The sequence below is a fragment of the Streptomyces sp. NPDC050121 genome, from assembly GCF_044460385.1.
Classification (GTDB): domain Bacteria; phylum Actinomycetota; class Actinomycetes; order Streptomycetales; family Streptomycetaceae; genus Streptomyces; species Streptomyces soliscabiei.
In genome coordinates this window covers 330280-539234 of sequence record NZ_JBITJV010000002.1, presented here as the reverse complement: position 1 = coordinate 539234, position 208955 = coordinate 330280, and the positions used below count along the sequence as shown (strand labels likewise).

Sequence of the window (208955 nt, the reverse complement as noted above, 5' to 3'; positions counted from 1 at the left end):
ACCGCCACCGACAACGACTGACGAACCACCGGAGGCCGCACAGTGGCTCACGATTGAACCGTTCGAACTGGTCCCAAATTCAGCCGTTGCCGACACCCCACTGAGTGCGCCGGACCGAGCCTCGGAGCTGCTTGAACCATCTGTGGGCCGGTCGAGGCGGACCGGTGGAGGCGGACTACCGCATCTTCGAGGGCGCGGAAATCTATGCCAGCCAGAGTAGACATTCGCGACGCTGTGGTTACGATTTCTCTCGTAGCCGAGATCGAGCAAGGCCCGGCAGACATGAACTGCCGGGCAGCAGTACGCAGTTGCAGTTGGCGTGACGGTGCGGTGGTGGAGTTCCGAAGCCAGAGTGGTCGCAGGACGGCGACGGGGCTGGCTGCCGAAGAGTGGCGCTGTGGCAGGCCACCAGCAGTGCGCAGTACCAGTAGTACGCAGTTTCCGTTAGTGAGTAGTTGATCAAGAGGGAAGAACGGAGGAGCCGAGCGCCATCAGGATCGCCCGGGTGGAAGTCTTGGCCCCGGGTACCGCAGGACATCGATAGTGAGGTGGTCTCCGGTCGAGCAACCGCGATCCCCGCGCCCCCGACAGCGTCTCGGTCGGGTCTGCGGAAACAGAGGGCCGGTGCAGTATCAGGGCCGGCAGATGGTGTAGTAGTTCCTTCGGGGCCCTGGTGCCAGTACGGCGCCAGGGCCCCTCGAGGTGTTCCACAGAGAGGTGCGATGACAGCAGACGACACCTTCGGCCGTCTCGATGACGACCACTACCCCGCTTACACCATGGGCCGGGCCGCCGAGATGCTCGGCACCACACAGGGCTTCCTGCGCGCCATCGGCGAAGCCCGCCTCATCACCCCGCTGCGCTCCGCGGGCGGACACCGCCGCTACTCCCGCTACCAGCTGCGCATCGCCGCCCGCGCCCGGGAACTCGTCGACCACGGCACCCCCATCGAGGCCGCCTGCCGCATCATCATTCTCGAAGACCAGCTCGAGGAAGCCCAGCGCCTCAACGCCGAATTCCGCCGCGCCACCGAATCGGCGAACCCGACCGCAGCAGCGTGAGATGAGCGTGCCCGTCCGCGCCGACGGGCACCGCACGCACGGTCTGCCGTGCGGTGTGATCGTTTCCTGTGGTGACGCGGCGTGTGGGCGTGTAGCGTCTGCGTCAGCTGTCGTGGTTCGGAATTCCCTCTTGCCCACGCCTTCGGTGTGGGCGTTTTGCTGTGCTGTGCCGCAGGGACCAGGGCGATCACCTCTGCCTTCCACATGGAGTGGGAGGCGTTCATCGACTGGAAGGCATCAGACATGGCAACGGGAACTGTGAAGTGGTTCAACGCGGAGAAGGGCTTCGGTTTCATCGCCCAGGACGGCGGCGGCCCGGATGTCTTCGCGCACTACTCCGCGATCAACTCCACGGGCTTTCGTGAGCTCCAGGAGGGTCAGGCCGTGACGTTCGACGTCACCCAGGGCCAGAAGGGTCCGCAGGCCGAGAACATCAACCTGGCCTGATCTGGCAGACCTGCCCGGGGGATCGCGCACCGCGTTCGGTGAGCGCCGCCCGTGCGGGCTTTGACGCCCACCGGGCGAAGCGCCTGCTCGTGCCGGGCGTGCACAGGATCAGGGGCCGCGCAGCCATTGCTGCGCGACCCCTGATCTGTTGAGGCGGGTGTGACCTCGGCCGAACTTCCTGACCTCAGTTGCTTCGAGCGTCGTCCGGTTCGTGTGCCGCATGCCCTGCGCCTCTGTGCGCGCAGCTTGGAGCAGTAGACGGTCAGGTGCTCGTCCAGGCGGCGAGGAATGCTTGCCGTCCATCCGGATCGTCCCATCTGCGGTCCGCATGCAGAACGCGCCAGGCGGTGAGTTCGAGATCTCGGAGCCACAACTCGCCGATGACCTGTGTCTTGAGGTCAGGCAAATGGTCGGACTCGGCGAGGGCTTGACCGATCACCTCCCCGGCCGCGACGCGCTGGGGCGGAGTCATCTCCTCGACGGCCGAGAGGATCTGCCTGGCCAGGGCGGTTCCCTCTCCTTCCAGAGAACGCAGCACCTGAGCCTTCATGTTGACGGGTAGCAGGTATGCGGTGCCCGACGATCTCCACAGGTCCGACCAGAAGCGTTCCCCTGCCTTGGTGGGAGCGGGCAGCGCGGCCAGCAGCCCGAGGAGATGGCCGGTGGCCGCATAGCCGTCGGAATGGGCGGCTGCGACGACCGCGATGCCGGCGACGCCCTCCACATCGAGCCGGCCGGCCTCAAGATGCGGAGCCAGGTCCAGTTGGTGTTCCAACTGGTCTGCGAGGGCGGTGGATACGTGGGGGCGGACCTCAGGAAGCATCGGCGATCCTTGCGCGTAGGCGAGCGGAGATGCCCGTTCGTAAGCCCTGATCTTTCCCATGGGCGGCCGTTCTACTCGGCTTCGGCAGGCCCAATCGGCGGGAGGGTCAACGGGGCTGGAACTCACACGGTGGCGAGCCGGCCCGGGCCCGGAGATGGCCCTGGGGTCCTGGACCGACCTTCCATGAATGCTGCCGGAGTGAGGTCTTTTAGCATTAAGGCATTGCTGTCAGTGACGCCCCGTCGCCCGAGGGAGAACGAGAAGCTGTGTCCCGTGATGCCGCTGAAGTCGAGTACGGTCACGTCGCCTCGGCGCGTGGAGAGCGCCGTGAAGACGGGCTACCCGACGGACCGCGAGGCGGACATGCAGGGGAGAAGGGTCACTCGGTCTCCGCCCTGGTGGAGCGGGCGTCCGACCTGGCCGAACCGATCAAGCCGAAATTGCGTGGCTGGCTCCATGCCGGAATGGTCCCTGCCGCACTGATCGCGGGTGTCGTACTCATCTGCCTGGCCCGTACCCCGCAAGCAGTCCTGGCCTGCGCCGTGTACTCGGTCACCGCCTGGCTGCTGTTCGCAACGAGCTCCGTCTACCACCGCGGCACCTGGGGACCACTGGGCGAGGCTCTTCTACGACGACTCGACCACGCCAACATCTTCCTGATCATCGCCGGCACCTGCACTCCCCTGGCCGTGCTCCTCCTCCGGCCTGAACAGCGTTCCATGCTGCTGTGGATTGTATGGACCGGGGCATTTGCCGGCATCGTGTTCCGGGTCCTGTGGGTCGGAGCTCCGCGATGGCTGTACACCCCGTGTTACCTGGCCCTGGGGTGGGCGCCGGTGCGCTACCTGCCCGACTTCCTGCACACCGGCGGAGCAGCGGTAGTCGTCCTGATCGTTGTCGGCGGTCTCCTCTACAGCGCGGGCGCGGTCGTCTACGCCCTGCAGCGGCCCGACCCCTCACCCGGCTGGTTCGGCTACCACGAGGTCTTCCACGCCCTGACCGTGGCAGCCTTCACCGCGCACTACATCGCCATCTCCCTGGCCACCTACTGACCGCGACGGCGTCCGGTCTTGCGCCGCTGTTCACACGCGTTGCCGCGTGCTGCACCGCGAACGGGCCGGGCGGTGGCCGAGGCATCGGTCCGTAGCTGACCCGCGACGGAGGAGCCTCGAGTTCGAGACGGAAGGCGCCAGGGAACGGCGAGGCCAGACACCGACCTTCCGCGCCACAGGGTCGGTGCCCTGGAAGCGGTCTACGTCGACACGACCACGGACCAGCCCGGCTTGGCGACGGTCGCGCTCGGCCTGCCGATCCGGCACCGGCTGGTGTTCGCCGTCCGGGCGACGCGGCGGTCGATCCGGGGCATTTGAAGGTCGCTACGACAAGAAGCAGGTCGAAATGGCGCCCTCGATCGACACGGACAGAGAACTAGGGGCGCGGTGACGAGTGCTCCCTCGCTCGCCGCTGATGCTTCCTCCAACTTCCCTCACCACTCCGAGGATTGGTGGCGAAGGGCCTGTTCCACCTGCTCGTCACCGGTGTGGTGGTCCTGACCGCTGTCTTCGTCCCTGTCAGGCCGCGCCTGGGCCGCCTCCGGAGCCGAGTGCCACGGTGAGGCCGCCATCCTTGGCAAAGCACCCCTGGGGCGTCCGCCCAAGGGCCCGCAGCAGCGGGGACCGGAGAAGGACCGAGTCATGGTCCGGGAATGCTCTGCCTCGTCCGCGACGGGGCGAAGGCGTCGGTGAGGTCGGCACCGGTGTCGGCGTCCCGCCGGGAGTGGGCGACGCCCTGCCAGTCCAGGCACATGACCGTCGCGTCGTCCTGCAGGTGAACCGTGGTGGGCGTCGACGATCGCCGCGATGAGGGTGCGGGCGGCCTCGCGGGCGTGGAGCGCGCGCGTGCGCACGATCAGGTCGGGCAGATCGAGGCTGCCTGCGTTGCGTTCCAGCATGCCGTCGGTCAGCATCATCAGCCGGTCGCCGGTCGCCGGTCGCCGGTCGCCGGTCGCCGGTCGCCGGCCGCAGGTCCAGCGACTGGACCCGGTAGCTGCGAGGGGCAGGGAAGCCGAACGGCATATCGATCTTCGGAGCGATCTCCCGCACCTGTCCGTCCCGCATCCGCAGCGGCCAGGGATGCCCGGCGTTGATGAACTCGGTCTCGCCGTCGATCAGGCTGATCCGCAGAAGTTGAGCGGTGACGTAACCCTGGCGGCCGTGCTCGCGCATGGCCTGGTCTGCCTGGCGGGCCCTGTTTGGCCAGGCCGGCGCCGGCCCGCCGGGCCCGGCGCAGCGCGCCCACCAAGAGGGTGGCCAGCAGCGCGGCGTCGACGTCGTGACCCATGGCATCGGTGACGGAGAGCTGGACCGTGTCCCGGTCGATCACGTAGTCGAAGGTGTCACCCTCGACGTGGCCGGCCGGCTCCAGCGCCCCGGCCACACGCCAGCGACGACGGCAGCAGCCGGTGCTGGATCTCCGCGGCCAGGCTCAGCGGGACGGTACGGCGGCCCCACTGGTACACGTGGTGTAGGACCGGTTCGCGATGACGATGGGCGCCAGGGCGTGCGCGGTCTCGCCGTGGCGAACGTGGTCGCCTCGGTCGTGCCCGGTGGTCTTGTCGCTGGTGTCGGCGTAAAGGTGGGTGGCTGCTGACTCCCGTGCTCGGCTTGGATGCCGGCGAGACCGTGAACGGAACCGGAAACCGTGCCGCCGGGGCTCAGGCGTCGATGATGACGGGGATGATGAGGGGCTTGCGGCGGTGGGTGCGGAAGGCCCAGTTCGCCACGGCGCGGGCGACGAGTTGTTCGAGTTGGTGCGCGTCCCCGACGCCTTCCTCGGCCGCGGTGGCCAGGGTCTTCTCGATGACGGGGATGACGGGCTCGAAGGTGGTGTCGTCGTGGACGAAGCCGCGGGCCAGGAAGTCGGGGGCCTCGGCGAGGGCGCCGGTGTCGGCGTCGACGATCGCCACCACCGTGACGACGCCTTCCTCCGCGAGGGTGAGTCGGTCCTTGAGGGACGCCTCGGTCGCGCCGCCGACTTCCATCCCGTCGACGTAGACGTTGCCGGCGGGAACCTTGCCGGTGATGGACGCGCGCCCGTCGACGAGGTCGACGACGACGCCGTCCTCGGCGATGACGACCCGCTCCGGGTCGACGCCGGTGCGGATGGCGAGGTCGCCGTTGGCCCGCAGGTGGCGCCATTCGCCGTGCACGGGCATGACGTTGCGGGGCTTGACGATGTTGTAGCAGTAGACGAGCTCGCCGGCGCTGGCGTGCCCGGAGACGTGCACCTTGGCGTTGCCCTTGTGGACCACGTGCGCGCCCCACCGGGTGAGTCCGTTGATCACCCGGTAGATGGCGTTCTCGTTGCCGGGGATGAGGGAACTGGCGAGCAGGACGGTGTCGCCCTTGCCGATACGGATCATGTGGTCGCGGTTGGCCATCCGTGACAGCGCGGCCATCGGTTCGCCCTGGGAGCCGGTGCACACCAGAGTGATCTTGTGGTCCGGGAGCTTCTCCAGCTCCTTCGTGCTCACGACCAGACCGGACGGAACCTTCAGATAGCCCAGATCACGGGCGATGCCCATGTTGCGGACCATCGACCGGCCGACGAAGGCGACCTTGCGGCCGTGCTGGTGGGCGGCGTCCAGGACCTGCTGGATGCGGTGCACATGGCTGGCGAAGCTGGAGACGATGACCCGCCGCGGTGCGGTGCGCATCACCTGCTCGATCGCCGGGTTCAGCTCACGCTCGGAGGTGGTGAAACCCGGCACTTCGGCGTTGGTGGAGTCGGTGAGGAACAGGTCCACGCCCTCCTCGCCGAGACGGGCGAAGGCACGCAGATCGGTGATGCGGTCGTCGAGAGGGAATTGGTCCATCTTGAAGTCGCCGGTGTGGAGCACCATCCCGGCTCCGGTGCGGATCGCGACCGCGAGGCTGTCGGGGATGGAGTGGTTGACCGCCACGAACTCGCAGTCGAAGGGACCGAAGCCGCGCCGGTCGCCCTCCCGGACCCGCACCGTGCGGGGCCGGATGCCGTGTTCCTTGAGTTTGGCCTCCAGGAACGCCAGCGTCAGCTTGGAGCCGACGACCGGGATGTCGGATCGTTCGCGCAGCAGGTACGGCACGCCGCCGATGTGGTCCTCGTGGCCGTGGGTGAGGACGACGGCCACGATGTCGTCCAGCCGGTCCCGGATCGAGGTGAAGTCCGGCAGGATCACGTCCACGCCGGGCTGGTTCTCCTCGGGGAACAGCACGCCGCAGTCGACGATGAGCAGTTTGCCGGCGTGCTCGAAGACGGTCATGTTGCGGCCGATCTCACCCAGGCCGCCCAGGGCGATGACCCTCAGCCCTCCTTCGGGCAGGGTAGGGGCGGCTTTGAGGTCGGGGTGTGGATGACTCATACCTCGACGTTACCCGCAGAGCGGAACGAGATGATCTGTTGCCTGTGTGATCTCTCTGTGAGCGGACGGAGTGAGACGAGCCCTCACACGCCGATCCTAAGATCGCTTCTCGTTCGTGAAAGACGTGGGTGGTGGTGCGGTGCCAGGGCAGTTCGACGGGGTCGTAGAGGGCGGCCGACTGCCTGGTTTGCAGTGCCCAGTACCCGTCGCCGTACGACCAATGCCACCACTCGTCTCGTAGTTGATCAACCCGGCGGCCGACAACGCGTCGCTCAACGTGGCTCAGCCCGCGGCGGAGGTGGTCGATCAGCGTCACGTCGACGGCCGCGCCGGCGGAGTGTGGTGCGACCTCCGGAGGTGACACGAAGCGACTGGCGGCCTCGCGGAGCTCGGGGGACCCGCGGTCGCCCCGCGGGCGCGTCTCCGCAGCGTCACCGCGGCATAGATGTGAACCAACACGCTCGCGAGCAGCACCACCCGGGTGATCCACAGGACGCCGGAGCAGGGGAGGAACGGTTCACCCATAGTCCGCGGACAGCGGGCGTAGTCGTCAAAGGCAGCACGGCCCTTGAAGATGTTGAGGTCGCCGTACATGTGGATCAGGAGAAACAACACCGTGATCAAGCCGGAGATCGCTATGGCCGCCTTGAGCGCCACGGTCGAGCGCGAAGCCGGCGCTCGGTGGCGAGACGTCGTCAAGGGATGGGCCGTCAACACTCGCGCATGGTTTCAAGCGACGCTGCTCACAAGCTCGGACACACGAGCCATCTGGGCGATCCACGCCGCGGAGCATGGCGGGGGTCAGTGTGCGGGTGGACATGTTGCGCTGGCTCGGGTGGTAGCCGCCGATCAGGTGCAACACCCGTTCGCTTCGGGCATCGGTGAGCTGCATGTGTGCGCCATGCCCGAAGGATGGGCGCGGACGGGGCACCTGCCATCCGGTGTCAGCAAGTACGGGTACCAGCGCCTGCCAGGCGAAGCCGCCGAGCACCACGATCGCGCGCAGGGTCGGACGCAGGAGTTCCAGCTCTCGGGCGAGCCATGGCCGGCAGGTGTCGCGTTCGGTGGTGGTGGGGCGGTTGTCAGGCGGTGCGCAGTGCACCGGCACCGTGATCCGCACGGCGTACAGCTCCATCCCGTCGTCGCGGTGCGTGGCCACTGGCTGGGAGGCCAGGCCGAGGTCGTACAGAGCCGCGTACAGCGCGTCGCCGGACGGGTCACCGGTGAAGATGCGTCCGGTGCGATTGCCACCGTGCGCGGCCGGAGCCAATCCGACGATCGCCAGCGGTGCGTCCGGCGGCCCGAAGCCGGGCACGGGCCTGGCCCAGTACTCCCAGTCTCGAAAGGCCCTGCGCTTGACGCGTGCGGCCTCCTCCCTCCAGGCCACCAACCGCGGGCAGGCCCGGCAGGTAGCCACGGCCTCGTCCAGTTCGCGCACGGAACCCAGTCGGGGGGCCGAAACCGACGGGAAGTCGTGGGCCTGCGGTGTCACACGGTTACCGCGGATGCTCGGCCTCCTCAGCTCGCCGGCCGACTCGCCTGGGCGAGCCCCGCAGAGGCGATCACCGATAAAATGGGCGAGTCGGAAACGCCCACGCGGGGCGCACCACGGCCGACACCATCCGGGGGCCGGGTCGGCTGATCGATCTGGAAGGTGCCCTCATGGCCAAGCAGATCACCTACCACAGAGTCTACGAGGAGACCTCGCCCGAGGACGGCAAGCGGATCCTTGTCGACCGCGTCTGGCCACGCGGCATGCGCAAGGAGGACGCACACCTGGACGAGTGGCTGCGCGATGTCGCCCCCTCGACCGAACTGCGCCGGTGGTACGGCCACGAGCCGAGCCGCTTCGCCGAGTTCCGTCGCCGCTACCTGTCCGAACTGAAGGATGCCGGACACCGGCAGGCCGCCGAGCATCTGCGCGACCTCGCCGCCCACGACAGGCTCACACTCCTGACCGCCACCAAAGACGCGGACCACAGCCAGGCCGCCGTACTCGCCGAATGGCTTGCCAAGAAGCCGTGACGACGACGCGGGAGGCCGCCGGGGTGGCCGGACCGCGAATGTTGATCGTCGGGCCGTGGGCACGGCGCACCGCCGTCGACGCCGGCTCCTCCACCGCTGGTCGGCCACGTGCCGGCCGAGGCAGCTGCCGGACGCCTTGAGCTGCGTCACGTCGCGGCAGGGCCAGACTCGTGGGCCATCCGCCAGGATCACGACGCCTGGCCTGTGAGCGGCTGTGCCGCGATCGGTGACCTTGCCAGCAGAGAGGGCGTGTGGGCCGGTCAGGTGCCCAACACGCGCTAGACAGAGCCGGGTTGCTGCCAAGAACCTGGTCGCTGCACTGCATGGAGGTCGGCAGAAGATGGCCGCCGACCGGACCCTTTCCACTCAGTTGTCGCTGACCAGGCGTTGAGGCGACCGCCGTGCGGCCGTGCGGAAGACGTCGAAGAGGGATGGCCATGCGAACCAACATCATCCGGGACGAGCGTATGACGGTGAGCTACGACGTGGTGAACGACTGGACCGTCGTCGAGGCCGACGGTGATGTGGACATCCACACCTCTCCCATGATCCGCGAAGCAGTGATCAAGCTTCTCGGTGAGGGGCACCGTCACTTCGTTCTGGACCTGTGCTTCGTGCCCTTCATGGACTCGTTGGGACTGGGCATGGTCGTGGCGATCACGAAACGCATCCGTGAACACGGTGGCTCACTGCGGATCGCATGCACCCCCGGCCGGATCGTCAGGGTCTTCGAGATCAGCGGCTTGCACGCGACCTACGAGATCTACCACTCACCGGAGGAGGCAACGCAACGCGCTCCGTCGCCCGACGGCCTGGTCGACTGGCCGCATCCTCCGACTGACAAAGGCCCTTGAGCCGACGTCACTCTCCTGTGTGTCACGCTGATGACAGCCAGTCGGGTACACGCAGGGCGAGCAACGCGACATCGTCGTCGAATGCTTGGTCGTGCCCCGCGACGAGGTCGGCGCACAACCGGGGCAGGGGCGCCGTGGCCAGGCGGGCGGCGTGGCCGGCCAGGGAGGTCAGGCCAGTGTCGATGTCCCGGTCGCGGCGCTCCACCAGCCCGTCGGTGAACAACAGCAGGGTGCTGCCGGGCGGAAGCGGGTGCTCGTGTGTGAACCGGGGGAAGGAGGGATCGAAGCCCACCGGAATGCCGTGCTGTGCGGGAGCCAGGTAGCCGGTGTCCCCGTCCGCGCCGATCAGCAGGGGCGGAAGGTGTCCGGCGTTGCTCCAGCGGAAGGTGTACCCGCCACGGCCACCCTCGATGAGGCCGCACACCAGTGTGGCCGTGGGGGGATCGTCAAACATGCTCAGAGCGTGGTCGAGTCTCGACACGAGCACGCCGGGCGGCCCGCCGCGGTCGTAGGCGAGGGCACGCAGCATGTTGCGGATCTGGCTCATCAGAGGGGCCGTTTCGACGTCGTGGCCGGTGACATCTCCGATCACGACGCATGTGGCACCATCCGGCAGGAGCACGGCGTCGTACCAATCCCCGCCGAGCCGGGGGAGATCGGAGGCCGGCTGGTAGGCGCCTGCGACGGCGAGGGGGCTCAGGTCGGGCAGGGTGGGCAGCAGGCGGCGCTGGAAATGTTCGGCGGCCCGCTGGAGGCGCTCGTACAGGCGGGCGTTTTCGATGCTGACGCTTGCGGCGCTGGCCAGCGCGGTCAGCAGGGCCTCGTCATCGTCGCTGAACGGCGTGCCGTCGTGTTTGTCCGCGAGGTAGATGTTGCCGTAGACGGCGTCACGGATCATCAACGGGACACCCAGGAGAGTAGTCATCACCGGGTGGCCGGGCGGGAAGCCGACCGAGCTGGGGTCGGCGGCGATGTCGTCGACCCGCAAGGGCTTGCGGTCGGCGATCAGACGGCGCAGCAGGCCGTGCCCCTGAGGGAGACCGGAGGCGACCCTGATCTTCTCGTCGTCCACCCCGACGGTGATCAGGTCGACGATGTCTCCGCTGTCCCCTAGCAGCCCCAGCGCGCCGTAACGGGCGGGGACGAGATCGGCGGCCGCTTCCACGATGTGCTGGAGTACGACACGGGTGTCCATGTCGGCGCTGATGGCCACCACCGCGTCCAGTAGGCGTCGCAGCTGGCGCTGACCCAGAGTCAACTGCTGTATCTGGGAGTTCAGTTCCTCGAAGGACTCTTCGTCCGACCGTCGGCCGATCTCCTCCAACGCGGCGGCAGCCCGCGCGGCTGCCTCATTCGGCCGCTCCGGATCAATCGCCATCGGGCACCTCCCGCCAGGTCGGAAGCCACACGGCTGTCGCCGCCGCCATCCCCGCATGGCCACCGTACTGCGGCTTCGGACAGATGCGCGCCGCGCTAGAAGGGCCTCGCTTCCCACCGCCGGGCTGCCGCAGCCCCGGATCGGATCACGGAACCACGATCACAGGGCAGTGGGCGTGGCGTGCTATGTGTGCGGGCACCGAACCGATCAGACGGTGCCAGCGGTGTTCTGGGGCGCCGAGCACGAGCGCGTCGGCCTGATGCTCGTCGGCCAGGCGGGCCAGTTCGTAGGCGGCATCGCCCTGGCATCCGGTCACATGGGCCTCAAGGTCCGCCACAGCGGTGTCTCCGAGCGTGTCGTGCAACTCCGACCGCAGCCACCGAAGTGCGTCGGCCTGCGGGTCTGTGGAGGGCGCAACGGTGATCCCCGGGTCGTAGGGGGAGGGAGGCGGGGTGATGTAGGCGACCAGCAGGGGCCGCCGTGTCCGGCGGGCCATTCCGGCAGCCCAGGCCAGCGCACGCCCGCTGGCCGTGGAGCCGTCATAGCCCACCAGCACCGGGTGGACCGGACGGGCCGGTGCGCTCCGCTGGGCCTCAGCATCCGTCATGGCCGTGCTCACACACTCATTGGCGGCACACTCGGCAGCATTCCGATCCCGCCCGTTTCACGTCAACCGCACCGGGAGGCCGGGCGTCCCACCGTGCCGCAGGCCACGCGGAGAAGCTGCTGGACCACGGCGGCAGGTGGGAGGCGAAGGCGGTGGTGTCGTGACATGGGCCGTGGGGAACTCGGGACCTCATCTCGGCCACCCGACAGGCGGACATCCTCGTCGTCGCTACGGGTGTGCGGCACCTGATCGGCCGCGAGCACGTCAAGCCGGGCGCCGCCGTGATCGACGTCGGCATCCACCGCACTCCCGACGGGCTCGCGGGAGATGTACGTGCCGAGGAGCTCGACGGATTCGCGAAATTCATCACCCCGGTTCCCGGCGGCGTCGGACCCATGACTATCGCCATGCTCATGGTGAACACCTTCGAAGCCGCCCGGTGGGCCGCCCAGGGCGCCTGAGCGTGCGGCATCGGGCACCAGCCGGGGCGCTCCGTCAGCCTCGTAACCCATGCCCGACGCCGTCCCCACGCCGGGTCCGCCCGACGATCGGACGCCCCGACCGGCCAACCGGCTCCTCCGCAGCGCTCTCACACCGAACTGCCACTTGGGGGAGAGTGGGGCCAGGTCGTCGGCGACGAGGTCCTCGCCACCGCGATCCTCGACCGGCTTCTCCACCTCTGTGAAGTGATCGCCATCAACGGCCCGAGCTACCGGCTCAAGAATCGCCTACAGGCCATCGAGCGAGAGACCGACGTGGCCTGACAACTGGTGACGTTCAAACGTACCGCTCCGGCTCGAAGGGAGAGTAGCCGGACTCGGCGAGTAGCGCATCGCCCTGTGCTTGATGCCATCGAGATCGTTCAGGCCGACGCCCGACGAACGTCCGCACCCCTGCAGTCCGCCTCAGCGACATCACGATCCCTGCCAGCGGCGAGGACTACGCCCACCGACGGGGCCGGCACTTCCGAAGGAGTATGCAAACAATGGAACACACGTACGACTCTCTGTTCATCGGCGGCGACTGGGTCGCACCGTCGTCGGCCGCGACGATCACCGTCGCCTCGGCGACCACCGAAGAGCCCATCGGACGGGTACCGGAGGCGGTGTCGGCCGATGTCGACGCTGCCGTCGCCGCTGCCCGCAGCGCCTTCGACGACCCGACCGGGTGGGCGACATGGGAGCCCGGCCGCCGGGCCGAGGCGATGGAACGGCTCGCCGACATGCTCGGCAAGCGCGGCGAGCAGTTCGCGCAGCTCGTCAGCCGTGAGAACGGCATGCCCATCGTGACCAGCCGCCGCTCGGAGGCCGTGATCGGCGCCGCCGTACTGCGGTACTACGCCGCCCTTGCCCGGCAAACCGGCGTCGAGGAGTCCCGTCCGGCGGTGGCCGGCAACGGCACCACCGTCGTACGCCGTACCCCGGTCGGGGTGGTCGCCGCGATCGTGCCGTGGAATTTCCCGCAGACCCTGACCATGTTCAAGCTGGGGCCGGCCCTCGCGGCGGGCTGCACGATCGTCCTCAAGCCCGCGCGGGAGACCGCCCTCGACGCCTTCCTGCTGGCCGAGGCCGTCAGGGAGGCCGGCCTTCCACCCGGCGTGGTCAACGTCGTGCCCGCCGACCGTGAGGCTTCCGGCTACCTCGTCGGTCACCCCGGCGTGGACAAGGTCGCCTTCACCGGTTCCACGGCCACCGGCCGGGCAATCGCCGAGCAGTGCGGCAGGCTGCTGCGTCCGGTCACCCTGGAGCTGGGGGGCAAGTCCGCCGCGATCGTCCTCGACGACGCGGACCTGGAGCCCAACCTCGACGCGTTCTTCCGCGCGACCTTGAACAACAACGGGCAGACTTGTCTGATCGGCACCCGCGTCCTCGCCCCACGCAGCCGCTACGGCGAGGTGGTCGCCCGTTGTCCGACCGCACGTCCCAGCTGCCGAGTTCGCGCCCGAACCGGTTCAACTGCACGTCGTACGAACCGTCTGGGCCGAGGACGAAGCACTTGCCGTCGTATGCCCCCGCCCGTTCCAACACGGCCGACGCGTCGAAGGACCACGGACCAGATGCCCGAGCCTGCGCACTCCGATGCAGGAGGACCACGGCCTCCGGTACCGACTGTCCGAAAGGGACGCCGGTGTCGTGCAGACCGATGGGTGTGAAAGTGCTGGTGCGCTTCATCGGACCCCCTGAGACAACAGCTACGTGAACATACTTGCGTGCTTCGTGAGACAGAGTGAAGCGCCAACATAACGCCCGGCTGTGGCTCTCGCTCGGCCACCACGACCCGCACGGAGTGTCCCACCTGGACGGCGTCACCGGGCCTGACGAGTACAGCGCGATCGCCGACGACAACGCCTACACCAATGAGATGGCCCAGCAGAATCTGCGCGCGGCCGCCGACGCGGCCGAGCGCCACCCCGACCTGGCCGCCTCGCTCGGCGTGGACGACGAGGAGACCGCGGCTGGCGCGATGCCGCCCGGCGGATCGTGCTGCCGTTCAACAGGGAGCTCGGCGTGCACGAGCAGTCCGCGGGCTTCACCTCCCACCAGGCGTGGGACTTCGCCGGGACCCCGGCGGACCGCTACCCGCTGCTGCTGCATTTCCCGTATTTCGACCTGTACCGCAAACAGGTGATCAAGCAGGCCGACCTGGTCCTGGCCATGCACTTGCGCGGCGACGCGTTCACCAAGGAGGAGAAGGCCCGCAACTTCGCCTACTACGAACCGCTCACGGTCCGGGATTCCTCGCTGTCCGCAGGCAATCAGGCCGTAATCGCCGCCGAGGTCGGCCAGCTACGCCTGGCATACGACTACCTCGGCGAGGCCGCGATGATGGACCTGGCCAACCTGGAGCGCAACACGCGCGACGGCCTGCATATCGCCTCACTGGCCGGGACCTGGACCGCGCTCGTAGCGGGCTTCGGCGGGATGAGACACCACGGGGACGCCCTGTCCTTCGCCCCGCGACTGCCCGAGCAGATCAGTCGGCTGGCTTTCGCCGTGCAGTTCCGCCGTCGCTGCGTGCGCGTGGACATCTCCCACCAGCAGGCCACATACACCTTGCTGGCGGGCATGGAGCTTGAGATCCACCACCATGGCAGCCTGTTGAAGGTGACCAAGGACGTCCCTCGCAGCGGGCCGATCCCCGCTGTCCCCGATCTGCCGGAGCCACAGCAGCCCTCCGGCCGTGGTCCGGCTCGCCGCAGATGGGCGGATCGCGACTGAGTCCACATCCGAGCAGCCTCACGGCCAGGGCATCCGTGGCAGCGCCCGGAGCAAGGGAGGCACCTGCACTCCTCCCGGAACCGCGAGATCTCCACGGAGTTCGTCGCACTTGCACCCGCGCCCGCACCCGCCGCAGCCAGGCGGCGGACTGTGGACGTGGTCATTTCTTCGACACGTCAGGAGGGGCGCCGCGAGAGTCGGCTGGTACGACGACGACGGGCAGGTGAGCGTGGTGCACGACCTCGGTGCTGGTCGAGCCGAGGGTGAGACGCCCCCAAGCGCCCGAACCGCGGGTGCCGACCACCAGCAGTGAGGCGTCCTTGCTCGCGTCCAGCAGGACCTGTGCCGGGCGGCCCGCCTCGGCGATGATCTGCACCTCCACGTGGGGCCCGCCGAGCTGCTGCCGCAGTTCGTTGACCGTGTCGGTCACCGCCTGTCGGGCGACATCGTGGAGCTGTTCGTACAGGCCGCCGTCGCCCTCCGGCACGGCCATCCATCCGTAGCCCGTGTAACGAGCAGGGGTGTAGTCGTAGGCACAGACCGCCCGCAGACCGGTGCCGCGCAGCTGAGCCTCGCGCAGGGCGAAGAGCACGGCGTGCCGGGCGTGCGGGGAGCCGTCCGTGCCGACCACGATCGGACCGGCGGGAGCGGGCACGGCACTGTCGTTCATCGGGAATCCTCCAACGGCTTGTCAGCAGGCGCGAGCACTGTCAGTCCCGTGAGAGGGGGAGCCGGACCTGCTCTCTGGGGTGTTCTGAACTTGCGGCTTGGGTTCGGAGCCACTGCTCGTCGAGGGCTACTCAGCGTTGTGCAGGAGCGATTCGATGGGCACCTGTGGGTCGGCGAGTTTGCTGGTGTCAACCTGTTGGCCGGAGCGGACGAGGGCCTGGATCGGTTCGGTGACGTCCCAGATGTTGACGTTCATGCCTGCCAGCACCCGGCCGCGTGCGAGCCAGAACGCGATGAACTCGCGTGCGCCGAGATCGCCGCGGAAGACAACCTGGTCGTATCCGCCGGGCTCGGCGTATCCGGTGTACTCCATGCCCAGGTCGTACTGGTCGGAGAAGAAGTACGGCAGCCGGTCGTAGGCTGCCTCCCGGCCCAGCATCGCCCTGGCGGCGGTCTGGGGCTGGTGCAGCGCGTTGGCCCAGTGCTCCACGCGGATACGCCGGTCCAGCGGGGGGTGGAAGGCGTTGGCGACGTCGCCGGCGGCGTAGATGCCGGGCACGGAGGTGCGCAGCCGCTCGTCGGTGAGAATGCCGTTGTCGACCTGAAGGCCCGCGGCCTGGGCGAGGCCGGTGTTGGGCATGATGCCGATGCCGACGATGACCGCGTCCGCATCGATGCGGGTGCCGTCGGACAGCAGCAAGCCGTCGACGGTGCCCGCGCTGCCGGTCAGTTCGGCGACCTGCACGCCGAACCGCAGGTCCACCCCGTGATCGCGGTGCAGGTCCGCGAAGACCTGGGCGACCTCGAGGCCAAGAACATGCAGCAACGGCAGCTCGGCCATCTCCAGCACGGTGACCTCCACACCGGCGGCGCGGGCCGCGGCAGCGGTTTCCAGGCCGATCCAGCCGGCTCCGACGACCGCCACCCGTGAGGCGGAGGAGAAGGCGTCCTTGATCCGGTCGCTGTCCTGGACCGTGCGCAGGTACAGCACCCCGTCCAGGTCCGCACCGGGCACCGGCAGGCGGCGCGGCGAGGAGCCCGTGGCCAGCAACAGCTCGGCGTACCCAAGGCGGCTGCCGTCCGCGAGCGTCACCTCGTGCGGGGCCGGGTCGAGCGCGGTGACCGCCGTCCCCAGGCGCAGGTCGATGTCGTGCTCGGTGTACCACTGGGGCGGGTGGACGTAGATCTGCTCCCGGGCGTCCTTGCCCATCAGGTAGCCCTTCGACAGCGGCGGCCGCTCGTAGGGCCGTTCGCTCTCCTCGCCGATCAGGATCAGCGTGCCGTCGAAGCCCTCCTCGCGCAGCGCCTGCGCGGCCTTGGCCCCGGCCAGACTGGCTCCGACGATCACATACGCGCTGTTGTCAGTCATGATCAGCCCCCGGTCCGCGCTGGGCGCACGATGCTGAGAGTTTCGGTGAGCTGCTGGGAGAGCTGCTCCCAGCTGGCGTCGAACTTCGACACGCCCTCGTCCTCAAGGGTCTGCACGAGGTCGACGTAGTCCACGCCGACTTCCCGCAACTCAAGGAATACCCGCTCAGCGTCGTCGAAGTGAGCGCGGACCGAGTCGGCCGGCACCTCGCCGTGATCGGCGACCGCGCGCAAGGTGGCCTCGGGCATGGTGTTCACCACGCCGGGCGCGACCAGTTCGCTCACGTACCGCGTGTCGGGGTAGCTGGGATCCTTGACGGACGTCGAAGCCCACAGCGGACGCTGCGGGTGGGCCCCCGCCTTCTCCAGAGCCTGCCAGCGGTGCGAGGAGATCACCCGCTCATAGTGCTGGTACGCCAGCCGCGCATTGGCGATCGCCACCCGGCCGCGCAGCCCGGCCGCCTGCGCGCTGCCGGTCTTGTCCAGGCGTGCGTCTGCCTCGGCGTCGACACGGGAGACGAAGAACGAAGCCACCGAGCCGATCCCGGACAGCTCCCGGCCCGCATCGCGGGCGCGTTCCATCCCGTCGAGGAAGGCATCCATGACCTCGTCGTAGCGGGCCAGGGAGAAGATCAACGTGACATTGATGCTGATGCCCTCAGCCAGACACGCGGCGATCGCCGGCAGGCCCTGCCGGGCGGCCGGGATCTTCACGAACAGGTTGGGCCGGTCGACGAGCCACCACAGCGCCCGCGCCTCCGCGATCGTCGCCGCGGTGTCGTGCGCGAGCCGGGGGTCGACCTCGATGGAGACGCGCCCGTCGACGCCGTCCGTCGCGTCGTAGACCGGACGCAGCACGTCGCATGCCCATCGGACGTCGGTTGTGGTCAGCGCCCGCAGCGCCTCACCGACTCCGACTCCGCGGGCGGCCAGGTCACGGATCTGTGCGTCGTACGCGTCGCCGCTCGTGATCGCCTTGGCGAAGATCGTCGGATTGGTGGTCACCCCCACCACCCGGTCGCGCGCGACCAGGTCCGCCAGGCTCCCGGACACCAGCCGCTCCCGGCTGAGATCGTCCAGCCAGATCGACACTCCGGCATCGCTCAGTGTGTTCAAGGGATTCATGACGCCGCCGCCTCTCCCGCGCACCAAACGGAGCAACCAGCTCAGGGCTCCTTGCTGCTCGTCCGCGGCCTGCACAGAGCTTGCCTGTCGCTCCATCGTCTCTGGAGGGCGAGCGGCCCGCAATGCGCACACCGGGCCAGGCCGACGGCGCGTTGGCCGACCTGCATGGGTCGCCGACCGCCGAATATGGTTCCGTATTCCTGATCTTCAGTGATAGTCCAGGTCGAGCCGCGGGGCTACCACCAGTACCTGGTCGCCATCCGCACCAGCCCACAGGCAACGGCCTCCACGATTACGGGACCGGCGAGGAGGCAGAGCCCGGCGGCCAGCAGCAGGGTTGCGCGGCGGGCGCCTGCGCGCCGGGCGCCGTGGTCACCGGTGCCCGGGGGTGCCGGGCGACGTCGGGTGCCCGGTGTGGTCCTCACCGCCGGAGCGCTCGGTCATGCCCAAGTGCAGTCGGCACGCGTCCGGTTCGGCGAACGGCAGCAGCTCGACTCCCTGCGGCGCGCCGCCCAGCGCGGCGAGTCCCGCCCGGGCCAGTCCTTCATGAATACCGCAGATGACACCGGGGTGTTCACGTGCCGTCTCCACGAACGGGCAGCGGCGGAGCTGGACTTGGCGTACGTCCGCGTCCGCTTCCGGCGCGAAGCCGATCTCGTCGAGGAGCTCCAGCAGCCGGGTCCGTGCCTCCTTGGGGTTCGCCGCGGGCCTCTGCCCGGCGGTGAGGACACGCCCCCAGTCCTCGCCGGCGGCGAGGGCGTCCCGGCGCGGGTCGGCGCTGGAGCGGGCGATCTGCGCGGCCAGGACGGCGGCGAGGCCGGCGTATTCGCGTGCGGGCGACTCCTGCGGCGGGAGGGCCCGGTAGCGGAAGGCGGGCCTGCCGCGCCCGGAGGGGCTGGACCGTTCACGGACGGCGAGGCCGTCGTCGACGAGGGCGTCCAGGTGCTCGCGGACCGTGTTGACGTGCAGCGCGCACACCTGGGCGAGCGCGCTCGCGGTGACGGGGGCCACCTGGCCGCGCAGGTACTGCAGGACACCGCGGCGCTGCCGGGACAGCGGTACGCGGTTCGTTCCGCATGCGCGAACTCCTCGGTCACGGACGGGGGCACGGTACCGCCGGCGAGACGGCCGCTGCCGGTGGTGGCTGCGGTGGGGCCTGTGGCTGCGGCGGCTCCGACGAAACCGCAGTGCCCGAGCTGGACGTACGCGACGTCCCCCACTCGCTGAGGCATGTCACGGTGTTCGGCGCGATCGCCGCGGTGCCCTCCGGGCAGGCGATGGTCCTGGTGGCGCCGCACGACCCGCTGCCACTGCTGGGTCAGATCGAGGACCGCCACCCGGGCGCCTTCGCGGTGGAGTACCTCCAGCGCGGCCCGGAGGCATGGCGCCTGCTGCTCACGCACCGCTGACCGGCTCCCGGGCCGGTCCTCGCCGGCCCTCGATAAAATAGGGCGTGTCCGGAACAGCCGCTCGGCAGCAGGGGCACGGAGACCTCCAGCCGAGGCGGCTGGCCGATCTGGAGACAGCGTCATGGCCGAACAGATCACGTTACCGCCAGGTGGTACGGCCACGAGCCCAGCCGTTCCGTCGGTTCCGTCACCGTCGCTCGGCAGAGCTGCGCGAGGCAGCCGAACATCTGTGTGACCTTGTGGAGCACAACAAACTGATACTGCTGACCGCCACGAAGGACGTGGACCGCAGTCAGGCCGCCGTTCTCGCCGACCGGCCGGCAAAGGGCCACCCCGACTGTCCCAAAGAGAGTGACGAGGGATGACCGTGCGAACGAACATCATCCGGCACCAGAGCATGATGGTCAGCTACGACGTGGTCAACGGCTGGGTCGTCGCCGAGGTCGACGGTGAGGTGGATGCCCACACCGCCCCCATGATCCGCGAAGCGGTGATCAACCTCCTCGAGGAGGGGCACCGCCACTTCGTCCTGGACCTCGGCTTCGTCACCTTCATGGACTCGATGGGCCTGGGCGCGATCGTGGCGCTCACGAAATGCATCCGTGAGAACGAGGGCTCGCTGCGTATCGCCTCCGCTTCCGGCCGGGTGCTCCGCCTCTTCGAGCTCAGCGGCATGCGCAAGAGCTACGAGATCTACCCCTCGGCAGCGGAAGCGGCCCAGTCCGCGCCCTCGCCCGGCAGCCTCGCCCACTGGCCGCATCCGTCCCCCGGCTGACCGCTCCCGACTTCGCTTCCCACCACCCCTGCAACTGCGCATCATCAAGGACCACGCCCTCACCTGCGAGGTCCAGGACGCCGGTGCCAACGCACCGCGCTTGCGCCATGCACGGACGGTCGACGAAGGCGGACGCGGACTCTTCATCGTCGCCCAACTGTCCCGAAACTGGGGCACCCGCTATACGCCCGACGGCAAGACCGTCTGGACCGAGCAAGCCCTCCCACCTCTGCACCCATAACCCTGCGGGTGCAGACAGGAACGGCCCGAGAACGCAGGTGAGTGATCACATCAACAGAGTGCGGCCACTGCCGTTGCGGGGTCGGAAGAGCTGAAGGAGTCTGGTGCTGTGGTCCGCAGGCGTTTGCCATCTCGCCCAACCGACGCGCCACTGACATCACGCGCCGAGAGCGCGGTTGAGCCATCTCCCACAAACGCGGTCAGGGCTCCTATGGCCTATGTGGTCGCGCTGACGATCCCGATCGTGATGCTGGAGCTGGCCATCGACGACCGTACGGTCCGGCTCACCCCCCTCTTGATCCTGCTGCCGGCCTTCCCGGCGGCGATCGGCACCGTACGGCAGACCACCTACGCGGTCGGCTGGGTGTTGATCGTCATCACCGGAGTACTGATCTATCGGCCGCTCCCCTCGTGGTACGACTACGTGATCGTCATGGTGCTGGCCGCAACGCTTGGCGTGCTGTGCGTCCTGACCTGCCACGTGCGGATCCGGCGCGAGCAAGATCTCCGCCGGGTCCGGTCCACGGCTGTCGCCCTGCAACGGCAGGTGCTGCGCCCGCTGCCCATCCTGACCGACCAGGTGATCGTTGACGGCGTGTATCTGCCGGTGGAGCAGGACCGGCTGGTAGGAGGAGACATCTACGAGGCGGTGGCCTCGCCGTACGGAACGCGTCTGCTCTTCGGCGATGTCCAGGGCAAGGGGCTGCCTGCGATCGGAGCCGCCTTCGCCGCGCTCGGAGCGTTCCGTGAAGCCGCCTTGCGTGAGCCGACGCTCACCGCGCTTGTGGATGACCTGGAGCGGGCCGTCGTCCGGCACAACGCTTTCGCCCAGCAGACAGGTGAACCTGAGCGGTTCGTCACCGCGCTCATCCTGGGGATCGACGCCTCGACGGATACGCAGGCGGTCAACTGCGGTCATCTGCTGCCCTACCTGTTGAACGCGGGAGCGGTCACGCCCGTGCGGCTCGGCGACCCCGGCGTGCCCCTCGGTCTCGCGGACCTCGCTCCGAAACCCCGGACCGTCGCGTGGTTCCCGTTTCCGACCGGGGCCACCCTTTTTGCCTGCAGCGACGGCGTCACCGAAGCACGCAGCATCACCGGTGCCTTCTACCCCCTCGAAGAGCGCCTGCGAGCCTGGGTAGACGTTTCCCCCTATGAAGTCGCCGCCAAACTGGCCAAGGACTTGAGCCAACACACCGCAGGCGAACAGCGCGACGACATCACGGCGCTCGTGGTGCGCAGAGCCTCCTGAACAGGCGCCTACAGGAGAGGGACCACACCACAGCTGTAGGCGACCTCGGCGGCGAGCTACCCCTCTCGCACCGATGCGGCCGGCAACCACATCGCTCGTGTATTTCCTGCGCCTCGCCTTCAGCGGGTACCCGTGAGCCGAAGGAGCCTGTGACCGGGGACTGCGAGAGGTTCACAGGCCGGCCGCAGGGAGCGCGGACCTCCTGCCGGTCGTTGACCTGGTGGATGAAGCTGCGGCGTACGGCCTCTCGCCGGATAATCCCCCTGCCAGTGAGGCCGGCCGCCCTTGCGGTATCCGCGCAGTCCACTGGCGGTGCACCCACCGACCGGCTCCAGAAGCAGGCTTTTGTCGGTGCTGCTCTGCTACGCCGGGTGAGAGATCTTCGACCGCCAAAGTGAGGGGTCAAGACTCCCCTCGTCAGGCCCAGGATCCGAACCGCTAATCGCCCCCCCGTTGGCGCTCATGTACACCGAGGGAGAGGCTGGAAAGGCGTAGCACGGACCAACCGGCCTGGAGGTGCCATGTACAGCAAGATCACCATCGCCGGCCATCCAATTCACCCGATGCTCGTTGGTTTCCCCGTCGCCTGCTACACCGGCACGCTGGTGGGTTTCGCTGTCTATGCGGCCAATGGGCAGCAGTTCTGGCTCAACCTGGCCATCGCCCTCAACATCGCTGGGGCCGGCACGGCACTGCTGGCAGCCCTGCCCGGCATCGCTGATCTGGCATTCGGCATCCCCCGCCGGTCGGCGGCCAAGACCGTCGGTATCGCCCACGGCAGTCTCAATGTCGTGGCGCTGGGCCTCTTCGGCGCGAGCCTTGCCATCTACGCCACCCATTGGGATGGCCCTGCGACTGGTGTCACTCCCGGACTGGCGCTCTCAGCGGCCGGACTTGCCTGCACGCTCGGGGCGGGCTTCCTGGGCTGGACGCTGGTCCAGGACTACCACGTCGGCATCCGGCTCACGCCCCTCCAGGAAAGCGATGAACAGGCAGTGCAGCACGCCCAGCTGATCCACCTGCATCGCGGCTCCCACGCGGCTTGAATGGCGTAGCCAGGCCACTCAGCGGTCGGGGCTGTCGACTGCCGTTCCACCGACACTGATGCATCCGTGGCCGGCCTCCTCCTGGACCAGTAGGTTGCGGATTACCGAAAAAGGTGCCTTCAGGTGACACCTGCACCGTCCAGTTCGGGTTCTCCACCGCTGCCACCGGACATGCCCCGGAGTCGGCAGACGGACCTGCCTGATCTGTCAGACGTGCCAGGCCACCAGCCGGCACGCAGGGACGGGTACACGGACCTGCGGAACTACGCGGTGATCGGGGACGGCCGCTGCGTCGCGCTCATCGCCCGGGACGGCTCGGTGGACTGGCTGGCCTGGCCGAACCTTGACTCGCCGACCCTCTTTGCCGCCGTGCTCGACCACCTCAAGGGAGGACGGTTCCTCCTGCGGCCAGAGGCGCCCTACACCGCCTCCCGCCGCTACCTGCCTGGCACCAACGTGCTGGAGACGACGTTCACCACCACAGGCGGCACGGTGCGGGTGACCGACGCACTGACCATTCCTGACACCCGGTCCCTGGCGCCTGGCCGGGAGCTGGTCCGTCGGATCGAGGGGCTGGCCGGCAGAGTCCCGATGCGCTGGAGCGTCCAGCCGCGCTTCGGCTACGGCGCCCGCGCACCTCACCTGACGCGTCGTGCAGGCGTACCGGTCGTCACGTCGGGGCCCGAGGCCGTCGCGGTCTGTGCCTTCAACGCGGGAGAGCCGCAGTCCACCCCCGATGCCGTCGAATCCCGCTTCCGTGCGGACGCGGGCACCCGGGCCATGCTCGCGCTGCCGTACGCACACCGGGAACCGCTGGTGCTCCCTACGCGCGCCGAGTGCGAGGCCCGGCTGGACCACACATCCGCCACCTGGAGGGAGTGGACCGACGGCCGCACCTACACGGGGCCCTGGTACGAGGCGGTGCTGCGCAGCGTCCTCGCCCTCAAGCTCCTGGTCTTCGCCCCCTCCGGCGCGGTCGCAGCCGCCGCGACCTGCTCCCTGCCCGAGGAGCTCGGCGGGGAACGCAACTGGGACTACCGCTTCAGCTGGATCCGCGACTCCGCCTTCACCCTGAACGCCTTCCTCAAGCTGGGCTGCGCACCGGAAGCAACTGGCTACTTCTGGTGGCTCATGCACGCCTCCCAGCTCACCCACCCCCGCCTGCACGTCCTGTACCGACTCGACGGCGGCGCCCGCGCACCCGAAGAGACCCTTCCCCTGTCGGGCTACCGCGGCTCGACGCCCGTACGCATCGGCAACGCCGCCGCCGGCCAGCTCCAACTGGACACATACGGGGAGCTGGTGCAGACCGCCTGGCTGTACGCGGCAGCGGGCCATCGCCTCGACGCCGACATTGCCCGCCGACTAGCCCAGACCGCCGACTTTGTCTGTACGGCCTGGCAGCAGCCCGACACGGGCATATGGGAGGTCCGCAGCGCTCCCGAACACTTCACCCAGTCCAAGATGATGTGCTGGATCGCCCTCGACCGCGCCCTCGACCTTGCACACCGGCGGCTGATCCCCGACCGGCACGCACCTCGCTGGCGGCGCGAACGGCAGGCCATCACCGAGTTCATCGACGACCACTGCTTCAGCCCACGGCTGAACAGTTACCTGCGCTCCGCCAGCAGCGACGACCTGGACGCCGGCCTGCTGCTCGGCCTGCTGCACGGCTATCGGTCGCCCGACGACCCACGCATGCGCGGTACCGTCGCCGCCATCCAACAGGCATTGCAGGACGGTCCCTACGTCAACCGCTACCTTGGCGCCGACGGAGTCCACGGCAGCGAGGGAGCCTTCCTCGCCTGCTCCTTCTGGCTCGCCGAAGCCCTCGCAAGAACCGGCCGCGCCGACGAAGCCGGCCTCCTCATGGACCAACTCGTGCCTCTCGCCAACGACGTCGGCCTCTACAGCGAGGAGATCGACCCCACCACCGGCGACTTCCTCGGCAATCTGCCCCAGGGCCTGTCCCACCTGGCCCTGATCAGCGCCGCCTGCGCGATCGGGCAGGCCACACGATGAGCATCTGGGCCGCACTGGCAGGCGGGCTTGTCGGCACCCTGATCCTGACCACCGGCCTGCGCGCGGCCAATGCCTTCAGCCTGACCCGCATCGATCTGCCGTTCCTGCTCGGGACCGCCTTCACCAGCGACCGGACCCGCGCCAAGGCCCTCGGCTATGGCGCACACTTCATCAACGGCCTGATCTTCGCCCTGCTCTACTACGCGGTCTTCGTGGCCATCGGCTACAGCAGTTGGTGGCTGGGATGCGTCTTCGGCCTCATCCACGGCCTGTTCGCCACCACCGCGCTCGTCAATATCCTGTTGCCGCTCGTCCACCCACGCATGGGCCAACCCGAAACCAGCGCCCCCGATGTCGCGCTGCTCGAACCACCCGGCTTTCTCATGCTCAACTACGGGCCCAGCACCCCCGCCGTCACGCTCATCGCACACCTCGCCTACGGCACCATCGTCGGAGGGTTCCTTGCATGGCCAGGCTGAGAACCCGTGGCTGTGCCCGCAGGGGCCTGCTGCACGTTTCCAGCGGGCAAGGCACGGTCCGGGTAGCGTGGAACCCAGACCAGGAAACCGCCCAAAGGGACCCTCGTATCGCGGTCGCAGGCGGAAGGGGGCCTCATGGCCTATCCACATGAAGCGGCGTCCTCCGGCCCGCAGCCTGTGCAGCTTCCACCGAATTCGGAACAGACCGGTAGCGGACCGGATGCGCGCGGACCCCGGCTGGCCTCGGTCGTGGTGTTCGTCTACGACCACGACGCCTCGGCGGACTTCTACGGGGACCTGCTGAAAAATCGCGAAGTCGAGTTGCAGGCTGGCCGCGAGGGCGATCGGGCCGAGCGGGCTTCGATGCCGCCTGGGGTCAGGCGCAGGACGCTGGCGGCGATGTCGTGCGGTGCACCGTGCGCGACGGTTTACTGGGCGCCGAGTGCACGCAGTTCGTCTCGTTCGTCGGGGCCTGCCAGGGCTATGACATGGAGACCTTGCGCGGTGGCGTGCTGGATGCCCGCAGCGCCAGATTGGCCAGGTCCAAGCGGCGGATTCCATCCATGCGGACGCGCAGGTCATGGCGAGGACGAGGGCGGTGTCGTCGCCGGAGCCGCTCAGGCGGGACAGGTCGATGGTGGGCATCGGCGAGTTGGGATCGAAGGCCACCGTGCTCGGGGCGTCGAACATCCCGGCCAGGTTGCCATGGACCAACCTGCGCATGGCGTGGGCCAGGTCGCGGGAAGCGTCGCCGAGGCGACCGGACATGAAGAAGACAGTGGGAACGTCGCCATGTCCTGCCAACACAGGTCTTGTCAGTGGCACCTCATACAGTCCGCTGATGCGACAGCCAAGGATGATGAGCACCCTGGCCGTGGCCCTCCCAGACACCAGAGCTCACGGGTACGGCGTCTGCAGGGTCGCCCGCAGATCCAGTAGAACGGGCCAGCCCCCAGCACGAACACGCACGCATCGGCCCCAGCGGCCGCCCCGACCGCCGACGCCTGCCGAGTCCACAGGGTCTCAGGCCGCCGGCCTCAGGGGGTTTGCCATCCCAGACAGGCATCCCAGGCTTCTTTGTTTCTGCAGATGGTCGGGGGTGGGATCGTTCCACCGTTGCAGGTTGGGTGGCGGCTGTTGCCTCAGGCCCACGAGGCATCCGAGGCTATGGCTGTCGCACCGGCTGAAGCGGCCGAGCGCCCGGCAGCGCCACGACACCCCGACTCACCCGTCCACTGGGACACCCATCTCTTCGGGTGTCCGGGGTGCAGGCGCGGACGCTCAAGGGGGCGCCCGACCGCCTTCGCCCCCACCAACGCGGTCCGGGAGGAGACGGGGTGGTGCCGCGCCGACAGCCCTGCACCGTAAACCGCAGTGCCGGGCCGCAGGCGCGTGCGACCTAACGCCGATCAGAAAGAGGAACACGCATATGAACATGAAGTCCCTTGCGGGCCGCCGGGTGGCCGTGGCCGCGGGTCTCGTCCTGGCTCTTGGGTGTGGTGTGTCGGCGCATGCTTCCGCCACCGGGCCAAGGACGATCAGCGGGAAGACCGATGAAGCGGTGACGCACCGCTCCGGCGGCAGTGGCGACAAGGGCACCATCGCCGCCTGCTCCCAGGACGTCCTGGGGGTGTCCTCCGTGAAGGAGCCCGCGGACAGCAAGGAGGCCAGGCACCTCCTCTTGATCGTCCAGAACGCCGGCGACAAGAAGTGCAACCTCTACCGCTACCCTCTCGTGCGGCTTGGCGCGGATGCCCGGACCACGGTCCCCGTGATCAAGGAGAGCGACCCGACCCCGGGGGTGCCCGTCACCCTCGCGCCGGGTGAAGAGGCATATGCCGCTCTGCTCGTCAGCGGCGGCGCCAGGGACGAGTACGAGGCGAAGAGCATCACCCTGAGCCTCCAGGGCCGCAAGCTCGGCAGCAACGCGGGCAAGCCGATCGATGTCCCCATGCCCGCCCCCACGTTGTACGCGGACGACGGCCAGCTTGTGACCTACTGGACGACTGCTTCCGGTTTCGCCCTGGATTTCATCATGTCGAAGTGACGGACCTCGATCCGGACCGCTTCCCAGCGGCTGACCAGAACGCTCACATGGCCTACTGAACATCGGCTGAAGTCGGCCGATGGCCCGGCAGCACCACGACACCCCACCCACCATGCACCCGCCCCTGGGACACCCATGTCCTCGGGCACCCAGGACGCGGGGTGAGGCCGGTGGGGGTACAGCGAGACACACGTGTGCGTGGTCGGTGGGCGCGCCCGCCGTCGTGGTCGGCTGAGGTCCAGGCGGGCCCCGGGTTCGCCTGTAGTAAGACCGTCCGCAAGGAGCATTCGCGACGAGTAGCAGAGCTCTGCTGGCCGGGCCCGGGCGTGACCATCCGCAAGCACCTTCGGTACGTGGGAAGTTCGCGACAGCAGCACACGTCCACCCGGCTTCGCTCCCACCCTGTCATGTCCGTCGACACTCACGGACAATCCGAACGATTTGTCGAATTCCTGGAGGTTTGATGAAGCCCGTCATACGGAAGGTTGCAAGCTTCGCGGGGGTGAGCGTGGCCGTCGCGGCCATGTCCATGACCGGTGCATCCGCGGCCCACGCGGAGTCCCCCACCCAGGGCTGCCCGTACCCATACGTCTGCTTCTACGTGGACGGCAATGCCTTGAACGCGGGCACGCCGCTCTCGAAGTACCGGGACGTCACCAGCGCCTATCAGGCGGTCACGCCCCGGCCGCACTACGGGGTCCTGAACACCCGGAATGACGACGTGGTGTATCTGCGGCTCCAGAGCGGGGGCTCGATCTGCCTTGAGCCGAACACCCAAACCGTGTTCACCAACTCCTACAGCGTCAACGGAATAAAGATTTCCAGCAGCTCCACGTGCTGAATCCGCTGGAATGGCCGGCAGGCGTGCGTGAGCGCGCCCGCCGGGCGACGGGCAGGGCTGCGTGAGGCCCCCAGCGGCCCGGCCAAGCCGTTCGTCAACGGCAAGACCCTCGGAGCAACCCGCACCACAACGGTGCGGCCCCTGGGTCAACCCCGCGGCCGGAGAGATGCACGGCACCACCTCCCTGCCCGGATCCCATCGCCGGCGGGGAGGGCCGGGCCACCGCCCCTGCCGGTCCTGCTGTCGGACGGGCTGTGCGGCCTGTCGCTTCGTCAGTCGCCGGTTTCCGCCTTGTCGTCGTAGGCGGCGGTCATGGGGACCCAGCCAGCGGGGTTGCGGTACCAGTAGTGCGGTAGCCCCTTGATGCTGGTGGTGCGGAACGGGCGGCCGTGGTCGTCGATGCGCGCCGTGCCGGTCCGGCCCTGTGAGGACCAGTCCAGGTCGAGGTACCAGTCGCAGGTGCAGGACTCGGTGTGCGCGGAGAGCAGCAGGACCTCCGGCTCCCGCAGGGACACCTGGTAGGGGAAGTCGACCGCGGGCGTCGGTCTGTCCGGGTCGTTGCCGGGCATCGAACGGGCCAGGGGTCGGTGAGCGTCGAGGTTCACGGAGAAGTAGCGGGGGACGAGGATGGCGCCGCAGCCTTCATACATGGAGTAGGCGATGCCCCGGCGGGCGGCGGGGGTGGTGCGGTTGACCACGCGCACATGCAGTGCCTCCAGGACGACGGCGGCTGAGCCGCGTCCCTGCACCGAGATCCGCAGATCGGTGGTGCCGCCGTGCACCGCCCCCTGGGACGCGGCCCACACCGCGGCGTCCGCCGGGGTCGGCGGCGGCGGGACCTGCTGCGGTGGCTTGGCGATGACGTAGTCATGGGCGCACTCGCGTTGCCAAAGCTGGGAGTCGGCCGTCCAGGTGAGCGGAGCCGGCGGTGCGACCGTGCCGGCGCTCGCCCGGCTCTTCTGCGGGCTGCCGCCGCTGTGCGTGGCCGACGCTGAGGGTTTCGGTGTGGTGCGGGCGGAGGCCGACGACTCACCGCCACCGGAGACGGGTCCGGCAGCGGATGTGGTGAGGCCGGCGAGCGCGACGGTGAGCGAAACCGCCAGCGCTATCGATCGCCCAGGCTGTCGTCGAGGCCGCCCGGCGTGGGGCCGCCGGTCGGCCGCCGAGGCCGGCTCCGGGCACGGGTCGGCCGGCAAGGTCGGCTCGGGTGCCTCGTCCGCCGGGCTGCTGTGACTCGCGGATGCGGCCGATGCCGCGGTGCTCGTGGCGTCGTGGGGCGTCGGTGTCCGCCGGGCATCAGATGAGCGGGACCGTTGCCGTGCAGCGACTGCCAGGATCCACCGGCGGTGCAACTCCACGCGTTCCTCGGGGGAGGCTCCGCAGAGTGCGGCGAACCGCTCGATCCCGGTGAAGTCCAGGGGAACCGCCTCTCCGGCGCAGTAGCGGTGCAGCGTGGAGGCGTTCATGTCCAGACGGCGGGCCAGCGCCGCGTAGCTGCGGTCTGTGCGCTCCTTCAGACGCGTCAGCAGTAGCGCGAACTCCGCCACGTCATCGTGGATTGCATCCATGTGGTCCGTACTCGCATCCATCTGTCGGCCTGTGCAGTCCTGTCCCGATCCGGGGCGGCATCCCAGGCACTCCCCATAGCTGCACGTCAATACGGCTGGGATGGTTCCAGGGTTGCGCCATCCCTCTCCTCGACGCCTGGCACTGAGGTTCCGACTTGTATGGCTACCGCCATACAAGTCGGAACCTCAAGGAGCCACGCCATGACCGCGACCGGCCCACTGCGCGGCGTACGGGTCCTGGAACTCGCCAGCCTCGCGCCCGCCCCCTTCGCCTGCACCATGCTGTCCGACCTCGGAGCCGAAGTCCTCCGCATCGATCCCACCGATACCCCGGCCCGGGACGGTGCCGCCCAGGGTCCCTTTGGCCCGAGGCCGCCGCTCGGCCGCCATCGACCTCACGGCCGTCCCTGGTCGAGAGGAGCGGGAGCGTGGGGCCGACGGTGTGGTGGGACGGGCGGGTGGTGGGGGCCTGGCGCAACGGGCCGACGGGGAGATCGTGTGGCGGATTCCTGGGTGGGGAAGACGTGGAGGGAGAGGCGGAGACAGAGCGGCTGACGGCATGGCTGGGTGCGACCAGGTGAGGGAGTGTCTAATATCTGCTCGACGAACGCCATCGAGAGCGTCAACGCCCGCATACGCAAGGCCGTCCGGGCCCGCGGCCACTTCCCCAACGAAGCCGCCGCCCTCAAGTGCGTCTACACGGCGTTGATGAGCCTCAACCCGACGGGCCAGGGCCGCAAGAGGTGGACCATGCGCTGGAAGGCACCCCTCAACGCGTTCCAGATCGCCTTCGAGGGCCGGCTCACCCCGGCCAACAACTGAACCTCAACAACCAAGATCAGCCGTTAAATTGACACACCCGTGTTCGGGACGGCGGTCCAGGGAAACGGAACGGCAGCAATGCCGTCACCGCGCCCTGGGCCGACCGCACAGGGACAAGAACGAAATTTCACTGAACAGACATGGAAAAGGTGCACCAACGATGAAGCTCACGCTGCGCCGGAACGGGCGCAAGCTCGGGCCAGGCGGGGCTGCGTCGTGAACTGCACAGCGACGACAACCAGAACGCCGCCCCGACCACACGGTTCTCCTCCCTTCAGGTCCGGCTGCCCGTCACGCAGGCGGCTGTCACGGGGTGAAGGGGACCCCCGCGCGGAGGAGCACGTTGGCGTAGAAGGTGTCCTCGCCCGTCCGTACGGCGAACTTGACGTCCCGGACCCTGGCCTTGAACTCGTCGTGGTCGAGGGGTTCGGGGTCGAGCCCGAAGGAGCGCAGGCCGGTGTGGACGGTGGGGTTGACCTCGCGGATCTTGTCGGTCACCCAGCTGTGCTCGACGACGATCTCGTTGAGCACGGTCTGGACGACGTCCAGGAACGGGGATTGGCCGTACCGGTAGCCGAGATCCACGACGGGGGTGTCGGGTGCCAGGGGGAGCCCGGCGTCGCTGATCACGAAGGTGTCGGTGTGGCGGAGACCGGCGATCAGCCCGGCCAGCTCGCGGTGGATGATGCCCTTGCGCTGCACGGGTTCAGTCCTTTTCGGTAGGGGGAGTGGTGGGGGCGAGGGCGCGCAGCGTGGCCAGGTCGGCGTACTGCTGGGGCGCACCCGAGACCCGTACGGCCAGGGAGCCCGCGGCGATGCCGAGGCGTGCGGCGTCCAGGAGCGGGTCACCGGCGGCGAGCCGGGCGGCGAGCACTCCGGCGAAGGCGTCACCGGCGCCCGTGGTGTCCACGACGGTCGCGGGGACGGCCGGGAGCGCCGTGGTGACGCCGTCGGCGTCGGTGACGATGGCGCCCGCCTCGCCCAGGGTGGTGACCACGGCCTTGGCACCCCGGGCGCGCAGCGCGTCGTGCGCCCTCCGTACGGACGCTTCGTCCGGCGTGACCTCAGCATCTTTGTCCGTCGCCAACTGGCCTGACACCACCGCCTGTTCGTGCTCGTTCACGATGAGCACGTCACAGCGGGCGATCAGGTCGTCGGGGAGTTCGGCGGCGGGGGCGGCGTTGAGGAGGAACCGTCCCCGGCAGGCGTCCGCCGCGCGGCGGACGACGTCCAGCGGGATCTCCAACTGGGCCAGTACGACGGCTGCTTGAGCCCCGAGGCCCTCGGTGGGGTCGCCCTCGGAGGGCCACTGGTGGTTGGCGCCGGCGACCACCACGATGGTGTTGTCGCCGGCCGCCGTGGTGATCCACGCGGTACCGGTCTCGGCGCCGGGCACCGTGGTCACCGCCTCGACGTCCACTTCGCCGGCGACCAGCCGGGCACGGGCCCGGTCCGCCTCGGCGTCCTCGCCCACCCGGGCGATCATCGCCGTACGAACGCCTCCGGAGGCCGCCGCGGCCGCCTGGTTGGCTCCCTTGCCACCGAGGGTGACGTACGCGGTACGGCCGAGGAGGGTCTCGCCGGGGGAGGGGAAGGCGTCGGCGACGACGACGTGGTCGATGTTCACCGAGCCGATCACCACGACCTGGGGTGACGTACCCGGCACGGTCTCAGGCATGCGCGTCCCCTTGCACGGCCCCGGTGATCAGCCCGACCAGCTCGTCACCCGTGGTGGCGGAGACGGTCCGCCGCGCGGCGGTCCGGCCTCGGCGCAGTACGTACGCGGTGTCGGCGACCCGGAGCACCTGCGCCATGTCGTGGCTGATCAGCAGCACGGTCACCGACGCCTCGCGGAGCCGGGCGATGAGCTCCTCCACGGCCGCCGTCTCCCGGACGCCCAGCGCTGCGGTCGGCTCGTCCATGATGACCAGGGTGCGGCCCCAGTTGGCCGCGCGGGCGATGGCGATGCACTGCCGCTGACCGCCCGACATCCGCCGCACGGTGGCCCGTACGTTCGGCACGTTCACGTCCAGCCGGGACAGGATGTCGCTGCTCTGGGCGATCATGGACTTCTTGTCCAGCACCCGGAACGGGCCGAAGCCGCTGGTCAGCTCGTGGTTGAGGTAGAGGTTCTGCCAGACCGGGAGGTCCTCGATGAGGCCGAGGGTCTGGTACACCGTCTCGATGCCCAACTGCCGGGCGTCGTCGGGGGAGTGGAACCGGACCTGCTCGCCCCGGAAACGGATCTCGCCCGCGTCCTGCGGGTGCACACCGGTCAGACAGCGTACCAGCGTGGACTTGCCCGCGCCGTTGTCGCCGAGGAGCGCGGTGACCTCGCCGGGGGCCAGCTTCAGGTCCACGCTCTGGAGCGCCTGGACCGCGCCGAAGGACTTGCGCAGCCCGGTGATCTCCACGAGCGGCGAGACGACCTGACTGGCCGAGGCGGCGCTCTGGGCGGCGGCCGGGGCGGCGGAGGATGTGCCCGTCACACGGGCCGGAGTGTCCGTCATGGCTGGCTTCTCCTACTTCTGGAACCGGGAGATGAAGGCCGCGCCGAGTACGACGGTGCCGACCGCGATGGGCTGGTAGTACTGCGAGATGCCGAGCAGGGTGAACCCGTTGATGAGGCTCTGGAGCAGCAACGCGCCGGTCACCGTGCCGAACACGGAGGCCTTCCCGCCGAACAGGCTGGACCCGCCGAGGACCACCGCCGCGATGGAGCTGAGCAGCAGGTCGGTCTGGAGGCTGGGGTCGGCGCCGCCCGTGCGGGCCACGAACAGCACGGCCGCGACCCCGCAGGCCAGCCCGGAACTCGCGTACGCGATCAGCCGGATACGGTTGACGCGGATGCCCACACCCCGCGCGGCCTCGATGTTGCCGCCGGTCGACAGCAGATAGGTGCCGGTACGGGTGCGGTAGAGAAGGAAGCCCACCAGCACGGCCACCACGAAGGCCATTACCCAGAACCAGCGCACCGGGCCGATGCCGTTGATCGCCAGAGCGCGCAGGAAGTCCGAGTTCACGGGGACGGTGTTGCCGCTGGTCAGCAGCAGGGTGAGACCGCTGACCACGGAGAGCGAGCCGAGGGTGACGATGAAGTCGGTCATGTTCAGCCGGGCCACCAGCAGACCGTTGACCACGCCCACCGCCAGCCCGGCCAGCAGGGCCAGGCCGATGGAGACGGTCAGTCCCCAGCCGTTGGTGTAGGCGTATCCGAGGACCGCTGCCGACCAGGGCAGGTTGGAACCCACCGAGAGGTCGATACCGGCGACGGTGACCACCAGCTGCTGGCCCATGGCGAGGACCAGCAGGATCGAGGCCGACACCAGCAGGTCGCTGATGTTGGACGTCGTGAGGAAGTCGGGCGTGGCGATGAAGAAGATGAGGAACACCACGCCCAGCCCGATCGGGGCGGCGTAGCGTGCCGCCGCCTCGACCGAGAAGTCCAGGCCGAGCCGGCCCGGCGCCTGAGTGTCAGCCATGATCAGATCACTTCCCGGCCGAGGAGAGCGGGTTCTCGAACGGGACGAACGGCTGCGGGGCGGAACTCATCGCCTTGTCCACGTTGGTGGAGTCGATCAGGGCGATCGGGGCGACGATCCGGCTGGGCACCTTCTTCTTGGCGACCAGGTCGATGCAGGCCTGCACGGCCAACTGGCCCTCGGCGTACGGGTACTGGGAGATCGTGCCGCTGAGGGTGCCCGCCTTGACCGCTTCCAGCGCGGCGCTGATGCCGTCCACCGAGATGATGGAGACCTTGCCGGTCAGACCGGCGTTGCGGACTGCCTGCGCGGCGCCCAGACCCATGGTGTCGTTGGCGGCGAAGATACCGGTGATCTTCGGGTGGGCCTTGAGGATGGCCTCGGTGACCGTCTGCCCCTTCGCCTGGTCGTAGTCGGCGGGCTGGGTGGCGACGATGTCCAGCTTGCCCGCGACCTTCTCCGTGAAGCCCTTCTGGCGGTTGATGCCGTTCTGCTCACCGGCGATGCCCTGGAGGATGGCCACCTCGCCCTTGCCGCCCATGAGCTTCAGCAGGCCCTCGCCCGCCTGCTCACCCGCCGACAGGTTGTCCGAGCCGATGAACGAGGCGTACGACACCCCGGCCTGCTTCGAGGCGTTCGCGTCGATCTGGGTGTCCAGGTTGAGGATCGGGATCTTCTTCTGGGCGACCGGGACGAGCGGGGTGATCACGTTGGTGGCGTTGACCGGCACGACGCCGAAGCAGTTGAAGCCCTGGCCCGCGAGAGTGGAGATCTTGGCGTTCTCACCCGTGCTGTCGGTCTCCGACGCGCCCGCCTGGACCTCCACCTTGACGCCCTGCTTCTTGCCCTCGGCTATCGCACCGTCGCGCAGCGCCGCCCAGTAGGGGTTGGTGAAGTTCCGGGTGACGATGGCGATCTTCGCCTCGCCCGACTTGCTGCCGCTGTCGGAGCTGTCCCCGCCCCGGCCGCAACCGGCCACCACCAGCAGCATCGTCGCGGCGGCGGCGACGGCGGTGGCGGAACGGACTCTGCGTGCGGTGCGGTTGGCGGTGGCGCCGGAGCCGGCGGTGACGTTGGTGTTCATGGGAGTGCCTTTCGTCGCGTCATTGCGTCAAAACGGGGTGGCGTGGGGTCCGCGCGGGGCGCGGGGGGTGGCCCGGACTCCGAGGCCGGGGGAGGCTGGGTCGGAGACCGGGAGTCTGGGAGTCCGTAAGTCCGGGACCGGGGACCGAGTTTGAGGTCGGGGCCAGGTGAGCCGGGGCGCACGGTGAGGCCGTAGTCCGTCGTACGGATCAGATGGGTCGTACGAGTCGTACGGGATGTACGCGGCGTACGGTCGGGCATTTCGGTGCGAGCCGGGAGCCGTGACCGGTCACCCGCTCTGCCCGCTCGCCCGCGGTCGCTATAAGCGCTCGCCGATCATCGAGTCGCCCCGGCGAGGTCCGGGCAGCCGCAGGAGCCGCGGGCGATCAGGGTGGTGGGGTGGGTGATGCGCCGTACCGGGAGGGTGGGGTCGGCGATCTTGGCCAGGAGCCACTCGACGGCCGAGCGGCCCAGCTCGTCGAAGGGCTGCTGCATGGTGGTGAGCGCGGGCACCGTGTACTCGCTGCCGTCGATACCGTCGAAGGCGCAGACCGCCACGTCGTCGGGGACGCGCAGTCCCAGTTCGGCGGCGGCGCGCAGGACGCCGATGGCCTGCTCGTCACTCGCCACGAAGAGCGCGTCCGGATGCCCCGCCTCCGCGAGCATCCGCCGGCCGGCCCGGTACCCGTCGGCCCGTCCGAACGGCACATGCGTCAGCGACGCGCTCTCCGGATCCCGCCCGGCCTCGACGAGGGCCCGGCGCCAGCCCGCGACCCGGTCGACCGTCGGATGCACGCCCTCCAGCCCGGCAATGCACCCGATCCGCTGCCGGCCGTGAGCGAGTAGATGGGAGGTGGCCTGGTACGCGCCGCCCTCGTTGTCGGTGAGCACCTGCGTCGCCCCCGGCAGCTCCAGCTCGCGGTCGAGCACCAGCCGGGGCACGGTCGTCTGCTCGGACAGCTCCGCGACCCAACTGTGCGGGCCGTGGATCGGGACCACGATGAGCCCGTCCACCTGCCGGTCGAGCAGGGTCCGGATGTACGTCGCCTCGCGGGCGTCGTCACCCATCGCGTTGCCCAGCAGCATCGTGTAGCCGGAGGCGAAGCCGACATCCTCGATGACGCGGGCCAGCTCGGCGAAGAAGGGGTTGGAGTTGTCGGGCACGACCAGCCCGAAGGTCATGGTCCGCGAGGTCTTCAGGGACCGGGCCACCGCGTTGGGGCGGTAGCCGAGCTCGTCTATCGCCGCGAGGATCCGCTCGCGGGTGGCGGGGGCGACCTTGCGGGGGCCGTTGTTGAGGACGTAGCTGACCAGGGCCTCGGAGGTGCCCGCCAGGCGCGCCACGTCGCGGCGAGTTGCCATCAGACCCTCCTTCGGCTCGGGGGCTGCGGTCTGGAAGTATCAACTCGTGTTGTCAACACGAGTTGATTCGGGGCGTTGGATGAATATCGACTGCTGATCCGCCGACGCGCAAGAGGTTGCCCGAAATCCTTTGGTAAAGAGTTCGAAACCTTGCTTTGCAGGTGAAACTCGGGCGGGACCTTGATCACCACCTCGGTGATCACCTGATCACCACCCTGATCATCGCGGCGGGATGAGTCCGCCGCCCTCCTGCGTTGGTGTTCGCCGAGGGCACCCCGGCCTGGACGCACGCTCTATCACCGCGACGAAACAGCCGAGGCCAGTGTTGCGTCGCCTGGCAGGCGTCGGCGCGGACCGGGCCGAAGCCAGTGCCTTCGTCGAGGCGACCGGTGTGCACGTGGCCCTGCTGCTTCATGTGCTCGCGGCGGCCGAGGTGTCGGGCCAGGGCCCGCCAGTTCTTGAGATGTGCGATGCCGTGCTCGACGCGGATACGGCGTGAAGAATGTGCCTTGCGCTGGCGCTCGTACATTTCCTCGTACCAGTCCGGGGCGGTCTTCTTGAACTTGCGGTGCGGTGGTGTCAACCACGCGGCCGCCGGTCTGGGCGCCCAGCCCCTGGTAGCCGGCATCGGCGAGGATCTCGACCGCGGGCCCGCCGGCCAGGAGTTTGACCAGCCCCAACTGGCGGGCGTGGGTGATGTCCGCGCAGTTTCCGGGCTGGGCGGGGCTGCAGAACAGCACGCGTCCCCGGCCGTCCGTGACCACCATGGATTTGACGGCGTTCTGCTTGTTTTTGCCGGAGATGAACTTGTCCCGGTCCTTGCGCCCTTGGGCCGGACGCCGGACCCGGAGCGGTTCACGTGGGTGAAGCTGCTCGCCTGCCGCGCGCCCGAGGATGCTGCTGGACTTTCCTTCTGTCAGCTGCGGAGCCTTGCTTGTCAGTGCCGTCCGTCATAGTCCGTCCATGATCAACGAACTTGATGGCGTCGACTGGTCGTCGATGGGCCACGCGTACGGTCCGGCCGGCGACGTTCCGGTGTGGCTGCGGGAGATGGGTTCGCCAGATCCCGAGGTACGGGAGAAGGCGTTCGGGAACTTCTACGGTGCGGCCCACCACCAGGGGGATGTCTACCCGTGCACAGCAGCGAGCCTGCCGTTCCTGTTCGCTCTGGCCGATGATCCGGCAACGCCAGATCGCGCCTCAGTCGTCGCGCTGCTGCTCAGCATCGGCCGCGAAGCCTCTGAATGTGACATCGACGCGGTGTACTTCACGCCCGACGGCACCGAGTCGACGGCCCACGCCGACGTCGTCGCGCAGATGCGCGAGCGCGCAGGAACTTTCGTCCGCTACGCGGCTGATGCCGAGCTGCTCGTGCGCAGGGCGGCGATCGAAGCTCTCGGCCTCTTTCTGGACGACGCTGATCTCGCCTTGCGACCTGATGGCGGCTTGGCGCGGTGACCACACCAACCTGGTGCTTCGCCTCGCAGACTGCCTGCTGCCCGACGATCCCCACACCGCCGCTGCCGCCGCCGAGGCTCTCAAGGTTCTGGCCCCCGTATCCGAACCCGCCCGGGAAGCCCTGGCCTCCTACGTCGACATGCAACGCACCGCGCACGGTTGGGACGTGTGGGCGGCGCCGCAGTCACAACTTCGCCGGGCCCACCAGGAAGCCGTCATGGCACTGGCCCGCCTTGAAGACCTTCGGGCTCTGCCCTGTCTGCTGAACGCGCTGGATGACGATGTCGACGCCTGGCGCGCCCTGCAGGTCGTCGGGCAACTGCGCCCGGCCGCCGGTGATCTCGTGCCTCGGCTGAACCGGCGCCTAGCCGACGCGGACTTCTCCCAGGACGGGTTCGGCTCGAGCACCGGCGCCCTGCTGTCCGCTCTTGCCGCACTGCGTGACCCGGCGGCCATACCCGCGCTCACGAACGCCGTCACCGCTGCGATCCGCCAAGAGAACTGGCGCACCGGAGCCACCGCCCTCGACGCCTTGTCCGCCTTCGGAACCGCGGCCGCAACTGCCCTTGACGTCGTCCGCCCGCTTGCCGACGCACAGGACATCGACCTGCGCATGGCCGCCACCGGTGCGCTGTGGGAGCTCGAAGGCAACGCTGAGATCGTTGTGCCGAAGCTGCACGACCTGCTCGACACGCACGTGCACCGTGCGGCGGCCGATGTCCTTGGCCGGATCGGCCAACCCGCCGCGATGGCGCTGCCACGCCTAAGGGCCATGCTGACCGACGGCTACGAATGGACCCGCATCCACGCCGCTGCCGCGCTGTGGGACATCGGCGGCGCGGCCGAGGCACCCGCTGTCGTCGAGACGCTGCTGGGCGCCTGGGAGAAGAACGACGCAACCTCCAACTACGTAGCCGCCTGCCTGAACCGCATGGGCCCAGCCGCTGCCCCCGCTCTCTCCCGGGTCATTGAAGAACTGGCACTTTCACGCCGCAGCGGCCACTTCCGCAGTACCGCCAACGACGAGGAACTCCAGGCCACCTGCCGCGCCATCGTCACACGCCTCATGTGAGAGTCACACAGTGCTTCATCGAAGCCCCGCGGTCGGCACCCCGTTGCGCCTGGTGTCGGCCGTACTGGCCAATGACATCCTCAGTAACGCCGGTTTCGCCCCGTGCTTGCCGAGTGCGCCGACGGGCGCCCGAGGTACAGGGTGTGGCGCGTACGAGCCGGTGGTTGCCCTTCGCGCGGAGCGCACCGAAATGCGCTGAAGGAGACACAGGGCGCGCGGCGGTGGGGGAGCTTCCATGGTCTGTAGATCGGCCGACGTGATCTGCATGAGGGTGGGCGGCGGTTGGGGAGTATGGAAGCGAACGCTGCTGCCGTACCGCGGACTGGCTCCTGACATCTCGGACCGACGTGTCCTAATCATCCTGTCTCGACGCGGGGCGAGGCAGTGCGCTTGGACGCTGGACCGGGCGAGCGTGTCTGGAGCACTGGAATGCGGGGTGTCCTTTGCACCGTGTCACTGGTGACCGCTTTCCGGGTTGGCGGCGCGGCTGCTGACTTGCGACGGGGGATGAACCATCGAGTCGTCAGACCCGCCTCGATCCGCGGGCCGCGCGGCAGATGTGCATGAGGTGGTGCTGGGGGTCGGCACGCGTCGCGATGTGCATGTTGCGGCTGTGGTCTCGTTGACGGGCCACGTCTTAGCTTGGTGTTTAACCTCGGCCGTTCACCTGACCCGCTGATCTTCGGTGGGTGTCGGCGGGCACTCACCGCCGGAGCGGGTCGGGGACCGCTCGGCGTCAGGGCCTGCGCGGTGTTGTTGGTGGACCGCCGCCTTCCGCTGCCCGCTGGGGCTCGTCGGTCACTGCGGGTCTGGTCCCGGGAACCGGGCCCTCACCTGCGTCTGCTCCGCTGGACTCCGCTGCTGTGCCCGTCGCCGTCCAAGCGGCGCAGTACAGCAGCAGCCTGGCCATGAGGTTGATCCACAGCACGACGGCGACCGGGACGGCGAAGGCGCCGTACATGCTCTTCCCTGCGACGCCCTGGAAATAGCCGGTCAGCAGCAGCTTGAGCAGTTCGAAGCCGACCGCACCGATCAGCCCGGCGACCACGACCGCACGTCGCCCGGGATGCACTCGCGGCAGCCGGGTGAGCAGGTAGACCAGGAGCAGGAAGTCGACGAGCAGGGCGATGGCCAGGCCGGCGAAGTACAGCAGCACCCGGCCCGCGCTGCCCTCGATCCCGACCTTGTCGGCGGCCCAGCCGACCGCGCTGTTCGCGAACACCGAACTGCCCATCGCTACCAGCCCGACCACGCCGAGACCGACCAGTACCCCGGTGTCCTTGAGTCTGAGCAGGATCGGATTCCCCAGGTCCTGCTCCTTTTCCCAGACCGCACGCAGGCAGCCGCGAAGGGCGCCGACCCAGTTGATGCCGATCACGAGCAGCAGCGCGCCTGCGATGAGCCCGACGGTTCCGGCGTTCGCGACGAGGCTGTTCAGGTTCAGCAGGTTGGAGAGGCCCGGTGCCTGGCCGGCGATCTTGTCCTGGAGCTTGCTGAGCTGGTCCTTGCTCAGCAGCTTGGCGCCGATCGCCGCGCCCGCAGTGATCAGTGGAAAGAGTGCGACGAAACTGATGTAGGTGATGGCGGCGGCGAGCCGGGCCCAGTGGGTCTTGGCCAGCCGCTCGTACGCCCGCCACACGTGCGTACGCATCAGCCGTGCGATACCAGGAAGCCTTGTCAGCCAATCCATGGTGAACACCTGCTCTCAGCGTACCCACGGGGGGAGAAGCAGCATGTGGCGGCGAAACCCGCTTTCCGCGCTGAGATCGTTTGGCCGCAGGGACAGAGCAGTCGCGGTAACCGACTTGCATGCACGGCGAACCCGCTGGAGGGCCCGGATTGTCGGCGGAAACCTTGATCTCCCGAGCGGCGGAAACGATCACCACCCACTGGCGGACCCCAAAACTCCCCGCAGACAGCGAAAGTCCCCGCTTGTCACGGCTTCCACCCCTAGCGGGACGGCTCAACTGGAACCATCGACCCGTACCGCGCCGGGTCGGGGGCGGAGTGGTCAGTGCTTGAAGACGTCCTTGATCTTCGCCCCGGCCTGCTTGATGTTGCCCTTGACTTGGTCTCCGCGGCCTTCGGCCTGCAGGCGCCGACTGCCGGTGGCGCGGCCGGTCGTCTTCTTGGCGCCGCCTTTCATCGCTTCGGCTTTGTGCGCGATCTTCTTCGAGATGCTCATGGGTTACCAGCCTGGGTGAGTAGTCTGCTGGGGTTGGGTGGCAGGAAGATCCGTGGCGCTGGCCGGCCAGCGAGCTGCGCGTGGGGGTGGTCTACCGGGGGCGGATCGGTGCCCGAACAAGTGCAGCCTGCTCCGACGCCCGCCGTCCGGGGCGGGAGCGCGATCACCGTGGGGTGAGTCCCCCTGCGCGTTCGCGTTCTCCGCGCGGGCGGGCTCGCGTTGGTCGCCCCGGTCGTCGCGGCCCCTCCCGGCAAAGGTCGTCTCGCGGCGCGACTGGTTGCCTCCGCGGCGCGATGCGCTGCCCCGGCGAGAAGCACGGCGGCGTGCACCGGTCAAGAGCAGGCTCGGCCCGAACAGGGCCGCCGCTGCGACGGCAATGCCGTACAGGAACAGCGTGCCGGTCGAGCCGGTCATGCCGTGGCCGAATGCCGAGAACCCGCCGCTGAGTTCATGCCCGCTGCCGCTGTTGGTGAGAACACCGGCCAGGCCGACGACCACCGCGGCGATCAAGACGATGAGTCCGAGGACGACGATCATGACCGCTCCAAGGATCTACCTGCTACACCTACGGTAGGACCGCGCCGTCCATCAAGCCACCGCGGCAGGGACGGCAGGATTCCCTGGGGGCCGGCGGCTCACTCGCTGGAGACCATCGACCGGGACACCGCTCGATCTTCCAGGTGGCCGTAGGTGAGCGAGGGCTTGGTGAGTCGCGCCGTATTGGCGCTCGAAGAGCACCCCAGCCGGGGCGGGCCTGGTGAACCGGCCAGTGAACTACTCCCCGCTGCCGCTCAGCACCTCCTCGGATGGCACTCCGAAATGCCACATGGTCTCGGCGAACGCTGCTGCGGGCCGCCCGGCCCGACGGCTCCGCCGCGACCTTGGCGATCACGGCAAAACGGGAGTGATTTCGATCCCCGTGATCAGCTTGCACCCCGGCTTCCGGCCAGGAACACCCCACCCATCCACCTGATTGCACCCCGGAGACCGGCGACCGACACAGTGAAGGCATCTCGCCCGGACGGCCTGAAACATCAGGAGGTCAGCGGGATTTGGAAGCGGTTGCCGTGGGGGCAGGTGAGCGCCACAGTGGGAGGGAGAGCATTGTGCGAGATCGGAGGACACCGTGATCGCCCTGGGAGTCATTCTGCTCGTCATCGGGTTCCTGGCCAAGATCGCCATACTGTGGACCATCGGGATCATCCTGCTCGTCATCGGCCTGATCTTGTTGCTCCTGGGCGCTGTCGGGCATGGGGTCCGCGGGCGACGGCACTACTGGTAGAGGGCCTCGACACCCGCACGGCTTTGAAGTCCCGCGGTGTAGAGCCGATGGCCGGCCGTGTAACGACGGCCGCGTGTGGCACGCATCCTTGCGTGCGCACCCGTGAGATCAAGATCGTGTGGGGAAGTCCCGATGAGAGTGCCACCGCGTGCCTGGGCAGTACGTCACCGGTGGCCGCTGAAGCCCGTCGTGGGGGCGCGCTGGGCTGTGCGGCTCAGTCGTCTCTGAGACACGGCTGCCGCTCGTGGGCTGTAAGGAGTGGAGGATGCGATGTCGACCATCGTCATCATCGTGGCTGTCGTGGTCATCCTGGCCGCGGTCGCGCTGGTCCTGCGGACCACGATCCGGCGCCGGCAGCTGCGGGAACGTTTCGGGCCGGAATATGAGCGCACGGTCGAGGCGAAGCACAGCCGTGGCGCGGCCGACCGCGACCTGAGGGCGAGGGAGGAGCGACATGAAAAACTGGAGATCAGGCCGCTGCCCTCGACGGTGCGGGACCGGTACGCCCGGGACTGGACCAGCGTGCAGGAACACTTCGTCGACCGTCCCGACCAGGCCGTGGGCGAGGCGGACCGGCTCGTGACCACGCTCATGAGCGAGCGGGGCTACCCGACCGAGGGTTACGAGCAACAAAAGCGGGATCTCTCGGTCGAACACGCCCAAACGCTGCAGCACTACCGCATCGCCCACGAGATCAACGAGCGCGCCGGCAGCAGGGGCACCTCAACCGAAGAACTGCGGAGCGCGATGGTCCACTACCGGGCGTTGTTCGAGGAACTGCTGCACGACGGCGGCACCGCTTCGTCGGGCAAGGAACGCCGATAGTGCCCAGCAGCCGGGAGCGTGACCACCGCATGGAGGTGAAGGGACATGCAGAGAGAAGGACCATTCGGGCGCGACAAGTATGCCGAGCCCGGCCAAGAGGGTCTGTCCACCGAGGACATCGCCCGGCCCCGGACAGAGGCACCGCAACAGCCCCGAGCGGCTGAACACCGAGGCATCCTTTGCTGCCCTTTGCGGAGTCAGCCCCATCGAGTACTCCTCGGGCCGGCGGAGCACGCGCCGGCTCAACTACGGCGGCGACCGACAGGCCAACGCCGCCCTGCACCGCATCGTCTTCACCCGCCTGCGCCACGACCCGCGCACCCAGGCGTACTACGAACGCCGCACCCAGGAGGGCAAGACCCGACGCGAGATCATCCGATGCCTCAAGCGATATGCCGCCCGCGAGGTCTTCAACCTGGTCAGACCGGTTTCCCGCACCCCCACGCTATAGGGGCGTCCGTGATACGTGAGAGGGTCTGAGGCGTGAGTGAGACACCGTCGAACACCCTGCAATACCGCTTTGACGGGCCAGAAGAGGCTCCCGTCCTGATCTTGGGTCCCTCCCTGGGTACCACATGGCACATGTGGGACCGCCAGGTTCCCGAACTGGCCCAGCAGTGGCGGGTGTTCCGGTTCGACCTGCCGGGGCACGGCGGCGCCCCCGCCTACCCGGCGGGCTCGGTCTCCGACCTCGCCGACCGCCTCCTCGCCACGCTCGACGCGCTCGGGGTGCAGCGCTTCGGCTACGCGGGCTGTGCGTTCGGCGGCGCGGTCGGCGTGGAGCTGGCTCTGCGGCACCCGGAGCGCGTCGCCTCGCTGGCGCTGATCGCGGCCTCCCCGCGGTTCGGCACGGCCGACGAGTTTCGCCGGCGCGGCGTGATAGTCCGCACGAACGGCCTCGACCCCATCGCCCGCACCTCGCCCGACCGCTGGTTCACCAGCGGCTTCGCGGCCGCGCAGCCCGCGATCACCGAGTGGGCGGTGCAGATGGTGCGCACCACCGACCCCGGCTGCTACATCGCGGCCTGCGAGGCCCTCGCCGCGTTCGACGTACGGGCCGAGATCGGTCGCGTGGGCGTGCCGACGCTCGTCCTCGTCGGCTCGGACGACCAGGTCACCGGCCCCGCCGAGGCACGCACCCTGGTGGCCGGCATCCCCGACGCCCGCCTGGCCGTCGTCCCCGGCGCCTCGCACCTGGTCCCCGTCGAGCAGCCCGCCGCCGTCACCGACCTGCTCGTCCGCCACTTCTCCACCGCCTGGCAGCCCGCCTACGACTCCGGCACCGGGCAGACGGCCATCCCGGGCGTCCCCGTCAGAGCCGTCCTGACCGCGCCCCAGCAGCCTCCGCAGCCCGTGGCCATCGCGGAGATCGCTCCCGCCCCCGTCGTCGAGCCGCCACAGGTCATGGGCCGCCCCGATCCGTACGACGCCGGGCTGAAGGTGCGCCGGGAGGTCCTCGGCGACGCCCACGTCGACCGGGCGCTGTCGCAGGCCGACGAGTTCTCCGGGGACTTCCAGGAGTTCATCACCCGCTACGCCTGGGGCGAGATCTGGGACCGCCCCGGCCTCGACCGGCGCTCCCGCTCCTGCGTCACGCTCACCGCGCTGGTCGCCGGCGGCCATCTGGAGGAGCTCGCCTTCCACACCCGCGCCGCCCTGCGCAACGGCCTCACCCCGGACGAGATCAAGGAAGTGCTGCTCCAGGCGGCCGTCTACTGCGGCGTACCGGCGGCGAACAGCGCGTTCAAGGTGGCGCAGCAGGTCATCCGCGAGGAGACCACTCCCACCGAGTGAGCCCCGCCGTCGGCGCCGGGGCAGGATGGATGCCATGACGACGGATCTGTTGCTCACGAAGAAGTTCCACGCGTGCGTGCGCCTGGAGAAGGACGGGCACACGCTCGTCCTCGACCCCGGCGGGTTCGGCGAGGAGGACGCGGCGGTCGGCGCGGACGCCATCCTGGTCACGCACGAGCACCCCGACCACTTCCACGAAGGCCGGCTGCGCACGGCCATGGACGCCAACCCGGCGGCCGAGATCTGGACCCTGAAGTCGGTCGCCGAGAAGATCTCCACGGCCTTCCCCGGCCGCGTCCACACCGTCGGCCACGGCGACACGTTCACCGCCGCGGGCTTCGACGTCCAGGTCCACGGCGAGCTGCACGCCGTCATCCACCCCGACATCCCGCGCATCACCAACGTCGGCTACCTCATCGACGACGGCCGTGTCTTCCACCCCGGCGACGCCCTCACCGTCCCCGACCGCGCCGTCGAGACGCTGATGCTCCCGGTGATGGCCCCCTGGAGCAAGATCTCCGAGGTCATCGACTACGTCCGTGAGGTGAAGCCACAGCGCGCCTACGACATCCACGACGCCCTCCTCACCGACCTCGCCCGCCCGATCTACGACAACCAGATCGGCTCCCTCGGCGGCTCGCGGCACCTGCGGCTGACGCCCGGGGAGACCGCACTCCTGTGAGTGTCGGACCTGCCGGGTAGGTTGTGAGACATGCGCATCGCGACCTGGAACGTCAACTCGATCACCGCCCGCCTGCCGAGGCTCCTGGCCTGGCTGGAGAGCAGCGGCACCGACGTGCTCTGCCTCCAGGAGGCCAAGGTCGCCGAGGAGCAGTTCCCGCTCGACCAGCTGCGCGAGCGGGGCTACGAGGCGGCCGTCCACGCCACGGGCCGGTGGAACGGCGTGGCGGTGATCTCCCGCGTCGGCCTCGCGGACGTCGTCAAGGGCCTGCCCGGCGACCCCGGCTACGACGGCGCGCCGGAGCCCCGTGCCATCTCGGCGACCTGCGGCCCGGTCCGCGTCTGGTCGGTGTACGTGCCGAACGGCCGCGAGGTCGACCACCCGCACTACGCCTACAAGCTCCAGTGGTTCGAGGCCCTCAAGGCGGCCGTCGCGGGCGACGCGGCGGGCGGCCGGCCCTTCGCGGTGATGGGCGACTACAACGTGGCGCCGACCGACGACGACGTCTACGACGTGGCCGCCTTCGAGGGCCTCACCCACGTCACCCCGGCCGAGCGCGCCGCCCTGGCCGCCCTGCGCGAGGCCGGCCTGTCGGACGTCGTCCCGCGCCCCCTGAAGTACGAGCACCCCTTCACGTACTGGGACTACCGCCAGCTCTGCTTCCCCAAGAACCGCGGCATGCGCATCGACCTGGTGTACGGCAACGAGCCGTTCGCCAAGGCCGTCAAGGACGCCTACGTCGACCGCGAGGAACGCAAGGGCAAGGGCGCCTCGGACCACGCGCCGGTCGTCGTCGACCTCGAGGTGTAGGTCCCGGGGAGGGCCAGCGCGCCTGTGGTGCACACCCCGGTGCCGGTGTCACGCTGAGCTTATGAACATCCCTTTCCTGGGCAACAGGAGCAAGAAGTACCGCGCGTCGGTGCTGGCCGAGGACCCCGAGGGGATCGCTGAACTCCTCTCCGAATGCGAGCTGTTGCGATCCCACGCGGCCCGGGAGGGGATCGGACTCGACGACACCGCCGCCTCGTTGGAGGCCCTGGACCAGCTTCCGCCGCGCTGGCGCGACGACGAGGACGGCCTGCCGTGGTTCGGCCATGACGCCGGGCTCTACCTGGGCACCGTCGTGGTGCGCACCGTGCCGGGCGCCGCCTGGGCGATCCGGCCCGGCGGCGAGCCGGTCGTCAGGCTGGAGTCCGGCCGGGAGGTCGACGTGGTCACCGCAGGACACGAGTGGGCCGCGAGCGGCACTCCCGAACTGTCCCAGCTGTACGCAGAGGTGTCAGAGAACTGACTATCTTGAGTAAATACGGCTAATGACAGAAAAGTGCGTGTCGTGTCTTAACTCCAGCCTTATGTGGATAGTTTGCGGCAACCACGACACAGCTGAGAGTGAGTAGGGCTGCGCATGGCCATCGATCCGTTGATCGAGCTGCGTGACGTCAACAAGTACTTCGGGGAGCTCCATGTCCTGCAGGACGTCAACCTCACCGTCGGCAGGGGGAGGTGGTCGTGGTGATCGGCCCTTCGGGATCGGGGAAGTCGACACTGTGCCGCGCGATCAACCGGCTGGAGCCGATCCAGTCCCGCTCGATCACCCTCCACGGACAGCCGCTGCCCGAGGAGGAGGGCAAGAGCCTGGCGAGACTCCGGTCGGACGTCCGCATGGTCTTCCAGTCCTTCAACCTCTTCGCCCACAAGACGCACGGGGGGAGCCCGGCGATCGCCCGCGCCCTCGCCGTGGAACCCATGGCGAGCCACGAGATGGGCTTCGCGTGCTCGGCCGCCAACCGGGTGGTCTTCATGGCCTCCAAGATCCTCAAGCACTGATCCCGACCGGCGGCAGCAACCGAGCCCACCCGCCCCGGCAGCGGCCGGAGATCACTGCTCGCGCAGCGGAATCGACACGTACGACGGGTCGTTCGCCGGCGAGGAGAAGGTCAGCCGCGCGCCGGACGGGTTGTGCTCGATGTAGAGCGGGTCGACCGTGTCGACGACCAGGGCGAGCCGATGCCCTGCCGGGATGTCGTAGGCCGTGGAGAACAGGTCCAGGTCGAGACGGAACGGCTTGCCGGGCGTGCGTCCGTGGAAGGTGTACGGCGCGTTGCTGACCAGCTTGCCGAGGCCGAGCGGCCCCACGTCGTACAGATAGGCGACGAGGGTGCCGCTCTCCTCGGTCGGGGTGACGGTGGTGTGCAACTGCGCGGTGCCACGCACCTGTTGGGCCCTCGTGTACGTCTCCGACTGCCATACGGCGGCCCAGCGGCGGGGGAGCAGGGGCAGGGACGCCAACGGGGGGAGCTTCGCCACCTGGTCGAGGATGCTGGACAGGAAGACGATTCCGGCGTCCGCGCCCGAGTCCACGTTGGTGTGCAGGGTGGTCGTGCCCGCGAGGGCGATCTTCTTGCGGGTGGCGGTCACCGACTTCCAGTCCGGATAGCCCTCGTAACCGCTTGTGGAACGGGACTTGAGCCGGACCGGCTGTTCCCGGTCGACGCCGTTGTCCTCGCCCTTGAGGTAGTGGTCGAACCAGCGCTCGGTGTCGGTCCACACGTCGTTGGGCAGCCCGAGCAGGCCGGTGATCTCGGGGGTCGCGTGGTCGCCGGGGCGGAACTCCAGCCGCTTCGGGACGGTCAGCTTCTCGTAGAAGTCGGCGCTCTGGTTGGGCGGGAAGACGGTGTCGCCCCAGGCGCCGGCGAGCATGATCGCCGCACCGTTGTTGTTGAGCTGGTCCAGGTAGGTTGCGGCGGAACGTTTCCGCCCCCACTCGATCATGGCCTGTTCCCGGGACAGGTCGGAGGCGAAGAAGTCCGAGAAGACCTGCTGGGACTCGGCGCTCACCCGGCCGGTGACCATGCCCACCGTGTCGAGCAGGGCCGCGGCCTGGGAGTGCTGGGTGCGCCCGGAGTAGATCGAGTCGATCAGGTCCGCCCAGCCGCTGAGCGAGGCGACCGCCTTGACGCGCCGGTCGTGCGCGGCGGCGAGCAGGCTGATCCCGGCGCCGTAGGAGACCCCCGCCATGCCGACCTTCCGCGGGTCGCTCGGGGTGTGCGCGAGCGCCCAGTCGACGACCTTGGAGGCGTCGGCCACATCGGGCGGGCCCGCGACCTCGATCTCGCCGCCGGACTGCCAGAAGCCCCGCACGTTGTAACTGAGCACGACGTAACCGGTATCGGCGAGTTTCCGGGCCTGGGCGAGATACTGGACCTGTGGGAAGCCCCAGGCCGTGGGCAGCACGATCAGCGGGTAACGGCGTTGGCCGTCGGTGCCCGCGGGGGTGACGACGTTGGCCTTGAGGACGGTCCCGCCGTCCCCGGCGATGTCGACGAAGCGGACGTCGTTCGTCGCCGCGTGCGCCGCGGGAGCCAGTGCGAGGACGCTCCCGGCGACCAGGGACGCGGAGACGGCGCCCACGGCGGTCGTGCGCAGGGCCTTGCGGTGCTGTCCCACGGTTCACTCCTCGACGTGCCCCAGTGCAAAGTGAACCGACGGTAACCGCGTTTCCCAGCCGAAGTAACCCGTCGGTAAGTTACGTGGGAGTAACGATTGTTGTGCTGTGCACGCGCTTACCGGAAGGCACTCAGGACGCACGATGTGAGCTGCGCGAAGCCACCTCCTGGGACGGCAGCGGCGCCTGCGCCGCCCGGCTCACGTCGGCGACCAGATCCACCACATCGGGGCCGTACGCCTGCGAGTTGACCACCTTCAGCAACAGCACGAACGAGTTGTTCCCGTGTTTGCGGGCCAGCCGCTCGTGGTTGCGGGCGAGATAGCGGGTGGCGGCCTGGTTGGTGATCGCGCGCTGGCCGCAGAAGAGGAACACCGGCCGCATGTCACGCCGCCCGCCCGCGGTGAGCCGGGCCAGCAGCACGTACTCCGTGATCCCCGCCTCCAGCCGGTAACGCTCGGATCCGATCTGGAACGCCCCCCGGTCCGGCCCCGGTTCGGGGTCGACGTTGACGCGCACGCCCGGCAGCATCGCCGCCATGTGCGCCATCATGCGCCGGTTGGAGGCGGGGCCGCCCACGCAGAACTCGGTGCGCTCGCCGAAACCCTGCTGGGCGGTGTCCTGGGTGACCACCTGGACGTTGGCGCCGCAGTCCTTGATCAGCGCGGAGAGCTCCAGCAGCGCGAAGACGTCGAAACGGTGCACCGCGGGCTCGGAGGACGCCGGGTCGCGGTTGACGACCAGCAGGGTCTCCGAGTTCTCCGGCAGCCCGAAGAACGCCTGCTTGCGCCGTAGTCGGCGCCGCCACAGGTACGTACGGGCGAGCCAGCCGAACGCGGCGCTGATGCCGGCGGCGACCACGCCCAGGACGATGTTGCGCACGTCGTCGTTCATGGGCGCGCATGGTAGCGGGCGAGCATGACCGGTACGTACCCGTGTTCGAGGTGTGGCAGTCGTATGACAGTGCCCGGAAGGAGGCTGTCAGGCCCCCGCGAATGTGGTTACGCTGCGCGGACGGTCCTGGACTGGAGGTACGGATGCGTCGCCCTGTCCCGCGGAAACTGTCGGTCCTGGCGGTCTCGGCCGCCGTGGTCACGGTGGGGGCGGCAGCGCCACCCGCCGCACAGAGAACGGCGGTTGAGAAGGCACCCGTCGCCGTCGGCTACGGCGGCGCCGTGGCCAGCGTCGACGCGGACGCCTCCGCGGCCGGTATCGAGATACTGAGGAAGGGCGGCAACGCCGTCGACGCGGCCGTCGCCACCGCCGCCGCCCTCGGCGTCACCGAGCCCTACTCCTCCGGCATCGGCGGAGGCGGCTACTTCGTCTACTACGACGCCAAGTCCCGCACGGTGCACACCATCGACGGCCGCGAGACCGCGCCGCTGACGGCGGACTCCGGTCTCTTCCTGGAGAACGGCAAGCCGCTCGCCTTCGCGGACGCCGTCAGCAGCGGCCTCAGCGTCGGCACGCCGGGCACGCCGGCCACCTGGGCGACGGCACTGGGCAAGTGGGGCAGCGAACGGCTCGGCACGGTCCTGAAGCCCGCCGAGCGCATCGCCCGCGACGGCTTCACCGTCGACGACACCTTCCGCAGCCAGACCGCCGCCAACGAGACCCGCTTCCGCTACTTCCCCGACACGGCGAAGCTGTTCCTGCCGGGTGGCGGGCTCCCCGTCGTGGGCTCCATGTTCAAGAACCCCGACCTCGCGAAGACCTACGAGGAGCTCGGCAGGAAGGGCGTCGACGCGATCTACCGGGGCGACCTCGGCAAGGACATCGTCAACACCGTCAACCACCCTCCCGTGGACCCGGGTTCGAGCTGGAACGCCCGGCCCGGCGACCTGACCGCCAGGGATCTCGCGGCCTACCGCGCCAAATCCCAGGCGCCGACGAGGACTTCGTACCGCGGACTGGGCGTCTACTCCATCGCCCCGTCGTCCTCGGGCGGCACAACGGTCGGCGAGGCCCTCAACATCCTTGAGAAGACAGACCTTTCCAAGGCGAGCGAGGTGCAGTATCTGCACCACTTCATCGAGGCGAGCAGGATCGCCTTCGCCGACCGGGGACGCTGGGTCGGCGACCCCGCCTTCGAGGACGTGCCCACGAAGCAACTGCTGTCGCAGAAGTATGCCGACTCCCGCGCCTGCCTCATCAAGGACGACGCGGTCCTGACCAGTCCTGTGGCACCTGGCGACCCACGCAACCCGGCCCGCTGCAACACCGGCGGCACGGCGGCGCCGACGACGTACGAGGGCGAGAACACCACGCACCTGACCGTCGCCGACAAGTGGGGCAACGTCGTCTCCTACACGCTCACCATCGAGCAGACCGGCGGCAGCGCCATCACCGTCCCCGGCCGCGGCTTCATCCTCAACAACGAGCTGACGGACTTCTCCTTCGCGCCCGCCAACCCGGCCGTCCACGACCCGAACCTGCCGGGGCCGGGCAAGCGGCCGCGGTCGTCGATCTCACCCACGATCGTGCTGGACCGGCACAACAACCCTGTGGTGGCGCTGGGTTCGCCCGGCGGCGCGACCATCATCACCACCGTGCTGCAGACCCTGACCGAGTTCCTCGACCGCCGTCTGCCGCTCGTCGACGCGATCGCCGCCCCGCGCGCCAGCCAACGCAACGCCGCGCAGACGGAGTTGGAGCCCGCGCTCTACAACGACGCCGGCCCGGACAGCCTGCGGGCCCGGCTGGAGGCCCTTGGCCACTCCTTCAAGCCCAACCCCGAGATCGGTGCCGCGACGGGCGTGCAACGGCTGCCGAACGGCAAGTGGCTGGCCGCCGCCGAGACCGTACGGCGCGGCGGCGGCTCCGCGCAGGTGGTGCACCCGGCGCCGTAGTGGCCGGAGTTCAGAGTTCGGCGGTGGGGACGGGCGGCGGCGTGCGGAACGCGAGCCGCCCGTCCTCGACCTCCACCCGCACCCGGTCGCCCTCCTTGACCCGCCCGTCCAGCAACAGCCGCGAGAGCTCGTTGTCGACCTCGCGCTGGATGGTGCGGCGCAACGGCCGGGCACCGTACTCGGGCTGGTAGCCGCGCTCGGCGAGCCAGTCGACGGCCGCGCCGCCGAACTCGACCGTGATGCCCTGGGCATGCACCAGCCGACGCGTCCTCTCCAGCAACAGGTCGGTGATCTGCCGCAGTTGCTCACTCGTGAGCTGCCGGAAGACGACGATCTCGTCGATCCGGTTGAGGAACTCCGGCCGGAAGTGCTCGCGCAGCGGACGCAGGATCTGCTCGCGCCGCGCCTCCTCGTCGGCGTCCGTGCCGCCCGACCCGAAGCCGATGCCGGCGCCGCGCCGGGTGATCGCCTCCGAGCCCAGGTTGCTGGTCATCACGATCACCGTGTTGGTGAAGTCCACCGTGCGGCCCTGGGAGTCGGTGAGCCGGCCGTCGTCGAGGACCTGCAGCAGGATGTTGAAGACGTCCGGGTGCGCCTTCTCCACCTCGTCGAGCAGAAGCAGCGAGTACGGATGACGGCGGACGACCTCCGTCAGCTGCCCGGCCTCCTCGTGGCCGACATAGCCGGGCGGGGCGCCCACCAGACGGCTGACGGTGTGCCGCTCCTGGTACTCGCTCATGTCGAGCCGGACCATGCGCTCCTCGCTGCCGAACAACGCCTCGGCGAGCGCGCGGGCCAGTTCCGTCTTGCCGACGCCGGTCGGGCCGAGGAAGAGGAAGCTGCCGATCGGCCGGTCCGGGCTCGCGAGCCCGGCGCGTGAGCGCAGCACCGCGTCCGCGACGACCCGTACGGCCTCCTGCTGGCCGACGACCCGCTCGTGCAGATGCTCCTCCAGGGCGAGCAGTCGGTCCTTCTCCTCCTGGGTGAGGCTGGCGACCGGGATGCCGGTCTGCCGGGACACCACCTCGGCGACGGCCTCCGCGGTGACCTTCAGATCACAGCCCTCGTCGGCCGCGTCCTCACCGCTGGCGTCCGCGATGCGCTGCTTCAACTCGACGATACGGTCCCGTAGTTGGGTGGCCTGCTCGTACTGTTCGTCCGCGGCCGCCTGGTCCTTGTCGCGGGCGAGCTGCTCGACCTCGCGCTCCATGGCCCGTACGTCAGTGCCCTTCGTTCGGGCGCCGAGGCGCACCCGGGCGCCGGCCTGGTCGATCAGGTCGATCGCCTTGTCGGGCAGCCTGCGCTCGGTGAGATAGCGGTCGGACAGCTCCACGGCCGCGACGAGCGCCTCGTCGGTGTAGCGGACCTGGTGGTGGGCCTCGTAGCGGTCGCGCAGTCCGCGCAGGATCTCCAGCGCGTCCGCGACGGACGGCTCCGGGACGAGGATCGGCTGGAAACGGCGGGCCAGCGCCGCGTCCTTCTCGATCCGCCGGAACTCCTCCAGTGTCGTCGCGCCCACGATGTGCAGTTCGCCGCGGGCCAGGGCCGGCTTGAGGATGTTTCCGGCGTCCATCGACCCGCCCTCGCCGCCTCCGCCCGCGCCGACGACCGTGTGCAGTTCGTCGATGAAGACGATCAGCCGGTCGGAGTGCGCGCGGATCTCGTCGACGATGGTGTTCAGCCGCTCCTCGAAATCGCCGCGGTAACGCGTTCCCGCGACCACGCCCGTCAGGTCCAGGGCGACCACGCGCCGCGCGACGAGGGTGTCCGGCACGTCGCCCTCCGCGATCCGCTGGGCCAGCCCCTCCACGATGGCGGTCTTGCCGACGCCCGCGTCGCCGATCAGCACCGGGTTGTTCTTGCCGCGCCGCGAGAGCACCTCGATGGTCTGTTCGATCTCGTCGTCCCGGCCGATCACCGGGTCGATCCGGCCCTCGCGGGCCAGCTCGGTCAGATCACGGCCGTACTTGTCGAGCGTGGGCGTGTCGGTGGACCGCTGCCGGTCCGCGGTGCGGGTCGCCTGGGCGGCGTCCGGGGGCTCGGGCGGCAGACCGGCGGCGGCGAAGCGGGCCGCGTTGAGGATGTGCCCGGCCGCCGAGTCCGGGTTCGCGGCGAGGGCGCTGAGCACATGCTCCGGGCCGATGTGCCCCGCGCCGCGGGAACGGGCCAGGTCGTGGGCGTCCAGCAGGGCACGCTTCGCGGCCGGGGTCAGGGCCAGCGAGGTGGGCGGCGGCGCCTCGCCCGGGGGGTGCTGGACCGGGCCCGAGCGCTCGTCGATCTCCGTCGCGAGGGAGTCGGGGTCGGCGCCCGCCCGGCTGAGCAGACTGCGCGTCGGCTCCGCGGAGAGGGCCGCGCGCAGCAGGTGCTCGGTGTCCAGGTCGCGGCTGCCGTGCTCGACGGCGTACTGGGCCGCGCCGCGCACGAGCTCCCTCGCCGGCCGGCTGAGGAGCTGGCCGATGTTGATCTGGCGGGGGCCGGGGCGGGGCCCGCCGAAGAAGCGGGCCAGGAATTCACCGAAGGGGTCGCCGTAGCCCTCCGGGCTGGTGAAGCCGCTGGTCATGGCGTTCCGTTCGATCGAGGTACCGTTCGGACGCGGGTGCCCTCGCCGTGCGGCGCTACACCTGTGTGGTTGGGCAGGGCCCGTAGACCACCATGGCACGTTCCCTTTTGCGTGGCATGTCCTGGGTGCCTGACGGCCCCGTGCCCCGGTGTACCGCCGGCTGCGCTACAGCCTCTCGGTCAGGACTCTCGGGCCGGCCTCCGTGATCGCCACGGTGTGTTCGGTGTGGGCCGCTCTTGAGCCGTCGTTCGTTCGCAGGGTCCAGCCGTCCGGGGCCGCGTGATAGTCGTCCCCGCCGCCGGCGATCAGCATCGGTTCGATCGCGATGACCATGCCGTGACGCAGCGGGAGGCCGCGGTGCGGGCGGCCCTCGTTGGGGATCGCCGGGTCCTCGTGCATGTGGCGGCCCACGCCGTGGCCGCCGAAGTCGTCCATGATGCCGTAGCCCCCCGCCCGGCACACCGTGCCGATCGCGTGCGCGATGTCGCCGACGCGGTTGCCGACGACCGCCGCCTCGATGCCCGCCGCGAGAGCGCGCTCGGCCGTCTCGATCAGCCGGACGTCCGCCGGGCGCGCCCTTCCGACGGTGAAGCTGATCGCGGAGTCGCCGACCCAGCCGTTCAGCTCGGCGCCGAAGTCGACGGAGAGCAGATCGCCGTCGCGCAGCCGGTAGCGGGTGGGGACGCCGTGCACGATCGCGTCGTTCACGGATGCGCAGATCACCCCCGGGAAGGGCGTCGGGGCGAAGGACGGTCGGTAGCCGAGGAACGGTGATGTCGCCCCCGCCTCCCGCAGCGTCTCATGCGCCAGCTCGTCCAGCTCCAGCAGGGAAACGCCCACGTCGGCGGCCTTGCGCACGGCCGTAAGAGCCCGTGCGACGACCTGTCCCGCCTCGTACATGGCATCGATCGATGTGTCTGTCTTCAGCTCCACCATGCCAATTACTATACCGGTATTAGAATGACGGCATGGTGCGTAACCCCCTCACTCCGGAAGAGCGCGAACGCGGCGAGCGGCTCGGGCGGTTGCTGCGCGAGGCGCGCGGCGGCCGGCGCATGACCGAGATCGCGGCGAGCGCGGGCATCTCCGCCGAGACCCTCCGCAAGATCGAGACCGGCCGCGCGCCCACCCCGGCGTTCTTCACCGTCGCCGCGCTCGCCCGGGTGCTCGGCCTGTCGATGGACGAACTGGCGGGGCTGTGCGCGCTCGCCCCGGTATGACCCCCGGCGCCCGCCGTCGGGCATGGGTCAAGATCGCGCAAACGACGCCGTCGCGTCCGCTTCGAAAACTTGCCGTAGCCCCGCTGTAACACGACTGGTGTTTTCTACGAACCGCAAGTGTTCCGGCCGGGCGGGAGTCGAGCGATGGATGTGCATCAACTCCCGGGCGGGGTGCGGGAGTTCGCGAGCCACCTGAGTGCACTGCTGGCGCGCCTGGATCAGGGCGCCGGCTGGTGCGCGGTGTTCTGGCAGCGCGATCCCGACGGCATGCAGGCCTGCCTCGACGGACGTGAGGTGCCGCCCTGGGACGTGGTGGAGGCGCTGCTCCAGGACCTCGCCGCCGAGTACGGCACCGACGTCGCCGTACAGGAGGCGGAACGGGTACGGCCCCTGCACGCCGCCGCGCTCGCCGCCCACGACGCCCGGCCCGGCGGCCGCGACGCCCTCGGGGACCGGCTCGACGTGATGCTCCGCGAACAGCGCTACGCCGCGGAACGGCTGGCCGACCTGAGCCGCCGGCTCGCCTCGGCGGCCACCCACGACCAGGCCGACGCCATCCGCCTCGACCTCGCCTGGGCCCACGACGACCACGAACGAGCCACCGCCCGTTGCGCCGAACTCCGTTACCGGATGGCAGAGTTGGACCGCCTCCCGGCCTCCGTCCCCACCACCGATCCAACCCACAACACCCGCCCCACCACCCCCACGACCGACACATACGCCGCCCGGGCGAGGCATCGCGACGCGGAATCGGCGGCGGGTCCCACTGCCGCCGCGTACGACCCCCGGTCCGGCTTCCGTGCCGCCGAGCCTGCGGCAGGTTCCACGGCCGACGCGTACGCCGGGCGGGCGGGGCATGGCGACGCGGCATCGGCGGCGGGTGCTGCGTCCGACGTGTATGACCCCGGGTCCCGGTTCCGTGCCGCCGAGCCTGCGGCGGGTGCTGTGGTCGATGCATACGATGCCGGGGCCGGGTACCGGGCTGCGGAGCCCGTGGGCGGTGCTGCGGTCGACGTGTATGACGCCCGGTCCGGGTTCCGTGCCGCCGGGCCTGCGGCGGGCGCTGGGGTCGGCGCGTACGACGCTCGGGCGGGGCATCGCGGTGTGGAATCGGCGGCGGGTTCTGCGGTCGGGGCGTACGACGACGCCGGGGGCGGCTTTCGCGGCGCTGAGGCTGCGGGCGGTTCCGGGGGCGACGCATATGACACGCGGGCCGGGTATCGCGGTGCCGAGTCCGCCGCGGGCGCTGCGGGCGCCACGGTCGACGCATACGATGCCGGGGCTCCGACGGCCCCCGCCGAGGAGACCCCCGCTCCCGCTCCCGCACCGGCGCCCGTGCCCAAGCAGCGCAAGCGGCGTCGTGGCAGCGCCCGCTTCGCCGGGCTCGCCGAGGAGGAGGACGCCGGCGTTCCCGTCGTACCGCCCGTCGCCGAGCCGGTGGCGCCCGCGCCTGCCGCGCCCGCGGGCCGCACCCCGCGTGGCGCCCGCTTCGCCGGGGCCGCCGAGAAGGTCGAGCCTCCGTCCGAGCCGCAGCGTGAGCCGCTGGACGCGGTGGCCCGGCGGGAGACCGTCGAGGTGGTGGAGCGGTTGGTGCGGCTGCGCGGCGACGGCCGCAGCGGCGAGGCGCACGCCCTGCTGGTCGAGCTCGCCTACTGGCCGGCCGCCCGCATCCCGCTGCTCGCGGCCGAACTGCAGCGCGCCGGACTCACCGCCGACTGGACCACCCTGCTCTGGGAGGCCGCGTCCCTGCCCGCCGACCGGCTCGTCGCGGCGGCCGACGCCCTGGCCGCCGTGGGGCGCACGGCCGACGGCGAGCAGATCCTGCGGCAGGGCGTCGCCCGGCCGGCCGCCGAGATCGGGCAGTCCGTGCTGGGCCTGGTCGCGGAGGGCAGGCGCCGGGAGGCCCGCGCGCTGCTCGACGCGTACGTCCATGTCCGTACCCCCGAGGAGGCCGCCCGCAGCGTCGCCCCGGACCCGCAGACGCTCGTCCCGCTCCTGCTGGAGGCGGCCCGGACCGTCTCGGAGGAGCGCCGCTGGGACCTCGTGCACGCCCTGCGGGTCGCGGGCTTCACCGCCTGACCGGGCCGCACCCGGCCGGCCCGGTTTACACCGAGGTAAAGAAATCCGCTCACGCTTGTTTCTTGCGGGGCATTCAATGCAGTTCACTCGACCGAGTGGGCGGGCATCCTTCCCGGCGGGACCTTCGCCCTCTACGGTCGGCGTACACGCGCGTAGACGCTCTGCCGTCCCGTCGAAGGAGCAGCTCATGGCCAACGTCGTACGTGCCGCTCTGGTCCAGGCCACCTGGACCGGCGACACCGAGTCCATGGTGGCGAAACACGAGGAGCACGCCCGCGAGGCGGCCCGGCAGGGTGCGAAGGTCATCGGGTTCCAGGAGGTGTTCAACGCTCCCTACTTCTGTCAGGTCCAGGAGCCGGAGCACTACCGCTGGGCCGAGCCGGTCCCCGACGGGCCGACCGTGCGTCGTATGCAGGACCTCGCGCGCGAGACGGGCATGGTGGTCGTGGTGCCGGTCTTCGAGGTGGAGCAGTCCGGTTTCTACTACAACACCGCCGCCGTGATCGACGCCGACGGCTCGTACCTCGGAAAGTACCGCAAACACCACATTCCGCAGGTGAAGGGTTTCTGGGAGAAGTACTACTTCAGGCCGGGCAACATCGGCTGGCCCGTCTTCGACACGGCCGTCGGCAAGGTCGGCGTCTATATCTGCTACGACCGTCACTTCCCGGAGGGCTGGCGGCAACTCGGCCTGAAGGGAGCACAGTTGGTCTACAACCCGTCGGCCACCCACCGCGGTCTGTCCGCCCACCTCTGGCAGCTGGAGCAGCCGGCGGCCGCGGTCGCCAACGAGTACTTCGTCGCCGCGATCAACCGGGTCGGCGTCGAGGAGTACGGCGACAACGACTTCTACGGGACCTCGTACTTCGTCGACCCGCGCGGGCAGTTCGTCGGTGACGTCGCCAGCGACAAGGACGAGCAACTCCTCGTCCGCGACCTCGACTTCGACCTGGTCGAGCAGGTCCGCCAGCAGTGGGCCTTCTACCGCGACCGCCGTCCCGACGCCTACGAAGGACTGGTGCAGCCGTGAGCGACCTCCACGCCCGCCATCGAAGCGTCCTGCCGGACTGGCTCGCCCTCTACTACGACAACCCGCTGGAGATCACCCACGGCGAGGGCCGCCACGTCTGGGACGCCGACGGAAACAAGTACCTCGACTTCTTCGGCGGCATCCTCACCACGATGACCGCGCACGCGCTGCCCGAGGTGACGAAAGCGGTGAGCGAGCAGGCCGGGCGGATCGTCCATTCGTCCACGCTCTACCTCAACCGGCCCATGGTCGAGCTCGCCGAGCGCATCGCCCACGTCAGCGGCATCCCCGACGCCCGGGTCTTCTTCACCACCTCCGGCACCGAGGCCAACGAAACGGCGCTGCTGCTCGCCACCACATACCGGCGCAGCAACACCGTCCTGGCGATGCGCAACAGCTACCACGGCCGTTCCTTCAGCGCGGTCGGCATCACCGGCAACCGCGGCTGGTCCCCGACCTCGCTGTCCCCGCTGCAGACGCTGTACGTGCACGGCGGGGTGCGCACCCGCGGCCCCTTCGCCGACCTCGACGACGCCGAGTTCATCGACGCCTGCGTCGAGGACCTGAAGGACCTGCTCGGGCACACCCGCCCGCCCGCGGCCCTGATCGCCGAGCCGATCCAGGGCGTCGGAGGCTTCACCTCGCCGCCCGACGGCCTGTACGCGGCATTCCGTGACGTGCTGAACGCATCCGGCATCCTGTGGATCGCCGACGAGGTGCAGACCGGCTGGGGACGCACCGGTGAGCACTTCTGGGGCTGGCAGGCGCATGGGCAGAGCGGTCCGCCGGACATCGTCACCTTCGCCAAGGGCATCGGCAACGGCATGTCCATCGGCGGTGTCATCGCCCGCTCCGAGATCATGAACTGCCTGGACGCCAACAGCATCTCCACGTTCGGCGGCACCCAGGTCACCATGGCGGCCGGCCTCGCCAACCTCGGCTACCTGCTGGAACACGACCTCCAGGGCAACGCCCGGCGGGTCGGCGGGCTGCTCATCGAGCGGCTGCGCGCCGTCGCCTCCCAAGACCCCGGAGTACGGGAGGTGCGCGGGCGCGGGCTGATGATCGGCGTCGAACTGACCAGGCCCGGCACCGGCCTGGCCGACCCGGACCGGGCGTCCGCCGTGCTGGAGGCGGCCCGCGCCGACGGGCTGCTGCTGGGCAAGGGAGGCGGCCACAACACCAGCGCCCTGCGCATCGCCCCGCCGCTGTCCCTGACCGTGGCGGAGGCCGAGGAGGGCGCCGCGATCCTCGAAAGCGCGCTGAGGACCACGCAGTAGTGCCGGCCTGAGCAAGGGAACACATCGCCATGACCATCACCTCGGAGCCCTGGGGCCCCGTAGAGCCCCTGGAACCCGCCCTGTCGGTCCGTCAGGTCCTGGCCCTGGAACGGGTGTTGGCCGGCGAGCCCGAGGTGGTCGCCGGCGCGGCGCAGCTCGACCGGCCGGTGCGCTGGGTGCACGTCGCCGAGGCGGCGGACGTGGGCGTGATGCTCAGCGGCGGCGAGATGGTCCTCACCACCGGCGTGCTGCTGGCCGGCGACGAGAGCGCGCAGACCGAGTACGTCCGGTCCCTGCACCGGGCGGAGGCCGCGGCCGTGGTGCTGGGCCTCGGCCGCGCCTTTCCCACCCCGCCGGACGTGATGCGGCGGGCTGCCGAGCGGTGCGGGCTGCCCATGATCGTGCTCCATCGGCCCTTCCCCTTCGCCGAGTTGACGGAGGAGGTCCAGTCCCGTCTGGTCCGGCGCAAGTTCGCCGCCGTCAGCCTGTCGGAGGCCGTACGGACCGCGCTCACCGCACTGATCACCGCGGGTGCCCCGCTGCAACTGCTGCTCGACGAGATCGCCCAGCACGCGGCCTGCCCCGTCGTCGTCACCAACCTCGCCCACCGGGTGCTGGCGACGGCGGGGGAGCGGTCGGCGGTCGACGACGTGCTGCGGGACTGGGAGCGCATCGCCCGGCAGGCCGGCGGCAGCGAGGGCGACGGCTGGATCCGCGCCGAGCTCGGCGGACGCGGCGAACGGTGGGGGCAGATCATGCTCTGCGGGCACCGCGGCGACACCGCGGGCGGACGACTGCTCGCCGACCGGGCCGCCGAGGCCCTCGTCCTGCACCGCATGCTCGGCGGCGCCTCCGCCCACACCTGGGAGGAGCAGTCCGCGCAGAGCCTGCTCACCGACCTGATCTCCGGCGTCGTACCGGCCCGGCAGCTGCTGCCCCGGGCCCGCGCGGCCGGACTCCCCGTCAACCGGCGCACCTTCGTCCCGCTGGTCGTGCGGGACGGGGACCCGGCCGAACTTGACCGGACACTACGGCTGTTGGGGATGCCGGGCCTGGTCGCCGAGCTCGCGGACGGGGCGACGGCGGTGCTGCTCAGCCTCGCCCGCGACCAGGACGCCGACGCACTGGCCGCGCGCTTCGCCGCCCGGCTGCGGACGGAGTCGGGTCAGGCCCGCAGGGTCGTCGCGGCCGCCGACCCGCGCACCGTCTGGGAGGACGTGCCCGCCGGACTGCGCGAGGCCCAGCACGTCGCCGACGCCGTGGCCGACTCCTCGGCCGCCCTCGACCTCCCGGCCGTCGTCCGCCTCAAGGACGTCCATCTGCGGGGCCTGGTCCGGCTGCTGCGGGACGACCCGCATGTGCAGTCCTTCGCCGAGCGAGAGCTCGACGGGCTGCTGTGCGCGGCGGGCGAGGACCTGCTCGCCGTGCTGCGGACCTATCTGGCCACCGGCCGCAACAAGTCCCGCACCGCCCAGCTCCATCATGTCTCCCGGCCCGCGCTGTACCGGCGGCTGGAGGCGATAGAGGGCCGGCTGGGCGTGGACCTGGACGACTTCGAACAGGCCGCCTCGGTGCACATCGCGCTTCTCGCGCACGACGCTCAACAGGGCTGACCCGCGGGCGGCGGCAACCACCCGGAAACATGAAACGACCTGGGAAAACGGCGGTGAAACATGGGGCGACCAAGACGTGACACGCTGGCACGCCGGACGCCCGCAGACGTGACACGGTGCAACTCAAATGGGCCTTCCGGCCTTTCTAGGCTCCTCGCACACCGAGCGACCGGAGGTCCCGATGAGCACAGTGATCCGTGCCGCGATTTTCCAGACGGCCTGGACCGGCGACAAGGAATCGATGATCCAGGTCCACGAGCAGGCGGTGCGCGACGCGGCCGCCCAGGGTGCTCAGGTCCTGTGTTTCCAGGAGCTGTTCTACGGACCGTACTTCTGCCAGGTCCAGGACCCGCAGTTCTACGAGTACGCCGAGCAGATCCCCGACGGCCCCATCGTCGAGCGTTTCCAGGCGCTCGCCCGGGAGCACGGCATCGTGCTGGTGCTGCCGATGTACGAGGAGGAGCAGCCCGGGGTCCTCTACAACACTGCCGCCGTGATCGACGCGGACGGCTCGTACCTCGGCAAGTACCGCAAGCACCACATCCCGCAGGTCAACGGTTTCTGGGAGAAGTTCTACTTCCGCCCGGGGAACGTGGGCTGGCCGGTGTTCGACACGGCCGTCGGAAAGATCGGCGTCTACATCTGCTACGACCGCCACTTCCCGGAGGGCTGGCGCGCGCTGGGGCTGGCGGGCGCGGAGATCGTCTTCAACCCCTCGGCCACCTCACGGGGCCTGTCCGCGTATCTGTGGCAGCTGGAGCAGCCGGCGGCGGCCGTCGCCAACGAGTACTTCGTGGGCGCGATCAACCGGGTCGGCGTCGAGGAACTCGGCGACAACGACTTCTACGGGACCTCGTACTTCGTGGACCCGGAGGCCCAGTTCGTCGGCGAGGTGGCGAGCGACAAGGAGAGCGAACTCGTCGTCCGCGATCTCGACATGGCCAAGTTGCGCGAGGTGCGCGACCGCTGGCAGTTCTACCGGGACCGCCGCCCCGACGCCTACCCGCCGCTCACCGCTCCGTAGCCGGCCGCGGCCGCCCGCGCGGCCGCGGTCGCAGCGGTCGCCGCCGGTCCGGTGCACGGGGGCCCGACCGGCGGCGCCGACCGACCCGCACACCAGTGTTGAGCACGGCAGGAGAGGGAGTATGAGCAGCCGTACCGTCATCCGGGGTGGCCTTGTCATCACCGCGTCCGACGAGATCCACGCCGACGTCCTGATCGAGGACGGCCGTATCGCCGCCCTCGCCGCCTCCGGCACTGCGGCCGCCGAGGCCTGGAGCGCCGAGCGCGTCATCGACGCCACCGGGAAGTACGTGATCCCGGGCGGGGTCGACGCCCACACCCACATGGAGCTGCCGTTCGGCGGCACCTTCGCCTCCGACACCTTCGAGACCGGAACCCGGGCGGCCGCCTGGGGCGGTACGACGACCATCGTCGACTTCGCCGTGCAGAGCGTCGGCCACACCCTGCGCGAGGGCCTGGACGCCTGGCACGCCAAGGCGGAGGGCACCTGCGCGATCGACTACGCCTTCCACATGATCGTCTCCGACGTGAACCAGGACACGCTCAAGGAGATGGACCTGCTGGTGGAGGAGGGCGTCACGTCCTTCAAGCAGTTCATGGCCTACCCCGGCGTCTTCTACAGCGACGACGGCCAGATCCTGCGCGCCATGCAGCGCTCCGCCGAGAACGGCGGACTGATCATGATGCACGCGGAAAACGGTATCGCCATCGACGTCCTGGTCGAGCAGGCGCTGGCGCGCGGCGAGACGGATCCGCGGTACCACGGCGAAGTGCGCAAGGCGCTGCTGGAGGCCGAGGCCACCCACCGCGCCATCAAACTCGCGCAGGTCGCGGGCGCTCCGCTGTACGTGGTGCACGTATCGGCGATGGAAGCGGTCGCGGAACTCGCCAGGGCACGCGACGAGGGGCTGAACGTCTTCGGTGAGACCTGCCCGCAGTACCTGTTCCTGTCGACCGACAACCTCGCGGAGCCCGACTTCGAGGGTTCGAAGTATGTGTGCAGCACCCCGCTGCGGCCGAAGGAGCACCAGGCCAAGCTGTGGCAGGGCCTGCGGACCAACGACCTCCAGGTGGTGTCGACGGACCACTGCCCCTTCTGCTTCGTGGGCCAGAAGGAGCTCGGCCGGGGCGACTTCTCGAAGATCCCCAACGGGCTGCCGGGCGTCGAGAACCGCATGGACCTGCTCCACCAGGCCGTCGTCGACGGCCACATCAGCCGCCGCCGCTGGATCGAGATCGCCTGTGCCACCCCGGCCCGGATGTTCGGCATGTACCCGAAGAAGGGCACCATCGCGCCGGGGGCCGACGCCGATGTCGTCATCTACGACCCGCACGCCGAGCAGACCGTCTCCGCCGAGACGCACCACATGAACGTCGACTACTCGGCATACGAGGGCAAGCGCCTCACCGGCCGTGTCGAGACGGTCCTCTCGCGCGGCGAACTCGTCATCACCGAGCGGGAGTACACCGGACACGCCGGGCACGGCGTCTACACCCCGCGCTCCACCTGTCAGTACCTCAACTAGGAGCAGCGCACCATGGACTTCGGACTCGTCCTGCAGACCGACCCGCCGGCCTCGAAGGTCGTCAGCCTGATGCAGCGCGCCGAGCGCAGCGGTTTCACCTACGGCTGGACCTTCGACTCCGCGGTGCTCTGGCAGGAACCCTTTGTGATCTACAGCCAGATCCTGGCCAACACCAGCACGTTGACGGTCGGCCCGATGGTGACGAACCCCGGCACCCGCACGTGGGAGGTCACCGCCTCCACCTTCGCCACACTCAACGACATGTTCGGCAACCGCACGGTCTGCGGCATCGGCCGCGGCGACTCCGCGATGCGCGTCGCCGGCCGCACCCCGAACACCCTCGCCCGGATCAGCGAGGCCATGAAGGTCATCCGGGCGCTCGGCTCGGGCCGGGAGGCCGACCTCGGCGGCACGGTCGTCAGGTTCCCCTGGATCAAGGAGGACGCCCGGCTCCCCGTCTGGATGGCCGCGTACGGACCCAAGGCGCTGAAGATGACCGGCGAGGAGGCCGACGGCTTCATCCTCCAGCTCGCCGACCTGTACCTCACCGAGTACATGGTGAAGGCCGTCAAGGACGCGGCCGTCGCCGCCGGACGCGACCCGTCCGAGGTGAAGATCTGTGTCGCCGCCCCCGCGTACGTCACCGAGGACGACTCGCCCGAGGCACTCGCCCACGCCCGCGACCAGTGCCGGTGGTTCGGCGGCATGGTCGGCAACCACGTCGCCGACCTGGTGTCCAAGTACGGCGAGCACTCCTCCCAGGTCCCCGAGGAGCTCACCGACTACATCAAGGCACGTCAAGGGTACGACTACTCGCACCACGGGCGCAGCGACAACCCCGACACCGAGTTCGTGCCCGACGAGATCGTCGACCGGTTCTGCCTCATCGGGCCCGTCGAGAAGCACATCGAGAAGCTGAACGCCCTGCGCGAGCTGGGCGTCGACCAGTTCGCCGTCTACGACATGCACGACGCGCAGGAGAAGGTCATCGACGCGTACGGGACGACGGTGATCCCGGCCGTCAACGGCTGATCCCTGCCCGGATCACCCCGCTCGACTCCCCAGCCCCCCACTCCAGTTCTCCCCTCCTGCGGCATTCCCGGAGGAGGGGGCCGGAGATCCCGCACGGCCTTTCCGGATCCGCCCCTCGTTTGATTGGCCTGCCCATGACCGACACCGCTCCCACGGCCATACCCATGGCCGACCAAGTCACCCGTCCCGACGGACGCGTCGAGCTCGCCCCGGGCTCACCGCCGCCCAGCGGCCCCTACGCCAACGAGGACCTGCTTCCGGTTCCCGTGGAGAAGCGCACCTGGACCACGTACAACTTCTCCGCGCTGTGGGTCGGCATGGCCCACAACACGGCGTCGTGGACGCTCGCCTCCGGTCTGATCGCCGTAGGCATGGACTGGAAGCAGGCGGTGTTCACCATCGCGCTGGCCAACCTCATCGTGCTGGTCCCGATGCTGCTCACCGGGCACGCGGGACCGAAGTACGGCATCCCCTTCCCGGTCTTCGCCCGCGCCTCCTTCGGTATCCGCGGCGCCAACCTCCCCGCTGTCGTGCGGGCGTTGGTGGCCTGCGGTTGGTTCGGCATCCAGACCTGGATCGGCGGCGAGGCGATCTACTTCCTCGCCGGGAAACTGATCGGCAACGGCTGGAGCGACGCCGGGAAGATCGGCGGCTACGCCTGGACGATGTGGCTGTCGTTCGCGGTGTTCTGGGTGATCCAGGTCGCGATCATCTACCGGGGCATGGAGACGATCCGCCGTTTCGAGAACTGGGCGGCGCCCTTCGTCCTGGTCGGCGCGCTGGTGATGCTGATCTGGATGAGCAACAAAGCAGGCGGTTTCGGTCCGCTGCTGGACCAGCCCTCCAAGCTCGGCTGGGGCGGCGACTTCTGGAAACTCTTCTGGCCGTCCCTGATGGGCATGATCGGTTTCTGGTCGACGCTGTCGCTGAACATCCCGGACTTCACCCGCTACGGAAAGTCGCAGAGAGCGCAGACGTGGGGTCAGGCCCTCGGTCTTCCCACGACCATGACGCTCTTCGCCCTGCTGTCGGTCATGGTCACCTCCGGGTCCCAGGCCGTCTACGGCGAGACGATCTGGGACCCGGTACAGCTCGCCGCGAAGACGGACAACGTCTTCGGGCTGCTGTTCGCGCTGGTGACCGTGCTGGTGGCGACGCTGTCCGTGAACATCGCGGCCAACCTGGTCTCGCCGGCCTTCGACTTCTCCAACATCGCGCCGAGGAAAATCAGTTTCCGTACCGGCGCCCTCGCCACCTGCGTACTCGGCGTGCTGATCTTCCCGTGGAAGCTGTACTCCGACCCGCAGGGCTACATCTTCACCTGGCTCGGTCTGGTCGGCGGACTGCTGGGCACGGTCGCCGGCATCCTCATCGCCGACTACTGGATCCTGCGCCGCGGCAAGCTCGACCTGACCGACCTGTACCGCACCGGCGGCCGCTACTGGTACGACGGCGGCTGGAACTGGCGGGCCGTGGTGGCCTTCGCGGCCGGCGGCGTCCTCGCGATCGGCGGCGCCAGCTTCAAGCCCCTGTTCGACGGGCGGCCCATCCCGGCACTGGAATCCCTCGCCGACTATGGCTGGGCGGTCGGGCTCGGCACCTCGACGGTGCTGTACCTGGCGCTGATGCTGACGCGCGGACGGCAGGAGGAACTCACCGCCTGACGGCCGACGGCACGGGACACGGGAACGGCCGAAGGAGCAGCTCAGCTCCTTCGGCCGCTTCCGCGTTCGAGGTCAGGCTCTCAGCTCTTCGTGCCGTTCTGCAGGGCGGCCACCGCTTCCTTCGCGGCCTTGATCGCACCCTTGTTGATCTCGTCCGTGCTGGGCGCCTTCTTCGTCTCGAAGTCGCTGCCGTTGTAGTTGACGACCACCAGCGCGTTGGACACCTGGGCGATGACGACGCCCTCCCGGGTCTGCTGCTTGTCCTCCGTCGTGAGGTTCACCACCGAGTAGCCCGCGTTGCCGAGCCCCGGGACCGCCCCACCGCCGCTCTTCTCCCCGATACGCGCCTTGTACGAACTCTGTGCCGCATCGTCCGAATCCATGATCTCGAACGAGATGTCGAGCCACCGGTAGTCGTATCCCTTGAGCGCGTTCCAGGAACAGGTGCGGCGCAGGTCGGCGTCCGTGGACGGGATCTCCTTGCCCGCCGTCTTGGCGCCGGGAACAAGCGCGGCAACCGTTTTCGCGGCCACGCTGGTGCAGGGGGCGGGCGCCGCGGAGTACGTCTTGGGTGCGGCGGTGGAGGAAGGGTCGGACGCCTTCTGGGACTGGGTTCTCTGCGTGTCCTTGCTCGCCGTGTCCTGTGTTTCGGTGAGCGGGCCGGACGTCAGCGCCCAGCCCGCGCAGGCCAGCACGGCCACCGGGGACAGGCGCGCGGTGAGGGCGAGCGGCAGTGGGAGAGAGCGCACGGCGCACTTTCGTGGGGGACGGTGCGGACGACAGTCCGCGATGCGGACGAAGACGCCAGTGTCACATGACTCCCGGTGGTGCGGAAGCGAAAACTCGCTCCGTGGCGGCGCGGTGACGAAGGGGCCCCGCCCGACCGGGACATCACGGCTCTTCACGGGGCATAGCGGCGGCCCGCACCCACGGAAGGGAGCACGGGTTCAGTGATCGCGGCCCGGCCCGACGGGCGCGTGCGTACGATCACGAGAGCGGCCGTCGTGAGTTGAGGAGCACTCGTGTTCACCACCCGACCCACCCTCCAGGGCACGTTCGGCATGGTGTCCTCCACACACTGGCTGGCCTCCCAGTCGGCGATGGCCGTCCTGGAGGACGGCGGCAACGCCTACGACGCCGCCGTCGCCGGCGCCTTCGTCCTGCACGTCGTCGAACCGCACCTCAACGGCCCCGCCGGCGAGGTGCCGATCCTGCTCGCCCCGGCGGGCGGCGAGGTGCGGGTGCTGTGCGGTCAGGGCGTGGCGCCCGCGGGCGCGACGATCGCGCACTACCGGGGGCTGGGCCTGGACCTCGTCCCCGGCACCGGACCGCTCGCCGCCGCCGTGCCCGGCGCGTTCGACGCCTGGATGCTCCTCCTGCGCGACCACGGCACCAAGTCCCTCGCCGACGTGCTGAAGTACGCCATCGGGTACGCCGAGCACGGCCACGCGCCCGTGGAGAAGGTCGGCGCGACCGTCGAGACCGTACGAGAACTGTTCGAGACGGAGTGGACATCCTCGGCCGAGGCGTACCTGCCCGGTGGGCAGTCGCCGCGGACCGGCGAGCTGCTGCGCAACCCCACCCTCGCCGCCACCTGGAAGCGGCTGCTCGCCGAGACCGCCGGCGCCGGTGACCGCCAGGCGCGGATCGAGGCCGCGCGGGAGGTGTGGCGGACCGGGTTCATCGCCGAGGCACTGGTCCGGCAGGCCGCCCGGCCCACCCTGGACACCAGCGGCGAGCGCCACACCGGCACGCTCACGGCCGCCGACCTGGCCGGCTGGTCCGCGACCTACGAGACGCCGGCGACGTACGACTGGAACGGCTGGACGGTGTGCAAGGCCGGCCCCTGGAGCCAGGGCCCGGCCCTCCTCCAGCAGCTCGCCCTGCTCCCGCCCGAGCTGCCCGCCCACGGCGGTGCCGACTACGTCCACCTCCTGATCGAGGGCTGCAAGCTCGCCATGGCCGACCGCGAGGCCTGGTACGGCGACGCGGCCGAGGTCCCGCTCGGCGAGCTCCTCGACGCCGGCTACAACGCGGACCGGCGACGGCTGATCGGCGACAAGGCGTCGTACGAGCTGCGGCCCGGCAGCCCCGGCGGGCGCACCCCGCGGCTCAGCGCGCACGCGCATGTGGTCAACGGCGACGACCCCGCCTTCGACCCGATGGGCGCGGGCGAGCCGACGGTCGCCAAGGGACCGGCCTCGCCGGTGCCCGGCGAGCCGGAGGTGACCGGTGACGGACTCACCCGGGGCGACACCTGCCACCTCGACGTCGTCGACCGCTGGGGCAACATGGTCGCCGCCACGCCCAGCGGCGGCTGGCTGCAGTCCAACCCGGTCGTGCCCGAGCTGGGCTTCCCGCTCGGCACCCGGCTGCAGATGACCTGGCTGGAGGAGGGCCTGCCGAACTCGCTGACACCGGGGCGCCGCCCCCGCACCACCCTCACCCCCTCGATCGCGCTGCGCGACGGGGCGCCGGTACTCGCGTTCGGCACGCCCGGGGGCGACCAGCAGGACCAGTGGCAGCTGCACTTCTTCCTGGCCGTGGCTCTTCGCGCCCGGGTGCGCGGCTCCCTCGACCTCCAGGGGGCGATCGACGCCCCGAACTGGCACAACGACGCCTTCCCCGGTTCCTTCTACCCGCGCGGCATGCGGCCGGGCAGCGTCACCGTGGAGTCGCGCATGCCGGCGGAGGTAATGGAGGAGCTGCGGCGGCGCGGCCATGACGTCACCGTCGGCGACCCGTGGTCCGAGGGCCGGCTGTGCGCGGTGGCCCGTGACCCGCGGACCGGGATCCTGCTCGCGGCGGCGAACCCGCGCGGGATGCAGGGGTACGCGGTGGGCCGCTGACCCCACGCCCCGCTTCTTCAACCCGATTCCACCCGGTGTGCACCGGCCGGGCGGGGATTGTCAGTGGGGCGTGCTCTCATGGAGGCATGATCGGAGACACGGAAACCATCGACGAGTTTCTCGCCCGCCACTCGGCCGACGTGGAGGAGGCGGTCCGCAAGGCCGCCGCGACCGAGATCATGCCCCGCTTCCGGCAGCTCGCGGCGCATGAGATCGACGAGAAGAGCGGCCCGCATGATCTGGTGACGGATGCCGACCGCAACGCCGAGCTGTTCCTCACCGAGGCCCTCGGCGCCCTTCTGCCCGGCTCGGTGGTCGTCGGCGAGGAGGCGGTGCACGCCAACCCGGCGACCTATGAGGCGATACAGGGCGACGCGCCGGTCTGGATCGTCGACCCTGTCGACGGGACCCGGCAGTTCGTGCGCGGCGAAGACGGCTTCTGCACCCTGGTCGCCCTCGCCCGGCACGGCGTCCTGCTCGCTTCCTGGACGTACGCTCCGGCCCGCGACCAACTGGCCACGGCCGTCCGCGGCGGCGGTGCCTTCCTGGAGGGCGAGCGTCTCTTCGCCGGCCCGCCCGAGGCCGGCCGCGACCTGACGGTGGCCACGTCCCACCCCGACTACACGACCGACGAGCAGAAGCGCGCCCTGCTGGCGCTGTGGACGGACGGGGTCGCACCGCGCGCGTGCGGATCGGCCGGCCTGGAGTATCTCGCCATAGCCCGGGGCGAGTTGGACGCCACGGCCTTCTCCTGGGAGGCGGCCTGGGACCACGCGGCCGGACTGCTGCTGGTCGAGGAGGCGGGCGGCGCCCACCTCACCCTCACCGGTGAGCCGTTCCGCATCACCGGCGGCAACGCCCTGCCGTTCACAGCGGCCAGGGACGCGACGACGGCCCGCCGCGTGTCGGGGCTGCTGTCGGGCACCGAACCACGGACACGGTGAGGCGGACACGGTAAGGCGATCCCTGTGACGGGGCGGGCGGCTACTGTGGCGCGCCCCGGTGATGCGGTGCGCGACCGCCCCTGCGACGTTTCGTGGCTGCTCCTGCGATCCGGACGCTTCCGGTGGCCCCGTGCCGCAGGTGTTGTCGTACCACCGGCATATCCTGAGATCGGGGGCCGCCGGTCTACGGAGGTCACCGGCTGACGAAGGGGTCGAAGTGCCGTCGATGCTCGATGCGGTCGTGGTGGGAGCGGGGCCCAACGGGCTGACCGCGGCGGTGGAGCTGGCCAGGCGCGGCTTCTCCGTGGCGCTGTTCGAGGCGCGGGGCACCGTGGGCGGGGGAGCGCGCACCGAGGAGCTCACCCTGCCGGGCTTCCGCCACGACCCCTGCTCCGCCGCGCACCCCCTCGGCATCAACTCGCCCGCCTTCCGTGCCCTGCCCCTGGAGCGCTACGGCCTCGAATGGCTGCACGCCGAACTGCCCATGGCGCACCCCTTCCCCGACGGCAGCGCCGCGGTGCTGTCGAGATCGGTCGCCGAGACGGCCGCCTCCTTCGGGCCACGCGACGCGGGCGCGTACCGCCGTCTGGTCGAGCCCTTCCTGCCCAAGTGGGACACCCTGGCCCGCGATTTCATGTCGCTGCCGCTGACCGCGCTCCCGCGCGACCCGCTCACCCTGGCCCGTTTCGGCCTGGTCGGCCTGCCCCCGTCCACCTGGCTCACCCGCCGCTTCCGCGACGAGCCCGCCAAGGCCCTCTTCGCCGGTCTTGTCGCTCATGTCATGGCCCCGCTGAGCGGCTTCGCCACCGGCGCCATCGGCCTGGTCTTCGCCCTCGCCGCGCACGCCCGCGGTTGGCCGGTGGCCCGCGGCGGCTCCCAGTCCATCTCGGACGCCCTCGCCGCCTACCTCGAGGACCTCGGCGGCAGCATCCACACCGACTACGAGGTCAAGCGCCTCGACGACCTGCCCCCGGCCCGCGCCTACGTCTTCGACACCTCGCCCACCGCCCTCGCCCGCATCGCCGGCTTCGGCAACCACTACCAGGGCTACCGGTACGGCCCGGCCGCCTTCAAGATCGACTACGCGCTCGACGGCCCGGTCCCGTGGACCGCGAAGGAGGCCCGCGCCGCCGGTACCGTGCAGATCGGCGCGGACAGTGCGGAGATCGGCGCCGCTCTGCGGGCCTCCTCCCGGGAGGGCAGGGCACCCGACCGGCCCTTCATGATCACGGTGCAGCCCAGCGTCGTCGACCCCACCCGGGCCCCGGCCGGCCGGCACGTCTTCTGGGCGTACGGCCATGTCCCCAACGGCTGGACCGGCGACCTCACCGACGTGATGGAACGTCAACTGGAGCGCTTCGCCCCGGGGTTCCGCGACCGAGTCCTCGCCCGCGCCATCGCGGGCCCGGCCGAACTCGCCGTCCGCAACGCCAACTACGTCGGCGGAGACATCGCCTCCGGCGCGACCTCCGGCCTCCAGTTGCTGCTGCGCCCCAAGCTGACCGTGTTCCCGTACAACACCCCGCACCCGGCCGTCTTCATCTGCTCCTCGGCCACCCCGCCCGGCCCGGGCGTGCACGGCATGTCGGGCCACAACGCGGCGAAGGCCGTTTGGCGGAGGCTGCGGCAGCAAAGGTGAACGGCGGGCCGGTCCCCGTTGGTATACACACAGCCATGACCACGATCACGCTCGTCCAGGGCGACATCACCCGGCAGTCCGTGGACGCCATCGTCAACGCCGCCAACTCCTCCCTGCTCGGCGGCGGTGGCGTCGACGGCGCCATCCACCGCCGGGGCGGACCCGCGATCCTCGACGACTGCCGCCGCCTGCGCGCCTCGCAGTACGGCAAAGGCCTCCCCACCGGCCGAGCGGTCGCCACCACCGCCGGCAAACTGGACGCACGCTGGGTGATCCACACCGTCGGCCCCGTGCACAGCACCACCGAGGACCGGTCGAAGCTGCTGGCGTCCTGCTACCGGGAGTCGCTGCGGGTCGCGGACGAACTCGGCGCCCGTACCGTCGCCTTCCCAGCGGTCTCCGCGGGCGTCTACGGCTGGCCGATGGACGACGCCGCCCGGATCGCCGTGGAGACGGTCCGGGCCACGGAGACGAACGTCGAGGAGGTCACGTTCGTCCTCTTCGACGAGCGCGCGTACGACGCGTTCGCCCGGCACGTGCGGTGACCGCATCAGTGACCTACGGGGCGGCGCTCAGGCCGGCGGAGGCGCTGCGCCGCAGGGACTGCATGTTCATCGGGTCCGTCGCCCGCGTGCACGCGCGGATCGCCGACCGGCGGCGCGACTTCCTGCACAAGCTGTCGACTCGTCTCGTCCGTGAGAACCAAACGGTCGTGATCGAGGACCTCACCGTCCGCAACCTGCTGAAGAACGGCAAGCTCGCGCGCGCCATCTCGGATGCGTCGTGGACGGAGCTGCGCTCCATGCTGGAGTACAAGTGCGCCTGGTACGGGCGTGAACTCGTCGTGATCGACCGCTTCTTCCCCAGCTCGAAGCTGTGCGGGGCCTGCGGCACGGTCCGCGAGAAGCTGCCGCTGAACGTCCGCGAGTGGACGTGCGAATGCGGCACTGTGCATGACCGCGACGTGAACGCGGCACGCACCATCCTGGCCGCCGGGCTGGCGGCGTCTGCCTGTGGAGACGGTGTAAGACCTCAACGGGAGTCCTCCCGGACGGGGCGGTCGTCGGTGAAGCAGGAACCCCAGCGGGCGACCGCTGGAATCCCCCGCCGTTAGGCGGGGGAGGAAGTCAAGTGCCGTTCCGGCGAGAGGCGCGCAGCGAGTTCAGAAGGGCGGCTCCGCGTTCGGCGTCGTCCACGCTCACGGCGAATTCCCTGCCCTTCGAGGGGCGGATGACCAGGCATTCGCCGCCGCGCAGCATCACCGTGGTTCCCCGTCCGCTCAGCCGGTAGCCCCAGCCGCCCACCTGCAAGGGCCTGCGGCTCTCGACGTGTGCCGACTCGACGTCCTCGGCGGCCCAGTGCCGCGTGGGCCAGCCGAGTGGGCCGAAGGAGACGTCCAGACCCTGCTCGCTGACCCGTGCTCGAACTGAGGAACAGCCGAGGATCAGCACGGAGCCGAGGGCCAACGGCGCGGCCGCCGACAGAGACGGACGGCCCGTCAGGCCGGCGAGCGCCGCCACGACGACGCCGATCGCGAGCAGCCCGGTCAGGGCGGCGAGCGCATGAAGCCAGGAGTTCGACGCGCGGGCGAGCCATACGACCCGTTGCCCGGCGGGAATCTCCAGGGTCGGGCCACCCGACGCAGGCCGGGGAGCGCCGGACGCCCGGCGCTCGGCCAGCAGGCCGGCCGCGCCCACCGTGGCCGCCATGACGAGCGTGGCCACGACCCCGCCCGTCACCGACCCCGCCTGGCGCCAGTCCGTGCGGTCCAGATTCGCTCGTATGATCGATATCTGCGCGCCGAGCAGCGTCACGCCGCCGGACCCGAGCCCCGCGACCGCCCACCCCGATACCCCGCCACCCGCCCCTGCTTCTGAACCTGTCCCTGAACCTGCCTCTGCCTCTGCCCGGCGCATCGCAAGCACGACGACGGACGCCAGCACACTCCAGATCAGGCCGGGGAACAGCGCCGCGGCCCAGAACGGCATGGAGCTGTCGGGCCTGGCCGAGCCGAAGCTCCAGTGGGTCGCCAGCCGGTCCGGGAGCCGGCCGCTCGCGGCCAACGGCAACGCCACCAAGAGGGCCAGGATGCCGAGGCCCCAGCCGACGGCGCTCCACACCGCTCCGCTCCTGCGCGTCTGGTCCGTCACGAGATCCCCCTGATCATGTCGACGAGGTCGTCCGTGCCGTAGCCGAGGTGCGCCGCGTCGGTCACCAGGTCGCGTACGCGGTCCAGCAGGACGGAGCGCCGGTCCGCCCCGTCGGCCACCGTCACGCCCCGGCCCCGGCGGAACTCCAGCACGCCTTCGTCGCGCAGCGCCCGAAGGCCCCGTAGAACCGTGTTGACGTTCACATCCAGGGCCTGGGAAAGGTCCCGGGCCGGAGGGAGGCGGTCTCCCGGCCCGCACTCGCCCTCAGCGATGGCGCGCCGGATCGCGCCGGCCACCTGCTCGTGCAGGGGGCGACCGTCGGCGGTGTTCAGTCTCAACAGCATGGTGCTAATGAATCTAGCACCAACGTTTTGAAGTGGGCCCCCGGCCCGGTTCCACGGGTGACGCGCGACGGCGTCACCCGTGACGAACCGGGGGCGGCAAACCGAGGGTTGGCGGACCGGGGGTGCGGACTGGGGGTGGCGGACGTGCCGGATCAGCCGTCGATGCGGTGGGTGGTCCAGAACGACGTCAGGTCCGTGGCCGTGGCGGCCTGGGCCGCCGCCTTGAACTCGGCCGTGGTGGAGACGCCGTACCAGTGCGAAGTGGCGTACCCCTTCAGCAGGTTGGCCATGGCGGTGTCGCCGATGAGCCGTCGCAGGTCGTGCAGGGCGCACTTGCCGTAGCCGTAGACGACGGTGGAGTACCGGGAGGAGTGGGCATCCCAGTAGGCCATCGAGTTGGTGATCTTCTCCGCCGACGAGGCCCACGAGACGCTGCTCCAGCAGCCGCTGCCGGTCTTGCCCAGTGCCAGGTCGGTGGCGTAGTCGGTGAACGACTCGTCCAGCCAGGGGCTGTTGTACTCGTCGTCGCCGACGATGCCGTACCACCACTGGTGGCCGATCTCATGGGTCAGCGCCGTGGTGCTCACCAGGTCCAGGACGAACCCGGGGTACTCCATCCCGCCGAACCAGAAGTTGTTGTCGATGACGGCGTCCAGCTCGCCGTACGGGTAGGCGCCGAAGCGGGCGGCGTGGGCGTCCACGGCGGACCTGGCGGTGGTGAGCATCGACTGGGCGTTGGCCGAGCTGATGCCGGAGACGGAGTAGACGTTGATCGGCGTCCCGGCGGTCGAGGTGCCGGAGATCTTGCTGAACGGGCCCGCCGCCCACGCGAAGTCACGCACCTTGGACGCGGTTGCCGTGGTGAGGGTGCGCCCGCTGGAGCCGGCGGCGTCGACCGAGGCGCCGGTGGCCGGGACCAGCAGGGCGGTCGGATGGTCGAGGGTCACCTTGAAGTCGGCGGCCAGGGAGTAGAACGACTCACCGTTGTTCGTGTACGGGTCCAGGTGCCAGCCCGCCCCGTCCTTCACTGCCAGCACGGGCAGCGCGTTGCCGATGAAGCTGAACGACCCGTCGTAGCCGAACCGGTCGGCGCCACTGGGCACGGTGATGCCCAGGTCGAAGCCGATCGTGGCGCTCTGCCCCTGGGTGAGGGGCGTGGCGAGGGTGATCTGGAGGGCCGTGCAGCCGACGGAGAGGGCGCCCGCGGTGCCGCCGGTGACGTTGCTGACCGCGATGGGCATCGACGTGCAGGTGCCGTGGTAGTTGTCCCAGAGCCGCAGATACACCTCGCTCAACGCGGTGGCGGAGGCGTTGGTGAAGGTCGCGCTCTCGTGACCGGTCCAGACCGTGCCGGCCGTGTTGCTGGTGAGGCTGACGGTGTACGACGGTGCGGCCGGGGTGCGCGTGGAGTCGGCGGGCGGCGGTGCGGTGTCGCCGGAGGTGTTCAGCGCGATGTCGTCGAGGACGAAGCTCGACTGGAGGCTGGAGTCCTCGGTTCCGGTGAAGGCGAGGCTCACGGTCTGGCCCGCGAAGGCCGACACGTCGAACGACTTCTGGACGTAGCCGGTGTTCTTGTCGAGATTCGAGTACGTGGCCAGCGTCGTCGTGCCGATCTTCGCCGTCAGCTTGTCGTACGCGGTGGACGAGGTCGTCTCGGCCGTGTCGATGTGCAGCCAGAAGGTGAGGGTGGCGGTGGCGCACCCGGACGGGATCGTGACGCTCTGCGAGAGCGTGTCGGTGTGTGTGCTGCCGACTCCGTCCAGCCAGGCGAAAGCGGTGCCGCCGTGCGCCGACTGACCGGTGCGGCTGGTGATCACACTGGTCGAGGACTGGGTCCACGCCGAGGCACCGCTCTCGAAGTCGCCGCCCGCGACGACCTGGGCGGGGGTGCAGGCGGCAGCCGCACCCGCAGCCCGCGGCGCCTGTGCCGACCGCGGGGCCTGCTGTGCCTGCTGTGCACGGGGTGCCTGCTGTGTCTGCGGCGCGGCTGCCACGGTCGTGGCGGGGAGCGAGACGGCGGCCAGCGCGGCAAGGACGAGTGCGCTCGTGGAGATGGCCTTGCGAGGGGTGGGTCTCACACATGGCTCCTTTGCGGCGGCCGGGTTTCCGGCCTGCTCGGTGGCTGTCCCTGACGGCGTGGGTGTGCCGGAGGGGCGGTGCGCGACGGCTGCCGGAAGCCTGACAGATTTGACGCGGCCATGCCATCAGAGATTGGCAAAGCTCCCTCCCGCGACAGACGGCCCGAAGACACCCCGCCCGCGGCCACCCCACGCCCCCTGCCCCGCAGCCCGAACCCCGCCCGGCCTTCGAACCTCACCCCGCCTTCGAACACCCCGGCCGTCACCCCCGTAACCTGCTCTCTTGCGGCGCCGGGGCGGGCCGCTCACACTCGGCCGCCGTTCGTTGTGCGCCGGGCTTAACTCCCGGTGGCCGGTCCGGGAGACACCTGTGTAATGCACGGTTCGTACCGTCGCAGAGGCTTGCAGAGACTCTCACCAGGCTGATCGTCAGAAGGAAAGGGGCGCCCGTGGCCGCGTTGGACCCGCGGACCGACAGCGCGTCGGAGACGAAGGTGCGCACGGTCTGCTCGTACTGCGGTGTCGGCTGCGGCATGGTCCTGGACATCGGCTTCGGACCGGACGGACGGCGTACGGTCCTGAAGGCGTCCGGCGACAAGGAGCACCCCGCGAACTTCGGCCGGCTGTGCACCAAGGGTGCGACCACCGCCGACATGCTCGCCGCCCCCGGCCGGCTGACGACCGCCCTCGTCCGCTCGGACCGCGGCGAGGAACCGGAACCCGCCCCCGTGGACGTGGCCGTCGCCGCGACGGCACGGCGACTGCGGGCCATCGTCGACGAGCACGGCCCCGACGCGGTCGCCCTCTACGTCTCCGGCCAGATGAGCCTCGAAGCGCAGTACCTCGCCAACAAACTGGTGAAGGGTTACCTCCGCAGCAACCAGATCGAGTCGAACTCCCGACTGTGCATGGCAAGCGCCGGAACCGGTTACAAGCTGTCTCTGGGCGCCGACGGCCCGCCCGGCTCCTACGAGGACCTCGACAAGGCGGACATCTTCCTCGTCATCGGCTCCAACATGGCCGACTGCCACCCGATCCTGTTCCTGAGGATGATGGACCGGGTGAAAGCGGGCGCGAAACTGATCGTCGTCGACCCGCGCCGCACCGCCACCGCGGCGAAAGCCGACCTGTTCCTCCAGGTCAAGCCGGGTACCGACCTGGCCCTCCTCAACGGTCTGCTCCACCTCCTGCACGAGAGCGGCCACACCGACCCCGCCTTCGTCGCCGCCCACACCGAAGGCTGGGAGGCGATGCCGGAGTTCCTCGCCGACTACCCGCCCGCGACCGTCGCGGAGATCACCGGCCTCCCGGAGGCCGACCTGCGCGAGGCCGCCCGGCTGATCGGGGAGGCGGGGGAGTGGACCAGCTGCTGGACCATGGGCCTCAACCAGTCCACGCACGGCACCTGGAACACCAACGCGCTCATCAACCTCCACCTCGCCACCGGCGCAATCTGCCGCCCGGGCAGCGGGCCCTTCTCCCTCACCGGCCAGCCCAACGCCATGGGCGGCCGGGAAATGGGTTACATGGGTCCGGGGCTCCCCGGCCAGCGCTCCGTCCTCGTCGACGCCGACCGCGCCTTCGTCGAGGACCTGTGGGGGCTCGAACCGGGCACCATCCGGGCCGACGGCGTCGGCAAGGGCACCGTCGAGATGTTCCGGAAAATGGCCGACGGCGAGATCAAGGCCTGCTGGATCATCTGCACCAACCCGGTCGCCTCCGTCGCCAACCGCAGAACGGTCATCGAGGGGCTGGAGGCCGCCGAGTTCGTCGTCGCCCAGGACGTCTTCGCCGACACCGAGACCAACGCCTACGCCGACGTCGTCCTGCCCGGCGCGCTGTGGACCGAGACCGAGGGCGTCCTCATCAACAGCGAGCGCAACCTCACCCTCGCCCGGCCCGCCGCCGACCCGCCCGGCGAGGCCATGGCCGACTGGCAGCTCATCGCGGCCGTCGCCCGCGCAATGGGTTACGAGAGCGGTTTCACCTACGACAGCGCCGAGCAGGTCTTCGAGGAGATCAAGCGCGCCCACAATCCGGCAACCGGTTACGACCTGCGCGGAGTGACGTACGACCGGCTGCGCGCCACCTCCGTGCAGTGGCCGGCCGCCACCGCCGACGGCCCGGACCGCAACCCGATCCGGTACGTGAACGACGACGGCTCGCTCACCTTTCCCACGGCTTCCGGCCGCGCCGTCTTCCACCCGCGTCCGCACGTCCCGCCCGCCGAGATGCCGGACGACGACTATCCGTTCGTCCTGAACACCGGACGCCTCCAGCACCAGTGGCACACCCTGACGAAGACCGCGAAGGTGGCCAAGCTCAACAAGCTCAACCCCGGCCCGTTCGTCGAGGTGCACCCCGAGGACGCGGCCGCGCTCGGCGTGGCCGACGGCGACTCCGTCGAGGTCGCCTCGCGGCGCGGGCGGGCCGTGCTGCCGGCCGTCGTCACCGACCGCGTCCTGCCCGGCTCCTGTTTCGCGCCGTTCCACTGGAACGACCTGTTCGGCGAGTACCTCAGCGTCAACGCGGTCACCAGCGACGCGGTCGACCCGCTCTCCTTCCAGCCCGAGCTGAAGGTGTGCGCCGTCTCGCTGACCAGGGTTTCGACACCGGTTACCGTGCAGGTTCCGGCCACGGACATCCCGGCCACGGGGACGCGCGACATGGCCGGACCGGTCCCGGAGACTCCGGTGACGGAAACCCCTGCCCCGGGGGCCTCCGCGTCCGCGTCCGCGCCCGTCCTCGTACCGACCGCCGTCCAGCCCTCCGCGGCCGCCGTCTTCGGCCTGGACCCCGCCCCGCCGCCGGTCCTGACCGAACGCGAACGGCAGTACCTCGTCGGTTTCCTCGCCGGCATCCCGGCAGGCGCCCCCGGTGTCCCCGTCCTGCCGCCGGACGCGCCCTTCAGCCCCGAGCACGCCCTGTGGGTCAATGGCACCCTCGCCGGCATGTACTCCCGCACCACCGCCGCGCCCCAGGAATCCCCGGCGCGCCAGGTCGTGATCCTCTGGGCCTCCCAGACCGGCAACGCCGAGGACTTCGCCGCCGCCACCGCCGCCCGGCTCACCGAGGGCGGCCACCCGGCGTCCCTCGTCGCCATGGACGAGGCCGACCCCGCCACCCTGCCCGCAGCCGCCGACCTGCTGCTGATCACCAGCACCTTCGGCGACGGCGACGCCCCCGACAACGGCGCCGGCTTCTGGGACGGCCTCGCCGCGCTGGACACCGGCCGTCTCGAAGGCCGCCGCTACGCCGTCCTCGCCTTCGGGGACTCCTCGTACGACGACTTCTGCGGACACGGCCGACGCCTGGACCACCGTATGGACGAGCTCGGCGCGGTCCGGCTGGCCCCGCGCACGGAGTGTGAACCGGACTACGAGACGGAGGCGGAGGCCTGGCTGGACCAGGTGGTCACCGCGCTCAAGGAGGCCACGGAGTTCCTGCCCGCGACCCCCGTCGCGACCCCGCCCGCGTCCCCCGCCGCCCCTGTCCCGGCCCTCGGCCCTGCCTCGATGTCCGCTGCCGTCGCCACCAAGCCCGCGCCCGCCGCGCCCGCCGCGCCTGCCGCTCCCGCCCGCTCCAGGCGGCCCGTTCCCGTCACCGCCCGCCTCACCGGCAACCGGTTGCTGAGCCGGCCGGGTTCCGGCAAGGAGGTCCGGCGCTTCACCTTCGACACCAGCGACAGCGAGAGCCCGCTCGTCTACGAGGCCGGCGACGCCCTCGGCGTGCGCCCCCTCAACTCCCCTGAACTGGTGGCGGAGTGGCTGTCCGTCACCGACCTCGACGCGCACGCGCCCGTTGTCGTAAGCGGTTTCGGTGAGGTTGCCCTCGGCGAGGCCCTGCTGCGGCACCTGGACATCACCCGGATCACGCCGACCCTGCTCCGCTTCGCCGCCGACCGCACCCGCGACCCGCGAGAGTTGCGGAAACTGTTGCGCCCGGACAACAAGGACGAGCTGGCGAAGTGGTCCTGGGGCCGCCAAGCCGTCGACGTGGCAGCCGAGTTGGGCCTCCGCGCCGACGCCCAGGAATGGGCCGAGGTGCTCGGAAGGCTGCAGCCGCGCCTGTACTCCATCTCGTCCAGCCCGCTGACCGACCCCCACCTTGTGTCGCTCACTGTTTCCGTCGTGCGGTACGAGAACCTGGCCGGCCGCCCCCGGCAGGGCGTCTGCTCGCCCTTCCTCGCCGACGCCGAACCGGGCACCGAGGTCCCGGTCCATGTGCAGCGCTCCCCGCACTTCCGACCGCCCGCCGACCCCTCGACCCCGATGGTGATGGTCGGCCCGGGAACAGGGGTGGCGCCGTTCGTCGGGTTCCTCGAGGAGCGCCGGGCCCGCGGGCACCGGGCTCCCAACTGGCTGTTCTTCGGCGAGCAGCACCGGGCGACGGACTTCTACTATGAGGACGAGCTGAGTGCCCTGCGGGCCGACGGCGCCCTCACCCGACTGGACACCGCCTTCTCCCGCGACCAGCGCGCCAAGGTCTACGTCCAGGACCGGATCCGTGAGCACGGCTCCCACCTGTGGTCCTGGCTCCAGGACGGCGCCCACTTCTATGTCTGCGGGGACGCCTCCCGCATGGCCAAGGACGTGGACCGGGCCCTGCGCGACGTCGCCGTCGTCCACGGCGGCATGAGCGAGGAGGAGGCGGCGGCGCATGTGAAGCAGCTCGCCGCCGACAAGCGGTACGTACGGGACGTTTACTGAGTCGTCCAGTGAGACGTCTGCTGAGACCTTCACTGAGCCGTTCGCTGACGGGAGTCACCAAAAGAGCCCGCGGGAAACGTGGGCACCAAGTGGTGTTGCGCCGAAGAGAGTTGATATTCAGCCATCGCGGCGCGTATATGTTCGTTTTTTCAACAGGAGTGGACAAGATCTGACGCACCCTCCGTCCGTGCACAGCCGCACGGTCGCCTCGAGGAAGGTCGTGGTCATGTCGCACCCGCACGTGTCGTCCATGGACCGGCCGGACCGCCCCCAGCGGGTGGAGCCGGCTCACTCCCAGCGGCCTGTCGTCAGCCGCCGTCGTCTGCTCGAAGGGTCCGCCGCCGTCCTCGGCGCGCTCGCCCTGTCCGCACCGTCCACCGCGCACCGGGCCGTCGCGGCGGACGGTACGCCGGAGTGGAACGGTTCCATCGACGTCTTCCGGCTCGGCACCGAAGCCCCGCACACCACCCTCATGCCGTACGCGGACCTCGGCCAGGCGCTCGCCGCCGACCGCACCCGCTCCCCGTACCGGCTGAGTCTGGACGGTGTCTGGAAGTTCGCGTACGCCGACCGCCCCGACGACCGGGACGCCGACTTCCACCGCACCGATCTCGACGACAGCGGCTGGGACACCATCCCCGTTCCCTCCGCCTGGCAGCTGCACGGTTACGACCGGCCGATCTACGTCAACATCACCTACCCGTGGTGGGGCCCCAACGGCCTGGGCGAGGAGGCGCAGCCGCCGCTCGCCCCCACCCGCTACAACCCCGTGGGCCAGTACCGTCGCACCTTCACCGTCCCGCGCGGCTGGGCGGGACGGCGGACGTTCCTCCACTTCGAGGGGGTCAAGTCCGCCCACTACGTATGGATCAACGGGGAGTTGGTCGGTTACCACGAGGATTCCCACGACCCCGCCGAGTACGACATCACCCCGCACCTCAGGCCGGGCGCCAACCAGATCGCCGTGGAGGTCTACCGCTACTCCGACGGGGACTGGCTGGAGGACCAGGACATGATCCGGCTGAGCGGCATCTTCCGCTCGGTCTACCTGTACTCCACGCCGGCCGTGCACCTGTGCGACTTCAGGCTGGACACCCCGCTGAGCGACGACTACAAGGCGGCCGAGCTGTCGGTCACCGCCAGCGTGCGGGACTACGGCGGAAAGGGCGCGGGCCGGTACTCCGTCGAGACCCAGCTGTACGACGCGCACGGGCATCCGGTGTGGTCCAGGCCGCTCCAGCAGGCCGCCGCGCTCGACGCCGGCCAGGAGACGACCGTGCGGGCGGCGAAGGCGGTGCCGACACCGCGTCTGTGGTCCGCCGAACACCCGAACCTCTACACGGCCGTGCTCCGCCTGCGCGACCCCGCGGGAAAGGTGATCGAAACCGTTTCCCATCGGGTCGGCCTGCGCGAGTTCGCTCTCAAGGACGGGCTGATGCGCATCAACGGCAAGCCGGTCTCCTTCCGGGGCACCAACCGGCACGAGATGCACCCGGCGCGCGGCTCGGCCCTCACCCGCGCGGACCTGGTCCAGGACATCGGGATCATCAAGCGGCTGAACATCAACACTGTGCGCACCTCGCACTACCCCAACAACCCGCTCTGGCTGGAGCTCGCCGACGAGTACGGCCTCTACCTCGTGGACGAGACCAACCTGGAGACCCACGGCATCCGGGGCGAGTACCCCGGCAACCACGCCGAGTGGACCAGGGCGTGCGTGGCCCGCGCCCAGAACATGGTGCACCGCGACAAGAACCACGCCTCGGTCGTCATCTGGTCCCTCGGCAACGAGGCCGGCGGCGGCAGCACGTTCACCGCCATGCACGACTGGATCCACTCCTACGACACCACCCGTGTCATCCAGTACGAGGGCGACGACCGCCCGGGAATCAGCGACATCCGCTCCGAGATGTACGACAGTCCCGCCCGCGTCGAGGCCCGCGCGAAGGACGCCGCCGACACCCGGCCGTACGTGATGATCGAGTACTCCCACGCGATGGGCAACTCCAGCGGAAACTTCAAGAAGTACTGGGATCTCGTCCGCCGCCACGACGTGCTGCAGGGCGGCTGGATCTGGGACTTCGTCGACCAGGCCCTCGACTGGCCCACCCCGGTCCGCAAGCTGTTCACCGAGGCCGGTCCCGCCGCACTGCGCGGCGAGCTCATCGCCCCCAGTGGCAGCTTCACCCGTGACCGGGGCGTGTCCGGTGGAACCGTTTTCGCCCGCGACGCGCGCCTCGACCTCACCGGCTCACTCACGCTGGAGGCCTGGATCACCCCGCACGTAACCGGTTACCACCAGCCTGTCCTCGCCAAGGGCGACACCCAGTACGCCCTGAAACAGTCCGACAGGACCCTGGAGTTCTTCATCTACGGCAGCGGTCAGTGGGTCACCGCGAGCTGGGCGCTGCCGGACGACTGGACCGGCGCCGAACACCATGTCGCGGGCGTCTTCGACGCGGCGGCCGGCACCCTGACCCTCCATGTCGACGGCTCGGTCCGGGCGACCCGGACCACCACGGTGCGCCCCGCCGTCAACACCGCCCCGCTGTCCCTGGCCACCGACGTCGACAACCCGACCCGGGAGTTCAGCGGCACCGTCCGCCGGGCCCGGGTGTACGCCCGGGCGCTGAGCGCCGCCGAACTGGCCTTTGCCGGCCGTGGCCCCGGCGACGACGGCGTACGGTTCTGGTTCGACGCCGCCACCGTCGGCCTCACCGAGAAGCGGCCCCGTGAGAAGACGTTCCGCGCCTACGGCGGCGACTGGGGCGACAACCCCAACGACGGAGCCTTCTGTGGCAACGGCATCGTCACCGCCGACCGCGGACTCACCGGCAAGTCGGCGGAGGTCAAGCGGATCTACCAGGCCGTCAACGCCGCACCGGCCGCCGGCGAGCGGCTCGCTCCCGGAGCGGCGATCACCCTCACCAACGAGTACCTCTTCACCAACCTCCGTGAATTCGACGGACGGTGGGAACTCGTCCGCGACGGCAGAGTGCTGCAACGCGGAAAGCTGAGCCGTGCGCAGCTGGACGTGGCTCCGCTGTCGAGCAAGGACGTCGCCGTGCCCTTCAACACGCCGGGGGATCCGGCGCCGGGCGCCGAGTACTTCCTGCACCTGTCGTTCACCACCAAGGAGACGACGAAGTGGGCGCGGTCCGGCTTCGAGGTGGCCAGGCAGCAGCTCGTCGTCGACGCCGGCAGCCCCGCCGTCACCCCCGTGTCCCTGGACGGCGTGCCCGCGCTCAGCCATGAGGACGGCGAGACGTCGGTCACCGTCACGGGCGACGACTTCTCCGTCACCGTCGACAAGAAGACCGGCGTCATCACGTCCTACCGGGCCGACGGCGTTCAGCTGATCTCCTCCGGGCCGGTCCCGAACTTCTGGCGTGCCCCCACCGACAACGACCGGGGAAACGGCCAGCACACCCGCAACCAGACCTGGCGCGACGCCGGCGCGCGCCGCAAGGTGACCGACGTCAACGTGCGGGCGGTGCGCGACCGGGCCGTAGTGATCAAGGTCGCCGGCACCCTGCCCACGACCACGGAATCGACGTACACCACCACCTACACCGTCTTCGGAAACGGTGAGATCAAGGTCGACAACACGCTGCACCCGGGCGCGGCCTCGCTGCCGTACCTCCCGGAGGTCGGCACGATGCTGTTCCTGCCCGCCCGTCTGGAGAAACTGCACTACTACGGCCGCGGCCCCGAGGAGAACCACTGGGACCGTAACGACGCCACCGACGTGGGCCTGTACTCCGGCACCGTCACCGGGCAGTGGACCTCCTATCTGCGTCCGCAGGAGAACGGCAACAAGACCGACGTGCGGTGGGTAGCCCTCACCGACGGCGACGGCAACGGCCTGCTCGTCTCCGGTGAGCCGCTCCTGGAGGTCAACGCCTCGCACTTCACGCCCGAGGACCTGTCGGTCGGGGCCCGCCACGACTACCAGCTCACACCCCGCAAGGAGGTCGTACTCCGCCTGAACCACCGGCAGATGGGCATCGGCGGCGACAACAGCTGGGGCGCGCACACCCACGACGAGTACAAGCTGTTCGCCGACCGCGACTACGCGTACACCTACCGACTGCGGCCGTTGACCGACGTGCGCGAGGCGACCGCCGCCTCGCGCAGGCCCACCGCCGAGGAGTAACCCCCGGGTCCGTCGGCGCCGTTTCCCCGCCCGTGTGACCCTCTCCACGGATGATCTTTGTGGCGGCGGGCGGGGAAGAACGGAACAATTCCCACGGAACGGGAAACGGAATCGACGGAAAAGGAACTCCCTATGCCCGAGCAGGACGAACGCTTCGACGTCGTGGTCCTCGGCGCCGGGCCCGGCGGCTACGTCGCCGCGGTCCGCGCCGCCCAGCTGGGCAAGCGCGTCGCGGTGGTCGAGGAGAAGTACTGGGGCGGCGTCTGCCTCAACGTGGGCTGCATCCCCACCAAAGCCCTCCTGCGCAACGCCGAACTCGCGCACATCTTCACCCACGACGCGAAGACCTTCGGCATCAAGGTCGACGGGCAGGTCTCCTTCGACTACGGCGAGGCGTACCGCCGCAGCCGCAAGGTCGCCGACGGCCGGGTCAAGGGCGTCCACTACCTGATGAAGAAGAACAAGATCACCGAACTCGACGGCCGTGGCGCTTTCGTCGACGACCACACCCTCCGGGTGACCGGCTACGACGGCGAGATCCGCACCATCGGCTTCGACCACTGCATCATCGCCACCGGCGCGACCCCCAAGCTGCTGCCCGGCACCAAGCGCACCGCGCGGGTGGTGACGTACGAGGAGCAGATCCTCGCCGAGGACCTGCCGCAGTCGATCGTCATCGCGGGCGCCGGCGCCATCGGCATCGAGTTCGCCTATGTGCTGCACAACTACGGCGTGAAGGTCACGATCGTCGAGTTCCTGGACCGGGTCGCCCCGTTGGAGGACGCCGAGGTCTCCGCCGAACTGGCCAAGCAGTACCGCAGGTTGGGCATCGACGTGCTCACCTCGACCCGCGTGGAGGCGATCGACGAGTCCGGTCCCCAGGTGCGTGTCACCGTGACCGGCAAGGACGGCGCCCAGCAGGTCCTGGAGGCCGACAAGGTCCTGCAGGCGATCGGGTTCGCGCCCAACGTGACCGGTTACGGCCTGGAGAACACGGGCGTGACGGTCACCGAGCGCGGCGCGATCGACGTCGACGGCCGCTGTCGCACCTCCGTCCCGCACATCTACGCCATCGGCGACGTCACCGCGAAGCTGATGCTCGCGCACGCCGCCGAGGCGATGGGCGTCATCGCCGCCGAGACCCTCGCCGACGCGGAGACGATGGAGCTGGACTACGCCATGATCCCGCGGGCCACCTACTGCCAGCCCCAGATCGCCAGCTTCGGCTACACCGAGGAGCAAGCTCGGGAAAGGGGTTACGACGTCAAGGTGGCGAAGTTCCCCTTCACCGCGAACGGCAAGTCGCACGGCCTCGGCGACACCACCGGCTTTGTGAAACTGATCAGCGACGCGAAGTACGGCGAGCTCATCGGCGGCCACCTCATCGGCCCCGACGTCACCGAACTCCTTCCCGAGCTGACGCTGGCCCAGCAGTGGGACCTCACCGTCCACGAGGTCGCCCGTAACGTCCACGCCCATCCGACCCTGGGCGAAGCGGTCAAGGAGGCGGTGCACGGACTGGCCGGGCACATGATCAACATGTAGTTCCCGCGCACCGCACCCGGCGGGGCCGTTCACCCGAACGGTCCCGCTGCGCTCGCCGCCGACGAACGGCCGGGATGTGCTGGCATCCACCGGACCGAACCCCGACCGACGCGGGGCGGTCCGGCCAGGACCGGACCGACGGCGAGGGAGTCCGCCATGCCGGACAGCAGCGCCCCGGGCGGCAACACCCCGTCCGGCGCCCGCCCGTCCGGCGCCCGCCCGGCCCACGACCCGCCGGCCGGCGACCCTCCGGCCGGAGGGCCACCGGACACCGGCCCTCCGGACACCGGCCCTCCGGACACCGGCCCTCCGGAGAGCCGACCTCCCAAGGACGGTCCTCCGGACAGTGGGCCTCTGGATATCGGCTCTCCGGAGAGTCGGCCTCCCAAGGGTGGGCCGTCGGACAGTGGACTTCTGGACGCCGGCCTTCCGGATGCAGGGTCACCGGACATCGACCCCCCGAGCAGCGGGACCCCGGACGGTGCTGCCCCGGGCAACCGTCCCCCCGACAGTGGCGCCGGGGACAATCCTGCCCCCGTCAACCGTCCCCCGGACAGCGGCACCGGGGACAACCTCGCCTACGGCAGCCGTGCCTCCGGCGACGACCGTGTTTCAGGCCACCCCGCCCCCGGCGGCCCTGCCCCCGGCGGCCCCGCCTCCGGGGACGGTGCCGCGGAGTGGGAGGCGCTCAGGGCTCGGGTTGCGGGGACGCGCTCCCGGCCGGCATCTCCCAGCCGGCCGCCGGATCCGTCTTCGACACGCTCACGCGTTTCCTGCGCACGTCGGTGCGGGAGGTCGTCGCCGTCGGGGTGGTGGTCGCGCTCGCCGCCTGGCTGACCGGGCCGGGCCGCCGGGCGGCTCTCGTCCGAGGGCTGTGGCACTCGGGCATCGGCGCCGTCCGCGCGACCGCCGACCACGCAGGGCTGCGGACCGGTCCCGTCGGCCCGTTCGTCAACCACTTCCGCAACTGGATCGCCTGGATCCTGGCCGGGACGACTGTCCTGGCATATCTGCTGTGGCCGTACCCGACCGGCTGGGTCGTGATCGGCCTCGCCCTCGCCCTGCTCTTCGCGCTGGGCGTCGTCGACTTCCTCGCGACCCGGCCCCGCCGAAAGGACAGCCCCACATGAGCGCGAACCCCCCGGCCGGCGACCCGCACGGCGAGATCGGCACCGCCTGGTCCACGCCACGCGGCGGACCACGCCGGCCCACCCCGCCCGGCAGCCGGTTCGGCGGCGGCGGCGTCGTCTTCGCCGGCGTCTTGATGCTGTGCAGCGGCGTGCTCGCCGTCCTCCAGGGCATCGCGGCCATCGCCGAGGACGACGTCTACGCCCGCGTCGGCACCTACGTCTACGAGCTCAGCCTCACCGGCTGGGGCTGGATCCACCTCGTCCTCGGCGTCGTCGCGGCCGCGACCGGCGTGGCCCTCCTGAAGAACGCCCACTGGGCCCGCTTCCCGGGCATCCTCCTCGCCGCGCTGAGCCTGGTCGCCCAGTTCCTGTTCCTGCCGTACGAGCCGCTCTGGTCGATCACCGTCATGGCGATCGACGTATTCGTGATCTGGTCCCTGACGACACCACGGGAGGTGCAGGGCGGCACGAGGTGATGCGGGACCGTGCAGGACACGCGAGGTCGACGTCGGATTCTCGCTAGCACCGGGGCGGTGGCCGGTCGATGCTGGAGGCATGGAGAACGGGATGTACACCGACCGGGAGCGTTGTGTGCGCGCCGTACAGTCCAAGGACGCGCGGTTCGACGGCTGGTTCTTCACAGCGGTCCTGACCACCGGAATCTACTGCCGGCCCAGTTGCCCGGTGGTGCCGCCCAAGCCGGAGAACATGGTCTTCCACCCGAGCTCGGCCGCCTGCCAGCAGGCCGGGTTCCGCGCCTGCAAGCGCTGTCGGCCCGACACCACTCCGGGGTCCCCGGAGTGGAACCAGCGCGCCGATCTGGTCGCCCGGGCCATGCGTCTGATCGCCGACGGTGTCGTCGACCGCGACGGCGTCCCCGGACTCGCCGCGCGCCTCGGCTACAGCGCCCGCCAGGTCGAACGCCAGCTCCTCGCCGAACTCGGCGCGGGCCCCCTCGCGTTGGCCCGCGCTCAGCGCGCCCAGACTGCTCGCATTCTCATCGAGACGACCGAACTCCCCATGGCGGACGTCGCGTTCGCCGCCGGCTTCTCCTCCATCCGCACCTTCAACGACACCGTGCGCGAGGTCTTCGCACTCTCCCCGAGCGCACTACGAGCCCGCGTCGCGCGCAAGAATCCCTCGGCCCACACGGCCCACACGGCCCACACGGCCCACACAGCCCCCTCGGCCTCAGCCCCCGCGCACTCTGCGGCCCACCCGGCCACGCCCGGCACGCTCGCCCTCCGCCTCCCCTTCCGCGCCCCCCTCAACCCCGACAACCTCTTCGGGCACCTCGCCGCGACCGCCGTGCCGGGCGTGGAGGAATGGCGGGACGGGGCGTTGCGGCGCACGCTCCGGCTGCCGTACGGGCACGGGATCGTGGCGCTCACCCCGAACCCCGACCACATCGGCTGCCGTCTCACCCTCAGCGACCTGCGCGATCTCACCGTCGCCATCAGTCGCTGCCGGCGCATGCTCGACCTGGACGCCGACCCGGTCGCCGTCGACGAGCAACTGCGCACGGACCCGCTGCTCGCGCCCCTGGTGGACAAGGCCCCCGGTCGCCGGGTGCCGCGCACGGTCGACGAGGCGGAGTTCGCCGTACGTGCCGTGCTGGGCCAGCAGGTCTCCACGGCGGCCGCCCGCACCCACGCGGCCCGCCTGGTCACCGCTTACGGCGACCCGGTCGACGACCCTGAAGGCGGCCTCACGCATCTCTTCCCGACGCCACAGGCGCTCGCCGACGTCGACCCCGAGCGTCTGGCGATGCCCCGCACCCGCCGCACCACCTTCACCACCCTGATCCGTCAACTCGCCGACGGCACACTGCACTTGGGGGTGGAGAGCGACTGGCCCGAAGCCCGCGCCCGTCTTCTCGCGCTGCCCGGCTTCGGGCCGTGGACGGTCGACGTCATCGCGATGCGCGCCCTGGGCGACCCCGACGCCTTCCTCGCCACCGACCTCGGAATCCGGCGCGCCGCACAGGAGTTGGGCCTGCCCTCGACTCCGGCGGCGCTCACGGCCCGTGCGGCGCCTTGGCGGCCCTGGCGCGCGTACGCCGTCCAGTACCTGTGGGCGACCGACAGCCACCCGATCAACTTCCTTCCTGTATAGGGGCGTTCAATGAACCAGCACACGATCGTCGCCAGCCCGTACGGCCCGCTGACCCTCGTGGCCGACGACGGAGTCCTCTGCGGCCTCTATATGACCGAACAGCGCCACCGCCCGCCCGAGGAGAACTTCGGCCCTCGCGACGACACCCTCTTCGGCGACGCCGAGGAACAGCTCGCAGCCTATTTCGCGGGTGAGTTGCAGGACTTCACCCTCCAACTCCACCTGCGTGGCACCCAGTTCCAGCAGCGCGTCTGGGCCGAACTGCGCAAGATCCCGTACGGCGAGACCCGCACCTACGGCGAACTCGCCGAAGCCCTCGGCAATCCGGCCGCCTCCCGTGCGGTGGGCCTCGCCAACGGCAAGAACCCCATCGGCATCATCGTCCCCTGTCACCGTGTGATCGGAGCGGGCGGCGGCCTCACCGGCTACGGTGGCGGTCTGGAACGCAAGCAGCGCCTGTTGGACTTCGAGAGCGGCACCGCAATCGACGAAGCCGGCGAAACGACCCTCTTCCACACACAGTTGGAGTGACCGGACGGCTTTTGCTGTGCGTGACCTGTGCCTGGTGCGACCTTTGCCTGATGGGGTTCACCGTTCTTCTGGCCTTCACCCAGACCCGGCCCAGGGCTTCTAGGGTTTGCGGCGCTGCCCCCTCGCACGTCCGTCCCTTCTGTCCGGAGGACAGTCATGGCCGCCGTCAAGGCTTCCCAGCGCAACAGACGCCCCCTCGCCGCACTCGCCGGGGCCGTCGCCCTCACCGCCACGTCGATCGGCGTGTGGGCCGCCACGGCCTCCACCGCTCAGGCCGCAGCTCTCCCGACCCCCGACCACGTGGTGGTCGTGGTGATGGAGAACCACGCCTACTCGCAGGTGATCGGCAGCTCCAGCGCCCCCTACATCAACAACACCCTCAAGGCGGGTGGCGCCAACCTCACCCAGTCCTACGGCCTCACCCACCCCAGCGAGCCGAACTACTACATGTTGTTCTCGGGCTCCAACCAGGGCCGCACCGACGACAGTTGCGTCTCGGTCGGGTCCATCTCCGCGCCCAACCTCGCCTCGGAGCTGATCGCCGCCGGCCAGACCTGGGCCAGCTACAACGAGTCGCTGCCCAGCCAGGGTTCGACGACCTGCAGCAGCGGCAACTACGCACAGAAGCACAACCCGTGGTTCGGCTTCTCCAATGTGCCGACCAGCAGCGCCAAGACCATGACGCAGTTCCCGACCGACTACACGACCCTGCCGAAGGTGTCCTTCGTCGTGCCGAACCTGTGCAGTGACATGCACGACTGCTCGGTCTCCACGGGCGACACCTGGATCAAGAACAACCTGGGCGCGTACGCCACCTGGGCGCAGACCCACAACAGCATCCTCGCCGTCACCTTCGACGAGGACAACAAGCTGTCCGGCAACCGCATACCCACCGTTCTCTACGGGCAGCACGTCACCCCGGGCAGCTCCAGCGCCACCACCTACAACCACTACAACGTCCTGCGGACCGTGGAGGACCTGGCCGGTCTGAGCGCGCACGCGGGCAACGCCGCCTCCGCCTCCGACATCACCGGCATCTGGAACTGACGCCCGTGTATCTCGCGGACTCCCGCAGCACCAAGGCCGCCGCCGCCCCGGACCCCCGTCCGGGGCGGCGGCCGGCCGCCGTGCCCGGCACCGTGCTGGCCCTGGGGGCGGTCAGCCTGATCACGGACGTCTCCTCGGAGATGGTCACGGCGGTCCTGCCGCTCTACGTGGTCGCGGGCCTCGGTCTGTCGCCGCTCGGGTTCGGTCTCCTCGACGGCATCAACAACGGCGTCGGGGCCCTGGTCCGGCTGGCCGGAGGCCATCTCGCCGACCGGGGAGGCCGTCGGCACAAGGTCGTGGCAGGCCTCGGCTACGGACTGTCGGCGCTGTGCAAGCCGCTGCTGCTGCTCGCCCACACCCTCCCCGTGATCAGCGCCGTGCTCGCCGCCGACCGCACCGGCAAGGGACTGCGCACGGCCCCCCGGGACGCGATGATCTCGCTGGCCACCGAACCCGCCCACCGGGGACGGGCGTTCGGGGTGCACCGTGCCATGGACACCACCGGCGCGCTGCTCGGCCCGCTCGTGGCCTTCGCCGTGCTGAGGGCCACCGTCGACGGCTACGACGCGGTCTTCGCGGTCAGCGGCTGCATCGCCGTGCTCGGGGTCCTGGTGATGGTGCTCTTCGTGCCCCGCACCATCGCCCCCGCCGGCGCCGCACCACGACCCGAACCGGCCCGCCCGCTGCTGCGGGACGCGCTCGGGCTGCTGCGCCGCCCCAAGCTGCGCGGGCTCACCGTGTGCGCGACCCTGCTCGGCCTGACCACCGTCAGCGACTCCTTCCTCTATCTGCTGTTGCAGCGCGAAGGGGACCTGCCGGCCCATCTCTTCCCGCTGCTGCCGCTGGGCACCGCCGCCGTCTTCCTGCTGCTCGCCTTTCCGCTCGGCGCCCTCGCCGACCGCGTCAGCAGCCGTCGGCTCTTCCTGGCCGGCCACGGCGTCCTGCTGCTGGGCTACGGCCTGGTGCTGTCCCCTTGGCGCGGCGCTCCCGCCGTGGTCGCCGTCCTCGTCCTGCACGGCACCTTCTACGCCGCCACCGACGGAGTCCTCGCGGCCGCCACCGCCGGCGCCGTGCCGGCCCAGCACCAAGGGGCCGGGCAGGCGCTGGTCGGCACCGGCCAGGCGCTGGCCCGGTTCGCCTGCTCGCTCGCCTTCGGCGCGGCCTGGAGTCTGTGGGGCGGGCACACCGCGCTCGCCGTCACCGCTGTCGCGCTGGCCGTCAGCGCCGTGGTGGCCTCCTTCATCCTCCGTACGGCCGATGAGGTGCCCGTATGACCAGAACCGCCCGCCTGCTGATCCTGCTGGTCTCGGTCCTGCTCCTCGGCGGCGTGGGCACCGGGGCGGTGCTGTACGCCGCCCACCGTTCGGGCATGCGTGACGAGCAGCAGGCGGACGGTCCGACCGTGCGGGCCGGCGACGTCTCGCTCCGGCCGACGACCGGCCGTCGGCTGCTGGTGCGCAACCTGGCCTGGGGCCCGCACCGCGACGAGATCGCCACCGTGCCCGCCGACGATCCGCAGGGCCCGCGGACCGCCTCGGGCGTCAAGTGCCTGCGCTTCCACGCGGCGGCCGGTACCGGCATCTGTCTCCAGGCCGTGCACGGCGCACTGCAGGACACCTACCGAGCGGTGGTGCTCGACTCGAACCTGCGCGAACTGCACCACTTCCCGGCCGCCGGCATCCCCACCCGGGCCCGGGTCTCACCCTCCGGCCACCTGGTGGCCTGGACGGTCTTCGTCAGCGGCGACTCCTACGCCGGCACCGACTTCTCCACCCGCACCGCCATCGTCGACACCCGCACCTGGGCGGTCGACGACAACCTGGAGACCTTCCGCATCATCAAGGACGGTCGGCCCTACCGCGCGGCGGACATCAACGTCTGGGGTGTCACCTTCGCCGACGACACCCGCTTCTACGCCACCCTGGCGAGCGGTGGCCGGACCTACCTCGTCCGCGGCGACGTCACCGCACGCACCCTCACCACCGTGCACGGCAACGTCGAATGCCCCTCCCTCTCACCCGACGGCACCCGGGTCGCCTACAAGAAGCGCGTCCAGGGGGCCTCTGCCGACGCCCCCTGGCGGCTGTTCGTCCTCGATCTGCGCACCATGAAGGAGACCGCGACCGCCGAGCGGCGCAACATCGACGACCAAGCCCTGTGGTCCGACGACTCCACCCTCGTGTACGCCCTCCCCGGCGACTACGGCTCGGACCTGTGGACCGTGCCCTCCGACGGCAGCGGCACGGCCCGCACCCTCATGACGTCCGCCGTCGCCCCCGCCTACCTGGGCTGACGGGCCGGGCCCGGGACGACGTCAGAGCTGCGCCCCGGTCAGCTCCCGCAGCAGCTTCGGCAGCGCCGTCCCGATCGGCTCCCGGACGACGTCGTCGGCGCGTTCGTCGTACGGTGTCGGCTCGGCGTTGACGATGACCAGCCGGGCGCCGTGGTCGGCGGCGAGGCCGGCCAGTCCGGCGGCCGGCTGCACCTGGAGGCTCGTGCCGACGGCGACGAAGACCTGGCAGGCCTTGGTGATGGCGACGGCCTCGCCCAGCACCACCGGGTCGAGGCGCTCGCCGAACATCACGGTGGCCGACTTCAGGATCCCGCCGCACGCCAGGCACGGCGGATCGGCCTCACCGGCCTCGACCCGCGCCAGCGCCTCGGCCATCGGCCCTCTCGCATGACACTTCGTGCACACCACGCTGCGGACGGTGCCGTGCAGTTCGAGCACCTTGCGCACGGGCATTCCCGCGAGCTGATGCAGCCCGTCCACGTTCTGCGTGATGACTCTGACCGGCACTCCGGACCGCTCCAGCTCGACGACGGCCCGGTGGGCCGCGTTCGGCTCCGCTGTCAGGGCCTGGTTGCGGCGCCGCAGCTGCCAGGACCGCCGCCGGATCTCCGGATCGCCCATGTAGTACTCGTACGTGACCAGCTTCTCCGCCTCCGGATCCCGCCGCCACAACCCGTTCGGACCGCGATAGTCGGGGATCCCGGAATCCGTGGAGATACCGGCCCCGCTGAGGATGGCGACGAGTGGCTTGCTCATGCGTTCGAGCGTAAGTCGGGGGATCCGGTGGCCGCGAGCGGATATCGGGCGGTGTCCCGCAGACAGCCGCCCACGACCAGGGGGGTGAGTGCGAGTGCGCCGTCCGGCGGTCAGCCCACCCGGTGGCCGTTCTCGAGTTCGGCCGTCAGCGAGGGGTCCGCCACGGCGTCCAGCGCGGCCAGCACCCGGTGGCCCAGTTGGCCCGGAAGATAGTCGGTGAGCTCCTCGGGCCGGACCAGTCGCCAGGACAGCAGCTCCGCCTCCTGCAGCCGGATCGCCTCGAAGTCGGCCTCGCCGAGGACCCCGCCGTCGTACACGTACGCCACCCGCGGCGGCAGGCCCGGGTCGAGCACCCAGTCGACCGCGAGCAGTCGGCCGAGCGCGCGGTCGAGTCCGATCTCCTCGAGCGTCTCGCGCCGCGCGCCCTGCCGTGGGGTCTCCCCGCCGTCGGACTCGATGGTGCCACCCGGAAGCGCCCAGCCCGCCCGGTAGTTGGGCTCGACGAGCAGCACTCGCCCGTCGGCGTCACGGAAGATCGCGGCGGCGCCCGCCAGGACCCGGGGCAGGGAGGCGAGGTAGGCGGCGAAGTCGGTCGTACCGGAAGCAGTCATCCGGAAAGGGTAAGGGGCGGCGGGCCGGCCGGTGGGGCGTCCGGCGGGTTCTGCGTCGGGCGCCGGTCCCGGGCGTCCTCCAGCCGTGCCAGCCGCGCCAGTCGAACCGTCCGCTGCGCCAACTCGCTGATGCGTGCGCGGTCGAAGCCGAACACCGCGCTGCGGACCGTGTCCTGGAGCGGTTGCGTCCACTGCGGCGGGATGGCCGCGGCGCCGGTCAGGACGCCGGCCACCGAACCGGCCGTCGCCCCGTTGGAGTCGGTGTCCAGACCGCCGCGCACGGTGAGTGTGATCGTGCGGGTGAAGTCGCCGTCGCCGTACAGCAGTCCGGCGGTGAGGACGGCGATGTTGGGGACGGTGTGGATCCAGCCCAGGCCCGCCGTCTCCGCCTCCATCGTCGTGAGGGTGTCCTCCCAGGTCATGCGGGTGGCGTGCAGGGCGACGACCCGGCGCACGGTCCGGGCGAGACGGCTGCTCGCCGGGACGACGGCCAGCGCCTCGTCGAGCGCATGCCGCACCGTCGGCGCGGTGAACGCCGCCGCGATCAGGGCGGCCGCGAACATCGCTCCGTACACGCCGTTGCCGGTGTGCGAGAGCACCGCGTCCCGGCGGGCGAGAGCGGCGGCGCGACGGGGAAGCCCGGGGCTGGTCCAGCCGTGGACGTCGGCGCGGATCAGGGCGCCGATCCACTCCTGGTAGGGGTTGTCGTACGTCGCCGTCAGCGGTGGCCTGAGCCCGTTTGCGAGGTTGCGGTAGGCGGCCCGCTCGGCGGTGAACGTCTGCAGATACGGCAGCCGCAGCAGCCACAGGTCGCCGACCTGCTCGGTGCTGAAGCCGAAGCCGTGGGTCTCCAGGAGGTCGAGGCCGAGGACGGCGTAGTCGACGTCGTCGTCGCGGCAGCTGCCGTGGATGCGGCCGCGCACGCACGCGCGCCACTCCGGGCGCAGCCGCAGGCCGTCCTCCTCGGTGGGCGGTTCGGGCAGATAGTCGGTGAGGGGCAGGGCGGCGGCCCGCCGCAGATAGCGGTCGATGCGTCCGCGCGTCCACAGGTCGCCCTGCTCGACCGGTTTGCCGAGCATGTTGCCCGCGATCCGGCCCAGCCAGCCCCCGAGGACACGGTCGGCGAGTTCCGGTTCGCCGCCCACAGGGGTCATGGCTCCGGTTTACCCGATTCCGTATCCCGGGAACACTCGTGCGGGCCCGAACGGCTCACAGACGGCGCTCAGGCTTGTTCCAGGGGCTGGTCTCCGCATGACGGCGGGGGCGTCCTCCGGTTAAGGTCGCAGCGGCGCGACTGGCCCTGACGGGCGCGGGGCCTGGAGAGCAAGGGGATGGCAAGGTGGCGGACGCTGCAGCGCAGGGCACCCGACGGGTGCTCGTGGCCGCGGACAAGTTCAAGGGCTCGCTGACGGCCGTGGAGGTCGCCGAGCGGGTGACGGCCGGACTGCGCCGGGTCGTACCGGACGTGGAGGTGGAGGCCCTGCCCGTCGCCGACGGAGGTGACGGTACGGTCGCCGCGGCGGTCGCGGCCGGCTTCGAACGCCGCGAGGTACGGGTCGCCGGCCCCCTCGGGAACGAGGTCACCGCCGCGTTCGCGGTGCGCGGCGACACCGCGGTCGTGGAGATGGCCGAGGCGAGCGGGTTGCAGCGGCTCCCGGCCGGCGTTTTCGCGCCGCTCACGGCGTCGACATACGGCTCCGGGGAGCTGCTGCGGGCCGCGCTGGACGCGGGCGTGCGCACGATCGTGTTCGGGGTCGGCGGCAGCGCCACCACGGACGGCGGCGCGGGCATGCTGTCCGCGCTCGGCGCCCGGTTCCTTGGCGAGGACGGCGAGCCGGTGGCACCGGGCGGCGGCGGCCTCGCGGCGCTGGCCCGCGCCGACCTGTCGGACCTGGACCCGCGCCTCGCCTCCGTGGAACTGGTCCTGGCGAGCGACGTGGACAACCCGCTGACCGGCCCCAAGGGGGCGCCGGCGGTGTACGGGCCGCAGAAGGGCGCCTCGCCGGACGACGTCGAGACCCTGGACGCGGCGCTCACGCACTACGCGACGGTGCTTCAGGCGGCGGTCGGGCCGAGGGCGGCGGAGTACGCCGCCGCACCGGGCGCGGGCGCCGCGGGCGGCATCGGCTACGGCGCGCTGCTCGTCGGCGCCCGCTTCCGCGCCGGCATCGACGTCATGCTCGACGTGCTGGGCTTCGGGCCGGCGCTCGAGCGGGCGGAGCTGGTGATCACCGGCGAGGGGTCGCTGGACGAGCAGACCCTGCACGGCAAGGCCCCCGCCGGTGTCGCCGCGGCGGCCCGTGCGGCCGGCAAGGAGGTCGTCGCCGTGTGCGGCCGTCTCGCCCTGCTGCCGGCGGAGCTGGGCCGGGCGGGGATCCGCCGGGCGTACCCGCTGACCGACGTCGAGCCGGACGTGGCCATGTGCATCGCGGACGCCGGACCGATCCTGGAGCGGGTCGCCGAGCGGATCGGGCGGGACTTTCTGTCCTGAGCCCCACGAGCCCTGTGCGGACGGCGCCCCTGTCCCGTATCGGTCTCATAGGGGGTACAGAACGCCGAGGTCGTCCCGGTAGTAGCTGCCGCTGGTGAGGCCCTCGACCTTGCCCTTGTCGAGCCAGTGCCTCGCGTAGCGCTGCACGACCTTGGCGTTGCGCTCCCAGACCACGGAGTGTCCCGCGCCGGCCAGCTGGAACATCAGCTTGTCCGGTCCCTGGATGGCGGTGTAGAGGTCCGGGACGGAGAAGTGCAGGACCGGAGGGAGCGTCGCCGACGTGTTGGCCTGCGTGTCCTGTTCGCCGTAGAGGATGAGTACGGGTACCCGGTCACCGAGGATGTAGGTGTTGCCCGGGTCCTTGTGCGGGACGGTCTGGTTGTTCCAGCCCCACCAGTAGGAGTTCCGGTACCGCAGAACCCCCTCGAACACGCCGGGTGACACCGCCGGACCCCAGGTGCTGCCGAGGGGATCGTTCTGCATCATGGCGCGCCACACCTTGTCCTCGATGCCGGGCTCGCGCTGCGTGGGGCCGGCCTGCTCCTTGTCCCAGCCGGCCTTGAAGCCGGTCTTGCTGCCGACGTTCATCGGGAAGCCGAACGTGACGGCGGGCAGGGACAGGGGCAGCGCCGCGGCCTCGGGCGGACGCCCGAAGGGGTCTGCGGGGTTCGTGGACCAGCGGCCCTGCGGCGGGAAGATCGGGGCGAGCAGCAGCAGGCTCTTGACCTCGCCTGGGTGCTGGAGCGTGTAGGGGCCCATGACGAAGGCGGCCGCGGACCAGCCGACGAAGTCGATCGGATGGTCCCTGCCGGGCAGTGCCCTGATGAACTTGACGACGGTGTCCAGCTCCGCCCACTCGCTCTCGGCGTTGCCGAGTTGGTGCGGGTAGGGAGGCGGGCACGGGGTGGTCGTGAGGGGATTCGGGTTCAGGACGTCCGTCTGCTGCGCCGGGTTGGCGTTGCAGGGCTCGTCCATCTGCGGACGCGGTGAGCGTCCGCTGCCCTGGAGGTCCATCAGGAACACGTCGTAACCGTCGTCGGCGAGGTCCTGCGCCCAGCTGTAGCGGGTCTCGGGACCATCGGCTCCCGGGGGGAGCACGAGGTCGAACCCCGCGACCGCGGGCACGCTTCTGCCGTGGAGCATCAGGACCGGCTGGGGCGTGTGGGACGGCTTGGTGCCGTTGTACTCCCGGACGAACAGCTGCACGTCGGTGCCCGCGTTCGCGGGGATCGTCGAGACGTGTGGGACCAGGTGGTCCACCTGGGATGCGGGCATGGTCGCCCTCCGATCCATCGAACGGGACGAATCCCGGATAAACCCCCTGATTCCACCGTCCTCTTCTTGCCTGCCGTCTGCAAATGGGCGTGAGAGAGAGGTAGTTGACCCGTCAAACGGGTGTGGCCCGAGCCTGGAAGAGACTCGGGCCACACCCGTTCGACGGTGAGGTGAAGGTCAGGGCAGCTGCGCCGCCCGGGCCTCGCGCCGGTTGTCGCGGAAGTTGTTCACCCGGCGGGCCGTGGCGAACAGCGGGATGACCGCGCCCATCACCAGCTGCAGCGCGCAGCCGGTCTGGAGCAGGAGCTGGCCGCTCGGGGCGTCGAACGCCCAGGCCGCCAGCAGGCCCATCGACAGCACGATCCAGGAGAGCATCGCGCCGGCGAGGCGGCCCCGCGGCTTCGGGTACTCGACCCGGCTCACCATCAGCCAGGCGGTGCCCAGGATGGCCATCAGCGTCGCCACGAAGGGCAGCTCGAGGAGCACGATCGAGACGACCGTCAGCGCGCCGAACGGCGAGGGCATGCCCTGGAAGGTGCCGTCCTTGACGGTGACGCAGGAGAATCTCGCGAGCCTCAGCACCACCGCCAGCAGGACCACGATCGCGCCGACCGCCGCGACCCGCTGGTGTGCGTCGTCGGCGACCATGCCGTAGACCAGGACGAAGTACGCCGGGGCCAGACCGAAGCTGATCAGGTCCGAGAGGTTGTCCAGCTCCGCGCCCATCGGGGACGAGCGCAGCTTGCGGGCGACCAGGCCGTCGAACAGGTCGAAGACCGCCGCGCACAGCATCAGGATGACCGCCGTGGCCGCACTGTGGCGGGCCATGCCGGTCTCCTGGTCACCGGTGAGGTGCGGGATGAGGATGCCGGTGGTGGTGAAGTACACCGCCATGAAGCCGCATGTGGCGTTGCCGAGGGTGAGGGTGTCCGCTATCGACAGACGGAGAGAGAGGGGCATCTCCTCCTCGTCGTCCACCTCGTCGGCCTCGGGCACCCAGCCCTGGGTCTCAGGGTCAATCACGGTCAATGCGAGTCACCCCCGCCACGGTCTTCTGTCCCACCTCGACCGCGACCTCCACGCCCTCGGGCAGGTAGATGTCGACGCGCGAGCCGAAACGGATCAGGCCGATGCGCTCGCCCTGCTCGACCTTCGTGCCCTCGGGGATGTAGGGGACGATGCGGCGGGCGACGGCGCCGGCGATCTGGATCATCTCGATGTCACCGAGCTCGGTGTCGAAATGCCAGACGACGCGCTCGTTGTTCTCGCTCTCCTTGTTGAAAGCCGGAACGAAGCCGCCGGGGATGTGCTCGACCGACGTCACGGTGCCGGCCAGCGGCGCGCGGTTGACGTGGACGTTGAGCGGGCTCATGAAGATCGCGACCCGGGTGCGCCCGTCCTTCCACGGCATGATGCTCTGCACCACTCCGTCGGCGGGCGAGATGACCCGGCCCGGGGCGATCTCACGCTCGGGGTCGCGGAAGAACCACAGCATGCCCGCCGCGAGAGCGGTGGCGGGCACGGCGACGGCCTTGGCGGCACCCGAGCGGCGAGCGCGCAGCAGGCTGACGGCTGCGGTGGCGACGGTCGGCAGGAGCCACGGCGATGCTCCGCGCGCGAGGCGTGCGCCTACCAGGCTGTCGCGGTGTGCAGAGGTTTGGCTGTGGGGCATGGATGACCTTCGTAGCGGATGATGCCGCGTTCGACAGGGGGGACGGCGGCTTTCGGCGATCGTAGCGGTTCGGGGCCACAACTGGGTAAGCCAGGAAGCCGAGTCGACGGCTGAAGGAAGTTGACCGGGTGTGATCTTCTTCTCGAAGAAAACACCCCCAACTCTGACAATCAGCCCTGGAACCGGTACTCCTCGAGCAGGCGACGTCCGATGATCATTTTCTGGATTTCGGCGGTGCCTTCACCGATCAGCAACATCGGGGCCTCGCGGTAGAGGCGCTCGATCTCGTATTCCTTGGAGAAGCCGTACCCGCCGTGGATCCGAAAGGCATCCTCCACGACCTCCTTGCAGTACTCGGAGGCGAGGTACTTCGCCATCCCTGCCTCAAGGTCGTTTCGTTCTCCGGAATCCTTTTTGCGTGCGGCGTTCACCATCATCGCATGCGCGGCCTCGACCTTGGTAGCCATCTCGGCCAGCTTGAACTGGATCGCCTGGTGCTGGGCGATCGCCTTGCCGAAGGTGTGACGCTGCTGGGCGTACCGCACGCCCAGCTCGAACGCACGCTGTGCGACGCCGCAGCCACGCGCCGCGACATTGACGCGCCCAACCTCGACGCCGTCCATCATTTGGTAAAAACCTCGGCCGGTGACCCCGCCGAGCACCCGATCGGCGGGAAGCCGCAGGCCGTCCATGATGAGCTCGGTCGTGTCGACGCCCTTGTAGCCCATCTTCTCGATCTTGCCCGGGATGGTCAGGCCCGGGCGGACCTCACCGAAGCCGGGCTCCTTCTCGATCAGGAAGGTCGTCATCGATTTGTGGGGCGCGGTGCCCTCGGGGTGTCCTTCGTCACTTCGCACGAGAACGGCCACCAGCGAGGACGTTCCGCCGTTCGTCAGCCACATCTTCTGGCCGTTGAGGACGTACTCGTCGCCGTCCTTCACCGCCTTCGACGTGATCGCGGACACGTCCGAGCCGAGGGCCGGCTCCGACATGGAGAACGCGCCCCGGATGTCGCCGGCCGCCATGCGCGGCAGGTAGTGGTCCTTCTGCTCCTGCGTGCCGTGCTGCTTGAGCATGTACGCCACGATGAAGTGCGTGTTGATGATGCCGGAGACGGACATCCAGCCGCGGGCGATCTCCTCCACGCACAGGGCGTAGGTGAGGAGCGACTCGCCTAGACCGCCGTACTCCTCGGGGATCATCAGGCCGAACAGGCCCAACTCCTTGAGACCGTCGACGATCGTCTGTGGGTACTCGTCGCGGTGCTCCAGCTCGGTCGCCACGGGGATGATCTCCTTGTCCACGAAGTCGCGGACGGTGGAGAGGATCTCCTGCTGGACGTCGGTCAGACCGGCGGTCTGGGCGAGGCGGGCCATCGATCAGCCTTCCTGAAGTTCCGGGCGGCCGGGCTGCTCGCCGCCGCGCTCCTTGATGTACGTCTCGGTCGGCACCAGCACCTTGCGGCGGAACACGCAGACCAGCGTGCCGTCCTGCTTGTAGCCCTTGGTCTCGACGTGGACGATGCCGCGGTCGTTCTTCGACTTCGACGGCCACTTGTCCAGCACGGTCGTCTGACCGTAGATCGTGTCCCCGTGGAACGTCGGCGCGACGTGCTTGAGCGACTCGATCTCCAGGTTGGCGATGGCCTTGCCGGAGACGTCCGGCACGGACATGCCGAGCAGCAGGGAGTAGATGTAGTTCCCGACGACGACGTTCTTGCCGAAGTCGGTCGTCTTCTCCGCGTAGTTGGTGTCCATGTGGAGCGGGTGGTGGTTCATGGTGAGGAGACAGAACAGGTGGTCGTCGTACTCCGTGACCGTCTTGCCCGGCCAGTGCTTGTACGTCGCGCCGACCTCGAACTCCTCATAGGTGCGTCCGAACTGCATCGCGCTCAGGGCTCCTCAGTCGACGGGGGTTTCGAACTTCGACGTGCGCCGCATGCCGGCCGCGCGTCCCTTGCCGGAGATGACCAGCGCCATCTTGCGGCTGGCCTCGTCGATCATCTCGTCGCCGAGCATCGCCGAGCCCTTCTTGCCGCCCGCCTCGGACGTGTAGTAGTCGTACGCGTCCAGGATCAGCTCGGCGTGGTCGTAGTCCTCCTGCGAGGGCGAGAAGATCTCGTTGGACGCCTCGACCTGGCCCGGGTGCAGCACCCACTTGCCGTCGAAGCCGAGGGCGGCGGCGCGCCGGGCGACCTCGCGGTAGCCGTCGACGTTGCGGATCTGCAGGTAGGGGCCGTCGATCGCCTGGAGGTCGTTGGCACGGGCGGCCATCAGGATCTTCATCAGGATGTAGTGGTAGGCGTCCGCCGGATAGCCGGGCGGCTGCTCGCCCACGACCAGCGACTTCATGTTGATCGACGCCATGAAGTCGGCCGGGCCGAAGATGATCGTCTCGATGCGCGGGGAGGCCTGCGCGATCTCGTTGACGTTGTTCAGGCCCTGCGCGTTCTCGATCTGCGCCTCGATGCCGATCTTGCCGACCTCGAAGCCCATGGTCTTCTCGATCTGCGTCAGCAGCAGGTCCAGGGCGACGACCTGCTGGGCGTTCTGCACCTTCGGCAGCATGATGCAGTCGAGGTTGGGGCCGGCTCCCTCGACCACCGTCACGACATCACGGTACGTCCACTCGGTCGTCCAGTCGTTGACGCGCACGACCCTCGTCTTGCCCGTCCAGTCGCCCTCGTTGAGGAACTTGACGATGGTGTGCCGCGCCTCGGGCTTGGCGAGCGGGGCGCACGCGTCCTCCAGGTCGAGGAAGACCTGGTCCGCCGCCAGGCCCTGCGCCTTCTCCAGGAAGCGGGGGTTGCTGCCCGGGACCGCGAGACACGAGCGGCGGGGACGCAGACGGTTGACGGTCATGCGGGGACCTCCAGGGGGTCGAGCTGGTTCGCTGTCCGGATCTCGTCGACGATGCGGCCGATGATTCCGGTGATGTCGAAGTCCTTCGGGGTGAAGACCGCGGCCACGCCGGCAGCCCTGAGCTGTTCGGCGTCTCCATTCGGGATGATGCCACCGGCGATCACCGGGATGTCTGTGGCACCGGCCACACGGAGCCGTTCGAGGACATCCGGCACCAGTTGGGCGTGCGAGCCGGACAGGATGGACAGGCCAACCGCGTGGACGTCCTCCTCCAGCGCGGCGTCCACGATCTGCTCGGGCGTCAGCCGGATGCCCTGGTAGACCACCTCGAAGCCGGCGTCACGCGCGCGCACGGCTATCTGCTCGGCACCGTTGGAGTGCCCGTCCAGGCCCGGCTTGCCGACCAGGAAGCGCAGCTTGCCGACGCCGAGGTCCTTCGCCGTCAGATCGACCCTGCGGCGGACGTCGGCCATGGCCGAGCCCTCCTCCGCCGGCACCGCCACCGGCGCCGAGGAGACCCCGGTCGGGGCCCGGAACTCGCCGAACACCTCGCGCAGCGCCCCCGCCCACTCGCCGGTCGTGACCCCGGCGCGGGCGCACTCCAGGGTGGCCTCCATGAGGTTGGCGGTGCCCTTGGCGGCCTCCTTCAGCTTCTCCAGCGCCTTGCACGGGCGCGGATGGTTGAAGGGCGGCTGGTACCGCGTGTCGCGCCAGTTCTGCAGGGCGGCGATGACCCGGGCCTCGACCGCCGGGTCGACCGTCTGGATCGCGGTGTCGAGATCGGCGGTGAGCGGGTTGGGCTCGGTCGTCTCGAAGATGTTGACGCCGACGATCTTCTCCTGCCCGGACTCGATACGGGCGCGCCGCTCGGCGTGCGAGGAGACGAGTTGCGACTTGAGGTAGCCGGACTCGACGGCGGCCATCGCGCCGCCCATCTCCTGGATCCGCTCGATCTCCGCGAGGGAGGCCTCGACCAGCGTCGCGACCTTCGCCTCGACGACGTGCGAGCCCTCGAAGATGTCCTCGTACTCCAGCAGGTCGCTCTCGTGGGCGAGGACCTGCTGGATGCGCAGGCTCCACTGCTGGTCCCAGGGGCGGGGGAGGCCCAGGGCCTCGTTCCAGGCGGGGAGCTGCACGGCACGCGCGCGTGCGTCCTTCGAGAGGGTCACGGCCAGCATCTCCAGGACGATGCGCTGGACGTTGTTCTCCGGCTGCGCCTCCGTCAGCCCCAGGGAGTTGACCTGGACGCCGTAGCGGAAGCGGCGCTGCTTGGGGTCGGCGATGTCGTAGCGCTCGCGGGTGATCTGGTCCCAGATACGGCCGAAGGCGCGCATCTTGCACATCTCCTCGACGAAGCGGACGCCCGCGTTCACGAAGAAGGAGATCCGGGCGACGACGTCGCCGAACTTCTCGGCCGGCACCTGCCCGGAGTCCCGGACGGCGTCCAGCACGGCGATCGCCGTCGACATCGCGTACGCGATCTCCTGGACCGGCGTGGCGCCCGCCTCCTGCAGGTGGTAGCTGCAGATGTTGATCGGGTTCCACTTCGGGATGTGGGAGACCGTGTACGCGATCATGTCGGTGGTCAGGCGGAGCGACGGCCCCGGCGGGAACACGTGCGTGCCCCGCGACAGGTACTCCTTGACGATGTCGTTCTGGGTCGTGCCCTGGAGCAGGGTGATGTCGACGCCCTGCTCCTCGGCGACGACCTGGTAGAGCGCCAGCAGCCACATGGCGGTGGCGTTGATCGTCATCGAGGTGTTCATCTGCTCCAGGGGGATGTCCTGGAACAGCCTGCGCATGTCGCCGAGATGGGCCACCGGCACGCCGACCCGGCCGACCTCGCCGCGGGCGAGGACGTGGTCGGAGTCGTAGCCGGTCTGGGTGGGCAGGTCGAACGCCACCGACAGACCCGTCTGGCCCTTGGCGAGGTTGCGCCGGTACAGCTCGTTGGACGCCTCGGCGGTGGAGTGACCGGCGTACGTGCGCATGAGCCACGGCCGGTCCTTCTCCCGCTTTCCTTCGGCGGGCTGACGCTCAGTCATCTATGACCTCGGGTGTCTCAGATGTTGCGGCTGTGTTGGATGGTTCGCTCCGCTGACGCGTCACGGAACAGGTTGATGGCGTCGATGTGCCGGGCGCGCTTGGCCTCGTCGCGCACGCCCAGACCCTCCTCGGGGGCCAGGCACAGGACGCCGACCTTGCCCTGGTGGAGGTTGCGGTGCACGTCGTAGGCGGCCTGGCCGGTCTCCTGAAGGGAGTAGACCTTGGAGAGCGTCGGGTGGATCTTTCCCTTGGCGACCAGCCGGTTGGCCTCCCAGGCCTCGCGGTAGTTGGCGAAGTGCGAGCCGATGATCCGCTTCAGGGACATCCACAGGTAGCGGTTGTCGTACTCGTGGTTGTAGCCGGAGGTCGAGGCGCAGGTGACGATGGTGCCGCCCTTGCGGGTGACGTAGACGGACGCGCCGAAGGTCTCGCGGCCCGGGTGCTCGAAGACGATGTCGACGTCCTCGCCGTCGGTGAGTTCGCGGATGCGCTTGCCGAAACGCTTCCACTCCTTCGGATCCTGGGTGTGCTCGTCCTTCCAGAACCGGTAGTCCTCGGCGGTGCGGTCGATGATCGCCTCGGCGCCCATGGCCCGGCAGATCTCCGCCTTCTGCGGCGAGGAGACGACACAGATCGGGTTGGCGCCGCCGGCCAGCGCGAACTGCGTGGCGTAGCTGCCGAGGCCGCCGCTCGCGCCCCAGATCAGGACGTTGTCGCCCTGCTTCATGCCGGCGCCGTTGCGGGAGACCAGCTGCCGGTAGGCGGTGGAGTTCACCAGCCCCGGGGCGGCGGCCTCCTCCCAGCTGAGATGGCCCGGCTTGGGCATCAGCTGGTTGGACTTCACCAGCGCGATCTCGGCGAGGCCGCCGAAGTTGGTCTCGAAGCCCCAGATCCGCTGCTCGGGGTCGAGCATCGTGTCGTTGTGGCCGTCGGACGACTCCAGCTCGACGGAGAGGCAGTGCGCGACGACCTCGTCGCCCGGCTTCCAGGCGTTGACGCCGGGGCCGGTGCGCAGGACGACGCCCGCGAGGTCGGAGCCGATGACGTGGTACGGCAGGTCGTGCCGCTTGGTGAGCTCGCTGAGTCGGCCGTAGCGCTCCAGGAAGCCGAACGTGGACAGCGGCTCGAAGATCGAGGTCCACACGGAGTTGTAGTTGACGGAGGAGGCCATGACGGCCACCAGGGCCTCGCCCGGGCCGAGCTCGGGCAGCGGGACCTCGTCGAGGTGGATCGACTTGCGCGGGTCCTTGTCGCGGGTCTCCAGGCCCGCGAACATCTCCGTCTCGTCCTTGTGCACGGTGATCGCGCGGTAGGACTCGGGGAGCGGCAGAGCGGCGAAGTCGTCCGGTGTCGAGTCCGGCGACTGGATCGCGTCCAGGATCTTCTGCATGGTCACGGTGTTGCCTCCGGCGGTCTGCGCCCTGAGGGCGGGGCGCTGAGGGTTACGTCGGTGCTGCTGAGGGATGTGAGGGAAGCGCCGTCGGTTCGGCGGCGGTGCTGTTCGGCAGCGCTTTGTGGCGCGGGAGGTTGCCTGTGACGCAGGCGTCCGGGCGCGCAGGCCATGTGCTTGCGGGGACAGCCGACGTACGAAAGGTCTCTGCACGCCGGCCGCCCGGACACCTTCAACGTATGACACCGCGTGTCACCTCGCAAGGCACTGAGTGCCAGAACTTCCTCTCAGCTGAAATCTTTACGTAACAAATGAGCGATGATCGATCGAACGAGGTCTGAAATCCGCGAGAAAAGGTGCCCTGACATGCCAAAACGGCCACCCCGTGGGGTGGCCGTCGTCACAGCGTGAAGGGTCTTTCCGGCAGCGGTTCCCGGCAGCGGTTCCCGGCAGCGGCTCAGCGCTCCTTGAGGGCCTGCTCGATGGCGCGCATGACCTCGTCCAGCGGGGCGTCGGTGCGGGCGACCGTCACCAGGACCTCGCCCTGCGCGGAGATCGTCGCCGGGGCCTGCGCGGGGGCGCCGACGCTGCTGCGGCCCACTCCGATGCCCGTCCTGAACGTCTTGTGCACGATCGCGAAGGCGTGGTCGAGCTGGGCCTCGACGTCGCCCTGGCCGCCTGCCCTGAGCCAGCGCCGCAGGACGTGGTTGTGGGCGGTGACCACGGCGGACGCGGCGACCTCGGCGAGCAGCGGGTCGTCGTTGGCATCGTCGTCATGGGCGTGCTCGTCGAAGTGGCCGAGCAGATAGCGGGTGAAGAGCCGCTCGTAGCGGGCCACCGACGCGATCTCCGCCTCGCGCAGGGTGGGCACCTCGCGGGTCAGTTTGTAGCGGGCGACCGAGATCTCCGGCCGGGCCGCGTACATCTTCATGACTTCCTTGATGCCGCGGCACACCGTGTCGAGCGGATGCTCGTGCGCCGGGGCCGCGTTGAGCACCGCCTCGGCCCGGATCAGCGTGTCGTCGTGGTCGGGGAAGATCGCCTCTTCCTTGGAACGGAAGTGGCGGAAGAAGGTGCGGCGGGCGACCCCGGCGGCGGCCGCGATCTCGTCGACGGTGGTCGCCTCGTACCCCTTGGTCGCGAACAGCTCCATGGCCGCGGCCGCCAGTTCTCGGCGCATCTTGAGCCGTTGGGCGGCCGCGCGGCTGCCTGCGGCACTCTCCGGCGCGTCGGGCGTGGCTGGTGTACGTGAGGACCTGGCGGGCTGGGGCATGACCCGAACGTACTGCATGTGCGCAGCTCGGTGCGCGTGTCCGGGGTTTCCCCCGCCCTCGGCGGGCGGGGGTCCGCCAGCGGGGCCGAGCAGTCCGCCCCAGTCCTCGTGCGCTCGGAACCAGTCGCCGACGCCGTCAGCGGCGGGCATATTCGCGGAAGCCGCGGCCGGTCTTGCGGCCGAGGCAGCCCGCGGCCACCAGGTGCTCCAGGAGCGGCGCGGGCGCCAGGCCCGGGTCGCGGAACTCGCGGTGCAGGACCTTCTCGATGGCGAGCGAGACATCGAGCCCGACGACGTCCAGCAGCTCGAAGGGGCCCATCGGATAGCCGCCGCCCAGCTTCATCGCCGCGTCGATGTCGTCGAGCGACGCGTAGTGCTCCTGCACCATCTTGATCGCGTTGTTGAGGTACGGGAAGAGCAGCGCGTTCACGATGAAGCCGGCCCGGTCGCCGCAGTCGACCGCGTGCTTCTTGATGTTCACGCACACCTCGCGGACCGTCGCGTGGACGTCCTCGGCCGTCAGCACCGTGCGCACGACCTCGACCAGCTTCATGGCCGGCGCCGGGTTGAAGAAGTGCATGCCGATCACGTCCTGCGGGCGTGAGGTGGCGCGGGCGCAGGCGACGACCGGCAGCGAGGAGGTCGTCGTGGCGAGGACCGCGCCGGGCTTGCAGACCTTGTCCAGCGTCGCGAAGAGCTGCTGCTTGACCGCGAGGTCCTCGGCGACCGCCTCGACGGCCAGGTCGACGTCGGCGAAGGCGTCGTAGGAGCCGGCGGCGGTGATCCGGTCCAGGGTCCGCGCGGCCGCCTCGGCGGTCAGCCGCCCCTTGTCGACGGATCGGGAAAGGGACTTGCCGATACGGGCCTTGGCGGTCTGGGCCTTCTCCTCGCTGCGGGCGGCGAGGACGACGTCGTAGCCGGCCTTGGCGAAGACCTCGGCGATGCCGGAGGCCATGGTGCCGGAGCCGGCGACGCCGACCGAACGCACCGGCCGGCCGGCGCCCGCGGCCCCGTCGGACAGGGGCGTCAGCGCGTCCGGGACGACCGTCGCGCTGCCGGGGGAGTCGTAGGTGTAGAAGCCGCGGCCCGACTTCCGGCCGGTCAAGCCCGCCTCACTGAGCTGCCCCAGGATCGGGGCGGGGGCGTGCAGCCGGTCGTGGGACTCGGCGTACATGGCCTCCAGGACCGTGCGGGCCGTGTCGACGCCGATCAGGTCGAGCAGCGCGAGCGGGCCCATCGGCAGCCCGCAGCCCAGCCGCATCGCCGCGTCGATGTCCTCGCGGGAGGCGTACCGGGCCTCGTACATCGCGGCGGCCTGGTTGAGGTAGCCGAACAGCAGGCCGTCGGCGACGAACCCGGGCCGGTCGCCCACCGCGACGGGCTCCTTGCCGAGGTCGAGCGCGAGGTGGGTGACGGCGGTGACGGCGGCGGGCGCGGTCAGCACCGAGGAGACGACCTCAACCAGCTTCATCGCCGGCGCCGGATTGAAGAAGTGCAGGCCCAGCACCCGCTCCGGGCGGGCGGAGTCGGCGGCGAGCCGGGTGACGGACAGCGCGTTGGTGCCGGTGGCGAGGACGGTCTCGGGCCGCACGATCCCGTCCAGCTCGCGGAAGATCTGCTGCTTGATCTCGTACGACTCCGGCGCCACCTCGATGACCAGGTCGGCGCCGGCCGCCGCGCGCAGGTCGGTGGAGGTGCGGACGCGGGCCAGGACGGCCGTGCGCTCCTGCTCGGTGAGCCGGCCGCGCCGCACGGCACGGTCGGTGGAGGCCTCCAGCGCGGCGAGGGACCGCGCGGTCTGCGCCTCGCTGATGTCGATGCCGATCACCTCGCGACCGGCCTTCGCCAGGACCTCGGTGATACCGGTGCCCATGGTGCCGAGGCCGATGACGGCGATCGTCCGGAGCGGGGACAGAGGGGTGTCGGACAGGGGAGCGGCCATCGCGGAACTCCAGAAATGAGGTGACGACTGGGAACGCGCCCGGATACGCCGAGCGAGCCTCTGCGAGGCCTGGGCGCAACGGGTGCGGAAAGCAAGGAGTGCGGGTGATGCCGGGCTACGAGCGCACACGCCCGGTGCCGTCGCCCAGGGCGTGCACACGCCCGGAGACGAACGGGAGATCCGACCGGCCCTGTCCCGTGGCCGGGTCGTACAGCGGTACGAGGTACCGAACCGACTTCTCGCGGCGACTGCGTCACCAGGCCACCGCGAGGAGGTGAAGCGAAAGGGTGATTCGCTCGTATGAGCTTAACCGGTGGGTAACGAGCGCGCCAGCCCTGGTGGCTGTGATGTAACTCCCTGACCGACCGAGCCTCTAGGCTCGCGTCATGGACGAAGAGTTGCGAATGCTCACGGAGCGTTTACGGCGGGAGTCGGGTGGCGCGGCGCTGTACGAGCGGCTGACGGCCACGGGCGATCACGACGAACTGGCGGGCGTGCTCATCGCGTCGGGACAGCCGTTGTGGGCCCGGGAGCTGGCCGCGTTCCGGCTGGGCCTCGCGGGGGACCGGCGTGCCTTCGAGGCGCTCGTCCTGCTGCTCAACCACCGCGACCCGCCGCGCTGCGCCTCCGCCGCCCATGCCCTGGCCCGCCTCGGCGACCCCCGCACCGCGCGCGCCGCGGCCGCCCTGGCCACCAACGAACTGCGTGTCGCCTACGCCCTGCATCCGGTCCGGCTCCTCGTGGACCTGCGGGCGCCCGAGTCCGTGCCCGCGCTGATCACGACGCTGCGCCGGCGGCTGCGGCCGCACGACCCCCACCGGCGGGTGGCCCTGGCGTGCGTGGAGGGGCTCGGCGTGCTGGGGGACGGCCGGGCCCGGCCGGTGCTGAACGACGCCCTCGCCCACCCGGCGCTCGCGGAGGCCGCGGTGCACGCGCTGGCGCGGATCCCCCGACAGCGGTGAGGAGCGGCCGGCCGACAGCCGTCAGACCGGGAGGGGACTGAGATACCGCACCTCGGGCACGGCGACGCCCGCCACCTCGAAGGGCTCCTCGGCACCGTCCGCATGGAACCCGGCACGCTCGTAGAAGCGGCGGGCCGGGGCGTTGCCCCTGAGGACCCACAGGTACATGCGGGGACGGCCGAGGGCGCCGGCCTGCCGGACCGACTCCTTCAGCAGGGCACGGCCGACGCCCGTGCCGATGTGCCCGGTGTCGACGTAGAGCGCGTACAACTCGGCGTCCGCGGTGCGGACTTCACCGTCCCGGTAGGCGCCGTGGGCGGCCCAGCCGACCACCTTTCCCGCCTGCTCCGCGACCAGGTTCACCACCTCGGCGCCGCCGCGCCCGAAGTGCGCCCGACGGCGCTCGGCGTCCTCGCCGACGCTCAGCCCGTCGAGGTAGGACTGCGGCATCAGGCCCCGGTAGGCGCTCTGCCAGCCACGGACACGGATCTCGCAGACCCGGTCGACGTCGGCGAGTGCCATGTCCCGTACGACGACCGGGGCGCTCACTCGCCCACCACCGCGAACGCCTCGATCTCCATCAGGAACTCGGGGCGGACCAGCGCGGCGACCTGCACGGCCGAGGCGGCCGGGAGGCGGTCGTCGGGCAGGTGTGCGGCGCGGGCCGTGCGGATCGCGGGCATGTGGGCCATGTCCGTGACGAAGTAGGTGAGTTTGACCACGTCGTCGAAGCCGGCGCCGGCCGCGGCGAGGCAGCGCCGCAGGTTCTCGAAGACCTGGCGCGCCTGGGCCTCGGGATCGCCCTCGCCGACCAGTCGGCGGTCTTCGTCGAGCGGGAGTTGACCTGCGACGGCGACGAAACGGCCGGTGCCCGTCACGACGTGGGAGTACTGGGCCGCGGCGGCGACTCCGTCGGGGGCGGGGATCCTGGTCAGTTCACTCATGCGTCCATGGTGGACCATGCGTGTCACCATCTGTCGCTAATTAGTTCGAGATTCGAATATCCTCCCGAGGGGAAGATCGCCTTCCGCCGAAGTGAGCGCGGACTAGGCCGGGTTGGTCCGGCTGTGGAAGGTGATGGAGAGTGGCTGGTGCGCAACTTCCCGATGAGATATCCGGCATGGACCCGCGTCAGGACGCGGCGAAGACGTTCGGGCAGTTCCTGGAGGAGAAGTGGACAGCGGTCTGCCGTGGCCTGGGGGTGGACCAGTGGGAGACGGAGACCGTACTGCGGGACCTGAGGGAAGTGATCCACCCGTGGGGCACGCGGCCCGTCGGAACCCGGTGCGATCCACCCTCGTTCGTCTCCGCCGACGGCTTCCCCGCCGAACTCTCCGTCAGCTGGAAGGGTGGCCGGCCCGAGGTCCGCATCCTCTTCGAGTCGCTCGGCTCCGACGGCACCCCGCTCGGCTGCCAGGAGGCCGGCCGGGAGCTGACGCGTCGACTCGCCGGAAGCCCCGGGACGGACATCGCGCGCTATCTGAGCATCGAGGACCTGTTCATCACGTCCGCGCCCGACCGCTACCGGGCCACCCTCTGGCACTCGTTGGCCTGGCGGCCGGGTAAGCGGCCCCACTACAAGGTCTACCTCAACCCCCAGGTGCACGGCCTGGACGGCGCCTACGACGTCATGGCGGAGGCCATGCACCGGCTGGGCCTGGCAAACGCCTGGGAGCCGGTCGCGCACCGCGGCGCGGAACTCGCCGGGCGCGGGCACGAGTTGGAGCTCATGGCCCTCGACCTGGACGGCGGAGACACCTCCCGGGTGAAGGTCTACTACCGGCATCTCCCCATGCCCATGGGCGAGTTGGACACCGTGGGGGCGATGGCGCACCGCTATGAGCAGGCCCGGGCGGCCCGGGCGCGAAGCGTCATCTACGGGCGGAACGGCGGCACCGTGAGCAACGAGCCGATGACCTGTCTGGCGTTCCGGGAGGGCACGCCCGGCCCCGAGGAGGCCAACGTCTATCTGCGGCTGCCGGACAACACCCGTTCCGACGCGGAGGCGGCCGAGCGCATCGCCCGGCTCATGGACGTGGAGGGCATCGACCCGCGACCGCACGCCGAGATCCTGCGACAGCTGACGGCGGGACTGCCCGAGGACACCGGGGGGCTGCAGGAGTTGTGCAGCTACCGGACGATCTCACCGCAACTCCCCGCGGACATAGGCGTGTACCTGCGGTTCCGAACGTATGCCGACCCCGTGCTCTGACCACGAAGCCGTTCCCCTGGCGGCGTGAAGGCTCCGCTCGGCCGATGACGACCTCGCGGAGCCCCCTCACACGCTCTACGTCAGCCACACGTCAGCCGCGCGTCAGCCACGGAATCCCAGCAGCCCGTGCAGCGCGGCGCCGCGGGCCGTGCCCGAGGCGACCCTCGCGCCCAGCGGCTTCGGGTCGGGCTGCGCCTGGCACACCGCGTCGACCCCGCCCGTCCCGCCCGTCCCGCGCGGCACGGTGCCGTCGCTCAGGTACTTCGCCAGGTGCTTGTCCAGGCAGGTGTTCCCGCTCATTGTGATGCCGTGGTTCTGGCCGCCCTCCTCGACGACCAGGCTGGAGTCGCGCAGCAGTGCGTGGACCGTCGCGCCGCCCTCGTAGGGGGTGGCCGCGTCGTTCGTCGCCTGGAACAGCAGGACCGGCGGCAGATCGTCGTTGACGAGGTTCAGCGGCTCCTGGGGCTCGCCCGGCCAGAACGCGCACGGTGCGTTGTACCAGGCGTTGTTCCAGGTCATGAACGGCGCCTTCGCGTACACCGACCAGTTGTCCGTGCGCCACTGGTGCCACTCGCGCGGCCAGGAGGCGTCCCGGCACTGCACGGAGGTGTAGATGCTGTAGCCGTTGTCCCCCGCGGAGTCGACGGCGGCGAAGTTCTCGTACGCCTCGACCAGCGGATCGTCGTCCTTGGCGTTCACATACGCGGCGAACGCCTCGGCGAGGTGGGGCCAGTAGCCGTTGTAGTAGCCGCCGGGCATGAAGGTGTCCTCCAGCTCCGAGGCGCCCACCTTGCCGCCGGCCGGCTTCTTGGCCAGAGCTGCCCGCATCGCGTACCACTTGGCCTCGACCCCGGCCGGGTCGGCGCCGAGCTTGTACCTCTTGTCGTACCTGGCGATCCAGGCCATCAGGGCGCGGTGGCGGTCGTTGAAGGCCAGGTCCTGGGTGAGGTTGTCCTCGTACCAGACCCCGGTGGGGTCGACGACCGAGTCCAGGACCAGGCGGCGCACCCGCTGCGGGTAGAGCTTGGCGTACACCGCGCCGAGGTAGGTGCCGTACGAATAGCCGAAGTAGTTCAACTGCCGCGTGCCGACGGCGGCCCGGATCGCGTCCATGTCGCGCGCCGCGCTGAGCGTGTCGATGTACGGCAGGACGCTCGCGTACTTCTTGCCGCAGGCCGCGGCGAACGACCGGGCGCGCTTGAGGTTGGCCCGTTCGATCGCCCCCGTGCTCGGCACGGAGTCCGGGCGGACCGGGGCGAAGTGGCCGGGCTTGCAGTTCAGCGCGGGGGTGCTCCTGCCGACTCCGCGGGGGTCGAAGCCGATGACGTCGTACTGGGCCGCCACCGCCTTCGGCAGTGCCGAGGCGACGAATCCGGCGAGGCTCAGCCCCCGGCCGCCGGGGCCGCCGGGGTTGACCAGCAGCGGTCCCTGGTACGTCTTCGCGGTGTGCGGGACACGGGACAGCGCCAGCGTGATCTGCTTCCCGCCCGGCTGCTCGTGGTCGAGCGGCACCTTCAGGGACGCGCACTGCAGGCGCGGCTGGTCGGTGGTGGCGCAGCTCTTCCAGGAGAGCTTCGCCGCGCGGGCGGACGCCGCGGGGTGCGACGGGCTCGCTCCGGCGGGCACGGCCGTGACCGTCCCGGCCACGATGGCGGCGGCAGCGCACAGCACGGCTGCGCGTTTGTTCATGAGTGCTCCCGGGACGCAAGGGACGGAAACGGACGGACCGTGCAGGTCACGGCCCTCGCCGCATCGTCCCGAAAAGATCGTCCGGAAGAACCTGTTCCGGCGTTACTTGACCCGTTCGGGTTGCCGGATGCGCTCGAACGCGCTCAGATCAGCGTGAGTTGGACCGGCCCGGCCCCGGCGGCCCCGACGGCCGGTCCGACGGCCCCGGCCGACCCGTCCGGCTCAGTGGGGTCGGTCGGGTCGGGCTGCGCGATCCGGCGGGGCATCCCCGCGCGCGTGGGGCCGATGCCGTACTCCTCGGCCAGCTCGTGGACCTGACGGGTGATCCGCCGCTGGTACCACTTCGGGGCGTACGCGCCGTCCGCGTACAGCCGCTCGTAACGGCGCACCAGGTGCGGGTGGTGCTGCCCCAACCAGGCCATGAACCACTCGCGGGCGCCGGGGCGCAGATGCAGCGCCAGCGGGGTGACGGAGGTGGCCCCGGCGGCCGCGATCGCCCGCACGGTGGCGCGCAGCTGGGCCGGCTCGTCGCCGAGGAACGGGATCACCGGTGCCATCAGCACCCCGCAGCCGATGCCGTGGTCGGTGAGGGTCCGTACGACGTCCAGGCGGCGCTGCGGGGCCGGGGTGCCCGGCTCGACGGTGCGCCACAGCTCGGTGTCGGTGAAGCCGACGGAGACCGAGACGCCCACGTCGGTCACCTCGGCGGACTGCCGCAGCAGGTCCAGGTCGCGCAGGATCAGCGTGCCCTTCGTCAGGATCGAGAAGGGGTTCGCCCGCTCGCGCAGGGCGGACAGGATGCCCGGCATCAGCCGGTAGCGGCCCTCCGCGCGCTGGTAGCAGTCGACGTTGGTGCCCATCGCGATGTGCTCCCCCTGCCAGCGGGGGGAGGCCAGCTGGCGGCGCAGCAGCTCCGGCGCGTTCACCTTGACGACGATCTGGGTGTCGAAGCCGACGCCGGTGTCGAGGTCGAGATAGCTGTGCGTCTTGCGGGCGAAACAGTAGACGCACGCGTGCGTGCAGCCCCGGTAGGGGTTCACGGTCCATTCGAACGGCATCCGGGAAGCGCCCGGCACCCGGTTGAGGATCGAGCGGGCCCGGATCTCGTGGAACGTGATGCCGGCGAACTCGGGCGTGTCGAACGTCCTGGTCGTGACCGTGTCCGCACCGAACAGCACGGCGTCCGCCGCCCGGTCGTGGCGGGTCTGAACGGTGAGGTTGTCCCAGCGCATGACGCCTCCTCGGTAGCCCTGCCCACACAATAGAACATGTGTTCCCATGATCGTGCGACGGACCTTCGGCAGTCCTTTTCGATCGCCGGGCGATCGCTTCCGTGACCCCGATTTGGGCGGCTGCGGACCGGGGTGGTTGGCTTGCCCCGCACCTGAGCAAGCTGAGCAACCCTGAGCAACAAGGACCTGGAGGAACCCCATGGCGCAGGTCGAGGCCACCACCGAGCGGGTCGTCGCTGCGGACCCGGAGAAGGTGTTCGACACCATCGCCGACTACAGCGGCACGCGCGCGAATCTGCTGCCCGAGCACTTCAGCGAGTACGAGGTGCGCGAGGGCGGTGACGGCGAGGGCACCCTCGTCCACTGGAAACTCCAGGCCACCAGCAAGCGCGTGCGCGACTGCCTCCTGGAGGTCGCCGAGCCGACCGACGGCGAGCTCGTCGAGAAGGACCGCAACTCCTCGATGGTCACCGTCTGGCGCGTCACCCCGGCCGGCGAGGGCGCCTCCCGGGTCGTCGTCACCACCACCTGGGACGGCGCCACCGGCATCGGCGGCTTCTTCGAGCGGACCTTCGCGCCCAAGGGCCTCGGCCGGATCTACGACGTGATCCTCGCCAACCTCGCCACCGAGGTCGAGAAGTAGATCAACACCCGTGCGCTCCCTGCGCGTTGATCCCCTTCACTGGTTCGAGTGGATCTCCCTTGTGACCGGGATGGCGCCGTAACTCGTCGCGCTTGCTCGTGGTTGTCGCTTTACGCGGGAATTGTGTGGCAGGTGCGACGAGGGGAGCGGGACATGGGCGGGATCACTCTGGTGCAGGACGAGCCGGTCACGGCACGTCCCGCGGAAGCGGAGGACCCGCCAGGGGCGTCGGCCGCCGGGAGCGGACCGAGCGGCCGCCGGGTGCGGCTGGTCTTCTTCGCCCTCATGCTCGCGCTGCTGCTCGCGGCGCTGGAGCAGATGATCGTCGCCACCGCGCTGCCGAAGATCGTCGGTGAACTGCACGGCCTGGACCGGATGTCCTGGGCGATCACCGCCTACCTGCTCACCGCCACCGTCGGACTGCCCGTCTACGGCAAGCTCGGCGACCTCCTCGGCCGCAAGGGCGTCTTCCAGTTCGCGATCGTCGTCTTCGTCCTCGGCTCCGCGCTCGCCGGGCGGGCGCAGACCATGGATCAGCTGATCGCCTTCCGGGCCGTCCAGGGCGTCGGCGCGGGCGGGCTCATGATCGGCGTGCAGGCGATCATCGCGGACATCGTGCCGCCCCGGCAGCGCGGCCGGTTCATGGGCCTCATCGGCGCCGCGTTCGGCCTCGCCTCGGTCGCCGGACCGCTGCTGGGCGGCTACTTCACGGACCACCTCTCCTGGCGCTGGTGCTTCTACATCAACGTGCCCTTCGGACTCGTCACCCTCGCCGTCGTCACCGTCGTGCTGAAGCTGCCGAAGCCGACCGCGAAACCCCGGTTCGACGTCCTCGGCGCCCTGCTGCTCGCCGTCGCCTCCACCTGCCTGGTGCTGCTGACCAGTTGGGGCGGCACCGAGTACGCCTGGGACTCGAGCGTCGTCGTCGGTCTCGGCGCGGGCGCGGCCGCCGCCGCCGTCTTCTTCCTCGTCGTCGAGGGCATTGCCGCCGAACCCCTCATCCCGCTGCGGCTGTTCAGGGACCCCGTCTTCAACGTCACCGCACTGGTGGGCCTGGTGATCGGCGTCGCGCTGTTCGGCGCCGCGAGCTATCTGCCGACCTTCCTGCAGATGGTCGACGGGGCCTCCGCCACCGAGTCCGGGCTGCTCATGCTGCCCATGATGGGCGGCATCGTCGGCGCCTCGGTCCTGTCCGGGCAACTCATCACCCACACCGGCCGCTACAAGATCTATCCCGTCCTCGGCAGCGCCCTCGCCGCCCTCGGCATGTGGCTGCTGTCCCGGCTGCAGGCCGACACGCCCCGGCTGCAGTACAGCCTCTGGATGGCCGTCCTCGGCGCCGGCATCGGCCTGGCGATGCCCGTCCTCGTCCTCGCCGTGCAGAACTCCGTGCGCCCCGCCGACCTGGGCACCGCCACCAGCGCCAACAACTACTTCCGGCAGATCGGCGGCAGCGTCGGCGCGGCGGTCTTCGGCACCCTCTTCGCCGGCCGGCTCGCCGACGCGCTGCGCGAGACCCTGCCCGCTCGTGCCGGCGCCGGCCTCCCGGACCCCGAGTCCCTCACCCCGCAGCTCGTGCACGCACTGCCCCCGGCGCTGCGCGACGCCTGCATCCGGGCGTACGCCGACGCCATGCCGCGGATCTTCCTCTACCTCGTACCGGTGCTCGTCCTCGGGCTGCTCATCGCCTGCTTCCTCAAGGAGAAACCGCTGGTGTCCCACAACGCCGCCGAAACGGAGCTCGTGTCCGCGCCCACGCCGGTCCTGCAGGCCCGGGCGCCGTACACCGCCGGAATCCCCCTCTGCGGCACGGTGCAGCACCCCGACGGGAGCGTCGTGCCCCGCGCGGCGCTCACCCTCATCGATGTGACGGGCCGCCAGGTCGGCCGGGGCGCGAGCGGCGAGGACGGACGGTACGCGCTGGCCACGCCCGGCTCCGGCGCGTACGTCCTGATCGCCGCCGCCGGCGGCCACCAGCCGCAGGCCGTCTCCGTCACCGTCGGCGAACGCCCCGTCGAAGTGGGCATCGTCCTCGGTGGCGCGGGCCGCCTCGCCGGGAACATCGTCACCGCGGACGGCTCCCCGGTGCGGGAGGCCACCGTCACCCTCACCAACGTCCACGGCGAGGTCGTCGCCAGCACCCGCAGCGGTCGCGAGGGCGGCTACGTCATCACCGAGCTCGTCGCCGGGGAGTACACCCTCGCCGCCGGTGCGCCCGCTTTCCGTCCGGCCGCCCTGCCGGTCAGCGTCCAGGCCTCCCACGAGACCCGCCAGGACGTCGAACTCGCCGGCGGCGCCGTACTGCGCGGCACGGTCCGGGCCACCGGCGGGCGCCCCGTCGAGGACGCGCGTGTGACCGTCCTGGACGCTGCGGGCAACGTCGTGGACACCCTCACCACGGGCTCCGACGGGGTGTTCCGCTTCGTCGACCTGTCCTCCGGCGAGTACACCGTCATCGCCACCGGCTACCCGCCCCTCGCCACCGTCCTGCACCTGGCGGGCGGCGGCCGCACCGAACGCGACCTGCAGCTCGGCCACGCGGACTGACCGGCCCGTCCGGGCCCGGGACGTGCGGCGTACCCCGGCGCACCCCGGTGAAACCAATTCCATCATTGCCGCACATGCCGACGGACGCGCACCGTACGGTGGGGACTGCGGGACAGATCTTGCGTAGCTCTGGGGAGAGAGGGCCTGGGCCATGGACCGTGGCACCGAGAGGGACGCACCTCCCAGCCGCGGAGCAGGGGGCGAGACGGCCGACGGCGTGGCCGACGCCGGGCGCGTCCCGCTGGCCGTGGTCGTGGTGGACCGCGAGGGCCTCGTCTCCCACTGGAGCACCGGCGCACGCCGGCTCTTCGGCGCCGCCAAGGAGGAGGCGATCGGCCGGCCCGCGATCGATCTGCTCCCCGTCTCCGGCGCGCTCCCCGACCCCGAGGACGACCTTCCGGACGCCGGATACGGGACGGCCGGGGGCTACGGCGCCTACGACGGTCCCGGGCCCGGGTTGGACTCCTCCCTCGACCGGGGTCTCGGCTACCCGGCCGCCGGGCGGGCCCGGCTGACCGTGCCCGAGCGCGACGGCGACCGCGTCGACGTGTTGTGGTGGGCCTACCCGCTGGTCGGACCGGGAACGGAACGGCTGCTGGTGCTGGCCGCGGACGCGGCGGCGCTGCACAGCGACGATCCGGCGGACCGGGCGGCCGTCGAACGCATCGCCCCCGGCTTCGCCCTGCACACCGACTTCCCCGGCGCCGAGGACCTCGCCCGCCGGCTGCCCGAGATCCTGCCCAGCATGAGCGTCGGCGAAAGCGCCCGTATCGTCGCGCAGATCCTCGAACTCGGCTATCCCGTCCTGGAGTTCAGCCAGAGCGACCGGGTGCCCGTGACCCCCGACTGGGGCGTCGCCCGGCGCGTCGAACGCAGGGTCCGCCGCGAGCGGGCCGCCCGCGCCGTCGCCGAAGGGACGCCCCTCCCGGAGGACCTGGCCGACGACAGGGAGGACCTCGAGTACGTCGCCGTCCGCGAACGCCTTGAGTTCCTCAACGAGGTCAGCGGGAAGATCGGCACCTCCCTCGACCTGTCCCGCACCATCGTCGAGGTCAGCAGAGCCGTCGTCCCGCGCTTCACCGACGTCGCCGGCACCTATCTGCGCGAACAGGTCGTCGCCGGCGAGGGGTTCCCCGACGGCGTGCCGGACACGACCACCATGTGGCACCGGGTCGCCCTGGAGCACACCGACGAGCCCGGCCGCTGGGACGACGTGGTGCCCGTCGGCGAGGCCATGCCCTTCCCCGCGCACACCCCGTTCTTCCAGTGCATGACCACCGGCGAACCCGTCCTCGTGCCGCGCATCAGCGAGCAGATGGGCCACGCCATCGCCTCGCAGTTCGAGAAACGCGACATCCGGCCCCTCATCACCGGCCGCTCCATGCTCGTCGTCCCGCTGAAGGCCCGTAACGTCGTCCTCGGCTTCATGATCCTGCTGCGCCACCCCGAGCGCGCCGTCTTCAACGACATGGACCGCGTCACCGGCGCCGAACTCGCCGCCCGCGCGGGCCTCGTGCTCGACAACGCGCGCATGTACACCTACCAGGAGAGCGTCGCCGAGACCCTCCAGGACAGCATGCTGCCGCACATCCCGCCCCGCATGGCGGGCTGCGACATCGCCACCCGCTATCTGCCGGGCACGCTGCTGGGGCGCGTCGGCGGCGACTGGTTCGACTCGGTGAAGCTGCCCGGCGCCCGCACCGCCCTCGTCGTCGGCGACGTCATGGGCCACGGCCTCAACTCGGCCGCCATGATGGGCCAGTTGCGCACGGCCGTGCAGACCATGGCCGCCCTGGACCTGCCGCCCGCCCAACTCCTGCGCAATCTCGACGACTTGGCGCAACGGCTCGGCGACACCTACCTCGCGACCTGTCTGTACGCGGTCTACGACCCGATCGAGAGCGAACTGCACCTCGCCAACGCGGGCCACATCCCACCGGTGTTGGTGCGTGCCGTCGACGGCCGCAGCGAACTCCTCGACCTGCCCACCGGCGCGCCCATCGGCGTCGGCGGGGTGCCCTTCGAGGCGGTCCGCGTGCGCGTGGAGCCGGGCGACCGGCTGGTCATGTGCACCGACGGTCTGGTGGAGGTGCGCGGCGAGGACATCGGCGTGGGCCTGGCGACGCTCTGCGAGTCCGCCGCCCACCCGGCCGCCGCCATGGACGACGCCTGCGACACCATCATCCGCGCCCTCAACACGCGTGGCGGCCGCAAGGACGACGTGGCTCTGCTCATGACCCGGCTCAACGGCATCGAGCCGGACGACGTCGCGGAATGGCGGCTGCGCATGGACCCGGCCGAGGTGAGCCGGGCCCGCGCGGTGGTCCGTGAGCAACTCCACGACTGGGGGCTGGCGAAAGTGGCCGACGCGGCCGAGCTGATGGTCAGCGAACTCGTCACCAACGCCCTGGGGCACTCCCACCGGCAGCCCGTGGCCCTGCGCCTCGTACGCGGCGACACGCTGCTGTGCGAGGTCGACGACGACGATCACGAACTGCCGACCCTGCTGAGCGCCGGGCCCGGCGACGAGTTCGGGCGGGGGCTGCGCGTGGTGAGCACGCTGGCCCGCGAGTGGGGCGCCAGCCGTACGGGGGCCGGGAAGTCCGTCTGGTTCGAGCTGACGCTGCCGCGCCGCTGACCACCGGCCGCCCCCAGGACGGGGTGCGCGACGGCGTACGGATGTCGAAGGCGGAGTGAAGGAATGCGCTGCCTGCTTGTAGCGGGCCCCCCGGAGCGATAAACCGTACTCGCCCGTCACTTACGGCGGATCGGCCTTGCATCCTGGGGAGTTGTGCATGAGCGTGGCGAGTCGGTACCGGGAGGCGTGGGAGGGTTTCTGGCGGGAGGCCCCGGACGAGCCGGGCGGGGTGTTCTGGGACGCGGATCCACGCGTGACCTCCGCCGTGCACCTGGCCTTCTTCGAACCCCATATCGTCGACGCGGGGCTGGCGTTGGTGGATCTCGGCTGCGGCAACGGCACCCAGACCCGGTACTTCGCCGACCGCTTCCCGCATGTGGTCGGCGCCGATCTCGCCGCCGCGGCCCTCGATCACGCCCGGCGCACCGACCCCGCCGGACTGGCGACGTACCGGCTGCTGGACGCGGCCGAGAAGGGCGCGGCCGACACCCTGCACACCGAACTGGGGGACGCCAACGTCTATATGAGGGGCGTCCTGCACCAGTGCGAGCCCGACGACCGGCAGCCGCTGGTGGAGGGGATAGCCACGCTGGTGGGGGAGCGCGGCCGGGCGTTCCTCGTCGAACTGTCGGAAGCCGCCCGCCCCGTCCTCGGCTCGCTGGCGCAGGGCCCGGCTGGTCCGCCGGCGAAGCTCGCGCCGATCCTCCGGCACGGCATCGCCCCCGGCGAGGTCGCCGACGACGCGGTGCCCGAGTATCTGCGCGCGGCCGGGCTCACGGTGCTGGCCTCCGGTGAACTGCCGCTCGTCACCACCGAGGTCACACCGGACGGCACCCGTATCGAGCTGCCGTCGAAGTGGTTCGTGGCGGCCCGCGCCCTGTGACCGCCCTCACATCGAAAGGGGTGTCGGTGGCGGTCACACTCGCGCGTCGCGCCGTGTCAGGGGGGTGAAGGAAGGCACGGAAACCCCCGCTGAGGAGCTGCTGGCATGTCCACTGCCTATGTTGTCGTCACCGTCGTCGGAGCCGTCATGGCGGGCTTCTCGGCCGCCTCGGTCTTCCTGCGCGCCGAGTGGGCGGTGAAGCCGCTGGCCGACTACGGAGTGCCGCGTGCGTGGTGGCCGTTCCTCGGCGCGGCCAAGGCCGCCGGCGCGGCCGGGCTGCTGGCGGGGCTGTTCGTGCCCGTGGTGGGCGTGCTCGCCGCCGCCGGTCTGGTCCTGTACTTCCTCGGGGCCGTCGTCACCGTGCTGCGGGCCCGCTGGTTCTCGCACGCGCTGTTCCCGCTGGTCTACGCGGCGCCGGTCGTGGCCTCGCTGGTGCTGGCGTTCTGACGAACGGGCGGGTGGGGGGCGGCCGGGAACTCCGGTCGCCCCCCACCCGTGGGGTCAGTCGTCGATCCCGACGGCGTCGAGCACCGCCACCTCGATGCCGTCCAGTCGCTCCCGGTCCGCCACCACGTCGATCCCGGTGATCCCGCCCTCGGTGATCGTGAACATCAGGACCAGCCGCAGCCTGCCCTGCGGCGCCATCGCCAGGCCGACCCGGCCGTCGAGCAGGGCGAGGCCGGTGAACCGGGCGCGGCCGGTCGCCGCCATCGCGCCCTCGGCCACGGGCCGGGCCCCGCCGACCGTGACGGGCTCGGGCGTCGGGACGACGAAACGGTCGGCGGTGAGGACCACGTCCGGGTGCAGCAGGGCGAGCAGCGCCTCGAAGTCGCCGCCGCGCGTGGCGGCCAGGAACGCCTCGACGACCTCGCGCTGCCGGACGCGGTCGTCGGCGGGAACGGCGGCGGGAACGGCGGTGGGCGCATCCGCGGGCGCGGATCCCCGGACGCGTCGGCGGGCCCGGCTGGCCAGTTGCCGCGTGGCGGCCGGGGTGCGCTCGATCATCGGGGCGATGTCGTCGAACGGCACGGAGAACAGGTCGTGCAGCACGAACGCGAGCCGCTCGGCCGGGGCCAGGGCGTCCAGGACGACGAGGAGCGCGACCCCGACCGAGTCGGCGAGGAGCGCCTCCTCCTCGGGATCGCCGCCCTCCCCGGGGCCGACGGCGGGCTCGCTCACCCGCTCGTCGAGTGGGACCTCCGGCCGCGTTCTACGGGAGCGCAGCATGTTCAGGCACACCCGGCCCACCACCGTGGTCAGCCACCCGCTGAGGTTCTCCACCGCACCGATGTCCGCCCCGGCCGCCCTGAGCCAGGTTTCCTGTACGGCGTCCTCCGCCTCGCCGAGCGAGCCCAGCATGCGGTAGGCGACGGCGCGCAGATGAGGCCGGTCGGCCTCGAAGCGCTCCGGTGGCAGCGTCGTGTGCGTGGTCATGAGCGGATCCCCGTTCGTGTCAAAGCGGTGCAGGCTTGTGTGCGCAGATCACAACACGGGGGCGGCCAGCCGCACCAACGTCTCCTCGAAAGAAAGGGCGTCCTTGGGCGGCCGGTTGTGCGGGAGCCGGGCCGGCAGGGCGGCCATGCCGCAGGTGTCGGTCGCCGCCGAGAAGACAGGCCCGCGCCGATCACGGTGAACTCGTGGAGCCGGGTGGCGGCCTGGGCGACGGTCAGGCCGGCAGGGGTGGACACGGGGTGGATGCGGGGGCGGTCGTACGGTCGATCGCGGGGTGGGTCACGGAACAGAACCTTTCGACGGGGTGTTGTCCGCACGGGTAGGATACCCATGGGGGTATGTGGGGTCGCATAGGTGTATGCGGGTCATGGAGGAGGAAATGTGCAACTCGACATGTCGGCCGAGGAACTGAAGTCGGCGCTCAACCGGCTGCGGCGCGCCCAGGGGCAACTCGCGGGTGTGATCCGGATGATCGAGGAGGGCCGTGACTGCGAGGACGTGGTCACCCAGCTCGCCGCCGTCTCCCGGGCCCTGGACCGGGCCGGCTTCGCGATCATCGCGACCGGGCTGGAGCAGTGCATGACCAGTGAGGACCCGGAGATCCGGAACTCCGCGCAGATGCGGGCCCGCCTGGAGAAGCTCTTCCTGTCGCTCGCCTGAGCGCCCGGGATCCGTATCCGGTCACCGGACGGCGCTCACGCCCACCGCCACGGCCTGCAGCACGCCGCCGAAGACGCGCTGCAGGGTCGCGGCGGAGACCTTCGCGGCCAGCCGTCTGCCGTCCCAGGCCCCGAGGACGGCGGTCGCGAGAAACGGCATGATCAGCGTCCAGTCCAGGTGGACGGCCGTGAACGCCCGGGCCGTGAGGGCCGCCAGCGCGTTGGCGGCGACGACCGGCAGACTCGTGCCCACCGCCGCGCTCATCGGCACGGCCAGCACGCCCACCAGCGCGGGTACGGCGAGCAACCCGCCGCCGACCCCGAGGAACCCGGTCACCGCGCCCAGCCCGGCCCCGGCTCCCGCCGCACGCGCCGCCGAGACCCGACCGTCGCCGCGCGGGGCGCGGCGGCGCAGCATGCGGACGGCGGCCAGGGCGGCCAGTCCCGCGAACATCAGCGTCAGCACCGGCTCGGGGACCCGTGAGGACAGAGCCCCCGCAGCCGCGGCCGGCGGCAGACCGGCCGCCGCGAACAGCAGCCCCGCCCGCCGGCGCACCGCCCCGGCCCGCGCGTGCGCGAGGAGTGCGGTGACCGCCGTGGCGATGACGATGACCAGGCCCGCGGTGGTCGCCGCGACCGGGCTGAAACCGAGCAGGTAGACCGGCGCGGGACGGCCAGGATGCTGCCGCCGCCCGCCAGATGGCTGCGATTGCCCAGCCCCTCGGTCTCGAGAGCGTCGACACGGAACACGGCACACCCACTCCTTCACAGAAGCCGAGAATTACCCCGGGGGGGTATCTGGCATCTCCCGTGAACAGAGATACCCCCTGGGGTATTTCCGGGCCATGTCACCGCCACACCCCGCTCCTGCGGCGCGATCCGTCGGACAGGCCCTAGGCTCGGGTACTCCTGGAGTGGACGGGGCCCGACGTGAAGATCCTCATCAGCGCCGACATGGAGGGCGCCACCGGTGTCACCTGGCCTGCCGACGTGCTGCCTGGCACCGCCGAATGGGAGCGGTGCCGGTCGATGTTCACCTCGGACGTCAACGCCGCAGCGCTGGGCTTCTTCGACGGCGGGGCGGACGAGGTCCTCGTCAACGAGGCCCACTCGACCATGCGCAACCTGCTCCTCGAACAGCTCGACGAGCGGGTGGAGCTGCTCACCGGCCGGCACAAGTCCCTCTCCATGGTGGAGGGCGTCCAGCACGGCGACGTCGGCGGCATCGCGTTCGTCGGCTACCACGCGGGCGCCGGCATGGAGGGCGTCCTCGCCCACACCTACCTCGCGAACTCGATCACCGGCGTGTGGCTGAACGACGTACGGGCCAGCGAGGGCCTGCTCAACGCGCATGTCGTCGCCGAGTACGGCGTGCCGGTCGTCCTGATCACCGGCGACGACCTGGCCTGCGAGGACGCGCTCGGGTACGCGCCCGGGGCGCTGAAGGTCGCGGTGAAGGACCATGTCTCCCGGTACGCCGCCGTGTGCCGTACGCCGGCCCGCACCGCCACCGACATCCGGGCGGCGGCAAAGGAGGCGGCACAGCTGGCAGTCCGTCAGGAACCGGTCAGCGGTGGGCCGTTCACCGTCGCGGTGGAGTTCGACGCCGAGCACCTCGCGATGACGGCCACCCTCGTGCCCGGTGTCGCCCGCATCGGCGAGCGGAAGGTCGCGTACACCAGCGCAACCATGTATGAGGGCATCCGTGCCTTCAAGGCGGTCACCACGATCGTCGCGGCCGCGATCGAGGAGCAGTATGGCTGAGCAGCACAGGCACGGCCACGGCCACGGGTGTGGGCAGGAGCGGGAGCGGCATGGCTGACGCGCAGGCACGGGACGAGGTCGTGCGGTTCACCTCCGACCTCATCCGTATCGACACCGCCAACCGGGGCGGCGGGGACTGCCGGGAGCGGCCCGCCGCCGAGTACGCGGCCGCGCTGCTCGCCGAGGCGGGCGTCGAGCCGACGCTGCTCGAACGCACCCCCGGGCGCACCAACGTCGTCGCCCGGGTCGAGGGCGCCGATCCGACCGCCGACGCGCTGCTGGTCCACGGCCATCTGGACGTCGTCCCCGCCGAGGCCGCCGACTGGAGCGTGCACCCGTTCTCCGGGGAGGTGCGCGACGGGGTGGTGTGGGGGCGCGGCGCCGTCGACATGAAGAACATGGACGCGATGATCCTGGCCGTGCTCAGGGGTTGGGCGCGGCAGGGCGTGCGGCCCCGGCGCGACCTTCTCATCGCCTTCACCGCCGACGAGGAGGCCACCGCCGAGGACGGCTCCGGGTTCCTCGCCGACCGCCATCCGGGGCTGTTCGAGGGCTGCACCGAGGCCATCGGCGAATCGGGCGCGTTCACCTTCCACGACGGCGCCGGACGCGAGATCTACCCCATCGCCGCGGGCGAGCGCGGCACGGCCTGGCTGAAGCTCACCGCGCGCGGGCGCGCCGGACACGGCTCCAAGGTCAACCGGGACAACGCAGTGACCCGGCTGGCCGCGGCCGTCGCCCGCGTCGGCGGGCACCCGTGGCCGCTCCGGCTCACCCCGACCGTTCGCGCCGCCCTCACCGAACTCGCCGCGCTGTACGGCATCGAGACCGATCTGCGCGACGTGGACGGCCTGTTGGAGAAGCTCGGCCCGGCCGCCGCCCTCGTCGAGGCCACCGTGCGCAACAGCGCCAACCCGACGATGCTGGACGCCGGTTACAAAATCAACGTGATCCCCGGCGAGGCCGTCGCGTTCGTCGACGGCCGCTGTCTCGCGGGCGCCGAGGACGAGTTCCGTGCGACCATCGACGAACTCACCGGCCCGGACGTCGACTGGGAGTTCCAGCACCGCGAAGTCGCCCTCCAGGCACCGGTCGACGCGCCGGTCTTCGCCCGGATGCGCGCCGCCGTCGAGGAGTTCGCGCCCGAGGGGCACGTGGTGCCGTACTGCATGTCCGGCGGCACGGACGCCAAGCAGTTCTCGCGGCTCGGCATCACCGGCTACGGCTTCGCACCGCTGAAGCTCCCGCAGGGCCTCGACCACCAGGCCCTCTTCCACGGGGTCGACGAACGGGTTCCGGTCGAGGCGCTGCACTTCGGCGTCCACGTCCTCGACAGGTTCCTGCGGACGGCCTAGCGGTCGACGTCGAGGACTGCGCGGCGGTCGCGCCGGCCCTGGCCTACGAGGGCACCGCCGACTGCGACCGGCTGGTGCCGCGGTATCGCTGTTGGTTGCCCGGCAGCGGAGCGGCCGGGTGCCGTGTCCGGCGGGGCCGGGGGCTGCCGCGCGGGGCAGGCTCACTCGGTCGGGTGACGCATGGTGAACGTACGGCGGGCGGCCGTACGCGTGTGTACGTTTGGTGATCGTGAAGCTTGTGGTGCAGGTCAGACTGCTGCCGATGCCCGTGCAGGCGGCGGCACTTCAGGCGACCCTGCGCGCCTGCAACGAGGCGGCGACCTGGGCCAGCAGTGTGGCGTTCGAGAAGGATGCGAAGCGGAACTTCGCGTTGCGCGAGCACACCTACGGTGAGATCAAGGCGCGGTGGGGGCTGGGTGCGCAGGCCGTCCAGCACGTCATCAAGAAGACCTGCGACGCGTACGTCACGCTGAAGGCCAACCTGAGAGCCGGGAACCTGGGCAGGCCGGGCTCGAAGCGCTACCGCAAGGCGGTGGACAAGCCGGTCGCCTTCCGTCCGGAGGGGGCACAGCCCTACGACGACCGGATGCTGTCCTGGCAGATCGACCGGCGCCGGGTCTCGATCTGGACGACTGCCGGGCGGATCAAGGACGTGGCGTTCACCGCCTCGCCGGAACAGTTGACCACTCTGGCCCTGTGCCGGAAGGGCGAGGCCGACCTGCTGTGGCGGGACGGCATGTGGTTCCTGAACGCCACCTGCGACGTTCCCGAAGCGCCGCCGAACACCGATCCGGTGGACTTCCTCGGCATCGACCTGGGCATCGTCAACATCGCCACCACGTCCGACGGCGAGATCATGGCCGGACGCGAGCTGAACCGCATCCGCGTACGTGAGCGCACGCTCCGTACCAAGCTGCAGAAGAAGAACACCCCGTCCGCCAAACGCCGCCTGAAGAATCGGTGCCGCAAGGAGGCGCGACGGGCGAGGGACATCAATTACAAGATCGCGAAGCATGTGGTGGCCGAGGCTGAACGCACCGGTCGCGGGATCGCCTTGGAAGACCTGACGGGCATCCGTGAAAACCATGGGCGGCTGTCTGGCGCTGCTGGCCACCGGCCACGGCACCCCGCACACCCACGCCGGCGCCCGCGGCGGACTGCTGCTGATCGAGGACGTCGGGGAGTCGCCGTACGCGGTGGACCGGGCCCTCACCCAACTCCTGCGCACCGGCTGGCTGGACGGCGTCGCGGGCGTCGCGCTCGGCTCCTGAGACAGGCGCGGCCCGTACGAGAACCTGCGGCCGGTCCTCGCCGACCGGCTCGGCGGCCTCGGTGTCCCCGTGGTCGAGGAGCTCGGATTCGGGCACTGCGAGGGAGCGGTGACCGTGCCCTTCGGCGTGGCCGCCGCCCTCGACGCGGACGCGGGCACCCTCACCCTCGACGCCCCCGCCCTGCGCTGACCTCCCGCCCCGCGGGGCGCGGGCACGCCTCACCCGAACGGTTGCGTCTCACCGTGCGTGACGGAGGCTTCGGGCCCACCCTGGTGGCATGAGCCCGAAGACCTCGAAGATCTCCGAGACCTCCGAGCGCGACGTGAAGGGTCGTGGCAGGGCAGGGGCGCTGACGCCCGCCCGGATCGCCGTCCTGGTGCTCGCCGTCCTGGTGCTCGCCGTCCTCGCCCTGATCTTCATCGTCGAGAACACCCGAGCCACGAAGATCCCCGTCGTAGGCTGACCCGATGCCGCACACCGCATCCCGCTACCTCGCCGAGGGCCCCCGCACCGGTATACGCCACTTCACCTACGAGGACGGGCCGGAGTTCACCGCCCGGGTGCGGGAGAGCAAGGACCTGCACCATCCGTGGCTGTTCCCGCCGGCCACCGCCGACGCGTACACGGCGTACGCGGGCCGGCTGATAGAGGACCGGTCGAAGGCCGGGTTCCTCGTGTGCACCCGGGAGGACGGGGCCGTCGCCGGGTTCGTGAACATCAACAACATCGTCGAGGGCGGCTTCCAGTGCGGTGCGCTGGGCTACGGCGTCTTCGCGCACGCGGCCGGGCGCGGGCTGATGCGCGAGGCGCTCGGCCTCGTGGTGCGGTACGCCTTCGGGCCGTTGCGGCTGCATCGGCTGGAGATCAACGTGCAGCCCGGGAACGCCGCGTCGATCGCCCTCGCCCGGGCCTGCGGCTTCCGGCTGGAGGGCTTCTCCCCGAAGATGATCTACATCGACGGGGAGTGGCGCGACCACGAGCGGTGGGCGATCACCGCAGAGACGGTCACTGAGCAGACGATCACTGCGCAGACAGGCGCTGCGCAGACGGTCAACGACGGGACGCGGGCTTGAAGTTGATCTTCATGGTGTCGAGGTCCGTGGCCGTCGACCTCAGGGCGGCGAAGCCGTAGCCGAGCTCCCGCAGCGTCGTCTCGGCGCGCTCCTCGGCGAGCGCGCCCGCCAGCTCCTCGCCGTCCGCCGCGTCCGACACCACCACGTACCGCATCGAGAAGTGCTTCAGCGGCGACGGCTCGTACGACAGCGAGCCCTCCTCGGTGAACCGCATGCTCGTCAGCCCGTGGCCGTCGGCCTCGGCGAGGAGTCGGGTACGGGCCGCCTCGGTGAGGCCGTCCCACGTGCCGCGGACGATCACCCGATACGTGTGCTGCTCACTCACTGTCACTCACTCACTGTCGATCTTGCGCGCCCGGTCGGTCTCGCGCGCGGGGCGTCGAACGCCCGACTCTACGGCCGGGAAACGGCGCCGCACACGGATTTTTCGTCCTAGTGCCCGCGCCGGTCGGCGTACTCGTACACCGCGCCGTCGGGGTGCCGGACGATCAGGTTGCGGCCCACCGGTGTCGGCACCGGGCCGGCCAGGACGTCCGCGCCCAGCTCGGTGAGGGTCTTGTGCACCTCGTCGACGTCCGTCACGGCGATCGTCGCGGCCACCTTGCGCAGCACCTCCAGCTCGGCCGGGGGGCCGCTCATCAGCAGGAAGCAGCCGACGGCGGCCACCTGCACCCCGCCCCGCTCGAAACGGAGGGCGTCGGTCCCCGCCAGCCGCTCGTAGAAGGAGACCGCGGCCTCCAGATCGTCGACACAGACACGCAGCGTTGCTCCCAGAATGTCCATGCGGACGAGCCTAGTTGGGGTGGCCGCGGCCGGGTGATCCCTTCACCCGATCCTCTCCCCGTCCCCTCGCCGTTTCCCGCCCCGGTGCGCCGGCCGCCGGCGTTATGCGTCGGTGACGGCGGGTACCCGGCGGCCATGGAGCGCATCGATCACCTGGAGCATCTGGACAAGCATCTGGTCGACGAACTGGCGCAGGTGGCGCGCGAGACGATCCGCGACGAACTGCGCGAGCAGTCCCGCAAGCAGCGCCGTAAGGCCACGCTGTACGCCGCGTCCGGCGCCGTCGCCCTCTACGCGGGCGCGGCCGTCGCACTCGCGGTCGGCCTGGCCCTCGACGTGGGCCTGTCGGGCTGGGCCGCGGCGCTGATCACCGCCGCGATCCTCGGCGCCGTGGCGTACCTGCTGCGGGGCGCCGCCCAGCCCCACCCGCCGCGGCCCAGGAGCCACGGGCGGGTCATCGGCGGCACGCCTCCGGCCGGGCCGCCCGGCGGTACCGGGACGGCGTACCCGCCGATGCCGCCGACCGCGCCCGGCACCGGGGTGCCGGCACCGGGCGAGGTGCCGCGCCTGGACGACATCGACCCCGAGAACCCGCACCACCGGGGGTGACACGCGGTGAGCATCCGTCGAGGAGCGGGCAGGGCCGTCGTGGTGACCGGAGCCAGCGGGGGCGTGGGCCGGGCCACGGCCGTCGCCTTCGCCGCCCGCGGCGACCGGGTCGCCCTCCTGGCCCGGGGCCGCGAGGGCCTCGCCGCCGCGGCGGAGGACGTGCGGCGCGCCGGCGGTGAGGCGCTCGTCGTGAGCGTCGACACGGCCGACGCCAAGGCCGTCGAGGACGCGGCACAGCAGGTCGTCGACGTGTTCGGCGGGATCGACGTCTGGGTCAACAACGCCTTCGCCGGCGTCTTCGCGCCGTTCACCGAGATCACCCCGGACGAGTTCCGCCGGGTCACCGAAGTGACTTATCTGGGCTACGTGTTCGGCACCCGGGCGGCCCTGCGGCACATGCTGCCACGGGGCCGCGGCACGATCGTGCAGGTCGGTTCGGCGCTCGCCTATCGCGGGGTGCCGCTGCAGTCGGCGTACTGCGGGGCCAAGCACGCGATCCAGGGGTTCAACGAGTCGCTGCGGTGCGAGCTGCTGCACGCGGGCAGCAAGGTCCGCACGACGATGGTGCAGCTGCCCGCGATGAACACACCGCAGTTCGAGTGGGTCCTGAACCGGATGCCCGGGCGGGCCCGGCCGGTCGCTCCGGTGTACCAGCCCGAGGTCGCCGCGCGGGCGATCGTGCACGCGGCCGGGCACGGCAGACGGCGCGAGTACTGGGTGGGCGGGTCCACGGCGGCGACCCTGATCGCCAACGCGGTCGCACCCGGGCTGTTGGACCGGTATCTGGCGCGGACCGGCTTCGACGCCCAGCAGGACGCCGGCGACCACACAGGCGTGGGGAACCTGTGGGCCCCCGCCGACGGGCCCCATGGGCACGACTTCGGGCCGCACGGGCGTTTCGACGGGGAAGCGGCGGACCGCAGCGCGCAGGAGTGGGTCTCGCGCAACCGGGGCCGGATGGGGAAGGGGCTGCTCGCCGGGGCGCTGGGCGCCTCCGTGGGCGCCGTCGGCGTCGGCCTGCGCCGTCGCGGCCGGCTCTGAGACAGAGCTCTAGCCGCAGCCGCAGCCGCAGCCGCAGCCATCGGCGTGGCCATTGCCGTAGCCGTGCAGGAGCGCCCGGACGGGAAACCGGCGCACGTTTGGCCGCCACAGCCAGGGGGACGCGGAAACCCTCGTACGACAACCGTCCGCACCACCGTCCGAACATCGCCGGAGGCGAACCGTGAGCCGACCCCGCATCGTGATCGTCGGAGCAGGCTTCGCCGGATACCGGGCGGCCCGCACCCTGGCCCGGGCGGCCCGGGGACGGGCCGACATCACCCTGCTCAACCCGACCGACCACTTCCTGTATCTGCCCCTGCTGCCCCAGGTGGCGGCGGGCATCCTCGAACCGCGCCGGGTCGCCGTGTCACTGTCCGGCACCCTGCGTGACGTACGGCTCGTGCTGGGCGAGGCCGACCGCATCGACCTCGACGCGCGCACCGTCCACTACCGCGACCCCGAGGGCGACACGGGTGCGCTCGGCTACGACCGGCTCGTGCTCGCCGCGGGCAGCGTCAACAAGCTGCTGCCCATCCCCGGGGTCGCCGAGCACGCGCACGGTTTCCGCGGCCTGCCCGAGGCGCTCTATCTGCGCGATCACCTCACCCGGCAGGTGGAGTTGGCCGCCTCCGGCGACAATGCGGGCGACTGCGTGGCGCGTTGCACGTTCGTCGTGGTCGGGGCGGGCTACACGGGTACCGAAGTCGCCGCACAGGGCCAGCGGTTGACCGACGCGCTGGTGCGCGACCACCCGCTGCGCACGAGCTTGCGGCCGCGCTGGCTGCTGCTCGACGTCGCCGAGCGGGTCCTGCCCGAACTGGACGAACGGCTCTCGCGCACCGCCGACCGGGTGCTGCGCGAACGGGGCGTCGAGGTGCGCATGGGGACCTCCGTGAAGGAGGCCACGGGCGAGGGGGTCCTGCTGACCGACGGCGAGTTCGTCGACACCCGCACGCTGGTGTGGTGCGTGGGCGTTCGGCCGGATCCGCTCGTGGAGTCGCTGGGACTGCCCCTGGAGCGCGGCCGGCTGCTCGTCGAGCCGACCCTGCAGGTGCCGGGCCGGTCCGAGGTGTTCGCCTGCGGTGACGCGGCCGCCGTACCGGATCTGGACAGGCCCGGGGAGTACGCGCCGATGACCGCGCAGCATGCGTGGCGGCAGGGCAAGGTGGCCGGACAGAACGTCGCCGCCTCGTTCGGTGGGGGAGACGGTCTGCGGCCGTACCGGCACAAGGACCTGGGGTTCGTCATCGACCTGGGCGGGGCGCAGGCGGCCGCGAATCCGCTCGGCGTCCAGCTGTCCGGTCCCGTGGCCGGGGCGGTGGCCCGCGGCTACCATCTCGCCGCGATGCCCGGCAACCGCGTCCGGGTGGCCGCCGACTGGCTGCTGGACGCCGTACTTCCGCGCCAGTCCGTCCAGTTGGGCCTCGTACGGTCCTGGTCGGTGCCGCTGGACACGGCGTCGCCCGAGCTGGCACGGGTGCCGGGTGCCCCCAGGCGGGAAACGGTTTCCGGCCCCGGCGCGGCCGCTCCCGAGGACGTGAACGGCGAACCCGACGCCGAGACCGAGCCCGACCACCAGACGATCACGTCCCCGACGCCCGAGGTGGCGAAGGAGGGGTCCGACCCCGAGATCGCCGGTGCGGCCCCGGGCGCGGGGCCTGACGCCGAGCCCGACGACCACCAGACGATCACCTCCCCGACGCCCGAGGTGGCCAAGGACGAGACCGCAGCCGAGGCGGAGGGGAGCCGGCCCGGGCCGGAGCCCGCGAAGAACCAGCCGGGTCCGGAGCCTGCGAAGAACCAGCCGGGGCCCGAGCCTGCGAAGAACCAGCCCGCGCCCGCCAAGGATCATCCGGCGCCCGGGCCTGTCAAGCGCGGTGACGTCCGCGCGGATCGCGTAGAAGGAGACCAGTAGCCCGATGGACACCGCCGAACTCACCGAACTCGGACAGCAGTTGAGGGTGGACAGTGTGCGTGCCTCCGCTGCCGCGGGGTCCGGGCACCCGACGTCCTCGATGTCGGCCGCGGACCTGATGGCCGTACTGCTCGCCCACCACCTCCGCTACGACTTCGACCGCCCCGCCCACCCCGGCAACGACCGCTTCGTCCTCTCCAAGGGCCACGCCTCCCCGTTGCTCTACTCCGCCTACAAGGCCGCCGGGGCCGTCGACGACGAGGAACTCCTCACCTTCCGCAAGCTCGGCAGCCGGCTCGAAGGGCACCCCACCCCGCAGCGGCTGCCCTGGGTCGAGACGGCCACCGGATCGCTCGGGCAGGGGCTCCCGGTGGGCGTCGGCATCTCGCTGGCCGGGAAACGGCTGGACCGGGCCGACTACCGCGTGTGGGTGCTGTGCGGGGACAGCGAGCTCGCCGAGGGCTCGGTGTGGGAGGCCGCCGAGCACGCGGGCCACGAGCACCTCGACAACCTCACGGCGATCGTGGACGTCAACCGGCTCGGCCAGCGCGGCCCCACCCGGCACGGCCACCACCTCGACGCCTACGCCCGCCGCTTCCAGGCCTTCGGCTGGCACACGGTCGAGATCGACGGGCACGACGTGGACGCGATCGACCGCGCGTACGGCGAGGCGATCTCCACCAAGGGCCAGCCCACCGCGATCCTCGCCCGCACGCTCAAGGGCAAGGGCGTCGAGTCCGTCCAGGACCGCGAGGGCTTGCACGGCAAGCCGCTGCCCGACGCCGACGAGGCGATCGAGGAGCTGGGCGGCCTCCGCGACCTGCGGGTCCAGGTGCACGCACCGGCCGAGACGCGCATGCTGCACTCCGTGCCCACCGGACACCTCGACCTGCCCAGGTGGGAGAAGGGCGAGGAGGCGGCGACGCGGGATGCCTACGGGCAGGCCCTCGCCGCCCTCGGCACGGCCCGCGGGGACGTCGTCGCCCTCGACGGCGAGGTGAGCGACTCCACCCGCGCCGAGGCCTTCGCCAAGGAGCATCCCGACCGCTTCTTCGAGTGCTACATCGCCGAACAGCAGCTCGTCGCCGCCGCGGTCGGCCTCGCGACGCGCGGCTGGGTGCCGTACGCGTCCACGTTCGCGGCCTTCCTGACCCGCGCCTACGACTTCGTCCGCATGGCCTCGGTCAGCGGCGCGGGCATCAACCTGGTCGGCTCGCACGCCGGGGTCTCCATCGGGCAGGACGGGCCCTCGCAGATGGGATTGGAAGACCTGGCGATGTTCCGGGCCGTGCACGGCTCGACCGTGCTGTACCCCTGCGACCCCAACCAGACCGCCCGGCTCGTCACCGCCATGGCCGGCCTGGACGGCGTCCGCTATCTGCGCACCTCGCGCGGCGCCGGACCGGTGCTCTACGGGCCCGACGAGGAGTTCCCCGTCGGTGGCAGCAAGGTGCTGCGCTCCTCCGACCGGGACCGCATGACGATCGTCGCGGCCGGCGTCACCGTGCCCGAGGCGCTGCGGGCCGCCGACGCCCTCGCCGGCGAGGGCATCGCCGTCCGGGTCGTCGACCTGTACTCGGTCAAGCCCGTGGACCGGGCCACGCTGCGGCGCGCCGCCGAGGAGACCGGGCTGCTGCTGAGCGTGGAGGACCACCATGAGCAGGGCGGCCTCGGGGACGCCGTCCTCGACGCCTTCCTCGACGGGCGGCCGATGCCCCGGCTGGTGCGCCTCGCCGTGCGGACGATGCCCGGTTCGGCGAGCCCGGCCGAGCAGTTGCACGCCGCCGGCATCGACGCCGAGTCGATCGCCGCGTCCGCGAGGCTGCTGGTGGGACAGGCGATCGCGCCATGAGCAAGGGCCCGAGCGGCGGCAGCGGCGGCGAGGTGCGCACGGTGCGCGCCGGCCGCCGTACCGTCGAGGTGCACCGGCCGGACAAGGTGCTCTTCCCGGCCGGCGAGGACGCAAAGGAGTACACGAAGGGCGACCTCGTCGCGTACTACCGGTCGGTCGCCGCGTTCATGCTGCCGCAGTTGTGTGGCCGCCCGCTGATGCTGGAACGGCATCCGGACGGGGTCGACGGCCCCCGCTTCATGCAGAAGAACACCCCCGCGCACTATCCGGAGTGGATCACGCGGGTCGAGGTGGCCAAGGAGGACGGCACGGTGTGCCACACCGTGTGTGACGACTCCGCCACTCTCGCCTTTCTCGCCGACCAGGCCTGCCTCACCCTGCACCGCTGGCTGTCGCGGGCCGGCCGGGTCGACCGGCCGGACCTGATGGTCTTCGACCTCGACCCGGCCGACGACGCCCCCTTCGCCGCCGTCCGCGAGGCTGCCGGATGGCTGGGCGAGCTGCTCCGCGAGCTGCGGCTGCCCTCCGCCCTGATGACGACCGGCTCGCGCGGACTGCACGTCGTCGTCCCCCTCGACGGCTCACACGGCTCCGACAGCTCCGACAGCTCCGACAGCTCCGACAGCTCCGACCGTTCCGACAGCTCCGACCGTTCCGACAGCTCGGACGGCTCCGGCGGCCCGGAGGGCCTCGGCTTCGAGGAGGTGCGCGGCTTCGCCCGGGACGCCGCCGAGCTCCTCGTCGCCGAACACCCCGACCGGCTGACCACGGCCGCCCGCATCAAGGACCGTGGCAATCGCCTCTACCTGGACGTACAGCGCAACGCCTACGCCCAGACCGCCGTAGCCCCCTTCACGGTGCGGGCCCGGCCCGGAGCGCCGGTCGCCACGCCGATCACCTGGGAGCAGCTCGACGATCCGGAGCTCGGCCCGCGCCGCTGGACCATCGCCGACGCCGTCGAGCAGGCCCGCACCCGGCCCTGGTCCGGGATGCCGGGCCGCGGGCGCGCCCTGGGTCCGGCTCGGCGCCGGCTCGACGCACTGCGCGGCTCGTGAAGGTTTGGCCAAGAGTCTTCGGGCCACCCGGAGGAAGAGGTGGCCATGGTGAACACAAAGAACACGGAAAAGTCGCGAACTTCACATGATTCCCAGGATCCACGGAGCGAAGAAGGCGAGGGCGGCAACGTGACGGACGACCGGCCCGGCCCCATGGAGGTGCTGCGCCAGGCGCGCGCCCAGCTCGCGGAACTGACCGGCATGGCCGCCGAAAGCGTCTCGTCCTTCGAGCAGACGGAGGACGGCTGGTCCCTGGAGATCGAGGTCCTGGAACTCGCCCGCGTGCCCGACACGATGAGCCTGATGGCGAGCTACCAGGTCGAGCTCGATCCCGAGGGTCAGCTCACCGGCTATCGCCGCGTCCGCCGCTACGAGCGAGGGCGGGCCGACGCACACCGGTCGGGCGGCCGCTAGGCCGCCGGCCCGTTGCCCTTCCGAGACGATCATTCAATCCGAGACAAGGAGGCGCGGTCGACATGACCGTTGTCCCGGCACAACAGACCGGCGGCGGAGGGGGCTCCAGCGGCCTTTACGACGTGCTGGAGCTCGTCCTAGACAGGGGTCTCGTCATCGACGCGTTCGTGCGGGTCTCCCTGGTCGGCATCGAGATCCTCAAGATCGACATACGGGTCGTGGTGGCCAGTGTCGACACCTATCTGCGCTTCGCCGAGGCGTGCAACCGGCTCGACCTGGAGGCGGGGCCGCGCAAGAGCCCGGGCCTGCCCGACCTGGTCGGTGAGATCACCGAGTCCGGCGCGCGCGGCAAGTCCAAGGGCGCACTGGCCGGCGCCGCGGAGACCGTGTCCGACGCCTTCAAGCAGGCCCGTGACGAGAGCTCGGGGGAGCGCGAGCGGGAGCCAAGGCAGCGTCCGCGCAAGAGCACCGCTTCGCGCCGGAAGGAGGAAGAGGAGTGAGTACGTACGTCTACGGCATCGTCGCGAGCTCGCACCCGGCCCTTCCCGACGGTCTGGCCGGCGTCGGCGACCCGCCGCTGCCGGTGCGCGTGCTGAAGGAGGGCGAGCTGGCGGCCGTCGTCAGCGACGCCCCCGAGGGGCTGCGACCCAAGCGCAGGGAACTGCTCGCCCACCAGAACGTGCTCGCCGAGACCGGCGCGGCCGGCTGTGTGCTGCCCATGCGGTTCGGCAGCGTGGCGCCCGACGACAGCTCCGTCACCGGGGTCCTCGCCGAGCGCGCCGAGCACTACATCGAGCGGCTGGACGCCCTCGACGGCAAGGTCGAGTACAACGTCAAGGCCTCGCACGTCGAGGAGGCCGTCCTGCACCAGGTGATGGCCGACAGCCCCGAGCTACGGGCGCTCGCCGAGGCCAACCGGCAGTCGGGCGGCGGCAGTTACGAGCAGCGGCTGCAGCTGGGCGAGATGGTGGCCGCCGCGGTCAAGGCCAAGGAGGCCGAGGACGCGGCCGACGTGCAGCACCACCTCACGCCGCTGGCCGCGGCCACCGCCCTGGGCCCCGAGTCCACGGGCTGGCTGGTCAACGTCTCGTTCCTGGTGGACCGGGACGGGGCGGCCGGTTTCCTGGAGGCCGCGGAGGAGCTGCGCAAGAGCCGTCCGCACCTCGAAGTGCGGGTCAACGGGCCGCTGCCGCCGTACAGCTTCGTCGAACCCGGTCCGGCGGATCCGGCCGTACCTGCGGATCCTGCCACGGAGTAGGTGCGTGATGGGACTCATCTCAGAGGTGCTCCTGCTGCCGTTCGCCCCTGTGCGCGGCAGCGGCTGGGTGATCAGACAGGTGCTCCAGGAAGCCGAGCGGATCTACTACGACCCGGCCACGGTCCGGACCGAACTCGCCCGGCTGGAGGAGCGGTTGGAAGCAGGCGAGATCACCGAGGAGGAGTTCTCCCGGCAGGAGGACGAGCTTCTCGACCGGCTGGAGATCGCGACGCGCAGGAGCGCGGGAACGGACGATGGGTGGGCAAGATGAACCGAGTGGGACTGGGCCTCGCGGTCGGGGCCGGATACGTCCTCGGACGTACCAAGAAACTGAAGATGGCCCTCGCCATCGGCTCGATGGTGGCCGGCAAGAAGCTGAACCTGACCCCGCGGGCGCTCGGGGACCTTCTCTCCCAGCAGCTGCGGGACAACCCGCAGTTCAAGGAGATCGGGGACCAGCTGCGCCAGGATCTGCGCGGGGTCGGCAAGGCCGCCTCCGGCGCCATGGTCGAGCGGCAGATGGACGCGCTCGCGGACCGGCTGCACGGCCGCACCTCCCAGGTGCGCGACCAGCTCGCGGGCGTCGTGCCCGGCACGGACGAGGACGGTGACCAGGAGGCGGACGAGGAGTACGAGGAGCCGCAGGACACCTCTGAGGAAGGCGAGGACGAGGAGCCGCAGGACACCTCTGAGGAGGAGGACGAGGAGGAGGAAGAGGAAGAGGAAGAGGAAGAGGAAGAGGAAGAGGAGCCGCCGGGGAAGACGGCGAGGAAGAAGGCGCCGGCGAAGAAGGCGGCCAAGAAGGCCCCCACGAACAAGGCGCCCACCAAGAAGGCCTCGGCCCCGGCCCGCAGGACGGCCACGAAGAAGACCGCGTCGGCCGGGAGGACGGGCGCGAGGACCGCATCGAGGACCGCCTCGGGTACCCCCTCCCGGGCCCGGCGGTCGAAGGGAGGCGGCGACCGATGACCGAGACACTCGGATCCGCCAAGTCCGCCACGTCCGCGGCTTCCGGCGCCGGCAAGGCGGTCGACGGCAACATGCTCTCCGGAGTGGCCCACAGCGAAGCCGCCGACCGGCTCAAGGAAGAGGTGCAGGAGTACCTCGCGGCCCAGGCCACGCGCGCGCTGACCGGCGTCGGTCACAAGCTCGGGGAGACGACGGACAAACTCACCGACATCGCCGAGGGCAACAGCCCGGGCTTCGCCAAACTCGCCCTCGGCGCCGGGAGGAAGATCGCTGAGGGCAAGGGACCGCTTCGTTCAGCGCTGGAGCTCGGCGCCTCCCGGGCCAAGGACAAGGTGACCGGCGCCCTGAAGAGCCTCGGCGGGGGCAAGGGCAAGAAGAGCGCGGGCAAGAAGCCGACCGTGATCATGGAGACGATCGATGTCGGCGTACCGCTGCGCACCGCCTACGACCAGTGGACGCAGTACAAGGACTTCAGCATTTTCGCCAAGGGCGTCAAGAGCGCGAACCGCGCCGACGACACCACCAGCGACTGGCAGGCGAAGATCTTCTGGTCCAACCGTAGCTGGAAGGGCAAGACCACCGAACAGGTGCCGGACGACCGGATCGCCTGGACGTCGGAGGGCGCCAAGGGCACCACCAAGGGCGTCGTCTCCTTCCACGAGCTGGCCGAGAACCTCACCCGTGTCGTGCTGGTCATCGAGTACTACCCCTCGGGCCTGTTCGAGAAGACCGGCAACATCTGGCGCGCCCAGGGCCGCCGCGTCCGCCTCGACCTGAAGAACTTCGCCCGCTTCATCACCATCAAGGGGGAGGCGGAGGACGGCTGGCGCGGTGAGATCCGCGACGGCGAGGTCGTCACCTCCCACGAGGACGCGGTCGCCGAGGAGAGCGAGGAGAACGGCGAGCCCGAGGAGGGTGCCGAGGCGCGGGATGCCGAGGACGGCGGCCGGGAGGACGATGAGGAGTACGAGGCCGAGGCTGAGGCCGAGAGCCCGGACGCCGAGGTCAAGGAAGAAGAGGACGAGGAGGAGCCCGAGGGCGAGTACGAGGAGGAAGATGAGGAGGTCGAGCCCGAGGGCGCCGAGGGCGAGTACGAGGAGTACGACGAGGAGGAGCCCGAGGACGAGGAAGCCTACGCCAAGGGCGGTAGCCGGCGATGAGCATGCCGAGCCGGCTTCCGGAGCCGTACGGCCAGGGCAGCGGGGCCAACCTCGCCGACATCCTGGAACGCGTGCTCGACAAGGGCATCGTCATCGCGGGCGACATCCGGATCAACCTGCTCGACATCGAGCTGCTCACCATCAAGCTCCGCCTCATCGTCGCCTCCGTCGACAAGGCGAAGGAGATGGGCATCGACTGGTGGGAGGACGACCCGGCCCTGTCCTCCGGCGCCCGGCGCAAGGAGCTCGCGCGGGAGAACGCCGAGTTGCGGGAGCGACTGGCGCGACTGGAGGAACTGGAGCCGGGCCTTGCCCGGGAGGAAGCGCCCCGGACCGCCCGTAGGAACGTCCGAGAGGAGTCCCCGTGACCGGACTGCGCTACGTGTACGCCGTCTGCCACCCCCTCGGCGCGCCGCTCCAGGCCGATCTGTCGGGCGTGGCGGGCGATCCGCCCAGACTGCTCACCCACCACGGTCTGATCGCCGTGGTCAGCCATGTGCCGGAGCGGGACTTCGCGGAGGAGCCGCTCCGCCGCCATCTGGAGGACCTGGACTGGCTCACCGAGACCGCCCGTGCCCACCAGCAGGTGATCGACGCCCTCACCGCCGTCACCACGCCGCTGCCGCTCCGGCTCGCCACCGTGTTCCGGGACGACAGTGGCGTCCGCGTGATGATGGAGGAGCGCGAGGACGACTTCCGACGCACCCTGGAGCGGCTCGCGGGACGGGTCGAGTGGGGTGTGAAGGTCTACGTCGAGCCTCAGGCGCGGGAGGCCGAGCCCACGACGGCCAAGCCCGCCTCGGGCCGCGACTACCTGATGCAGCGGCGTACGAGGGCCCGGGAGCACGAGGACACCTGGCAGCGTGCCGAGCGATTCGCCGGACGCCTGCACGCGACCCTGTCCGCGCACGCGGACGACGCCCGCCTCCATCCGCCGCAGAATCCGGCCCTGTCGAAGATCTCGGGACCGAATGTGCTGAACGCGGCCTATCTCGTGCCGCGCGCCGAATCCGAGGAATTCGTGGAAATCGTGGATCGCACCAAGGGCGAGGAATCCGGAATGCGGGTGGAACTCACCGGACCGTGGGCCGCCTATTCCTTTGTGGAGTCCGCGGGGGATGCGGAGTCGGCCGCGGAGTCCGGGGCGGCGTGGCCGGGGGAGGGGACATGACCGTCGTGGAGCGCCGTGAGGTCGCCCTCGTCGACCTGCTCGACCGGCTGCTGGCCGGCGGGGTCGTCGTCACAGGGGACATCACCCTGCGCATCGCGGACGTCGATCTCGTCCGCATCGACCTGAACGCGCTGATCAGCTCGGTGAACGAACAAGTGCCTTCGCCGTGGGGGGAGCTGCTGTGACCGACCGACGCAGGCGTCTCGACCTCGAGCCCGACACCGTCGAGCGCGACCTGGTGAAACTCGTCCTGACCGTGGTGGAACTGCTGCGTCAGCTGATGGAACGGCAGGCGCTGCGCCGCTTCGACACAGGTGATCTGAGCGAGGAGCAGGAGGAGCGCATCGGGCTCACCCTGATGCTGCTCGACGACCGCATGGCCGAGCTGCGCGACCGCTACGGACTGCGGCCCGAGGACCTTAATCTGGACCTCGGGCCGCTCGGACCGCTGCTTCCCCGGGAATGACGCTTCGAAAAGCCCCGGATCAGCTCACCACCTGTACCAGCGTCCCCTGCCTCCCGCCGCTGAGGTCCCGCGGAAGAGGAATCCCAGCAGCCAGACGACGAGAACCGCGATCGCGATCCACCACAGCAATTTCACTGCGAATCCGGCACCGAAAAGAATCAGTACCAGCAGCAGTACCAGCAAGATGGGAACCATAGTGTGAACCTCCTGGATTACGGGTTTCCCGGAATCCAGGATTTAGGCGCTCTTTCGGCACAGAATCTCTCCGTGCAGGACACTGAACCAGGCGTCCTCGTGCTGCCCCCACTCACGCCAGGCCGCCGAGACGGCGCGCAGTTGCTCCTGTGTGGCGTGAGCGCCCTGCGTGGCGCGTTCCGCGTACGCCGAGGCCACGGTGCGGTCGGCCCACAGACCGCTCCACCAGGCCCGCTCCTCGGGGGTGCTGAAGGTCCAGGTGGCGGAGGTGGCCGTGAGGTCGGTGGCCCCGGCGGCCAGCGCCCAGGACTTCAGCCGGCGTCCGGCGTCCGGCTCGCCGCCGTTGGCCCGCGCCACCCTGCGGTACAGGTCCAGCCAGTCGTCCATGCCGGGCGAGGCGGGGTACCAGGTCATCGCCGCGTAGTCCGAGTCGCGGACCGCGACGTACCCGCCCGGCTTCGTCACCCGCAGCATCTCGCGCAGCGCCTGTACGGGGTCGCCCACGTGCTGGAGCACCTGGTGGGCGTGGACGACGCAGAACGTGTCGTCGGGGTACTCCAGGGCGTGCACGTCGGCGACCGCGAAGTCGATGTTCGTCAGACCCCGCTCGTCGGCCGTGGCCCGCGCCTGCTCCAGGATGGCCGGCGCGTGGTCGACGCCGGTGACGTGCCCTTCGGGGACCAGGGCGGCCAGGTCGGCGGTGATGGTGCCCGGTCCGCAGCCGATGTCCAGGATCTTCATGTGCGGCTTCAGCGAACCGAGCAGATAGGCCGCGGAGTTGGCGGCGGTCCGCCAGGTGTGCGACCGCAGCACCGACTCGTGGTGTCCGTGCGTGTAGACGGCGGTCTCCTGTGCTTTCGGCATGGCTCTACCCCTTCTCGACGGACCGGGACCGAACCGCGTCCCCGGTGTCTTCACCGTACGCCGACGGCCGCATGGTGAGACTGATCGTTTCGATATACGGACTGATGGTGTGTCAGCAGGTGTGGGGTGACGGTGTGTCAGCAGGCGTGGGGCGAGGTGAAACGGGCCCTCGGCGCCAAGACGATGGGGCCGATATCCGGACCCATGGGCTCCGGGTACGCTGAAGCGGCCGTCTCCCGGGCGGGGGCGGCTTCGACCGCGGCTTCGCCACCGGAGGGTCACTGCATGCGCCTGCTGCTCGTCCGCCACGGCCAGACCCCCACGAACGTGGACTACCTCCTCGACACCGCCGTGCCCGGCCCCGGCCTCACCGAACTCGGCCGGCGGCAGGCCGCCGCCCTGCCGCAGGCCCTCGCCGGTGAGGACATCGAGGCCCTCTACGTCTCCACCCTCGTGCGCACCCGGCTCACGGCCGCCCCGCTGGCCGCCGCGCGCGGCCTCGACGTCCTCGTCCGCGACGGGCTCCGGGAGATCTCCGCGGGCGACCTGGAGATGCTCCCCGGCGACTCCGAACAGGGCGAGCTCTACATGCGCACGGCGTTCGCCTGGGCGGCCGGGGACGTGGACCTGCGCATGCCCGGCGGGGAGAGCGGCGCCGAGTTCCTCGCCCGGTACGACGCCGTGGTCGCCGAGGCCGCGGCGAGCGGCGCCGGGGCCGTCGCCCTGGTCAGCCACGGCGCCGCGATCCGCACCTGGTCGGCCGCCCGCGCCCACAACGTCGACGTCTCCTTTGCCGCGGCCCACCGCCTCGCCAACACCGGCACGGTCGTCCTGGAGGGCTCCCCGGCCGACGGCTGGAAGGCCCTGTCCTGGGCGGGCGCGACCGTGGTGCCCGCAGTCGAGGCCGGACCGGCGGGCCGGTCGGTGGAGGACGCCGACGGCTGACGGGCGGGGCGGCGACCCGCGCACGGGCCCGCGCCTTGTCCGGCCTGCGCCCATAACGGTTTGCCGCATCCCGCGGGCGCCGCGCAGAATGCCTCACCATGGGACACCTGGAAGCCGCGCACCTCGAGTACTACCTCCCCGACGGGAGGGCGTTGCTCGGCGACGTGTCCTTCCGGGTCGGTGAAGGGGCCGTGGTGGCCCTGGTCGGACCCAACGGCGCCGGCAAGACGACCCTGCTGCGGCTGATCTCGGGGGAGCTGAAACCGCACGGCGGGACCGTCACCGTCACCGGCGGCCTGGGGGTCATGCGCCAGTTCGTGGGCTCCGTACGCGACGAGACGACCGTACGCGACCTGCTGGTCTCCGTCGCCCCGCCCCGCATCCAGGAGGTCGCGGGGGCCGTCGACAAGGCCGAGCACGCGATCATGACCGTCGACGACGAGGCAGCCCAGCTCCAGTACGCGCAGGCCCTGGCCGACTGGGCGGAGGTGCGCGGGTACGAGGCCGAGACGCTGTGGGACATGTGCACCACGGCCGCGCTCGGCGTCCCCTACGACAAGGCCCAGTTCCGCCTGGTGCGCACCCTCTCCGGCGGCGAGCAGAAGCGGCTCGTGCTGGAGGCGCTGCTGCGCGGCACCGACGAGGTGCTGCTGCTCGACGAGCCGGACAACTACCTCGACGTGCCCGGAAAGCGGTGGCTGGAGGAGCGGCTGAAGGAGACCCGTAAAACGGTCCTGTTCGTCTCCCACGACCGCGAACTCCTCTCCCGTGCCGCCGAGAAGATCGTCTCCGTGGAGCCCGGTCCGGCGGGCGCCGACGCCTGGGTGCACGGCGGCGGCTTCGCCACCTACCACGACGCCCGCCGTGAACGCTTCGCCCGTTTCGAGGAGTTGCGCCGCCGCTGGGACGAGAAGCACGCGCAGCTGAAGAAGCTCGTCCTGAACCTCCGTCAGGCCGCCTCCATCAGCCATGAGTTGTCCTCCCGCTACCAGGCCGCCCAGACCCGACTGCGCAAGTTCGAGGAGGCAGGACCGCCGCCCGAGCCGCCGCGCGAGCAGGACATCACAATGCGCCTCAAGGGCGGCCGTACCGGGGTAAGGGCCGTCACCTGCAAGGGACTTGAGCTCACCGGCCTGATGAAACCCTTCGACCTGGAGGTCTTCTACGGCGAGCGGGTCGCCGTCCTCGGCTCCAACGGCTCGGGCAAGTCGCACTTCCTGCGCCTGCTGGCCGGCGACACCGTGGCGCACACGGGGGAGTGGAAGCTCGGCGCGCGCGTGGTGCCCGGGCACTTCGCCCAGACCCACGCCCACCCCGAGCTCCTGGGCCGCACCCTCCTGGACATCCTGTGGAAGGAACACTCCCAGGACCGGGGCGCGGCCATGTCCCGGCTGCGCCGCTACGAACTGACCCAGCAGGCCGAGCAGAACTTCGACCGGCTCTCCGGCGGCCAGCAGGCCCGGTTCCAGATCCTGCTGCTCGAACTGGAGGGCGTCACGGCCCTGCTTCTCGACGAGCCGACCGACAACCTCGACCTGGAGTCCGCTGAAGCCCTCCAGGAGGGCCTGGAGGCCTTCGAGGGCACGGTCCTCGCCGTCACCCACGACCGCTGGTTCGCCCGCTCCTTCGACCGCTACCTGGTCTTCGGCAGCGACGGCCGGGTCCGGGAGACACCGGAGCCGGTGTGGGACGAACGGCGCGTGGAGCGGGCGCGGTAGGACCGCTTCGACGTCGGGCGGCTTGGACGCAGGGCTACTTCCAGCGCAGCAGCGCGCCGAGTCCGCCCACCGGCGCCTCCTCGGGCGCCTCGGGCGGTACGACGAGTACGCTGGCGTCCGTGGCGACCGCCGACCGGATCAGCGCGTCGTCCGCCCGCGCGGCCCAGGAGTGCTGCTCGCCGAGCGTCTTCAGCTCCGTACGGCGCACCGCCAGCTGGTCCGGGTCCTCGCCGATCCACACCTCGCGGTGGGCGTCGGGGCCGTCCAGCCGGATCAGCAGCTCGTCGATACGGTGCTCACGGGCCGCCTCGACCAGCGCCGGCACGCCCTCCACCGCCCCGGCGTGCCCCGCCTCGTCCGGGGTGCGGGCAGCGAGGAAACGTTCCAGTTCGGCCTCGGCGCGGGCGCGCACATGCTCGGCCCGGGCCGCCTCCACGTCTTTGTCCAGCAGCCGGCTGCCGGCGCCGTGCCCCATCTCGGCCACCCGGTCCTGCAGCCGTTGCGGCAGCCGCTCGTGCACGGCCCGCCGCTCCCGGTCGTCGCCGACCAGCACCAGCAGATCGGCGCGGGTCTCCTCCTGGCAGACGCTGAGCGCATCCGCGATCTCCGCCGCGTTGTGCTCCCAGGTGTTCTCGACCTTGAGCTGGAAGTGCCGCTCGGACCAGTCGGCCGTCGACGTGCGGTGGACGGGATACTGCCGGCCGGAGACCGTGTCCACCTTCTCCCGGGCCAACGGGGTGCGCAGCTCGAAGTCCGCCCCCTTGCGGTCGATGTACGCCACCACGCACACCGGGTCCTGGTCGGCCAGCTCCAGCAGTGGCGCGACCCGCGGCAGCGGCGCCCACTGCGCATGGTCGCCCTGTGGGGGCCGGGCGGCCAGCGCCGGATCGAGGACGACCTCACCGGCCCGGGCGAACAGGGCCCGCCCGTGGGGCTCGGAGGAGTGGCCCAGCCCTTCGATCGCCTGCTCGACGGCCCGGCAGGTGGCGTCGTCGGCGCCCTGCCGCGCCAGCTCACGGGCCATCGCGGCGGCCGTGAGGTGACGTTCGTGAGGCGTGTTCTCCGTGTGACGGGAGGTGTCGACGTACACGGAGGCCCAGGGGCCGGAATGTTCGTACAGTGGATGCAGAAACGCGAGATCCATGGCTCCCTCCCGGATGCCGCTCGGGGGTAGTGCCGGCAGTGTTTCCCGGGCGGGTACCCGAACCGTATGGACGAACACGACGAGCGGGGCACCACCATGACCGGAGTCGACCCGGACCGGCTGGACGACCAGCAGCTGATGAAAGAGCTGGAGACGATCCACCGCACGCGCCACGACACCCTGCTGTACGGCTCGAACGGCGCCCTGCGCGCCCACAACGACCGCATGGCCCAGCTGGAGGGCGAGTACCTGCGCCGCAACCCACGCCGCTTCGTCTCCCCGGGCCGCACCCGCGAGGGCGCCAGGGAGCGGGCCGCCGGGGCGGACGGCGGCCGCACGGCCACGCAGGACGCTCCGGCGGGCACTCCGGCCGGCAAGTGGGGCCCGGGAACGGCGGGCGGCCCCGGCGAGGCCTGAGCCCCCCGGAGCCGCCGCGCGGCCGCTCGCGCCGCCTGTGGACCGCCGACCGCGGCCCAGGCACGATCACCGCCGCCCATGGGCGATCAGTAGCCCACCGGCGGTCGGTTCCAGTGCCGGTGGGCCGCGATCGCGGTCACGAACTCCCGCACGAACTCCGGGCTCGCGGTGCCCGGCGAGGTGTCCGTGACCACGCCCTGGTCGGCCACCACCCGGTGGAACTCGGTGGACAGCCGTACCCCCTCCAGGTGCAGCCCCGACAGCACGCCCACGCCGGAGCCGAGGGCTCCGACCGGCTTGCCGTGCCGGTAGGCGTCCCGTACGAAGCGCATGGCGTCCGGGTCGGCGGTGATCGGCGGAGTGCCCGTGGGGCCGCCGGGAAGCAGGACGGCGTCGTACAGGACGGAGGCCACGGTCGGCAGCGCGCGGTCGACCGTATACAGTTCACCGTCGGCGCCCGACACCTCACCGTCCGTCGCCGCCAGCGCCTCCACGATCGCGCCCTCGTCGGCCAGCGCCTCGCGCACCGACGTCACCTGCTCGGGGTCGACCCCGTCGGTCACCAGGACCGCGATCTGCCGGGTGCGGATCGAACCGTCGCCGCGCAGCGACTCCGACTCCAGGCTGAGAGCGGGGGAGGTGAGCTTGTACTGAGGCTCCGGCTCCGTCCCCGACGGGTCCGGGACGCCGATGCCGTGCGCCACCTCACGCGCCAACTCGGCGTCCACCTTGGCCAGTTCCCCGACCGTACGGGTGCGCACCGTCCGCGCGTCGACCTTGCCCAGCTCGAACCGGAACGCCTGCGCGATGTGCTGCCTCTCCCAGTCCGTCATGCTGTGGAGGAAGAGGGCCGGCTGGCTGTAGTGGTCCTGGAAACTCGGGCTGCGCCGGCGGATCTTGGCGCCGCCGACCCGCTCCGTGTAGTGCGTGAACGCCTCTCCGTCGACGCCCGCGTGCGCCGGGCAGCCGCCGCCGAGGGAGTTCGGGAAGTAGTTCGTGCCGCGGTGGACCGTGCTCTGGTGGTAGCCGTCACGCTGGTTGTTGCGGACCGGCGCCAGGGGCCGGTTCACCGGAAGACGGCTGAAGTTGGGGCCGCCCAGCCGGATCAACTGGGTGTCCAGGTAGGAGAAGTTGCGGGCCTGGAGCAGCGGGTCGTTGGTGAAGTCGATGCCCGGCACCACGTTCGCCGTGTGGAAGGCGACCTGCTCGGTCTCGGCGAAGAAATTCTCCGGGTTGCGGTTCAGCACCATCCGGCCGATCGGCCGGAGTGGCACCTGCTCCTCCGGGATGACTTTCGTGGCGTCGAGCAGATCGAAGTCGAACGCGAACTCGTCCTCCTCGGGCACCAGTTGGACACCCAGCTCCCACTCCGGGTACTCGCCCGCCTCGATCGCGTCCCACAGGTCGCGCCGGTTGAAGTCCGGGTCGCGGCCCTGGCACTCCTGGGCCTCGTCCCACACCAGCGAGTGCACGCCCAGCTTCGGCCTCCAGTGGAACTTCACGAACGTGCCGCGCCCGTCGGCGGCCACGAACCGGAAGGTGTGCACGCCGAATCCCTGCATCATGCGGTAGCTGCGCGGGATCGCCCGGTCCGACATCAGCCACATGATGGCGTGCAGGGTCTCCGGCTGGAGCGAGACGAAGTCCCACAGGCTGTCGTGGGCGGAGGCGCCGGTGGGGATGTCGTTGTGCGGTTCCGGCTTCACCGCGTGCACGAAGTCGGGAAACTTGATGCCGTCCTGGATGAAGAAGACCGGGAAGTTGTTCCCCACCAGGTCGTAATTGCCTTCCGACGTATAGAACTTGGTCGCGAAGCCGCGCACGTCCCGCACGGTGTCCGCGGAGCCCCTCGGCCCCTGCACGGTGGAGAACCGCACGAAGACGGGCGTGCGGACCGCCGGGTCCTGGAGGAAGGCGGCGCGGGTGAACTCCGCGCAGGACTCGTACGGTTCGAAGTAGCCGTACGCGCCCGCGCCCCGGGCGTGCACCACCCTCTCCGGGATCCGCTCGTGGTCGAAGCGAGTGATCTTCTCCCGGAAGTGGAAGTCCTCCATCAGGGTCGGACCACGCTCACCCGCGGCGAGCGAGTCGTCGGTGTGGTCGACCGCCACGCCCTGGTCGGTGGTGAGGGGCCCGCCGGCCGGGTCCTCGGCCCGGAACGCCTTCCGCTGCTCCTGCTTGCGGTCGTCGTCGTCCGGGAACGGGGTGGCGTCCATCAGCTCGCCTCCTTGGCGAACACGTCCAGATACGCCTCGCAGAACGCCTTCAGATCATCCGGCTTGCGGCTGGTGACGAGCTTGTTCGGGCCGTGGTCGCAGATGTTCACCTGCTCGTCGACCCAAGAGCCGCCGGCGTTGCGGATGTCCGTTCGCAGGCTCGGCCACGAGGTCAGCACCCGGCCCCGTACGACGTCCGCCTCGACGAGGGTCCACGGGGCGTGGCAGATCGCGGCGACCGGGCGGCCCTGCTCGAAGAACTCCTTGACGAACGCCACGGCCCGGTCGTCGGTGCGCAGGAAATCGGGGTTCGCGACGCCGCCCGGCAGGACCAGCCCGCCGAACGACTCCGCGGGCACCTCGCCGACCACCTCGTCCACCATGAACGTGTCGGCCTTGTCGAGATGATGGAACGCCTGGATCTCGCCGGATTCGGTCGACACCAGGACGGGTTCGTGGCCCGCGTCCACCGCCGCCTGCCAGGGCTCGGTGAGCTCAACCTGCTCGACGCCTTCGGGCGCCGTCAGAAACGCGATGCGCATGAGGGTTCAACGTCCTTTCTGTGTCTTTCGCGGTCGTCACACGGCCTGCCGGTGGGCCGAGTCGGCCCCGGCACGCTGTTGCCGTTGTTTCTTCGCCGCGCCCGCGTTTTTCTCCGTCCGGGCCGCGTGTTTCCTGGCCTGGGCCGCGCGCACGCAGCGCAGCAGCTCCTCGCCGTACGGCAGGGCTACGCAGGTGCCGACCGCCGCGGCGATGCCCGCGAGATAGCCGGGCGAGAGCGGGCGCCTGCGCGGCACCAGCCGCCACGCGTGCGCATCGCCCCTGCCGCCCCGCAGCAGGCACTTCACCTGGTCGGCGTGCAGGCACACCAGGGCGGACAGCGCTCCGAACGGCAGCGCCTCCAGAAAGCTGTGGATGTGCTGCTCGACGGGCTTGACCTCGCGTGCGCTGTGCACGGCGGTCCGCACGTCCCACAGCGCGGTCGCCTCGTGCGCGGCGGCGCCCGCCAGCTGCACGGACAGCAGCAGCGGGTTGACCTCGTAACGCAGCGTGAACGCGATGGGGACGCCGACCTCGGCCATCATGAGCGAGTGGATGAGTGATTCCCTGGTGCCCGCCGTGTCCTCGATCCGGGTGCGCCGGTGCATCGCCCAGTCGGCGAGACCGGGCACGAACCAGCTCGGCAGCAGGCCGTACAGCAGATAGCGGGTGGTCGCCTCGCCGACGTCCACGGCGGAGCCCGTGGCGGCGACTCCGGCGGGCCGGTCCGGACCACCCATCAGCCGCCGCCCCCGACCAGTGCTTCTGCCAGCTCCTGAACATTGACGTAGCGGTCCCGGTGCGGCAGCCGCCGCACCGCCTCCACTAGCGCGTCGGGCGCGTTCTTGCGGCGCAGACCCACGGCCAGCGCGCCCGGCCCCGCCGGGAAGGAGCTGCGGCCCAGGATCCGGGCGAGCTCCAGCCGTACCGTCGCCAGCGACGCCCGGGAGTTCCCCGGCACCACCGGTCCGCCCCAGACCTCGGGGTCGTCCTCGGCGGACGGCTCCGGGTCGTGCCACTCCTCGGTCCGTGTGGGATGTCCGGACCTCAGCAGGCCCTGCAGTTCGTGCTTCATCTCGTCGTCCCGGTGCACGCTCAGCCGGTCACTGCCTCGCTGCATGTCTGTCGCTCCCTCCAGATCTTCGCCGGTGGACCCCGCGTACCCGAGGACGGGGAGCCGACACGGGCTCGGGGCGCAGGAGAGGTGAGAGTTGCCGTGCTCCGGCCGACTACCTGGTCTCCCGCCCCGGCAGAAAGTCCTGCGCCTTCGCCTTGAAGCCCTGCCGGATCATGGAGCCGCGGTCGGCGTCTCCCCTGAGGATCGACGCGGCCGTGGCCTCCAGCTGCTCGAAGGGCAGCGGGGAGGCTCGAAGGGCAGCGGGGAGGCTCGAAGGGCAGCGGGGAGTCGTAGGGCAGCGGGGAGTCGTAGGGCAGGGGTGAGCGGGGCCGTGACCCGCGACGACCGACCCGCGACGACCGATCCGCTACGAGTGACCCCGGCGGGCGTCGGGAAACCTGGGCGGGTGTTTGGGGGCGAGGGGCGGGGGCAGGCGCAGCCACAGTGCTTCGGACCGGAGGCACGTCCGTGGGAGGCCGCGACTTCGCAGGCCCCGGCAGGCCCGGTCGGGCTGTTGCCGCGCTTCCACGGTTACCGGCCAACTCAGAGCACTCGCAAGGGAGTTGCTACGTCCCATGCCGAACCGAGCGAACGCGAAGCACCACCCGCACGACGACGCCCCCGACACTGCCGACGCCTTCCGCAGGCTCGCCGCCCTGCCCCCGGGACCCCGGCGCGACGCACTCCGCGGGGAGATCGTCGAGGCCTGGCTGCCCATGGCCGACCGCCTGGCCGGACGCTTCCGCAGCCGCGGTGAGAGCTTCGAGGACCTGCGCCAGGTCGCCGCCCTCGGCCTGGTCAAGGCCGTCGACCGGTACGACCCCGAGCGTGGGAACGCTTTCGAGAGTTACGCCGTGCCCACCGTCACCGGCGAGATCAAGCGGCACTTCCGTGACCACATGTGGACCCTGCACGTGCCGCGCCGGGTGCAGGACCTGCGCAACCGTGTGCGCTTCGCCGGCCAGGATCTGTCCCAGACGATTTCCGGGCGCCGTCCCACCGTCACCGAGCTCGCCGAGCACGCGCAGCTGAGCGAGGAGGACGTCCGGACCGGGCTGGAGGCGCTGGAGAGCTTCAGCACGCTGTCGCTGGACGCGGAGCTGCCCGGCAGCGAGCACGGCTACTCGCTGAGCGACGCGCTCGGCGCGGCGGACCCGGCGCTGGACACGGTCGTCGACCGGGAGTCGGTCCGGCTGCGGCTCGCCGCGCTGCCCGAGCGGGAGCGGGCGATCTTGTACATGAGGTTCTTCGGCGACATGACGCAGAGCCGGATCGCCGAGCAGTTGGGGATCTCGCAGATGCATGTGTCCCGGCTGATCAACCGGTGTTGTCACCGGTTGCGCGAACAGGTCCTGCACGACGCCGCGTGACGGGAGCCCCTGGAGTGCCCGGGCCGGTGAGGTCACCCGGTTGGGGGCTCGCGTCCCGCCAATGGCGTCCGGCCGCGCGCGCCCCGGGTGCCCTCGGGCTGTGATGGCTGTGGGGCGGCAACGCCCCACCCCGCAGCCGTCGGCCGAAGGAGCCGTTCCATGGGTCGCACCGCCCACTTCCTCTCCGCCCTCGCGGTGGTCGGCACCGCCCTGGTCGCCGTCGCTCCGGCCGCGGCCGCGGCTGCGGACCCGGCGGTGGAGGTCAGCCCGGGCAATGTCGCCCCGGGCGGCAGCGTCACCGTGTCCGTCACCTGCGGCCCCCTCACCGCCGCCGCGCCCGAGAGCCTCGACGCCACCTCGAAGGCCTTCGCCGACGGCACCGTCAGGCTGAGCAAGGTCCCCGGCGACGACGACGCTCCGGCCGGGCCCGCCTACCGGGGCACCGCCCGGATCGCCCCCGCCGCCGATCTCGAGGTGAGTCCGGGGGCGGCCGGACCGGACGCCCCCTGGACCGTCGACGGCACCTGCCCGGCCGCGCCCGGCGCACCGGGCAAGCCGTGGCGCGCGACCCTGGACGTCGCGCGCGGCGAGACGCACGAGACCCAGCCACAGACACAGCCGTGCACCACGGAGCCCGGGGCGTCCTGCGCCACGAGCCGGCCGTGTGCACAGCCGCAGGGCGTCTCCCCGACCCGCACCGACGCCTGCCGCACCACCCCGCCGTGCGCCCGGCCCGAGCCGGAGCCCCAGCCGCGCGCCACCGGGTCCCACGAGAACGGCTGCCCGCCCGCGACCGTCGAACACGGCGTCCAGGCCGGCGGGGGAGGCGCCTTCACCGACTCCGTCCCCGCGCTCGCCGCCGGTGGCCTGCTGATCGTCGGCGCGCTCGGCGCCGCCGTGCACCGGCTGCGCGGCCGGCACCCCGCGGGGGACGCCTGACCCCGCCGCAGAGCCGGCCCGCCCGCGCTGTGACCGGCGCAACGCGCGGGGGCAGCCATGGGCACCGGGCCCAGTGGGTACTCAGAGCACTGGGGCACGAGCTGCCTCGTACGAGCGCCCGGCCCCGCACGACCGCCGAGCCCCGTACGAGACGTCCCGCACCCCACGCACCTCCCGGCCCACGACGTCCGGCGGCCGGGAACGGCACAGGGCACCAGGGACGCCGCCCGGGACGGCACCAGGGACGGACTGCGCGGAGGACCCCATGCGGCGGACGGCACCGGAGGACCACGGACCCGTCCGCTACGGCCCGCCGCTCCCCCCGGACGGCCTGCCGGTACTGCCCGAACTCGCCGCGGTGCTCGCCGACGCCGCCGGCCGCGCCGACAGCGAGCCGATCGGCGGCGGCCCCGCCCTCCTCGACGCCGCCCGCGGCTACTGGGCCCGGCGCGGCGCCCCCGTCGAACCGGGGCGGGGCGTCGCCGGACCCGGCGCCCCCGCCCTGCTGCTCGCACTGACCGCCGCGGTCGGTGGCGACGTCCTGGTGCCCCGGCCCTGCACGGCCTGGTGGGCGCCGTACGCGCGGCTGCTGGGCCGGCCCGTCTTCCACGTGGCGACGCCCGCCGAGTGCGGGGGCGTCCCCGACCCGTACGCCCTGCTGGAGACCGTGCACCGGGTACGCGCCGAGGGCGGGGACCCCCGGCTGCTGGTGCTGTCCGTCGCCGACGACCCCACCGCCACCGTCGCGCCGCCCGAGGTGCTGCACGAGGCGGTGGAGGCCGCCGCGGCCGAGGGGCTGCACCTGGTCAGCGACGAGACCTGGCGCGACACGCTGCACGCCCCGCACGACACGGTGCCGGTCAGCCCCGCAGAGATGCTGCCCGAGCGGGTCACCGTCGTCAGCGACCTCGCCGGCGCGCTGCTGCCCACCGGCTGGCCCGCGGCCGTCGCCCGGTTCCCCGCCTCGGCCGCCGGCGACGACCTGCACGCGCGTGTGCTCGACGTCCTCACCGCCCTCGACGCGCGCGTGGCCGCACCGGTCGCCGCCGCGGCCGCGTACGCCCTGACCGAGCCCGCCCCGGTCACCGCGCGCGTGGCCGCGGCCGTACGCCTGCACGCACGCGTGGCCGCCGCCGCGCACGCCACCGTGGTCGCGGCCGGCGCCCTGGTCCGGCCGCCGCAAGCCGGCCGTCACCTGTACGTCGACCTCGGCCCGTTGCGCGACGCGCTCGCCGCGCACGGCGTGGGCGACGCACAGGAATTGGAGGACTTCCTCTCCACCCGGCTCGGCATGCCCGCACCGGGCGGCCACCGTTTCGGCGACGACCTGGGGGCGCTGCGCGTCCGGCTGTCCACGGGCATGCTGCTGGACGGCACGCACGCGCAGCGCACGCAATGCCTCACCTCGCCCACCCCGTTGGAACTGCCACACGTGCAACGCGCGTTGATGCATCTGAGGTCGGTCTTCGACGATCTCCGTGACGACGCTCAGCGATGGGAGCCTCCTCGATGACGCAGCAGTCCGAGTCGACCACCACCGGCACGGTGACCACCAAGGACGCCGACGCCCCGGCCCCCCCGCCCCCGCTCGCACCCCCCGTCCCGCCGCTCTCCCCACCCCGCCCGCTGGGGGAGCGGCGGGTGTGGCCGCGGACCTTCCACCACCGGCTGACCTCGCCGCTGCCCGGCCTCAAGGCCCTCGCCCGGTTCGCCCGCGAGGGCTCCGTACGGCCCGGCAAGGAGGGCCTCGCCGACATCCCCCGGCTCCCCTTCGAGCCCGCCCCGCTGCCCCGCGTGGACGCCGACACGATCGCCGTCGCCTGGGCCGGACACGCCAGTTGGGTGGTGAGCATGGGCGGCCTGACGATCCTGACCGACCCGGTCTGGTCCCGCCGCATCATCGGCACCCCGGCCCGCATCACCCCCGTCGGCGTGCCCTGGGAGGCGCTGCCGCCCGTCGACGCCGTCGTCATCAGCCACAACCACTACGACCACCTGGACGCCCCCACGCTGCGCCGGCTCCCGCGCGACACACCGGTGTTCGCGCCGGCCGGGCTCGGCCGCTGGTTCCTGCGCCGCCGGTTCACCCGCGTCACCGAACTGGACTGGTGGGAGGCGGCCGAACTGTCCGGCGTCCGCTTCGACTTCGTGCCCTCGCACCACTGGTCCAAGCGCAGCCTCACCGACACCTGCCGTTCCCTCTGGGGCGGCTGGGTGCTCACCGCCCCCGACGGCCGGCGTCTGTACTTCGCCGGGGACACCGGCTACGGCCACTGGTTCTCCCGTATCGGACAGCGCTGTCCCGGCATCGACCTCGCCCTGCTGCCCATCGGCGCCTACGACCCCCGCTGGTGGCTCAGCGACGTCCACTGCGACCCGGAGGAGGCGGTCCGCGCCGCCCTCGACCTCGGCGCGCGGCGCATGGCCCCGATGCACTGGGCCACCTTCGTGCTCTCCGCCGAGCCCGTTCTGGAACCCCTCACGCGCGTGCGTGCGGCCTGGGAGAAGGCCGGGCTGGAACGGGAAAACCTGTGGGACCTGCCGGTGGGAGGCTCCCGGGTGTTGCGCAGCACGCCTTAGGCGGTCCGGGTTCCCCTGACCCGGCGCCACACGCTCGGGGCCGCGCCGACCACCAAGGTCAGCGCGACCGCGGCGACCACGCCCTCCCAGGGCTCGGCGAACAGCGAGCCGCCGAGGATCCCGATCAGCTGGTAGGTCACCGCCCAGGCCAGACACGCCGGGAGGTTGCCCCGGACGAAGCGGCGCAGCGGCCACTTCGCCATCAGACAGGCCAGCATCACCGGGATACGGCCCGCCGGCACCAGCCGGGACAGGACCAGCACCGCCGTGCCGTGGTCGGCGAGCTTCTCCTGCGCCTGCACCAGCCGCTCCTCCGGAGCCCGCGAGCGGATCGCCTCCAGCCAGCGCGAGCCGTTCTTCGACCGCATCCCGCGCCGCCCCAGCCAGTACAGCGCCGCGTCCCCGCAGAACGCCGCCAGGGACGCCGTCACGAACACCAGGGCCAGCGCGAAGGGCGCCGTCTGATGAAAGGCGACCACCGCAGCCGAACTCACCAGCGCCCCCGTCGGCACCACCGGCACCAGCGCTCCGATCAGCACCAGCAGAAACAGCGATGGATAGCCGAGGGCCTGCTGCGCGGGCGACGCCGGCACGGACGTCACGGCCGCGGCGGCGAGCCACCACCTCACCGTGCGACCTCCACGCGCACGCTCTCCCCGTGCCCGAGCCGGTGCACGACCACCGCCGGCGCACGCTCCGCCGCGAGCCGCACGAACTCCTCGCCGGGCGCATGGAATTCATGGGGGCGCACGGCGTCCATGCCGATCGGCCAGTACGTGCCGTAGTGCACCGGCACCGCGCTGCGCGGCGCCAGCCGGGCCAGCGCCTCCGCCGCGCGCCCCGCGTCCAGATGCCCCTCGCCGAGATACGGCCCCCAGCCGCCCACCGGCAGCAACGCCACGTCGACCGGCCCGACTTCCTCGGCCATGTTCTCGAACAGGCCGGTGTCCCCGGCGAAGTAGGTCCGGGCCTCACCCTCGACGACGTACCCGAGCGCGGGGGAGTGGTGCCGGCCGACCGGCAGCCGCCGCCCGTCGTGGCGCGCGGGCACGGCCCGTATCCGTACCGGGCCGACGGTTCTCTCGTCGCCCGGCGCCATCTCGCTCAGCCGCAGGTGGCGCAGGCGCCGCAGCCCCGGGACGGCGCGCGGCGCACCCTGGGGCACCAGCAGGCGCGTGCCCGGCGCGAGGCGCGCCAGCGAGGGCAGATGCAGATGGTCGGCGTGCAGGTGGGAGACGAGCACCACGTCCGCGCGCCGGGCGCCGGGCGGTGGCAGCGCGCCCCGGCGGCGACGCAGATGTGCCAGACGGCGGGCGAACAGGGGATCGGTGAGCACACGCACGTCCGAATCCTCGATCGTGCAGGTGGCGTGACCCCACCAGGTGATCTCCACCGGCACCTCTTTGCCTCCTTCGCGCGACTCCCCCGAAGCCTACGGGCAGGAGTAGGGTCGGCGGCGAAACCCGGAGGTGAGGGGGACGCCATGGGACCGATGCGGGTCACGGCGATCGCGAGTCTGACGCCGCTGGAGGAACTGGACGACGATCCCTTCCTGGTGGACTCCCGCAGCCAGCACGCGATGTGCGCGCGGTGGGCCGCGGAACGCGGATACGTCGTCGGCCGCGAGCTGCTGGTGCGCGGGCTGCGCGCCGACCACTGCGTGCTGTGGGACGGGGTCCGGCCCGGTGTCGACCTGTTCGTCGCGCCGAGCCGCCGGGTGCTGGAGAGCGCGCTGTCGTCCGTGGAGGAGTTCTCCGAGGAATGCGCCCGGCGCGGGGTGCGCGTGGAGACGGTCGGCAGCGCCGAGCCCGCCTACGACGCCCAGATGAAGGCCCGGGTGCACCGCCGGCTGTCGATGCCGACGGCCGGCTACGACGGGCGGTAGGCCGCCGGCCGCGACGGCACCAGTGCTCACAGGGGTGCCTGTCACCGCGATGTGACAAGGTGGAGGGCGGCCCCCGCGGGCGTCGGGGCCGGAACGCGAGGTGTACGGGGCGTGGGCGTGGGTGGGTTGCGGTGGCGGCGCGCCGTCAGCCAGGCAGGGCGGAGCGTCGCGGTGTGGGGAGTCTCCACGCTCACGATGCTGGTGCTCGCGGGGATCCTGCCGGACTTTCGGCTGCAGTCCGCCGACGGCGACAGCGCCACCACCATCGCCATGACCGCGGCCGTCGGCGCCGGCGTGTTCGGTGTGCTGTCGGCGCTGGTCTGGCCGCTGCTGGTGCGCCTCCTCCTGCTCGTCCCGGCGCTCGTCCTGGGCCTGCTGGTGTTCTTCCTCAACGGCTCGCTGCTGCTGCTCGCCCTGCGGCTGAACCCCTCCGGGCAGAGCGAGGCGGCCCCCGAGACCGCCGTCATCGTGGCCGCCGTGATGTCCGCCGTCGCCTCCGCGACGGGCGGCGCCCTGGCCGTGCGCGACGACGACGCCTACCGGCGCCGCCTCTACCGCCTGGCCGACCGCCGCCGAAGAGGCGGCCCCGCCTGCCCCGCCACCCCCGGCACCGTCTTCCTCCAGCTCGACGGCGTGGGCCACGACGTGCTGGTCACGGCCGTGGGGAAGGGGCTGATGCCGACGGTCGCGAGATGGCTGGGCGGCCCGCCGCGGCAGGGCCACGCCCAGGACGCGGCACACCGTCCCACCCATCGCCTCACCCCCTGGCACACCGACTGGTCCAGCCAGACCGGAGCCAGCCAGCTCGGCATCCTGCACGGCAGCAACCACGACGTGCCCGCCTTCCGCTGGTACGAGAAGGACAGCGGGGAGGTGATGGTCTGCAACCGTCCCACCAGCGCCGCCGAACTCCAGCGCCGCGCCGTCGAACACACCGGGGACGGCGGACTGCTGTCCGCCGACGGCGCCAGCCGCGGCAACCTCTTCAGCGGCGGCGCCGACGAACAGGCCCTCGTGCTGTCCATAGCCGCCCGCCGGCGCAGCCGGGAGACCCGCTCGCGGTCCGGTTACTTCGCCTACTTCTCCGACCCGGCCAACGCCGTGCGCACCGCCCTGTCGTTCGTCGCCGAGGTCGTCCGGGAGATCGCCCAGTCCACCCGCGCCCGGCTGCGGGGAGAACGGCCCCGGGTCGGCCGCGGTGGCCTCTATCCGTTCGTCCGCGCCTTCGCGACCGTCGTCGAACGGGACGTGGTGGTGGCCGCCGTGATGGGCGACATGCTCGCCGGCCGCACCGCCGTCTACGCCGACCTGGTGGCCTATGACGAGGTCGCCCACCACTCCGGGCCGCTCGGCCGGGACACCGAGCAGGTCCTCGGCCGCCTCGACCGGGCGCTCGCGCTGATCGAGAACGTCGCCGAGCACGCGCCCCGCCCCTACCGGATCGTCGTCCTGTCCGACCACGGCCAGAGCCCCGGCGAAACGTTCCGCGCCCGCTACGGCCTCACCCTCGGCGACCTGGTACGGGCGGGCTGCGGGCTGCCCGTGCCGCGCAGGGCGGAACGCACCCACAGCGGCGCCGAGGCCCGCGCGGCCGTCCGCGCGGCGCTGCGCCGGCCCGTCGAGGAGGGCGGCGAACGCCACCGCCCCTCCGGCCGCGGCTCGGAGCCGATCGTGCTGGCCTCGGGGAACCTGGGCCTGATCTCCTTCCCGGACGTGCCGCACCGGATGAGCAAGGAGGAGATCGACGCCCGCCACCCCGCCCTGCTGACCACCCTCGCCAACCACCCCGGCATCGGCTTCCTGCTGGTGCGCAGCGAGGAGCACGGCGGGGTCGTCCTCGGCGCGTACGGCGCGGAGATCCCCCTCGACCGACTCGACGGCGACCCGGGCCCGTTGGCCGCCTTCGGGCCCGGCGCGGCCGACGCCGTACGCCGCACCCACTCCTTCCCGCACACCGCCGACATCATGGTCAACTCCTTCCACGAGCCGGCCGACGGCGAGGTCCTCGCCTTCGAGGAGCAGATCGGCTCCCACGGCGGCCTCGGCGGCGCCCAGGCCAGACCGTTCCTGCTGTCCCCGCTCGCCCTGTCCGCACCCGTCGAGGACGACGAGCAGCTGACCGGCGCGGAGCACATCCACCGCGTCCTGCGCCGCTGGCTGCGCGAGTCGAACGGCCCCCAGGTGCCACTGGAAACGGCCCCGGAGGAGCACGCCGCCTGAAAATCGGCTGCGCCCGGGGAGCCGTACGCACACACTGGCGGTACCGAGCCGGTCGTCTCCGGATCCCGCGCACTCGCGCCCCTTCCGCATCCCCCGAGGAGCCTTTGCCTCGCAGGCTGCCGTCACCGTCACGCCTTCCCATGTCCCCGAACTGCTCCTCGGTCTCGCCGTGGTGCGGCCGGTGTTCCTCTGGGGCGCCCCCGGCCTCGGAAAGTCCTCCCTGGTCAGGGAGTTCGCCGAGTCCCTCGGGCTGGTGGGGGTCCCCCCACGCCCTTGAGGCAGTGGGGGAGCGTGAGTCTGCTCGGTACGCAGCTCGCGCCCGAGGACCTCATCGGCGTCCCCCAGATCCGCGACGGGCGGTCGGTGTTCTGCCCGCCGGAGGCCATCGCCCGCGACGAGCGGTACTGCCTGTTCCTGGACGAGCTGAACGCGGCCACGCCCGATGTGCAGAAAGCGTTCTACTCGCTGATTCTCGACCGCCGGATCGGCAACTACGAGCTGCCGAAGGGCTCGATCGACATCGGCGCCGGGAACCGGGCCACGGACAACGCGCTCGCCCGGCCGCCGTGAACGCGGAAGCCGGGGAGATCTACATCAACCCGCTGCGCACGTTCGACGACGAACAGTGGCGGTTCGTCCTCGCCCACGAGATGCTGCACGCCGCCCTGCGCCACGGCGACCGCTGCGGCACCCGCGACCCCTACCTCTTCAACGTCGCCTGCGACTACGTCATCAACGGCTGGCTGCGCGAGATGCAGGTCGGCGTCATGCCCGAAGGGCTGCTGTACGAAGCGGAGTTGGCGGGTCTGTCCGCCGGCGAGGTCTACGACCGCATCACCGTGGACCTGCGCCGGATGCGGCGCCTGGCCACCCTGCGCGGCAAGGGCCTCGGCGACATCCTCGGCGCTCCGCTCGGTCCGCCCGGCGACTATGTCGACCTCGACGGCTTCTACCGCCGCGGCCTCGCCCAGGGCCTCGACCTGCACCAGCGGCAGGAACGCGGCTTCCTGCCCGGCGGGTTGGTGGAGGATATCCGCGCCCTCAGTCATCCGCCGCTGCCCTGGGACGCCCAACTGGCGTGCTGGTTCGACGAGTTCGTGCCACGCCCCGAGCTGCTGCGGACGTACGCCCGTCCCGCGCGCCGTCAGGCCTCCACCCCCGACATCCCGCGCGTCGGCCGCTGGTTCCCGCCCGGGAGATCGCCCTCCCCCACGTTCGGCTTCGCTCACGCGGGGGGACCCCCAACCTTCGGCGTCGTCCTGGACACCTCCGGCTCCATGGACCGCACCCTCCTCGGCAACGCGCTCGGCGCGATCGCCTCGTACGCCGAGGCCCGTGACGTCCCGGCCGCCCGGGTCGTGTTCTGCGACGCGGCCCCGCACGACGCGGGCTACGTGCCGGTCACCGAGATCGCCGGCCGGGTCCGCGTGCACGGACGCGGCGGTACGGTCCTGCAGCCCGGCATCGACCTGCTGCACCGGGCCGACGACTTCCCGCCCGGCGCGCCCCTCCTCGTCATCACCGACGGCTGGTGCGAAACCCTGCGGGTGCGGCGCGAACACGCCTACCTGATCCCGCAGGGCCGTCACCTGCCGTTCACCGCGCAGGGGCCGGTGTTCCGGGTGCGGTGAGGCGGAGTGTGATCGGATGGGGGCCGGGGACCCGGAAACGGGTCCGCCCGTCAGCCTCCACGCGAAAGGAAGAAACGTGGCCACCACGCGCTCCGCACACACCGTCTGGGAAGGCAACCTGCTCGAGGGCAACGGTGTCGTGTCCTTCGACTCCTCCGGCGCCATCGACCCGCAGCCCGTGACGTGGGCCTCCCGTTCCCAGGAGGCGAACGGAAAGACCAGCCCCGAGGAGCTGATCGCGGCCGCCCACTCCAGCTGCTTCTCCATGGCCTTCTCGCACGCCCTCGCCGGCGCCGGCACCCCCGCCACGAAGCTCGTCGCCTCGGCCGACGTCACCTTCCAGCCGGGTGAGGGCATCACCGGCATCCACCTGAGCGTCGAAGGCACGGTGCCCGGCCTCGACGAGGAGGGCTTCGTCGCCGCGGCCGAGCAGGCCAAGGTCAACTGCCCGGTCAGCCAGGCCCTCAAGGCCGTCCCGATCACCCTGTCCGCCAAGCTCACCTGACCCACCCGCACCACGGCCCGGGGCGCAGCCACCACCCCGACACCCCTGCACCCCGGGCCCCTGCGCCTTTGTCGTTCCGTGCGCCGGAGCTCGGCGGTGCCGGAAACGGCCGACTGCGGCGCGCCGGCCGCCGCTGCCGTACGCTCCTCAGAGACCCCGGCGACGCCCCGCTCCGCCCTCCGGCCGTCGTCCCCGCACCCCGTCCGCCGTCCGGGAGCTGAGCACCGTGCCACCGCGCCCCGCCGTCTCCGCCCACCGCGGCGGCTCCGAGCGCTTCGAGGCCGCCACCCGGGAGGCGTACGAGGACGCGCTCGCCTCCGGGGCGGAGTACGTCGAGTTCGACGTCCGGCGGACCGCCGACGGCGTCTACGTCGTCCACCACGACGCCCGGGTCGGCCACGGCGGACCGCCGCTCGCCCGGATCACCTACGCCGAGCTGTGCGGACGCGTCGGAAACACCGTTCCCGTCGTCGAGGACGTGATGGCCCTGGTCGCCGGGAAACTCGTCGCCCACCTGGATCTGAAAGAAACCGGTTACGAGCGGGAGCTCGTCGACCGGGCGGTCGCCCTGCTCGGCCGGGACGGCTTCGTGGCCACCTCCCTGGAGGACGTTTCCGTCGCCGCGATCACCCAGGCCTTCCCGGGCGTGCGCACGGCCCTGTCGCTGGGACGCGACCGCAAGGAGGTGGGGGCGGCACGCCTCGTGGGCACCCGGGCGAGCGAGCTGTTCCCGATGCGGCGGCTGCGGGCCTGCGGGGCGTACGGGGTGGCCGTGCACCAGCGCCTCGCCCGCGCAACAGTGCTGCGCAGGGCGGCCCGGCACCGCCTGTTCACCATGGTGTGGACGGTCAACGACGACCCCGGGCTGCGAACGTTTTTGGCCGACACCCGGGTGGACGTGCTGGTCACGGACCGGCCGCGGCGGGCCGTGGAGCTGCGCCGGGAGCCGCATCGGACGCTGCCGACGGGGCACCTGTCCCATTGACAGCCGCAGCTTCAGGTCCTGTCCTGGAGATACGGGTGGCTTTCTGCTCCCCGGGCGAGCAGCCCTGGGCGGAAGGGGACAGCGATGGGACGTCCGGTCGGAATCGATCTCGGGACCACGAACTCGGTGGTGGCGGTGCTGGAGGGCGGCGAGCCCACCGTCATCGCCAACGCGGAGGGTGCGCGGACCACGCCGTCGGTGGTGGCCTTCGCCAAGAACGGGGAGGTGCTCGTCGGTGAGGTCGCCAAGCGGCAGGCGGTGACCAACGTCGACCGCACCGCCCGCTCGGTCAAGCGGTACATGGGCGACGCGCACTGGCGCTTCCCCGAGCGGGAGGCCGCCGACAGCATCGACGGCACCCGCTACCGCGCCCAGGAGCTCTCCGCGCGCGTCCTGCAGAAGCTGAAGCGGGACGCCGAGGCCTACCTCGGAGAGGACGTCACCGACGCGGTGATCACCGTGCCCGCCTACTTCGACGACGCCCAGCGGCAGGCCACCAAGGAGGCCGGGGAGATCGCGGGCCTCAAGGTGCTGCGGATCATCAACGAGCCGACCGCCGCCGCCCTCGCCTACGGCCTCGACCGCGGCGAGGAGCAGACGGTCCTCGTCTTCGACCTCGGCGGCGGCACCTTCGACGTGTCGCTCCTGGAGATCGGCGACGGCGTCATCGAGGTCAAGGCCACCAACGGCGACACCCACCTCGGCGGCGACGACTGGGACCAGCGGGTCGTCGAGTACCTGGTGAAGAAGTTCAAGGGGCAGCACGGCATCGACCTCGGCAACGACAGGATGGCGCTGCAACGGCTGCGCGAGGGCGCCGAGAAGGCCAAGATCGAGTTGTCGTCCTCCTCGGAGACGACGATCAACCTCCCGTATGTCACGGCCTCCGCCGAAGGGCCGCTCCACCTCGACGAGAAACTGACGCGCGCTCAGTTCCAGGAGCTCACCGCCGACCTGCTCGACCGCTGCAAGCAGCCCTTCCATCAGGCGGTCAAGGACGCGGGCGTGAAGCTGTCCGCGATCGACCATGTCATCCTCGTCGGCGGCTCGACCCGGATGCCCGCGGTGACCGAGCTGGTAAGGGAGTTGACCGGCAAGGACCCGCACAAGGGCGTGAACCCCGACGAGGTGGTGGCCGTCGGCGCCGCCCTCCAGGCCGGTGTGATCCGCGGCGACGTCAAGGACGTCCTGCTCCTCGACGTCACGCCGCTGTCCCTGGGCATCGAGACCAAGGGCGGCATCATGACCAAGCTCATCGAACGCAACACCACGATCCCCACCCGGCGTTCGGAGATCTTCACCACGGCCGCCGACAACCAGCCCTCGGTCGGCATCCAGGTCTACCAGGGCGAGCGGGAGATCGCCGCGTACAACAAGAAGCTCGGCGTCTTCGACCTCACGGGCCTGCCGCCGGCTCCGCGCGGGGTGCCGCAGATCGAGGTGGCCTTCGACATCGACGCCAACGGGATCATGCACGTCTCCGCGAAGGACCTGGCCACCGGACGCGAGCAGAAGATGACCGTGACCGGCGGCTCGGCGCTCCCCAAGGACGACATCGACCGCATGATGCGCGACGCGGAGCAGTACGCGGAGGAGGACCGCAGGCGCCGGGAGGCGGCCGAGACCCGCAACCAGGCCGAGCAACTCGTCTACCAGACTGAGAAGTTCCTCCGGGACAACGAGGAGCGGGTGCCCGCCGAGACGAAGGGAGAGGTGGAGTCGGCGGTCGCGGACCTCAAGGCCCTGCTGGAGCGGGACGCCGACACGGGCGCCCTGCGCGAGGGCGTGGACAGGCTCTCCTCGGTCAGCCAGCGGATGGGCCAGGCCATGTACGCGCAGGCCCAGCAGCAGCCGGCCGAGGGGGCGGCCGGGGACACCGCCGGGGAGCGCACCTCGCCGTCCGCGTCGTCCCAGGACGACGAGCAGGTCGTCGACGCGGAGATCGTCGACGACGACGAACGCGACACCAGGGGCGGGGCGGCCTAGAGACGAGGGCGCTCCTCCCCGGCGCTGCCCTCAGACGAGGCCGGCCAGGCCCTGGATCGCCGACTGGGCCCACTCCTGCGTCCCTGCCGCCGTTCCGGCCGCGAGGCCGGTCGCGAGGGCTCCCCTGAGCAGGGTCACGGCACGGCGGAGCCTGCCCGGCTCGGGGGGCTGCGGGCCCGTGATCTCCGTGAGGACCTCCTGGGCCGCGCTCTCGGCGTCCTCGCGCTCCTGGTCGCCGAGGCCGGCCCGGGGCAGCTGCCGGAGCAGGTCGCCCACCAGCGTCGCCAGCGCCTCGTAGCCGGGGGCGACCGCGGTGTTGAGCTGCTGGTTCTGATTGACCGTCTCGTTGTTCCAGGAGATCTGGGAACCCGAGACGTTCCCGTGGAACACCGGACCGTCGTAGTGGTGCACCTGCTGCGGCTCGCTCATCGGTCGACTCCGTCCTGATCGCTCTGATCGCTCTGATTGGTCTGCTGCTGGACGACGCTGGTGTTGCCCCACGCCACCTGGATGCCGTGGACATCGCCGTGGAAGACCGGCCCGTTGAAGATCTGGACGATCGACGGGGGAGGCGTGGCCGGCGGTGTGCTCTTGTCCATGATCGGAAGGGAGGTGCGCAGCGCGACCAGTTCGACGCTGCCGTTGTCCCGTACGGCCTTGCCCTTCGTGCCGGTGACGGAGCAGTTCACCAGCCGGCCGCCGGCCGCGTCGTCGAAGCTCGCCCCGAAGGACGCGCAGTCGTCGAACCGGCTGTCGGCGACGTCCAGCAGCGCGGAGTCCTTTCCGGCGATCCCGAAGGACGCGGAGCCGGTGACGGTGAGGTTCCTCGCGACGAGCCTGGACGTGCCGTACGCGATGGCGCCGCCCGAACTCACCGCCGTGGCCTCGCAGTCGTGCAGATGCAGCTGCGCCTCCTCGCCGACGCCGAAGCCCAGCAGCCCGCGGTGCGCCGAGACGTTCCTGAGGGTGACGCGGGACTGACCGAGCACGGCCACGGCGAGCATGTCGAAGTCGCTGAACGTCGTGTCGGTGAGTTCGGCCGTCGTGCCGCCGTTGTCCCGGGTCTCCAGGCCGAACGGGCAGCGTTCCACCCGCATGTGCTCGAACACCGCCTTGGACTCCTCACGGACCCGCAGGGCCAGGTTGGTGTGGTCCTCGACGCCGATGCGGGTGAAGGTGCCCCGGGCCTTGTCGGTGACGGCGATGCCGACGTTGCCTCGCGAGATGCGGCAGTCGCTCACCCGTGGGGCGCCGCCCCGTGTCGACAGCACGCCCACGTTTCCCGCGCCGTGGATCTCGCAGTGCTCGAACGTGCCCCGGCCCGACTCCTGGACGTGGATGCCGGTGTCGCGGCAGTCGGCGAACACACAGCCGCGCACGAAGGGGTCGGCGCCGCTCGCCACCAGGATCCCGTTCTCGGCGTCGGTGACGCGGGTGTCGACCACGGTGCCGCGGGACTGTTCGATGAACGCGAGGGCCGCCATCTGGACGGCGTCGACCGTGCAGTCCTCGACGATCAGTTCGGCCCGGGTGTCCGCGATGACGGCGGCCTTCTCGGTGCCGGTGACCTCGCACCCGGTGAGCCGGGCCCAGGCGTCGCTGACGCGCACGCCGTGGATGCGGCTGCCGTCGATCCGAGTGCCCCGGACGGTGACCCGGGCGCCCTCGATCACCGCGATCGCGTTGTCGGCGGCGTCGGCGAACCTGCACCGCTCGACGTGCCCGGTGGAGCCGGCGAACACGGCTCGTCCGAACAGGAACCGACTGTCCGTCAGCAGCATGGACGTGCCCGGCCGCGCATGCGCGCAGACCCCGTTGTGCGCCCGGACCTCCGTCCGGTCGAGGGTGAGGGATCCGGTGCGGCAGTCCACGACTCCGGCGTCGGCGTCCCGGCCGATGAGGACGAGGCCGCGGACGACGGCCGGTCCGAAGGCCTCGAGCACGGTGCCCCGGGGGCGGCTCACCACCACGGAGCCGGGCTCACCGAGCGCGACCAACTCGATCTCACCCTGGAGGGCGAGGGGCAGCGGCTCCTGGTAGTGGCCGGGCGCGATCTCGACCCGCGCGGCCCGACCGCGCCCGGCCGCGGCGCGCAGCGCGGACCCGATGTCGGGGTGGGCGCCACGACCGCCCTGCGGTGAGACGACGTACTTCTTGACCATGACCGCCCCCGCAGCACCCGCCCGTGCAGAATCGCTGACTCCCGGTCACCGATGCTACCGGAGCGGGGCGGCCGCGTCGGGTGGGCAGCGAGTGGCCGCGAAGCCACAGCGGCTCATCTCTTGCGCGCGACCCCCGCGTACACCGGCACGATGCCCTCCGCCTGGGCTGCCACGTCCGGTGGTTCCGGCCGCCAGCCGGAGACCGGGATCAGGCCCGGGCCGAGCAGCTCCAGGCCCTCGAAGAAGCGGGAGAACCCGGCGAGGGAACGGGGGTGGAAGGGGGTGCCGCTGCGCCGGAACTGCTCGGCGGCCCTTTCGACGGTCTCGGGGCTCAGATCGGGTGTGACCTGGGAGAGGATCAGCCAACTGCCCGGGGCGAGGGCGGCCACGTATCTCTTCAGCAGGCCGTACACGTCGTCGCCGGCCGGGTCCTCGCCCAGGTAGTGCGTGAGCGCCACCAGCGACAGCGCGACCGGCCGCGTGAGGTCCAGGGTGTCGGCGGCCCGGTGCAGCAGCGCCTCGGGGTCGCGGACGTCGGCGTGCACATACCGGGTGGCGCCCTCGGCCGAGCCGCGCAGCAGCGCCTCCGCGTGCCGCAGCACGATCGGGTCGTTGTCCGCGTACACCACCTTGCACTCCGGGGCCACGCCCTGCGCCACCTGGTGCAGGTTGGGCTCGGTGGGGATGCCCGTGCCGATGTCCAGGAACTGGCGCATCCCGGCCTCGGCGGCCACCCGCACGGCCCGCTGCATGAACCGGCGGTTGGCCCGCGCCCCGCGCACCACCGTCCCGTCCACGGCGAGGATTCTGCGGGCCAGCTCCTCGTCCACCGGGTAGTTGTCCTTGCCGCCCAGCCACCAGTCGTACACCCGGGCCGGATGCGGCCGGCTGGTGTCGATGGGGACGGCGGCCTGCTCTGCCTCGGATCCGGTCATGCGGTCTGCTCCTGGCGAGTGGGAGGAGGACGGCCGAACTCAGTGGCCTGCGCGGGCGTCCCGCAGGATCTCCTTGGTGCGTGGCGCGGACGCGGCGTGCGTCGTCATGTGGTCGAGGACCTCCAGATGCGCGGAGACCTCCTTGCGGTCGTCGAGGTACAGCGCGCCGGTCAGATACTCGGTGACGACCATGTCGGGCAGCTCGGGCTCGGCGAACCGGAACAGCGAGAACGGCGCGGACGTCCCCGGGTGCGGACCGGCCGCGAACTCGGCGATCTGCAGGGTGATCCGGTCGCGCTCGACGAACTCCACGAGCCTGTCGAGCTGTTCGGCCATCACGGCCGCGTCGACGCTGACCGGGCGGCGCAGCACCGTCTCGTCCATCACCACCCACAGATGAGGCGGGTCGGCGCCCTCCAGCAGCTGTTGGCGCGCCATGCGCAGCGACACATGCCGCTCGATCGTCTCCGGGGTGGTGCGCCCGACCGTCCCGGCCTCCAGCACGGCGCGTGCGTAGTCCTCGGTCTGCAGCAGTCCGGGCACGAAGTGCGGCTCGTAGGAGCGGATCAGCCGGGCCGCGCCCTCCAGGCTCACGTACAGGCTGAACCACTCGGGCAGCACGTCGTGGAACCGCTGCCACCAGCCGGGCCGGTTCGCCTCCTCGGTGAGCGAGACGAACGCCTCCGCCTCGTCCTCGGGGACGCCGTACGTCTCCAGCAGCACCTGCACATAGGGGATCTTCAGCGCGACGTCGGCCATCTCCATGCGCCGTACGGTCGCGGGCGCCACGCGCAGGGCGCGGGCCGCCTCCTCGCGGCCGAGGCCGGCCGCCTCGCGCAGTTCCTGCAGCCGCCTGCCCAGTACCACCTGACCCACGGTGGGTGCGGGCCGTCGCTCACTCACACCACGTCTCCCCTACGTGTCCAGGCACGCGGGCCAGTGTGCCACGTTCCGACGCCGGTCACACCAAAACGGACCCGAACGTTCACCCGCGTCCGCCCTCCGGCCCGGTGCTTGTGGAGCATCAGTTGATCAGCGAGTGCAGGTAGGTGACCGTGGCGGGGTCGGCCGGGAGGAACGTCTCGATGGCCAGCTCGGCGACGGTCACGTCCATCGGGGTGTTGAAGGTGGAGACCGACGAGATGAACGACAGGATCCGCCCCTCGTGCTCGATCCGCATCGGCAACGCGAAGTACGGCACGGGCTCCGCCGGTTCCTCCGCCGGCCCGCTCTGCGCGACCGGGTAGGCGGCGACCTCCTCGTACAGCTCCCGCAGCGGCGCCGAGCGGTACAGGGCGATCTGGCGTTCCATCTGTGCGAGCAGGTGGCCGCGCCACTCGCGCAGGTTGCGGATGCGGGGCGCCAGGCCCTGCGGATGGAGGGTGAGGCGCATCGCGTTGAGCGGGGCCGTGAGCAGCGACTCCGGTACGCCGTCCAGCAGCATCGTGATGCCCCGGTTGGCCGCCACCACGTCGTACCGGGCGTCCATCACCAGGGCCGGGTACGGCTCGTAGCCCTGGATCAGCCGGTCCAGGCCCGCCCGGAGGGCGTCCAGCGCCGGGTCGTCCAGCGGGGTCTGCGGATAGTGCGGGGCGTAACCGGCCGCCAGGAGTAGCGCGTTGCGCTCCCGGACGGGCACGTCGAGGTGCTCGGCGAGCCGCAGCAGCATCTCCTCGCTGGGCCGGGAGCGGCCCGTCTCGACGAAACTGATGTGCCTGGCCGAGGAGTCGGCGCGCAGCGCCAGCTCCAGCTGACTCAACCGCCGCCGCTCCCGCCAGGCCCGCAACAGCGGGCCGACCCCAAGATCGGCGGGGGCGGCGGAGAAGGCCTTCGTATCGGTCGCGACAATGGTCATACGTACGAAGGTAGTTGAGAAGCGAGCGGCTGAACGACCGGCGGACGCCCACCCCGGAGCCGGCGGCGGTGCACCGCGCCCGAGTCCGGGGCTCGTACCCGACGACGAGGCCATGCCCCGCGTCCGGGACGCCCTGCTGCCGTCCGTGAACCACTCCGGTGACAGCGACTCCACCGGCTCGGTCCGCGGCGACATCCTGGGCACCCGGGACGGCGATGTCGTCCAGGGCATCCCTGGCTGACCAGCACGAACCCCTCTGACCAGGGCCGCCACGGCCGTCCTGTGGCACGCTGGACGGGTATGCGCCGCCCAGGAAGGGAGCCGGGTCATGGCCGTCGAACCGCTGTCGCAGAAGGAGATCGAGGAGCGGCTGTCCGAGCTGCCCGGCTGGTCCGCGGACGGCGACCGCCTCACCCGCACCTACCGCCTCGACTCCCACTTCGCCGCGACCGCCCTGGTCATCCACGTCGCACAGATCCAGGAGGAGCTCAACCACCACTCCGAGCTCACCCTTGGCTACAACACCGTCTCCCTCGCCGTGAACACCCACAGCGCGGGCGACGCCGTCACCGACCTCGACGTCGAGCTCGCCCGCCGGGTGGAGGCCGTGGCCCCCGGGCACGGAGCGCACTGAGGGCGCGGCGACGGGCAGGGGTACGACCGGCGTACGGCCGGGCGTTACGGACACGGCGGCGGGGGAACGGGGAGCGCGCGTGCTGGACTACGACAAGGAAGCGGAACGCTACGACGCCCTCCGCGGCGGAGAGCCCAGGGCGGCCGCCGCCGCGGAGGGCGTCCTCGGCCTTCTGCCCGCTCGGGCGCGCAGCCTGCTGGACGTGGCCTGCGGCACGGGCATCGTCACCCGGCACCTCGCGGCCGGGCGGCAGGGGCTGCGGGTGACCGGCGTGGACCGGGCGCCCGGCATGGCCCGGCACGCCGCCGCCCGGCTGCCGGGCGCGATCGTCCTCGCCGACGGCCGCCGACTCCCCTTCCGGGACGGGGAGTTCGACGCCGTCAGCAGCGTGTGGCTGCTGCACCTCGTGGAGGACCCCGCGGACGCGCGGCGGATCGTCGCCGAGTGCGCCCGGGTGCTGCGGCCCGGCGGGGTGTACGTCACCACGGTCGACAAGGGCGCCTCCCACAACGTGGGCAGCGACATCGATGTCGTGCTGGCCTCCCGCCCGCGCCGCCCGGCCTCCGACGCCGCCGCGCTCGTGGAGTCGTACGCCGTCGGAGGCGGGCTGGTCCCGGCCGGGCAGGCCCGCTTCCGGGGCCGGGGTCAGGGCCGCAGCCCGCGCCGGGCCATCGCCGACCTGCGGCGCGGCTGGTTCGTCACCCTGCCGCCCGGCCACCCTCTGGCCGACGGTTTCGCCGCCCGCCTCGCGGCCCTGCCCGACCAGGACCGGCCCCGCCCGGACCCCGCCTTCACACTGAAGGCGTTCCGGAAACCGGTTCCCGATGCGTTCCCGGACGGGTGAAGTCCATGACCCAGTTGGTCAGCCAGCTCTTCCCGCCGTCCAGTGAGAAGGCCTGCTCCCAGCGGGCGGACACGGCGGACACCCCCGACCAGACGAACCGGGCCCGTACGTCCTTGCCGTCGTGCGTGTCGTCGCCGTAGAACTCGCCGCGGTCGCCGTCGAAACTGCCCACGACCGGCGGAAACAGGCGGCCGGTGCTGCTGGAGGACCAGTTCAGCGACCACTGGCCGCTCTCGTGGTCGAAGAGGCGCAGCGTCAGTCCCTTGGCGCCCAGGTGCGGCATGTCGATCTCGTCGATGTTCGCGGCCCCGTCGAACAGCGGCCAACAGCGGCTCGTGGACGAGAACTCCTCCCAGTCGCTGTCGGGGTCGAGGAAGTCGGTGCGCCGGCGGTGCCGGACCTCCCACGCGCCGTGGAAGAAGTCGAAGTCGTGCGCGCTGCTCATGAGCGGTCTCCAGTGGTTCCTGCGGGCAGGGAATCGGCCAGGTAGGCATCGAGGTCCGGGATGTCGGGCGCGGTGGGAGCGAGCATGTGCCGCACCCACGCGTCCCGTTCGTGCAGGATCGGCGGCAGTTCCCACACGCAGCCGATCCAGGGCCGGTCGGGGATGACGAAGTTGGCGGGGTCGTCGTCCGGACAGCCGAGCACCGGCTGGCCCGCGGCCGCCCCCCGGAAGTGCAGCACGTTGTCCCACACCCAGCTGTAGGCGTTCAGGTAGGCGCCGTCGTCACCGCCCCGGTGCAGGACGACGAACGTGGCCGACGGCGTCCCGTCCGGCTCCGGCAGCAGCTCGGGCAGGATCGCGTACGCCGCCTTCGCCACCTCGGGAGCGATGCCCGCCGGATCTGCGGTGACGTGGTAACGCTTGATCCGCCGCCCCGCCACCTCGATCGGCGGGGGCACGGTGAGGAGTTTCTCGGTGAAGGCCATGGACGGGACGCTAGGCCCACTTCACTGACATCCTGTGTCAGTGAAGTCCAGCCGACTTGTCTCCCTTCTGCTGCTGCTCCAGACCCGGGGCCGGATGACGGCCGCCCAGCTCGCCGAGGAGCTTCAGGTGTCGGTGCGCACGGTCTACCGGGACGTCGAGGCGCTGGGCGCGGCGGGCGTTCCGCTGTACGGCGACGCCGGTCACGCCGGTGGATACCGCTTGCTCGACGGTTACCGCACCCGCCTGACGGGACTGACCGCCGACGAGGCGGAGGCCCTCTTCCTCGCCGGCGCCCCCGGCCCGGCCGCCGAGCTGGGCCTCGGCTCGGTCCTCGCCGCCGCCCAGCTCAAGGTCCGCGCGGCCCTGCCGCCGGAGCTGCGCGCCCACGCCGACCGGATCAGCGGCCGCTTCCACCTCGACGCGCCCGGCTGGTACGCGGACGACGAGGAGACGCCGCACCTCCCGGCGGTGGCCGACGCGGTGTGGAACAGCCGGGTCCTGCACGTCCTGTACCGCCGCTGGGCCGAGCCCACCGATGTGGAGCGCCGCCTGGAGCCGTACGGGCTGGTGCTGAAGGCGGGTCGCTGGTACGTCGTCGCCGGTCCGGGACCGCGCACGTTCCGCATCGACCAGATCCTTGAACTCGCCTACCCCGGCGAGGAGTTCGCCCGCCCCGACGGCTTCGACCTGGCCGCGTACTGGACGGCGTACCAGCGGGCCTTCCACGACCGGCTGTACCGCGGCGAGGCGCTGGTGCGGCTGGCGCCGGGCGTGCGGCTGCCGAGGGCGGTCGACAGGCGTGTCGACGAAGACGGTTGGACGCTGGCTCGGGTTCCCATCGAGTCCGTCGCGCACGCCCACGCCGAGTTCCTGCGCCTGGGCGCGGACATCGAGGTGCTCAAGCCGCCCGAGCTGCGTGAGCGGATTGCCCGGACCGTCGCGGAACTGGCCGCGAGATACGGCAACTCGCCTGCCTCCGGGGGCAACTGACGGTGCGGAACCCGTCCGTCCCGCCCGGGAGGTACGTCTCGTGCAATGTGCCGCACGGGACTGGCCTGGCAGAACACCGCGTACGACCAGCCGCCGCACCCGAGCTTCTTCATCGGCAACGGGATGCCGACGGCGCCCCGCCCGGCGGTCTACACACCGTGAACGAAGGTGGGTGCGCGTCCGCCGGGGCGCGCACCCACCGTTCTCGGCTCACCGAGCCGTCGTCAGCTCACCGCGCAGCTCTGGTCACCGAGCCTGAACGCGGTCGGCTTCGCGTTCGTGCCCGACCAACTGCCCGTGAAGCCGAAGCTGACGGACGAGCCGGCCGCCACGTTGCCGTTCCAGCCGATGTTCTTCGCCGTCACCGTCGAACCCGACTGCGTGAAGTCGGCGTTCCACAGCTGAGAGATGCTCTGGCCGCCCGGGAAGGCCCAGTTGAGACTCCAGCCGGTCCACGCGCTCGTGCCCGTGTTGGCCAGTTTCACGTCCGCCTGGAAGCCGCCCGACCACTGGTTGGTGATCGTGTACGTCACCGCGCAGGCCCCCGTGGGCGTGGGGTCAGTACCCCCGCCGCCGCCCCCGCTGCCGCCGCCGCTCGGGTCGGAGGTGTCGCCGTAGACGACGCCCCGGCCGTTCGTCGAGACGTACACCCGCCCGTACACCCTCGGGTCGCCCGTGATCGCCCCGCCCGTCCAACCCCACTGGTGGGCATCGTCGTTGATGCGCGTCCAGGTCGCGCCCTTGTCCGTCGAGCGGAAGATGCCACGGACCCCGGCGATCTTCGCGCTGGTGTACAGCGTCTGGTACGACGCTCCCGTCGCGGCTTTGCCGAAGCCGATCGTGTCGGCCTGCTCGATGCCCGACAGCTTGGTGAAGGTCGCGCCGGAGTCGGTGGAGTGCCACAGCCCGTAGACACCGTCACTCGCCCCGCCCGCCAGCCAGACATCGCCCTTGACGCCGGGCAGCGCCTTGAAGCGCACACTGTCCCCGCTGGGCAGGCCGGTCGCCGCGGACGCTGTGAACGTGGCACCCCCGTCCGAACTCACGTAGAACTTGCCCGACTTGAAGCCGTAGAACGTCTTGGCGTCGACCCGGTCCGACTCGACGATCGCGCCGGCCGGGATCCCGCTCGACGCCGACCACGACGTACCGAAACCGGTGGTGTACTGTACGCCGGCGCCCGCCGGGCTCCACAGGAAGCGGCTGCCGTCCGCCGCCGCGGCGACCGTTCCGCCGCCGCTGACCCCCGAAGGGTCCGTCCCCGCGAACCAGTTGGCGCCGTTGTCGGTCGAGAACGCCACATGCGGACCCGAGTCGAGGTCGCCGACGCGGACCACCGTGTTGGGGTTGGTCTCGGCGTAGTCCAGGCTGGTGGTCGTCGTGAAGTTCGGCGAGGTGTACATCATCGACGGCACCTTGGTGAGGTCCGTGTGCCGGAAACCGCCGATGTCGCCGAGCGCGCTGAGCAGCGGGGCTCCGGAGGGGGGAGAGGCGAGGTCGTTGACCGCCGTCTCCTCCAGCCCCTGCACCATCGGCTTGATGGTGAACTGGCCGCCGCTGTCCCAGTTGGCCAGGTTCTCCGTGCCGTAGATCGTCGCGCCCGTCCCGTACATCATGCGGCTGGAGTTGAACGGGTCGATCTCCAACGCCTCGGTCATCCAGCCGAGTTTGGGCGTCTGCTCCGGCGGCGACGGGTTGGCGCCCCAGGTCAGCCACGGTGAGGAGGAGACGTCCATCGTGAACCGGTTCGAGCGGTTGGGATACGAGGTGTAGTCCCACGCCTTCGTCCAGGTCCCGCCGCTGTCGGTGGAGCGGAAGATCTGTGTGTCCGGCCACCAGGAACTGTAGGCGGTGGCCATCACCGTGCCGGGCTTCTGCCGGTCGATCGTCAGCCCGCTGAAGCCGTAGGACGTGTCGGCCTCCGCCACCGGGCTGATGTCCGTCCAGGTGCCGGTCGCCGTCGCGTACCGCAACAGCCGGCCCTTGCCGCCGTCGTAGGGACCGCCCTTGTCGCTGTAAGCGATGTAGAGATAGCCGTTGACGGCATCCAGCACACCCTTGTGTGCCAGGTATCCCGTCGGCTGGCCGGCCAGTCGCGTCCAGGTCGCGCCCGCGTCCGTCGAGCGGTACACCGCGTTGTCCTTGTCGGCCACCCCGACGTAGATCGTCTTCGTGGCCGTGCCGGAGGTACCGGTCGACTCGTCGAACGTGACCCAGACGATGCCCTGGTTGTCGGAGGCGTAGCCGCTCGTGTCGGTCGGGTCCTGCTGGTAGTTGCCGACGTTGGGGAAGTTCGTCACCTGCGACCAGGTGACCCCCGAGTCCGTCGACCGCCACAGCCCCTTCCCGCTCGGCGCGCCGAGATACAGCACGCTGTTCCTGTTCGGGTCGACCGCGAGGCGTTCACCCATGCCCCGGCCGGGCATGTTGCCGCCCAGCTTGAACGGCAGATCCGTCTTCTGCCAGCTCGCGCCCCGGTCGGCGGACCGCAGCACGGCCCCGTTGCCGGGGTCCCAGCTGTTGGTGTAGGTGCCGACCGCCGTGTACACCTTGTTCGGGTCGACGGAGTCGGAGGCCAGGCTCACCACGCCCGTGTGCCCCCAGTCCGTCCAGCCGACCGAGTCCAGCAGCGGCGTCCACGTCTTGCTCGACTCCTGCCAGCGGTAGGCGCCGCCGATGTCGGTGCGCGCGTAGGCGAGGTTCTTCTCCTTGCGGTTGAAGACGATGCCGGGCACGAAGCCGCCACCGTCGATCCGGGCGTTCTTCCAGGTGTACGACTCTGCGGCCAGTGTCGCCTTCGGGCTGCCGTCCGCGGCCAGCACGGGCGGGCTGCCCGCGATCAGGCCGGCGGCGAGCGCCAGTACGGCCGTGAGGATGCGGGTTCTTCGCACGGTGGGGGTCCTTCCTCGCGAAGCCATGTGGGAGGAGATCGGTGCGGGAGGAGACATTGCGGGAGGAGACATTGCGGGAGGAAAACAGTGCGGGAAGAGATCGGTGCGGGCGATACGGGACGTGCGACTGCCGGGCGGCCCCCTGTGCGGGTGGGGGCCGCCCGGCCGGGCCCCGTCGTCAGGTGACGGAGCCGCGTACGCGGACCTTCGAGCGACTCCGCGGGAGAGCGGTGCGGTACCGCACCCCTTCAGGGACGCGGGGAACTGCGCGACCAGTCACATCCGGCCGGCAGCCGAACACCGCCCGACCCGCGGAGCGCCCGGCGGGGGCTATTCGAGAAGCTCCGCGTACGAACCCATGGCCAGGGCGATGTCCGCCTGGGCCCAGAACCGGTGATACGTGAACACGGGCGCGGCTCCGCCCGCGAGATAGCTCTCGATCTTCGACCAGGCCGGGTCGTTCTTGTAGAAGGACCGCAGCGAGGCGAAGGTCGAGGAGGAGTTGATCGTGTCGCCGTTCGGCATCTTGCCGCTGAAGCCGCTCGGGACGTACACGCTGTCGTCGAAGCGGTTGTAGTCGGCCCGGGTCTCCGGGACCGCGATGCCGAGGGCGTCCTGGTTGTTGGTCCACATGCCGTCCAGGAGCGCCTTGGCGGTCGTCTTCGCCTCCGTGTCACCGGACTTGGCGGCGTAGTACGTCAGGGTCTTGGCGTACGCGGCTGCCACGCCGACGTCATTGGTGTAGTCGGCGACGGTGACGTGAAGTCCCGTGTTCGCACCGGGACTTGACGCGTTCCAGGTGTCGGGCTGACCCGACCACTGGAGGGTGGAGGGGATCCGGAAGGTGCCGTCCGGGTTGATCGTGGTCTTGGACAGCGCCCAGTCCACCCACTTGTCGAGAACCGCCTTGGCGTTCGCGTTCCCGGTCTGCTGGTAGTACTCGGCGACCCGCTCCATCGACCACGCCTGGAAGCCGAACCACTGGTTGGACGGCGGGTCGTGGTAGACGGGCTGCTGGTCGTAGTACATGCCGTAGAACGTCGAGGTGCCGGCCGGGGGAGTCGCGTAGCGGCCCGCCCAGCTGTTCGTCGCCCCGCCCGCGATGGCGCCCTCGCTGGACTGCAGCCAGCGGTAGAACTCCAGCTGCCGGGTCAGCGACTTCGCCCAGTCCGCCTGGCCTGTCGCCGACTTGGGCTTCAGGTCGGCGTAACTGCTCAGCGCGTAGGCGGCCAGCGGGTTCTGGTAGCCGCCGTGGGTGTGGCTGGAGCCGATGCGCCAGGCCCAGCCGGCGTTGGTGTCAGTGGCACCGCCCCAGGCGTAGTACCAGGACAGCAGATAGTGCGAGGCGTCCTTGCCGGTGCCGGCCGGGCAGGCGGTCGGCCCGACGCAGTTGCCGATCTTCTTGAAGTACTTGTCGTACATCGCGTAGCGCAGGTAGTCGCCCATCTTCGCGGCCTTGCCGACGGCCGCGGAGACGTCGCTGCCCTTGCCCTGCGCCTTGGCCCAGATGTCCGCCCAGTACGCGGCCTGCACTGCCCGGGCGTCGGCGTCGGGGGCGTCGGTGTACTTCCACTGCTTGGCGTAGGAGGAGTCACCGGTGAACAGGTCCAGGTACCCGTTCGTGCCGCCGTACTTGAAGGCGTCGCAGGTCGGCTGCGGAATCGTTTCCCACACCGATTCCTGCGCGCCGCGCTGGAAGGTGTTGATGTAGGACGGGCCGGTGTCCGTCGGACCGGCCTCGCACTTGCCGGGCGCGTTGCCGTAGCCGTAGGTGTTGTCGACGTCCTGCAGCCAGTGCATGCCGTAGACGTCGTCCGTGCCGTAGGCGGACTTCAGTTCACCGGCAATGGGATCCGAACCCACGGACACGCCGGTGTCCAGCTTCGCCGGATACTCGTTCGGAGTGTCCAGCTCGGGCGCGTACGTAGCCGGTTTCGAAGCGTTGTAGAACGAGTTCGTCGGCTGGTCAACGTGGGTGGGGATCATGTACTTCTCCATGATGTCCCAGGCGCCGTTGAACTTGGTCCAGTCGCCGGTGATCTTCCCGTACATCGCCTGCAGCCAGAGAAGGTAGCTGTAGGCCTCCGACGTCGTCTCGTGCCCCTGGTCCGGAGCCTCGACGATCAGTGTCTCGACCGAGTGGTACGGGATGCCCTCGGGGGAGAAGTAACCGTTTGCCGGGTTGGTGATCTTGCCGTAGAGGTCGAGGAACCGGGCGTCGTACGCCTTGGTGCCCGCGATCTCCGTGGCCGTCACCGAGGCCTTCGCGTGCCCGGTCGCCGTCGACTCGAAGGTCGCGGCGCCCGTGCCGGAGGCGTTGGCCGTGATGGTCACGTTCTGGGCGGTGCTCCAGTTCGACGGCGTGAAGGTGAGGCTTGCGCCGCCCGTCACGGTCAGCCCGGTGTTTCCGGTGGTGCGGGCGGTCGTGACGGTCACATTGGCCGACGGCTGGGTCGACAGCTTCAACGAGTATGTGCCCGTCTTGCCCTGCTGCACGGCCAGTTGGTTCGTGGAGGCGACCACGGCCGGCCCCGAGGCCACCGTGATGCCGACCGGGGTCGACGACGCCGACGCCCCCAGGCTGTCGTAGGCCTTGGCGACCAGGGAGTGGCTGCCCACGGACAATCCTGAGGCGGACAGGGAGTACGGCGCGCTCGTGTCCGTACCCAGCAGGGTCGTGTCGTCGTAGAACTCGATCTTGGAGATCGTCGCGCTGTCGGCGGCCGCGGCGGTCGCCGCGAGCGGCACCGCGTCCCCCTGCGTGTAGACGGCGCCCGCGGCCGGGCTGGTCAGCACGGTGACCGGCGGCTGGTGCGCGCCGGCGCAGGTGGTGCCGTTGACCGCGAAGCTCGCGGGAGCGGCGTTGGTGCCGCTGTAGGTGAACTGCCCACCCGTGCTGACCGCCGCGCCGGCGGCGATCGTCGCGTTGTACGAGGCGTTGTTCACCGTGATCTGCTGACCGGACTGCGACCAGCTGCCGTTCCAGCCGTTGGTCAGCTTCTGGTTGCCCGCGTAGGAGTACGTCAGGGTCCAGCCGCTGATCGGGTCGGTGCCCCGGTTGGTGAGGGTCAGGTCCGCGGTGAACCCGGAGCCCCAGTCATTGGTCTTGTAGTCCACGCTGCACTGAAGTGCCGCCGCCTGGGCGGGAGTTGTGCTCGTGCTCAGCATGGCGAGGGGAAGCGCGAGGGCCGCCACGGCGGCGGTCCACAGGCGCCGCGTCCGGCGACGTCTGCGTGAGGGATCCATGATGCTGGTTCCTCCTTGCGGCTCGGAGAGGTGGGGGGAGGAGCAACAAGCCTTGAACCAGTGGGAGCGCTCCCATAGTGAGGATGGGGGTGAACGCGGTCAAGGTGCTTGAAGAGTCGAAAAGATTCGACGCCGTAAGTTGAGGGAAAGTCAGCGATGCCCCTGTTCTTTGCCAGCACTTGGCGCTAACTTCGAGACACCAGTGGGAGCGATTCCATCAGTCGACGCGTCTGCCACGACGCGCCTGAGCTGCAAGGAGTCGCTCATGCGACATCCCCCGCGTTCAGTACTTTTAGCCGTCGCCGGCATGGTCGCCCTCGGGACGGGCGTGGCCCTGCCGGTCATGACGGCTCAGGGAGCCACGCCTGCCTGCACGGTGGAGTACTCCGTCACCGGCCAGTGGGACGCCGGCTTCCAGGCTGCCGTGAAGATCACCAACAATGCGGCGGCCGTGAGCGGCTGGAGCCTCACGTTCGACTTCTCGGGCGGTCAGAAGGTCACCCAGGGCTGGAGCGCCAAGTGGTCCCAGTCGGGCACGGCCGTCACCGCCGCGAACGAGAGCTGGAACGGTTCCCTCGGCACGGGCGCGAGCGTCAGCGCGGGCTTCATCGCCTCCAAGGCGGGCGTGAACAGCGCACCGACCACGTTCAAGCTCAACGGCACCACTTGCAACGTCGACACCGAACCGACCCCCACGCCCACCCCCACCACCCCACCCACGACCGATCCACCGGACACCGGTGACGCGCCGCCCGCGCTGCACGTCGCGGGGAACAAGCTCGTGGACACCGGCGGAAAGACCCGCCGTCTGCTCGGCGTGAACCGCTCCGGCGGCGAGTTCATGTGCGTCCAGGGACGCGGCATCTGGGACGGACCGGTCGACGACGCGGCCGTCAAGGCGATCGCCGACTGGCACGTCAACACGGTCCGCATTCCACTCAACGAGGAGTGCTGGCTCGGCCTGTCGAACATCAACTCCGCTTACGGCGGTGCGAATTACATCAACGCCGTCAAGGACCTGGTGGCCCGCGTCAAGGCGCACGGGATGACGCCGATCGTCGAACTGCACTGGAACTACGGGCAGTACACGGGCAACTCGGCCGGCTGCTCCGACGTGCACGCCAGCTGCCAGAAGCCGATGCCCGACATGCAGTACACGCCGTCGTTCTGGACCTCGGTGGCCAACACCTTCAAGAACGACACGGCCGTCGTGTTCGACCTGTTCAACGAGCCCTACCCGGACCGTGCCACCTCCACGACCACCCAGGCGTGGCAGTGCTGGCGGGACGGCGGAACCTGCCCCGGCATCGGGTACGAAGTCGCCGGAATGCAGGATCTCGTCGACTCCGTACGGGCGACCGGTGCCAAGAACGTGATCCTGGCCGGCGGACTCGCGTACTCCAACGACCTCAGCCAGTGGCTGACGTACAAGCCCACCGACCCGACCGGCAATCTCGCCGCCGCCTACCACGTCTACAACTTCAACTCCTGTGCGAACGAGAGCTGTTGGAATTCGACGCTCGCCCCGGTCGCCGCCCAGGTGCCGCTGGTGGCAGGGGAGATCGGCGAGAACACCTGCTCACACGGTTTCGTCGACCAGGTCATGAAGTGGTTCGACGACCGCCAACTGTCGTACCTGGGCTGGACCTGGAACACCTGGGACTGCTCCACCGGCCCGTCCCTGATCTCGGGTTACGACGGGACGCCCACGGCGTACGGCACCGGCCTGCGCGACCACCTGCGCGCACTCGGGCTCGACGGATAGGCGCCACCGCACAGCTCCATCGAACAGATCCATCGAAGGAACGCAACGGAAAACATCCGCAACCAAGAAGGAAGCCCGCACTCATGAGCCGTAGCAGAACAGCGGTACTCGCCGCGCTGGCGCTGGTCGCCGGCGCCTCCGGGACGGCGCTCGCGGTCGTCCCCGGCGATCCCGGCATCGCCGCCATCCCGTGCAGTGTCGACTACAAGGTGCAGAACGACTGGGGCACCGGCTTCACCGCCGCCGTCACCGTGACCAACAACTCGGCCGCGAAGTCGAGTTGGTCGGTGAAGTGGGCGTACGCCGGCAGCCAGAAGGTCACCAGCGGCTGGAACGCGAAGATCACCCAGTCCGGTACGGCCGTCACCGCCGACAACGAGACCTACAACGGGACGTTGGCGACCGGCGGTTCGGTCAGCTTCGGATTCCAGGGCACCTACAGCGGCACCAACGCCGTTCCGGCCACGTTCACCCTCGACGGCGTGACCTGCAACGTCGACGGCGGGACCGGCGGTCCCACCGACCCCGGCCCGACCGACCCCGGCCCGACCGGTCCCGGCACTCCGGGTACCAAGGTCGACAACCCCTACGCCGGCGCCAAGGTGTACGTGAACCCGGAATGGGCGGCGCACGCCGCCGCCGAGCCGGGCGGCAGCCGCGTCTCCAACCAGCCCACCGGTGTCTGGCTCGACCGCATCGCCACCATCAACGGCGCGAACGGCGGCATGGGTCTGCGCGACCATCTGGACGCGGCCCTCGCCCAGAAGGGCAGCGGTGAGGAAGTCGTACAGCTGGTCGTCTACGACCTTCCCGGACGGGACTGCTCGGCCCTCGCCTCCAACGGTGAGCTCGGCCCGACGGAGATCGACAAGTACAAGACGCAGTTCATCGACCCCATCGCGGCCATCCTCGCGGACAGCAAGTACGCGGGCCTGCGGATCGTGACCGCCGTCGAGATCGACTCACTGCCGAACCTCGTCACCAACACCGGCGGCAAGCCCACCGCCACCCCGGCCTGCGACACCATGAAGGCCAACGGCAACTACGTGAAGGGCGTCGGTTACGCGCTGAAGAAGCTCGGCGCGATCCCCAACGTCTACAACTACATCGACGCCGGACACCACGGCTGGCTCGGCTGGGACGACAACTTCGTGCCGTCCGCCCAGATCATGTACCAGGCCGCCACCGCCGAGGGCGCGACCGTCGACGACGTGCACGGCTTCATCACCAACACGGCGAACTACAGCGCCCTGAAGGAGAACAACTTCACCATCAACGACTCGGTGGCCGGCAAGTCGGTCCGTGAGTCCAAGTGGGTGGACTGGAACCGCTACGTCGACGAGCTGTCGTACGCCCAGGCCTTCCGCAACCAGCTGGTGACCACCGGCTTCAGGTCCGACATCGGCATGCTGATCGACACCTCCCGCAACGGCTGGGGCGGCGCCGCCCGGCCCACCGGCCCGGGGGCCACGACCACCGTGGACACCTACGTCAACGGCGGCCGTTACGACCGTCGGATCCACGTCGGCAACTGGTGCAACCAGTCCGGCGCGGGCCTCGGTGAGCGTCCCAAGGCGGCGCCTGCCGCCGGGATCGACGCCTACGTGTGGATGAAGCCGCCGGGTGAGTCGGACGGCGCCAGCTCGGCCATCCCCAACGACGAGGGCAAGGGCTTCGACCGGATGTGCGACCCGACCTACACCGGCAACCCGCGCAACGGCAACAGCATGTCCGGCGCCCTGGCGAACGCCCCGCTGTCCGGGAAGTGGTTCTCCGCCCAGTTCCAGCAGCTGATGCAGAACGCGTACCCGCCGCTGTAGGCCGGCCGGTGAAACAGACCACCACTCGGCGGTGATCCGTACGGCGGTGATCCGTACGGTGGTGATCCGTACGGCGGTGAGTTGAGGTGACGGTGATCCGTCGGGGTCGGTCAGCCCTCCCGGGCCGGGCCCCGGCGGATCACCGGCTCGAAAAAGCTTGCCATCCGCAGTTCTTTTTTTGCCGTCCCGGCAACAGGAGTGGCTCTCGTCCGGTGCGTCGGCGCACGCTGACGGCACACCGGAAGAGAGGCTGACCACCATGGCGCACGATCCGCACGCATCCCACGGCGACCGGCACACCCACGACGACGACCACGGTTCGGGGCACGGGCACAGTCACGGGCACGGCCACCACACCGACATCGACTGGGCCGCGATGGCGCCGCATCTGGAAGCGCAGGCCGAGCTGTTCACCCCGCTGTACGAGCGCGCCCTGTCCTGGCTCGGCAAGGAGGTGACCGACCCGGGGCTGATCGTGGACGCGGGCAGCGGACCCGGCGTCATCTCCTGTCTGTTCGCCGAGACGTTCCCCGGGGCGCGGGTCATGGCGGTCGACGGCTCCGCGCCGCTGCTTGACCGGGCCCGGCAGCGGGCCGACCGGCTCGGGTACAGCGACCGCTTCGACACCCTTGCCGGAGAACTCCCCGGCGCCCTCGACGAGTTGGAGTATCCGGCGGACCTGCTGTGGGCCGGCCGCAGTCTGCATCACCTGGGCGACCAGCGCGCCGCCCTCACCGCCTTCGCGGAGCGGCTCGCACCCGGCGGAACCCTGGCGATCATGGAGGGCGGTCTGCCGGCCCGGTTCCTGCCGCGCGACCTGGGCTTCGGGCGGCCCGGTCTGGAGGCACGGCTCGACGCGCTGGAAGCCGAGTGGTTCGCGCGGATGCGGGCCGACCTGCCCGGCTCCGTGGCCGAGACCGAGGACTGGGCGGCGCTGCTCGGCGCGGCGGGCCTCAAGCACACCCGCACCCGCAGCTTCCTGCTCGACCTGCCCGCTCCTGCCTCCGACCGGGCCCGCGCCCACATCGTCGCGTCCCTGTCCCGGCTGCGGGACGCCTTCGGCGACACTCTCGACCCGGACGACCGCGCCACGCTCGACCGGCTGCTCGACCCGCAGGACGAGGGGGGCGTGCACCGAAGGGCGGACGTCTTCGTGCTCGCGGCGCACACGGTGCACACGGCGGTGAAAGCGGTTTAGCAAACCGGTCCGGATCAAGTCCGCCCGGTGGGGCTTGACTTGGAGCGTGCTCCAACTGGTGAACTGCGAGCCACGCACCACAGGCATCGCTAGGGGAGCACGTCATGAGCAACTCTTCCGGCTCGCCGGATTCTCCGGTCGCACTGATCACCGGAGGCGGCAGCGGCATCGGGGCGGCCGTCGCGCGGCAGCTGCTGGACGCCGGACACCGGGTCACCGTCACGGGGCGCGGCGAGGAACGACTGCGGGCCTTCGCCGCGGAACTCGGTGACCCGGACGGGTTGTTGACGGTGGCCGGGAACGCCGCCGACTACGACTCCGTACAGGCGGCGGTCGACCGTACGCTCAAGCGATACGGCCGGCTGGACACGGTCGTCGCCAACGCGGGGACCGCCACCCACGACTCGGTCGCCGAGGGCGACCCGGCGGGGTGGACCGACATGGTGCTCACCAACGTCCTGGGCCCCGCGCTCCTGGTCCGCGCGTCGATCGAAGCGCTGAAGGAGACGCGGGGGCGCATCGTGCTGGTCGGCAGTGTCGCCGGGTTCGTGCCCACGCCGGGCAATATGTACGGGGCGACGAAGTGGGCCGTGACCGGGCTCGCGGAGAACACCCGCCGCCAGGTCACCGAATGGGGCGTCGGCGTGACGCTGATCGCGCCCGGCCGGGTCGAGACCCCGTTCTGGGACAGCTACGGCAGCCTGCCGCCCGGGCACCTGCTCACCGCCGACCAGATCGCGGACTCCGTGGTCTGGGCGATCCGGCAGCCCGCGGGCGTCGACATCAACACCGTCGTCGTACGGCCGATCGGGCAGCCCAACTGACGAGCGCGGCTGACGGGCGCGTCCACGGGCCCGTCCCGACGTGTCGAGGGCGCCCCCTGAACAGGGGCGCCCTCGACCACGTGCGGGGATCCTCAGCCGAGGTCGAACGTGCCCGGGTCCGGACCGATGCGCCGGTCCTCGTTCAGCGCGCTGATCGCCGCCAGGTCCTCGGTGTCCAGGCTGAAGTCGAACACCTCGATGTTCTCCTTGATCCGCGACGGCGTCACGGACTTCGGGATCACCACGTTGCCGAGCTGGAGGTGCCAGCGCAGCACCACCTGGGCCGCGGTGCGGTTGTGCTTCTGGGCGATCGCCACGATCGCCGGGACCTCCAGCAGGCCCTTGCCCTGGCCGAGCGGGGACCAGGCCTCGGTGGCGATGCCCTGGTCCGCGTGGAACGCACGGGAGGCTTGCTGCTGCAGGTGCGGGTGCAGCTCGATCTGGTTGACCGCCGGGATGACCGACGTCTCACCGATCAGCCGCTCCAGGTGCTCCGGCAGGAAGTTGGACACGCCGATGGCCCGTACCCTGCCGTCCGCGAGGAGCTTCTCGAACGCCTTGTACGAGTCGACGTATGTGTCGCGAGCCGGCAGCGGCCAGTGGATGAGGTACAGGTCCAGATAGTCCAGGCCGAGCTTCTCCAGGGAGGCGTCGAACGCGCGGAGCGTCGCGTCGTACCCCTGGTCGCTGTTCCAGAGCTTGGTGGTGACGAAGATGTCCTTGCGGGGCACACCGGAGGAGGCGATGGCCTTGCCGGTGCCCTCCTCGTTGCCGTAGATCGCCGCTGTGTCGATGCTGCGGTACCCGGCCTCCAGGGCAGTGGACACCGCCTGCTCCGCCTCGTCGTCCGGCACCTGCCAGACGCCGAAGCCCAGCTGGGGCATCTCCACGCCGTTGTTGAGGATGATCGGGGGGACCTTGCTGCTCACGAGCTCTTGATCCTTCGGTTGTCCGTCAAAGTGGTACTGCCATCGTCAACGATCACGGCGGCCATCGCATTCCTGACGCCCGATCCCACCCCCCGATCTCGGGGCGGGTGCCCGCCGGCAACCGTTTCACACCCGTTCCCACCCATCGGAAACCACCAGGACCTGGCCTAGGACCGATACAGCGCGTCGACCTCGTTCGCGTAAGCGTTTTCGATCGCCTTGCGCTTCAGTTTCAGCGACGGCGTCAGCAGTCCGTGCTCCTCGGTGAACGGCTGGGCGAGGATGCGGAACGTGCGGATCGACTCGGCCTGCGAGACCAGCGTGTTCGCCGCCACGACCGCCCGGCGCACCTCCGCCTCCAGATCCGGGTCGCGCACCAGCTCGACGGGCGGCAGCTGCGGCTTGCCGCGCATCTGCAGCCAGTGCTCGACGGCCTCCTGGTCGAGGGTGACCAACGCGGCCACGAACGGCCGGTCGTTGCCCACGACGATGCACTGGTTGACCAGCGGATGGTCGCGCACCCGCTCCTCCAGCAGCCCCGGCGAGACGCTCTTGCCGCCGGAGGTGACCAGGATTTCCTTCTTGCGGCCGGTGATGGTGAGGTATCCGTCTTCGTCGAGGGAGCCCAGGTCGCCGGTGGCCAGCCAGCCGTCGTGCAGGGTCTCGTCGGTGGCCTTGGGGTTGTTGAGGTAGCCCTGGAACACGTTTTCGCCGCGCAGCCAGATCTCGCCGTCGTCCGCGATGTGCACGGTCATCCCCGGGATGGGCCGGCCGACCGTGCCGTACCGGGTGCGTCCGGGCGGGTTGGCGGTCGCGGCCGCGGTCGTCTCCGTCAGGCCGTAACCCTCGTAGATCTGCACGCCCGCGCCGGCGAAGAACAGGCCGAGCTTGCGGTCCATGCCCGATCCGCCGGACATGGCGTGCCGGACCCGGCCGCCCATGGCCGCGCGCACCTTGGAGTAGACGAGCTTGTCGAAGAGCTGGTGCTGCATGCGCAGGCCCGCCGAGGGGCCTGGCCCGACGCCCCAGGCCTTCGCCTCGATGGCCTCCGCGTAGTTCACGGCCACCTCGACGGCCTTCTCGAACGGCCCCGCCCGGCCCTCCCGCTCCGCCTTGCGGCGGGCCGCGTTGAAGACCTTCTCGAAGATGTACGGCACGGCCAGGAAGAACGTCGGCCGGAAGGCGGCCAGGTCGGGGAGCAGCGCGGCCGCGTGCAGTTGGGGCTGGTGTCCGAAGCGGACCCTGCCGCGGATCGCCGCGATCTGCACCATCCGTCCGAAGACATGCGCGAGCGGCAGGAACAGCAGGGTCGCCGCCTCGTCGCCCCGCTTGGAGTGGAACACCGGCTCCCAGCGCTCGATGACCGTGTCCGCCTCGAACATGAAGTTGCCGTGCGAGATGACACAGCCCTTGGGCCGGCCCGTCGTGCCGGAGGTGTAGATGATCGTCGCGGTCGAGTCGGGGGTGACCGCTTCGCGGTGCCGGTGCACCACGTCGTCCTCGATGGAGGCGCCGGCGTCGTACAGCTCCTGCACACAGCCCGAGTCCAGCTGCCACAGCTGCCGCAACTGGGGGAGGCGGTCGATGACGGTGGCGATCGTCATCGCATGGTCCTCGTGCTCGACGACCGCGGCCGTGCACTCGGCGTCGTAGAGCATCCAGAAACACTGTTCCGCGGAGGAGGTCGAGTAGACCGGCACGACCTGGGCGCCGATCGTCCACAGGGCGTAGTCGAACAGCGTCCACTCGTAGCGCGTGCGGGACATGATGGCGACGCGGTCGCCGAACCGGATGCCCTGGGCGAGCAGGCCCTTGGCGAGGGCGAGGACCTCGTCGCGGAACTCGGCGGCGGTCACGTCCCGCCATTCGCCGCGTTCGTCCTTGCGGCCGAGGCTGACGTACTGCGGGTCGTCCTGGGCGTGCTGGAAGACGACGTCGGCCAGACCGCCGACCGGCGGTGCCAACGCCAACGGAGGGTTGGTGAACTCGCGCAAACCCGTACCCCGCTTCTCATGGCCCCTCAGCGCCGTGAAAGCTACCCCACCCGTCGACGGGGCGGGAGGGGGCCGGAAAGCGAGCGATGCTCTCGTCTGCGCTGGTCAGTGCCGGAAAATGGGCTCACATGGGGAAGGGTCGGACAGAAAGCTGACGGTTGAGTAAGTTTCGGCACCGTAATCTCCACCGAATCTGCCCGTACCGCTTACGCTGCCCGACCCCTCCCGAGGCCCGTCACGGCCTTCGTTGCCGATCCCTGCCCCATGGGTCCCGGGCGGGGGGTCACCCTCTCCTCCGACAGCGGCGGAGCGTCTGATTCCGTTACTCCGGCGGGCCGGTGCGCCGGGCGGGTCCCGGGGCCGGTCGTCGGTGCAGACGGTCGCCGCCCGCCAGGATCGCCGCCGCCAGCGCGTCCGCGGCGCCCTGGGCCGACGTCCGCCTGCGTCCGTGCACCAGCACGAAGTCGACCCGCCCCAGTTCCGGCAGCCCCGCCCGGTCCGGGATCCGCACCAGGCCCGGCGGGATCAGGCCCCGCGAGTGCGCCATCACGCCCAGGCCCGCCCGGGCCGCCGCGATGAGACCGTTGAGGCTGCCGCTCGTACAGACGATCCGCCAGGCCCGTCCCTGCCGCTCCAGCGCCTCCAGGGCCAGCGCCCGGGTGATGCCCGGCGGCGGGAAGACGATGAGCGGAACCGGACGGTCGGCGTCCAGCCGCAGCCGCTCCGCGCCGATCCACACCAGCCGGTCGTGCCACACCAGCTCACCCCGTGGATCCTCGGGGCGCCGCTTGGCCAGCACCAGGTCCAGTTTCCCGGCGGCCAGCTGCTCGTGCAGGGTGCCCGACAGCTCCACCGTCAGTTCCAGGTCGACCTCGGGGTGGTCGTGGCGGAAGCCCTCCAGGATCTCCGGCAGCCGGGTCAGGACGAAGTCCTCCGAGGCGCCGAAGCGCAGCCGGCCGCGCAGCCGGGTGCCGGTGAAGAAGGCCGTGGCCTGTTCGTGCACGTCCAGGATCCGGCGCGCGAACCCGAGCATCGCCTCGCCGTCCTCCGTGAGCTCCACGGAGTGCGTGTCCCGGGTGAACAGCGCCCGGCCGGTCGCGTCCTCCAGGCGCCGCACGTGCTGGCTGACGGTGGACTGGCGCAGCCCGAGCCGCCGCGCGGCCTGCGTGAAACTCAGCGTCTGGGCGACGGCGAGGAAGGTGCGCAGATGGGAGGGTTCGTACACGCCCGTCACCGTAGCCGTTGTCATTGCGTTTCGCGATGGCAGTGAGAGCGGTATGCCGGATTCCCGATCACGGTGCGCCGGAGGACGATGGAGAGGGGCCCTTCGGGCCCGGACGCACACCCATCGAACCGCACGTGGAGCACCGTGAAACGCCTGCACTGGCCGAGTCGGATGCCGGTCGACCCCTACATCCTGCTGTTGCTCGGGACCGTCGGGCTCGCGGCACTGTTCCCGGCCCGCGGCGGCGCCGCCGACGTGGCCTCCGGCGCCTCCACGGCCGCGATCGCCTTCCTCTTCTTTCTGTACGGCGCCCGCCTGTCCACCCGTGAGGCACTGGCGGGACTGAGGCACTGGCGCCTCCATGTGACCGTCCTGGCCTGCACTTTCGTGGTCTTCCCGCTGCTGGGCCTGGCCGCGCGCGGCCTCGTCCCGGTATTCCTCACCCACCCGCTCTACCAGGGGCTGCTCTTCCTCACCCTCGTCCCGTCGACGATCCAGTCGTCGATCGCGTTCACCTCCATCGCCCGCGGCAACGTGCCCGCCGCGATCTGCGCGGGCTCCTTCTCCTCGCTGGTCGGCATCGTCGTCACCCCGCTGCTGGCGGCATCCCTGCTCGGCAGCAGCGGCGGCGGCTTCTCCGCCGACTCGCTCGTCGAGATCGTGCTGCAACTGCTCGTACCGTTCCTCGCCGGGCAACTGGTGCGCCGCTGGATCGGCGGCTTCGTCGCCCGGCACAAGAAGGTGCTCGGACTGGTCGACCGCGGCTCGATCCTCCTCGTCGTCTACACCGCGTTCAGCGAGGGCATGGTCCAGGGCATCTGGCACCAGGTGAGCGCCGTACGGCTGGGCGGACTGCTCGTCGTCGAGGCCGTCCTGCTCGCGGTGATGCTGACCCTGACCTGGTACGGCGGCAAGGCGCTGCGGTTCGATCGTGAGGACCGCATCGCGATCCAGTTCGCCGGCTCCAAGAAGTCCCTCGCCTCCGGGCTGCCCATGGCGAGCGTCCTGTTCGGCGCGCACGCCTCCCTCGCCGTACTGCCGCTGATGCTCTTCCACCAGATGCAGCTCATGGTGTGCGCCGTCATCGCCAAGCGCCGGGCACGGGATCCGTTGGAGGCGTCGGGGGAACGGCGCGACGAGCCGACGTCGGCCGCAGCATGAACCTCTGGCTCCCGACGACCTCCAGCTCACGGCACCAGAACCACTTTCCCCAGATTGCTCCGTGACTCGATCGTCTCGTGCGCCTCGGCGGCGTCCTCCAGGCCGAATTCCCGGTGGACGACCGGCTTCAGCCTCCCCGCCGCGAACAGGCGCCACAGCTCCTGGCGCCAGCGCTCGTACACCTCCGGCCTCCCGCGCGCGACGTGGGCCATCTGGAAACCGATCACGGACTTCGCGCCCACCAGCAGGTCGTACGCCCGGATGGTCCCGCCGCCCGAGCTGTACGCCACGAGTCGCCCGCCGGGAGCGAGGGCCGCGACGGCGGGAGTGAGCAACGCGCCGCCGACGGCGTCCAGGACGTAGTCGACGGGGGCGCCCCAGTCGGCGCGGTCGTAGACGATGACGTCGTCGGCGCCCAGTGCGCCCACGAAGTCGGACTTCGCCGGGTCGGACACGGCGCCCACGACCCGGGCCGCGCCGCGCGTGCGCGCCAGCTGCACGGCGAGGTGGCCGATCCCGCTCGCCGCCGCGGTGACGAGGGCCGCCTCGCCGGGATCGGGCCGCGCGGCCGTGAGGGCGCCCAGCGCGACCAGGCCGCTGCGCACGAGGGCGACGGCGTCGACCGCGCTCGCATCCTCCGGGATGCGGGAGGCCATGGCCTCGTGCAGGAGCGCGAAGTCGGCGTAGCCGTGGCCGAAGCACAGGCCCGTCACCCGCTCGCCCACCCGGAATCCGGCGACCTCGGGCCCGACGGCCACGACCTCCCCGGCGATCTCGCCGCCGAGCGGAATCGGCTGCGTGCCCTCGGTGACCTTGCGGACGACGGGCAGGGTCACGCCTATCGCCGCGCAGCGCACGAGGAGCTCGCCCGGGCCGGGCTCGGGGAGGGGCGCCTCCTCCAGGAACAGCGGTCCGCCGATGGAGTCGTATCGGACGCGACGCATCGCACCTCCAGAATTCGTTGGGACTCCCAACGGTATTCGGAGGTCGTTGGGAAGTCCAATGAATTCGGTAGGCTGGGGGCATGTCCGAAGCGCCCCTCGCCGCCATCCGCTCTCTCCCCAGCTGGCTCCTCGGTCGGGCCGCCGCGCGCGGCCGTGCCCTGGTCGCCGACGCTCTCGCCGTCGAGGGCCTCAAGATGTGGCACCACGTCGTGCTCTCCGCAGTCCGCGATCTCGCCCCCGTCGCTCAGGCCGACCTCGGGCGCAGTGTCGGACTCGACCCCAAGGACCTGGTCGGCGTCCTCAACGACCTGCAGTCCGCGGGCCTCGCCGTGCGCGCACCGGATCCCGGTGACCGTCGGAAGAACGCCGTGTCACTCACCGAGGAGGGCCGACAGCTGCTCCAGCGCTGCGAGAAGGCCGCTCGGGAGGCGAACGACGCCCTGCTCGCCCCGCTCTCGGCGGCCGAACGGGACCAGTTCATGGGCCTGTTGACCCGGATTTCCGGCACGGAGGGCTGACGGTGGATAGCGTTCCGTCATGACCGCACCTCTCGCGCTCGACCCCGCGCACACCGCCCTTGTCCTCGTCGACCTGATGGACCGCATCGCCGCGCTGCCCCTGGAGCCCCGTAAGGGGACCGAAGTGCTGTCCGTCGCCGAGGAGTTGGCCGCGGAGTTCCGCTCGGCGGGCGGCCTCGTCGTTTTCGTCCGCGTCGAGCGCCCCGGGGTCGCCGAGCAGCCGCCCGGCAGCGGTCTGGCCCAGGGGCTGCTCCAGGAAGGCGACCTGGAGATCGTCAAGCGCACCATCGGCGCCTTCCAGGGGACCGGACTGGACGACCGTCTCCGTGAACTCGGCGTCACCACGCTCGTGTTCGGCGGCATCGCCACCAACCTCGGCGTCGAGTCCACCGCCCGTGCCGCCGGCGACCTCGGCTACCAGCTGTTCTTCGTCGAGGACGCGATGTCCGCTCTCACCGAGGCCGAGCACGAGGCGTCGGTGAAACTGGATTTCCCCCGGCTGGGGACGGTGGTGCGTGCGGCCGACGTGCGGTTCATGAGCGGCTGAGGCGAAAGCGGCTCACGCGCGCGAGAGGAACGGCACGGGAACGTGCGGGGGCCGAGGCGGGGCCCCTGCGGCGCAGGGGGCGCTCCCCGCCGGTCGGGGCCCCGCCGCCGTGCAGCGGGGGGAACCGGTCAGCCCCGGGCGGCCGCGGTCCGCAGGGTGATGCGGTCCTCACCGGCGTACACGTTCATGGAACTGCCTCGCAGGAAGCCCACCAGGGTCAGCCCGGTCTCCGCGGCCAGGTCCACGGCCAGGGAGGAGGGCGCCGAGACCGCGGCGAGCACCGGGATGCCCGCCATCACGGCCTTCTGCGCCAGCTCGAACGAGGCCCGCCCCGACACCAGCAGGATCGCCCGGGACAGCGGCAGGTCCCCGTTCTGCAGGGCGCGGCCGACCAGCTTGTCGACCGCGTTATGCCGGCCCACGTCCTCCCGGACGTCGAGCAGCTCGCCGTCCTCGGAGAACAGGGCCGCCGCGTGGAGCCCCCCGGTCCGGTCGAACACCCGCTGAGCCGCACGCAGCCGGTCGGGGAGGCTCGCGAGCAGCTCGGGCTCGATCCGGAGCGGGGGAGTGTCGGCTATCGGCCAGCGGGTCGTCGTACGGACCGCGTCCAGGCTCGCCTTTCCGCACAGGCCGCAGGAGGAGGTCGTGTAGACGTTCCGCTCGAGGGTGATGTCGGGGATCGTCACACCGGGGGTCGTCCGGACGTCGACCACGTTGTAGGTGTTGGAACCGTCGGCGGTCGCGCCCGCGCAGTAGACGATGTTGAGCAGATCGGACGCGGTGGCCAGTACGCCCTCGCTGACCAGGAAGCCGGCGGCCAGCGCGAAGTCGTCGCCGGGTGTGCGCATGGTGATCGCGAGCGGCTTGCCGTTGAGCCGGATCTCCAGTGGTTCCTCGGCGACGAGGGTGTCCGGCCGGGCGGAGACCACTCCGTCCCTGATGCGGATCACCTTGCGTCGTTCGGTGACTCGTCCCATGTCGTCATCAGCCCCGGTTCTGTATGTGCTGGTAGCCGAAGCGGCCCTTGATGCAGAGATTGCCGTGAGTCACCGGGTTGTCGTGCGGTGACGTCACCTTCACGATCTCATTGTCCTGCACATGGAGCGTGAGGTTGCAGCTCACCCCGCAGCAGGCGCACACGGTCGTGGTCTGCGTCTGTGCCGATTCGTCCCAGGTGCCGGCCGCGCGGCGGTCGAACTCGGACTTGAACGACAGCGCCCCCGTCGGGCACAAGCACACCAGGTAGTGCGGACGGTCGGGCTGGGAGGCCGTGGCCTGCCACTCGCGGCCGGTGGGGAAGGCGGCGCCGCCGCGCCCGAGCAGGCCGGAGTCGGTGACCTCGCGGATCACCGCGGCGGGACCGAGGGCGAAGGCCCGGCGCAGGGCCGTGTAGCCGCCGTGGGCCCGGTAGTCGTCGAGCGACGACGGGTCCACCACGCCGACCCTGCCGAGCAGGGTCGGCGACGGATCCCCGGCCTGGGGCACCGCCGTCACCGCCGGCGGCTCCTCGGAGGCCGAGTCGGGCGCACTCGCGGCGAGCACGGCCGCCTCGACGGTCGCCGGCGCCGACACCGCCGTACGCACCGGGTCGCCCGCTCTGACGGTGAGGGGGGCCGGGGCGCGTTCGCACAGGCCGAGGCAGGGGCTGCGCTCGACGGACACACCGCTGCCGAGGCCCGCCCGTGCCTCGATCCCGGCGCACAGGTCCGAGGCGCCCGCGGCCGTGCAGGCGAGGTCCGTGCACACCTGGAGCACGGTCGCCGGCAGGGCCTGACCGAGAACATCGCGTAGAAGGTGGCGACGCCGTACGCCTCCGCCGGGGGCACGGTGAGCCGGCGGCACAGGTAGTCGAGGGCGCCGAACATCTCCGTCAGGTTCAGCCCGTAGTGCGGCTCGATGACGGTGTCCCACGCCGACTCGAACTTCAGCCGGGCGCCGGGGTCGAGGATGTCCTGGAAGCCGGGCAGACGGTTGGGGATGGCGCCCATGTCGCCGCCGCCCTGCACGTTGTTCTGGCCGCGCAGCGGCTGCAACCCGGAGGCGTAACGCCCCCACATGCCCCGTCAGCAAAACCGGTCGGTCCGACCGTTCGGCGCAGCTCGCATACCGTTCACCGAAAACTGTCGACGCGCCGCCTTCTCAACACCGTTGTGGGTTCCTAACGTTCAGGATTCATGAGTCCCCCTGTCGCACCGCCCGGCTGGAGCCGCTGGCTCGTCCCCCCGGCCGCGCTCTCGGTCCACCTCTCCATCGGCCAGGCCTACGCGTGGTCCGTGTTCAAGCCGCCGCTGGAGTCCGCGCTCGACCTCAGCGGCACGCAGAGCGCTCTTCCCTTCCAGCTCGCCATCGTCATGCTCGGCCTGTCCGCGGCCTTCGGCGGCACGCTCGTGGAACGCAACGGGCCGCGCTGGGCGATGACCGTCGCCCTGGTCTGCTTCTCGTCCGGCTTCCTGATCTCCGCGCTCGGCGCCGCCACCGAGCAGTACTGGCTGATCGTCCTCGGCTACGGCTTCGTCGGCGGAATCGGTCTCGGCATCGGTTACATCTCACCCGTCTCCACATTGATCAAGTGGTTCCCGGATCGTCCTGGCATGGCCACCGGCATCGCCATCATGGGCTTCGGCGGCGGCGCGCTCATCGCCTCGCCCTGGTCGGCGCAGATGCTGGAGTCGTTCGGCTCCGACAGCTCCGGGATCGCGCTCGCCTTTCTCGTGCACGGGCTTTCGTACGCGGTCTTCATGACGCTGGGCGTACTGCTGGTGCGGGTGCCGCGCAGCGAGCGGCCGGTCGCCGGCGGGCCGAGCGCCGTCGAGGGGGTGCAGGTCTCGGCGCGCAGTGCGGTGCGCACCCCCCAGTTCTGGTGTCTGTGGGTCGTGCTCTGCATGAACGTGACCGCCGGCATCGGCATCCTGGAGAAGGCCGCGCCGATGATCAAGGACTTCTTCGCCGACACCTCCACCCCCGTCTCGGTGTCCGCCGCCGCCGGCTTCGTCGCCCTGCTGTCCGCGGCGAACATGGCCGGCCGGATCGGCTGGTCATCCACCTCCGACCTGATCGGACGCAAGAACATCTACCGGGTGTACCTGGGCGTCGGCGCCCTGATGTACGGGCTGATCGCGCTGATCGGCGACTCGTCGAAACCCCTGTTCGTCCTGTGCGCGCTGGTGATCCTCTCCTTCTACGGCGGCGGCTTCGCGACCGTCCCCGCCTACCTCAAGGACCTGTTCGGGACCTATCAGGTCGGCGCGATCCACGGCCGGCTGCTCACCGCCTGGTCCACCGCCGGAGTGCTCGGCCCGCTGATCGTGAACTGGATCGCCGACCGGCAGGAGGAGGCCGGAAAGCACGGCTCGTCGCTGTACACGCTGTCCCTGTTCATCATGATCGGGCTGCTCGCCGTCGGCTTCGTCGCCAACGAACTCGTCCGTCCCGTTCACCCCCGTCACCACCTGCCCGCCCAGAAGGAGGTTGCCGATGTCGAACGACAGCAGCCCGAGTCCGCAGCCTGACCGGCGGCCACTGATCGCCTTCGCCTGGCTGTGGGTGGGCGCGCCGCTCGCCTACGGGCTGTACGAGCTCGTACAGAAGGCGACGCAATTGTTCACCGGGTAACGGTTTGCGTGGGGTGTGTGTGCAGCGGGTGGATGTTCGGCGGTTGCTCGGGCGTCCGAGGGCTATGGGGAAGCCGACAACCCGGGAACCGGTTTCCTGTCGCTTCACGCGCCCTCGTACCCGCGAGTCACTGATCAGACTGGAGGATCCCGCTACCCAAGGCAACGAGGGGGACCCCCCAATGAACGGCTCGCGCATCGCCGCCGTCGGCCACTACCAGCCCGCCAAGGTTCTCACCAACGAGGACCTGGCGGGCCTGGTCGACACCAGTGACGAGTGGATCAGGAGCCGGGTGGGCATCCGCACGCGCCACATCGCGGGCCCCGACGAGCCCGTGGACGAGCTGGCCGCGCACGCCGCCGCCAAGGCGCTCGCCTCGGCCGGCCTCACACCGGCCGACATCGACCTGGTGCTGGTCGCGACCTCCACGGCCGTCGACCGCTCGCCCAACATGGCCGCCCGGGTCGCCGCCCGGCTCGGCATTCCGCAGCCGGCCGCGATGGACGTCAATGTAGTCTGCGCCGGTTTCACCCATGCGCTGGCGACCGCCGACCACACCGTCCGTGCGGGCGCAGCCACCCGTGCCCTGGTCATCGGCGCCGACAAGATGTCCGAGGTGACCGACTGGAGCGACCGCACCACCTGCGTGCTCGTCGGCGACGGAGCGGGCGCGGCCGTGGTCGAAGCCTGTCCCGACGGGGTCGAGCCCGGCATCGCGCCCGTGCTGTGGGGCTCGGTGCCCGAGATGGGCCACGCCGTGCGGATCGAGGGTCAGCCGGCACGGTTCGCGCAGGAAGGGCAGAGCGTCTACCGCTGGGCCACCACCCAGCTGCCGCCCCTGGCGCGACAGGCCTGCGAGCGGGCCGGGCTCACTCCCGAGGACCTCGCCGCCGTCGTCCTGCACCAGGCGAACCTGCGCATCATCGAACCCCTCGCGCAGAAGATCGGCGCCGTCAACGCGGTCGTCGCGCGCGACGTCACCGAATCGGGCAACACCTCCGCCGCCAGCATCCCGCTGGCCTTCTCCAAGCTCGTCGAGCAGGGCGCCGTCTCCACGGGCGACCCGGTGCTGCTGTTCGGCTTCGGCGGCAACCTGTCGTACGCGGGCCAGGTCGTGCGCTGCCCGTGAGCGGCGGCGGGCTGCGGTAGCCGGCGGGCCTTGAGGGCGGCTCGCGCAGCTCGCGCCGCGAGGCCGCACCGAAGTGCGACGCGATCAACCGTGCCCGGGGCTGGACCACTGTGCGCCGTAGACTGTAGACGAAAGACAATCGATACTCGGCTGTAGACAGTCGCCACCCGGCTGCACACGGCCGATACGTCAATCGATACGGGGCTTTCGGGGCGCGGTCGCCCGGTGTTGCCCAGGAGGGGGAGCGACCGATGTTGTCGCCAGGACTGCCACAGGGCGCGGTGCCCAAGCTCGAACGGCCCGGTCCGCTGCGCGACCGCGTCTACGAGGCACTGCTCGAACTCATCACCACCCGTGCCCTCCAGCCCGGCCAGCACCTCGTCGAGAGCGAGCTCGCCTCGCACCTCGGAGTCTCGCGGCAGCCGGTGCGGGAGGCCCTCCAGCGGCTGAACACCGAGGGGTGGGTGGACCTCAGGCCCGCCCAGGGCGCGTTCGTGCACGAGCCGACCGAGGAGGAGGCGGACCAACTCCTCACCGTTCGCACGCTGTTGGAGGCCGAAGCCGCACGGCTCGCCGCCGCGCACGCGGACCAGGCGGGCATCGAGGCCCTGAACGAGATCCAGGCCCAGGGGATGCTGGCCGTCGCTAGGGACGACGTGGACGCCGCCGTCGCCCTGAACGCCCGTTTCCACGCCAAGATCATGGAGATCGCGGGCAACACCGTCCTCGCCGAGCTGGCGGCCCAGGTCGACCGCCGGGTGCGCTGGTACTACACGCCGATCGCTCGCCGGCGCGGCCACCAGTCCTGGGACGAGCACCGCGAACTGATCACCGCGATCGTCGCTCACGACGAGCAACTGGCGACCCGGCTGATGCGTGAGCACACCGAGCACACCCGGCGCTCGTACCACGCCCGCGCCAAGTCCTGAGCCCTCCTTCCAGCGCTGACCGAGCCCATGCCATGGGTGCCGCCACCCTGCTTTGTCCTGTGAGTGGGGAAAGTTGGCGGCAATCTGTGCACAGCTTCTTCCCAGGTTCGGCAGCCGCTGCTACGTTCCCTTCGAAAGCCCGACACTGGTGGCCGAAATCGAGGCGGGGAGGGGTTCGTGAGACGCATGACGGCACGACCCGCGAACGCTCACCAGGCCCGCCTGCTCAAACTGTTGCGGGACAGCGGCCCCAACTCCCGTGCGCAACTGGGTGATCGGGTCGACCTGTCCCGGTCCAAGCTGGCCGTGGAGGTGGACCGGCTCCTGGAGACGGGGCTGGTCGTCGCCGACGGACTCGCCGCCTCGCGCGGCGGCCGTCGTTCACACAACGTCCGGCTCAACCCCGGGCTGCGCCTCCTCGGCGTCGACATCGGCGCGACGTCGGTCGACGTCGCGGTCACCAACGCCGAACTGGAGACCCTCGGACACCTCAACCAGCCCCTCGACGTACGTGAGGGACCGGTCGCGGTCTTCGAGCAAGTCCTGTCCATGGCCGCCAAGTTGAAAGCGACGGGACTCGCCGAGGGCTTCGACGGCGCCGGCATCGGGGTACCCGGTCCGGTCCGTTTTCCCGAAGGTGTGCCGGTCGCGCCGCCGATCATGCCGGGTTGGGACGGCTTTCCCGTGCGGGAGGCGCTCAGCCAGGAACTCGGCTGCCCGGTCATGGTCGACAACGATGTGAACCTCATGGCGATGGGGGAGCAGCATGCGGGCGTCGCCCGCACCGTCGCCGACTTCCTCTGCGTCAAGATCGGCACCGGCATCGGCTGCGGCATCGTGGTCGGCGGTCAGGTCTACCGCGGTACGACCGGCAGCGCGGGCGACATCGGGCACATCCAGGCCGTGCCCGACGGCCGTCCGTGCGCCTGCGGCAACAGAGGATGCCTGGAGGCCTACTTCAGCGGCGCGGCCGTGGCCCGTGACGCGACGGAGGCGGCCCAGCAGGGCCTCTCCGCCGAACTCGCGGCACGGCTGGAGGCGACCGGCGCGCTGACCGCCGTCGACGTCGCCGCCGCTGCCGCAGCGGGCGACGCCACCTGCATCGAGATGATCCGCGAGGGCGGCAACCGGGTCGGCCAGGTCATCGCCGGACTCGTCTCCTTCTTCAACCCCGGCCTGGTGGTGATCGGCGGCGGGGTGACCGGCCTCGGCCACACCCTGCTCGCCGCGATCCGCACTCAGGTGTACCGCCAGTCGCTGCCGCTCGCGACCGGCAACCTCCCCATTGTCCTGGGTGAGTTGGGCCCCACCGCCGGTGTGATCGGCGCGGCCCGACTGATCAGCGACCATCTGTTCTCACCCGCGTAAGCCAGCCACCCGACACGATCCCCGCAAGCCCGCCATTGACACGGTTCACCAGCGCGGCGCCCAGCCTCGCCCTGCTCCGACGGCCATGCCCTGCCTGATCCGTCCTGCCTGATCCGTCCTCGCTGTTCTGCCCTGCTTGTTGTGCTCTGCGCGTCCTGTCCAGCCTGCTCCGCCCTGCCTTGAGAACAACGACTTCGTTCTGCCCTGACTCCGGCCCGCACGCCCGCCGAGGGGAACCCACATGGCATCACCACCACCGCTGCTCAGCATGTCCGACATCACCAAGTCCTTTCCCGGAGTACGGGCGTTGGACGGCGTCGACCTCGACGTCCAGGCCGGCGAAGTGCACTGTCTGCTCGGCCAGAACGGCGCCGGCAAGTCCACCCTCATCAAGATCCTGGCCGGCGCCCACCAGCCCGACGACGGCGTCATCAGCTGGCAGGGCGACCCCGTCACCCTGCGCTCCCCGATCGCGGCCATGCGCCTCGGCATCGCCACCATCTACCAGGAACTCGACCTGGTGGAACACCTGTCGGTGGCGGAGAACGTCCACCTGGGCCATGAACCCACCGCAGTCGGCTTCGTCGTACGCGGCAAGGCGGCACGTGTGTCAACTGCGGTTCTGTTGAAGCGACTTGGTCATCCTGAAATCGATCCCGCCCGGCTGGTCGGCGAGTTGTCGGCGGCGCAGCAGCAGATCGTCTCCATGGCGCGCGCCCTCTCGCACGACGTACGGCTCATCGTGATGGACGAACCGTCGGCCGCCCTCGACCCCGACGAGGTCGACAACCTGTTCCGCATCGTCGCCGACCTGACCGCCGACGGAGTGGCCGTCGTGTACATCTCGCACCGCCTGGAGGAGATCCGGCGGATCGGCGACCGCGTGACCGTGCTGAAGGACGGACGGGCGGTGGCGGGCGGACTGCCCGCGAAGACGACGCCGACGCGCGAGGTCGTGGCGCTCATGACGGGACGCAACGTCGAGTACGTCTTCCCCGAGCGGCCGCCGGGTGACGCGGCCGGGGACGGGAAGCCCGTACTGGAGGTGCGGGGGCTGGCCCGGGACGGTGAGTTCGCCGCCCTCGACCTGACCGTGCGGCCCGGAGAGATCGTCGGACTCGCCGGACTGGTCGGCTCCGGGCGCTCGGAGATCCTGGAGACGATCTACGGAGCGCGAAAGCCCACTGCGGGCCAAGTCCTCGTCGACGGACGGCCGTTGCGCCCTGGCAGTGTGCGCGCCGCCGTACGGGCCGGGCTAGGGCTTGCTCCCGAGGAACGCAAGGCGCAGGCCCTGCTGATGCTGGAGTCCGTCACACGCAACGTCTCCGTCTCCTCCATGTCCCGTTTCTCACGGGGCGGTTGGATCGACCGGCGCGCCGAGCGGGGGGCGGCGCAGGCCGCGACGCGTGAGCTGTCCCTGCGCCCCGACAACCCGTCCGTCCCCGTGCGCACCCTGTCCGGCGGCAACCAGCAGAAGGCCGTCCTGGCCCGCTGGCTGTTGCGCGGCTGCCGGGTCCTGCTGCTCGACGAGCCGACACGCGGCGTCGACGTCGGTGCCCGCGCCGAGCTGTATGCAGTCGTCCGCCGACTTGCCGACGAAGGCCTCGCCGTGCTGCTGGTCTCCAGCGAGGTCCCCGAGGTGCTCGGCCTCGCCGACCGCGTGCTGGTGCTCCGCGAAGGCCACGTCGTCCACACGGCACCCGCCCGTGACCTGGACGAACACCGCGTACTCGATCTCGTCATGGAAGGAAGCCCGGCGTCATGACGCAGCCCGTCTCCCCACCGCGGAACAGCACCGACAAGGTGCCGCAGATCCCACTCCCCGCCTGGCGTACCGTGGTCGCCCGCGCAGACCTCCGCACGCTCTCCCTGCTCGGTGTGCTCGCCGCGCTCGTCGTCATCGGCGGGATCACCAAACCGGACGAGTTCCTGGACACCCGCAACCTCCAACTCGTCCTCACCCAGGCCTCGGTGATCGGGGTGGTGACCGTCGGCATGACCTTCGTCATCACCTCCGGTGGCATCGACCTCTCCGTCGGCGCGATCGTCGCCCTCTCCTCGGTGTGGGCCACCACGGTCGCCACCCAGGAATACGGCTTCGCGGGCATCCTCTTCACCGCGGTGATCGTCGGCGTGGGCTGCGGCCTGGTCAACGGACTGCTCATCGCCTACGGCGGCATGGTCCCGTTCATCGCGACGCTCGCCATGCTGGCCTCCGCCCGCGGGCTGGCGCTGCAGATCACGGACGGCCGGACGCAGATCGTGACGATCAACGGCATCCTCGACCTCGGCGAGCGCGACTCCTATGTGCTCGGCGTCCCGCCACTCGTGATCGTCTTCGCGATCGTGACGGTCATCGGCTGGCTGGTGCTGAACCGCACCACCTTCGGCCGCCGTACGGTCGCCGTCGGCGGCAACGCGGAGGCCGCCCGGCTCGCCGGCATCGACGTACGCCGCCAACGGCTCTACCTCTACCTGCTGTCCGGACTGTGCTGCGGCATCGCCGCCTTCCTGCTGATCATCCTGTCCGGCTCGGGCCAGAACACCAACGGCAACCTCTACGAACTCGACGCCATCGCGGCCGCGATCATCGGCGGCACGCTGCTCAGCGGGGGGCGCGGCACCATCACCGGCTCCGTGCTCGGTGTCCTGATCTTCACCACGATTACCAACATCTTCGCCCTGAACAACCTGCAGAGCGACGTACAGCAGATCGCCAAGGGCGCGATCATCGTCGCCGCCGTGCTGGTCCAGCGCCGTACCGCGAGCACGACCTGAGGAAAGGGTTCACCGCCATGCCAGAGCCGACGCCTTATCCGAACCGCTTCACCAGTCGCAGAGGAATGCTCTTCGGAGCTGCCGCCGTCTCCGCCGGAACCTTCCTCGTGGGTTGCACAAGCAACGATTCCAAGGACGAAGAGCCGGCCGCAAACGACCAGCCCGCCGCCGACGACAAGCCCGGCAAGAAGGTCACCATCGGCTTCGCCGGACCCCAGGCCGACCACGGCTGGCTCAACGCCATCAACGACAATGCCGAGAGCCGCGCGAAGAAGTACTCCGACGTGACCCTGGAGATCACCGAGGGCTCGAACGACACCGCCCAGCAGATCGGCCAGATCGAGACCCTCATCAACAAGAAGGTCGACGTCCTGGTCGTGCTGCCCGCCGACGGCAAGGCCCTCACCCAGGTCGGCCTGAAGGCGATGCGCGCGGGCATCCCGGTCGTCAACCTCGACCGGATCTTCAACACCCCTCAGGCGTACCGGTGTTGGGTCGGCGGCGACAACTACGGCATGGGCCTCAACGCCGGGCGGTACATCGGGGAGAGACTCAAGGGAAAGTCCGACGCCCGCGTGATCGAGCTGGCCGGGCTGGACAACCTGGAGCTCACCAAGCAGCGCACCAAGGGCTTCGACGACGCCCTGAAGAACTACCCCAACATCAGGAAGGTGGCCCGCCAGGCCGCCGAGTTCACGGTTGAGTCGGGTCAGGCCAAAATGGCCCAACTCCTCCAGGCCCAGCCCAAGTTCGACGCGTTGTGGAACCACGACGACGACCAGGGCGTGGGCGCGTTGCGCGCCATCGAGCAGGCCGGGCGCGACGACTTCCTCATGGTCGGCGGCGCGGGCGCGCTCGCCGCGTTCCAGGCGATCAAGCAGGACAAAGGCGTGCTGAAGGCCACCGTTCTCTACCCGCCGACCATGGCCGCCTCCGCGATCGACCTCGCCCGCGCCCTCGGCCAGGGCAAGGGCGTCGGCGGCCTCGCCGAGTTCGAGATCCCCGCCTCGATCACCCTCTACTCGGCCGTCGTCGACAAGACGAACGTCGACCAGTACATGTCCACCGGCTTCAAGTAGGACACCACTGCCCGGCGGGCGGCGGCACAGCCCACCGGGTGCGGCCCACCGGTGCGGCCCACCGGTGTGGTCGAACGGGCACCGGACGGGCGCCAAGGGCTGTGGGATGCGGTTGTGGGCTGCGGGTTTCGGTTCGTGGGTCGCGGGTCGCGGGTCGCGGGCATCCGGCTACGGGCCGCGCCTACGGGCTACGGGCCACGGATGCGGTGTTCTGTCGGCGGGGCTGGCGCCCTCTGGCCGGGGCCTCGGCCGGGGTGCAGGGGCCGTCGGCTGCGAGCAAGGCGCTCGTCGTACGGAGAGGCGCATCCGGTGGACCGGGCCTCGGCGAGCGTCCGCGGCCCGAGCGAACCCGGGACGACCACGGCGCCCGCTCCCGGCCGATGCCCCTGCTCCCACCGGCCACCTGCCGCCTGCCGCGCGGTCCGTGCGGATCCGACGGCGTCCCACCCCCCACCGTGCCACGACGACAAGGAGGACCACCGTATGGAACAGCCGCAGCAGTCAGCAGGACCGGAAGCCGGCAAGCCGCCGCTCCGGGTGGGAATGGTCGGTTACGCGTTCATGGGCGCCGCCCACTCCCAGGGCTGGCGCACCGCGGGCCGCGTCTTCGACCTGCCCCACCGCCCGGTCCTCGCCGTGATCTGCGGCCGCGACGCCTCCGCCGTGCGCGCGGCGGCGGACCGGCACGGCTGGGCGGCGACCGAGACCGACTGGCGTGCCCTGATCGCCAGGGACGACATCGACCTCGTCGACATCTGCACCCCCGGCGACTCGCACGCCGAGATCGCCGTCGCGGCGCTGGCCGCCGGCAAGCATGTGCTGTGCGAAAAGCCCCTCGCCAACACCGTCGAGGAAGCCGAGACCATGGCGCGCGCGGCAGAAACCGCCTATGGACGCGGCCAGTTGGCGATGGTCGGGTTCAACTACCGCCGTGTCCCGGCCACGGCACTGGCCCGACGGATGGTCGCCGAGGGCAGGATCGGCGCCCTGCGGCATGTGCGGGTGACGTACCTTCAGGACTGGCTCGTGGACCCGGACTTCCCGCTGACCTGGCGACTGCGCAGGGAACTGGCGGGTTCCGGGGCGCTCGGCGACCTGGGGGCGCACATCGTCGACCTGGCACAGCACCTGGCGGGGGAGCGGCTCGCCGGAGTCTCCGCGATCACCGAGACCTTCGTACGGCAGCGGCCGCTGACCGACGGGCCGACGAGCGGCCTGAGCGCGACGTCCGCCGACGGCACCGGCACCGGCACGGTCGCCGGCGCCGACACCGGGACTCGCACCGGCACGGTCACCGTCGACGACGCCGCCCTGTTCACCGGCCGCTTCGCCTCCGGGGCGCTCGCCTCCTTCGAGGCGACCCGGTTCGCCACCGGACGCAAGAACGCGTTGCGTCTCGAACTCAACGGTGAGCGCGGCTCGTTGGCCTTCGACCTGGAGCGTCTCAACGAGCTCTGGTACCACGACGCCACCGAACCCGGCACACACGCCGGCTTCCGCCGCATCCTCGTCACCGAACCCGACCACCCCTACCTGGACGCCTGGTGGCCCCCGGGGCACGGCCTCGGCTACGAGCACAGCTTCGTCCACCAGGCCCGCGACCTGGTCCATGCCGTCGCCGAGGGCAGCCGGCCCGAACCCTCCTTCGCCGACGGGCTGCAGGTGCAGCGCGTCCTGGCGGCTGTCGAGGAGAGCGCCGAGAAGAACTCCGTCTACACCCCCATCGCGGACTGAGGAACGAGGAGGGCTGCAGCATGCCGCGCACATTCACACTCTTCACCGGCCAGTGGGCCGACCTGCCCCTGGAGGAGGTCTGCCGCCTCGCCCGAGACTTCGGCTACGACGGCCTCGAACTCGCCTGCTGGGGCGACCACTTCGAGGTCGACAAGGCGCTGACGGACCCCGGATATGTGAAGTCCCGTCACCAACTCCTCGACAAGTACGGCCTGAAGTGCTGGGCCATCTCCAACCACCTGGTGGGGCAGGCGGTCTGTGACGCCATCATCGATGAACGCCACCAGGCGATCCTGCCCGACCGCATCTGGGGTGACGGCGAGCCGGAAGGCGTCCGGCGGCGGGCCGCCACGGAGATCGCCGACACCGCGCGGGCCGCGGCGGCCTTCGGCGTCGACACGGTGATCGGCTTCACCGGCTCCGCCATCTGGCACCTGGTGGCCATGTTCCCGCCCGCCCCCGAGTCGATGATCAAGCGTGGTTACGAGGACTTCGCCGAGCGCTGGAACCCGATCCTCGACGTCTTCGACGCGCAGGGCGTGCGGTTCGCGCACGAAGTCCACCCCAGCGAAATCGCCTACGACTACTGGACGACCGTGCGCACGCTGGACGCGGTCGGCCGTCGACCGGCCTTCGGCCTCAACTTCGATCCCAGCCACTTCGTGTGGCAGGACCTCGACCCGGTCGGCTTCCTGTGGGACTTCCGTGACCGCATCTACCACGTGGACTGCAAGGAGGCCCGCAAGCGCCTCGACGGCCGCAACGGCCGCCTCGGCTCCCACCTGCCCTGGGGTGACCCGCGGCGCGGCTGGGACTTCGTCTCCGCCGGCCACGGCGACGTCCCCTGGGAGGACGTCTTTCGCATGCTGCGCTCCATCGACTACCAGGGCCCGATCTCCGTGGAGTGGGAGGACGCCGGCATGGACCGGCTCCAGGGCGCCCCCGAGGCCCTGACCCGCCTCAAGGCCTACGACTTCGAGCCGCCGTCCGCCTCTTTCGACGCGGCGTTCGGCAACTGAGTTCGGCAACTGAGTTCGGCAACTGACTTCGACAACTTCAGTCGGACCGAGCATCTCTGACTGGCCATCAGCTCTCCGGGATGACGGCGCATCCCGGCGTACGCACCCGCCCGTACAACCAGCCCCAATCCTGGAGGCACCCGTGCACGGGAACGACCCCACCACCCGCACCCCCCACCGCACCGGCAGAGCCGGGACGCGCAGGCGACGACGTCCTTCACTGCGCAGAGCGATCGCCCTCCTGAGCGGCGCCCTGCTGGCCGGCGCGTCCCTCAGCCTCACCACACCCCGGGCCGGCGCAGCCGTCGCCGACCCGGTGGCCGCGGCAGCCGCCGCCGAGGACTTCCAGCAGGTCACCCTCGCCAAGGGGGAGGCCGAGGTCGGCGAGCCCATGTCGCTGGCCGTGCTGCCGGACCGCTCGGTCCTGCACACCTCGCGCGACGGCGAACTCCGGCTCACCGACGCCGCCGGCAACACCCGGCTGGCAGGCAAACTCGACGTCTACTCCCACGACGAGGAGGGCCTCCAAGGCATCGGTGTAGACCCGGAGTTCACCAGCAACCGCTTCATCTACCTTTACTACGCACCGCCGTTGAACACTCCGGCGGGCGACGCCCCGGAGACCGGAACGGCCGCCGACTTCGCCCCCTTCGACGGCGTCAACCGCCTCTCCCGCTTCGTGCTGAAGACGGACGG

General features: G+C 70.7%; 178 protein-coding genes and 22 pseudogenes (1 of these 200 running past the window's edge). 122 read left to right on the top strand and 78 right to left on the bottom strand.

The window, feature by feature from the left end:
* Positions 1 to 722 precede the first annotated feature (722 nt).
* Both ACIBTS_RS04880 and ACIBTS_RS04875 read left to right on the top strand, forming a co-directional pair.
* A complete protein-coding gene (locus ACIBTS_RS04880; RefSeq protein ID WP_399316596.1) occupies positions 723 to 1061 on the top strand; it encodes a MerR family transcriptional regulator in 339 nt (112 codons plus the stop codon).
* Positions 1062 to 1304: 243 nt separating this feature from the next.
* Positions 1305 to 1508: a cold-shock protein gene (locus ACIBTS_RS04875; RefSeq protein WP_030052720.1), complete on the top strand. Its 204-nt coding sequence runs from the start codon at positions 1305 to 1307 to the stop codon at positions 1506 to 1508.
* 262 nt (positions 1509 to 1770) lie between these two features.
* Here the strand turns inward: ACIBTS_RS04875 and ACIBTS_RS04870 are convergent, their stop codons facing one another.
* Positions 1771 to 2331, bottom strand: coding sequence for a hypothetical protein (locus tag ACIBTS_RS04870; RefSeq protein ID WP_399316594.1), 561 nt, complete (start codon positions 2329 to 2331; stop codon positions 1771 to 1773).
* A gap of 398 nt (positions 2332 to 2729) precedes the next feature.
* On the opposite strand from ACIBTS_RS04870, the gene ACIBTS_RS04865 reads away from it, so the two are divergent.
* A complete protein-coding gene (locus ACIBTS_RS04865; protein ID WP_399316642.1) occupies positions 2730 to 3383 on the top strand; it encodes a hemolysin III family protein in 654 nt (217 codons plus the stop codon).
* Between the two features lie 640 nt (positions 3384 to 4023).
* On the opposite strand, the pseudogene ACIBTS_RS04860 reads toward ACIBTS_RS04865, so the two are convergent.
* From ACIBTS_RS04860 to ACIBTS_RS04845, 4 genes and pseudogenes are all read right to left on the bottom strand, one after another.
* Positions 4024 to 4905: pseudogene (locus tag ACIBTS_RS04860) on the bottom strand (PP2C family protein-serine/threonine phosphatase); the annotation flags it as partial.
* A gap of 139 nt (positions 4906 to 5044) precedes the next feature.
* Positions 5045 to 6730 (bottom strand): ribonuclease J, encoded by a 1686-nt coding sequence (locus ACIBTS_RS04855; RefSeq protein ID WP_399316592.1) that lies wholly within the window; start codon positions 6728 to 6730, stop codon positions 5045 to 5047.
* 145 nt (positions 6731 to 6875) lie between these two features.
* Positions 6876 to 7136 (bottom strand): annotated as a pseudogene (locus tag ACIBTS_RS04850) (dipeptidase); the annotation flags it as partial.
* Positions 7137 to 7502: 366 nt separating this feature from the next.
* Positions 7503 to 8222: pseudogene (locus ACIBTS_RS04845) on the bottom strand (uracil-DNA glycosylase); the annotation flags it as partial.
* Positions 8223 to 8392: 170 nt separating this feature from the next.
* On the opposite strand from ACIBTS_RS04845, the gene ACIBTS_RS04840 reads away from it, so the two are divergent.
* Both ACIBTS_RS04840 and ACIBTS_RS04835 read left to right on the top strand, forming a co-directional pair.
* On the top strand, positions 8393 to 8755 hold the full coding sequence (locus ACIBTS_RS04840; RefSeq protein ID WP_399316591.1) for a DUF488 domain-containing protein: 363 nt from the start codon (positions 8393 to 8395) through the stop codon (positions 8753 to 8755).
* Positions 8756 to 9192: 437 nt separating this feature from the next.
* Complete coding sequence (locus tag ACIBTS_RS04835) at positions 9193 to 9609, top strand: STAS domain-containing protein (RefSeq protein ID WP_399316589.1); 417 nt, start codon at positions 9193 to 9195, stop codon at positions 9607 to 9609.
* A gap of 22 nt (positions 9610 to 9631) precedes the next feature.
* Here ACIBTS_RS04835 and ACIBTS_RS04830 read toward each other — a convergent pair whose 3' ends face one another.
* Together ACIBTS_RS04830 and ACIBTS_RS04825 are read right to left on the bottom strand one after the other, a co-directional pair.
* Entirely contained in the window at positions 9632 to 10987 is a 1356-nt protein-coding gene (locus ACIBTS_RS04830) for a PP2C family protein-serine/threonine phosphatase (RefSeq protein ID WP_399316587.1), read from the bottom strand.
* A 145-nt stretch (positions 10988 to 11132) separates the two neighbouring features.
* The gene (locus tag ACIBTS_RS04825; RefSeq protein ID WP_399316585.1) at positions 11133 to 11594 is read right to left on the bottom strand and encodes a universal stress protein; all 462 of its coding nucleotides are present in this window, start codon (positions 11592 to 11594) and stop codon (positions 11133 to 11135) included.
* 185 nt (positions 11595 to 11779) lie between these two features.
* On the opposite strand from ACIBTS_RS04825, the pseudogene ACIBTS_RS04820 reads away from it, so the two are divergent.
* From ACIBTS_RS04820 to ACIBTS_RS04805, 4 genes and pseudogenes are all read left to right on the top strand, one after another.
* Positions 11780 to 12055: pseudogene (locus ACIBTS_RS04820) on the top strand (bifunctional 5,10-methylene-tetrahydrofolate dehydrogenase/5,10-methylene-tetrahydrofolate cyclohydrolase); the annotation flags it as partial.
* Positions 12056 to 12064: 9 nt separating this feature from the next.
* Positions 12065 to 12358 carry an ATP-binding protein gene (locus ACIBTS_RS04815; RefSeq protein ID WP_399316640.1) on the top strand — a complete coding sequence of 98 codons (294 nt, stop codon included), beginning with the start codon at positions 12065 to 12067 and terminating at the stop codon, positions 12356 to 12358.
* A gap of 221 nt (positions 12359 to 12579) precedes the next feature.
* Positions 12580 to 13746 (top strand): aldehyde dehydrogenase family protein, encoded by a 1167-nt coding sequence (locus tag ACIBTS_RS04810; RefSeq protein ID WP_399316584.1) that lies wholly within the window; start codon positions 12580 to 12582, stop codon positions 13744 to 13746.
* Between the two features lie 92 nt (positions 13747 to 13838).
* Positions 13839 to 14812, top strand: a pseudogene (locus tag ACIBTS_RS04805) (glycosyl hydrolase family 65 protein); the annotation flags it as partial.
* 160 nt (positions 14813 to 14972) lie between these two features.
* On the opposite strand, the gene ACIBTS_RS04800 reads toward ACIBTS_RS04805, so the two are convergent.
* The 4 genes from ACIBTS_RS04800 to ACIBTS_RS04785 all read right to left on the bottom strand — a co-directional run bounded on the left by ACIBTS_RS04800 (position 14973) and on the right by ACIBTS_RS04785 (position 19006).
* Entirely contained in the window at positions 14973 to 15482 is a 510-nt protein-coding gene (locus ACIBTS_RS04800; protein ID WP_399316582.1) for a universal stress protein, read from the bottom strand.
* A 126-nt stretch (positions 15483 to 15608) separates the two neighbouring features.
* A complete protein-coding gene (locus ACIBTS_RS04795) occupies positions 15609 to 16850 on the bottom strand; it encodes an NAD(P)/FAD-dependent oxidoreductase (protein ID WP_399316581.1) in 1242 nt (413 codons plus the stop codon).
* Positions 16851 to 16852: 2 nt separating this feature from the next.
* A complete protein-coding gene (gene tal, locus ACIBTS_RS04790) occupies positions 16853 to 17965 on the bottom strand; it encodes a transaldolase (protein ID WP_399316580.1) in 1113 nt (370 codons plus the stop codon).
* Positions 17966 to 18346: 381 nt separating this feature from the next.
* Positions 18347 to 19006, bottom strand: a complete 660-nt coding sequence (locus tag ACIBTS_RS04785; protein ID WP_399316638.1) for a helix-turn-helix transcriptional regulator — start codon at positions 19004 to 19006, stop codon at positions 18347 to 18349.
* 155 nt (positions 19007 to 19161) lie between these two features.
* Between ACIBTS_RS04785 and ACIBTS_RS04780 the strand changes: the two genes are divergently transcribed.
* The 7 genes and pseudogenes from ACIBTS_RS04780 to ACIBTS_RS04750 all read left to right on the top strand — a co-directional run bounded on the left by ACIBTS_RS04780 (position 19162) and on the right by ACIBTS_RS04750 (position 25197).
* Entirely contained in the window at positions 19162 to 19383 is a 222-nt protein-coding gene (locus ACIBTS_RS04780; protein ID WP_399316578.1) for a DUF2249 domain-containing protein, read from the top strand.
* 361 nt (positions 19384 to 19744) lie between these two features.
* Positions 19745 to 20158: an STAS domain-containing protein gene (locus ACIBTS_RS04775; RefSeq protein ID WP_399316576.1), complete on the top strand. Its 414-nt coding sequence runs from the start codon at positions 19745 to 19747 to the stop codon at positions 20156 to 20158.
* Between the two features lie 22 nt (positions 20159 to 20180).
* A pseudogene (locus ACIBTS_RS04770) lies at positions 20181 to 20399 on the top strand (ATP-binding protein); the annotation flags it as partial.
* A gap of 210 nt (positions 20400 to 20609) precedes the next feature.
* Positions 20610 to 21650 (top strand): PP2C family protein-serine/threonine phosphatase, encoded by a 1041-nt coding sequence (locus ACIBTS_RS04765; RefSeq protein ID WP_399316575.1) that lies wholly within the window; start codon positions 20610 to 20612, stop codon positions 21648 to 21650.
* A 521-nt stretch (positions 21651 to 22171) separates the two neighbouring features.
* Entirely contained in the window at positions 22172 to 22696 is a 525-nt protein-coding gene (locus tag ACIBTS_RS04760; RefSeq protein ID WP_399316574.1) for a DUF2231 domain-containing protein, read from the top strand.
* A gap of 213 nt (positions 22697 to 22909) precedes the next feature.
* Positions 22910 to 24718 carry a glycoside hydrolase family 15 protein gene (locus ACIBTS_RS04755; RefSeq protein WP_399316573.1) on the top strand — a complete coding sequence of 603 codons (1809 nt, stop codon included), beginning with the start codon at positions 22910 to 22912 and terminating at the stop codon, positions 24716 to 24718.
* On the top strand, positions 24715 to 25197 hold the full coding sequence (locus ACIBTS_RS04750; protein WP_399316571.1) for a hypothetical protein: 483 nt from the start codon (positions 24715 to 24717) through the stop codon (positions 25195 to 25197). Before ACIBTS_RS04755 ends, ACIBTS_RS04750 begins: the two co-directional genes overlap by 4 nt.
* Before the next feature lie 549 nt (positions 25198 to 25746).
* Here ACIBTS_RS04750 and ACIBTS_RS04745 read toward each other — a convergent pair.
* Positions 25747 to 25965, bottom strand: a pseudogene (locus ACIBTS_RS04745) (ATP-binding protein); the annotation flags it as partial.
* A gap of 661 nt (positions 25966 to 26626) precedes the next feature.
* On the opposite strand from ACIBTS_RS04745, the gene ACIBTS_RS04740 reads away from it, so the two are divergent.
* Positions 26627 to 27244, top strand: coding sequence for a DUF4232 domain-containing protein (locus ACIBTS_RS04740; RefSeq protein WP_399316569.1), 618 nt, complete (start codon positions 26627 to 26629; stop codon positions 27242 to 27244).
* A gap of 463 nt (positions 27245 to 27707) precedes the next feature.
* Entirely contained in the window at positions 27708 to 28085 is a 378-nt protein-coding gene (locus tag ACIBTS_RS04735) for a hypothetical protein (protein WP_121414535.1), read from the top strand.
* A 272-nt stretch (positions 28086 to 28357) separates the two neighbouring features.
* On the opposite strand, the gene ACIBTS_RS04730 is transcribed toward ACIBTS_RS04735, so the two are convergent.
* Positions 28358 to 29674 carry a helix-turn-helix domain-containing protein gene (locus ACIBTS_RS04730; protein ID WP_399316568.1) on the bottom strand — a complete coding sequence of 439 codons (1317 nt, stop codon included), beginning with the start codon at positions 29672 to 29674 and terminating at the stop codon, positions 28358 to 28360.
* 138 nt (positions 29675 to 29812) lie between these two features.
* Here ACIBTS_RS04730 and ACIBTS_RS04725 point away from each other — a divergent pair, with 138 nt between their 5' ends.
* Together ACIBTS_RS04725 and ACIBTS_RS04720 are read left to right on the top strand one after the other, a co-directional pair.
* The gene (locus tag ACIBTS_RS04725) at positions 29813 to 30208 is read left to right on the top strand and encodes a CoA transferase (protein WP_399316567.1); all 396 of its coding nucleotides are present in this window, start codon (positions 29813 to 29815) and stop codon (positions 30206 to 30208) included.
* 39 nt (positions 30209 to 30247) lie between these two features.
* Positions 30248 to 30475 (top strand): annotated as a pseudogene (locus ACIBTS_RS04720) (transposase); the annotation flags it as partial.
* Positions 30476 to 30781: 306 nt separating this feature from the next.
* Here ACIBTS_RS04720 and rbsD read toward each other — a convergent pair.
* The 8 genes and pseudogenes from rbsD to ACIBTS_RS04680 all read right to left on the bottom strand — a co-directional run.
* On the bottom strand, positions 30782 to 31177 hold the full coding sequence (rbsD, locus tag ACIBTS_RS04715; protein ID WP_399316564.1) for a D-ribose pyranase: 396 nt from the start codon (positions 31175 to 31177) through the stop codon (positions 30782 to 30784).
* A 4-nt stretch (positions 31178 to 31181) separates the two neighbouring features.
* Positions 31182 to 32153, bottom strand: a complete 972-nt coding sequence (locus ACIBTS_RS04710; RefSeq protein ID WP_399316562.1) for a ribokinase — start codon at positions 32151 to 32153, stop codon at positions 31182 to 31184.
* The gene (locus ACIBTS_RS04705; RefSeq protein WP_399316560.1) at positions 32146 to 32985 is read right to left on the bottom strand and encodes an ATP-binding cassette domain-containing protein; all 840 of its coding nucleotides are present in this window, start codon (positions 32983 to 32985) and stop codon (positions 32146 to 32148) included. The genes ACIBTS_RS04710 and ACIBTS_RS04705 overlap by 8 nt, the downstream gene beginning before the upstream one ends.
* A gap of 12 nt (positions 32986 to 32997) precedes the next feature.
* Positions 32998 to 33957 (bottom strand): ABC transporter permease, encoded by a 960-nt coding sequence (locus ACIBTS_RS04700; protein WP_399316559.1) that lies wholly within the window; start codon positions 33955 to 33957, stop codon positions 32998 to 33000.
* Between the two features lie 7 nt (positions 33958 to 33964).
* Positions 33965 to 35041 carry a substrate-binding domain-containing protein gene (locus tag ACIBTS_RS04695; RefSeq protein ID WP_399316557.1) on the bottom strand — a complete coding sequence of 359 codons (1077 nt, stop codon included), beginning with the start codon at positions 35039 to 35041 and terminating at the stop codon, positions 33965 to 33967.
* A 335-nt stretch (positions 35042 to 35376) separates the two neighbouring features.
* Positions 35377 to 36402 (bottom strand): LacI family DNA-binding transcriptional regulator, encoded by a 1026-nt coding sequence (locus tag ACIBTS_RS04690; protein ID WP_399316556.1) that lies wholly within the window; start codon positions 36400 to 36402, stop codon positions 35377 to 35379.
* Positions 36403 to 36601: 199 nt separating this feature from the next.
* Entirely contained in the window at positions 36602 to 36985 is a 384-nt protein-coding gene (locus ACIBTS_RS04685; RefSeq protein ID WP_399316555.1) for a hypothetical protein, read from the bottom strand.
* A gap of 88 nt (positions 36986 to 37073) precedes the next feature.
* Positions 37074 to 37205, bottom strand: a pseudogene (locus ACIBTS_RS04680) (transposase); the annotation flags it as partial.
* A 160-nt stretch (positions 37206 to 37365) separates the two neighbouring features.
* Here ACIBTS_RS04680 and ACIBTS_RS04675 point away from each other — a divergent pair.
* Both ACIBTS_RS04675 and ACIBTS_RS04670 read left to right on the top strand, forming a co-directional pair.
* Positions 37366 to 37860, top strand: a complete 495-nt coding sequence (locus tag ACIBTS_RS04675; protein ID WP_399316553.1) for a hypothetical protein — start codon at positions 37366 to 37368, stop codon at positions 37858 to 37860.
* Positions 37861 to 37873: 13 nt separating this feature from the next.
* On the top strand, positions 37874 to 38932 hold the full coding sequence (locus ACIBTS_RS04670) for a HEAT repeat domain-containing protein (RefSeq protein WP_399316552.1): 1059 nt from the start codon (positions 37874 to 37876) through the stop codon (positions 38930 to 38932).
* Positions 38933 to 39668: 736 nt separating this feature from the next.
* On the opposite strand, the gene ACIBTS_RS04665 is transcribed toward ACIBTS_RS04670, so the two are convergent.
* From ACIBTS_RS04665 to ACIBTS_RS04655, 3 genes are all read right to left on the bottom strand, one after another.
* On the bottom strand, positions 39669 to 40622 hold the full coding sequence (locus ACIBTS_RS04665) for a YihY/virulence factor BrkB family protein (RefSeq protein ID WP_399316551.1): 954 nt from the start codon (positions 40620 to 40622) through the stop codon (positions 39669 to 39671).
* 321 nt (positions 40623 to 40943) lie between these two features.
* Positions 40944 to 41117, bottom strand: a complete 174-nt coding sequence (locus ACIBTS_RS04660; RefSeq protein ID WP_093498195.1) for a CsbD family protein — start codon at positions 41115 to 41117, stop codon at positions 40944 to 40946.
* A 3-nt stretch (positions 41118 to 41120) separates the two neighbouring features.
* A complete protein-coding gene (locus tag ACIBTS_RS04655) occupies positions 41121 to 41654 on the bottom strand; it encodes a hypothetical protein (RefSeq protein ID WP_399316549.1) in 534 nt (177 codons plus the stop codon).
* Between the two features lie 589 nt (positions 41655 to 42243).
* Between ACIBTS_RS04655 and ACIBTS_RS04650 the strand changes: the two genes are divergently transcribed.
* The 8 genes and pseudogenes from ACIBTS_RS04650 to ACIBTS_RS04615 form a co-directional block, all read left to right on the top strand.
* The gene (locus tag ACIBTS_RS04650) at positions 42244 to 42399 is read left to right on the top strand and encodes a DUF6131 family protein (protein ID WP_093498193.1); all 156 of its coding nucleotides are present in this window, start codon (positions 42244 to 42246) and stop codon (positions 42397 to 42399) included.
* 270 nt (positions 42400 to 42669) lie between these two features.
* Complete coding sequence (locus ACIBTS_RS04645; protein WP_399316547.1) at positions 42670 to 43224, top strand: hypothetical protein; 555 nt, start codon at positions 42670 to 42672, stop codon at positions 43222 to 43224.
* Positions 43225 to 43369: 145 nt separating this feature from the next.
* A pseudogene (locus ACIBTS_RS04640) lies at positions 43370 to 43675 on the top strand (transposase); the annotation flags it as partial.
* Positions 43676 to 43707: 32 nt separating this feature from the next.
* On the top strand, positions 43708 to 45018 hold the full coding sequence (pcaC, locus tag ACIBTS_RS04635; RefSeq protein ID WP_399316545.1) for a 4-carboxymuconolactone decarboxylase: 1311 nt from the start codon (positions 43708 to 43710) through the stop codon (positions 45016 to 45018).
* A gap of 34 nt (positions 45019 to 45052) precedes the next feature.
* The gene (locus tag ACIBTS_RS04630) at positions 45053 to 45700 is read left to right on the top strand and encodes an MBL fold metallo-hydrolase (protein ID WP_399316544.1); all 648 of its coding nucleotides are present in this window, start codon (positions 45053 to 45055) and stop codon (positions 45698 to 45700) included.
* Between the two features lie 30 nt (positions 45701 to 45730).
* Positions 45731 to 46510, top strand: coding sequence for an exodeoxyribonuclease III (locus tag ACIBTS_RS04625; RefSeq protein WP_399316543.1), 780 nt, complete (start codon positions 45731 to 45733; stop codon positions 46508 to 46510).
* Between the two features lie 61 nt (positions 46511 to 46571).
* Positions 46572 to 46991: a DUF6278 family protein gene (locus tag ACIBTS_RS04620; protein WP_319333167.1), complete on the top strand. Its 420-nt coding sequence runs from the start codon at positions 46572 to 46574 to the stop codon at positions 46989 to 46991.
* 114 nt (positions 46992 to 47105) lie between these two features.
* Positions 47106 to 47506, top strand: a pseudogene (locus ACIBTS_RS04615) (ATP-binding cassette domain-containing protein); the annotation flags it as partial.
* Between the two features lie 72 nt (positions 47507 to 47578).
* Here ACIBTS_RS04615 and ACIBTS_RS04610 read toward each other — a convergent pair.
* Positions 47579 to 49147, bottom strand: a complete 1569-nt coding sequence (locus ACIBTS_RS04610; RefSeq protein ID WP_399316540.1) for an alpha/beta fold hydrolase — start codon at positions 49145 to 49147, stop codon at positions 47579 to 47581.
* Positions 49148 to 49277: 130 nt separating this feature from the next.
* A complete protein-coding gene (locus ACIBTS_RS04605; RefSeq protein WP_319333165.1) occupies positions 49278 to 50039 on the bottom strand; it encodes a hypothetical protein in 762 nt (253 codons plus the stop codon).
* A gap of 143 nt (positions 50040 to 50182) precedes the next feature.
* On the opposite strand from ACIBTS_RS04605, the gene ggt reads away from it, so the two are divergent.
* A complete protein-coding gene (gene ggt / locus ACIBTS_RS04600) occupies positions 50183 to 51994 on the top strand; it encodes a gamma-glutamyltransferase (RefSeq protein WP_399316539.1) in 1812 nt (603 codons plus the stop codon).
* A gap of 10 nt (positions 51995 to 52004) precedes the next feature.
* On the opposite strand, the gene ACIBTS_RS04595 is transcribed toward ggt, so the two are convergent.
* On the bottom strand, positions 52005 to 54554 hold the full coding sequence (locus ACIBTS_RS04595) for an ATP-dependent Clp protease ATP-binding subunit (protein ID WP_399316537.1): 2550 nt from the start codon (positions 54552 to 54554) through the stop codon (positions 52005 to 52007).
* A gap of 165 nt (positions 54555 to 54719) precedes the next feature.
* On the bottom strand, positions 54720 to 55490 hold the full coding sequence (gene map, locus ACIBTS_RS04590) for a type I methionyl aminopeptidase (RefSeq protein WP_079658657.1): 771 nt from the start codon (positions 55488 to 55490) through the stop codon (positions 54720 to 54722).
* 32 nt (positions 55491 to 55522) lie between these two features.
* Here map and ACIBTS_RS04585 point away from each other — a divergent pair, with 32 nt between their 5' ends.
* The 9 genes from ACIBTS_RS04585 (at position 55523) to ACIBTS_RS04545 (ending at position 67021) form a co-directional block, all read left to right on the top strand.
* Positions 55523 to 55774 carry a helix-turn-helix domain-containing protein gene (locus ACIBTS_RS04585; protein WP_399316535.1) on the top strand — a complete coding sequence of 84 codons (252 nt, stop codon included), beginning with the start codon at positions 55523 to 55525 and terminating at the stop codon, positions 55772 to 55774.
* 144 nt (positions 55775 to 55918) lie between these two features.
* Positions 55919 to 57853 carry a hypothetical protein gene (locus ACIBTS_RS04580; protein ID WP_399316534.1) on the top strand — a complete coding sequence of 645 codons (1935 nt, stop codon included), beginning with the start codon at positions 55919 to 55921 and terminating at the stop codon, positions 57851 to 57853.
* A gap of 187 nt (positions 57854 to 58040) precedes the next feature.
* A complete protein-coding gene (locus tag ACIBTS_RS04575) occupies positions 58041 to 58883 on the top strand; it encodes a nitrilase-related carbon-nitrogen hydrolase (protein ID WP_399316532.1) in 843 nt (280 codons plus the stop codon).
* The gene (locus tag ACIBTS_RS04570; RefSeq protein ID WP_399316531.1) at positions 58880 to 60163 is read left to right on the top strand and encodes an aspartate aminotransferase family protein; all 1284 of its coding nucleotides are present in this window, start codon (positions 58880 to 58882) and stop codon (positions 60161 to 60163) included. Before ACIBTS_RS04575 ends, ACIBTS_RS04570 begins: the two co-directional genes overlap by 4 nt.
* A 29-nt stretch (positions 60164 to 60192) precedes the next feature.
* Positions 60193 to 61776, top strand: coding sequence for a PucR family transcriptional regulator (locus ACIBTS_RS04565; protein WP_399316529.1), 1584 nt, complete (start codon positions 60193 to 60195; stop codon positions 61774 to 61776).
* A gap of 181 nt (positions 61777 to 61957) precedes the next feature.
* Positions 61958 to 62800 carry a nitrilase-related carbon-nitrogen hydrolase gene (locus ACIBTS_RS04560; protein WP_399316528.1) on the top strand — a complete coding sequence of 281 codons (843 nt, stop codon included), beginning with the start codon at positions 61958 to 61960 and terminating at the stop codon, positions 62798 to 62800.
* Between the two features lie 121 nt (positions 62801 to 62921).
* Positions 62922 to 64325 carry a dihydropyrimidinase gene (hydA, locus tag ACIBTS_RS04555; protein WP_319674646.1) on the top strand — a complete coding sequence of 468 codons (1404 nt, stop codon included), beginning with the start codon at positions 62922 to 62924 and terminating at the stop codon, positions 64323 to 64325.
* 12 nt (positions 64326 to 64337) lie between these two features.
* The gene (locus ACIBTS_RS04550; RefSeq protein WP_079658649.1) at positions 64338 to 65357 is read left to right on the top strand and encodes a TIGR03842 family LLM class F420-dependent oxidoreductase; all 1020 of its coding nucleotides are present in this window, start codon (positions 64338 to 64340) and stop codon (positions 65355 to 65357) included.
* 134 nt (positions 65358 to 65491) lie between these two features.
* Positions 65492 to 67021: an NCS1 family nucleobase:cation symporter-1 gene (locus ACIBTS_RS04545; RefSeq protein ID WP_399316526.1), complete on the top strand. Its 1530-nt coding sequence runs from the start codon at positions 65492 to 65494 to the stop codon at positions 67019 to 67021.
* An 80-nt stretch (positions 67022 to 67101) separates the two neighbouring features.
* Here ACIBTS_RS04545 and ACIBTS_RS04540 read toward each other — a convergent pair whose 3' ends face one another.
* A complete protein-coding gene (locus ACIBTS_RS04540) occupies positions 67102 to 67770 on the bottom strand; it encodes a hypothetical protein (RefSeq protein WP_399316524.1) in 669 nt (222 codons plus the stop codon).
* A 273-nt stretch (positions 67771 to 68043) separates the two neighbouring features.
* Between ACIBTS_RS04540 and ACIBTS_RS04535 the strand changes: the two genes are divergently transcribed.
* From ACIBTS_RS04535 to ACIBTS_RS04515, 5 genes and pseudogenes are all read left to right on the top strand, one after another.
* Complete coding sequence (locus ACIBTS_RS04535) at positions 68044 to 69870, top strand: gamma-glutamyltransferase family protein (RefSeq protein ID WP_399316523.1); 1827 nt, start codon at positions 68044 to 68046, stop codon at positions 69868 to 69870.
* An 86-nt stretch (positions 69871 to 69956) separates the two neighbouring features.
* Positions 69957 to 70814 carry an inositol monophosphatase family protein gene (locus tag ACIBTS_RS04530; protein ID WP_399316521.1) on the top strand — a complete coding sequence of 286 codons (858 nt, stop codon included), beginning with the start codon at positions 69957 to 69959 and terminating at the stop codon, positions 70812 to 70814.
* A gap of 226 nt (positions 70815 to 71040) precedes the next feature.
* A complete protein-coding gene (locus tag ACIBTS_RS04525; RefSeq protein ID WP_399316636.1) occupies positions 71041 to 72453 on the top strand; it encodes a phytoene desaturase family protein in 1413 nt (470 codons plus the stop codon).
* A 35-nt stretch (positions 72454 to 72488) separates the two neighbouring features.
* Positions 72489 to 72998 (top strand): O-acetyl-ADP-ribose deacetylase, encoded by a 510-nt coding sequence (locus ACIBTS_RS04520; protein WP_399316519.1) that lies wholly within the window; start codon positions 72489 to 72491, stop codon positions 72996 to 72998.
* A gap of 77 nt (positions 72999 to 73075) precedes the next feature.
* Positions 73076 to 73567 (top strand): annotated as a pseudogene (locus tag ACIBTS_RS04515) (RNA-guided endonuclease TnpB family protein); the annotation flags it as partial.
* A 13-nt stretch (positions 73568 to 73580) separates the two neighbouring features.
* Here the strand turns inward: ACIBTS_RS04515 and ACIBTS_RS04510 are convergent.
* From ACIBTS_RS04510 to ACIBTS_RS04500, 3 genes are all read right to left on the bottom strand, one after another.
* Positions 73581 to 74603 (bottom strand): DUF1648 domain-containing protein, encoded by a 1023-nt coding sequence (locus ACIBTS_RS04510; protein ID WP_399316518.1) that lies wholly within the window; start codon positions 74601 to 74603, stop codon positions 73581 to 73583.
* Complete coding sequence (locus ACIBTS_RS04505) at positions 74600 to 74947, bottom strand: GntR family transcriptional regulator (RefSeq protein WP_399316516.1); 348 nt, start codon at positions 74945 to 74947, stop codon at positions 74600 to 74602. The genes ACIBTS_RS04510 and ACIBTS_RS04505 overlap by 4 nt, the downstream gene beginning before the upstream one ends.
* 152 nt (positions 74948 to 75099) lie before the next feature.
* Complete coding sequence (locus ACIBTS_RS04500; RefSeq protein ID WP_399316514.1) at positions 75100 to 77025, bottom strand: M1 family aminopeptidase; 1926 nt, start codon at positions 77023 to 77025, stop codon at positions 75100 to 75102.
* A gap of 533 nt (positions 77026 to 77558) precedes the next feature.
* On the opposite strand from ACIBTS_RS04500, the gene ACIBTS_RS04495 reads away from it, so the two are divergent.
* The 10 genes from ACIBTS_RS04495 to ACIBTS_RS04450 all read left to right on the top strand — a co-directional run bounded on the left by ACIBTS_RS04495 (position 77559) and on the right by ACIBTS_RS04450 (position 94551).
* Positions 77559 to 81734: a molybdopterin-dependent oxidoreductase gene (locus tag ACIBTS_RS04495; protein ID WP_399316635.1), complete on the top strand. Its 4176-nt coding sequence runs from the start codon at positions 77559 to 77561 to the stop codon at positions 81732 to 81734.
* Between the two features lie 226 nt (positions 81735 to 81960).
* A complete protein-coding gene (locus ACIBTS_RS04490; protein ID WP_399316633.1) occupies positions 81961 to 85890 on the top strand; it encodes a glycoside hydrolase family 2 TIM barrel-domain containing protein in 3930 nt (1309 codons plus the stop codon).
* Between the two features lie 132 nt (positions 85891 to 86022).
* On the top strand, positions 86023 to 87435 hold the full coding sequence (gene lpdA / locus ACIBTS_RS04485) for a dihydrolipoyl dehydrogenase (RefSeq protein WP_399316513.1): 1413 nt from the start codon (positions 86023 to 86025) through the stop codon (positions 87433 to 87435).
* A gap of 677 nt (positions 87436 to 88112) precedes the next feature.
* Positions 88113 to 88565, top strand: coding sequence for a hypothetical protein (locus ACIBTS_RS04480; RefSeq protein ID WP_399316511.1), 453 nt, complete (start codon positions 88113 to 88115; stop codon positions 88563 to 88565).
* Positions 88562 to 89041, top strand: coding sequence for a hypothetical protein (locus tag ACIBTS_RS04475; RefSeq protein ID WP_399316509.1), 480 nt, complete (start codon positions 88562 to 88564; stop codon positions 89039 to 89041). Before ACIBTS_RS04480 ends, ACIBTS_RS04475 begins: the two co-directional genes overlap by 4 nt.
* 79 nt (positions 89042 to 89120) lie before the next feature.
* Positions 89121 to 90680: an AlkA N-terminal domain-containing protein gene (locus ACIBTS_RS04470; protein WP_399316507.1), complete on the top strand. Its 1560-nt coding sequence runs from the start codon at positions 89121 to 89123 to the stop codon at positions 90678 to 90680.
* Positions 90681 to 90689: 9 nt separating this feature from the next.
* A complete protein-coding gene (locus ACIBTS_RS04465; RefSeq protein WP_399316505.1) occupies positions 90690 to 91211 on the top strand; it encodes a methylated-DNA--[protein]-cysteine S-methyltransferase in 522 nt (173 codons plus the stop codon).
* Positions 91212 to 91367: 156 nt separating this feature from the next.
* Positions 91368 to 92258 carry an alkaline phosphatase family protein gene (locus ACIBTS_RS04460; RefSeq protein ID WP_319672424.1) on the top strand — a complete coding sequence of 297 codons (891 nt, stop codon included), beginning with the start codon at positions 91368 to 91370 and terminating at the stop codon, positions 92256 to 92258.
* Positions 92259 to 92263: 5 nt separating this feature from the next.
* Positions 92264 to 93532, top strand: coding sequence for an MFS transporter (locus ACIBTS_RS04455; protein WP_399316503.1), 1269 nt, complete (start codon positions 92264 to 92266; stop codon positions 93530 to 93532).
* Positions 93529 to 94551, top strand: coding sequence for a TolB family protein (locus ACIBTS_RS04450; RefSeq protein WP_399316501.1), 1023 nt, complete (start codon positions 93529 to 93531; stop codon positions 94549 to 94551). The genes ACIBTS_RS04455 and ACIBTS_RS04450 overlap by 4 nt, the downstream gene beginning before the upstream one ends.
* A 21-nt stretch (positions 94552 to 94572) precedes the next feature.
* Here the strand turns inward: ACIBTS_RS04450 and ACIBTS_RS04445 are convergent, their stop codons facing one another.
* The 3 genes from ACIBTS_RS04445 to ACIBTS_RS04435 all read right to left on the bottom strand — a co-directional run bounded on the left by ACIBTS_RS04445 (position 94573) and on the right by ACIBTS_RS04435 (position 97072).
* Entirely contained in the window at positions 94573 to 95307 is a 735-nt protein-coding gene (locus tag ACIBTS_RS04445; protein ID WP_319672421.1) for a Sir2 family NAD-dependent protein deacetylase, read from the bottom strand.
* Positions 95308 to 95417: 110 nt separating this feature from the next.
* Complete coding sequence (locus ACIBTS_RS04440; RefSeq protein WP_399316498.1) at positions 95418 to 95918, bottom strand: NUDIX domain-containing protein; 501 nt, start codon at positions 95916 to 95918, stop codon at positions 95418 to 95420.
* Positions 95915 to 97072 (bottom strand): ADP-ribosylglycohydrolase family protein, encoded by a 1158-nt coding sequence (locus ACIBTS_RS04435; protein ID WP_399316497.1) that lies wholly within the window; start codon positions 97070 to 97072, stop codon positions 95915 to 95917. Before ACIBTS_RS04435 ends, ACIBTS_RS04440 begins: the two co-directional genes overlap by 4 nt.
* 218 nt (positions 97073 to 97290) lie before the next feature.
* Here ACIBTS_RS04435 and ACIBTS_RS04430 point away from each other — a divergent pair, with 218 nt between their 5' ends.
* Positions 97291 to 98409, top strand: coding sequence for a glycerate kinase (locus tag ACIBTS_RS04430; protein ID WP_399316631.1), 1119 nt, complete (start codon positions 97291 to 97293; stop codon positions 98407 to 98409).
* A gap of 45 nt (positions 98410 to 98454) precedes the next feature.
* Here ACIBTS_RS04430 and ACIBTS_RS04425 read toward each other — a convergent pair whose 3' ends face one another.
* The 10 genes from ACIBTS_RS04425 to ACIBTS_RS04380 all read right to left on the bottom strand — a co-directional run bounded on the left by ACIBTS_RS04425 (position 98455) and on the right by ACIBTS_RS04380 (position 110868).
* The gene (locus ACIBTS_RS04425) at positions 98455 to 99684 is read right to left on the bottom strand and encodes an alpha/beta fold hydrolase (RefSeq protein ID WP_399316495.1); all 1230 of its coding nucleotides are present in this window, start codon (positions 99682 to 99684) and stop codon (positions 98455 to 98457) included.
* Between the two features lie 177 nt (positions 99685 to 99861).
* Positions 99862 to 100680 carry a CDP-diacylglycerol--serine O-phosphatidyltransferase gene (gene pssA / locus ACIBTS_RS04420; protein ID WP_399316629.1) on the bottom strand — a complete coding sequence of 273 codons (819 nt, stop codon included), beginning with the start codon at positions 100678 to 100680 and terminating at the stop codon, positions 99862 to 99864.
* A gap of 19 nt (positions 100681 to 100699) precedes the next feature.
* Positions 100700 to 101356, bottom strand: a complete 657-nt coding sequence (locus ACIBTS_RS04415) for a phosphatidylserine decarboxylase (RefSeq protein WP_079658622.1) — start codon at positions 101354 to 101356, stop codon at positions 100700 to 100702.
* Positions 101357 to 101526: 170 nt separating this feature from the next.
* Positions 101527 to 102732 (bottom strand): acyl-CoA dehydrogenase family protein, encoded by a 1206-nt coding sequence (locus ACIBTS_RS04410; RefSeq protein WP_334575806.1) that lies wholly within the window; start codon positions 102730 to 102732, stop codon positions 101527 to 101529.
* A gap of 3 nt (positions 102733 to 102735) precedes the next feature.
* The gene (locus ACIBTS_RS04405) at positions 102736 to 103242 is read right to left on the bottom strand and encodes a MaoC family dehydratase (protein WP_319672991.1); all 507 of its coding nucleotides are present in this window, start codon (positions 103240 to 103242) and stop codon (positions 102736 to 102738) included.
* Between the two features lie 15 nt (positions 103243 to 103257).
* On the bottom strand, positions 103258 to 104217 hold the full coding sequence (locus ACIBTS_RS04400; RefSeq protein WP_399316492.1) for an HpcH/HpaI aldolase/citrate lyase family protein: 960 nt from the start codon (positions 104215 to 104217) through the stop codon (positions 103258 to 103260).
* Positions 104214 to 106262, bottom strand: a complete 2049-nt coding sequence (locus ACIBTS_RS04395; protein WP_399316490.1) for a protein meaA — start codon at positions 106260 to 106262, stop codon at positions 104214 to 104216. Before ACIBTS_RS04395 ends, ACIBTS_RS04400 begins: the two co-directional genes overlap by 4 nt.
* A 17-nt stretch (positions 106263 to 106279) precedes the next feature.
* The gene (gene ccrA, locus ACIBTS_RS04390; protein ID WP_399316627.1) at positions 106280 to 107653 is read right to left on the bottom strand and encodes a crotonyl-CoA carboxylase/reductase; all 1374 of its coding nucleotides are present in this window, start codon (positions 107651 to 107653) and stop codon (positions 106280 to 106282) included.
* Positions 107654 to 108110: 457 nt separating this feature from the next.
* On the bottom strand, positions 108111 to 108944 hold the full coding sequence (locus ACIBTS_RS04385) for a TetR family transcriptional regulator (RefSeq protein WP_319672988.1): 834 nt from the start codon (positions 108942 to 108944) through the stop codon (positions 108111 to 108113).
* Positions 108945 to 109062: 118 nt separating this feature from the next.
* On the bottom strand, positions 109063 to 110868 hold the full coding sequence (locus tag ACIBTS_RS04380) for a 3-hydroxybutyryl-CoA dehydrogenase (RefSeq protein ID WP_319672987.1): 1806 nt from the start codon (positions 110866 to 110868) through the stop codon (positions 109063 to 109065).
* 386 nt (positions 110869 to 111254) lie between these two features.
* On the opposite strand from ACIBTS_RS04380, the gene ACIBTS_RS04375 reads away from it, so the two are divergent.
* Complete coding sequence (locus ACIBTS_RS04375; RefSeq protein WP_399316489.1) at positions 111255 to 111830, top strand: adenylosuccinate lyase; 576 nt, start codon at positions 111255 to 111257, stop codon at positions 111828 to 111830.
* Between the two features lie 21 nt (positions 111831 to 111851).
* Here ACIBTS_RS04375 and ACIBTS_RS04370 read toward each other — a convergent pair whose 3' ends face one another.
* Together ACIBTS_RS04370 and ACIBTS_RS04365 are read right to left on the bottom strand one after the other, a co-directional pair.
* Entirely contained in the window at positions 111852 to 112352 is a 501-nt protein-coding gene (locus ACIBTS_RS04370; protein ID WP_399316625.1) for a GNAT family N-acetyltransferase, read from the bottom strand.
* Positions 112353 to 112375: 23 nt separating this feature from the next.
* Positions 112376 to 112774 (bottom strand): RidA family protein, encoded by a 399-nt coding sequence (locus ACIBTS_RS04365; protein ID WP_399316487.1) that lies wholly within the window; start codon positions 112772 to 112774, stop codon positions 112376 to 112378.
* Between the two features lie 176 nt (positions 112775 to 112950).
* Here ACIBTS_RS04365 and ACIBTS_RS04360 point away from each other — a divergent pair, with 176 nt between their 5' ends.
* Entirely contained in the window at positions 112951 to 114042 is a 1092-nt protein-coding gene (locus tag ACIBTS_RS04360; protein WP_319672984.1) for a tryptophan dimethylallyltransferase family protein, read from the top strand.
* Positions 114043 to 114144: 102 nt separating this feature from the next.
* Here the strand turns inward: ACIBTS_RS04360 and ACIBTS_RS04355 are convergent, their stop codons facing one another.
* Positions 114145 to 115731 carry an alpha/beta hydrolase gene (locus ACIBTS_RS04355; protein ID WP_399316486.1) on the bottom strand — a complete coding sequence of 529 codons (1587 nt, stop codon included), beginning with the start codon at positions 115729 to 115731 and terminating at the stop codon, positions 114145 to 114147.
* Between the two features lie 143 nt (positions 115732 to 115874).
* Positions 115875 to 116963 carry an Rv2578c family radical SAM protein gene (locus tag ACIBTS_RS04350; protein WP_399316484.1) on the bottom strand — a complete coding sequence of 363 codons (1089 nt, stop codon included), beginning with the start codon at positions 116961 to 116963 and terminating at the stop codon, positions 115875 to 115877.
* A 199-nt stretch (positions 116964 to 117162) separates the two neighbouring features.
* Here ACIBTS_RS04350 and ACIBTS_RS04345 point away from each other — a divergent pair, with 199 nt between their 5' ends.
* From ACIBTS_RS04345 to ACIBTS_RS04325, 5 genes are all read left to right on the top strand, one after another.
* Positions 117163 to 117606: an SRPBCC family protein gene (locus ACIBTS_RS04345; protein WP_079658608.1), complete on the top strand. Its 444-nt coding sequence runs from the start codon at positions 117163 to 117165 to the stop codon at positions 117604 to 117606.
* A 153-nt stretch (positions 117607 to 117759) separates the two neighbouring features.
* On the top strand, positions 117760 to 120153 hold the full coding sequence (locus tag ACIBTS_RS04340; RefSeq protein ID WP_399316481.1) for an MFS transporter: 2394 nt from the start codon (positions 117760 to 117762) through the stop codon (positions 120151 to 120153).
* 151 nt (positions 120154 to 120304) lie between these two features.
* Positions 120305 to 122791: a SpoIIE family protein phosphatase gene (locus ACIBTS_RS04335; RefSeq protein ID WP_399316479.1), complete on the top strand. Its 2487-nt coding sequence runs from the start codon at positions 120305 to 120307 to the stop codon at positions 122789 to 122791.
* A 157-nt stretch (positions 122792 to 122948) separates the two neighbouring features.
* Positions 122949 to 123674, top strand: a complete 726-nt coding sequence (locus ACIBTS_RS04330) for a methyltransferase domain-containing protein (RefSeq protein ID WP_399316476.1) — start codon at positions 122949 to 122951, stop codon at positions 123672 to 123674.
* Positions 123675 to 123779: 105 nt separating this feature from the next.
* The gene (locus ACIBTS_RS04325; protein ID WP_399316474.1) at positions 123780 to 124121 is read left to right on the top strand and encodes a DoxX family protein; all 342 of its coding nucleotides are present in this window, start codon (positions 123780 to 123782) and stop codon (positions 124119 to 124121) included.
* A 54-nt stretch (positions 124122 to 124175) separates the two neighbouring features.
* Here ACIBTS_RS04325 and ACIBTS_RS04320 read toward each other — a convergent pair whose 3' ends face one another.
* Entirely contained in the window at positions 124176 to 125108 is a 933-nt protein-coding gene (locus ACIBTS_RS04320) for a sigma-70 family RNA polymerase sigma factor (RefSeq protein WP_399316473.1), read from the bottom strand.
* A gap of 411 nt (positions 125109 to 125519) precedes the next feature.
* Between ACIBTS_RS04320 and ACIBTS_RS04315 the strand changes: the two genes are divergently transcribed.
* A complete protein-coding gene (locus ACIBTS_RS04315; protein WP_399316624.1) occupies positions 125520 to 125786 on the top strand; it encodes a metal-sensitive transcriptional regulator in 267 nt (88 codons plus the stop codon).
* Positions 125787 to 125807: 21 nt separating this feature from the next.
* On the opposite strand, the pseudogene ACIBTS_RS04310 reads toward ACIBTS_RS04315, so the two are convergent.
* Positions 125808 to 126535, bottom strand: a pseudogene (locus tag ACIBTS_RS04310) (sulfite exporter TauE/SafE family protein).
* A 180-nt stretch (positions 126536 to 126715) separates the two neighbouring features.
* Here ACIBTS_RS04310 and ACIBTS_RS04305 point away from each other — a divergent pair.
* From ACIBTS_RS04305 to ACIBTS_RS04280, 6 genes and pseudogenes are all read left to right on the top strand, one after another.
* Positions 126716 to 127549: a M55 family metallopeptidase gene (locus ACIBTS_RS04305; RefSeq protein WP_399316471.1), complete on the top strand. Its 834-nt coding sequence runs from the start codon at positions 126716 to 126718 to the stop codon at positions 127547 to 127549.
* Positions 127550 to 127599: 50 nt separating this feature from the next.
* Positions 127600 to 128904: a M20/M25/M40 family metallo-hydrolase gene (locus ACIBTS_RS04300; RefSeq protein ID WP_399316469.1), complete on the top strand. Its 1305-nt coding sequence runs from the start codon at positions 127600 to 127602 to the stop codon at positions 128902 to 128904.
* Positions 128905 to 129133: 229 nt separating this feature from the next.
* A pseudogene (locus tag ACIBTS_RS04295) lies at positions 129134 to 129985 on the top strand (transposase); the annotation flags it as partial.
* A pseudogene (locus ACIBTS_RS04290) lies at positions 129972 to 130364 on the top strand (LD-carboxypeptidase); the annotation flags it as partial. The pseudogenes ACIBTS_RS04295 and ACIBTS_RS04290, both read left to right, overlap by 14 nt.
* A gap of 88 nt (positions 130365 to 130452) precedes the next feature.
* Entirely contained in the window at positions 130453 to 130638 is a 186-nt protein-coding gene (locus ACIBTS_RS04285) for a hypothetical protein (RefSeq protein ID WP_399316467.1), read from the top strand.
* Positions 130639 to 130642: 4 nt separating this feature from the next.
* A complete protein-coding gene (locus ACIBTS_RS04280; protein ID WP_399316465.1) occupies positions 130643 to 131248 on the top strand; it encodes a GNAT family N-acetyltransferase in 606 nt (201 codons plus the stop codon).
* Here ACIBTS_RS04280 and ACIBTS_RS04275 read toward each other — a convergent pair.
* Positions 131226 to 131573 (bottom strand): DUF6204 family protein, encoded by a 348-nt coding sequence (locus ACIBTS_RS04275; protein WP_399316464.1) that lies wholly within the window; start codon positions 131571 to 131573, stop codon positions 131226 to 131228. The genes ACIBTS_RS04280 and ACIBTS_RS04275 overlap by 23 nt on opposite strands.
* A gap of 107 nt (positions 131574 to 131680) precedes the next feature.
* Positions 131681 to 132031, bottom strand: coding sequence for a VOC family protein (locus tag ACIBTS_RS04270; RefSeq protein ID WP_079658591.1), 351 nt, complete (start codon positions 132029 to 132031; stop codon positions 131681 to 131683).
* A gap of 135 nt (positions 132032 to 132166) precedes the next feature.
* Here ACIBTS_RS04270 and ACIBTS_RS04265 point away from each other — a divergent pair, with 135 nt between their 5' ends.
* From ACIBTS_RS04265 to ACIBTS_RS04195, 15 genes are all read left to right on the top strand, one after another.
* Positions 132167 to 132640 (top strand): phage holin family protein, encoded by a 474-nt coding sequence (locus ACIBTS_RS04265; RefSeq protein WP_399316462.1) that lies wholly within the window; start codon positions 132167 to 132169, stop codon positions 132638 to 132640.
* A 12-nt stretch (positions 132641 to 132652) separates the two neighbouring features.
* Positions 132653 to 133681: an SDR family oxidoreductase gene (locus ACIBTS_RS04260; RefSeq protein ID WP_399316623.1), complete on the top strand. Its 1029-nt coding sequence runs from the start codon at positions 132653 to 132655 to the stop codon at positions 133679 to 133681.
* 181 nt (positions 133682 to 133862) lie between these two features.
* Complete coding sequence (locus tag ACIBTS_RS04255; RefSeq protein WP_399316460.1) at positions 133863 to 135596, top strand: FAD-dependent oxidoreductase; 1734 nt, start codon at positions 133863 to 133865, stop codon at positions 135594 to 135596.
* A gap of 4 nt (positions 135597 to 135600) precedes the next feature.
* Entirely contained in the window at positions 135601 to 137448 is a 1848-nt protein-coding gene (locus ACIBTS_RS04250; RefSeq protein ID WP_399316459.1) for a transketolase, read from the top strand.
* Positions 137445 to 138503 (top strand): DNA polymerase domain-containing protein, encoded by a 1059-nt coding sequence (locus tag ACIBTS_RS04245; RefSeq protein ID WP_399316457.1) that lies wholly within the window; start codon positions 137445 to 137447, stop codon positions 138501 to 138503. Before ACIBTS_RS04250 ends, ACIBTS_RS04245 begins: the two co-directional genes overlap by 4 nt.
* 45 nt (positions 138504 to 138548) lie before the next feature.
* Entirely contained in the window at positions 138549 to 138917 is a 369-nt protein-coding gene (locus ACIBTS_RS04240) for a gas vesicle protein (protein WP_399316455.1), read from the top strand.
* 62 nt (positions 138918 to 138979) lie between these two features.
* The gene (locus ACIBTS_RS04235; RefSeq protein WP_399316454.1) at positions 138980 to 139417 is read left to right on the top strand and encodes a gas vesicle structural protein GvpA; all 438 of its coding nucleotides are present in this window, start codon (positions 138980 to 138982) and stop codon (positions 139415 to 139417) included.
* Positions 139414 to 140175 (top strand): GvpL/GvpF family gas vesicle protein, encoded by a 762-nt coding sequence (locus ACIBTS_RS04230; protein ID WP_399316453.1) that lies wholly within the window; start codon positions 139414 to 139416, stop codon positions 140173 to 140175. The genes ACIBTS_RS04235 and ACIBTS_RS04230 overlap by 4 nt, the downstream gene beginning before the upstream one ends.
* 7 nt (positions 140176 to 140182) lie before the next feature.
* Positions 140183 to 140446, top strand: a complete 264-nt coding sequence (locus ACIBTS_RS04225; protein ID WP_399316450.1) for a gas vesicle protein GvpG — start codon at positions 140183 to 140185, stop codon at positions 140444 to 140446.
* The gene (locus ACIBTS_RS04220; RefSeq protein WP_399316449.1) at positions 140443 to 141144 is read left to right on the top strand and encodes a DNA primase; all 702 of its coding nucleotides are present in this window, start codon (positions 140443 to 140445) and stop codon (positions 141142 to 141144) included. The genes ACIBTS_RS04225 and ACIBTS_RS04220 overlap by 4 nt, the downstream gene beginning before the upstream one ends.
* Positions 141141 to 142304, top strand: coding sequence for an SRPBCC family protein (locus ACIBTS_RS04215; RefSeq protein ID WP_399316447.1), 1164 nt, complete (start codon positions 141141 to 141143; stop codon positions 142302 to 142304). Before ACIBTS_RS04220 ends, ACIBTS_RS04215 begins: the two co-directional genes overlap by 4 nt.
* On the top strand, positions 142301 to 142672 hold the full coding sequence (locus ACIBTS_RS04210) for a gas vesicle protein (RefSeq protein WP_327319042.1): 372 nt from the start codon (positions 142301 to 142303) through the stop codon (positions 142670 to 142672). The genes ACIBTS_RS04215 and ACIBTS_RS04210 overlap by 4 nt, the downstream gene beginning before the upstream one ends.
* Entirely contained in the window at positions 142669 to 143475 is an 807-nt protein-coding gene (locus ACIBTS_RS04205) for a GvpL/GvpF family gas vesicle protein (protein WP_399316445.1), read from the top strand. Before ACIBTS_RS04210 ends, ACIBTS_RS04205 begins: the two co-directional genes overlap by 4 nt.
* The gene (locus ACIBTS_RS04200; RefSeq protein ID WP_079658578.1) at positions 143472 to 143660 is read left to right on the top strand and encodes a gas vesicle protein; all 189 of its coding nucleotides are present in this window, start codon (positions 143472 to 143474) and stop codon (positions 143658 to 143660) included. The genes ACIBTS_RS04205 and ACIBTS_RS04200 overlap by 4 nt, the downstream gene beginning before the upstream one ends.
* On the top strand, positions 143657 to 143941 hold the full coding sequence (locus tag ACIBTS_RS04195) for a gas vesicle protein K (RefSeq protein WP_079658577.1): 285 nt from the start codon (positions 143657 to 143659) through the stop codon (positions 143939 to 143941). The genes ACIBTS_RS04200 and ACIBTS_RS04195 overlap by 4 nt, the downstream gene beginning before the upstream one ends.
* A gap of 24 nt (positions 143942 to 143965) precedes the next feature.
* On the opposite strand, the gene ACIBTS_RS04190 is transcribed toward ACIBTS_RS04195, so the two are convergent.
* Positions 143966 to 144136 (bottom strand): hydrophobic protein, encoded by a 171-nt coding sequence (locus ACIBTS_RS04190; protein ID WP_079658576.1) that lies wholly within the window; start codon positions 144134 to 144136, stop codon positions 143966 to 143968.
* A 42-nt stretch (positions 144137 to 144178) separates the two neighbouring features.
* The gene (locus ACIBTS_RS04185) at positions 144179 to 145000 is read right to left on the bottom strand and encodes a class I SAM-dependent methyltransferase (RefSeq protein WP_399316443.1); all 822 of its coding nucleotides are present in this window, start codon (positions 144998 to 145000) and stop codon (positions 144179 to 144181) included.
* A gap of 285 nt (positions 145001 to 145285) precedes the next feature.
* On the opposite strand from ACIBTS_RS04185, the gene ACIBTS_RS04180 reads away from it, so the two are divergent.
* Together ACIBTS_RS04180 and ACIBTS_RS04175 are read left to right on the top strand one after the other, a co-directional pair.
* Positions 145286 to 145945, top strand: a complete 660-nt coding sequence (locus ACIBTS_RS04180) for a histidine phosphatase family protein (protein WP_399316441.1) — start codon at positions 145286 to 145288, stop codon at positions 145943 to 145945.
* A gap of 98 nt (positions 145946 to 146043) precedes the next feature.
* Positions 146044 to 147663, top strand: a complete 1620-nt coding sequence (locus ACIBTS_RS04175) for an ABC-F family ATP-binding cassette domain-containing protein (RefSeq protein ID WP_399316439.1) — start codon at positions 146044 to 146046, stop codon at positions 147661 to 147663.
* A 34-nt stretch (positions 147664 to 147697) separates the two neighbouring features.
* Here ACIBTS_RS04175 and ACIBTS_RS04170 read toward each other — a convergent pair whose 3' ends face one another.
* Complete coding sequence (locus ACIBTS_RS04170; protein ID WP_399316437.1) at positions 147698 to 148807, bottom strand: Vms1/Ankzf1 family peptidyl-tRNA hydrolase; 1110 nt, start codon at positions 148805 to 148807, stop codon at positions 147698 to 147700.
* A gap of 66 nt (positions 148808 to 148873) precedes the next feature.
* On the opposite strand from ACIBTS_RS04170, the pseudogene ACIBTS_RS04165 reads away from it, so the two are divergent.
* Positions 148874 to 149128, top strand: a pseudogene (locus tag ACIBTS_RS04165) (DUF6158 family protein); the annotation flags it as partial.
* 182 nt (positions 149129 to 149310) lie between these two features.
* On the opposite strand, the gene ACIBTS_RS04160 reads toward ACIBTS_RS04165, so the two are convergent.
* From ACIBTS_RS04160 to ACIBTS_RS04145, 4 genes are read right to left on the bottom strand one after another with little or no spacing between them, the layout of a single operon-like run.
* On the bottom strand, positions 149311 to 151440 hold the full coding sequence (locus ACIBTS_RS04160; protein ID WP_399316435.1) for a catalase: 2130 nt from the start codon (positions 151438 to 151440) through the stop codon (positions 149311 to 149313).
* Positions 151440 to 151982 carry a type 1 glutamine amidotransferase domain-containing protein gene (locus ACIBTS_RS04155; RefSeq protein ID WP_079658570.1) on the bottom strand — a complete coding sequence of 181 codons (543 nt, stop codon included), beginning with the start codon at positions 151980 to 151982 and terminating at the stop codon, positions 151440 to 151442. Before ACIBTS_RS04155 ends, ACIBTS_RS04160 begins: the two co-directional genes overlap by 1 nt.
* A 36-nt stretch (positions 151983 to 152018) precedes the next feature.
* Positions 152019 to 152720, bottom strand: coding sequence for a diguanylate cyclase (locus ACIBTS_RS04150; protein ID WP_399316433.1), 702 nt, complete (start codon positions 152718 to 152720; stop codon positions 152019 to 152021).
* Entirely contained in the window at positions 152720 to 153100 is a 381-nt protein-coding gene (locus ACIBTS_RS04145) for a DUF2795 domain-containing protein (protein ID WP_399316431.1), read from the bottom strand. The genes ACIBTS_RS04150 and ACIBTS_RS04145 overlap by 1 nt, the downstream gene beginning before the upstream one ends.
* A 572-nt stretch (positions 153101 to 153672) precedes the next feature.
* On the opposite strand from ACIBTS_RS04145, the gene ACIBTS_RS04140 reads away from it, so the two are divergent.
* The 4 genes from ACIBTS_RS04140 (at position 153673) to ACIBTS_RS04125 (ending at position 157986) form a co-directional block, all read left to right on the top strand.
* Positions 153673 to 154467: an RNA polymerase sigma factor SigF gene (locus ACIBTS_RS04140; RefSeq protein ID WP_399316430.1), complete on the top strand. Its 795-nt coding sequence runs from the start codon at positions 153673 to 153675 to the stop codon at positions 154465 to 154467.
* Positions 154468 to 154626: 159 nt separating this feature from the next.
* On the top strand, positions 154627 to 155406 hold the full coding sequence (locus tag ACIBTS_RS04135; protein WP_399316429.1) for a hypothetical protein: 780 nt from the start codon (positions 154627 to 154629) through the stop codon (positions 155404 to 155406).
* A gap of 265 nt (positions 155407 to 155671) precedes the next feature.
* Positions 155672 to 156919: an aminotransferase class I/II-fold pyridoxal phosphate-dependent enzyme gene (locus ACIBTS_RS04130; protein WP_399316428.1), complete on the top strand. Its 1248-nt coding sequence runs from the start codon at positions 155672 to 155674 to the stop codon at positions 156917 to 156919.
* The gene (locus ACIBTS_RS04125; RefSeq protein WP_399316427.1) at positions 156916 to 157986 is read left to right on the top strand and encodes an MBL fold metallo-hydrolase; all 1071 of its coding nucleotides are present in this window, start codon (positions 156916 to 156918) and stop codon (positions 157984 to 157986) included. The genes ACIBTS_RS04130 and ACIBTS_RS04125 overlap by 4 nt, the downstream gene beginning before the upstream one ends.
* On the opposite strand, the gene ACIBTS_RS04120 is transcribed toward ACIBTS_RS04125, so the two are convergent.
* Both ACIBTS_RS04120 and ACIBTS_RS04115 read right to left on the bottom strand, forming a co-directional pair.
* Entirely contained in the window at positions 157983 to 158615 is a 633-nt protein-coding gene (locus ACIBTS_RS04120; protein WP_399316425.1) for a DedA family protein, read from the bottom strand. The two genes, ACIBTS_RS04125 and ACIBTS_RS04120, sit on opposite strands and share 4 nt — an antisense overlap.
* A complete protein-coding gene (locus ACIBTS_RS04115; RefSeq protein ID WP_399316423.1) occupies positions 158612 to 159385 on the bottom strand; it encodes an MBL fold metallo-hydrolase in 774 nt (257 codons plus the stop codon). The genes ACIBTS_RS04120 and ACIBTS_RS04115 overlap by 4 nt, the downstream gene beginning before the upstream one ends.
* An 84-nt stretch (positions 159386 to 159469) precedes the next feature.
* On the opposite strand from ACIBTS_RS04115, the gene ACIBTS_RS04110 reads away from it, so the two are divergent.
* From ACIBTS_RS04110 to dnaK, 7 genes and pseudogenes are all read left to right on the top strand, one after another.
* The gene (locus ACIBTS_RS04110; RefSeq protein WP_399316422.1) at positions 159470 to 159871 is read left to right on the top strand and encodes a hypothetical protein; all 402 of its coding nucleotides are present in this window, start codon (positions 159470 to 159472) and stop codon (positions 159869 to 159871) included.
* Between the two features lie 117 nt (positions 159872 to 159988).
* On the top strand, positions 159989 to 162091 hold the full coding sequence (locus ACIBTS_RS04105) for a phage holin family protein (protein WP_399316621.1): 2103 nt from the start codon (positions 159989 to 159991) through the stop codon (positions 162089 to 162091).
* Positions 162092 to 162179: 88 nt separating this feature from the next.
* Positions 162180 to 162655, top strand: a pseudogene (locus tag ACIBTS_RS04100) (ATP-binding protein); the annotation flags it as partial.
* Positions 162652 to 163722 (top strand): annotated as a pseudogene (locus ACIBTS_RS04095) (hypothetical protein); the annotation flags it as partial. The pseudogenes ACIBTS_RS04100 and ACIBTS_RS04095, both read left to right, overlap by 4 nt.
* A 76-nt stretch (positions 163723 to 163798) precedes the next feature.
* Positions 163799 to 164227 (top strand): OsmC family protein, encoded by a 429-nt coding sequence (locus ACIBTS_RS04090; RefSeq protein ID WP_079658559.1) that lies wholly within the window; start codon positions 163799 to 163801, stop codon positions 164225 to 164227.
* A gap of 226 nt (positions 164228 to 164453) precedes the next feature.
* A complete protein-coding gene (locus ACIBTS_RS04085) occupies positions 164454 to 165212 on the top strand; it encodes a glycerophosphodiester phosphodiesterase family protein (protein ID WP_399316421.1) in 759 nt (252 codons plus the stop codon).
* Between the two features lie 84 nt (positions 165213 to 165296).
* The gene (dnaK, locus tag ACIBTS_RS04080) at positions 165297 to 167198 is read left to right on the top strand and encodes a molecular chaperone DnaK (protein ID WP_399316419.1); all 1902 of its coding nucleotides are present in this window, start codon (positions 165297 to 165299) and stop codon (positions 167196 to 167198) included.
* A gap of 30 nt (positions 167199 to 167228) precedes the next feature.
* Here the strand turns inward: dnaK and ACIBTS_RS04075 are convergent, their stop codons facing one another.
* The 5 genes from ACIBTS_RS04075 to ACIBTS_RS04055 form a co-directional block, all read right to left on the bottom strand.
* The gene (locus ACIBTS_RS04075; RefSeq protein WP_319676604.1) at positions 167229 to 167627 is read right to left on the bottom strand and encodes a hypothetical protein; all 399 of its coding nucleotides are present in this window, start codon (positions 167625 to 167627) and stop codon (positions 167229 to 167231) included.
* Positions 167624 to 169360: a right-handed parallel beta-helix repeat-containing protein gene (locus ACIBTS_RS04070; RefSeq protein ID WP_399316417.1), complete on the bottom strand. Its 1737-nt coding sequence runs from the start codon at positions 169358 to 169360 to the stop codon at positions 167624 to 167626. The genes ACIBTS_RS04075 and ACIBTS_RS04070 overlap by 4 nt, the downstream gene beginning before the upstream one ends.
* Positions 169361 to 169473: 113 nt before the next feature.
* Complete coding sequence (locus tag ACIBTS_RS04065) at positions 169474 to 170295, bottom strand: SAM-dependent methyltransferase (RefSeq protein WP_399316414.1); 822 nt, start codon at positions 170293 to 170295, stop codon at positions 169474 to 169476.
* A 39-nt stretch (positions 170296 to 170334) separates the two neighbouring features.
* Positions 170335 to 171198 (bottom strand): helix-turn-helix domain-containing protein, encoded by an 864-nt coding sequence (locus ACIBTS_RS04060; RefSeq protein WP_399316412.1) that lies wholly within the window; start codon positions 171196 to 171198, stop codon positions 170335 to 170337.
* A gap of 121 nt (positions 171199 to 171319) precedes the next feature.
* Entirely contained in the window at positions 171320 to 172150 is an 831-nt protein-coding gene (locus ACIBTS_RS04055; RefSeq protein ID WP_399316411.1) for a helix-turn-helix domain-containing protein, read from the bottom strand.
* Positions 172151 to 172268: 118 nt separating this feature from the next.
* Between ACIBTS_RS04055 and ACIBTS_RS04050 the strand changes: the two are divergent.
* The 3 genes and pseudogenes from ACIBTS_RS04050 to ACIBTS_RS04040 form a co-directional block, all read left to right on the top strand.
* Positions 172269 to 172367 (top strand): annotated as a pseudogene (locus tag ACIBTS_RS04050) (ADP-ribosylglycohydrolase family protein); the annotation flags it as partial.
* Between the two features lie 111 nt (positions 172368 to 172478).
* Positions 172479 to 172784, top strand: a complete 306-nt coding sequence (locus ACIBTS_RS04045; protein ID WP_399316409.1) for a 4a-hydroxytetrahydrobiopterin dehydratase — start codon at positions 172479 to 172481, stop codon at positions 172782 to 172784.
* A gap of 79 nt (positions 172785 to 172863) precedes the next feature.
* Positions 172864 to 173628, top strand: a complete 765-nt coding sequence (locus tag ACIBTS_RS04040; RefSeq protein WP_399316407.1) for a class I SAM-dependent methyltransferase — start codon at positions 172864 to 172866, stop codon at positions 173626 to 173628.
* Here the strand turns inward: ACIBTS_RS04040 and ACIBTS_RS04035 are convergent.
* Together ACIBTS_RS04035 and ACIBTS_RS04030 are read right to left on the bottom strand one after the other, a co-directional pair.
* Positions 173576 to 174073: a hypothetical protein gene (locus ACIBTS_RS04035; RefSeq protein WP_399316406.1), complete on the bottom strand. Its 498-nt coding sequence runs from the start codon at positions 174071 to 174073 to the stop codon at positions 173576 to 173578. The two genes, ACIBTS_RS04040 and ACIBTS_RS04035, sit on opposite strands and share 53 nt — an antisense overlap.
* A complete protein-coding gene (locus ACIBTS_RS04030; RefSeq protein WP_399316405.1) occupies positions 174070 to 174558 on the bottom strand; it encodes a hypothetical protein in 489 nt (162 codons plus the stop codon). Before ACIBTS_RS04030 ends, ACIBTS_RS04035 begins: the two co-directional genes overlap by 4 nt.
* Positions 174559 to 174598: 40 nt before the next feature.
* Between ACIBTS_RS04030 and ACIBTS_RS04025 the strand changes: the two genes are divergently transcribed.
* The gene (locus tag ACIBTS_RS04025; protein ID WP_399316404.1) at positions 174599 to 175549 is read left to right on the top strand and encodes a helix-turn-helix transcriptional regulator; all 951 of its coding nucleotides are present in this window, start codon (positions 174599 to 174601) and stop codon (positions 175547 to 175549) included.
* A gap of 45 nt (positions 175550 to 175594) precedes the next feature.
* Positions 175595 to 175711 (top strand): annotated as a pseudogene (locus ACIBTS_RS04020) (hypothetical protein); the annotation flags it as partial.
* A 62-nt stretch (positions 175712 to 175773) separates the two neighbouring features.
* On the opposite strand, the gene ACIBTS_RS04015 reads toward ACIBTS_RS04020, so the two are convergent.
* Positions 175774 to 178440, bottom strand: a complete 2667-nt coding sequence (locus tag ACIBTS_RS04015) for a cellulose binding domain-containing protein (protein ID WP_399316403.1) — start codon at positions 178438 to 178440, stop codon at positions 175774 to 175776.
* Between the two features lie 330 nt (positions 178441 to 178770).
* A complete protein-coding gene (locus tag ACIBTS_RS04010) occupies positions 178771 to 181686 on the bottom strand; it encodes a glycoside hydrolase family 48 protein (RefSeq protein ID WP_399316402.1) in 2916 nt (971 codons plus the stop codon).
* 265 nt (positions 181687 to 181951) lie between these two features.
* Between ACIBTS_RS04010 and ACIBTS_RS04005 the strand changes: the two genes are divergently transcribed.
* The 4 genes from ACIBTS_RS04005 to ACIBTS_RS03990 all read left to right on the top strand — a co-directional run bounded on the left by ACIBTS_RS04005 (position 181952) and on the right by ACIBTS_RS03990 (position 187293).
* The gene (locus ACIBTS_RS04005) at positions 181952 to 183451 is read left to right on the top strand and encodes a cellulase family glycosylhydrolase (protein ID WP_399316400.1); all 1500 of its coding nucleotides are present in this window, start codon (positions 181952 to 181954) and stop codon (positions 183449 to 183451) included.
* An 83-nt stretch (positions 183452 to 183534) separates the two neighbouring features.
* On the top strand, positions 183535 to 185271 hold the full coding sequence (locus tag ACIBTS_RS04000; RefSeq protein ID WP_399316398.1) for a glycoside hydrolase family 6 protein: 1737 nt from the start codon (positions 183535 to 183537) through the stop codon (positions 185269 to 185271).
* A 259-nt stretch (positions 185272 to 185530) separates the two neighbouring features.
* Positions 185531 to 186469 (top strand): class I SAM-dependent methyltransferase, encoded by a 939-nt coding sequence (locus ACIBTS_RS03995; RefSeq protein ID WP_399316396.1) that lies wholly within the window; start codon positions 185531 to 185533, stop codon positions 186467 to 186469.
* A gap of 104 nt (positions 186470 to 186573) precedes the next feature.
* Positions 186574 to 187293 carry an SDR family oxidoreductase gene (locus ACIBTS_RS03990; protein WP_399316394.1) on the top strand — a complete coding sequence of 240 codons (720 nt, stop codon included), beginning with the start codon at positions 186574 to 186576 and terminating at the stop codon, positions 187291 to 187293.
* A 92-nt stretch (positions 187294 to 187385) separates the two neighbouring features.
* On the opposite strand, the gene ACIBTS_RS03985 is transcribed toward ACIBTS_RS03990, so the two are convergent.
* From ACIBTS_RS03985 to ACIBTS_RS03975, 3 genes are all read right to left on the bottom strand, one after another.
* Positions 187386 to 188222 carry an aldo/keto reductase gene (locus ACIBTS_RS03985; protein WP_399316393.1) on the bottom strand — a complete coding sequence of 279 codons (837 nt, stop codon included), beginning with the start codon at positions 188220 to 188222 and terminating at the stop codon, positions 187386 to 187388.
* Between the two features lie 167 nt (positions 188223 to 188389).
* Positions 188390 to 190216 (bottom strand): AMP-dependent synthetase/ligase, encoded by a 1827-nt coding sequence (locus ACIBTS_RS03980; RefSeq protein WP_399316391.1) that lies wholly within the window; start codon positions 190214 to 190216, stop codon positions 188390 to 188392.
* Between the two features lie 322 nt (positions 190217 to 190538).
* Positions 190539 to 191441: a LysR substrate-binding domain-containing protein gene (locus ACIBTS_RS03975; protein WP_099937087.1), complete on the bottom strand. Its 903-nt coding sequence runs from the start codon at positions 191439 to 191441 to the stop codon at positions 190539 to 190541.
* 144 nt (positions 191442 to 191585) lie between these two features.
* Here ACIBTS_RS03975 and ACIBTS_RS03970 point away from each other — a divergent pair, with 144 nt between their 5' ends.
* A complete protein-coding gene (locus ACIBTS_RS03970) occupies positions 191586 to 192602 on the top strand; it encodes a bile acid:sodium symporter family protein (protein WP_399316389.1) in 1017 nt (338 codons plus the stop codon).
* A 26-nt stretch (positions 192603 to 192628) separates the two neighbouring features.
* On the opposite strand, the gene ACIBTS_RS03965 is transcribed toward ACIBTS_RS03970, so the two are convergent.
* Positions 192629 to 193546: a zinc-binding alcohol dehydrogenase family protein gene (locus ACIBTS_RS03965; protein WP_399316388.1), complete on the bottom strand. Its 918-nt coding sequence runs from the start codon at positions 193544 to 193546 to the stop codon at positions 192629 to 192631.
* Between the two features lie 80 nt (positions 193547 to 193626).
* Between ACIBTS_RS03965 and ACIBTS_RS03960 the strand changes: the two genes are divergently transcribed.
* Both ACIBTS_RS03960 and ACIBTS_RS03955 read left to right on the top strand, forming a co-directional pair.
* Positions 193627 to 194064, top strand: coding sequence for a MarR family winged helix-turn-helix transcriptional regulator (locus tag ACIBTS_RS03960; RefSeq protein ID WP_399316386.1), 438 nt, complete (start codon positions 193627 to 193629; stop codon positions 194062 to 194064).
* 19 nt (positions 194065 to 194083) lie between these two features.
* Complete coding sequence (locus tag ACIBTS_RS03955; protein WP_399316383.1) at positions 194084 to 194611, top strand: isochorismatase family protein; 528 nt, start codon at positions 194084 to 194086, stop codon at positions 194609 to 194611.
* A 128-nt stretch (positions 194612 to 194739) separates the two neighbouring features.
* Here ACIBTS_RS03955 and fdhD read toward each other — a convergent pair whose 3' ends face one another.
* From fdhD to ACIBTS_RS03940, 3 genes and pseudogenes are all read right to left on the bottom strand, one after another.
* On the bottom strand, positions 194740 to 195588 hold the full coding sequence (gene fdhD, locus ACIBTS_RS03950; RefSeq protein ID WP_399316380.1) for a formate dehydrogenase accessory sulfurtransferase FdhD: 849 nt from the start codon (positions 195586 to 195588) through the stop codon (positions 194740 to 194742).
* 7 nt (positions 195589 to 195595) lie between these two features.
* A pseudogene (locus ACIBTS_RS03945) lies at positions 195596 to 195844 on the bottom strand (Fe-S-binding domain-containing protein); the annotation flags it as partial.
* Positions 195845 to 196470: pseudogene (locus ACIBTS_RS03940) on the bottom strand (hypothetical protein); the annotation flags it as partial.
* A 315-nt stretch (positions 196471 to 196785) separates the two neighbouring features.
* Here ACIBTS_RS03940 and ACIBTS_RS03935 point away from each other — a divergent pair.
* The 11 genes from ACIBTS_RS03935 to ACIBTS_RS03885 all read left to right on the top strand — a co-directional run.
* Positions 196786 to 198120: an OFA family MFS transporter gene (locus ACIBTS_RS03935; protein WP_079658535.1), complete on the top strand. Its 1335-nt coding sequence runs from the start codon at positions 196786 to 196788 to the stop codon at positions 198118 to 198120.
* Positions 198086 to 198223, top strand: coding sequence for a hypothetical protein (locus tag ACIBTS_RS03930; protein ID WP_173877651.1), 138 nt, complete (start codon positions 198086 to 198088; stop codon positions 198221 to 198223). The genes ACIBTS_RS03935 and ACIBTS_RS03930 overlap by 35 nt, the downstream gene beginning before the upstream one ends.
* 181 nt (positions 198224 to 198404) lie before the next feature.
* The gene (locus tag ACIBTS_RS03925; RefSeq protein WP_079658534.1) at positions 198405 to 199352 is read left to right on the top strand and encodes a beta-ketoacyl-ACP synthase III; all 948 of its coding nucleotides are present in this window, start codon (positions 198405 to 198407) and stop codon (positions 199350 to 199352) included.
* Positions 199353 to 199603: 251 nt separating this feature from the next.
* Positions 199604 to 200281: a GntR family transcriptional regulator gene (locus ACIBTS_RS03920; RefSeq protein WP_319673137.1), complete on the top strand. Its 678-nt coding sequence runs from the start codon at positions 199604 to 199606 to the stop codon at positions 200279 to 200281.
* 186 nt (positions 200282 to 200467) lie between these two features.
* Positions 200468 to 201649 carry an ROK family protein gene (locus ACIBTS_RS03915; protein ID WP_399316377.1) on the top strand — a complete coding sequence of 394 codons (1182 nt, stop codon included), beginning with the start codon at positions 200468 to 200470 and terminating at the stop codon, positions 201647 to 201649.
* A 241-nt stretch (positions 201650 to 201890) separates the two neighbouring features.
* On the top strand, positions 201891 to 203414 hold the full coding sequence (locus ACIBTS_RS03910; protein WP_399316375.1) for a sugar ABC transporter ATP-binding protein: 1524 nt from the start codon (positions 201891 to 201893) through the stop codon (positions 203412 to 203414).
* Positions 203411 to 204427, top strand: a complete 1017-nt coding sequence (locus tag ACIBTS_RS03905) for an ABC transporter permease (protein WP_319332848.1) — start codon at positions 203411 to 203413, stop codon at positions 204425 to 204427. The genes ACIBTS_RS03910 and ACIBTS_RS03905 overlap by 4 nt, the downstream gene beginning before the upstream one ends.
* A 17-nt stretch (positions 204428 to 204444) precedes the next feature.
* Positions 204445 to 205506, top strand: a complete 1062-nt coding sequence (locus ACIBTS_RS03900; RefSeq protein WP_399316373.1) for a substrate-binding domain-containing protein — start codon at positions 204445 to 204447, stop codon at positions 205504 to 205506.
* Positions 205507 to 205989: 483 nt separating this feature from the next.
* Positions 205990 to 207240: a Gfo/Idh/MocA family protein gene (locus ACIBTS_RS03895; protein WP_399316371.1), complete on the top strand. Its 1251-nt coding sequence runs from the start codon at positions 205990 to 205992 to the stop codon at positions 207238 to 207240.
* Between the two features lie 20 nt (positions 207241 to 207260).
* On the top strand, positions 207261 to 208259 hold the full coding sequence (locus tag ACIBTS_RS03890) for a sugar phosphate isomerase/epimerase family protein (protein ID WP_399316369.1): 999 nt from the start codon (positions 207261 to 207263) through the stop codon (positions 208257 to 208259).
* A 142-nt stretch (positions 208260 to 208401) separates the two neighbouring features.
* Positions 208402 to 208955: the 5' end (the start) of a PQQ-dependent sugar dehydrogenase gene (locus ACIBTS_RS03885; protein WP_399316367.1), read on the top strand. It continues 1972 nt past the right edge of the window; the window shows 554 of its 2526 coding nt (coding positions 1-554); the start codon lies at positions 208402 to 208404; the stop codon falls past the right edge of the window.

Bases quoted from the DNA above. Each gene is read 5' to 3' on its own strand.
- ACIBTS_RS04880 (WP_399316596.1), top strand. From the start codon at position 723: ATGACAGCAGACGACACCTTCGGCCGTCTCGATGACGACCACTACCCC.
- ACIBTS_RS04875 (WP_030052720.1), top strand. From the start codon at position 1,305: ATGGCAACGGGAACTGTGAAGTGGTTCAACGCGGAGAAGGGCTTCGGT.
- ACIBTS_RS04870 (WP_399316594.1), bottom strand. From the start codon at position 2,331: ATGCTTCCTGAGGTCCGCCCCCACGTATCCACCGCCCTCGCAGACCAG.
- ACIBTS_RS04855 (WP_399316592.1), bottom strand. From the start codon at position 6,730: ATGAGTCATCCACACCCCGACCTCAAAGCCGCCCCTACCCTGCCCGAA.
- ACIBTS_RS04840 (WP_399316591.1), top strand. From the start codon at position 8,393: ATGGCCAAGCAGATCACCTACCACAGAGTCTACGAGGAGACCTCGCCC.
- ACIBTS_RS04835 (WP_399316589.1), top strand. From the start codon at position 9,193: ATGCGAACCAACATCATCCGGGACGAGCGTATGACGGTGAGCTACGAC.
- ACIBTS_RS04830 (WP_399316587.1), bottom strand. From the start codon at position 10,987: ATGGCGATTGATCCGGAGCGGCCGAATGAGGCAGCCGCGCGGGCTGCC.
- ACIBTS_RS04825 (WP_399316585.1), bottom strand. From the start codon at position 11,594: ATGACGGATGCTGAGGCCCAGCGGAGCGCACCGGCCCGTCCGGTCCAC.
- ACIBTS_RS04810 (WP_399316584.1), top strand. From the start codon at position 12,580: ATGGAACACACGTACGACTCTCTGTTCATCGGCGGCGACTGGGTCGCA.
- ACIBTS_RS04800 (WP_399316582.1), bottom strand. From the start codon at position 15,482: ATGAACGACAGTGCCGTGCCCGCTCCCGCCGGTCCGATCGTGGTCGGC.
- ACIBTS_RS04795 (WP_399316581.1), bottom strand. From the start codon at position 16,850: ATGACTGACAACAGCGCGTATGTGATCGTCGGAGCCAGTCTGGCCGGG.
- ACIBTS_RS04775 (WP_399316576.1), top strand. From the start codon at position 19,745: ATGACCGTGCGAACGAACATCATCCGGCACCAGAGCATGATGGTCAGC.
- ACIBTS_RS04765 (WP_399316575.1), top strand. From the start codon at position 20,610: ATGGCCTATGTGGTCGCGCTGACGATCCCGATCGTGATGCTGGAGCTG.
- ACIBTS_RS04760 (WP_399316574.1), top strand. From the start codon at position 22,172: ATGTACAGCAAGATCACCATCGCCGGCCATCCAATTCACCCGATGCTC.
- ACIBTS_RS04750 (WP_399316571.1), top strand. From the start codon at position 24,715: ATGAGCATCTGGGCCGCACTGGCAGGCGGGCTTGTCGGCACCCTGATC.
- ACIBTS_RS04740 (WP_399316569.1), top strand. From the start codon at position 26,627: ATGAACATGAAGTCCCTTGCGGGCCGCCGGGTGGCCGTGGCCGCGGGT.
- ACIBTS_RS04735 (WP_121414535.1), top strand. From the start codon at position 27,708: ATGAAGCCCGTCATACGGAAGGTTGCAAGCTTCGCGGGGGTGAGCGTG.
- ACIBTS_RS04730 (WP_399316568.1), bottom strand. From the start codon at position 29,674: ATGGATGCGAGTACGGACCACATGGATGCAATCCACGATGACGTGGCG.
- ACIBTS_RS04725 (WP_399316567.1), top strand. From the start codon at position 29,813: ATGGCTACCGCCATACAAGTCGGAACCTCAAGGAGCCACGCCATGACC.
- ACIBTS_RS04710 (WP_399316562.1), bottom strand. From the start codon at position 32,153: ATGCCTGAGACCGTGCCGGGTACGTCACCCCAGGTCGTGGTGATCGGC.
- ACIBTS_RS04705 (WP_399316560.1), bottom strand. From the start codon at position 32,985: ATGACGGACACTCCGGCCCGTGTGACGGGCACATCCTCCGCCGCCCCG.
- ACIBTS_RS04700 (WP_399316559.1), bottom strand. From the start codon at position 33,957: ATGGCTGACACTCAGGCGCCGGGCCGGCTCGGCCTGGACTTCTCGGTC.
- ACIBTS_RS04695 (WP_399316557.1), bottom strand. From the start codon at position 35,041: ATGAACACCAACGTCACCGCCGGCTCCGGCGCCACCGCCAACCGCACC.
- ACIBTS_RS04690 (WP_399316556.1), bottom strand. From the start codon at position 36,402: ATGGCAACTCGCCGCGACGTGGCGCGCCTGGCGGGCACCTCCGAGGCC.
- ACIBTS_RS04675 (WP_399316553.1), top strand. From the start codon at position 37,366: ATGATCAACGAACTTGATGGCGTCGACTGGTCGTCGATGGGCCACGCG.
- ACIBTS_RS04665 (WP_399316551.1), bottom strand. From the start codon at position 40,622: ATGGATTGGCTGACAAGGCTTCCTGGTATCGCACGGCTGATGCGTACG.
- ACIBTS_RS04660 (WP_093498195.1), bottom strand. From the start codon at position 41,117: ATGAGCATCTCGAAGAAGATCGCGCACAAAGCCGAAGCGATGAAAGGC.
- ACIBTS_RS04655 (WP_399316549.1), bottom strand. From the start codon at position 41,654: ATGATCGTCGTCCTCGGACTCATCGTCTTGATCGCCGCGGTGGTCGTC.
- ACIBTS_RS04645 (WP_399316547.1), top strand. From the start codon at position 42,670: ATGTCGACCATCGTCATCATCGTGGCTGTCGTGGTCATCCTGGCCGCG.
- ACIBTS_RS04630 (WP_399316544.1), top strand. From the start codon at position 45,053: ATGACGACGGATCTGTTGCTCACGAAGAAGTTCCACGCGTGCGTGCGC.
- ACIBTS_RS04625 (WP_399316543.1), top strand. From the start codon at position 45,731: ATGCGCATCGCGACCTGGAACGTCAACTCGATCACCGCCCGCCTGCCG.
- ACIBTS_RS04620 (WP_319333167.1), top strand. From the start codon at position 46,572: ATGAACATCCCTTTCCTGGGCAACAGGAGCAAGAAGTACCGCGCGTCG.
- ACIBTS_RS04605 (WP_319333165.1), bottom strand. From the start codon at position 50,039: ATGAACGACGACGTGCGCAACATCGTCCTGGGCGTGGTCGCCGCCGGC.
- ggt (WP_399316539.1), top strand. From the start codon at position 50,183: ATGCGTCGCCCTGTCCCGCGGAAACTGTCGGTCCTGGCGGTCTCGGCC.
- ACIBTS_RS04595 (WP_399316537.1), bottom strand. From the start codon at position 54,554: ATGACCAGCGGCTTCACCAGCCCGGAGGGCTACGGCGACCCCTTCGGT.
- map (WP_079658657.1), bottom strand. From the start codon at position 55,490: ATGGTGGAGCTGAAGACAGACACATCGATCGATGCCATGTACGAGGCG.
- ACIBTS_RS04585 (WP_399316535.1), top strand. From the start codon at position 55,523: ATGGTGCGTAACCCCCTCACTCCGGAAGAGCGCGAACGCGGCGAGCGG.
- ACIBTS_RS04580 (WP_399316534.1), top strand. From the start codon at position 55,919: ATGGATGTGCATCAACTCCCGGGCGGGGTGCGGGAGTTCGCGAGCCAC.
- ACIBTS_RS04575 (WP_399316532.1), top strand. From the start codon at position 58,041: ATGGCCAACGTCGTACGTGCCGCTCTGGTCCAGGCCACCTGGACCGGC.
- ACIBTS_RS04565 (WP_399316529.1), top strand. From the start codon at position 60,193: ATGACCATCACCTCGGAGCCCTGGGGCCCCGTAGAGCCCCTGGAACCC.
- ACIBTS_RS04560 (WP_399316528.1), top strand. From the start codon at position 61,958: ATGAGCACAGTGATCCGTGCCGCGATTTTCCAGACGGCCTGGACCGGC.
- hydA (WP_319674646.1), top strand. From the start codon at position 62,922: ATGAGCAGCCGTACCGTCATCCGGGGTGGCCTTGTCATCACCGCGTCC.
- ACIBTS_RS04550 (WP_079658649.1), top strand. From the start codon at position 64,338: ATGGACTTCGGACTCGTCCTGCAGACCGACCCGCCGGCCTCGAAGGTC.
- ACIBTS_RS04545 (WP_399316526.1), top strand. From the start codon at position 65,492: ATGACCGACACCGCTCCCACGGCCATACCCATGGCCGACCAAGTCACC.
- ACIBTS_RS04530 (WP_399316521.1), top strand. From the start codon at position 69,957: ATGATCGGAGACACGGAAACCATCGACGAGTTTCTCGCCCGCCACTCG.
- ACIBTS_RS04525 (WP_399316636.1), top strand. From the start codon at position 71,041: ATGCTCGATGCGGTCGTGGTGGGAGCGGGGCCCAACGGGCTGACCGCG.
- ACIBTS_RS04520 (WP_399316519.1), top strand. From the start codon at position 72,489: ATGACCACGATCACGCTCGTCCAGGGCGACATCACCCGGCAGTCCGTG.
- ACIBTS_RS04505 (WP_399316516.1), bottom strand. From the start codon at position 74,947: ATGCTGTTGAGACTGAACACCGCCGACGGTCGCCCCCTGCACGAGCAG.
- ACIBTS_RS04495 (WP_399316635.1), top strand. From the start codon at position 77,559: ATGGTCCTGGACATCGGCTTCGGACCGGACGGACGGCGTACGGTCCTG.
- ACIBTS_RS04490 (WP_399316633.1), top strand. From the start codon at position 81,961: ATGTCGCACCCGCACGTGTCGTCCATGGACCGGCCGGACCGCCCCCAG.
- lpdA (WP_399316513.1), top strand. From the start codon at position 86,023: ATGCCCGAGCAGGACGAACGCTTCGACGTCGTGGTCCTCGGCGCCGGG.
- ACIBTS_RS04475 (WP_399316509.1), top strand. From the start codon at position 88,562: ATGAGCGCGAACCCCCCGGCCGGCGACCCGCACGGCGAGATCGGCACC.
- ACIBTS_RS04470 (WP_399316507.1), top strand. From the start codon at position 89,121: ATGGAGAACGGGATGTACACCGACCGGGAGCGTTGTGTGCGCGCCGTA.
- ACIBTS_RS04465 (WP_399316505.1), top strand. From the start codon at position 90,690: ATGAACCAGCACACGATCGTCGCCAGCCCGTACGGCCCGCTGACCCTC.
- ACIBTS_RS04460 (WP_319672424.1), top strand. From the start codon at position 91,368: ATGGCCGCCGTCAAGGCTTCCCAGCGCAACAGACGCCCCCTCGCCGCA.
- ACIBTS_RS04450 (WP_399316501.1), top strand. From the start codon at position 93,529: ATGACCAGAACCGCCCGCCTGCTGATCCTGCTGGTCTCGGTCCTGCTC.
- ACIBTS_RS04445 (WP_319672421.1), bottom strand. From the start codon at position 95,307: ATGAGCAAGCCACTCGTCGCCATCCTCAGCGGGGCCGGTATCTCCACG.
- ACIBTS_RS04440 (WP_399316498.1), bottom strand. From the start codon at position 95,918: ATGACTGCTTCCGGTACGACCGACTTCGCCGCCTACCTCGCCTCCCTG.
- ACIBTS_RS04435 (WP_399316497.1), bottom strand. From the start codon at position 97,072: ATGACCCCTGTGGGCGGCGAACCGGAACTCGCCGACCGTGTCCTCGGG.
- ACIBTS_RS04425 (WP_399316495.1), bottom strand. From the start codon at position 99,684: ATGCCCGCATCCCAGGTGGACCACCTGGTCCCACACGTCTCGACGATC.
- ACIBTS_RS04415 (WP_079658622.1), bottom strand. From the start codon at position 101,356: ATGCCCCACAGCCAAACCTCTGCACACCGCGACAGCCTGGTAGGCGCA.
- ACIBTS_RS04410 (WP_334575806.1), bottom strand. From the start codon at position 102,732: ATGGCCCGCCTCGCCCAGACCGCCGGTCTGACCGACGTCCAGCAGGAG.
- ACIBTS_RS04405 (WP_319672991.1), bottom strand. From the start codon at position 103,242: ATGCAGTTCGGACGCACCTATGAGGAGTTCGAGGTCGGCGCGACGTAC.
- ACIBTS_RS04400 (WP_399316492.1), bottom strand. From the start codon at position 104,217: ATGACCGTCAACCGTCTGCGTCCCCGCCGCTCGTGTCTCGCGGTCCCG.
- ACIBTS_RS04395 (WP_399316490.1), bottom strand. From the start codon at position 106,262: ATGACTGAGCGTCAGCCCGCCGAAGGAAAGCGGGAGAAGGACCGGCCG.
- ccrA (WP_399316627.1), bottom strand. From the start codon at position 107,653: ATGCAGAAGATCCTGGACGCGATCCAGTCGCCGGACTCGACACCGGAC.
- ACIBTS_RS04385 (WP_319672988.1), bottom strand. From the start codon at position 108,944: ATGCAGTACGTTCGGGTCATGCCCCAGCCCGCCAGGTCCTCACGTACA.
- ACIBTS_RS04380 (WP_319672987.1), bottom strand. From the start codon at position 110,868: ATGGCCGCTCCCCTGTCCGACACCCCTCTGTCCCCGCTCCGGACGATC.
- ACIBTS_RS04375 (WP_399316489.1), top strand. From the start codon at position 111,255: ATGGACGAAGAGTTGCGAATGCTCACGGAGCGTTTACGGCGGGAGTCG.
- ACIBTS_RS04370 (WP_399316625.1), bottom strand. From the start codon at position 112,352: ATGGCACTCGCCGACGTCGACCGGGTCTGCGAGATCCGTGTCCGTGGC.
- ACIBTS_RS04365 (WP_399316487.1), bottom strand. From the start codon at position 112,774: ATGAGTGAACTGACCAGGATCCCCGCCCCCGACGGAGTCGCCGCCGCG.
- ACIBTS_RS04360 (WP_319672984.1), top strand. From the start codon at position 112,951: ATGGACCCGCGTCAGGACGCGGCGAAGACGTTCGGGCAGTTCCTGGAG.
- ACIBTS_RS04355 (WP_399316486.1), bottom strand. From the start codon at position 115,731: ATGAACAAACGCGCAGCCGTGCTGTGCGCTGCCGCCGCCATCGTGGCC.
- ACIBTS_RS04350 (WP_399316484.1), bottom strand. From the start codon at position 116,963: ATGCGCTGGGACAACCTCACCGTTCAGACCCGCCACGACCGGGCGGCG.
- ACIBTS_RS04345 (WP_079658608.1), top strand. From the start codon at position 117,163: ATGGCGCAGGTCGAGGCCACCACCGAGCGGGTCGTCGCTGCGGACCCG.
- ACIBTS_RS04340 (WP_399316481.1), top strand. From the start codon at position 117,760: ATGGGCGGGATCACTCTGGTGCAGGACGAGCCGGTCACGGCACGTCCC.
- ACIBTS_RS04335 (WP_399316479.1), top strand. From the start codon at position 120,305: ATGGACCGTGGCACCGAGAGGGACGCACCTCCCAGCCGCGGAGCAGGG.
- ACIBTS_RS04330 (WP_399316476.1), top strand. From the start codon at position 122,949: ATGAGCGTGGCGAGTCGGTACCGGGAGGCGTGGGAGGGTTTCTGGCGG.
- ACIBTS_RS04325 (WP_399316474.1), top strand. From the start codon at position 123,780: ATGTCCACTGCCTATGTTGTCGTCACCGTCGTCGGAGCCGTCATGGCG.
- ACIBTS_RS04320 (WP_399316473.1), bottom strand. From the start codon at position 125,108: ATGACCACGCACACGACGCTGCCACCGGAGCGCTTCGAGGCCGACCGG.
- ACIBTS_RS04315 (WP_399316624.1), top strand. From the start codon at position 125,520: ATGTCGGCCGAGGAACTGAAGTCGGCGCTCAACCGGCTGCGGCGCGCC.
- ACIBTS_RS04300 (WP_399316469.1), top strand. From the start codon at position 127,600: ATGGCTGACGCGCAGGCACGGGACGAGGTCGTGCGGTTCACCTCCGAC.
- ACIBTS_RS04285 (WP_399316467.1), top strand. From the start codon at position 130,453: ATGAGCCCGAAGACCTCGAAGATCTCCGAGACCTCCGAGCGCGACGTG.
- ACIBTS_RS04280 (WP_399316465.1), top strand. From the start codon at position 130,643: ATGCCGCACACCGCATCCCGCTACCTCGCCGAGGGCCCCCGCACCGGT.
- ACIBTS_RS04270 (WP_079658591.1), bottom strand. From the start codon at position 132,031: ATGGACATTCTGGGAGCAACGCTGCGTGTCTGTGTCGACGATCTGGAG.
- ACIBTS_RS04265 (WP_399316462.1), top strand. From the start codon at position 132,167: ATGGAGCGCATCGATCACCTGGAGCATCTGGACAAGCATCTGGTCGAC.
- ACIBTS_RS04250 (WP_399316459.1), top strand. From the start codon at position 135,601: ATGGACACCGCCGAACTCACCGAACTCGGACAGCAGTTGAGGGTGGAC.
- ACIBTS_RS04245 (WP_399316457.1), top strand. From the start codon at position 137,445: ATGAGCAAGGGCCCGAGCGGCGGCAGCGGCGGCGAGGTGCGCACGGTG.
- ACIBTS_RS04240 (WP_399316455.1), top strand. From the start codon at position 138,549: ATGGTGAACACAAAGAACACGGAAAAGTCGCGAACTTCACATGATTCC.
- ACIBTS_RS04235 (WP_399316454.1), top strand. From the start codon at position 138,980: ATGACCGTTGTCCCGGCACAACAGACCGGCGGCGGAGGGGGCTCCAGC.
- ACIBTS_RS04225 (WP_399316450.1), top strand. From the start codon at position 140,183: ATGGGACTCATCTCAGAGGTGCTCCTGCTGCCGTTCGCCCCTGTGCGC.
- ACIBTS_RS04220 (WP_399316449.1), top strand. From the start codon at position 140,443: ATGAACCGAGTGGGACTGGGCCTCGCGGTCGGGGCCGGATACGTCCTC.
- ACIBTS_RS04215 (WP_399316447.1), top strand. From the start codon at position 141,141: ATGACCGAGACACTCGGATCCGCCAAGTCCGCCACGTCCGCGGCTTCC.
- ACIBTS_RS04210 (WP_327319042.1), top strand. From the start codon at position 142,301: ATGAGCATGCCGAGCCGGCTTCCGGAGCCGTACGGCCAGGGCAGCGGG.
- ACIBTS_RS04200 (WP_079658578.1), top strand. From the start codon at position 143,472: ATGACCGTCGTGGAGCGCCGTGAGGTCGCCCTCGTCGACCTGCTCGAC.
- ACIBTS_RS04190 (WP_079658576.1), bottom strand. From the start codon at position 144,136: ATGGTTCCCATCTTGCTGGTACTGCTGCTGGTACTGATTCTTTTCGGT.
- ACIBTS_RS04185 (WP_399316443.1), bottom strand. From the start codon at position 145,000: ATGCCGAAAGCACAGGAGACCGCCGTCTACACGCACGGACACCACGAG.
- ACIBTS_RS04180 (WP_399316441.1), top strand. From the start codon at position 145,286: ATGCGCCTGCTGCTCGTCCGCCACGGCCAGACCCCCACGAACGTGGAC.
- ACIBTS_RS04175 (WP_399316439.1), top strand. From the start codon at position 146,044: ATGGGACACCTGGAAGCCGCGCACCTCGAGTACTACCTCCCCGACGGG.
- ACIBTS_RS04170 (WP_399316437.1), bottom strand. From the start codon at position 148,807: ATGGATCTCGCGTTTCTGCATCCACTGTACGAACATTCCGGCCCCTGG.
- ACIBTS_RS04160 (WP_399316435.1), bottom strand. From the start codon at position 151,440: ATGGACGCCACCCCGTTCCCGGACGACGACGACCGCAAGCAGGAGCAG.
- ACIBTS_RS04155 (WP_079658570.1), bottom strand. From the start codon at position 151,982: ATGCGCATCGCGTTTCTGACGGCGCCCGAAGGCGTCGAGCAGGTTGAG.
- ACIBTS_RS04150 (WP_399316433.1), bottom strand. From the start codon at position 152,720: ATGGGTGGTCCGGACCGGCCCGCCGGAGTCGCCGCCACGGGCTCCGCC.
- ACIBTS_RS04145 (WP_399316431.1), bottom strand. From the start codon at position 153,100: ATGCAGCGAGGCAGTGACCGGCTGAGCGTGCACCGGGACGACGAGATG.
- ACIBTS_RS04140 (WP_399316430.1), top strand. From the start codon at position 153,673: ATGCCGAACCGAGCGAACGCGAAGCACCACCCGCACGACGACGCCCCC.
- ACIBTS_RS04135 (WP_399316429.1), top strand. From the start codon at position 154,627: ATGGGTCGCACCGCCCACTTCCTCTCCGCCCTCGCGGTGGTCGGCACC.
- ACIBTS_RS04130 (WP_399316428.1), top strand. From the start codon at position 155,672: ATGCGGCGGACGGCACCGGAGGACCACGGACCCGTCCGCTACGGCCCG.
- ACIBTS_RS04125 (WP_399316427.1), top strand. From the start codon at position 156,916: ATGACGCAGCAGTCCGAGTCGACCACCACCGGCACGGTGACCACCAAG.
- ACIBTS_RS04110 (WP_399316422.1), top strand. From the start codon at position 159,470: ATGGGACCGATGCGGGTCACGGCGATCGCGAGTCTGACGCCGCTGGAG.
- dnaK (WP_399316419.1), top strand. From the start codon at position 165,297: ATGGGACGTCCGGTCGGAATCGATCTCGGGACCACGAACTCGGTGGTG.
- ACIBTS_RS04075 (WP_319676604.1), bottom strand. From the start codon at position 167,627: ATGAGCGAGCCGCAGCAGGTGCACCACTACGACGGTCCGGTGTTCCAC.
- ACIBTS_RS04070 (WP_399316417.1), bottom strand. From the start codon at position 169,360: ATGGTCAAGAAGTACGTCGTCTCACCGCAGGGCGGTCGTGGCGCCCAC.
- ACIBTS_RS04065 (WP_399316414.1), bottom strand. From the start codon at position 170,295: ATGACCGGATCCGAGGCAGAGCAGGCCGCCGTCCCCATCGACACCAGC.
- ACIBTS_RS04055 (WP_399316411.1), bottom strand. From the start codon at position 172,150: ATGACCATTGTCGCGACCGATACGAAGGCCTTCTCCGCCGCCCCCGCC.
- ACIBTS_RS04045 (WP_399316409.1), top strand. From the start codon at position 172,479: ATGGCCGTCGAACCGCTGTCGCAGAAGGAGATCGAGGAGCGGCTGTCC.
- ACIBTS_RS04035 (WP_399316406.1), bottom strand. From the start codon at position 174,073: ATGAGCAGCGCGCACGACTTCGACTTCTTCCACGGCGCGTGGGAGGTC.
- ACIBTS_RS04030 (WP_399316405.1), bottom strand. From the start codon at position 174,558: ATGGCCTTCACCGAGAAACTCCTCACCGTGCCCCCGCCGATCGAGGTG.
- ACIBTS_RS04010 (WP_399316402.1), bottom strand. From the start codon at position 181,686: ATGGATCCCTCACGCAGACGTCGCCGGACGCGGCGCCTGTGGACCGCC.
- ACIBTS_RS04005 (WP_399316400.1), top strand. From the start codon at position 181,952: ATGCGACATCCCCCGCGTTCAGTACTTTTAGCCGTCGCCGGCATGGTC.
- ACIBTS_RS04000 (WP_399316398.1), top strand. From the start codon at position 183,535: ATGAGCCGTAGCAGAACAGCGGTACTCGCCGCGCTGGCGCTGGTCGCC.
- ACIBTS_RS03995 (WP_399316396.1), top strand. From the start codon at position 185,531: ATGGCGCACGATCCGCACGCATCCCACGGCGACCGGCACACCCACGAC.
- ACIBTS_RS03990 (WP_399316394.1), top strand. From the start codon at position 186,574: ATGAGCAACTCTTCCGGCTCGCCGGATTCTCCGGTCGCACTGATCACC.
- ACIBTS_RS03965 (WP_399316388.1), bottom strand. From the start codon at position 193,546: ATGCGTCGCGTCCGATACGACTCCATCGGCGGACCGCTGTTCCTGGAG.
- ACIBTS_RS03960 (WP_399316386.1), top strand. From the start codon at position 193,627: ATGTCCGAAGCGCCCCTCGCCGCCATCCGCTCTCTCCCCAGCTGGCTC.
- ACIBTS_RS03955 (WP_399316383.1), top strand. From the start codon at position 194,084: ATGACCGCACCTCTCGCGCTCGACCCCGCGCACACCGCCCTTGTCCTC.
- fdhD (WP_399316380.1), bottom strand. From the start codon at position 195,588: ATGGGACGAGTCACCGAACGACGCAAGGTGATCCGCATCAGGGACGGA.
- ACIBTS_RS03935 (WP_079658535.1), top strand. From the start codon at position 196,786: ATGAGTCCCCCTGTCGCACCGCCCGGCTGGAGCCGCTGGCTCGTCCCC.
- ACIBTS_RS03930 (WP_173877651.1), top strand. From the start codon at position 198,086: ATGTCGAACGACAGCAGCCCGAGTCCGCAGCCTGACCGGCGGCCACTG.
- ACIBTS_RS03925 (WP_079658534.1), top strand. From the start codon at position 198,405: ATGAACGGCTCGCGCATCGCCGCCGTCGGCCACTACCAGCCCGCCAAG.
- ACIBTS_RS03920 (WP_319673137.1), top strand. From the start codon at position 199,604: ATGTTGTCGCCAGGACTGCCACAGGGCGCGGTGCCCAAGCTCGAACGG.
- ACIBTS_RS03915 (WP_399316377.1), top strand. From the start codon at position 200,468: ATGACGGCACGACCCGCGAACGCTCACCAGGCCCGCCTGCTCAAACTG.
- ACIBTS_RS03910 (WP_399316375.1), top strand. From the start codon at position 201,891: ATGGCATCACCACCACCGCTGCTCAGCATGTCCGACATCACCAAGTCC.
- ACIBTS_RS03905 (WP_319332848.1), top strand. From the start codon at position 203,411: ATGACGCAGCCCGTCTCCCCACCGCGGAACAGCACCGACAAGGTGCCG.
- ACIBTS_RS03900 (WP_399316373.1), top strand. From the start codon at position 204,445: ATGCCAGAGCCGACGCCTTATCCGAACCGCTTCACCAGTCGCAGAGGA.
- ACIBTS_RS03895 (WP_399316371.1), top strand. From the start codon at position 205,990: ATGGAACAGCCGCAGCAGTCAGCAGGACCGGAAGCCGGCAAGCCGCCG.
- ACIBTS_RS03890 (WP_399316369.1), top strand. From the start codon at position 207,261: ATGCCGCGCACATTCACACTCTTCACCGGCCAGTGGGCCGACCTGCCC.